We start from the raw sequence: 216,567 nt of genomic DNA on the forward strand, positions 1-216,567 counted from the left end.
GGGGGGGCCCGGGGTGGGCGGGGCGGGGGACGCTCTTTTTGCGGAACCCCCCGCCTCCCCTGGGGGGGGGCCGCTCTTTTACACTCTAAACACCCCACGCCCCCACCCGTGCGATACATCAACGGCAGCTTCAGAGCTGCAGCTTGAACCCCACATGCGATGCCGTGAATCCGAGCCGCTCGTAGAAGCGGCGGGCATCGGTGCGAGTGGCATCAGAGGTCAGCTGCACCAACTGGCAGCCCTGGCGCCGGGATTCATCGACGGCCCACTCGATGAAGCGGGTTCCGAGGCCGCTGCCGCGCTCGTCGGCGTGGACGCGCACGCCCTCGATGATCGACCGAAGCGCTCCCTTCCGGGACAGGCCCGGAACGATCGTGAGCTGCAGCGTGCCGACGACGCGTCCCTCGCGCACGGCGACGACCTGGTGCTGGTTCGGGTCCGCGGCGAGGCGTTCGAACGCGGTGAGGTACGGGGTGAGGTCGTCCGGCGACTCACGCGTGCTGCCCAGGGGGTCGTCGGCGAGCATCTCCACGATGGCAGGGATGTCGTCGGCGACCGCCGGGCGTATCTCAAGATCTCCCATGAGACGCAGCCTATGCAGCGACCTGCCTTTCGGGCAGGGGAGGCCATCACTCGATCCATAGGATCTATGCCGGGACCCGCACCGCTTCCACGGCCCTCACCAGCGGTGCCAGCTCCGGGTTCAGTGCCGCCTCGTCGAGCGCCTCGCGCAGCGCTGCGTCGTTGGTGGGGCGCGCCTCGGCGAGGAGTGCGGTGCCCGACTCGCTGACGTCCGTGTAGATGCCGCGGCGGTCGGTGGGGCACAGGTAGCGGGACAGCAGCCCGCGGTCCTCCAGTCGCGTGACCAGGCGCGTGGTGGCGCTCTGGCTGAGTACGACGGCGTCGGCGACCTGCTTCATCTGCAGATGCCCGCCCTCCCCGTCGTGCTGGCGGCTGAGGACGTCCAGCAGGGAGTACTCGCGCACGCTCAGGCCGTGCTTGGCCTGCAGGGCGCGCTCGATGTGGGTCTCGATCTTCCCGTGGAGCAGGGAGAGCGTGCACCAGCCCTGCGCAAGGGCGGTCAGTGCGGGGTCCGTCGCTGTCATGGCTCTTGTTCCTCCGTCCCGGAGCTGCTGAGGACCAGGGTAGTCCACCGATGCAATATCCGGCGGTTGCAAGTAACCCGCGTGTGCAACTATTGTGGACGCAAGCTAAGCGCACCTGCAATCGTCTTGGAAGGTAGAACCATGCCTCTCGCGCTACTGGCCCTCGCGATCGGGGCCTTCGGAATCGGGACCACAGAGTTCGTGATCATGGGACTGCTCCCTGAGGTCGCGGGTGACTTCGGCGTTTCCATCCCCACGGCCGGTCTCCTCGTGACCGGCTACGCACTCGGCGTCGTGCTCGGCGCTCCCCTGATGACCGTCCTCGGCACCCGTATCTCGCGCAAGCGGATGCTGATGCTGCTCATGGGCCTGTTCATCGCGGGCAACCTGCTCTCCGCCGTGGCCCCGGTCTTCGGCGTCATGCTGGCGGGCCGCGTCGTCGCCTCGCTCGCCCACGGCGCCTTCTTCGGCATCGGCTCGGTCGTCGCGGCCGAACTGGTCGCGCCGGAGAAGAAGGCCGGAGCCATCGCCATGATGTTCACAGGCCTGACCGTGGCCAACGTGGTCGGTGTGCCGCTCGGCACGCTCGTCGGGCAGACCCTCGGCTGGCGCACCACCTTCGCCATCGTCGCGGGCCTCGGCGTCATCGGCCTGGCCGGTATCGCCAAGCTCGTTCCCGACCTGCCCAAGCCCGAGGGCGTACGGCTGCGCCACGAGCTTGCCGCGTTCCGCAATGTCCAGGTGCTGCTCGCCATGGCGATGACGATCCTCGGCTTCGGCGGCGTCTTCGCGGCCGTCACCTACCTCGCGCCGATGATGACGGACGTCGCCGGCTACGCGGACTCCTCCGTGACCTGGCTTCTCGTCCTCTTCGGCCTCGGCATGGTCGCGGGCAACCTGATCGGCGGAAAGTTCGCGGACCGAGCCCTGATGCCGCTGCTCTACATCTCGCTGAGCTCGCTGGCCGTCGTGCTCGCCCTCTTCACCCTCACCGCGCACAACAAGATCGCGGCAGCCGTGACCATCACGCTGATCGGTGCCCTGGGCTTCGCCACCGTGCCGCCGCTGCAGAAGAGGGTGCTCGACCAGGCCTCCGGCGCGCCCACGCTCGCCTCGGCCATGAACATCGGCGCCTTCAACCTCGGCAACGCGCTCTCGGCCTGGCTCGGCGGCCTCGTGATCTCCGCGGGCCTCGGCTACACCGCCCCGAACTGGGTGGGCGCGGTCCTCGCGGGCTCGGCGCTCCTCCTGGCTGTCGTCTCGGCCACGCTCGAGCGCCGCTCGGCCGCTCCCAGCCGGGTCGTCGCGGGCATGGCCCCTGTCGAGCAGGCGACGCCCGTCCACCACTGACCCCTTCAGCCCCCCTCATGAGCACCACCGCACAAGGAGAAACCCCATGAGCACCACCACCCCCGCCGTCGCCCCGCTGACCACGCAGGACGCCGAGGTACTCGTCACCGCGGCCCGCCGCGCGGCCGAAGCGGCGGATGTCACGGTCAGCGTCACCGTCCTCGACGCGGGCGGCCACTTGCTCGCCTTCCGGCGTGATGACCGGGCCGTACTGATCTCCGGCGAGACCAGCACCCGTAAGGCGTACACGGCGCTCCAGCTCAACGCCCCGACCGCCGACCTCGTCGACCTGGTCAAGCCCGACGGTCCCTTCCACACCCTGCCCACCGCTCTCGACCGGCCGCTCCTCTTCATCGCCGGTGGCGTCCCGGTCCACCGTGACGGCCGTCTGATCGGCTCCATCGGCGTCGGCGGCGGAGCGCCCGAGCAGGACCACGGGTTCGCCACGGCGGCCGTGGAGGCCCTCGCGTAGTACGGCATCGCTGGTACGACACCACGCGAGGGCATGACAGAGGCCCGCCTCCAACCGCTGGGAACCATCCGGTGGTTGGGGGCGGGCCTCTGTGTGCGCTCAGCCGGCCGCGACCGTCAGCGGCGCGAAGCGGCGGGTCCAGTCGCCGGGCAGCTCGGGGATGCCGTACGTCATCACGGCGTTGAAGGCGACCGGCTCGAGGCCGCGCTCCTTCACCCAGGCGAGCAGCTCTTCGTGACGTACGTCGATGTCGGTGCGCAGCGGGCGGTCTGATGCCGCGGCGAGCGAGGCGATCAGAGCCTTCGCCGTCTCCGTGTCCCGGGCGATCAGGGGCCCGATGACATGGGTCTCCATGTTCGGCCAGGCGCCCGCGTAGCCCGTGATGGTGCCGTCCTCCTCCGCGACCCGCAGCTGGTCGACGAAGGCGGGGAGCCGGGTGAGTACGTGCGTGCGGTCGAGGCCGAAGACCTCGGTGTCGAGCCGGACGATCGCGGGCAGGTCCTCCGCGGTCGCAGGCCGGGTGGCGACGTCTGTCAGTGGGCCGCCGGGGGTGAACCGGCCGCGGACCATCTCGGCGCGGCCGGTGGTCTTGAAGCCGAGCTCCTCATAGAGGGGGCGGCCGTTCGGCGTCGCGTGGAGGGTGAGCGGGGTGGTGCCCGCGCCCTCGATGACGTACCGCGTCAGGCGGCGGCCGAGACCCTTGCGGGCGTGCCGCTCGGCGACGAGGACCATGCCGATCGCTCCGAGGCCTGGGCTCCCATAGGGCCCGTACTCGGTCATCACGCAGGCGGCGATGAGGCCGTTGCCGTCGGGGTCGTCGATGCCGTAGCCCGTACCGGCCGAGAGCAGTAGCCCCCATTTGTGGTCCTCGCGTGGCCAGCCTCGATCCTGCGACAGGTCGGCGCAGGCGGTGAGGTCACGCAGGGTCAGCTGGCGGATGGGCAGGGCGGAGAGGGAAGGTGTCGACACTCGGCTCAGGCTGTCTGACGCATGACCTTGGCGTCCACCGGTTTGTGGGCAGAACCACGTCGGTTTTGGCCACGTTGCTTCCGGCCACGGCGGGTCAGGCCCCAGGGCTTGAGCACCGAGATGACCGTCATGAAGAGATAGGCGCTCAGGGAGACGATGGGTCCGGCGATCAGACCGGTCGGATCCGTCACCGGGTCTCCCGCGGACACGGTGGCGACCGTGTCGTTGATGCCCGGACGCAGCGCGAACGCCGAAGCGGCGGTGGTGGCCAGTGTCAGCCAGAACTTCGTGTAGACCCAGCGGTGCCTGGCGAGTCCCCAAGGAGTTCCGAGGGACAGCAGCAGACCGCTCAGCAGGGTGAGCAGTGCGAGCGGCAGCACCAGCCAGTCCGCGAAGAGCTTCATGGAGCGGGCGGCGGCCTCGGTGACCGAGGCCGAATCCGTGGTGATGGCCGCGAAGGCAAGCGCGAGCAGGCCGAGCGTGAGCCCGAGCCAGCCTGCGGCGGCGGTGACATGGACGACGAGGGTGGCCCGGCGAGCGGGGCGGCTTAGTTTCACGTGAAACACGGTGCCGGGACCGGCGGCCGAGGGCGTCTGACAGCGGGAGTAACCGCGGGTACTAGCCTCGGCGTACATGGCACGCCTTCACCTCTTCGACCTGGACGGAACGCTGCTGCACGGCACGGCGGCTCCCGTGGAGATCTCGCGCCAGCTCGGCCTCGATGCCGAGATCGCGGAGCTGGAACGGGAATTCGTGGCGCAGCGGATCGACTCGCCCCAGTACGCGGCTCGGGTGCACTCCCTGTGGGCGGACCTCACGGACACGCAGGTCACAGCGGCTTTCGAAGGGGCGCCGTGGCTGATGGGGATCCGGGAGACGTGGGCCGAGATCCGGGAAGGCGGCGACTACTGCGCGGTGATCTCGCTGTCGCCGTCGTTCTTCGTGGAGCGGCTGCTCGGCTGGGGCGCGCATGCCGCGCACGGGTCGCGTTTCCCCGCCGTGCCGTTCACCGAGCCGGTGAATCCGACGGGCATTCTCAATGCTGCGGCCAAGGTGAAGATCGCGGACCGGCTCTGTGAAGAGTTCGGGGTGGGGCGGTCCGATTGCGTCGCTTATGGCGACTCGCTCTCGGACCTGGAGCTGTTCGGAGCGGTGCCTGTTTCGGTCGCTGTCAATGCGGATCAGCGGCTGGTCGGGCTCGCTACCCACTCTTATGTCGGGCGTGATCTGCGTAAGGCGTATGAATTGGTGCGCGGCGCCCGGTAATTGGGGCAATTGGCAGGCGCCGGTCGCTGAATTCCTGGTGAAGGGCGGTGGGACTTGTGCGCCGGACGGCTGCCGGTATGGTCGAGTCCGGTTCGCGCCGGGTGCGTCTCAGCGCACCCCTGGGGGGCGCGGGCGGAGGTCAACGCAGCCTAACGGGGCGAAGAGATCGAAGACCTGAACTTTCCGTTATGCGACCGGCGTGACGGAGAGGAGTGGGACGCTGCGGTGAGATGACTGCGGGCAATGTCACATTTGATACCTACTTGTCCGTAGGGTCCGGTAATCCGAGGTTCAATGTGGCCACATTGGCTGCCGAGGCAGAGCGGGGAAAGTAAGCGGCTTCCTTCAAGGAAGTGCACGGACCGACTGAGAGATGTTCGAGGCGAGGCACAGCATGGACGCTCCGACCACCACGTCGGCGGGCAACGGTACTTCCGGCGACAACGGCGGTGGAGGCGGCTGGTTCACCCCACGGAAGGCGCCGAAGCCGTCGGAGGGCGGCGAGCAGCCGACACGTCCCGAGGGCGGTGAGCCCGAGGCGACCGAGGGACGCAGGGTGTCCGCCATACGTCCGGTGGGCAGGCCCGGCCCGGCCGGCTCCGAACCGGAGGCCCCGCACACGCCCGAAGCGCCGGAGGCCCGCCCCGCGCCCGAACCCGAGCGCGCGGCCGAGGAACGAATACCGGCAGCCCGGCAAGCAGCAGCACCGGCGCCCGCTCAGACGGCACCTCAGGCCGCACCGCAGAGCGCAGCTCAGGCGGCACCGCAGAGCGCGCCTCAGGCCGCCCCCGCCCCACATCCCGAGCCGCACCCTCAGCCGCACCCCCAGCCGCACTCCGAGCGCGTGCCGGAACCACGGAAGCCCTCCCCGACGGTCTCCCCCACGGGTTCCCCCGACGCGCTGCGCGTCCAGCGCACGATGGCTGAAATCGGCCCCGTCGCCGACAAGGTCACCTCGTACTTCTACGCGCTGCTCTTCACCCGGCACCCCGACCTGCGCCCCCTGTTCCCTGCCGCGATGGACACCCAGCGCGACCGGCTGCTCAAGGCGCTGCTGACCGCGGCCGAGCACATCGACCACGCCGACGTACTCACCGCGTATCTGAAGAACCTCGGGCGTGGGCACCGCAAGTACGGCACCCGGCCCGAGCACTATCCGGCCGTCGGCGAGTGCCTGATCGGCTCGCTCAGCCGGTACGCGAGCGCGATCTGGGACGAGGAGACCGAGGCCGCCTGGGTCCGGACGTACACGACGATCTCCCAGATCATGATCGACGCGGCGGCCGCGGATGAACTGCGCGCCCCCGCCTGGTGGTTCGCCGAGGTCGTCTCGCACGACCTCAGGACGCCCGACATCGCTGTCGTCACCGTCCGCCCCGACCAGCCCTATCCCTTCCTCGCAGGCCAGTACACGAGCCTGGAGACGCCCTGGTGGCCGCGGATCTGGCGGCACTACTCGTTCGCTTCGGCGCCGCGCTCCGACGGACTGCTCTCGTTCCACGTGAAGGCCGTCCCCGCAGGCTGGGTCTCCAACGCCCTGGTGCACCACGCCCGTCCCGGCGACGTCCTGCGCCTCGGCGCGCCCGCCGGTTCGATGACCGTCGACCACACCACCGACAGCGGATTGCTCTGTCTGGGCGGCGGCACCGGCATCGCCCCCATCAAGGCGCTCGTCGAGGACGTCGCCGAGCACGGCGAGCGGCGGCCGGTCGAGGTCTTCTACGGCGCCCGCACCGACCACGACCTGTACGACATCGACACGATGCTGCGCCTCCAGCAGACCCACCCCTGGCTCTCGGTCCGCCCGATCGTCGACGGCCGTGCCCAATTGCCGGACGCCGTGCGCGAGTACGGCCCCTGGAACGAGTACGACGCCTACCTCTCGGGCCCGCCCGGCATGATCCGCAGCGGCGTCGACGCGCTGCGGGACGTCGGCATCCCGGCAGGACGCATCCGCCACGACTCCGTGGAGGAACTGGTCGCCGCGGGCGATTAGCCCCAGCTCAGGGACGTGCGTCCAGCCAGTTCAGGGCCGCGACTAGCCCAGATCAGGGGCGTGCATCGCACGTACGCCTTCGATGTTGCCGTCCAGGTAGTGCCGCAGCGACAGCGGTACGAGATGGACCGAGGCGATCCCGACCCGGGTGAAGGGCACGTGGACGATCTCGTACTCGCCGCACGGCTCCTCCATCTCGGGGCCGTGCCGTAGCGAGAGGTCCATGGACTCCAGGCGGCAGACGAAGAAGTGCTGGACTTTGACGCCGGTCGCGCCACCGTCCTCGCCGATGTGCTCGACGGTGTCCACGAAGCAGGGCACCACGTCGGAGATCTTGGCGCCGAGTTCCTCGTGCACCTCACGATGGAGCGCGTCGACGACGGTCGCGTCCTCCGGCTCCACACCGCCACCAGGGGTGAGCCAGTAAGGATCGACGCCGGGCTTGGTCCGCTTGATCAGGATCAGGTCGTCGCCATCGAGCAGGACGGCGCGTGCGGTGCGCTTGACCACGGGTCGGACGGTCATGGGAGGAATGTGGCCCGGACTGTTCCACGTGAAACATCGTGAACCAGCCGGAGTCCCGCTCAAGCCCAGTCGACGGCAGCACGCTGCAGCCACTCGTGCGCCCGCGCGATGTGCGGCATCGCGAGCGTGCCGGTGCGTACGACGAGGAAATACGTGCGCAGAGGCGGCACCGCCGGGTCCAGCAGGGCTACGACCTCGCCACTCTTCAATGCGGGCGCACAGAGATAGCGCGGCAGCACGGCGAGTCCTGCCCCGGTGGCGACGCAGGCGAGCACCGCTCGCAGGTCCGGCACAATGACGGTGCCCGATGCGGCCGGACGGGTGTCGAAGACGGTGGCCCAGTAGCGGGCGACCAGCGGCAGCGACTCGTGCACCTCCACTACAGGGAGGTTCTCCAGCGCCGGCGCGCCCTTGCGGCGGAGCTTGCCGGGGCCGATGCGGGCCGCCCAGCGCCGGCTCGCGACCAGGACGTGCTCCTCGTCGCACAGCGGTGTCGCGGTGAGCAGCGCCCCGCGTGGCCTTGCGGTGGCGATGGCCAGGTCGTGATGCCCGGCGGAAAGCCCTTCAAGGACCTCCTCCGCGTTGCCGAACGAGGCCCGCAGCGCGAAACCCTGTCCGTCCTGCCCGGTCAGCGTGGTGAGGGCGGGTAACGCACGGGCCGCGGTGAACTCCGGAGGCCCCGCGAGGTGGAGGGTGCGTACCGAAGAGTCCTCTTCGAGCCCTGTCTCGGCGATCTCCACCAGGGCGTCGAGATGCGGCGCGGCCTTGTGAGCGAGCTCGTCCCCGATGGTCGTGGGGGTCACGCCGCGCGCCTGCCGCAGGAACAGGGGGCGGCCCAGCTGCCGTTCAAGGGTCCGTATCTGCGAGGTGACGGCGGGCTGGGACAGGCCGAGCAGGGCTGCCGCGCGCGTGAAGGAACCGGCCCGGTGCACGGTCACGAACGTGCGCAGCAGGGCCAGATCCACGGCGGTGCCCTCCCCTCCCGGCCCTCGGGCCGCGCCCAACTATAAATATGTCGATAGGACTCTGTCGCTACTGTGATTGGACACTGACACAGAGTCAACTAGCCTTGTTCGCGCGGTTCTTCGCGCGCAGAACCGGAACGGTCCGAGCCACGAGGGGGGAGGCTCGGACCGTTCGTTGTGCGTAGCGCGGTACTAGCCGGGAGCGGTCCCACGCACCCGGGGCTCTCAGCCCGCCGACTCGTCCAGGGCGCGCAGCACGTCCGCCACCAGGTCTTCGGGGTCCTCGGACCCGGCGGAGAGGCGGACGAAGCCCTCCGCGACGGCGTCCCCGCCCCAGCGGCCACGCCGCTCCGCGGTGGAACGCACGCCGCCGAAACTCGTCGCGTCGTCCACCAGACGCAGCGCATCGAGGAAACGGTCGGCCTGCGCGCGTGAGGGCAGCGTGAAGGAGACCACGCACCCGAAGCGCCGCATCTGCTGCGAGGCGATCTTGTACGACGGGTCGTCGGGCAGCCCCGGATAGCGGAGCCCGGTCACCTCACCGCGGGCGCGCAGCGCCTCGGCCAAAGCCAGGGCGTTGGCGTTCTGACGCTCGGCGCGCAGCTGGAGCGTGGCGAGCGAGCGGTGCGCCAGCCAGGCCTCCATCGGACCGGGGATGGCCCCGACGATCTTGCGCCAGCGCCGCACGGAGGCGGTCAACTCGGCGTCGCGGCAGGCGACGTACCCAAGGAGGATGTCGCCGTGGCCGGTCAGCATCTTGGTGCCGCTGGCCACGGAGAAGTCCGCGCCGAGTTCGAGGGGGCGCTGGCCGAGCGGTGTGGCCAGGGTGTTGTCGACCGCAACGAGGGCTCCACGCGCGTGTGCCGCCTCGGCGAGGCGCCGCACGTCGCACACGTCGAGGCCCGGGTTCGACGGCGTCTCGATCCACAGCAGCTTGGCGCCGTCCAGGACGTCGAGCTGGGCATCGCCGCCGGTCGGGGCGGTGCGCACCTCGATGCCGTACGCGGTGAGCTGCTCCCTGACCAGGGGCAGCGCCTGATAGCCGTCGTCCGGCAGGACCACTGCGTCACCGGCGCGCAGCTGCGAGAAGAGCACCGCCGAGATGGCGGCCATCCCGGAGGCGAAGACCAGGGTCTCGACATCCGCGCCGACGGCCTCGCCCCCGCCGTCATCGGGCGCTTCGAGCTCGCCGATGGCCTGCTCGAGAAGCGTCCACGTCGGGTTGTCGTCCCGGCCGTAGGTGTACGGCCCGGTGGGATCGCCCGGCAGGTGGAAGTGTGCGGCGAACACCGGTCCCGGAAGGGTCGGCTCGTGCTTCACCGGCTCGGGGAGACCGGCGCGCACGGCTCTCGTGCCGTCGCCCGTACCGGTGCCTGTTCCCGCGCCGGTACCTGCGCCGCTACCTGCGGCTATCGCTGCGGAGTCCGTCATGCCGCCCGCCCTTCACTTGCTTCGCGTACGGCGTCGAGCAGGCCGTCGCTCGCCGCCTCCACCATTCTCAGGCACGTGTCGAACCCGTCGTCGTCCCCGTAGTACGGGTCGGGGACGTCCAGGTCGCCGAGGTCGGCGGCGACGGGATCGTACGAGCGCAGCAGCCGCACCTTGTCCGCGTCGGTCGGCGTGGGCGCGAGGCGGCGCAGGGTCCGGTGGTGGCCGGAGTCCAGGGCGATCACCAGGTCGAGCCGGGAGAACCAGGAGACCTGGAAACGGCGCGCCACGTGCTCGCTCTCATAGCCTGCCGCCGCCAGGACGGAGACGGTGCGCGGATCGGCGCCGTCCCCCTCGTGCCAGCCGTCGGTGCCCGCGCTGTCCACGCGTACGAGGCCGCCGAGTCCGGCCTCCTCGACCCGGGCGCGGAAGACGGACGCGGCCATGGGGGACCGGCAGATGTTGCCGGTGCAGACGAAGCACACGGAGAAGGCCATGGGGCGGGATCAGTCCTTGTCGTCGGGCAGGACGACGTTCATCGCCCAGGACACGACCGAGATGATCAGGCCGCCCAGGACGGCCGTCCAGAACCCCTCGACGTGGAAGCTCACGTCGAGCTTGTCGGCCAGCCACGACGTGAGCAGCAGCATCAGGGCGTTGACCACGAGCGTGATCAGGCCGAGGGTCAGGATGAACAGCGGGAAGGTGAGCACCTTCACGACCGGCTTGACCAGGAAGTTCACCAGGCCGAAGAGCAGTGCGACGACGATCAGCGTGAGCGTCTTCTTGCCCGTGCTGTCGCCGGTCAGCGTGATCTTGTCGAGGAGCCACACGGCGACGGCCAGGGCCGCCGCGTTGGCGATCGTCTTGACTACGAAATTCTTCATGTGTCTGATCGTTGCAGACGGACGGCCAGAGCGGTCGGACCGCTGGCTGGGGCAAGGGGCGTACGAGGACGATGAAGGCATTCCGGCTGGATGAACTGGAGACCGAGCGCGCCGCGAACGACGGCGCGTATCTGCAGTTTCTGCGCGAGCGGAACATGTCGGTCGGGCTGTACGCGCTCGACGCCGGGGAGTCCGATCCGCAGCAGCCTCACCAGCAGGACGAGGTCTACATGATCGTCAGCGGCCGGGCGTCGATCACGGTCGGCATGGAGACCACCCAAGTCGCGCGCGGCAGCGTGGTGTACGTGCCGGCCGGGGTGGCCCACAAGTTCCACCACATCAGCGAGGACCTGCGGGTGCTCGTCGTCTTCTCGCCGCCGGAGGGCTGAGCCCCGCGTCGCGGGGCACCTTGGAGGGCTGATCCTCTACGCCGCAGGGCTGACTTATCGGGGCTGCGACCTCGGGGTTCCCTAGGGGACGGATCAGGGGAGGACAAGGGATGCGAGGCCCCCGTCGGGCCCTCCGCCGCCCTAGCATCGAATGCAAGAAGTAGGACAGATGCGGAGAGAGGTAAGGACGATGGCTGCGCAGGAGATCTTCTCGGGATTGCCGTGGTGGGTGAAGTGGATCGCGGTGCCGGTCATCGCCCTGGTCGTGTTCGGCGGTTTGATAGCGACCGTTGTGGGATTCGTGGTCGGCCTGCTGTTCAAGGTACTGATTTTCGTCGCCTTGGTGGGTGGACTCATCTACGTCGTACGGAAGTTCATATCCGGCTCGACCTCTTCGCGCAGCGATTGGTGACTTCTCGCAACAGTTCCCTCGGGTGGGGGAAGTTTCCTGGTGCGGCGCCTTAGACCGGTGGCCAACGGTTAGAGTCCGAAAACCGACGCGGGGCGAGCCCCGCGCACGGGCGCACTGCGCTCCCACCCGTGTATCCCCGGGCACGGGCGGAACCCCCACGCGTTTCGGGAGTGAACCTTGGCCTCGGTTGACGCCACACCCGCCGACATCTCGTCCAACAACCCTTCGTACGCGGCGTCGCCGACTGCCTCGGCTACAACTGCCGTCCCGCCGACCCTCATTGGGTCGGTGCAGCGGGCGATGCGTCTGCTGGAGGCCGCCTCCGCGCATCAGGAAGGGGCGCCCGCCAAGCAGTTGGCCCGGGAGGCCGGGCTCGCCCTGCCCACGGCGTATCACCTGCTGCGCACGCTGACCCACGAGGGCTATCTGCGCCGGGACAAGGGCGTGTTCGTGCTCGGCGAGGCGGCCGAGCGGCTGGGTGCGAGCGGGGCGCAGCAGAATCGTCGCGGCATGATCGACGAGGCCCTGGAGCACTGGCGCGACGCCATCGGCGTACCGGTCTACTTCGCCGTCTACCGCGAGGGCGAGATCGAGGTCGTGGCCGTCGCGGACACGCCGGGGAATCCGGCGGTGGAGGAGTGGGCGGACTTCCGCGAGACCGGACACGCCCATGCGATCGGGCAATGTCTGCTTGCCCAACTCGACGACGAACAGCGGCAGGACCACCTCTCCCGCTATCCGGTGCAGTCGATCACCCGGTACTCGGTCCGTGACGACCGGAGTTTCAACCGCCGCCTGGACGGGATGGGCCGGATGAAGCCCGTGGTGGAGCGGCAGGAGTACGCGTTGGGCACGGTCTGCGCCGCGATTCCGATCACCGCGGGCGACACGGCGGCCACGATGGCGATTTCCGTCCCGGCCTATCAGGCGGACCGACTGCTCCCCGCCGCGCGGCAGTTGCAGAGTGAGATCGGAAAGCTACTAGGGACACTTGCTTTCTCTATCAGCATCTGAAAACTCACTCCTTGTGATCTGATGTGTACGTTAAGCAAGATGCCATGAGTGTCAGGGAGTTGGTTCCTGGCCAGTCGAGCTTTAGCGACGGGGTAGGCGGGCGATGCACGAGTCGGTCCAGGCAGAGGTCATGATGAGCTTCCTAGTTTCCGAGGAGTTGTCGTTTCGCATCCCGGTGGAGCTGCGTTATGAAACCGGCGATCCCTACGCCGTCCGGCTGACCTTCCACCTCCCCGGAGACGCCCCGGTGACCTGGGCCTTCGGGCGTGAGCTGCTGGTCGACGGGGTGGGCGGGGCGTGCGGTGACGGGGACGTGCACATCGCCCCCACCGATCCCGAGCTGCTCGACGAGGTGCTCATCCGGCTTCAGGTGGGCACGGACCAGGCGCTGTTCCGGGTGGGGATTCCGCCGCTGCTCGCTTTCCTCGACCGTACGGACAGGCTGGTTCCGCTGGGGCAGGAGCGGGCGCTCGCCGACTTCGAGACGCACCTGGACGAGGCGCTCGACCGGATCCTCGCCGAGGAGCAGAGCGCGGGCTGACCTCCGCGAGCCAAGAGGCGCAGCCGTACGGCAGATTGGTGCATTTCGTGGCATCGGCCGCTCAGGTCCTTGCGGCGCCACCCTCGGTATCCGCCGCTCAGGCCTTGCGGCGCCGCCCCTTGCCGCCGCGGCTCTGCTTGGCGGCGGGGGTGACACCGCTTCCGGCGCCGCTGCCGGGCCCGGTCGCGGTCCCCGGTCGGCCCGCCGGGGTCGAGCGGTCGGCCGAGACCACCAGGGCGGCGAGCGCGGTCGTCACCGGTACCGACGCGACCAGGCCGATCGAGCCCACCAGCGTGCGCACGATCTCCTCGGCCACCAGCTCGCTGTTGGCCACCGTGCCCACGCTGCTCTGGGCGATCGAGAAGAGCAGAAGGAGGGGCAGCGCGGCGCCCGCGTAGGCCAGGACGAGGGTGTTGACGACCGAGGCGATGTGGTCGCGGCCGATACGGATGGCGGCGCCGTACAGACCGCGCCAGCCCATCGTCGGGTTGGCCTGGTGCAGTTCCCAGACCGCGGACGTCTGCGTCACGGTCACGTCGTCGAGCACGCCGAGCGAGCCGATGATGACGCCGGCGAGCAGTAGACCGCTCATGTCGATGTCCGGGTACAGGCCGTGGATCAGGCCGGTGTTGTCGTCCGTGTTGCCGGTCAGCGAGGCCCAGCCGATGAAGAGCGAGCCGAGGAGGCCGATGAGGAGCAGCGAGATCAGCGTGCCGAGGACCGCGACCGACGTACGCGCCGTGAGGCCGTGGCACAGATAGAGCGCGATCAGCATGATGGCGCTGGCCCCGATCACCGCCACGACCAGCGGGTTCGAGCCCTGAAGGATCGCGGGCAGGATGAAGAGCGTCAGGACCAGGAAGCTCAGCGCCAGCGCGACCAGGGCCATGACGCCGCGCAGCCGGCCCACCACGACGACGGCGAGCGCGAAGATCCCGGCGAGCAGCGCCATCGGGAACTTCCGGTCCACGTCGATGACCGAGTACTGCAGCGCGTCGGGCGCCGTGGGCTCGTAGGCGACCACCACCTCCTGGCCCTGCTTCAACTGCCGCGGCGAGTCCGGCTGGACGATCTCGGTGAACGTGCGGCCCTTGTCCTTGCCGCTGGTCACCTTGACCGTCGCCTTCCCGCAGGTGCCCTTCGCGCGGGACTCCGCGGACTGGCCCTCTGCGGTGGAGGTGTCGCCGTTGGGCGGGGGCTGCGAGGCGTCGTTCACGTCCTTGCAGGGCAGTTCCTCCAGCTTCGTCACCTCGGCCGACTGCGTCTGCCGGTCGAAGCCGACTCCGGTGCGCTCGTGGCCCGGTGCGCCACCGGGCCAGAACACCGCGAGCCCCACGACCACCGCGGTGGCGAAAGGAATCAGCACGGCGGCGATGACCTTGCGCAGATGCTTGGAGACGGGCGCGGCCGGACCGTGGCTGTGGGAGTGCCCGTGCGGGTCCGGGGGGCGGTTCGGGACGGGCGGCTGGGACGGCGGCTGTGTCGAGGTCACTGCCCGATCATCGCAAGAACGGAGGGGGCCCTCTGTTCAGCGCGCCCGACATGACGCTAGCGTGGAGCCACCTTTGCAATCGCGGGAGCTCGGAGCACCGGGCTGAGAGGGCGCTGACCTCCGTACGAATCGGCACAAGAGTGCACGAACAGTACGGAATCCGCTGCGTCGACCGCCGAACCTGTTACCGGGTAATGCCGGCGTAGGGAGTAGGTCTCATGACCACATCGGACGCACGCACGCCTGCCTCGACGCAGAACCAGAGCGACGAGGCCGGGAAGTCCATCGGCTGGCACAAGGCGTATGTCGAGGGTTCACGCCCCGACCTGCGGGTGCCGGTCCGACAGGTGCACCTCACCAACGGCAAGGCCGTGACCCTGTACGACACTTCGGGGCCGTACACCGACGAGTCCATCGACACTGACGTCCGCAGGGGCCTCGCGCCGCTGCGCGAGAACTGGATCATCGCCCGCGGCGACACCGAGGAGTACGTGGGCCGCCCGCCCCGCCCCGAGGACGACGGCATCAAGCACACCTCGCCCCGCGGCGGCCTGAAGAACCTCGACGCGGTCTTCCCCGGCCGCCCGCGCCAGCCGCGCCGGGGCCGCGACGGCCAGGCGGTGACGCAGCTCGCGTACGCCCGCCGTGGCGAGATCACGCCCGAGATGGAGTTCATCGGGATCCGCGAGAACCTCGACCCCGAGGTCGTGCGCGCGGAGGTCGCGGCGGGCCGCGCGGTCATCCCCGCCAATGTCAACCACCCGGAGATCGAGCCGATGATCATCGGCAAGAAGTTCCTGGTGAAGGTGAACGCCAACATCGGCAACTCCGCGGTGACCTCCTCCATCGAGGAGGAGGTGGACAAGATGACCTGGGCGACCAAGTGGGGCGCCGACACGGTCATGGACCTGTCCACCGGGCGCAACATCCACACGACCCGCGAGTGGGTCCTGCGCAACTCCCCCGTGCCCATCGGCACCGTGCCGCTCTACCAGGCCCTGGAGAAGGTCGACGGCCAGGCCGAGGCGCTGACCTGGGAGATCTACAAGGACACGGTCATCGAGCAGGCCGAACAGGGCGTGGACTACATGACGGTGCACGCGGGCGTGCGCCTTCCGTACGTCCCGCTGACCGCCAACCGCAAGACCGGCATCGTCTCGCGCGGCGGCTCGATCATGGCGGCCTGGTGCCTCGCCCACCACAAGGAGAGCTTCCTCTACGAGAACTTCGAGGAGCTCTGCGAGATCCTCGCGTCGTACGACGTGACGTACTCCCTCGGCGACGGTCTGCGCCCCGGTTCGATCGCGGACGCCAACGACGAGGCGCAGTTCGCCGAGTTGCGCACCCTCGGGGAACTCAACACGATCGCCAAGCGTCATAACGTACAGACGATGATCGAGGGCCCGGGCCACGTCCCGATGCACAAGATCAAGGAGAACATCGACCTCCAGCAGGAGATCTGCGAAGAGGCGCCGTTCTACACCCTCGGCCCGCTGACCACCGACATCGCGCCCGCGTACGACCACATCACCTCCGGCATCGGCGCCGCGATGATCGGCTGGTGGGGCACGGCGATGCTCTGCTACGTCACGCCCAAGGAGCACCTGGGCCTGCCCAACCGCGACGACGTGAAGACCGGCGTCATCACGTACAAGATCGCGGCCCACGCTGCGGACCTCGCCAAGGGGCACCCGGGCGCACAGGACTGGGACGACGCGCTCTCGGACGCACGCTTCGAGTTCCGCTGGGAGGACCAGTTCAACCTGGCCCTCGACCCGGTCACGGCACGGGAGTTCCACGACGAGACGCTGCCCGCGGAGCCCGCGAAGACGGCGCACTTCTGCTCGATGTGCGGGCCGAAGTTCTGCTCGATGAAGATCTCGCACGACATCCGGCGTGAGCACGGCGGCACGCAGGAGGAGATCGCGGCGGGCATGGACCAGAAGTCCAAGGAGTTCGCGGCAGCGGGAAACCGCGTGTACCTGCCCATCGCGGACTGAGGCATGGTTCCCATCGCCGACTGAGGCATGGTCCGCGCCGCGCTTCGGGCGGGCATCGCGCCCGCCCGAAGCAGCGTCGCGTACTACTCCGGCTTGTGGTCGGGACCGCCGAAGTCCGGGCTTGAGAAGTCCGGACTCGAGAAGCTCGGGCGCGGTCCCGCCGCGGGGCCGCCGTCCGGGCTGCTGAATCCAGGCCTGTTGTAGCCGAGCTGGGGCATGCGGCCGCCCGGGTCCGTCGACGGTGTACGAGCCGCGTGCGCCGCCCCCGGATCCGCGAGCGCCTCCCGCAGGAACGGCAGGACGCCGCGCTCCATGAGTGCCTCGCCCCAGGCTTCCCTGGCGCGAACCACCTCCTCGTTCCGTTCTCCGTACGAACCGGCCTGGAGCGACGTGGCGCCGTTGCGCAGGGCGGTCAGGAGCAGGCCGATCGCGGCGATCAGGATGCCCCCTGCGGTGAGCGCGCCGAACAGCCACCCCGCGGTGAGCAGGGTTTCCGCGAAGGCGGGCTCGGGGTTGAGCATCTTCAGGATGTAGCCCACGAGCAGGAAGATCGCGGCGGCCGCCCCGGCGAGGACCGGTGCGAGCACCGCGACGACGGCGATGGCCCCCGCCCCTGAAGCCTGGGTGGTGACCTCCCCCATCGTGGTGGCGAGACCGATGCCGCCGGAGCCGGCTTCCGCCGGACCCTCGCTGCTCCGCTCCCGGATCGATGGTGCGGCAGATCCGCTTTCGCGCAGTTCTTCGCGGACCTTCACATAGTGCGTGTACTCGGTCGTGGCGGCGGCAGTGATCAGCGCAGTGGCGTTCAGGGCCATGGTGCGCAGCTGCTCGGGATTGAGCCGCTCGCCCATTGCGGCGAGATCAGGTCGATTCGGTGCCGTGCGCAGCGCCTCATTGAGGATCCGCTCGTACTCGGGGCGGTCCTCGTTGAGCAGGTGTGGAGCGCTGTTCATGTGCATCCCCCGATGCTCCGTAGGGCTTGGGGCTCGCATGGCTACGAGCCGTCGGGCAGAAACGGAGGGGAGCCTGCTACGGATAAGCCGATGGTAGAGCCGTGAAGGCACGCGGTGACAGGGGGTTTCCGGAAATAGGCCCCTTGGCCAGCGTGATCGTGTAGAGGTGCACCTGCCCAGCGAACGCTCAGTTATCCAGGGGCAGTTGGCAGACCAGCAGTTTTCCGGCCATGGTCACGCCGCCGTCCATGGCGATGGCCAGGCCGCCTGCGTAGATGTGCGGCCCCTCGATGACCGGACCGCCCCCGTCCGAGTCATCCTCGGAGCCGACGTCACCGAGCAGATACGGGATGGGGCTGTGGCCATGCACGATGCGGTGGCCGCCGTACATGTCGAGGAGTTCGCGTACGGCGGAGGGGCCCGACTCGTCGCGGAAGGCGAAGCGCTTGGTGAACTTCCGGAAGAGGTCCCAGCACTCGTCGGCGTCGTTGCGTGTGAGGGTCTCGCGGACCGTGTCGTTCACGGCTTCGATCGAGTCGCCGTAATCCAGATAGGCGGTTGTGTCGGAGTGCATCAGGAGATGCCCGTCCTCCGCCTCGATCGCGTCGAGGCGGGCCATCCACTGCAGATGGTGGTCCTCGAGGCGCTCCATGTCGGTCTTCTGGCCGCCGTTCAGGAGCCAGGCGGCCTGAAAGGTGGCCGTACCGGCGCCCGAGTTGACCGGGGTGTCGCCGAACCGCTTGGCGCCCAGGAGGAGCAGCTCGTGGTTGCCCATGAGCGCCTTGCAGTAGCCGCCTGCGGCCGCGGCCTGCGCGGAAAGCCGCATCACGAGGTCGATGACGCCGATGCCGTCCGGGCCGCGGTCGGTGAAGTCGCCGAGGAACCACAGGCGCGCGTTGCCCGCGGACCAGTCCCCCTCGGCGTCGATGAGGCCCTGCTCCTGGAGCGCCGCGAGCAGCTCGTCCAGATAGCCGTGCACATCGCCCACCACGAACAGCGGGCCGTGCTCGTCGGACGCCGGCGCCTGTGGAGGCTCGGGCATGGCCTGCACCTCCACTTGCACGGTGTCGCCGCGGTTGATGACGGGCAGGTCGCGCTGGGTGGGGGTGTAGCCGTCGTCCAGCGTTCCGGGGGCCTCCCCGGGGGCGCTTGGAACCGCCACGCCCGCCGGATCCCCCTGGACCGGACCGGTCTCATGGACGTACGCCGGAACGCGGAAGTCGCGCAACGTCGCCGTCCGCACATCGGGTCCCTGACCGGCCCCCTGAGTCATCGACCCCTCCACCACCATTGCGCCGCATCTGCACCGAGATCGGACTGCTTGGTCGCAGCGGCCCGCGGTGTCGTCCGCCCATCATAGGAATGCGGCTCGCGCTGTGTGGTGCACCAGGGGTGGTGAATCGGTGCGGAACCCCAGTTCACCGAGGTTTTCTCCCGAATTGGGTAGGGGTTTCCCCCCAGGCCACGACCGGGATGTGCCAGGCAGTGTTGGTTGACGGCTGGTCGGCAGCCGGTCGACGGCCGCCTGACGACCGGTCGACGGGGGTTCTCCCCGCCGACCGGCACGCTCAACCGGTTCCGGGTGAGCGGGGTGGGCTGACCGTCGTACGCGGTGGACGTCGCTCGGACGAGGTGCGCACGATCAGCTCCGTCGGTATCACCTGCTCGACGGGCCGGCCCGAATCCAGGCCTTCGATGGCGTCGATGAGGAGCTGGACGACGGCCGTGCCGATGCGCCGCGGTTTGAGCGAGAGCGTGGTGATGGGGGGTTCGGTGGTGGCGTAGACCGTGGATTCGCTGCAGCAGACGAGCAGCAGGTCGTCGGGGACGCGCAGGCCGTACCGCCGGGCGGCGGCGAGGAGGTCTGTGCCGTTGGGGTCGAAGAGGCCGTACACGGCGTCGGGGCGGTCGGGTCGTGCGAGCAGCCGGTCGGCCGCGACCGCGCCGGCACACGGGTCGTGGGCCGGGTAGGACTCGTACACCGGGTCCTGTCCGACGCGCTCGCACCAGCGCAGATAGGCGGTCGTGGACAGATGGGTGTACGTGTCCGTGGTGGTCCCGGTGAGCAGTCCGATCCGGCGGGCTCCGGCCGCCGCGAGGTGGTCGAGGATTTCGAGGACCGCCGCCTCGTGGTCGTTGTCGACCCAGGCGGTGACCGGGAGAGACCCGGCCGGACGGCCGTCGGACACGACGGGTAGGCCCTGGCGCACGAGTTCGCTGACGACGGGGTCGTGGTCGGACGGATCGACGACGACGGTGCCGTCGAGCGCGACGTTCGACCACACGTCGACCGGGCTGCGCCGGGAGGTGGCGGGCAGGATGACGAGGGCGTAGCCGCGGGCCAGCGCGGCCGAGGTCGCGGCTCTGGCCATCTCCGCGAAGTACGCGAATTCGGTGAAGGTGAAAGGTTCATCCCCGTAGGTCGTCACGGTCAGGCCGATCAGGCCCGACTTGCCGGTACGGAGCGTTCGGGCCGCCGCGGAGGGGCGATAGCCCAGCCGTTCGGCGACCTCGCGGACATGGCGTCGGGTGGCGTCCGGGAGCCGGCCCTTGCCGTTGAGAGCGTCGGAGACAGTCGTGATGGAGACACCGGCGGCTGCGGCGACGTCTCTGATGCCCGCTCGGCTCTGCCGGTTGCCCCGGCGGGCGGTCTCCGCTCGGCTCACCTGGTGGTTCCCTGCTGCTGTCATGGCGAGCCGATAGTAGGGCTCATGAGGGTGGGTAGTGCGGACGCATATTCACTCGTTGACAGGCACGTTTCTGCATGGTTGAAACGGGTCAACGGCCTTGGATTGCAAGGGAGTTGGCGTGCTCCGGGGTGGACGGTCCCTTGTCGCCGCGCACAGGCCTGCCAAATGAGCGATGTTTCGAAGAGGTCTCAACTCACCTTCACGGGTGATGCGCGCCACGGAGTGAGCCACCGGCGCGCGATGGAGGGGGGAGCGCTCCCCCCTCGTTGCGCGCCCAGCGGAGCGGATGCCCCTGACCCATTCGCAGCAGAGCTGAATCCTCATAAGGTGAGGAGTATTGAAGTCAGGGTGTTCAGGTGTTCAGGCATTCAAGAGGAGGACTGCGGTGAGCGAGACGAGCCCGAGGCTGCGTGCCGAGCTGGAGGGTATCCCCACATATAAGCCGGGGAAGCCCGCCGCGGCCGATGGCCCGGTGGCCTACAAGCTGTCCTCGAACGAGAACCCCTACCCGCCGTTGCCCGGCGTCATGGAGAGCGCGCTCGCCGCCGCGGGTGCGTTCAACCGCTACCCCGACATGGCGTGCACGGGCCTGATGAATGAACTCGCCGACCGCTTCGGGGTGCCGGTGTCGCACGTGGCGACGGGCACCGGTTCCGTCGGCGTCGCGCAGCAGCTGATCCAGGCCACGTCGGGCCCGGGGGACGAGGTCATCTACGCCTGGCGGTCCTTCGAGGCGTACCCGATCATCACGCAGGTGAGCGGGGCCACGTCGGTGAAGGTGCCGCTGACGCCGGGGGACGTCCACGACCTGGACGCGATGGCCGACGCCATCACCGACCGGACCCGGCTGATCTTCGTCTGCAACCCGAACAACCCGACCGGCACCGTGGTGCGCAGGGCCGAGCTGGAACGGTTCCTCGACCGGGTGCCGAGCGATGTCCTCGTGGTGCTCGACGAGGCCTACCGCGAGTTCATCCGGGATGCCGAGGTGCCGGACGGCGTGGAGATCTACCGCGAACGTCCGAACGTCGCCGTGCTGCGTACGTTCTCCAAGGCGTATGGCCTCGCGGGCCTCCGCGTCGGCTTCGCGATCGCCCATGAGCCGGTGGCCGCCGCGCTGCGCAAGACGGCGGTGCCCTTCGGGGTGAGCCAGCTCGCGCAGGACGCGGCGGTGGCATCGCTGCGGGCCGAGGACGAGCTGATGGGCCGCGTCGGCTCGCTGGTCGCCGAGCGCACGCGGGTGGTCGAGACGCTGCGCGGGCAGGGCTGGACGGTGCCCGAGACGCAGGCGAACTTCGTCTGGCTGCGGCTCGGGGAGCGTACGACCGACTTCGCGGCGGCGTGCGAGAAGGCCGGCGTGGTCGTACGGCCGTTCGCGGGCGAGGGGATGCGGGCCACGATCGGGGAGACCGAGGCCAACGACATCTTCTTGCAGGCGGCGCAGGCGTTCCGCAAGGAGCTCTAGCCTCCGGCGGTGTGTCGACAGCAGGGCCCCCGGGGGTGTTCCCCGGGGGCCCTGCTCGTGTTCCTCGCGGTAAAGGGGACCCCCCTTCACGTGCCGACAGCGTGTGCGACATAATTGCTTGTGAATGTGAACGCGTTCACAAGCGTGTCCCGGTTGGTCCCGAGGTAAGTGGGATTAAAGGGGCAAACTGCCGATGTGATCACGGCCGTAAGGAGAAGTCGACGTGGATCTGGCTCTGGCGCCCGAGACATTGGCGCGATGGCAGTTCGGCATCACCACCGTCTACCACTTCCTGTTCGTCCCTCTGACGATCTCCCTGGCCGCCCTCACGGCGATCCTGGAGACGGCCTGGGTGCGCACGGGCAAGGAGCACTACCTCAGGGCGACCAAGTTCTGGGGAAAGCTGTTCCTGATCAACATCGCGATGGGTGTCGTCACCGGCATCGTCCAGGAGTTCCAGTTCGGCATGAACTGGTCCGACTACTCGCGCTTCGTCGGTGACGTCTTCGGGGCGCCCCTCGCCTTCGAGGCGCTCATCGCCTTCTTCTTCGAGTCGACCTTCATCGGCCTGTGGATCTTCGGCTGGGACAAGCTCCCGAAGAAGCTGCACTGCGCCACGATCTGGATCGTCTCCGCCGGAACCATCGCGTCGGCGTACTTCATCATCGCGGCCAACGCCTTCATGCAGCACCCGGTCGGCTACAAGATCGTGGAGCGGGACGGCACCAAGCGCGCGGAGCTCACCGACTTCTCGAAGGTGCTCTTCCAGGAGACGACGCTGGTCAACTTCTTCCACGTCATCTCCGCGGCCGTCCTGGTCGGCGGCGCCTTCATGACCGGCATCGCGATCTTCCACCTGCGCAAGAAGCAGCACATCCGCACCATGCGGATGTCGATGCGGCTCGGCCTGGTCACCGCGTTCGTCGGCACCCTGCTCACCGTGGTCAGCGCCGACACCCTCGGCAAGGTCATGTACGAGCAGCAGCCGATGAAGATGTCGGCCGCCGAGGCCCTGTGGGAGTCGGAGAAGCCGGCGCCGTTCTCGCTCTTCGCGTACGGCGATGTCTCCGAGGGCCACAACAAGGTCGCCATCGAGATCCCCGGGATACTGTCCTTCCTCGCCAAGAACAACTTCAGCGCCGAGATCCCCGGCATCAACGACCTCAACAAGGAGGCGCAGGAGAAGTTCGGGCCCGGCGACTACCGGCCCAACATCCCCACCGCCTACTGGTCCTACCGCTGGATGATCGGCTTCGGCGGAGTCTCGATGGCCCTGTGCACCGCCGGTCTCTGGCTCACGCGGAAGAAGTTCTGGCTCGCGCCTGAGCACCGCACGGGCGAGGACGACGTGCCGAAGCTCATGCTCACCAAGAACAAGGAACTGACGCCGAAGCTCGGCAACTGGTGGTGGCGGCTCTCCCAGTGGACGCTGATCTTCCCCCTCATCGGCACCGCCTGGGGCTGGATCTTCACCGAGACCGGGCGCCAGCCATGGGTGGTCTACGGCGTCCTGAAGACCAGGGACGCGGTCTCGCCGGGGGTGTCGCAGGGTGAGGTGATCACCTCGCTGGTCGTGTTCACCGCGATCTACGCGATCCTCGCCGTGATCGAGGTGAAGCTGCTGCTCAAGTACGTCAAGAAGGGGCCGCCCGAGCTCACCGAGGCCGACCTCAACCCGCCCACCAAGATCGGCGGTCCCAGCTCGGGCTCGGGTTCCGATGACGACGCCGATGCCGACCGGCCCATGGCCTTCTCGTACTGAGGGAGTTGATCGACATGGAACTTCACGACGTCTGGTTCGTGCTGATCGCAGTTCTGTGGATCGGCTACTTCTTCCTGGAGGGTTTCGACTTCGGGATCGGCATCCTCACCAAGCTGCTCGCCCGTGACAGGACCGAGAAGCGGGTGCTCATCAACACCATCGGTCCCGTCTGGGACGGCAACGAGGTGTGGCTGCTCACGGCGGGCGGCGCGACCTTCGCCGCCTTCCCCGAGTGGTACGCGACGCTCTTCTCGGGCTTCTATCTGCCCCTCCTGATCATCCTGCTCTGCCTGATCGTGCGCGGTGTCGCCTTCGAGTACCGGGCGAAGCGGCCCGAGGAGAACTGGCAGCGCAACTGGGAGCAGGCCATCTTCTGGACCTCGCTGATCCCGGCCGTGATGTGGGGCGTGGCCTTCGCCAACATCACGCGCGGCGTGAAGATCGACGCCCACAAGGAGTACGTGGGCGACTTCTGGGACCTGCTGAACCCGTACGCGATCCTGGGTGGCCTGGTCACGCTGGCGCTGTTCACCTTCCATGGCGCGGTCTTCGCCTCGCTCAAGACGGTGGGCGACATCCGGGTGCGGGCGCGGAAGCTGGCGCTCGGGCTCGGCCTGGTGTCCGCTGTGCTGGCGCTCGGGTTCCTGATCTGGACGCAGGCGGACAACGGCGACGGCAAGAGCCTGGTCGCGATGGCCGTGGCCGTGGTCGCGCTGGTCGGCGCCATCGGGGCGATCAAAATGGGGCGCGAGGGCTGGTCGTTCGCGCTGTCGGGCATCACGATCGCGGCCGCCGTTGCGATGCTCTTCCTGACGCTCTTCCCGAACGTCATGCCGTCGTCGCTGAACGACGAGTGGAACCTCACGGTCACCAACGCCTCGTCGAGCCCCTACACCCTGAAGATCATGACCTGGTGCGCGGGCATCGCCACGCCGATCGTGCTGCTCTACCAGTCGTGGACCTACTGGGTGTTCCGCAAGCGGATCGGTACGCAGCACATCGCGGATGCGGCGCACTGAGTCCTCGCGTGTTGGTCCCTGAGCCCATCGGCTGTCTTCTTCCGGTCCCTCGGAGGGTGTGTTTCACGTGAAACCAATCGACCCGCGTCTGCTGCGGTACGCCCGTGCCACCCGGTTCTTCCTGGCCGCGGTGGTGGTCCTCGGCGTCGCCGGGGCGGGCCTGGTCGTCGCTCAGGCGATGCTCATCGCCGAGATCGTGGTCGGTGCCTTCCAGAAGGGGCTCGCCCTCGGTGATCTGGGGACGCCGTTCGTCCTGCTCGTGGTGGTCGCGGCGGGGCGGGCGCTGGTCGCCTGGCTGACCGAGCTCGCCGCCCACCGGGCGAGCGCGGCGGTGAAGTCGGAGCTGCGGGGGCGACTGCTCGACCGGGCGGGGCAGTTGGGTCCGGGCTGGCTGAGCGGCCAGCGGACGGGGTCGCTGGTCTCGCTGGCCACGCGGGGCGTGGACGCGCTCGACGACTACTTCTCGCGCTATCTGCCGCAGTTGGGGCTCGCGGTGGTGGTTCCGGTGGCGGTGCTCGCGAGGATCGTCACCGAGGACTGGGTGTCGGCGGCGATCATCGTCGTGACGCTGCCGCTGATCCCGATCTTCATGATCCTGATCGGTATGGCGACCCAGAACCGGATGGACCGTCAGTGGCGGCTCCTGTCCCGTCTGTCGGGGCACTTCCTGGACGTGGTGGCGGGGCTGCCGACCCTGAAGGTGTTCGGGCGCGCGAAGGCGCAGGCTGAGTCGATCCGGCAGATCACGGGCGAGTACCGGCAGGCGACGATGCGTACGCTGCGCATCGCTTTCCTGTCGTCGTTCGCGCTCGAACTTCTCGCGACGCTGTCCGTGGCGCTGGTCGCGGTGACGATCGGGATGCGGCTCGTCCACGGCGACATGGATCTGTACGTGGGGCTGGTGATCCTGATCCTGGCGCCCGAGGCCTATCTGCCGCTGCGTCAGGTCGGTGCGCAGTACCACGCGGCGGCGGAGGGGCTCTCCGCCGCCGAGGAGATCTTCGAGGTCCTGGAGGCTCCGGTGCGGGCCGCCGGGGACGCGCCGGCGCCTTCGGGGACGTTGAGCGTGGAGGGCGTGACGGTCCGGTATCCGGGCCGGTCTTCGGACGCGGTCTCCGGGGTCTCGTTCGCGGTGGAGCCCGGCGAGACCGTGGCTCTGGTCGGGCCGAGCGGCGTGGGCAAGTCGACGCTGCTCGACGTGATCCTCGGGTTCGTCGAGCCTGCCGAGGGGCGGGTGCGCGTCGGGGGCGTCGACCTGGCCGAGGTCGCGCCGGAGCGGTGGCGGGAGCGGATCGCCTGGGTCCCGCAGCGGCCGCACCTGTACGCCGGGTCCATCGCGGAGAACGTACGCCTTGCGCGGCCGGACGCGGACGACGCTTCCGTGCGCGATGCGTTGGAGGCGGCGGGGGCCTGGGAGTTCGTTGCCGCGCTGCCGGGTGGGGTGGAGACGCCGCTCGGGGAGGACGGGGCGGGGCTTTCGGCCGGGCAGCGGCAGCGGCTCGCTCTGGCGCGGGCGTTCCTGGCCGACCGGCCTGTGGTCCTCCTCGACGAGCCGACCGCGGCTCTGGACGGGGAGACCGAGGAGGGCGTCGTCGAGGCGGTTCGGCGGCTGGCCGTGGGGCGGACCGTGCTGCTGGTGGTGCATCGGCCGGCGCTGCTCGGAGTCGCCGACAGGGTCGTACGGCTGGAGGCCCCGGTCGACGAAGCCCGGCTCCGTGGGCCCGCCGTCAAGGTGCCGGGGACGCGTGCCGTCGCCGATGATTCCCTCTCCCTCGGCGGCCCGATCGTGCCGGGTGATCGCGAGGAGGGGTACGAGATGCCCCAGCCGAAGGGCGACGTGCTGGCCCGGGTGCGGGGTGCCGCGCAGGCGCGCAAGGGCAAGCTCGCGCTCGCGCTGCTGCTGGGCGCCCTCGCGATCGGCAGCTCCGTAGGGCTGATGGCGACCTCGGGGTGGCTGATCAGCCGGGCGTCCGAGCAGCCGCCGGTGATGTACCTGATGATCGCCGTGACGGCCACCCGCGCCTTCGGCATGGGCCGTGCCGTCTTCCGTTACGCGGAGCGCCTCGTCTCGCACGACGCCGTCCTGCGCATGCTGGCCGACACCCGCGTCGCCGTATACCGCCGCCTTGAGCGCCTCGCCCCTGCCGGGCTCGGGAAGACCCGCCGCGGGGATCTCCTCTCCCGTCTGGTCGCCGACGTGGACGCCTTGCAGGACTACTGGCTGCGCTGGCTCCTGCCCGCGTCGGCCGCCGCTGTCGTGGGCGCCGGAGCCGTCGGCTTCACCGCCTGGCTGCTGCCCGAGGCCGGCGCGGTCCTCGCCGTCGGCCTGCTCATCGCCGGGGTGGGCGTGCCGCTGCTCTCCGGAGCCGTCGCCCGCCGGGCGGAGCGCAAGCTCGCCCCCGCGCGCGGGGTGCTGGCCACCCGCGTGGCCGATCTGCTCACCGGCACCGCCGAGTTGACGGTCGCGGGCGCGCTGACCCGGCGTACGGCCAAGGCGAAGGAAGCCGATGCCGAGCTGACCCGCATCGCGTCCAGGACCGCCACGGCCACGGCGCTCGGCGACGGGCTCGGCGCGCTCGCCACCGGTCTGACCGTGGCCGCCGCCGCTCTCGTCGGCGTACCGGCGGTGCACGACGGGCGGCTCAGCGGCGTCGCGCTCGCCGTCGTCGTCCTGACTCCGCTCGCCGCTTTCGAGGCGGTCCTCGGTCTTCCCCTCGCCGTGCAGTACCGCCAGCGCGTCAGGAAGAGCGCCGAACGGGTCTACGAGGTCCTCGACGCCCCCGAACCCGTACCCGAGCCCGCTGTCCCCGCACAGCGCCCGCAGACGCCCTTCCCGCTCCGTGTCGAGGGGCTGCACGCCCGGTACGAGGGCCAGGACCGGGACGCGCTCGCGGGCGTCGGCCTGACGCTGGAGCGCGGTCGGCGCATCGCGGTGGTCGGGGCTTCGGGTTCCGGCAAGACGACGCTCGCGCAGGTGCTGCTGCGCTTCCTGGGGACGAGCGAAGGAACGTACAGCCTCGGTGGCACGGACGCGGCCACCCTGGACGGCGACACCGTGCGCGAACTCGTCGGGCTCTGCGCGCAGGACGCGCACATCTTCGACAGCTCCGTACGCGAGAACCTGCTCATCGCGCGCAAGGGCGCCAGTGACGACGAGCTGCGCGGCGCCCTCGCGTGGGCCCGGCTGCGGGAGTGGACCGACTCGCTCCCCGAAGGGCTCGACACCCTGGTCGGCGAGCACGGGGCCCGGCTCTCCGGAGGCCAGCGGCAGCGCATCGCCCTGGCCCGCGCGCTGCTCGCCGACTTCCCCGTACTCGTCCTTGACGAACCGGCCGAACACCTCGACCTGCCGACCGCCGACGCCCTCACCGACGACCTCCTTGCCGCCACCGAAGGCCGTACGACGCTGCTCATCACGCACCGGCTCGCCGGGCTCGACGCGGTGGACGAGGTGATCGTCCTGGACGCCGGCCGGGTGGTGCAGCGCGGTGCGTACGCGGACCTCGTGGTGGTGGACGGGCCGCTGCGGCGCATGCTGGAACGGGAGCGGGCGGCGGACCTCCTTGTGACGGCCGCCGGGTAGGCGTGTGTGGTTTCCCGCCGGCTGGGCTCAGGCCCCGACTTTCCTCGCCAAATAGGACTAACTACTCTCAAAGGCATGTCAGCCCCCTCGGCCTCCGCCGCTTCTGAGCAACCCGACGGCACATCGGACCCGGTCGAGGCGGCGAAGAAGGCGACCCGCGGCCTCCATGGGCTCTCCCCCGAGCTCACCGCGCGCGTGCCGCAGCTCCTGGAGGCGATGCGCTCCGTGGGCGCCGGGCTCGAACTGCACACCACGCTCGACCGCATCTGCGAGACGGCGGCCGAGCTCGCGGACGCGCACTACGCCGCGATCGGCGTCGTCTCCGAAGACGGCAAGGGGCTCTCCGACTTCGTCTACACCGGCATCGACGAGAAGACCGCCGAGCGCATCGGGCACCTGCCCGACGGACACAAGGGGCTGCTCGGCGCCCTCATCCACCAGCCGGAGACCCTGCGCCTCGCCGACCTCTCGACCGACCCGCGCTCATGCGGCTTCCCGGCCCACCACCCGCCCATGCGGACCTTCCTCGGCGTCCCCATCCGCGTCCAGGGCGAGATCTTCGGCAACCTCTACCTGACCGAGAAGCGGAACGGCGCCGACTTCAACGAGTACGACGTACACATGGTCCGTGTGCTCGCGACGGAGGCGGGCATCGCCATCGGCAACGCCCGCCTCTACGAAGCCGCCATGCAGCGCGAGCGCTGGATCGACGGATCCGTGGCGGTCACCACGGCGCTGCTCTCGGGGAGCGACGCGGAGGAGGCGCTCGCCGTCGTCGCCGAACAGGCCCGCCATCTCGCCGACTCGGCCGCGGGGATCGTGCTCCTGCCCGACGACGAGGGCGGCATGGAGATCGTCGCCGTCTCCTCGGACGAACCCTCCGGCATTCTCGGCGTGGTCGTCCCCCCGGAGAGCCGGATCATCACCGATCTGCTCGCCGGTGACTCCGTGTTCCTCGACGACGCGGCCACGGACCCGCGCGTCATGACCGACCTCGCCCGCGGCTACGGCCCCGTCATGATGCTGCCGTTGCAGAGCGACGGCCGCGTCATGGGGACGCTCGTCACGCCACGCGCGCGTGGCGCTCGGCCGTTCAGCGAGACCGAGCGGACCCTCGCCACCCAGTTCGCCTCGCAGGCCGCCCTCGCGCTGATGATGGCCGAGGCGCAGCGCGACCGTGAACGGCTCGCGGTGTACGAGGACCGCGACCGGATCGCGCGGGACCTCCACGACCTCGTGATCCAGCGCCTGTTCGCCACCGGGATGATGCTGGAGAGCGCCCAGCGCCGGTCCGTCGTGCCCGAGGTGCAGACGGGGGTGGGCAAGGCCGTCGACGAACTCGACGTGACGATCCAGGAGATCCGTACGGCGATCTTCGCCTTGCAGCAGGGACCGGCCGAGGCTCCTTCCGGGCTGCGTACGCGGGTCCTTCGCGAGATCAACATGGCCGCCGTGCCGCTCGGCTTCAAGCCCTCGCACCACTTCGTGGGCCCTGTCGACACGGTGGTCGGCGAGCTCACCGGCAAGAACCTCATCGCGGCCCTGCGCGAGGCGCTGTCCAACGCGTTCCGGCATGCGCGGGCCGACCGCATCGATGTCGTCGTCGACGCGACGGTGATCCTGCCCGATGGTCAGCAGGGCGTACGCCTGACGGTCTCGGACGACGGCGTCGGCATCGCGGAGGGCGGCCGGCGCAGCGGCCTGAAGAACCTCAAGAGGCGTGCGGAGTCGCTCGGTGGGGACAGTTGGTACGGGCCCGGCATCGGGGAGGACGGGGGCGGTACGGCGGTGGTGTGGCAGGCGCCGTACTAGTGGCGCCCTACTAGTAGGGGCCGCCGCCGTCCGGCACGGCGGGGCCCTGTTCGGCCGTACGGAAGTGGGCTGTTCGGGGCACCGGGTGCCCCGGGTGTACGAGTCGGGCAGGACCCGGTGACGGCGGCGCGGCAACGATCCCTGACATGCGCTTGAGCCACCGCCGTACCCGCCACCCGCTCGTCGCCGTGACGGTACTGCTGATCGCGCTCCTGTGCCCCGTGCCCGCCGACGCCTCCGAGGCGCGGGGCGACGGAGCGGGAGACAGATCGGGCGACAGATCGGGAGACGGGTCGGGCGACGGGCCGGGCGCGAGCGCTGAAGTGGCACGCCTCTACGAGGAGGCTTCCGCGGCGACCGCGCGCTACGAAGAGGGCCGACAAGCGGCCGAGGTGCAGCGCGCGAAGGTCCGGAAACTGGACCGACTCCTTACGAAGAAGCGGCACGCGGTCGACGTGCTGCACGCGGACCTCGGCCGGATGGCCAGCGCCCAGTACCGCAGCGGCGGTGGCCTTTCCCGGACCGCCCAACTCCTGCTCGCCGAGAGCCCCGAAGAGCTGATGCGTGGTCAGCGGCTGATGGGTCAGGCGGATCTCGCCGTCACCCACACCGTGGGCAAGACCCAGCGGGCCGCCGCCAGGCTCGCGGACGCCAAGCGCGCCGCGGACCGTGCCAGACGCACCCTGGACCGTCGTCACGACCACCTCGCGGAGCTGAAGCAGGGGATCGAGAGCAAGCTGGAATCGGCGCAGTGGACCTTGCAGGGCGAGGCCGACCGGTCGGTCGCCGCCGGGCAGTGCAGAGGCGCCGTACGCCTGGATCAGCCGGAAATGGACTCCACGCGCGCGTGGACGACGCCCGTGGAGACGTACGAACTGTCGGCGGGTTTCGACAGCGCCGGTGGCCGCTGGTCGCACCGGCACACCGGGCAGGACTTCGCGGTCGGCATCGGGGCGCCGGTGCGGGCGGTCGGCGCGGGGCGTGTGGTGTCCGTGTCGTGCGGGGGCGGCTTCGGCATCGAGGTCGTGGTGGAGCACGAGGGCGGCTACTACACGCAGTACGCGCACCTGGCCGCCGTCACCGTCGACCAGGGCGAACGGGTAGACCCCGGGCAGTGGGTCGGGCAGGCGGGCACCACCGGCAACTCGACTGGGCCGCACCTGCACTTCGAGGTGCGGCTCACGCCGCATCTGGGGTCCGGTGTGGACCCCGGCGAGTGGCTGGACGAGCGGGGAGTGCGGCTCTAGCGGGGCGGCCCGGCTCCTCGTTTCTGCCGCTTGCCCTGCCGTCAGTCCCGCTGCTCGTCCAGGATCCGCTCGATGACGATCGCGACGCCGTCCTCGTTGTTGGCGACCGTGTGTCCCGAGGCGGCGGCGAGCACGTCCGGGTGCGCGTTGCCCATCGCGTACGACGTGCCCGCCCAGGTGAGCATCTCGATGTCGTTCGGCATGTCTCCGAAGGCGACTACCTCCGCGGGTGCGATGCCGCGCTCGGCGCAGCACAGCTCCAGGGTGCTGGCCTTGGAGACCCCCGGGCCGCTGATCTCGAGCAGGGCGCTCGGGCTGGAGCGGGTGATCTCCACCTGGCCGCGTACGGCCTCGCGGGCCACGGCCAGGAAGTCGTCGGGCGCGATCTCGGGGTGGAAGGCGAGGACCTTCAGGATGGGCTGGGTCGCGTTCTCGGAGTCCTCGGCGAGAAGCTTCTCCGCGGGGGCGATGCTCTCGCCGGGCTCCAGGTGCAGGGGCGGGTACGTCGGTTCGTGGTGCAGTCCGCCGGTCCGCTCGACCGCGAAGGACGTGCCCGGGGCCGCCGCGCGCAGCAGGCGGACGACGTCGAGCGCGTCCTCGCTCCGCAGCTCCCGCACCTTCACGAAGCGATGGCCGCCCGATCCGTCGTGCAGGTCGACCACGGCGGCGCCGTTGCCGCAGATGGCGAGGCCGTGGCCGTGCACGTGAGCGCTGACGACGTCCATCCAGCGGGCCGGGCGGCCGGTCACGAAGAAGACCTCGATCCCGGCCCGCTCGGCGGCGGCGAGCGCGGCGACGGTGCGGTCCGACACGGACTTGTCGTCACGCAGAAGGGTGCCGTCCAGGTCCGTGGCGATCAGCCGGGCCTTGGGCCGGTGGAGGGCGGAGGCGGCCGGGGTCTTGGGCCGTGGGGTAGCTGAGGTCACGCCATCGATTGTCCCGCACATGGCTGCACGGGCGTGCGCTGGGGCGCACATCTGAGTGCGTTTATGCCTCTGTTGTGCTGCCTCCCAGCTGCACCAGAGCCTCCGTGGCGATCCGCTCGAAGACCTTCTCGTCGGCGGCGAAATCCGTTCCCGGCAGCGGCCAGTGCAGAACGATCTCGTTGAAGCCCAGCTCAGCGTGGTTGCCCGCGAAGTCGACGAAGGCGTCGAAGGAGTCCAGGGGGCGGTCGGGGGTGAAGCCGGTGAGCAGGATCTTGTCGAGCTCGGCGACGTCGCGGCCGATCGCGTCACATGCCGTGGCCAGCTTCTCGGCCTGTCCGCGGATGGCTTGAAGTGACTGCTCCGGGGTGCCGTTCTCGAAGAGCTTCGGGTCGCCCGTGGTCACCCACGCCTGACCGTGGCGCGCGGCGAGCTTCAGGCCGCGCGGCCCGGTCGCGGCGACCGCGAAGGGCAGCCGGGGGCGCTGGACACAGCCCGGAATGTTCCGCACCTCGGAGGCCGAGTAGTACTCGCCCTCGTACGAAACGACGTCTTCAGTAAGAAGACGGTCGAGCAGCGGCAGGAACTCGCCGAAGTGGTCGGCCCGTTCGCGCGGGGTCCAGGGCTCCTCGCCGGCCTTGAGCAGTGCGGTGGCGTCGAAGCCGTTGCCGCCCGCGCCGATGCCGAGGGTGATCCGGCCGTCGGACACGTCGTCCAGCGTGATCAGGTCCTTGGCGAGGGTCACCGGGTGCCGGAAGTTCGGCGAGGTGACCAGGGTGCCCAGGCGCAGCCGGTCGGTGGCGGCCGCGGCGGCGGTCAGGGTCGGCACCGCGCCGAACCAGGGCCCGTCCCGGAAGGTCCGCCAGGAGAGGTGGTCATAGGTGTACGCGGTGTGGAAGCCCAGCTCCTCGGCCCGCTGCCAGCGCTCCTTGCCGCCTTCGTGCCAGCGGCGGACGGGCAGGATCACGGTGCTCAGACGCAAACTCATGTATCCGAGCGTATGCCCCGAGAACTTGCGCCCCCCGCAGCTCGCCCCCGCATCTCGCCCCTGCCGGGTCAGTGCCGGGCCGGGAAGCGGATGTAGGCAGGGGGCACGGCGGCGGTGAGCCAGACGCCGTTGGCGCTGACCTGGAAGACATGGCCGTCGCGGTGCATCGCGCCCGCGTCGACGGAGAGCACGACGGGCCGGCCGCGACGGGCGCCGACGCGGGTGGCGGTCTCGCGGTCGGGCGAGAGATGCACGGCATGGCGGTTCATGGGCCGCAGGCCCTCGACGCGGATCGCGGCGATACTGCGGGCCACCGTGCCGTGGAAGAGGTACGCGGGCGGGGTCGCCGGGGGCAGATCGAGGTCGACGTCGACGGAGTGCCCCTGACTGGCGCGGATCCGGCCGTCCGCCACGGCGAAGCGCTGTTTGTCGTTCACGGCCACCACATGCTCCAGCTCGGCGCGGGTGAAGCGGAAACCGTGCGCATCCGCTGCCGCGATGAGGGCGTCGATCTCCACCCAGCCGCTCTCGTCGAGCGTGAGCCCGATTCTTTCCGGCTGATGACGCAGGTGCTTGGACAGGTATTTCGACACCTTCACGGTGCGGCGCTCGCCCGCCGGGTCGTCGGAGGGGGCTTCTCTATTCATCCGTTCAGCCTCGCTCCGAAGCGTTCTCCTCGCACTTGATTTTCGTCCACCGACTTTTCATCCGTCACTTTTCGTCCACAGGTTTGATCCACAGCCAAGTCCAGTTATCCACAGGGGAATTGGCGATTCTGTGGACAACACCCAAGCCATTTAGGCCTTTTGGTCAACAGGTTCGTGATTGTGTCGACTTGCCGCAAGTGCGTCCAATGTCCTGGCCTGGACCTCCCGTTCAGCAGCCGCCGCCACGAACGCGGCAGCGTTCTCCCGCCCAACGAGGCTCTCCACGGCCTGCATTGTCGAAGCGGGAAGCGCCACAGGAAGCGGGTCGTTCGCACGTGAGGGTGGCTGCCCGGAGGCGAGGTGCTGCTGGAGGTGACGGGTCGCGAACAGTCGCATGGCGCGAGCCAGTTCGGCATCGACGGACTGCTGGGCGAGCGGCCTCAGACGCCGGACGAGCGCGGCCGCCTCCGCCGCGTCCGCCTCGCTCGGCGGGTGCTGGCCGAGATAGCGCGCGAAGACATGCTCGGTGGTGAACTCCAGGAAACGGGAGGCTATGTGCTCGACCTGCCCCCTCAACTCCCGCAGGTGGCCCGATATTGCGGAGAGCGGAACACCGGCGGCGTGCAACTCCACGGCGACCGCAAGCTCTTGAGGGCTCGGCACCAGGAATTCGTCTTCCCTTCCCGGCATGGGCTCTAGCACGCCGAGCGCTATCGCGTCGGCCACCGCGGCCTCGTCAGGCTCTCCGCCGAACGCCGCGTCCAGCTCCGCCCGCGTCATCCGGTCGGCCTTCTCGTCCGTCCACGGGCCGCCGACCTCGGCGGCGAGACCCAGGACGCCGCCGAGCCCCCGGCCCGCGTCCCAGGCTTCGAGCAGCTCCTTGATGGAGGCCAGGGTGTAGCCCCTGTCGAGCAGATCGGCGATCTGTCTCAACCGGGCCAGATGCGTGTCGCCGTACACATTGGCCCGGCCGCGCCGCTCGGGCCGGGGGAGCAGACCGCGGTCCTGGTATGCGCGGATCGTGCGGACCGTGGCGCCGCTGTGGTGCGCCAGATCCTCGATGCGGTACTCCGCCGGTCTGGGCCCGGCGCCGTGGTGACCCACTGGTCCCTGCCCGGCGCCGTGGTGACCCACAGGCCCCTGCCCGGCGCCCGACTGCTCGTCCACGCTCCCCGCCTCCGTAAACGCTCGTGCTAGGCGATGGCCGCTCGGCCGACCGCAGCGGCCGCGGCCCGTGCCGCGGGTGACTCCGCCAGATATTCGACGGCCTTGCGCAGCGAGCCTTCCTGCGAGGGATGGTACGACCGCCGCAGATAGCGGGGTATGGCCGCACCGAGCTCCCGCCACGTGGGCAGCAGGCCCTTCCGGACGGCCTTGTTGTGCTCGACCAGTGAGTAGCGGAGGCGGCCCGCGAGCTGGGGGTCGCGGCGCATCAGGTAGGCGGTGCCCCAGACCCACAGGTACAGCATCACGGGCGCCGTGACCGTCATGCCCGCGATGCGGCGGGCATAGCGGGGCAGGCCATCGCCACCACAGTGCTGATACATGTCGAAGGCGACCGAGCGGTGCTCGACCTCCTCCGCGCCGTGCCAGCGCAGCAGGTCGAGCATGACCTCGTCGGCATCCGCGTGGTCCAGGCCGTCGGCGTGCAGCACCCAGTTCCCCAGGACCGCCGTGAACTGCTCGATCGCCGCGACGACCGCGAGGCGGAAGCGGAGCCACTCCTGCGTCGGTATCGGAGCACCCAACGGCGGCTTCTCGCCGAGGAGTTTCTCGAAGAGGAAGTCGACGTACTTGGTGAACGCGGCGGTGTCGAGTCGCTGCGCCGCGAGGTGATCGAGCACGTGCGCGTGCTGCACGCTGTGCGTCGCCTCCTGCCCCATGAACCCTTTGACGTCCTTGAGCAGCACCGAATCCGTGACCAGGGGCAGGCCTTCCTTGAAGACCTTCACGAACCACCGCTCCCCCGCGGGGAGAAGCAGATGCAGCACGTTGATCACGTGGGTGGCGGTGGGCTCGTCCGGTACCCAGTGCAGCGGGGTCCGCTCCCAGTCGAACGAGACCCGGCGCGGAACGATCGCGTAGTGCTCCTCGGTGTTCGTGTCGGTGCTTTTCTCCGTGCTCACAGCGGCGGCTCCAATCGGGCTATCGCACGCAGGGCCTTGGGCGTGAAGCGGGACATGAGGTGGGCGCCACGGGCCTCCGGGGTGACCGGGACGACGGCCTGGTTCTTGACGACCGCGCGCAGGATCGCGTCGGCGACCTTCTCCGGCGGGTAGTTCCGCAGGCCGTACAGACGTGAGGTCTTCTTCTGGCGGCGCTTCTCCTCCTCGGCGTCGACGCCGGTGAAGTGCGTGGTCGCCGTGATGTTCGTGTTCACGAAGCCCGGGCATATCGCGGAGACCCCGATGCCCTGGCCGGCCAGCTCCGCGCGCAGGCACTCGCTGAGCATCAGGACCGCCGCCTTGGAGGTGCTGTAGGCGGGCAGGGCCTTGGAGGGCTGATACGCCGCCGCGGACGCGGTGTTGACGATGTGACCGCCCTGGCCGCGCTCGGCCATCTGCTTGCCGAAGAGCCGGCAGCCGTGGATCACGCCCCACAGATTGACGTCGAGGACCTTCTTCCAGTCCTCTGCGCTCGTGTCGAGGAACGATCCGGAGATACCGATCCCCGCGTTGTTCACCAGGACGTCGACGATGCCGTACTCCCTGGCGACCTTCTCGGCGAGCTTCTCCATGGCCTGCTCGTCGGTGACGTCCACCGTCTCGCCCCAGGCCTCGGGGGCGCCGATCAGCCGGGACATCTCCGCCGTGCGCGCCGCGCTCTCCGCGTCCCGGTCGACGGCCACGACGCGTGCGCCCGCCTCGGCGAACGCGAAGGCGGTGGCCCGGCCGATGCCGCTGCCCGCGCCCGTGACCAGGACCAGCTGACCGCCGAAGCGATCGGCGTGCTTCCCTGTGGCCACGCTGTCGTTGGCGGGCACGCCGTCCTCGTTCGTGGTGACGAAATCCGTGATCCACGCGGCCAGTTGGTCGGGACGGGTGCGGGGCACCCAGTGCTTGGCCGGAATGCTGCGGCGCACCAACTCCGGGGCCCACAGCTCCAGTTCGTCGTAGAGCCGCTCGGACAGGAAGATGTCGCCGGACGGAGTGATGAGCTGCACGGGGGCGTGCGCGTAGGCATCGGCGCGGGGCCTGCGCATCCGCGCGCGGACGTTGTCGCGGTAGAGCCACGCTCCATGCGCGGCGTCCGACGGCAGCGACGACGTCGGATAGTCGCCCGCAGGCACCTTCTCCACGCGCTCGAGGATCTTCGGCCACCGCTTGCCGAGCGGGCCACGCCAGGCGAGCTCGGGAAGCACCGGGGTGTGCAGCATGTACACGTACCAGGACTTGGCGCCCTGGCCGAGGAGCTGGCCGACCTTGCGCGGTGTGGGCCGGGTCATCCGCTTCTTGATCCAGTGCCCGAAGTGGTCGAGCGAGGGCCCCGACATCGACGTGAAGGACGCGATGCGCCCCTCGGTGCGCTTGACCGTCACGAACTCCCAGGCCTGCACCGAACCCCAGTCGTGGCCGACCAGATGCACCGGCTTGTCCGGGCTCACCGCATCCGCGACGGCGACGAAGTCATCGGTCAGCTTCTCCAGGGTGAAGCCGCCGCGCAACGGCTGCGGAGCCGTCGACCTGCCATGGCCCCGCACGTCGTAGAGCACGACGTGGAAGCGGTCGGCGAGACGCCCTGCGACCTCCGACCAGACCTCCTTGGAGTCCGGATAACCGTGCACGAGCAGCACCGTGGGCTGTGTCGGATCGCCCAGCTCGGCGACGCACAGCTCCACCCCGCCCGTACGCACCCAGCGCTCGCGCGCGCCCTCGATTCCTTTGGTGATTCCTCCCGTGGTCATGCGGCGGCCCTCTCCTCAGCCCAACGCCGCACATGCGGCAGATCGTCATCCAGCCAGAACGCGCTCTGCTCGGGGTCCTTGGAGTCGGTGACGACCAGGATCTCCTCGAACTTCGCGCCCGTACCCCTGAATCCGAGGTGCGGTTCGACCGCCCAGAGCCCCTTTCGGGGCGGGTGGTCGGAGAATTTGTACGGCGACCAGAGCGGCGACCAGCCGTCCCGGTGCCCATGGATCGCGTCGCTGGCAAGGCCCTTGAGCGACTGCGTGCCGAAGCCGAAGACGTTCGGCGACAGGCGGCGCTCCTTGACCCGGTCGACCTTGTGCGCGATGACGCCGAAGGGATACGCGCGATGGCGGTTGGCATAGCCCTGGCGGACCATGAGCCGGTCCACGTCCTCATAGATCTCGCGCAACGGGCGGCGCTCACGCACCTCGCGCAGGAGCAGCTCGCGGTGCGCCTCCAGATCGGCGAGCAGCTTGTCGTGCACGGGATTGAGGCCGAGGCAGCCCGAGTAGCCGATGTCCGCCGTATATCCCTTGTAGACCGGGGCCATGTCGAGGATGAAGGGCATCCCCGGCTCAAGGCGGCGGTTGGTGGGGAAGAACTGCAGCGGTATCCGGAAGTTCACGAACGCCGTGCGGTCCCCGAACCAGGCGAAGGGCAGGTGGAACCAGTCCCGCACACCCCGCTCCCGCAGCCACTCACGCTGCATACGAGCCGCCTCGCGCTCGGTCGCGCCCGGCTTGAGCTGCGCCGCGACCGCCTCCGCGCATTCATACGCGAGGGTCTGCACTTCCCTGAACCCCCGCAGTTCCGCGGAGAGTTCACCTGCCACTGCTGAGGTCATGCCACCGTCCGTCCGTGTCCGTCATCGCTGTACGCGTGTCCGGTCCATCGCAGTACGCGTCCGTAACTTGACACTGATGAATGTGACAATGCTCAGCGGCTACGTCAATAGCTGTGCACGAGCCGGACCTGACTCCGGGGTGAAGCCGGGGGCATCCCCCAGGGGGCGACCTCAGGACGACCCTTACGGGCCCGTAATACCCGAGAGTGAGGCGAGGACAGCACCCTGGTCTGACGCTCGGTGTGGTCTGCGCCACTACCTTCGAAATGTGACTGTGATCGCGACCGAAAGCCTGAGCAAGCGGTTCCCGAGGGTGACCGCGCTTGACCGGCTCTCCATGGATATCGGGCCCGGTGTAACCGGACTCGTCGGAGCCAATGGAGCCGGCAAGTCCACACTGATCAAGATCCTGCTGGGTCTGTCTCCCGCCACGGAGGGCACCGCCGCCGTGCTCGGCCTCGACGTCGCCACCAGTGGCGGCCAGATCCGTGAGCGCGTCGGCTATATGCCCGAGCACGACTGCCTGCCGCCCGACGTCTCGGCCACCGAGTTCGTCGTCCACATGGCGCGCATGTCGGGGCTGCCGCCCACGGCGGCCCGCGAGCGCACCGCGGACACGCTGCGGCACGTCGGTCTGTACGAGGAGCGCTACCGCCCCATCGGGGGCTATTCGACAGGCATGAAGCAGCGCGTGAAACTCGCGCAGGCCCTCGTCCACGACCCGGACCTGGTCTTCCTCGACGAACCGACCAACGGCCTCGACCCCGTGGGCCGCGACGAGATGCTCGGCCTCATCCGCCGCGTCCACACGGACTTTGGCATCTCCGTCCTGGTCACCTCGCACCTGCTCGGCGAGCTTGAGCGCACCTGCGACCACGTCGTCGTCATCGACGGCGGCAAGCTCCTGCGGTCCAGCTCCACCACCGACTTCACCCAGACCACCACGACGCTGGCCGTCGAGGTGACGGACACCGACGAACACCCCGACGGCACCAAGGTGTTCCGCGAGGCACTGCAGGGCCGAGGGGTCGCCACCCACGAGGGAAGCGGCCTGCCCGGCGCCGGGCACACCGTGCTGCTCGAAGCGGTCGGCGACGAGACGTACGACCTGGTCCGCGATCTCGTCGCGGACCTCGGCCTCGGCCTGGTCCGGATGGAACAGCGCAGGCACCACATCGCAGAGGTCTTCCAGACAGAACAGTCCGAACAGTCCGAGCCGTCCGGACAGCCTCAGCAGTCCGACAAGGAAGCGCGGAAGGAGGCGGTCCGCCATGGCGGTTGAGCAGCCCCCGGCACACGCCGGTGAACAGACCCAGATCCACAACATCGGCTATCGCAACTACGACGGCCCGCGCCTGGGCCGTGCCTACGCCCGCCGCTCGCTCTTCTCACAGAGCCTGCGCGGGGCGTACGGACTCGGCCGCTCGGCCAAGTCCAAGGTCCTCCCCATGATTCTCTTCGCGGTGATGTGTGTCCCCGCCGCGATCATGGTGGCGGTCGCCGTGACCACCAAGGCGAACGACCTCCCCCTCGACTACACCCGCTACGCGATCGTGCTGCAGGCCGTCATCAGTCTCTTCCTCGCCGCCCAGGCTCCCCAGACGGTCTCCCGCGACCTACGCTTCAAGACCGTCCCCCTCTACTTCTCCCGCCCCATCGAGCACAGTGACTACGTACGCGCCAAGTTCGCGGCGATGGCCTCCGCGCTCTTCGCCCTCGCGGCCGCGCCGCTGCTCGTCCTCTACGTAGGGGCGCTGCTCGCCAAGCTCGACTTCGCGGACCAGACCAAGGGCTTCGCCCAGGGGCTCGTCTCCGTGGCGCTGCTCTCGCTCCTCTTCTCCGGCATCGCCCTCGTCATCTCCGCGATCACACCCCGCCGCGGCTTCGGGATCGCCGCCGTCATCGCCGTACTGACCATCAGCTACGGAGCGGTATCCACGGTCCAGGCCATCGCCTACGAACAGGGCAGCACCGACGCCATCGCCTGGCTCGGCCTCTTCTCGCCGATCACGCTCATCGACGGTGTACAGACCGCCTTCCTCGGCGCGACCTCCGCCTTCCCCGGAGGGGAAGGCCCCTCGTCCGGCACGGGCGTGGTCTACGTGATCGTCGTCCTCGCCCTCATCGCGGGCTGCTACGGCGCGATGATGCGCCGCTACCGAAAGGTCGGGCTGTGAGCACCATCAACATCGACCACACCAGCCGCTGGTTCGGCAACGTGGTGGCGGTCAACGACATCACGATGAACGTAGGCCCCGGCGTCACCGGCCTCCTCGGTCCGAACGGCGCGGGAAAGTCCACCCTCATCAACATGATGGGCGGCTTCCTCGCCCCCTCCACCGGCAGCGTCACCCTCGACGCCAAGCCGATCTGGCGCAACGAAAAGATCTACAAGGACATCGGCATCGTCCCCGAGCGCGAGGCGATGTACGACTTCCTCACCGGACGCGAATTCGTCGTCGCCAACGCCGAGTTGCACGGCCTGGACAAGCGGGCCGCGCACAAGGCCCTCGCCACGGTCGAGATGGAGTACGCGCAGGACCGCAAGATCTCGACGTACAGCAAGGGCATGCGCCAGCGCGTGAAGATGGCGTCCGCCCTCGTCCACGAACCGTCCGTGCTCCTGCTCGACGAGCCGTTCAACGGCATGGACCCCCGCCAGCGCATGCAGCTGATGGACCTGCTGCGGCGCATGGGAGACGAGGGCCGCACGGTCCTCTTCTCCTCGCACATCCTCGAAGAGGTCGAGCAACTGGCCTCGCACATCGAGGTGATCGTGGCCGGCAGGCACGCGGCGAGCGGAGACTTCCGCAAGATCCGCCGCCTGATGACCGACCGCCCGCACCGCTACCTGGTGCGTTCCAGCGACGACCGCGCCCTGGCCGCCGCCCTGATCGCAGACCCGTCGACGGCAGGAATCGAAGTCGACCTCAAGGAAGGCGCCCTGCGCATCCAAGCCATCGACTTCGGGCGTTTCACCGCCCTGTTGCCACGCATCGCCCGCGATCACGACATCCGGCTCCTCACGGTCTCGCCATCGGACGAGTCCCTCGAGTCGGTCTTCTCCTACCTCGTCGCGGCCTGAAGGGAGCATCGTGTACGACCCCACTGTCGCCCGGCTCACCTACCGGGCCCTGCTCGGCCGCCGCCGGGCGCTGATCCTCTTCACCCTGCCCGTCCTGCTGATCGTCATCTCCGCCGCGGTCCGCGCGTTCAGCGGCGCCGACGACCAGGTCGCCTCCGACCTCCTCGGCGGCTTCGCGCTCGCCACGATGGTGCCGATCATCGGCGTCATCGCGGGCACCGGAGCCATCGGCCCGGAGATCGACGACGGCTCCGTCGTCTATCTCCTCTCCAAGCCGGTCAAGCGGCCCACGATCATCATCACCAAGCTCACCGTCGCCATCGCCGTGACCATGGCCTTCTCCGCGATCCCGACCTTCATCGCGGGCATGATCCTGAACGGCAACGGCCAGCAGATCGCCGTGGCGTACACCATCGCCGCCCTGGTCGCCTCCATCGCGTACGCCGCGCTCTTCCTGCTGCTCGGCACCATCACCCGGCACGCGGTGGTCTTCGGACTCGTCTACGCCCTCGTGTGGGAGGCCCTCTTCGGGACGCTGGTCTCCGGGGCACGCACGCTCAGCGTCCAGCAGTGGTCGCTCGCCGTCGCCCAGAAGACCGCGGGCGGCGACCTGGTCACCTCGGACGTCGGACTGCCGGTCGCCACGGTGCTCCTTGTCGGCGTCACGGTCCTGGCCACCTGGTACGCCGGGCAGAAACTGCGGTCGCTGACGCTGGCCGGGGAGGAGTGATTAATTCAGTGGCGGGCAATCAGGGGCGCGGGCACAGTAGTTGTGTCACCGCGCCACGACCCTGGCGCCCGCTTACTGGGAGAGGAGCCGACGTGTCCATCAGCAGTCCGTCGAGTTCCCAGCAGGGCAGCCCGCGGCAGGCTCCGGAGTAGTTACTCACTCCGTAGAGCCCCGCCCACGGGGGATTGCCCGGGGCGGCCGCTTCGAGCGCGCACTTCGCTGCGCGGGCCGCTCACCCGTTGCACTGATGCCGGGCACCGAATCTTCCGGTGCCCGGCATCAGTGCGTTGGCTGCGCCTCTCAGGCCAGGAGCCGCTCAAGCACCGCCGCGATGCCGTCGTCCTCGTTCGACGTCGTCACCTCGTCGGCCACCGTCTTGAGTTCCTCATGGGCGTTGGCCATCGCCACGCCATGGGCCGCCCAGCCGAACATCGGGATGTCGTTGGGCATGTCGCCGAAAGCGATGGTGTCCGCGGCCTTCGCGCCCAGACGGCGGGCCGCGAGGGACAGGCCCGTCGCCTTGGAGAGGCCGAGGGGGAGCAACTCGACGATGCCTTCGCCGGCCATCGTCACGCCGACCAAGCCACCCGCCACCTGACGCGCCACCGAGGCCAGCTCGTCGTCGCTCAGGCCCGGGTGCTGGACGTACACCTTGTTCAGCGGAGCCGCCCACAGCTCGGCGACATCGGTGAACGGGACGGCGGGCAGCGGGCCGTCCTGCACCACGTACCCAGGACCCACGATCACCTCGCCGTCGAGGCCGTCACGGCTCGCGGCGAGCGCCAGCGGGCCGATCTCCGCCTCTATCTTGGCGAGGGCGATGCCTGCCAGCTGCCGGTCGAGCGTGACCGACGTCAGCAGCCGGTGCTCGCCCGCGTGGTAGACCTGCGCGCCCTGCCCGCACACCGCAAGGCCGTCGTAGCCCAGATCGTCGAGGATGTGCCGGGTCCAGGGCACGGCACGACCGGTGACGATGATGTGCGCGGCGCCCGCCGCGGTGGCCGCGGTGAGCGCGTCGCGCGTACGCGCCGAGACCGTGTCGTCGGAGCGCAGGAGCGTTCCGTCGAGATCGGTCGCGACGAGTTTGTACGGGAAGGACGGCGTGGCGGGAGCAGGGTGGCTCACTTGTTGATGGGCTCCAAGATCTCTCGTCCCCCCAGGTACGGACGCAGTACCTCGGGGACCCACACGGAGCCGTCGGCCTGCTGGTGGTTCTCCAGGAGGGCGACGATCGTGCGCGGGACGGCGCAGAGCGTGCCGTTCAGCGTCGCGAGCGGCTGCGTCACCTTCTTGCCGTCGCTCTCGTCGCGCATCCGGATCGACAGACGGCGCGACTGGAAGGTGTCGCAGTTCGACGCGGAGGTCAGCTCGCGGTACTTGCCCTGCGTCGGGATCCACGCCTCGCAGTCGAACTTCCGCGACGCCGAAGAGCCCAGGTCACCCGTGGCCACGTCGATCACCTGGAACGGCAGGCCGAGGCCGGTCAGCCACTGCTTCTCCCACTCCAAGAGGCGCTTGTGCTCGTTCTCCGCGTCCGCCGGGTCGACGTAGGAGAACATCTCGACCTTGTCGAACTGGTGCACGCGGAAGATGCCGCGGGTGTCCTTGCCGTACGTGCCGGCCTCGCGGCGGAAGCAGGGCGAGAAGCCCGCGTACCGCAGGGGCAGCTTGTCGGCGTCGATGATCTCGTCCATGTGGTAACCGGCGAGCGCGACCTCGGAGGTGCCGACCAGGTAGTAGTCGTCCTTCTCCAGGTGGTAGACGTTCTCGGCGGCCTGGCCGAGGAAGCCCGTGCCCTCCATGGCGCGCGGTCGGACCAGGGCGGGCGTCAGCATCGGGATGAACCCGGCTTCCGTCGCCTGGGCGATCGCCGCGTTCACCAGGGCCAGTTCGAGCAGCGCGCCGACGCCCGTGAGGTAGTAGAAGCGCGAGCCGGAGACCTTCGCGCCGCGCTCGACGTCGATGGCGCCGAGCATCTCGCCGAGCTCCAGGTGGTCCTTGGGCTCGAAGCCCTCGGCCGCGAAGTCGCGCGGGGTGCCGATCGTGTCGAGGACGACGAAGTCCTCCTCGCCGCCGACCGGGACGTCCGGGTGCACGAGGTTGCCCAGCTGGCCGAGGAGACGCTTGGTCTCCTCGTCGGCCTCGTCCTGGGCGGCGTTGGCCGCCTTGACGGCGGCGGAGAGCTCGCCGGCCTTCTTCAGGAGCTCGGCCTTCTCGTCACCCGAGGCCTTGGGGATGAGCTTGCCGAGCGCCTTCTGCTCGGAACGGAGCTCGTCGAAGCGGAGCCCGGACGACCTGCGCCGCTCGTCGGCGGAGAGCAGGGCGTCGACGAGCGCGACGTCCTCTCCACGGGCGCGCTGGGAGGCGCGAACACGGTCGGGGTCCTCACGGAGCAGGCGAAGGTCAATCACCCCACCAGGCTACCGTCGAGCGGTTCCGGCTCTCGACTCGATAATCCACTCTGTAGCGTTATGACCGATTTGCCGGAATGGGAATTCCCGAAAGAGGCTCGCCGGGAACCCGACGAGAACTCGACGAGAACGCGACGAAAATGAGCCACCGGCCAGCCATCGGTCGGTTGCCGCGCGCCGTTCGAGCAGTCACCGCATCTCGCTCCGGCCCCTCTGCTTCCGGGTCAATGAAAAGGGTGCCATTCCCCGAAATGGGGCAGAGGGGACTCGCCCCATTGACCCGATCCCCTTGCGAGGAGCGGGACTTGGGAGCGCGGTTGTCCACAGGAATATCCCCTGCCGAAAAGTTATCCACAGGCTGTGCGAAAGATCTGTGGATGCCGGAAGAGATCGTTCCGAAAGCCGCATGCGCGACGAAGGATTCCCGTCCCAAACCACCCTCACACCCACTTTCGAGTGGAAATGGTTCGCTCCAAAGAGTTGATCAATGGAAAAGAGTGGACGAGGGGTGACGTGCGCGACTGTGGACGGACTTGCGGGGTGTAGGCCGATTTGTCGACCATGTCGTGCTTCGTTGTCGACTTGTCCCCAGGTCGAGAACGGGCCCTGTGGATAACTTTGTGGACAACGTAAATCAGCAGGTAAGACCGCTCGCCCGACCAGTCGGCACGCTGATCGGCTCACCGGGCGGCTTGCTCAGAACCGGCCGTCCTGGCACTGGGTCAGCCAGTCCGACGCCGCAAGGAACTCGCCATCGGTCGTCCCGGGCCGCAGCGGCCGGACGTCACCGGGCGCCACCCCCGCCCGCGGGTACGACCCGAGGAAACGCACCTGGGGGCAGATCCGTTTGAGGCCCATCAGGGCCTCGCCCACGCGGCGGTCCGTGATGTGGCCCTCGGCGTCCACGGAGAAGCAGTAGTTGCCGATGCGCTGGCCGGTGGGCCGCGATTCGATCCGCATCAGGTTGACCCCGCGCACGGCGAACTCCTGGAGCAGTTCGAGCAGGGCGCCGGGGTGGTCGTCGCCGAGCCAGATGACCACCGAGGTCTTGTCCGCGCCGGTCGGCGCCGCGGGCCGGGCCGGGCGGCCGACCAGGACGAAGCGGGTCTCGGCGGTCGCCGCGTCGTGGATCTCGCTGACCAGCGGCTCAAGGCCGTACGTCGCCGCCGCGAACTCGCCCGCGAAGGCCGCGTCGAAGCGTCCCTCCTGGACCAGGCGCGCGCCGTCCGCGTTCGAGGCCGCCGATTCCCACAGGGCGTCCGGCAGGTTCGCGGCGAGCCAGTTGCGGACCTGGGGCTGGGCCACCGGGTGGCCGGTCACCGTCTTGATGTCCTTGAGCTGCGTACCGGGCCGTACGAGCAGCGCGAAGGCGATCGGCAGGACGACCTCGCGGTAGATCATCAGGGGCTCGCCCTTGGCGAGTTCATCGACGGTGGTCGTGACGCCGCCCTCGACGGAGTTCTCGATCGGCACCAGCGCGGCCGCCGCGTCGCCGGACCGGACCGCGTCCAGCGCGGCCGGCACGGACACCATCGGGACGAGCTCCCTGGTGGCCGCTTCCGGGAGCGTGCGGAGGGCGGCCTCGGTGAAGGTGCCCTCGGGGCCGAGATAGGTGTAGCGCATCGCCGACATACCGTCACCCTAATGGCCTGTCCACGGCACGGCTCCCGCGTCTCACTAAGCGGCACCTGCCCCACGTACGTACGAGAACGAGACCCAGCCCTACCCCTCCAGCAACCGCTGCCCCACGTACTCACCCTTCGCGGCCCCGCCCGGCACCGCGAAGAGCCCGCTCGCCTCGTGCCGGATGAACTCCGACAGCGCGTCCCCGCGGTCGAGCTTGCGCTGCACCGGCACGAAGCCGCGCAGGGGGTCGGCCTGCCAGCACACGAAGAGCAGGCCCGCGTCCGGCTCCCCGCCCTTGTCGAAGCCGTCGTGGTACGAGAACGGGCGGCGCAGCATCGCGGAGCCGCCGTTCTGGTCGGGCCGGGTGATGCGGGCGTGGGCGTTGAGGGCGATGACGTACTTGCCGTCCGCGCCCGCCTTCTCCAGCTTCGGCTCGGTGGTCTCCGAGCCGCCGGTCAGCGGTGAGCCGTCCGACTTGTGGCGCCCGATGACCGCCTCCTGGTCCTTGAGGCCGAGCTTCTCCCAGTCGTCCAGGAGCATCCGGATGCGGCGTACGACGACATACGAGCCGCCTGCCATCCACGACGGGTCCCCCGTGGCGGGCATGAAGATCCGCCGGTCGAAGTCGTCCTCCGACGGCTTCGGGTTGTTCGTGCCGTCGATCTGACCCATCAGGTTGCGGGTCGTCATGGGGTGCGCGGTCGCGCCCGGCGAGCGGTGGAAGCCGTTCATCTGCCAGCGCACCCGAGCCGCGTCCCCCGCCTCCTTCTGGAGCGCGCGCAGCGCGTGGAAGGCGACGAGCGGGTCGTTCGCCCCGATCTGCACCCACAGGTCGCCGTCGCTGCGCGCCTTGTCGAGGTGGTCGGAGGAGAAGTCCGGCAGCGGGTCGAGCGCCGACGGGCGCTGCTTCTCCAGGCCGGTGCGCCCGAAGAAGCTGTGGCCGAACCCGAAGGTGACGGTCAGGGACGACGGGCCCGCGTCGCGGGCGACATCCGTGTCCTCCCCCGCCGCGGCCTTGCCCGCCATCAGCCGCTCGGCCGTCGCCGACCAGCGGCGCAGCAGAGCCGCCGCCTCCTTGCGGCCCGCGCCCGCCGACAGGTCGAAGGCGATCAGATGGCCGCGGGACTGGACGGGCGTGGTGATGCCCGGCTGATGTTTCCCGTGAAACATGACCGTGTCCGCGCCAAGGGACGCCAGCGACGCCGCCTTCTCGGGGGTGTCCGAGGGAGCCGCGGCGTACCCGGCCGCACCGCCCGCCGCGCCGAGCGCGAGACCGGTGGCGCCGGCGGTGCCGAGCAGCCGCCGTCTCGAAATCCCGTTGTCCGCCATGGTGGTTCCGTTCAGCCGATCTGCGCGTTCTTGTTCACGGTCACTTGGTCGATGTCGGAGGTCCGCACGGTCACCGCGATCTTCCACTTGCCCGCCATCGGAATCTGCACCCCGCTCGAGCTCCAGTGTCCGGTGGCGATGCGGTCGGGGGCGACGGGCAGCGGGCCGAGGTCCTTCGACTTGAGGGTGAAGGAGACCTTCACCTCGGGGATGTCGAAGGCGCTGCCGTTCGGGCGCTTCACGAAGATGTGCATCTCGTTGCTGCCGGTGCGGCCCGGGTCCAGGTCGAGCTGCACGGTGCCCTTGCCGTCGTCGGAGCCCGTGTCGAAGGGGATCTTGAGGGTGAGCGGACCTGACCGCTGTGCGGCGGCTGCCGTCTTCGAAGCCGCGGCTTCCTCCTCCGTGCGTCCGGGCTCGGTGGAGGTGAGGACCGTGGTGACGGCGAGCAGGACGACGGCGACGCCCGCCTCGGCGAGCACGGAGCGCCGCAGGCCGGACCGGTTCGGGTCGGCGTCGCGGATCCGCTTCTCGCGGGCGGTGGTCATGGCGGCCTGCTGGCGGGCGAGTTGGGCGGAGCGCTTGGAGTCCTCTCCCGCGCCCCCGGCGGCCACCGTCACCGGCTTCTTCTCCACACGCTTGGCCGCCGCGTGCTTTTCCGCGTGCTTCTCCGCACGCTGCTCGACGACGGCCGCCGCCGCGGCCTCCGGCGCCATGTCGCCCGCCTGGCCCGCGATCCGCGCCGTCCAGCGCCGGGAGATCCAGGCGACGCCGACGAGGACGACCACCAGGCCGACCTTGATGAGGAGCAGCTGGCCGTACCACGTACCGGTGAGGGCCGACCACGAGCCGACCTGCCGCCACGACTGGTAGAGCCCTGTTGCGGCCAGGGCGACGACGCTGCTGAACGCCACGCGCGAGAAGCGCCGCACCGCCCCTGCCTCCACCGACGGCGCGAAGTAGAGCGCGACGACGAGCGCCGCGAGCCCGCCGAGCCAGGCGGCGACGGCGAGCAGGTGCACGACGTCCACGGGCATCGCGATCCCGGCCTGGATACCGGTCGAGGCGTGCTCGGCCATGGCCCAGGTCGCGCCGAGCCCGACGGCGACGACGCCTCCGCCGATCGCGAGCCCGAACGTGAGGTCCCTGCGCTCCTTGGGGTCGGTTCGCTTTTCGTACGCACCGAAGAGGACCGCGATGAAGAGCGCGGCGGCGGCGAGGAGCAGCAGCCGTGAGACCAGCGCGGCTCCCGTCTTCGTCTGGAGCACGTCGCCGAGCTTGGCCATGTCGAAGGCGTCGGCGATCTTCCCCGACCCGGTGTAGGGCGCGCGGAGCAGCAGCATCACGAGGGTGGACGCGGTGAGCGTGACCCAGCCGGACACCACGAGGCGCTGCACGGGGCGCACGCCGGCGCCACGCGGCCAGCAGCCGAGCACGAAGGCCGCCCCGCCGACGACGAGGATGAATCCGGCGTACGAGAGGTAGCGCGCGAAGCCGTAGAGCCCGCCGACGAATCCGCCGCCCACTTCCTGGTCCGGCAGCGCGACCTTCGTGTCGGATGGCGCGCCCACGGAGAAGGTGAAGGCCCCGGAGATGGGATGGCTGTCGGCGGAGACGACTTGGTAGGCGACGGTGAAGGTGCCGTCGGGCAGCCCCTTGTGCAGCTTCACGCCGTACGTGTTGGCCCCGAGGTCACTGGTCTTGCCGGTGTCGACGCGCTTGCCGGCCGGGTCGAGCACCCGTACGGAACCGTCGGACATGGCGACCTTCTCGGAGAAGGTCAGTGAGACGCGGGCGGGCGCCGTGTCGACCACCGCCCCCTGCTTGGGGTCGCTGCCCGTCAGCGCGGCATGGGCGGAGGCGGGGGCCGCCGTGGCCAGCAGGGCGCCGAGGAAGACGGCGACGACGAGCAGGAGCCGTCCGACGCCGGGGGTTATCCCGAAGCGGGCGGCGGCCCCGGAGCGAGCTCCACAGCGGGGAGCGATGGTCTGCATCAGCGATCAGTCCCTCAGTGCGACGCGTGCTTGCCGGGCTTGGGGTTGTACGTGGCGGCCTTCACCGGAACCTCAACGTCGATGGGGTCCGACTTCTCGAAGTGCAGCGTCACCGCGACCTTGTCGCCCTGCTTCGGCTTGTGCTTGAGCTCCTCGAACATGAGGTGGTTGGCGCCCCGCGCGAAGTCGAGCTCGCCGTTCGCGGGTACGTCGAACGACTTCTGCTCCTTCATCGCGTTGCCCTTGGTGCTGTGCAACGTGACCTTCTTGGCGAGGGAACTGGTCACCGAGGTGAGCTTGTCGGCGCCGCCCTTGTTCGTGACGGTGAAGAACCCGGAGGCCATGGTGTCCATGGCGGGCTCGGGCATGAAGGCGCCGGCGACCTTGAGCTCGGGCTTGTCCGATGCCGCGCCGCCGTCCTTGTCGGCGGACGCGTCCGAGCAGCCCGCGAGGGCGAGCCCCGCCGTCAGCGCCATGGCTCCGGTGACGAGAGTGCGGCGGTTCACGGGGTCGCTCCCTTGACGAGCTTGGGGAGGTCCTTGGTGTAGTCGTCCACGGTGGTGTCCTCGCCGTACAGGACGTACCCGGCGTCGGTCTTCGGCGAGAACGCGATGACCTGCGTGCCGTGCATCGAGACGATCTTGCCCTTCTCCTTCTTGGAGGGCTCGATGCTGATGCCGAGGGTGCGGGCGCTGCCCTGGATGGTGTCGAAGTCACCGGTCAGACCGATGAAGTCGGTGTCCTGGGCCTTGAGCCACTTGCCGAGGGCCTCGGGTGTGTCGCGCTTGGGGTCCGTGGTGACGAAGACGACCTGGAGCTTGTCCTGTTCGGCCTTGGGCAGCTGCTTCTTGGCGACGGCGATGTTGCTCATCGTCAGGGGGCAGACGTCCGGGCAGTTGGTGTAGCCGAAGTAGACAAGGGTCGGCTTGCCCTTGGTCTCCTTGCGCAGGTCGTACTTCTTCCCGTGCGTGTCCGTGAGGACGAGGTCCGGCTTCTCGAAGGGCTTGTCGAGGATGGTCGCGGCCTTGTCGCCGTTGGACTCGACGGAGACGTCCGCGACGGGCTTCTTGCCGTCGTCACCGCCGCCGCAGGCGGACAGGGTGAGGGTGGCCGCGGCCAGCATGGCGGCGGCGAGCAGCTTCTTCTTGCGCATACGAAAATGTCCCAGATGTGAGGGGGCCCGGGCGCACCGGGGGCAGGCGAAACGCCCCCGGTGCGGCCCGAAGGGTGGCTCAGCTGTTGGCGCGCCGACGTCCGGCGAGCACGCCGAACGCCACGCCCGCGGCGCCTACGACGATGCCGACGATGCCGAGGACGCGGGCGGTGGAGTCGCTGCTGTCGGAGGACGCGGCGGACTCGCTCTTGTCGTCCTTGGCCTCGGCCTTGTCGTCGTGCGAGGCGGCGCCGCCGTGGCCGTCGGACGCGGCGGTCAGGGCGAGGGCGGGCGCCGGGTGCTCCGGCTCCTCCTGGCCCTTCTGCTGCGGCTCGATCCAGCGGACGACTTCCTTGTTGTCGTACGTCTGGACGGCCTTGAAGACGAGCTCGTCGGCATCCTCGGGCAGCGCGCCGATGGAGAGCGGGAACTTCTGGAAGGTGCCCGGCTGGACACCCTTGCCGTCGGCGGTCCAGGTGACCTTGGAGACGGCCTCGTCGATCTTCTCGCCGTGCATCTCCAGCGGCTTGTCGAGCTTCGTCTTGGTGACCTTGGCGGTCCAGCCGGGGACGGGCTGCGTCATGACGGAGGCGAGCGGGTGGTCCTCGGGGAAGGAGATCTCGAGCTTGTTGGTCGAGGCGTCGTCCATCTCGTTCGGCACCTTGAAGTTGACCGTGGCGTAGCCGCCCTTGGCGGCCTCGCCCTCGGCCGTGACGCTGACGTGCGCGAAGGCGGGGACGGAGAGGAGCAGGACAGCGGAGGCGGCGACGCCACCGACGACGGAGACGCGGGAGGCCTTCACGGTGGACAGCGCAGACAGAACAGACATGGCTAGAACACTCCACTTTCAGCGGTGGTGATCAGCGGTGCCGAGCACGTCGGCAGCGGTGATCAGGGGAGAGTGCGCGCGGCGGCGAACCGAGCGGGCACGCGCGCGTGGACGCCGCCGGCCGTGAGGCACCTCTCCGTAGTGCTGCGGTAGGAGTGCGTCGCGTCAGGCAGCGAGTGCGAGTGCGGCGGTGGCCGGCGGGCCCCGCCTGATCACCGTGTGCTGGAGCGCGGTGGTGTGCGGCTTCGGCGGTCCGAAGAACGCTGTCCGGGGTGTCCGGAGATCCGGGCCGGGCGCCCCGGGAAGTCCGGCGAGCAGGGCGCGTACGAGAGCGAGCGCCCCGCGCAGGGAACGGACGAGCGCCGCCTCGGCGACTCCATAAGCCCCGTGTGCCGAGAGCCGCGCGAGCCGGAGCAGCGCGATGTCGCCGTGGCGCAGCAGCCAACCGGCGGCGACGGCGGCGAGTACGTGCCCCAGGAGCATCGGAAGCGACGGGAGGAGCGACATGGAGTCCATCGCCGTGTCCGCCGCCGCGGCCGGGGCGCTGTGGTGCGTGGCGTGGCTCGCGGCCCCGCCGCCCGGCTCCACGCCCGCCGTCGTCAGGATCCGGTGGGCCTGGGCAGGACTGAGGTTGGCGGCGCCGGCCCCGCACACCAGGCGCGCGGCCCGCTCCACCAGGGAGGGCTCGGCGGACGCCACCGCGGTGCTGCCGTGCTGGCCGACTCCGAAGAGCGCATGCAGGCCGACCTGCCCCGCAGCGAGCGCGGCGGCGATGCCCGGCAGCGATCGCTCACGGCCGGCGAGCGGAGCCGCGACGGCGAACACGGCGAGGAATCCGACGCCCAGCGTCCACAGCGGGACGGCGGCGCAGGAAGCGAGCACATGGCCCCCGGCGGACAGCACGACGCAGAGCACGGCGAACACCGCGGCTCTCAGCAGCCGGAGGTCGACTCCGGCGCGCGCTTCGCGCTGGTGGGGGGCAGTCATGGCCGGAACATCATTGCACTGGGCTTACCCGCCGCATACGGCAGGTCCGCAAGCTCCCATGGGTGCCGATGGATGCCGATGGGTGCTGATGGGTGCCGTTGAGTGCCGTTCGGGACCATCGGCACCGAATGGGTGCCTTTCGGGACGCTTGAAAGTGGCTTGTGAGCGGCATGTCTACACCGTCGAGAGCCGTTCGCGCGTCCGCCGTATGGGCGGCATCACGTCAACTAGGCGCTTATACACGGGCGCTTACGGCAATACGTATCGGTATGTCGAGCCGCGGCCAGGAGGCTGGAGCATGAGCATGTGGTGGTCTCTCCATTTGCGGCGCGAAGCTGCGAGCGTCCCGCTGGCCCGCCGGTTGCTGATCGGCACGATGGAGACCGCGGGGGTGGATCCTGACGTCTCGTACGACCTGTCGGTGGCTCTCAGCGAGGCCTGTGCCAACGCGGTGGAGCACGGCGGCGCGGCGGTGCCCCCCGAGGGGGCGGCCGGGGCCTATCGGGTGACGGCGTACCTGGACGGCGAGAAGTGCCGCATCGAAGTGGCCGATTCAGGTCCGGGGTTCGTCCCTGTCGCGACGCACGCTTCCGACTCCGCCGAGCATGGGCGGGGACTGTTTCTCATCCAGGAGCTCGCCGATCATGTGCACTACGGACAGCGGCCGGGTGGCAGGGGCGGCGCGGTGATCAGCTTCGACAAGATCCTCAAGTGGCGCGAGGACACGCCGCTCGTGACGGCCTGAACCCGCTGTGGGCCCCCTGAAAGCCCCCTGAAGCCGTCTGAAGCCCTGAGGCTCAGTCGGGCGGCAGCGCCCGGCACAAAGCCTCGAGCGCCGCCCCGTAGGCGTGCTCCGGCGGCGTGGAGTAGCCGACGACCAGGCCGTCGGGCGCGGGCATCGTGGCTTGCGGGTGGCGGAACTCCGCGAGGCCCTCCAGTGCGAGGCCCTGCCAGGCGGCCGCCTTCGCCGTGGACTGTTCGGTGCCGGGCGGCAGCCGCAGGACGGCGTGCAGGCCCGCGGCGACTCCGGTCGGGCTGATGTGCGGGGCATGCGTGGCGAGGGCGGCGACGAGCTGGTCGCGGCGGTTGCGGTAGCGCTGACGCATACGGCGGATGTGCCGGTCGTAGTGGCCCGACTCGATCAGATCGGCCAGCGTGAGCTGGTCGATGACGCTCGCCCACGCCTCTCGTTCGCCCTTCGCCGCGAGCACCCCGTCGATGAGGTGTTCGGGCAGAACAAGCCACCCCAGACGCACTCCCGGAGAGAGGCTCTTGCTGACCGAGCCCATGTAGATGACCCGTTCGGAATCCAGACCCTGTACGGCGCCCACCGGCTCCCGGTCGTAGCGGAACTCGCCGTCGTAGTCGTCCTCCAGTACGAGGCCGCCGCTGGTGCGTGCCCAGTCGATCGCCGCCGCGCGCCGTGTCGGGTGCAGGGGGCCGCCGGTCGGGAACTGGTGTGCGGGCGTGAGCAGTACACCCCGGATGCGCTGACTCCCGGTCAACTCCTCGATCCGGGCGCCCTTTTCGTCGAGGCCGAGCGGGACCGTCCGTACGCCCGCGGTCGCGAGGATCGACCGGTGGAAGCCGAGGCCGTACGACTCCACGGCCAGAGGGCCCCGCAGCATCCCGCCTCCGCCGGTACCGAACAGCAGCCGCAGGGCGTGCGCGAACCCGGAGCACACCACGATCCGCTCCGGATCGGCACGCACCCCACGCGCGCGTGCCAGGTAACCGGCGAGCGCCCGGCGCAGCTCGACGCGCCCCTGCGGGTCACCCGGCCCGAAGGCCTCGTTCGGCGCGGAGTTGAGGGCGCGCCGGGCCGCGGCGAGCCAGGCGGTGCGCGGGAAGGATGCGGCGTCCGGCTGGCCCTGGCGCAGGTCGTACGCGGGCGGGGCGGGCTTCGCGGGCCGGGTGGGTGCCCGCTTGGGGACGCGGGTGCGGGTGGGAGGCGCCGCCCGGTCGGCCACCCGGGTGCCGGAGCCCTGCCGCGCGGTCAGCCAGCCCTCGGCGACCAGCTCGGCGTAGGCGTCCGCGACGGTGTTGCGGGCGATGCCGAGGTCTGCGGCGAGGGAGCGGTACGGCGGAAGCCGCGTCCCCGGAGCGAGCCGTCCCTCGCGTACGGCGTCCCGCAGAGCGCGGATGAGGACGGCACGGCGGCCCCCCGTCCCGGAGAGCTCCAGGTGCAGGTCACTCCCGATGCGCTCGGCCAGATTGACCCAAGATTCCACCATGGAAATGCACCCTATCCGAGGTCTATCCAGCCCGTAGATTCATGGTCATGACGAACAACGAGAACGCCACGCAGACCGTCGCTCGGCCCGCCGCACAGACCGCCGCTCAGCCTGCCGCACAGACCCTCGCGCCCGCTCCCCGCCTCAACTTCGCCAAGGCCGCCCCCAAGGCCTTCAAGGCCGTGATCGGACTCGACGCCGCGGCCCGCGACGAACTCGACCCGGCCCTGGTCGAGCTGATCCAGATCCGCGCCTCGCTGCTCAACGGCTGCGCGTACTGCCTGCACATGCACACCTCCGACGCGCGCAAGGCGGGCGAGGACGAGGCGCGGCTGCACATGGTCGGTGTCTGGCGCGAGGCCAGGAACTTCTTCACGGAGAAGGAGCAGGCGGCCCTCGACCTCACCGAGGCCGTCACGCTCGTCCACCGGGGCGGCGTCCCGGACGACGTCTACGCCCGCGCGGCGGCGCACTTCGACGAAACGGAGCTCGGCCACGTCCTGGCCCTGATCTTCACCATCAACACCTGGAACCGCATCGCCCTGAGCACCGCCAAGGTGGCGGGCGAGGACGAGCGCCAGGCATGAGCGTCGGGCCCCCGCCCGGAAACGCAGAACCGGGCCCCTTCTTAAAGAAGAGGCCCGGTTCAGCAGGACGCTCAGCCCTTGAGCTCGGCCATCCACGCCTCGACGTCGTCCGCCCGCCGCGGCAGCGCGGCCGACAGGTTCTTGTTGCCGTCGGCCGTCACGAGGATGTCGTCCTCGATCCGCACGCCGATCCCGCGGTACTCCTCCGGCACCGTCAGGTCGTCCGCCTGGAAGTACAGACCGGGCTCGACGGTCAGGCACATGCCGGGCTCCAGGACACCGTCGGCGTACGTCTCACGGCGCGCGGCCGCGCAGTCGTGGACGTCCATGCCGAGCATGTGACCGGTGCCGTGCAGGGTCCAGCGGCGCTGGAGACCGAGTTCCAGGACGCGCTCGACCGGGCCCTCGACGAGGCCCCACTCCACGAGCTTCTCGGCGAGCACGCGCTGCGCGGCCTCGTGGAAGTCGCGGTACTTGGCGCCGGGCCGCACCGCCGCGATGCCGGCCTCCTGAGCCTCGTACACCGCGTCGTAGATCTTCCGCTGCAGCGCGTCGAAGCGGCCGTTGATCGGCAGCGTCCGCGTCACGTCGGCGGTGTAGTACGTGTGCGTCTCCACACCGGCGTCGAGCAGCAGCAGCTCCCCGGCGCGCACGGCGCCGTCGTTGCGCACCCAGTGCAGCGTCGTGGCGTGCGGGCCCGCGGCGCAGATCGAGCCGTAGCCGATGTCGTTGCCGTCGACGCGGGCGCGCAGGAAGAACGTGCCCTCGATGTAGCGCTCGCTGGTCGCCTCGGCCTTGTCCAGGACGCGCACGACGTCCTCGAAGCCGCGGGCCGTCGAGTCGCACGCCTTCTGCAGCTCGCCGACCTCGAACTCGTCCTTGACCAGACGGGCCTCGGACAGGAAGACGCGCAGTTCCTCGTCCCGCTCGGCCGTGACCTTGTCGGTCAGCGCGGCCTCGATGCCGGCGTCGTAGCCACGGACGACGCGGACGGAGCCGGTCGCCTCGCGCAGCTGTTCGGGCAGCTCGCGCACGTCGGACGCCGGGATGCCGTACAGCGTCTCGGCCTCGGTCAGGGAGTGCCTGCGGCCGACCCACAGCTCGCCCTGGCCGTCCAGCCAGAACTCGCCGTTCTCGCGGTTGGAGCGCGGCAGCAGGTAGATGGTGGCCTCGTGGCCGCTCGTGCCGTCCGCGAAGTCCGTCGGCTCAAGGACGAGGACGCCGTCCTCGGTCTGGTTGCCGGTCAGGTACGCGTACTCGACGGAGGAGCGGAAGGCGTACTCCGTGTCGTTCGAGCGGGTCCTGAGATTGCCCGCGGGGATCACGAGGCGCTCGCCCGGGAAGCGCGCGGAGAGCGCGGCGCGGCGGGCGGCGGTGTGCTCGGCCTGGGCGATCGGCTGCAGGTCGTGCAGCTCGGTGTCGGCCCAGCCGGACTTCATGTTCTCGGCGAGCTCGTCGGAGACTCCCGGGTACAGGCCGTTCTTGCGCTGCTTGATCGGCTCTTCCTCGGACTCGATCTCCAGGTCTTCCGGGGTCTCCGGGTTCTCCGGATTGAGCTCCTCCGACACGATCTGCCTCCTATGTACGACACTGGGCCCCCTCCATCGTACGGGCGTACGGAAGGGGGCCCAGAGCCGGAAGGCCCATTACATGCCGTATTGCGGGGGTCACTCGAAATTGCGGGTGGTCACTCGAAACGGGCCGCAAGGAGCACCACGTCCTCGTCGCTGTCGACCGCGTCGAGCCCGTCGGGCAGCACCGTCCGCAGGACGTGATCGACGAGTGCGTCCGGGTCGTCGCGCACCGACTTCGGCACGCTCGCCGCCGCCGCGTGCAGCCGTGCGAAGGCGCGGTCCATGGCGTCCCCGGTGCGGTGCAGCAGGCCGTCCGTATAGAGAAGCACCGTTTCTCCCGGCTCCGGCTGGAACTCCACGCTCGGCGCCTCCCAGCAGGCGAGCATCCCCAGCGGTGCCGAGAGCGAGGTCTCCACGAACTCCGTGCGCCGCTCGCCGATCACCAGGGGCGGACTGTGCCCCGCACCCGCGAGGACGATCTTGCGCAGCGCCGGTTCGCAGTAGGCGAAGAGGGCCGTCGCGGACCGCGCGGGCTCGGTGAGCCGAAGGAGCAGCTCCAGATCGGACAGTACGGCGACGGGGTCCTCGCCCTCCATCACGGCGTACGCCCGCAAGGAGGCCCGCAGGCGCCCCATCGCGGCGACGGCGCTCGGCCCGGACCCGGTGACGGACCCGACCGCGAGGCCGAGCGCGGCGTCCGGCAGCGGCAGCGCGTCGAACCAGTCGCCACCTCCGAGCGCTGAGGTGCGGTGCCGCGCGGCGAGCTGCACCCCGGTGACCCGCGGCAGGCGCGAGGGCAGCAGCTCTTCGCGCAAGGTGGCCTCCGTGGTGCGGGCGCGGTCCAGTTCGATCAGCCGCGCCAGGTGTTCGGCGGCCTGGCGTGTGTAGAGCCCGACGAGGTGGCGCCGGCGCTCGCCGGGCTCCGCGGGCTCGTCGTACAGCCAGACGGCGGCGCCGATCCGGCCCGCCGTCTCGGTGGACAGGGGCAGCGCGTAGCTCGCGGCGTAGCCGAGCCGGGCGGCCACTTCGCGGTGACGGGGGTCGAGGCTGCTGTCGGCGAGCAGATCGGCGTTGACGATCTCGGTCTCGGCGCCCGGGGGTGTGGGCGGTGCGTCGAGGAGCCGCCCGAAGGCGGTCGAGGCGCGGGGGACCGTCTCGATGTGGCCGAGGTCGGCGCGGGCGAGGCCGAGGCCGATGGTGGTGTCGGGGCCGAGCCCGTCGGCGGGCTCCAGGACGAGCAGGCCCCGGCGCGCGCCGACGAGGGCGGCTCCGGCGCGCAGCAGTTCGTGCAGCGCTTCGTCGAGGGTGGCCGTGCGGGCCAGGCGTTCGGTGAGCTCCTGCAAGGTGGTGAGATCGGAGATCCAGCCCGCGAGCCGGTCCTGGATCATGAGGGTCGGTGCGCCTTGGGCCTGTGGGGCGGGCGCGACAGTGTGGGCTGGTGGCGGAACAGTTGAATCGATTCCGGCCACTTTCGGAAGGTGCGGAGCGTTCATGGCTGACGGCTTTCCGGCCGGTGCGTATTGCTCAATAGCATCGCAAACCCCCATGTCATTCTGCGCCGCTAGCAATGTTCTCCACATCTACACGCACTGGTTAGGGGATGTCCAGCATTGTCCAGCTGGGATTCCTGGTGTCCGTGGGAATTCTGTGACGTATCGCGATCTTGGTAACTTGGCTCAAAAGTGCCTGAGGCGACGGCCTATTGCGATCGACTGGGATTGTTCAACAAGGGGCACTCCCAGGCCCTCAGGCACGGGAGGCGCGTCACAGCGGCCGTGATGGGTACGTACTCGGTGATGACCAGGGGCAGTTGAGATCCGCCCGGAACCTGGCGACGGACCCGGGCGTCTTAACTCACGACGACCGTGCCCCATCCTCCCGTGGGGGAGGCGGCGAAGAAGTACGCGGGACAGCAAACGCCAGGCACCGCCACCCCACGCCACGCTAACGCTCGGCCCTTAGGGGTTCCCCATGCCGCAGGCTGGGGTGTGATGCGCCAGTTCTACGCACAGCGAAGTGATCCACACATGGTGTGATGTGGCCCGCCGTGTTCCTCGGCGTGTAAACGGAAAGGAACGAGCGCTCATGCGCGAGATCCTCGGAAGGCGACGCAGGCTCCTGTCCAGGCTCACCGGCAGGAAGTCTGACCAGAGTCCTGGTCTGATCGGCGCGGCCCTGACCTTTGCCACGGCATGGAAATGGCCCGTGGTGCCAGGTGTCGGACTCGACCGGCGAGACGGCACCCGCTGCGCCTGCCCCGACCCCGACTGCACGGTGCCAGGAGCCCACCCCCTCGACCCCGGTCTGCTGACCGCGACGACCGACGAGCGCATGGTGCGCTGGTGGTGGACGAACCGCCCGGACGCGCCCATCGTGCTGGCCACCGGCAACAGCGCCCCGTGCGCCGTCAGCCTGCCCGCGATCGCGGGAGCGCGCGCCCTGGCCGCGCTCGACGAGATGGGCATCAGGCTCGGCCCGGTCGTCGCGACCCCCGCCCGCCTCTTCCTGCTCGTCGCGCCGTACTCCATGGAGCAGTTGGGCGACCTGCTGTACGCCAAGGACTACGTACCGGGCTCGCTGCGCTTCCACGGAGAGGGCGGATATCTCGCGCTGCCGCCCTCCGAGACGGGCCAGGGGCCGGTGCGCTGGGAGCGGGCTCCGCTGCCCGGCTCGGCGGCGCCGTGGGTGCCCGATGTCGAGGCCGTGGTGGACGCGGTGGTGGACGCGCTCACTCGTACGGGTGTGAGCGCGCCCGAGTTGTAGGGGAAATGGGCGCGCGGCGAGCCGGGCGCCCGTCAAACGTCGTTAGTGTCAGGCCCCATGAACCCCCGCCTGATCGCGCTCATGGGCGTCGTGGCCATTACGGTTCTCCTGCCGCTCGCCGGCGCCTCCGCGGGGCCTGTGGGCGACGTTGACGCCGAAGCCAGGCCGGCGGAGCGGCCGGCGGACGCGACACCGGGGGCGGCGCCGGATCCCGACGCGAAACAGCCCTCCACGGAGAAGCCGACTTCGAAACGGTCCTCTACGGAGGGGGCGTCCAGGGAAGGCGCGTCTACGGAGGGCGCGTCTTCGGGCGGCCGGTCCACGGACAGGTCGTCGCTCCTCACGGGCCTCGGCCTCGACAGCACCGCACAGTGCGGCCCCGAACTCACCTCCCCAAAGGGCATCGAAGCCCAGACGTGCGTCCTGACCCAGGGGCACGACACCTGGGGACGCACGTACTACCGCAACACCACCGGTGATGAGCTGAGCGCCGTACTGACCGTTATGGCGCCGGGCGGACGCACCGTTCAGATGCATTGCGCGGTCGGAGCCGCGGACGAGCCGGGGGCGTGCGAGACGCCTCGGGAGCGTACGGCGGGAAATGCCGAGGAATATTCGGCGGTGGTGGAGTTCGCGGACGGGAGTGGCGGGCCGTTGCTCCTGCGCTCCGGGAGCAACTCCGCTCGGCCGAAGGCCAGTTGAGTCAGCAGGTCGGGCCGGACAGCGGGCCGGACATGAAAGGGCCCGGTTGCTGGCGACGGGGGATGCACCAGCAACCGGGCTACCTGAACGGTAACAAGAGATCTGCTCTGGGCAAATTCGATCTCGGATATCCGGACAGGGATTTACCTGTGGCGGGCGGGAGTTGTGACAGGAGTCACCCACTCCCTTCCGACTGACTGGTGGGTCAGCTCAGCGTCACCTGGCGGTTGGTGAGACCGCCGCGCGCCCGGCGCTCCTCCGGCGTGAGCGGGGCGTCGCTGCCCAGCGCCTTCGCGAGCCGCTCGGCGAACTCCGCGGCGGGCTTCTCGATGTCCTCGGCGCCCATGCCGGTCGGCAGGTCCCACACCGGGACCGTCAGACCGTGCGCCCGGAAGGATCCGACCAGACGGGTGCCATCGCCGAGGCTCGACGTACCGGCCGCGTGCAGCCGGGCGAGCGCGTCGAGGAGCTGCTCCTCGGGGTGCGGCATGACCCAGCGCAGGTGGTTCTTCTCCGGGGTCTCGCACCAGTACGCGGAGTCCACGCCGGAGAGCTTCACGGTCGGAATGGCGGCGGCGTTCGCCCGCTCCAGGGACGCGGAGACCTCCGTGGAGGCGTTCTCCGAGTCCGGAACCCAGAACTCGAAGCCCGCGTGCACGATCGGCTCGAATGTGCCGTCGGGGTCGAGGAGATCCTGAAGGCGCGGCCCGTCGGCGGGGGCGCGGCGGGCCTGGACCGGGGAGCCGGGCTCGGCGGTCAGGGCGCGCTGGAGGGTGTCGGCGAGGTCGCGGCTGATGTCGCCGGACGCGGTGTCGTTCTGCAGGCCGAGCAGCACCGAGCCGTCGTCGCGGCGCAGCGCGGGCCAGGCCATCGGCAGGACCGTCGCCAGCATGACGGAGGGCACGCCGTCCGGCAGCCCGTCCTTGAGGGGCAGTTCGACGGTCGCCGCCGGGACGAGCTCGCGCAGAGCCACCCAGTCGCCCTCGCCGGGCAGGCCTTCGAAGGGGCGCTGCACCAGCTCGGTCACCGCGTGCGCGGCGGCCCGGCCGTGACAGGCCTTGTAACGGCGGCCCGAACCGCAGGGGCAGGGTTCGCGGGCACCGACGACAGGGACCTGCCCGTCCGTCAGCTGCGGCTGCTTGCCCTTGGTCTGAGGGCGCTTCTTGGCCATCTTGGGTGTCTCCCGGATGCGGCTTTACAGCGTGGCTCTTCGTACGTCTTGGGCGTACGGGCGCGAGCCTAGCCGCTCACCCGGAGGGCGTCGGGATTCAGCCGGAGTCGGCCGGAGTACGGCCGAAGCCATCGGTCGGAGTCACCGCTCGCCGTCGCCGCTCGCAGCTATCGCTCGCGGTCGTCGAAGGGGTCCGCGTACGCGAGGTCCGGTATCGCGGAGCCCGCGGGCGCCGCGACGCGCGTAGCGAAGTCCTCGTGACAGTGCCCGGCATGTACGACGACCCACACCGTGACCTCGCCGTGGGTGTCGTCGCGCACGCCCCACGTCTCGGCGAGGGACGTGATGATGTTGAGCCCGCGCCCGCCGTGCGCGGTGACCGATGGCGTGGCCGGAACGGGGCGGGTCGGCCCACCGCCGTCCGTCACCTCGACCGTCAGCCTGCCTGTCGCGTCCACGCGCCAAGCGGCCCGGACATCACCGTCGCCCACCATTCCCTCGCCCAGCGGCCTGCCGTGCCGACAGGCATTGCTGAGCAATTCCGAAAGGATCAGTACGGCATCGTCGACGACCGATTCCGGCACCCCGTTCCCGCGCAGTTGATCGCGCATCCGGTGCCTTGCTTCCCCCACGCCCGCCGGGCCATGGGGTACGGCCATGCTCGACGACGCGGGCACCTCCCGTGCCACCACCAACGCCACCCCCGAGACCTCCTTCGCCCCACGCCACGGTGTGAATGCCCCAATGGACTGGACCGGAAACCGGCCACTCCTTGTGCGGTGACGCACTCGTAACGATCGAATACGGACCGAACGCGCCGGTGCACACCCTGTAACTGACGGGATCGCGGTTAGCGGCGGCCCAACTGGGACAGCACCTGCTTGGGGCGATTCGTGATGATGGCGTCGACGCCGAGTTCGGCGCAGAGCTCCACGTCCTCGGGTTCGTTCACGGTCCACACGTGCACCTGGTGACCCGCGCGTTTGAGTTTGGCCACGTAGGCGGGGTGGTTGCGGATGATCCGCATGCCGGGGCCGGCGATCCGAACGCCCTCGGGAAGGCGGCCGTCGCGGTGGCGCGGCGAGACGAACTGCATCAGATAGACCGTCGGCAGGGTGGGGGACGCGGCCCGCACGCGGTGCAGGGAGCGCGCCGAGAAGCTCATGACGCGTACGGGAGAGGGGCCATCGGCGGGTGGGGAATCCAAACCGAAGCGCTTCAGTAGAAGAAGCAGCCTTTCCTCGACCTGGCCCGCCCAGCGGGTGGGGTGCTTGGTCTCGATGGCCAGCTGGACGTTGCGCCCCGAAGCGTTGCTCTCGGCCACGAGCTCGAGGAGCCGCTCCAGGGTGAGGACGGAGGTGTCCTCCCAGTCGGGGCCTTCGTCGGCCTCACCGTGGTTGTTCTTCCAGGAGCCGAAGTCGAGGGTGGCGAGATCCGCGAGCTCCAGGGCCGACACGGCTCCCCGGCCGTTCGACGTCCGGTTCACGCGACGGTCGTGGACACAGACGAGGTGCCCGTCCGCGGTGAGGCGTACGTCGCATTCGAGAGCGTCGGCACCGTCCTCGACAGCCTTCTTGTACGCGGCCAGCGTGTGCTCGGGGGCGTCTTCGGAGGCTCCGCGGTGGGCGACGACCTGGATCTGTTGCTGTCGTGCGAGGGTCACCGCGTCATGGTGCCATCACGGGGTACTCGAAGGCTTGCCCAAGGTGTCGCACACAAGGCCGGATCCACAGGCTCGGCTTATGGTGCCCTGACAGCCCATGGGAAAAGCTGACTGCAGACACATGCACAGTTGGGCACAGCCAGGCCGTGACCGAGAACGACAGCGTGGACCGAGGAGAAGAGCTGTGAGCACCGAGAACGAGGGCAACGAGGTACCCCCGGCCCCGTCAGCGCCTCCTGTGCCGGTGGAATCTCCCGCTGCTTCCGCCGCCCCTGCGACCCCTGCCGCCGACCCCGCACGCCCCTCCGTCGCCCCCGATCCCGCGGCGCCGACCTCCGCGGCGTCCGCCCCGGAACCGGCGGCGCACGAGGCTCCCACGCACGCCGGAGCCGCCGCGGGCGCGCCCCAGCACGCCGCCCCGCACGCCTCCGGTGCTGGTACCGGTACCGGTGCCGGCGCCTGGCCGCCTCCGCCGCCGCCCGCCGTTCCCTCGTACGCCCAAGGTGGAGGCTCCGGCTCCGGATGGGGCGCTTCGTACGCGGCGCAGCACCCGGAGGGGCCCAAGCCCGCGGGCCGTCGCGGTGGTCTGATCGCCGCGGTGCTCGTGGCCGCGCTGGTCGCGGGCGGTGTCGGCGGCGGCATCGGCTTCTGGGCGGCCGACCGGAACGACAACAGCACGGGCTCGACCACGGTGTCCGCGTCGGACACCCCGGCCGACCTCAAGCGCGAACCCGGCACGGTCGCCGGCATCGCGAACAAGGCGCTGCCCAGCGTCGTCACCATCGAGGCCCAGGGGGGCAACGGCGAGGGCGGCACGGGCACCGGCTTCGTCTACGACACTCAGGGCCACATCCTCACGAACAACCACGTCGTGGCGTCCGCGGCCGACGGTGGAAAGCTCGCGGCGACGTTCTCGGACGGCAAGAAGTACGACGCCGAGGTGGTCGGCCGCGCCGAGGGCTATGACGTCGCGGTCCTCAAGCTCAAGAACCCGCCCTCGAACCTGAAGCCGCTCCCCCTCGGCAACTCCGACAAGGTGGCCGTCGGCGACTCGACGATCGCCATCGGCGCCCCCTTCGGCCTTTCGAACACGGTCACCACCGGCATCGTCAGCGCCAAGGACCGCCCGGTGACTTCCAGCGACGGCGCGAGCAGCAAGAGCTCGTACATGAGCGCCCTGCAGACCGACGCGTCCATCAACCCCGGCAACTCCGGCGGCCCGCTGCTCGACGCGGGCGGTGCGGTCATCGGCATCAACTCCGCGATCAAGCCCGCGGAGAGCGGCGGCGGCCTCGGCGGAGGCGGCCAGTCAGGCTCCATCGGCCTGGGCTTCGCGATCCCGGTCAACCAGGCCAAGTACGTCGCCCAGCAGCTGATCAAGAACGGCCAGGCCGTCTACCCCGTGATCGGCGCCTCGGTCGCCCTGGAGGAGAACGCGGGCGGCGCCACGATCTCCCAGGAAGGCGCCAGCGGTTCGCAGGCGGTCACCCCGAACGGTCCGGCGGACAAGGCGGGCCTCAAGCCCGGCGACGTCATCACGAAGCTGGACGACACGGTGATCGACAGCGGCCCGACCCTGATCGGCCAGATCTGGACCCACAAGCCGGGCGACACCGTCGAGATCACGTACAAGCGCGACGGCAAGGAGCACAAGGTCGACGTGGTCCTGGGCCAGCGCAAGGGCGAGAGCTGACCCGCTACTCTTGTCCCCGCACCGCCCTGAACGGCGGTGCGGGGTGGGTTGCCCGAGCGGCCTAAGGGAACGGTCTTGAAAACCGTCGTGGCGAGAGTCACCGTGGGTTCAAATCCCACACCCACCGCTTGCAGGTCAGACGGATTGCAGGTCAGAAGGGGTGCCTCTCAGTGAGAGGCACCCCTTCTGCGTTGATCCTGTCTCACCCTGTCTCGCCCGTATCCCACCTTTGACCAGTACGTATGGGCCATCTGTGGGCCAGGAATGCCGCTAGTCGTCGTCCGCCAGCCCCTGGGCGATGAGCTGATTCGAGCGCCCCTGATTCCCCTTGAGGATCTTGGCGTAGAAGCGGTAGAGCACGGCGATGCTGTGCCCTGCTCGCGCCGCGACTTCCACGGGGTCTACGCCCGACTTGATCCACAGGGACACGCCAGCGTGGCGGAGCGAGTACGGCACCTTCGCGAGGGGCGTTGCTGCGTCCTCCTCCGACAGAACGCCCGCGCGAGCGGCCTCCCAGAGGTCGCAGTACTCGGTGGAGCGGACCCGGCCGCCGTTGGCTGCACGGAACAGCCGTCCGTCCGTTGCAGTCCCGTGCTCGGCAAGGTGATCCCTGAGCAACCGCACGAGCACGGGCGGAATCGGCACTGAGCGCGTGGCACCCCGAGCCCTGCGCTTCAAGCTGCGCGCCTCGTAGGAAGCCCCGTCATCAGTCCAGCCCCCGCCTACTTCCGGGCGGCTCTCCCCGAGCAGCAGCTCCCCCCAGTGCTCCCGTGATTCCTCGGTGTCTGGGGGCAACGTGCAGTCCGCACGCTTCAACGAAGCGATTTCAGCGGGGCGCATCGCGGCGTAGTACAGGCAGCCGAAAAATGCTTCCAGGTGACGGCCGCGCGGCCCGGAACTCCGTACGGCCGTGAGGAACGAGCGCGCCAGCGCAGGGCCGGGGACGTACCGGAAATCGATCTCGTCATCGGTCTCGGGCGGTGTCCAGTCGACGCGAGGGAGCGGGTTGGCAGACAGGAGTCCCTTCTCCTCGACGGTGTAGCGAAGGAAGTTGCTCAGGACCATCCGCTTTCTGCGGGCGGTGTTCTCTGCCGCCTTCTTGCCGTCCATCCGGCGCGAGAGGGCTTCAAGGGCCGGACGGAGTAGCGCGGGGTCCTCCAGCGCCTTGACCTTCATCGAATGGTCGGAGATCCAGGACAGGGCCGCTCGGATTTCTGCTGACGGCTCCTCCACGTTGTGGCGGGAGGTCAACTTCCCGTCGGGGCCCGGAACGGCGCGGAAAGCCCACTGGTACAGGGCTGCTCGCAAAATCTTGGCGTCCGGCGCCCCGCGAGTCGTGGTGACGAGTGTCGGCGTGACGACCGCGAGCGCTTCGGCGATGCCGGCGCGATGCTTCGCCGCAGCGCGGGGCCACTTCATGAGCGCGTATGCGGTCGCGTGCTCGTACCAGGTTGGGGAGGAGAGGGCGGCCAACTCCCGCGCGGGCAGGCCGGTGTCCTCGTCGAACTGCTCCCGCTCCCGCAGCGCGGCCAGCAATTCAGACTGGCGGCCTTGCGCCTGTGGCTTGAGCTTGTAGCTCTTCGAGTGCGGCCGGGCACCAACTCTCCACCGCAGCTCGAAAGGCTTCGGGCGGCCAGCACGCTTGCGGATGGACCAGACATCAACGTCGTACGTGAGCATGAGGCTCCCAAAGGCGAGGGGCCCACCGGATGCGGTGGGCCCCTCGGTTGATTGAAGGGGGACTATGCGGCGTTCTGTGCGCAGCTCTCCCACCAGGCGTCCAGGTCGCGACGGCTCACGCGCACCTGACCGTTGGGGAGCTTGCGGAGCTTGGGAGCGAGGCCGCGTGCACGCATGCGGTAGAAGGCGGCACGGCTCATGTCGATCTCTTCGAGGACTTCAGGGAGCTTGAGCATCTGGGGGCGGGCCACGGTGCAACTCCTTGGCGAAGCGTTCGGGGGAGGGGGGTCTTCTGAGGGCCGCTACTTCCGCTACCTCCGCTACCTCGCAGGTCAGGGGCCCTGTCGGAGGTAGCGGACGAGGTAGCGGTAGCGGATAGGTAGCGGCAAGCGCGACCGCTTGCCGCTACCTCATCACTGCTGGTCAGGCCAGGTTTTCGGTGCCGGGTAGCGGAGGTAGCGGACTTTCGGGGGGTGGGGGGCAGTAGCGGGCCCACGCGTCGTGCAGATCGGCGGTGTAGTAGCCCTTGAGGACGCTTCCTGCGGTCTTGATGTTGCGGGAGGCGATGGGTTCGTTGTCGGCCGTCATGTACTCCGCGAGCATCTTGGACAGGCGCCGGTTGTCGAGCGGCTTGCCGCTCATGTCGGCCCATGGGGCGTCGTCCAGGGCGTTGAGCCGGTCCAGGATGGCGATGGTGGGCAGGCGGTCGATGCCGACCATGACGTGGTCGCGCAGGTCGGTCAGCAGCCGTACGCCCAGGCTGCCCTTGTCGTTGGCCTGGGAGGCGGTTACCAGCGTCACGCATGCCTCGCGTGCCCTGGTGGGCCAGTCGCCGCCTGCTGCGTCGGCGATGGCGAGCAGGGGTTCCCACACGTCGGCCGGGCGGTCGCTGACCCCGTCGGGCATCTCGGGCCAGGCACCCATGACGAACCCCCGTGCGTGTTCGGCCCATTCGGCGAGCCGGTCACGGAGCTTGTGGCCCTCGGCCTCGTGCATGCGGGCGCGGAAGGGTTCGATGCGCTCGTTGCGGGCCCGTCGGCGCATCCGGATGATGACCGAGCGGGTCATGATCGTGTCCGGCAGGTGCCCGAGTCCGGCGACCGCGACGCCTGCGTAGGAGGGGAAGGCCTGCACGGTCTGGTTGCCGCCATCTCCGATGCACCGGTAGGTGACCCCGGTGCGGCGGTGGCCTGCGTTGAGGAATCCGCGCAGTTCTTCGTTGTCGCCTGCCTTGGGTCCAAAGACGGTGTCGATCTCGTCGAACAGGATCGTGGGCCGTCCGTTGGGGTTGGACACGGACCGGAAAAGGGCGGCGGCGGACGCGTTGACGGCCGTCATGGGGTCGGGCACGAGGGTTTCCACGATCTCCAGCGCCCGCGACTTCCCCGACCCGGGTTCCGGGGACAGGAAGGCGAGACGCGGGGTGGAGTCGAAGCAGTCGAGCAGGTGAGCGTGGGCGTCCCACAGGGCGACCGCGACGTAGGCGGCTTCGGTGGGGAAGACGTTGAAGCGGCGGTGGAAGGCTTCCACCTCGTTGAGCAGCGCGGCCCCGTCGATGGCGTCGGTCATGCGGCGGCCCTCCCTTCCTGGGGGGTGCGGAGCGGGCAGGTATCGCGGTGGGCTTCGTGGTCGGTGATCAGGGCCAGGACGCGGGGCTTGCCCACGGCGCTGCGGTCACGGCCGCACAGGCACCGTGACGTCGCAGTGGGGACCGCGCCGCGTGGGGCGACGATGTGCAGCCAGGCCACGGGGTAGCGTCCGTCGCCGCGTGGCGGGTCAGGGCGAACAGCAATGGGGACGCCTTCGGCGACGCCCTTCGGTTCGCCCACGGCCGTCCGGGGAGCGGCCTGTACGGCGAGGTGTGGGCCCGTCGGGGTGTGGGTGATGCTCTTCAGAGGGGGGCGGGGCGGGGTGCTCATGCCGCATCCCGGCGACGCTGGTTGTGGGCGATGGACCAGTTCAGTGCGCTGCGCAGGGTGGCGCGGCACTGGGACGTCGGCAGTCCGGCCGCCTCGCCCGCCTCCTGAAGAGCATCCTCGACCGTCGATCGGGCAAGGTCGCTCCACGCGATGAACCGCCCCAGGGCTCGCGCGGCCGTGAACAACTTGGCCTCGCGCTCCCCGACTTGAGCCCCGGCGACGTTGCGGATCTCGTTGGCGAGCGCGATGTCAGCGTATCGGCGGGATTGTGCCGTTACGGCCACTGAGGGGGCCCGTGCGGGCTTGGGGGCGGGCTGGAGGATGCTCAGCAGCCATCCGGGCAGTGAGGCCGCCATAGGGCCGCCTACGGCTTCGTAGGGTCCTGCGGGGGTGGTGCTGCCCGCTGCGACGACGTAGCCGCCCCACGCCCGGGTGTCGACCAACGGGGCGATTGTGCCTGCCGTGTTGGCCAGCCGCACGCCGTCCGGCGCGGTGAAGTACAGGTGCTGTCCGCCGCTCGCGGTCCGTGTCCGGCAGGTGGTCGGGACGGTGTGGCCGGTGCGCTCGCAGAGCGCCTTGAAGGTCGTCACGCCGCAAGGCGTGTCCGAAGTGCCCTTGTCCTTGGGCATGTCGAGATCGACGACCAGCAGCCCAGAAGGGCCGGTGGCGATGCCGACGTTGAACGCGCCGTGCGACCAGGTGGCGCGGATACGGTCCGCGTCGGTAGTGGCGCGCTGCTCCCACTTGCGGTGGCCGCTCGCGCAGATTCCGGTGCGGGGGCAGGAGGCTTCGCCGTGCAGGGCGGGGCGCTTGGTCCCGGGCCGGAGCGGGAAGACGTGCCAGCCGCGAGCGGCGGCATCCAGGGCGGCGGCCATCAGGCCCTCTCGCCCGTTGGGCGTGGGTTGCGTCATGCTGGATGTCTCCAGTTCTGTGAAGAGTGCTGGCGACAAGGGCGGCCCCGGACTTTGGCGAGACGGGGGCCGCCCTTGGCATCACTGCTGGTTGTTGGTCTTGGCCCACACGCCGCTGGTGCGGCTGTGGACGTTGCGCCGGTCCTGGTAGACGGGGCCTTCGTAGTGGTGGTGGACGTCCGGGGCGGGCTTGCCTCGCCGGACGAGCCGGGCGAGGGCGAGCACGAGGGCGGTCGGGGCGCCGAACACCAGGCCGCAGATGATCGGGTCGGCGAACTGGGAGACGTACATGAGCGCGGCCGCCGTGCCGCCGACCATGACGGTGGTGGTGCCGCCAGCGAGCATGAGCACGCTGGCATCGGTGGCGCCCTGGCTCATCGGGGGCCGTCCGGGCTGGGCGACGGCCGGGGTGTCGCCGTGGGCGGGCACCGGGGTGTCGTCGCGGTAGGCGGTGGGCCGGTAGGCGTCGGCGATGATCCGCCGCGCCTCGGTCTCGGCCTGCGCCTCGCTCAGTCCGGCGCGCGTGGACGTCGCGTCCGGGGTGGTGTCGGGGTACATGCGGAATCCCTTCTCGACATGGTCCGGGGAGGCTGCGGCACCCCCTGAGGAAGGCCCCGCGGGAGGGGGTTGGGGGCGCTGACCTGCGGCGCCTCCCCGCCTCCCCGAAGGGGTGTTTTCGCTGATCAGTGCGGGGGAGGCGGGTCAGGGAGGCCCTTGGGGAGTTCTCCCCGCCTCCCCGACCCGGCACGGCTCGCCTCCCCTCAGTCGGCGACGGAAGCGGAACCGGTGGTGTCGCGGTTGGCGAGCGCGCGGGCCACGTCGTCGCGGCGCACGACCATGACCCCGTGGGACTTCTTCGGCTCCTCGCCGTGCTCTTCGAGCAGCCGCTTGAGGCGGCCGTTGTTCCACTCGCGGTAGACGGTCGCGTCCAGCGTGTGCAGCCGCTTGAGGACCTCATCGGTGCGCAGCCGCGCGGAGGTGCCGAGGACGGCGGCGATGTCGGCGAGCGAGTCGCGCTTCTCGCTGCGGTCGATGCTGTGCACGGTGGCCACCCCATCGCGCAACAGCTTGGCCCGCTCCGCGATCTCGGTGGCCTGCTCGGTGTCGATGTAGTGCGTGCGCACCGTGATGGACGTCTGTCCGGCCGGGATATCGATGCCGTCGGAAGCGATGACCAAGGTGCCCTTGTCCAGGCCCTGCCGCAGCAGATGCGGGGCCGCACCGCCGTCAACGGCCTTGTCGCCCAACGCCATCCGGGCCTGCGACTCGGTGCCCAGCGCGAGCGAGGCACGCGTGTGGGCGCCCTCACGGACCAGCTTGGGCAGGTTCGCGTCGGTGGGGTCCTGGGTGCCCTGCCACAGCAGCACGTTGACCGCACGCCCCTGGTTGTGGACCTTGCGGCAGCCCATGAAGTACCGCGAGGTGGACTTAGCGCCGCCGTAGGGCCGCTTTTCCTCATCCTTGAGCGGGCACATGAACGCCACCTGCGCCTCATCGACCACGAGCAGCAGCAGCGGGAAGTCCGTGCCGGGCGGCTCCTGGAGGCGGCGGTTCATCTCCTCCACCCCGGACTCGACCATCTCGGTCGCCTCGATCACGTGCTCATCGGTCGGCCCCTGGATGAGGACGGTGGCCAGGCCCTCGAACATGGCCCAGTCCCCCGCGCCCTTGAGATCGGCGATGCGGAACTCCACCGACCGGCACAGGGCCAGCCACAGGACTAGCGCCCGCAGGGCAGCGGTCTTGCCCTGGTTGGACAGACCCGTGATCAACAGCATCCGCTGGAACAGGCTCAACAGCGCCGCATCCCCGCGCAGGTCCTGCCCCCACGGAGCGCGGCCCTTGGCGTAGTCGGCGGTCAGGCTCTCGTCGGTGACCAGCGGAGACGGGCCGATCGGCTCATCCAGTGCACCCGAGTCCGCGATCCACAGCCGGACCGTGCGGGCGGCCTGCGGGATGGTGATGAACACTTCGTGCTCGTGCCGGGTCAGGTTCTCCGCGAGCTTGCGGCGCTTGTTCTGCACCTCCACCGTGGACACCCCAGACGGCAAGGTGACGTCGACTTCCACCCCGCACCCAGCGATCCGGATCGGGCCGAGCATCGCGGCCCCGGCATCGCCCATCTCCTTGATGGCGTTCTTCAAGGCGGGCACTCCCAGGTCGCGCAGGGCCTTGACCACGATCGACGGGGTGATCGGCTCCCCCTCGCCGTTGCGCACGTTGGCGGGCAGCGCCCAGTTCGGTGCGGCCTGTTGCTTGCGGCCGACCGCCCACAGGGCCAGCAGCGCGAGGAACGGGCCGATCGTGAGGGCGGGACCCCACACGACCTGCACGATCCGGATGAGCAGGCCGATGAACTCGATCGTGGCGGCGAGCGGAGTGATGACGTCGGCGACGTCGCCATTGTTGATGGCCATCACGATGCCGAGCGCGACCAGGGTTCCGATGCCCATGCCAGTGCCGACCAGGGCGCCCTTGGCCGCGTCCACGGGCGAGTGCAGCAGGTCCATGCGGCGGCGGTGGCGCGCGTCGCGGAAGCGCTGAAGACGCTCCTCCCATTCCTCGGCCACCTCGTAGTTGCCGGCCGCTTCGGCGGCCCGCAACATGCGCTCGTAGCGGGAGCCGGTACGGCCATCCCACGTGCGGCGGGCCACGATCCGGCCCCCGCCCAGCACGTACATGCTGTGGCGGGCGACCGCACGCGCGGTTGTCTTGGTCCGCTCGTCGGTGGCGATCCGGCGCACGGCATGGCCGGAGCGCACCCACAGCCGTACGGGCGCGGGCGGTGCCGGGTCGGGGACCACGCTCAGCGTGGTCACGGACGCGGTGTCGGCGGCGGGCGGTGTCTTGTGCAGGTGAACGACGTTGTCGCCCATGGCAGAGAAGCTCCTGACTACCCCTTGCGGGGTGGGAAGTTGGGGGGTGCGCTCAGAACCAGCGAGAGGGCTTCTTGGGCACGAGGGACGGGCAGCCGTTGACCATGTGGTCGATGCACGGCGCGCAGTCCTGGCGCGGCTTGAGGCGGCGGTGGATGCTCTTGTCGTGGGCGTGCTGCCAGCACTGCGGGCACTCACCGGGCGGCGTCGGTTTAGCGGCCATACTCACCACCACCCCGAGGACTTCTTCGCGGCCTTGATGGTGGCGGCCTCGTTCACGACGCGCTGCCGCTCGACCTGCAAGGCGATGACCTCGGCCTGAAGGCGGGTGGTAGCCGCGTTCCACGCGGTGGCGGCCTTGTCCTCGCTGCGGGCGCCGCTGCGGTGCCGCGCGACCTCGTACGAGCCGCTCGCAGCGGCGGCGAGGATGGCGCGCCGCTCGCGGCCGGACAGCGGCCACATCTGACGCTGCTGGGCCGCTTCGAGCTTGCGGGTCGTGTCCCGGATCGCGCGGTCGATGCGGCGGGTATCGGGCTTGGCCATGGTCAACCCCTCCTGGTGGCCGTGCGGTTGGCGTCGGCACAGAGCACGCACATGCCGAGCGAGACGGGCAGGCAGTAGCTGTAGATGACCCCGCACTCGGGGCAGGTACGGCGGGCGAGCATCGCCAGCGCGAGCGCCCCACACTTTCGGGAGGTCATCGGCCGGACCGGCTTGGCGCGGTCGACGTAGTACAGGTAGGCGATCGCCGCACCGCTCTTGCGGCGACGCGAGCGACGCATGAGCTGAGCCGCTATGGGCTGACCGCCCGGACGCAGGCCCTGCGCCCGCAACTGGCGACGCGTGGCCAGCCCGTCCGGGGCGAACTTCCACGGGTAGGTGGGCACCCCGTAGCGGGCGCCCGTGGGGTCGAAGCACTCGGCATACGCGGTAGCCATCAGGCCACCGCCCCTGCGCGCTCGGCCCGCAGCGTCTCGCGCAGCGTCCGGGCGTTCTTCGGGGAGGTGTGCACCGCAAGGCGGATACCTTCAGCCGTCAGCTTGGCGTCCGGCCAATCGGCCGTTGCGGTGCGCGCCTCAGCGAGCAACTCGTCGGGGGTGCGCTTGGTGCGGGGCGGTCGGGCCACCTCCGGCACTCGACCGGTCGCCCGACGGGGGCGGGGCGACTCTGCGGCCACCGCCCGCGACTCGATCGGCGCCACCGGGGTCGGCTCGATCGCCGGGGTGGGCTTGAGCGGTATGGCCGACTTCAGGAACCCGACCGGCACCGGAGTCGGCAGCGCGACGGGGTTCGCCGTGCGCGGTTCGGGGGTCGATTCGGGGAGGTCAGCGGTAGACCGATTGCTCACGATCTCGGTCGATTCCTCCGCATTTGCGGTCGGAGGGTCGATCGGGGCGGGTCGGTGGTGCAGGACCTTGGCGACCAGATCGGAGCCGAAGTAGATCGACCCGACCGGAAGCGACGTCGCCAGCAGCACCAGAGCCCAGTTGGCGGGGTCCCAGTCGGCGAGGCGACCCCAGTCGACCGACCGGCCGTGCAACTCGGGCACGAGGCCGTGCACGTAGTTGAGGACCAGCGAAGCGAGCGTGTAGGTGCCCAGCACCCTCAGCGCGAACGTCCTATCCCGACCGGCCAGCACGAGCGTGGCGACCAGGGCGAGGGCCATCAGGCCGTCGACCACGAACGGGTAGAGCGTCGCCGCTGTCGCATCCGCCCCGACCGCGCCTGCGATGTCGCGCAGCGCGTTCCAGGAGACGCGAAAGGCCATGGCAACGACCGCGACCAGCGCGGCCACCAGGAGGACTTTGCCCTTGCGGTTCATGCCAGCACACCCCCTGCCGCGAGCAGCGCGGCGAGGACGAGCAGCGCGCCGCCTGCGCAGGTGAGGTCGACCGCGCGCTTCAGCCCGGTGAACTTGGCGACGGCGATGCGGGACAGGCCCGCGATGTCCGCGCTCAGGTCGGTGGCCAGGGTGGCGCTGATCTCTTCGGCGGTGAGCGTGGCCCACAGCGGGAAGCCGTGGCGGCCTCCCAGGTTGGGGCGCACGGAGCGCAGCAGGAGAGCAGCCGCAGCGAGCAGCAGCGACGTGCCGAGTCCGCCCACCACGTAGGCGGGGGCGGTCAGGGGTGCGTCCTTGGCGACGGTCCAGGTTCCGGCGAGCAGTGCGCCGACGAAGGCGAGCAGCAGGCTGGTTTTGGTGTCGGTCCGGGCGATCTCGGCCTTCACCTCAGCGTGAGCGGCCGTCAGCTTCGAGTCGATGGCACTCACGCGCCCACCTCCGCAGCCGTGGCGGCGGCGTTGGCGAGCGTGACGCGGGCGGCCAGGGCCTTGCGGCGGGCCCGGCGGAGACGCCTCGTGTCCAGCTCGTTCGGGGTGCGGTCCAGAGTGATGATCTGCGCGTCCAAGAGCTCGACGTCCGCCAGGATGACGGGCATCTCGTGCTCGATCGCGTCCAGCTCAGCGGCCGTGGGCTCCATCCACGGCTCGAAGGCGGTAACAGCGTCCTGAACAGTGACGATGTGGTCCATGGGTCGTGTTCTCCCTAGCAGTAGGTACGGCCCGTAGAGCGGCCCCGGAGTTGCACCTCCGGGGCCGCGCGCCGTTGAAGTCGGGAACCCGGCTCCCCTCAGCGCTGCTCGTGCGAGACGAGCAGCGGAGGCAACCGGCCGCAGCACGGGACGTGCTGCGATTGATTTGAGATCGCGCTGTGCATCACGCGGGGAACCCGCGTGGCCGCCTACTTGGCCGAGGAGAGGCGGCGTGATCCCCATTCAGTTGTCAAAGAACGACCAGCAAGGGGCCCGCAAGGAACACGAGCCATCCCGAACCGGAAAAGCTGTACGTGACACCCCGTACGACTTGTCTGGAGGAGTGCCGTGGGATGAGAATGCCCACTCGACCCTTGGAGAGTCAAGCCCCCTGGTCTAACTTGTATGGAGGAGTTGGACGGATGAGGCGGAGGGGACACATGCGGCGGGGACTTACGAAGGCGCAGGAGATCGCTGCTGACCTGCGAGAACAGATCGACTCGGGTCAGCTGGGAGGCGGCCAAGCGCTCCCTAGCGAAGCCAAGTTGATGAGCCAGTACGGCTACAGCCGCGAAACTGTGCGTGCTGGTGTCCGGGTCCTGGTCGATGAGGGCTTGGTCGTGACCGGGCAGGGGCAGGGGAAGTACGTCCGCGAGGACTACCCGCCCGTCGTCTGGAACTGGACGACCCTGGAGAGCCGCAAGCGTCACGCCACCGCAGTTGAGGGCCAGACGGCTGGTGACCAGTGGGCCAGTGCCGTTGCTGATGAGGGCAAGAGCCCCCGGCAGGAGATCAGCGTCTCGATTGTTGAACCCCCCAAGCACGTCCATGCGGCGCTGGGTCTGCCTGAAGGAGGGCTGGCGGTCGCGCGCAAGCGAGTGCGATACGTCGACAACCGGCCGTACGCCCTAGCGGACTCGTACTTCCCGCAGGAACTCGTTTCCGGGACCCCGCTCATGGAACCCCGTGACGTGTCCGCCCCTGGGGGAGTGCTCGCATCTGTCGGCCTCGTTCAAGCTAAGTACCGCGATGAGATCGCCGTACGGATGCCAACCCTCAAGGAAGCTGAGCTGCTGGCCTTGCCGTCGGCGACGCCGGTGGCCGAACACACCCGGACTGGTTACGACGAAGACGGGAAACCTCTTCGCTGCATGGTCACCATCCTCCCAGGAGACAGGCACAAGATCCTCTATGAAGTCGATGCCGACTGAGTACCTACGCCCCGCCGCAGCCGAGGACGTACCCGCGCTCATGGCGTTGAGGACCGAGGCTGAACAGTGGCTACATGTGAAGGGCACGGACCAGTGGAATGACCGCGAGGCGGGGCAGCGGGCGATCGCCAAGTGGCAGGCCACCATCGATGAAGGCAGGGCTTGGGTTGTTGTAGATGACAGTGGGGCGGCGCTGGCCACTGTCAGTCGTGGCCCTGTTGATCGAGACTTCTGGAATGACGACGACAAGCCAGAAAGTGCGTTCTATCTCTACAAGCTGATCGTTGCGCGGTCCGCGTCGGGCAGGCAGCTTGGGGCTCGAATCGTCGACTGGGCATCCCGTGTTGCTGCGTTGGAAGGACGCGACTGGGTGCGCATCGACACCTGGCGGACGAACACGGACCTACACGCCTACTACGAGCGCTTGGGGTTCAAGCATGTTCGGACGGAGGCGCCTGCACACCGTCGGTCGGGCTGGCTTGCCCAAAGGCCATCAGACGCCATCTCGCTCCCGCATCAGGCGTTGGCCGTGGGTAGACACTGAGAGAGGCTTCGAGGGCCTCGTCAGAAGCTGGCTGGCGAGGAGGCAGCGCGGAGCGTCGTCTGGCTCTAAGCTTGCATCAGCTGGTTGTGCTGAGCAGGCAATTGGTTAGGCCACCCGCTGTCCCAGACCCCGATTTCGGGCGGTCGCCGATGAAGGCGACCGCACTCGCAGCTTGGGCCCTATCTTCCCTACTTGGAAATCCTGCCTCAGGACCGCGTGGGCCATCTGTGGGCCAAGAGGCACTCTCTAGACGGCTGGGAAGGCGTTTTGCCAGCTCAACAGGGATGCACAGACGCGCAGCGCGACGCTCTTGAAAACCGTCGTGGCGAGAGCCACCGTGGGTTCAAATCCCACACCCACCGCAGTGATTGAGAGCCTCTGACCAGCGGAATCGGTCGGGGGCTCTCGCTGTTTCAGGGGCCCTTGGCTCGCCCTCCTCCCGTGGTTCCCGGGGCGATCGGGCATGTGAGGGACATTGCGCCGGACCGGGCACGCGTCATGGATGAACCCGATACTCCACGTGGACGCTGCCCGGCGAGCCTCGGAGGAGGTGTGGGGCGAGTGCGGTGTTGTTCTACAAGATCACTGGATTCGTCTCCAAGGAGAAACTCGTGTTGAAGCGCATCGCATCAGCCCTCGCCGTGGCCACCGTCGCTGGATTCCTGGCCGCCGGCACCGCCGTCGCTTCCGACGGTCCCACCGGCACCCTCGACGAGGGCCGCTACGCAGGGCAGTCGTTCACCAACATGGGCGGCCCGTACGGGATCACCACCGCCGGCCATGTGGACGGCGGGCACCGCGACGGGACCGCCCTCAACGGGGTCTTCGACGGGTTCAACCACTGACGGCTTCTCCGTCTGGTCAAAGGGGGTGTCTCCCAGTGTCTCGCACTGAGAGGCACCCCCTTCCCGCACCCCGGATGCTGTGGCTTCGGCCGGGGGTGGTGTCAGCAACACCCCCGAGAGGGCGGGTCACCGTATGTCCCGGGCCGCTCGGATTCGCGAACGTGGAGGACGTCAGCACGGCGCGTCCCCGGCACGTCCCCCAGTACGTCTCCACCGCGAAGATTCGAGGCCCATCGTGAGCACCAGTGCACTGCCGCGTCCGTACGCAGCCGCTCCCTCCGCTCCCTCCTCTGAGCGCTCCGCGGAGGCTCCTGGCTTCTGGCGGGCGCCGTTCGCCGCCTCCACGTACCGGGAGATCGGCTACACGGTGGCGTCGCTGCCCATCGCCATCGTGGGCTTCACCTTCGCCGTGACGATGTTCTCGCTCGGCGTGGGTCTCTTCGTCACCGTGCTCGGACTGCCGGTCCTCGCGGCCGCGTTGGCCGGAGCGCGGGGGCTCGGCGCTGCCGAGCGGGGGCGGGCTCGGGCGCAGCTGGGGTTCGATGTCGCCGGGCCCGCTGCGGTGGAGACGCCGCGGGACGCGGGTGCGTGGGCGGGGATGCGGGCACGGCTCTCGGACGGCGCGGGCTGGCGGGCGCTGCTCTTCCAGGTCGTGATGTTCCCGTCGCGCGTCGTGTCCTTCGTCTTCAGCGTGACGTTCCTGGTCACCGGCTGGGTGGTCGCGCTCCTCCCGGCGTACTCCTGGGTGTTTCCCCGTTACGTCGACTGGCCCGGCTACCGGCTGTTCGACTACACGTCCGGCGGCGAGCGCCACGCGTTCTACCTGGAGTCGCCGGTGCAGATCGCGGCGGCGTCCCTGGTCGGCCTCGCCATCGTCTTCCTCACCCCGAAGCTGGTCCGCGCCCTGACGAACATCGACCGTGCGGCTATCCGTTCGATGCTCGGATAGCCGCGACGGCCAGCGGTAAGGGGCGTCCGCCATTGCGGGCGCCCCTTACCGCGTGCTCCTACGCTGCGCGCTCTTCAGCTCCCGTCACGCGTGCCCCGTCAGCCGTGCCGCCGACGCGATCGTCGAGCGGGCCTCGCGTTCCGTGAGGCCGACCCGGAGCGCGGCAGCGGCTAGTTCGTCGGCCAGGGGCTCGCCGATGCCGTTCTCGTAGGCGCGGCATGCGGCCCAGAACAGGCGGGTGTTGCGCTGCCCCTCGTGCGCGGCGAGCACGAACTGGACCAGGCCCTGGCCCCGTTGGACCGGGGCCGGCATCTGCGGGAGCGTGGGGTGGTAGGCGCGGGGCGGGGGCGTGAGCAGGCGCAGCAGCGCTGGCGGACAGCTCGCCGGAGGGAGATGCGCGGTGCCGGCCACGGCGCTGTAGACGCCGTGCTCGGTGCGCGAGCCGGGGCCGACGAGATAGCCGCCGGCGCCCCTGATGTCGATGCCGGGGGCCAGACGCCCCGCGGAGTTGGGGACGACGGCGTCGGGCGGGCCCGCGAGCCAGATGTGGCGGCCACCGCTCGGGGTCGCCACGACGACCGTGGCCGGGATCGTGAAGAGGTGGCGCAGCGCCAGTTCCCGCAGGGCTGCCGGAGCGTCCGTACCGGACTTGGTGTCCAGGTCGATGCCGATCAGATGGTGCGGGGCCAGCCCGCACGCGATGCCGTAGCCGGTGGCCCAGGGAGCGGCGGTGAAGAGCTCGCGGATGCGCCACGGGTCGGTCGACGCGTCGTACACGCCATGTCCGGGACGGCCGCATTCGCCGTGACAGGGGGCCGGTTCGGGCTGCTCGTGGTGGGGGGAGCGGAGCGCCGGCAGCTTGGTCCGGGAGAGCGGGATGACGGCGAGGCCGCGTTCGGCGGCGGACAGGGCGTGGGCGAGTGCGAGTGCTGTGGCATGGCGGTCGATGGTGGCCATGACTTCATTTTCGTACAAGCGTTCGAAGAAAGGAAGGGGGGCGGGCACGGCGCGGGGGCGAAACGCGGATGCGCCCGCCGATCTTCCTTGTGCGGCGGAACGCTTCAGCCCGTGCGGCGCCTGGGTTTGGGCACGTTATTGGGGGCTGAACAGGAGCTTTGACGGAACGAAGCATGTTTATCGACTTGTACTCACGCTTGCGGGGGAATTGGGGCTTCCGGGGTGGTTCGCCGGGGATTCGGTGGGCAACTCTGGACTCGCGACGTCGTACAGAACCCCCGAGGCGGTCGGCCAACCGCCTGGGAACAAGCGGCACTTCAGGTACTCCCGGCACATCGCCGGTGCGTACCCCCGTAACGGAGGAATTGACATGGCAAGCATCCGTACCGCCCGCGTCATCGCTGCAGCCGCGGCCCTGCCCCTGGCTGCCGCACTCTTCTCGGGTGTCGCGACGGCTGACAACGGCGCCTTCGCGAACGACGGATCGAACGCGGGCGTGGCGACTGTCAACGGCAGCGGCGTCGGCGGCAACAACAGCGGCAACTCGTCCACGTCGCAGCAGCAGGCCGTCGGCTCAGGCGCCTCGAACCAGAACAACACCGCCCAGGTGAACGGCTCGGCGTTCACGGCGATCGACCAGTCGAACGAGAACATCGCCGTCAACTTCACCCACCTCTGGTGAGGTGACGGCCCTCCGGGGTAGCTCCTGGGGCCTGCTCGATGGGGTGTGTGACGTTCTGCGCGGCGGTGCATCTGCACCGCCGCGCAGGCGTGTTCGGGGGCTGCGGTCGCGTCCGGCTCCCGCATCCAGGGAGATCTCTTGACACCGCGACAGTTTCTGACGGACAGTCAGAAACCAATGTCGGTGCGACGCCCTTACGCGAAGGAGAGGCCGCCGCCGTGCACCTCGCCCCCACCGAGCGCCAACAGCAGCTGCGCGCGGAACTGCGCGCCTACTTCCGCGATCTGATGCCGGCAGGCCCGCCCGAAGGGGGCGACCTGGAGGGGCAGCGCCGGCTGCTGCGGCGCATCGGGGCCGACGGCATGCTGGGCCTCGGCTGGCCGGTCGAGTACGGCGGGCAGGGGCGGGGGCCCGACGAACAGTTCGTCTTCTTCGACGAGGCGTACCGCGCGGGCGCGCCCGTATCGATGGTCACCCTGAACACCGTCGGGCCGACCCTCATGAAGTACGGCACCGAGGAGCAGAAGGCCGCCTTCCTGCCGCGCATCCTCAGCGGTGACCTCGTCTTCGCGATCGGCTACAGCGAGCCGTCGGCGGGAACGGATCTGGCCTCGCTGCGTACGCGGGCGGTGCGCGAGGGCGTGGGGTCAGGGAGGTCCGTGGGGTCCGAGAGGTTTGCGGGGTCGGACGGGTCCGCAGGGTCCGATGACACGTGGGTCATCGACGGGCAGAAGATCTTCACGTCGAACGCCCAGAACGCCGACTGGATCTGGCTGGCCTGCCGCACCGACCCCGAAGCCCCCAAGCACCAAGGCATCTCGATCATCCTCGTGCCGACCGACGCGCCCGGCTTCTCGTGGACGCCGATCGAGACGGTGGGCGGTCTGACGACGACGGCGACGTACTACGACGGAATCCGCGTGCCCGCCACGAACCTCGTCGGCGAGGAGAACGGCGGCTGGGGGCTCATCACCAACCAGCTCAACCACGAGCGGGTGGCGCTCGCCGCGATCGGCATGCAGGCCGAGGATTTCTACGCCGCTGCCCTCGCCTTCGCCCGTACGCCCGATCCGGTGACGGGCGAGCGTCGGATTGACGCGCCGTGGGTCCGGTCCAGGCTGGCCGAAGCACAGGCGCGGTTGTCGGCAACGCGCCTGCTCAACTGGCGTTTGGTGGGGGATGTCGGGGCGGGTGCGCTGGCGCCGGGAGACGCGAGCGGCGTGAAATTCGTGGGAACCGAATCGGCGGTGGAGGTGTACCGAATATGTCAGGAAGTCACGGGCGAGGCGGGTCTGGTCCGGGCCGGTTCATCCGGGTCCCTGACGCTCGGCACGGCCGGTGAGGGGGAGTTGGAGCGGATGAACAGGGCGGCACAGATCAATACGTTCGGGGGCGGGGTGAGCGAGGTGCAGCGGGAGATCGTGGCGACGATGCGCCTCGGAATGCGGAGGGGACGGCGGTGACCGATCTTTCGTACGAGACGCTGAAGGCGTTCGAGGGGCGGGCGGCCGCCACGTCGGGCGTGGGCAAGGACCCGGTCAACGAACCGATGATCCGGCACTGGTGCGAGGCCATGGGCGACACGAACTCGGCCTATGCGGGGGCGGACCCGATCGCTCCGCCGACCATGCTCCAGGCCTGGACGATGGGCGGGCTCTCCGGGCACCAAGGGCGTTCGGCGGCGTACGACGAGTTGTTCGCGCTCCTGGACGGCGCGGGGTACACCTCGGTCGTGGCCACGGACTGCGAGCAGGAGTATCTGCGGGCGCTGCGGCCGGGGGACGAGATCACTTTCGACGCGGTCATCGAGTCGGTGTCCGAGCGCAAGACGACCAAACTGGGCACGGGCCATTTCGTCACGACCCGGATGGACGTCAGAGCGGGCGGCGAGCCCGCGGGGACCCACCGCTTCCGGATCCTGAAGTACGCGCCCGCGCAGCAAAAACCCCACGGCAAGCGGCCCCGCCCGGTGATCAATCGGGACAACGCGGGATTCTGGGAAGGCGTGGCCCGCCACCAGCTCCTGATCCAGCGCTGCGGCGGCTGCCGGACGCTGCGCTTCCCCTGGCTGCCCGGCTGCAATGCCTGCGGTTCGCTCGTGTGGGACACAGTTGAGGCGAGCGGCGAGGGCACGGTCTACTCGTACGTCGTCATGCACCACCCGCCCTTCCCCGCCTTCGATCCCCCGTACGCCGTCGGGCTCATCGACCTGGCGGAGGGTGTGCGCATGGTCAGCAATGTGGTGGGCGTGCCCAGCGACAAGGTGCGGATCGGGCAGCCGGTGCGGCTCGAATTCCAGCGGGCGGACAAGGAGTTGGAGCTCCCGGTATTCCGGGCCGTCGAGAGCATGGCGGGGGGCGGGGTCTGACATGGACTTCACACCCACGGAGGAGCAGGCCGCCGCACGGGACCTTGCCGGAGAGATCTTCGGGGACCTGGCCACGCCCGAGCGGCTCACGGCGGCGGGCACAGCATCGGACGCGGAGCTGTGGAAGGCGCTGTGCGCGGCGGGGCTGCCGGGTGCGGTGGAGGAGGTCGGGTTGCTCGGCCTCGTACTGCTGCTCGAGGAGCAGGGGAGGGCGACCGCACAGGTGCCGTTCGCGGCGAGCTGTGTCTACGGGCTGCTCGCGGTGGCGGCGCATGGCACGGAGGAGCAGCGGGGGCGTCTGCTGCCGGGGCTGCGGGACGGCACGGCGGTCGCGACGGGGGCTTTTCCGGCGCGGGGCGGCGTGGTGGCCTCCGGGGAGAGGGTCCAGGGCGGTGCGACTGCCGCGAAGCTGAACGGGGTCGTGCCATGGGTGCCGTGGCTGCGGGATGCCACGGAGGTCCTGGTGGCGGTGCGCGACCCGGGGGCGCGGGGCGGCCACAGCCTGTGGAGAGTGCGGGTGGCCGACGCGGAATCGGAGCCCGTGGAGCTGACCGCGCCCTGGGCGGCGGGGCGGTTGGTCCTGGACGGGACTCCGGGGGAGCGGATCGGAGGGGAGGGGGCGTACGGGGACGTCCTGGCGATTGCGCGGACGGCCTTCGCCGGACTGCAGGCCGGGGTGTGCGCGGGGTCGTTGGCCCGCGCGGTGGCGCACACGAACGAACGGGAGCAGTTCGGGCGGCCACTCGCGGCCAAGCAAGGGGTCCAACTCCGGGCGGCCGACGCCCATATGGACACCGAGGCGATACGGGTCACGGCGTACGAGGCGGCCTGGCGGCGCGACGCCGGCCTGCCGTACGGCACTCATGCGCTGACCGCCGCGTGGTGGGCGTCGGAGGGCGGGAAGCGCGTCGTGCACGCGGGCCAGCATCTGCACGGCGGCATGGGTGCCGACCTCGACCACCCCGTGCACCGGCACTTCCTGTGGGGGCGGCAGCTGGACGCGTATCTGGGGTGCGGGAGCGAAGTCCTGGAGGAAATGGGCGACTTGATCGCACGGAGCACGCAAGAGGGGGCGGCATGACGGGGGGACAGGGTGCTGTAGGAGGAGGCGGCGTGACGGAGAGAGGGAGACCGCATGCCGGAGGAGAAGGGGGCGGTGTGAGGGTCGGGGACGCGCTGCCGGAGCTCACCATCCCGGTCACCCGGACGCTGATCGTCTCCGGGGCGATCGCCTCGCGGGACTACCAGGACGTGCACCACGACGCGGCGGCGGCCAAGGAGAAGGGCTCCCCCGACATCTTCATGAACATCCTGACCACGAACGGCCTGGTCGGGCGGTACGTCACGGACCACTTCGGTTCCGCGGCGATCCTCCGCAAGGTGGCGATCCGGCTGGGGGCGCCCAATTACCCGGGGGACACGATGGTGTTGACCGGTTCCGTGGAGCAGGTCGAGGGCGATACGGCCACGGTCAAGGTTGTTGGGGCCAACGGCATCGGCAAGCACGTCACCGGCACGGTCACGGTCACCGTCCCGCGCGGGGCGGTTCCGGGCGCGGCGGTCCCGGGCGGGGCGTCGGCAGGGGGCGCGGCATGAGCGTACGCACACGCGACCTCCTCGGCGGGAAGGCCGCTGTCGTCGGGATCGGGGCCACCGAGTTCTCCAAGGACTCGGGGCGCAGCGAGCTCAGGCTCGCTGTGGAGGCGGTGGGTCTCGCGCTCGACGACGCCGGGCTGAGCCCCGCCGACGTCGACGGCATGGTCACGTTCACCATGGACACGAACCCGGAGATCACCGTCGCGCAGGCGGCCGGGATCGGGGAGCTGTCGTTCTTCTCGCGCGTCCACTACGGCGGAGGCGCGGCCTGCGCGACCGTCCAGCAGGCGGCGCTCGCGGTGGCGAGCGGAGTGGCGGAAGTCGTCGTCTGCTATCGCGCGTTCAACGAACGCTCGGGGCGGCGGTTCGGTTCGGGCGTGCAGCACCGGGAGCCGTCGGCGGAGGGCGCGGCGCTCGGCTGGTCCCTGCCGTTCGGATTGCTGACCCCCGCGTCCTGGGTGGCGATGGCGGCCCAGCGCTATCTGCACACCTACGGCCTCACCCCCGACGCCTTCGGCCATGTGGCGGTCACCGACCGGAAGTACGCGGCGACCAACCCCGCGGCCTATTTCCACGGGAAACCGATCACGCTCGCCGAGCACGCCGCCTCGCGCTGGATCGTCGAGCCGCTGCGGCTCCTGGACTGCTGCCAGGAGACTGACGGCGGGCAGGCGATCGTCGTGACGAGCGTGGAGCGGGCCCGGGACCTGCCGAAGCCACCGGCGGTGATCACGGCGGCGGCCCAGGGGTCGGGACGCGCGCAGGAGCAGATGACCAGCTTCTACCGCGACGACCTGAGCGGGCTGCCGGAAATGAGCGTGGTGGCCCGGCAGTTGTGGCGCAGCTCCGGTCTCGCGCCCGGCGACATCGACGTGGGCATTCTCTACGACCACTTCACTCCGTTCGTGCTGATGCAGCTGGAGGAGTTCGGCTTCTGCGGGCCGGGTGAGGCGGCGGACTTCGTGGCCGGGGAGATGCTGCCGCTGAACACCCACGGAGGGCAGCTCGGGGAGGCGTATCTGCACGGGATGAACGGCATAGCGGAGGCGGTCCGACAGGTGCGCGGCACGTCCGTGAACCAGATACCGGGCGCGGCGCGCACGCTGGTCACCGCGGGCACCGGTGTCCCCACGTCGGGGTTGATTCTCGCGGCGGACGGCTGAACGCGTCGCGTGTCCCCGCCGCGGCGGGGGCCCCGGGCCCTTCACTCGGCGTATGCGCTGCCGAAAGCTGATGATGGGACTTGTCCTCGCCGTCGCCCTTGCCACTACGGCCATGGGCGCGCCGCCGACCGGCGCCACGAGCAGACCCGAGGCCACGGGTCGCGGGCCCGACGCGAGTCGTGGAGCCGAAGCCGCGGGTCGCGCCGCCGGGGCCGAAGGACGTGCGGCCGGGTGGCCGGCGGGGGTCTCGGTCTACCGCGGCCGGGCCTTCGACACCTGCCTCGCGCCGTCCGCCGACACGATGCGCCGCTGGAAGGCCTCCAACTACGGGGCGGTGGGCATCTACTACGCCGGCCGCGGCCGGGCGTGCAAGCGCCAGCCGCAGCTGAGCCGCAGTTGGATGCGCACGGTGCGCGGTCAGGGCTGGAAGGTGCTGCCGGTGTACGTCGGGTCGCAGTCGCCCTGCGTCATCGCGAAGCACAAGAAGCACGTGCGCATGGGGCGCTACCCCGTGCGGCAGGGAACACGAGAGGGGCGTGACGCGGTACGTAAGGCCAGGGCACTCGGGATGCAGCGGCTCAGCCCGCTCTATCTGGACATGGAGGCGTACACCTACCGGCAGAAGTGGTGCGCGCACGGCACCCTGGCCTTCGTACGGGCCTGGAACCGTGAGGTGCGCAGGTTCGGGTACGTGCCGGGCTTCTACAGCAGTGCGAACTCCGGCGTACGGCACATGGAGACGGCGCGGCGGGCGGGGGTGCGGGATCTGCCGTCGGTGATGTGGTTCGCGCGCTGGCACGTGCGGCCGCACCTGTACCGCGAGCCGGTCCTTCGGCGCGACGCGTGGAGCCCTGAGCGGCGCATTCACCAGTACGCGGGGAACGTGACGGAGCGGCACGGCGGGCGCACGATCAAGATCGACCGGAACCTCGTGCACGCGCCGGTGGCCCGGGTCCGCTAGTCCGGGAGCGCGGCCCCTTTCGCCGCCCTCTCAGGGATGAACCCTCAGGGGTGTGCTCCACCTCCTCCACCTTCAGGAGGTGGGGCTACCACCCCGCGTACAACCTGAGGCGGACACCGCTTCGGGACCTGCGGCCGATCCGCTGAAGTAGGGGGCGCTTCTAGCGTGGAGCCATGACCGTATCCATGGTGCCCATGTGCACCAGCGCATCGAAGGCCGCGACGCGGACAGCGAGTCCTTCGGCGTATCCGTCGTTCGCGTCGTACGTACGGGCACGTCAGCCCGTGTTGCTGCGCACCGCGCGCTCGCTGACCGCGAATCCGAGCGATGCCGAGGATCTGCTGCAGACCGCCCTCACCAAGACCTATGTCGCATGGGACCGGATCGAGGACCATCGGGCGCTCGACGGCTATGTGCGCCGGGCCCTGCTGAACACCCGGACCTCGCAGTGGCGCAAGCGCAAGGTCGACGAGTTCGCGTGCGACGAGCTGCCCGAGCCCGAGGTGACGCCGGTCGCGGACCCGGCCGAGCAGCAGGCGCTCAGGGACGCGATGTGGCGCGCGATCATGAAGCTGCCCGCCCGGCAGCGGGCGATGGTCGTCCTGCGGTACTACGAGGATCTCAGCGAGGCCCAGACGGCCGAGGTGCTCGGAGTGTCCATCGGCACCGTCAAGAGCGCGGTGTCGCGTGCGCTGGGCAAGCTGCGCGAGGACCCGGAGCTCACACCGGTCCGGTGATGGCCAAGGCAACAGGCAGCCCGGTGATGGCCCGGAGAGTTCGGTGATCGTCGCAGCTCTGCCGGACCTTTCTTCTCCCGACCTAGTGACATACCGTGCGGTATGCGGCAAGAATCTGGCGAGCCCTACTGCCAGGTAGGTCATTCGGGAGCCGCCCCGGATGAATGCCGCGCGCCCACCGGGAGGACGCCGTGCTGAGCACGATGCAGGACGTACCACTGACCGTCACCCGCATCCTCCGGCACGGGACGACCGTGCACGGGTCGTCGCAGGTCACCACATGGACCGGCGAGGCCGCCCCGCAGCGCCGCAGCTTCCGCGAGATCGGTGAACGCTCGGCCCAGCTCGCGCACGCACTGCGCGAAGACCTCGGGGTCGACGGCGACGAGCGCGTGGCCACGTTCATGTGGAACAACGCCGAACACGTCGAGGCCTACTTCGCGGTCCCCTGCATGGGCGCCGTCCTGCACACCCTCAATCTCCGGCTGCCCGCCGACCAGTTGACCTGGATCGTGAACCACGCGGCCGACCGCGTCATCATCGTCAACGGCTCCCTCATCCCGTTGCTCGCGCCCCTCTTGCCGCAGCTGCCGACCGTCGAGCACCTGGTGGTCTCGGGCCCAGGCGACCGTTCGCCGCTGGCCGGGATCCAGGCGCGGGTGCACGAGTACGAGGACCTGATCGCCGCCAAGCCGACGACGTACGACTGGCCCGAGCTCGACGAGCGCACGGCCGCCGCCATGTGTTACACCTCCGGCACCACCGGCGACCCCAAGGGCGTCGTCTACTCCCACCGTTCCATCTACCTGCACTCCATGCAGGTCAACATGAGCGAGTCGATGGGCCTGACGGACGCGGACACCACGCTCGTCGTCGTCCCGCAGTTCCACGTCAACGCCTGGGGTCTGCCGCACGCGACCCTGATGGCCGGCGTGAACATGCTGATGCCGGACCGCTTCCTGCAGCCCGCCCCGCTCGCCGAGATGATCGAGACGGAGCGGCCCACGCACGCGGCCGCCGTCCCCACCATCTGGCAGGGCCTGCTCGCCGAACTCAGCGCGAAGCCGCGCGACGTCAGCTCGCTCGGCCAGGTCACCATCGGCGGCTCGGCCTGCCCGCCCTCGCTGATGGAGGCCTTCGACAAGCTGGGCATGCGCGTCTGCCACGCGTGGGGCATGACGGAGACCTCCCCGCTCGGCACGGTCGCCCGCCCGCCGGCCAAGTCCATCGGCACCGAGGACGAGTTCGCCTACCGCCTCACCCAGGGCCGCTTCCCGACCGGCGTCGAGGCCCGCCTGGTGGGCCCCGGCGGCGAGCACCTGCCGTGGGACGGCGAGTCCGCGGGCGAGCTGGAGGTGCGCGGGCCGTGGATCGCGGGCGCGTACTACGGCGGAGCGGGCGGCGACGAGATAAAGCCCGAGGACAAGTTCAGCGCGGACGGCTGGCTGAAGACCGGCGACGTCGGCGTGATCAGCTCCGACGGCTTCCTGACGCTCACCGACCGCGCGAAGGACGTCATCAAGTCCGGCGGCGAGTGGATCTCCAGCGTCGAGCTGGAGAACGCGATCATGGCCCACCCGGATGTCGCGGAGGCGGCCGTCGTCGCCGTCCCCGACGACAAGTGGGGCGAACGCCCGCTCGCCACCGTCGTGTTGAAGGAGGGCGCGAGCCTCGACTACGCCGCCCTGCGCGACTTCCTCGCGGGCACCATCGCCAAGTGGCAGCTGCCCGAGCGCTGGGCGATCGTGCCCGCCGTGCCCAAGACGAGCGTCGGCAAGTTCGACAAGAAGGTGCTGCGCAGGCAGTACGCGGACGGGGAACTGGACGTCACGAAGCTCTGACGGCCGCCCTCCCCAGCACTCACTCGGGGTGTTACGCCGCTCCCCCGCCGGAGCGGCGTATCGCCGTGGCTCATCCGGAGCGGCGTATCGCCGTGGTCCAGCCCAGGGCGAGCCAGGCCGTCGCGATGGCGCAGACCCCGCCCCAGCCCCAGTGGGTGAAGGCCGTACCTGCCAGGGCCGAGGCCCCCGCGCCGCTCGCGAAACCGGCCACCACATAGGCGGTGTTGGCGGTGGCGGGCAGGCTCGTGGTGGTCAGCGCCAGGGTCTGGTTGGCGACATGGCTCGCCACGAGGGCGGCGTGGATCAGGATCCCGGCCACGCACAGCGCCCACAACTGCCGCCCGCCCAGCCAGAACAGCGGCAGGCAGAGCCCCGCTCCGACGTACGCGGTCGCCGTGACCCGCGCCGCCCCGAACCGGTCGACGAGCCCGCCGGCCAGCGGGGCGACCGCGGTCGCGGAGAGCCCGAGGAGGCCGAAGAGCCCTGCGGCTCCGGTCGACATGCCGTACGCACCGCTGGTGAGGAGCAGGGCGAGCGAGGTCCATACCGCGCTCCACGCCCCGTACATCCCGCCCTGGCGCAGGCAGGCGCGGCGCAGCTCCGGTGACTCCTTCAGTACCCGGGGCAGCCGGGCGAGACCGCTGAGGGCCGGGCCCGCGTGACGCGGCCGGTCCTCGGCGGGCAGCAGCGCGGCGGTGGCGAGGCCGAGCACCAACGTCAGGACGGCCGCTCCCACGAAGACGACGCGCCAGCCGTGAGCCTCACCCACGAGCCCGCCGAGGACCCGCGCGGCGACAACTCCCGCGAAGAGCCCGGCGATCACGGCCGCCACATGCCGGGCACGGCGGCCGGCGGGCGCGCGCTCGGCGACCAGCGGCACGAGGAGCTGGGGTATGACGCTCGCCGCCGTGGCGACGAACAGGGCGCAGGCGAGCGCGACGGGACCCGAACAGACCGCGGCCGCCGCCAGGGCCAGGGCCGCGGCGGCCGAGAGTATGCCGACGAGGGGGCGGCGGTTCGCCGTGTCTCCGAGTGGGGCGAAGAACAGCAGCCCGGCGGCGTACCCGAGAAGGGACACCGAGGCGAGCCAGGCCAGGTCGGACGGCTGGGTGCCGAAGTCATGGGCCATGAGGGGGAGCAGGGGCGCCGCGAGGTAGATGTTGGCGGCGGTCACCGCGGTGCAGACCGCCACGACGGCGAGCAGCAGGCCGGGCCGGACGGCGCGCCCGGACGGTGAGTCTCCGCCCTTGCCCCCGTCCCCGGCCTCGGTGGTGATCGCCGGTGTCCGGCTTCTGATGACTGAGGCCATGGGCGGCATGACTCCTTGCGTGAGCAGGTCTCGATCGGAGCAACTAACTAGTTGGTTGGAAAAAGTCTGCGCCCGCGACCTGCGCGATGTCAAGCAACCAACCAGTTGGTTACCCGCAAGGATTAGCTACCCTGTCCCCATGGCAGTGAGAGACCCCGAAGCCACCAAGGCCCGGATCTTCGAGGCGGCGGTGGCCGAGTTCGCGCGGTACGGCATCGCGGGCGCCCGTATCGACCGCATCGCGAGCGAGGCGAAGGCGAACAAGCAGCTCATCTATGCCTATTTCGGCAACAAGGCCGAGCTGTTCACCCAGGTCCTCGAGAAGCGCATGCTCGACATGGCGGTCAGCACTCCCGTCGACGCCGACGACATGGACGGCTGGATGGACCGGCTGATGGATTACCACGCCGCCCACCCCGAGCTCCTGCGCCTGCTCTTCTGGGAGGGCATCGAGTACGGCACCGACGAACTCCCCGACGAGCGGGAGCGCCGCGACCACTACGACCGCAAGGTCGCCGTACTCGCCGACGCCCAGGCCCGCGGCGTCATCAGCGACGAAATCCCCGCCTCCCACCTGCTGTTCATGGTGGTCGCGCTGGCCGGCTGGTCGACGGCGGTTCCGCAGATGCGGCGGATCCTGGTCGGTGAGACGGACGACGACGTGGCGCGGCTGCGCACCTCGATCAAGGCCGCGATGCGCCGCATCACCGCCTGAGCGCCCGCAAGCCACAGGCCACAGGCCGCCGCGCCCACCTGGGCAGCGGCTAGTTCGTACCGATCTTCGCCAGCAGATCCACGATGCGGCCCTGCACCTCGCTGCTCGTAGACCGCTCCGCGAGGAACAGCACCGTCTCCCCCGCCGCGAGCCGCGGCAGTTCCGTCTGGTCGACGGCGGCGGTGTAGACGACGAGCGGGGTGCGGTTCAACTGGCCGTTCGCGCGCAGCCAGTCGATGATCCCGGCCCTGCGGCGACGCACCTGCATCAGGTCCATCACCACCAGGTTCGGCCGCATCTGCGCCGCGAGCGTCACCGCGTCCGCGTCGCTCTCGGCCCGCGCGACCTGCATGCCGCGCCGCTCCAGCGTCGCGGTAAGGGCGAGCGCGATCTCCTCGTGCTCCTCGATGAGCAGGACGCGCGGCGGGTGCTGCTCGCTGTCGCGGGGCGCGAGCGCCTTCAGGAGTACGGCGGGGTCGGCGCCGTACGCCGCCTCGCGCGTCGCCTGGCCGAGTCCCGCCGTGACGAGTACGGGAACCTCGGCGGCCACGGCGGCCGTGCGCAGCGACTGCAGCGCCGTACGCGTGATGGGGCCGGTCAGCGGGTCCACGAACAGCGCCGCGGGGAACGCGGCGATCTGGGCGTCGACCTCCTCGCGGGAGTTCACGATCACCGGGCGGTAGCCGCGGTCGCTGAGCGCCTGCTGGGTGGTGACGTCGGGCGCGGGCCACACCAGGAGGCGGCGCGGGTTGTCCAGCGGCTCGGGCGGCAGTTCGTCGTCCATGGGCTGCGGCTGGGGCCGGTTGGCGACCTCGACGGCACCGCCGGGGCCGTCCAGCGGCTCCGGGCCCTCGTCGGCGTCCTCGTCCGGTGCGCCGATCGCGTACGAGCGTCCTGTGCCCTCGCTGGAGGACGCGATCCGGGACTGCGGGTGGGCCTGCGCCTGGGGGTGCGGGCGTGCCGCGGCCTCGGGGCGGTCGTCGCCCGCGGGGTCGGGGGGAGTGGACAGCCTGCGGCGCCGCCCCGAGCCGCTGACGGAGCCCCCGAGGGAGCCGCCGGGGGAGTGGGACTGGGACTGGCCCGGAGCCGCGGGCTGCGCAAGCGCCTGCTCCGGGAGCGGTCCCGCGGTGGGGGGCTGCGGGGCGGCAGGGGGCGCTGGGGCGGCGGGGGCAGGTGCGGAGGGCTGGGCCTGCTGCGGCTGGGGGGCCTGGGGCGCTTGGGGAGCTTGCTGGGCCGCAGGAGTCTGCGGGGGCAGCGGAGGCTGGGGCGTCTGTGGGATCTGTGGGTTCTGGGGATTCTGCGGCGTCTGCGGTGCCGTTGCCGGGGCGGCCGGGGCATGGCCCTGCTGCAACCCGCGACGGCGCTGCTGCTGCTCGGCGATCTGCTGGCCGAACGGCACACCCTGCCCGAGCGTGCGCACGCTGATGGCGCGCCCCTGCGTCGAGTTGGGGTCGCCGGGCGCGGCCTCGGCGGGCAGCGGCTGCGCGGCCCGACCCTGGGCCCCGCGCTCGGGCGGGAGCGCGACGCCCCTGCCGGGTGTGTGGACGCCCCGCGCGGGAGTGCCTTCGGCGTACGTAGTGGGCTGCGAGGGAACACCGGCGGGCGGGGTTCCCTGAGCGTCCCCGGCCGGACCAGCGGCTGCGGGCGCCGCAGGAGCAGGAGCAACAGGAGCCGCGGGAGCCGCAGGACCAGCGTCCACCCCCGGCGGGGCGGACGCGCCGGGAGCCTGCCCCAGCCCGTTCTCCTGCCCCTGACCCGCTGCCTGCCCCTGCCCCTGCGCCGGACGCGACCGGCGGCGACCCGTGGGCGTCTCCGCGGGGTGAGGCTGCGGCGGGGTGTGGTCGTCGGCCGGGTGGTGCAGGGCCGCTTCGTGCTGCCCCGTGTCGTCCTGGTCCGCGGAAGCGGGCGGCAACGCGAACACGCGCCCGCTGGGAGCCTCCTCGGCAGCGGCCCGCTCCTTGGCGGCGGCCAGCGCACGGCGACGCCGCCCCGTCGGACGGGGCGAGGCCTCGCCCGAGTCACCGGCGACAGCCACAGCCGTCCCGACCCCGGAGACCCCAGAAGCCCCGGAGCCCCCGGCGGCAGCACCCTCCTGCCCACCACCGCCCGAAGGCAGAGCGGCCGGCAACGCCAACTGCTCGTCGTTCCGTCGAGCCCGCTGCCCGGAAGCGGCAGGGGCCACCCCACCCGCGGGAACCGGCACGCCCTGCGGCGGCACCGTCTGCCCGAGAGCCGCGGACCCGGCCGCATGCTCGGCAGCGGTCACCACAGAACCGACGGAGCCGCCCGAGCCCTCGGAGCCGCCCGAACTCACGGAGCCCTCCGCGGCGCTGGGCCGCCCACGCCGCCGCCCGGTACCACCGGAAGTCTGTGCCTGCGCAGCCCCCTCGCCCCGCGCGACCGCCTCCGGAGCACCCGGAGCACCCGACGCCTCGGCCTCGGCAACCTGAGCCGCCGCGATCTGCGCCGCATCCGCCTCCGCCGCACGCCGCCCACGACGCCGCCCGGTCCCGCTGGGCGAAACCCCGCCTACGGAATCGGCACCCTCAAGCGCTGCACCGCCCGAGGTCGCACCTCCCGAGGTCGCACCCCCCGAGGTGCCACCTTCAGGAACCGCACTCTCCAAGAACGAGTCCACCGAAGGCCCGGCAGCCCGCCGAGCCCGTCGGCGCCCGCCACCCGTGGCGGGCGAAGCCTGCGCCGGCACGACGACGGAAGAGCCGACAGAAGAGCCGACGGAAGAGCCGACAGATGAGCCGACGGAAGAGCCGACAGAGCCGCCCGCGGCCTCGGGGGCCGCGGAAACCGCCCCACCCCCCGCCCCGATCGGCACCTCAAGAACGTACGCATTGCCGCTCATCCCCGGCACCTCATGCGTCTGCAGCACGCCGCCGTGCGCCCGCACGATGCCGCGGACGATCGGCTCGTGCACCGGGTCTCCCCCGGCGTACGGCCCCCGCACCTCGATGCGGACGACCTCGCCGCGCTGAGCCGCGGCCACGACCACGGTCGAGTCCACGTACCCACCCGCGGGCACGGCCGAAGGGCCCGTACCGGCGCGGGCGTTGCCCGTGGCGTCGATCCCCGCCACGTCGGCGACCAGGTGGGCGAGCGCGGTGGCGAGCCGCCCCGGGTCCACCTCGACCTCGATCGGCGGCGCGTGCACCGCGAACTGCGCGCGTCCGGGCCCGATCAGCTCGACCGCGCCCTCCACGCCGCTCGCGACGACGGCATCGAGCATGACCTTCACGCACGACAGCTGATCCGCACCCGAGTCGAGCAACTGGAAGCCCAGTACGTTGTCGACGAGCGTGGTGATGCGCGCGTATCCGGCGGAAAGATGATGAAGGACCTGATTCGCCTCGGGCCACAACTGCCCGGCGTCGTCCGCCGCCAGGGCCGACAGCTCACGCTTCAGCTCGTCGAGCGGACCCCGCAACGACGACCCGAGCACGGCGAGCAACTGCTCGTGCCGCGCGGCCAGAGCGTCGTACCGCGCCTTCTCGCGCTCGGCGAGCTCCTCGAACCGGTCCTTCTCGCGCTCGGCGAGCGCCGCGTACCGCTCCTGCTCGGCGGCGATCTCCTCGGCGCGCTGCTCGGCGGCGGCGGCGAGTTCCGCCGCGTGCCGCTCCGTCGCGGCCCGCAGCTCCTCCGTGCGCCGCTCCGTCGCGGCCTTCATCTCCTCGGCGTGCGCGGCGATCGCGGCCTCGTGCTCCTCGGCCAGCGCGTCGTAGGGCCGCCGGTCGGTGAACGTCATGACCGCGCCGACGAGCTGGTCGCCGTCTCGCACCGGCGCCGTCGTCAGGTCGACCGCGACCCGGTCGCCGCTCTTGGACCACAGGACCTGCCCGCGCACCCGGTGCTTGCGCCCGGAGCGGAGCGTGTCCGCGAGAGGGGACTCCTCGTACGGGAAGGGCTCACCGTCTGCGCGGGAGTGGAGCACCAGGTGGTGCAGTTCCTGTCCGCCCAGGTCGCTGGCCCTGAAACCCAGTATCTGCGCGGCGGCCGGATTGACGAGGACGACGCGTCCCTCGGTGTCCGTCCCGACGACGCCTTCGGCGGCCGCGCGCAGGATCATCTCGGTCTGCCGCTGGGAGCGCGCGAGTTCGGCCTCGGTGTCCACGGCGCCCGAAAGGTCGCGTACGACGAGCATGAGCAACTCGTCGCCGGTGTAGCCGTAATTGTCGTACGCGTCCCGGATGTCCTCGAGGTTCGAGCTGGTGACCTCGACGGGGAACTCGCTGCCGTCCGTGCGGCGCGCGGTCATCCGCGTCGGCTTCGTACGTCCGCGCTCGTCGACGGAGTCGGGCCTGCGCATCGATCCGGGAATGAGCCGGGAGTCGAACTCCGGCAACAGATCGAGGAGCCCGCGTCCCACGAGGGCTGTGCCCGGTGCTTCGAACGCCTCGAGCGCGATCGCGTTCGCGTTCACGACGGTCCCGTTCGCGTTCACGAGGACCAGCGCGTCCGGGAGCGCGTCGAGTATGGCTGCGAGGCGAGCAGCGCCTCGGGATGGCCTGCTGCTCACGACGACGCTTCCTCCCTGGTTACTGCTGCTTGCCGACTCGCCCAGGCCATCTTGCCCCGCGGCCCGCGGCGTGTCACGGGAGGGAGTCTACGGGGAGTGGTTGTGCGCGCGACGCCGGATGAGAGGGAGGTCGCACGCGGAAGATGTGAGGCTTCCGTACGGCCTGGTCACGAGGAGGTGGCGGCGGGACGGATTCGACCATGGCCGGGAAGCACCTCAGAAGTGGCCGAAACGGATCGCCCGGAGTCATACGACCGCATGGAGTCAGGCGCCGGTCTCGGGCAGCGGTCAGGCGCCGGTCTCGGGCAGCACCGGGACGAGCTTGTTCCACCGGGAGATCTCGCATCCGTTGCCGCGGTTGTACGTCGCGTCGACGGGCCGCCCGTTCCAGGTGCCGGTGATGTGCGCCGTGGCGGGACCGCCGTACTGCATGGTGCAGTTCGCGTTGGCCGGCGTGGGTGCGAACGTGTCGCTGCCCCACGTCGCCCCTTGGTCGAGCTTCGCGCACGCTTCCTCAGCCTGCGGGTGCGTGCCGCCCGCCGGGTGGCACTTCAGCTCGAACGTTCCGTCGCGGCCGTCCCCGGCGCCGTCGACCTTCACCGTGAGCCGGTCAGGGGTCGCCTCGGACTCGGTCACCGGTGTCGGCAGGGGCAGGGGCTCCATGTCGGCGTGGGCGACGAGGGGGGCGGCGGACAGCGCGGCGACGGACGCGGCGGCGGTGAGGACGAGACGGCGCAGCATGACGGGGCTCCACTGGGTGCGGGGTACCGGGTACGCGAACACGTACGGGCTCTACCGCGTCTAACGCCGTTGACGCCGCGACGTTGCGGGCACGAAAGACGCTTTGCTCTGCGGGCCGCCCGACTAGTACCGTGGAAGCCGCGATTGGTGACACGCCGCCCGGCTGTGTCATCATCTGCACGCACCCCTCGCGCTCGCGCCTGGAGTGCAAGCTGGAGGCGTCGCCTAGTCCGGTCTATGGCGCCGCACTGCTAATGCGGTTTGGGACTTAAATCCCATCGAGGGTTCAAATCCCTCCGCCTCCGCTGCAAGATCCCGAAGCCCCGGTCCACTGGACCGGGGCTTCGGCGTTTCGCCGCCGCGAAGCACGTTTCCGCAGGTCGCAAGCGGTGTGGCAAACGGATTTCACATGGCGGCGGCGGTCATGTAATGTTCTTCCTGTCGCCGCGAGCGGGCCGAAAGGCCGGGGAGCGAAGGCAGAAAAAAGAAAAATCAAGCACTCGTAGCTTAACGGATAGAGCATCTGACTACGGATCAGAAGGTTGCAGGTTCGAATCCTGCCGAGTGCACATTGGTGAGAGGCCCCCGGATCATCCGGGGGCCTTTCGCGTTGTCCGGGGCCCCCTCTGGGCGAGGGGGCGTTGCCGGGTCAGGCCGTGGCCTCGGCGGGGGTGTTCGTGAGGGCCGGGGTCTGGGTGATGGGGCGGGGGCGGGTCGGCAGGCCGAGCGTGGGGTTGGCTACGCCCCAGGCCGCGCCCTTGCAGACCAGTTCCTTGTAGACGGCGGCGAGCCGTCCTGTCAGGGCCGCGTTGACCGAGCGGTCGTCGGCGGTGACGTACTGGATCAGACCGTTCTTGCGTCCGAGCGAGATGCACTGGTTGAAGTAGCGGATCGGCGTCTTCGGGATCTTCCCGCCGGTCAGGCGGGCCGCGATGGCGTCGGCGGCCTGCCATGCCATGGGGGTGCCCGTCGCGCACGACATCCGCAGCGGCTTGTCGCCGGGGCCGATCGCCATGGCGGCGTCGCCGACGGCGTACACGTCCGGGTGCGAGACCGAGCGCATGGTGCGGTCGACGACGATCTGGCCACTGTCGGTGACTTCGAGGGCGGTGGCCTCCGCGATCGGGTGGACCGCGAAGCCGGCGGTCCACACCGTGACCGCGGCCGGGATGGCCTTGCCGTCGGCGGTGGTGACGCGGTCGGCCTGTACGCCGGTGACGGCGGCCTGCTCGTGCGCGGTGATGCCGAGCCCGGCGAAGACCTTCCGTACGTGGCCGCGGCCCTTGGGTGAGAGCCAGTCGCCGAGCTCGCCGCGGGCGGCGAGGGCGACGTCGAGGTCCGGGCGTGCTTCGGCGATCTCGGTCGCGGCCTCCAGGCCGGTGAGGCCGCCGCCGACGACGACCACGGTCTCCCCGGCGTCCAGGCCTGCCAGGCGCTCGCGCAGCCGGTGCGCTCCGGGGCGGCTCGCGATCTCGTGGGCGTGCTCGGCGGTGCCGGGGACGCCCTGGGCGTTCCAGCCGCTGCCGAGGGCGTATACGAGGGTGTCGTACTCCAGGTCCTCGGTGCCGCCTTGGGCTTCGCTGAGGGCGACCGTCTTGCGGTCCACGTCCACGGCGGTCACCTTCGCGAGCCTCAGTTCGACGCCGGTGCCCGCGAACATCTCGCTGAAGGGCCGGTGCGTGAGGTCCTGGCCCGCCGTCAGCTGGTGCATCCGGACGCGCTCGACGAAGTCGGGCTCGGGGTTCACGAGGGTGATGGCGACGTCCTCGCGGCGCAGCCGCTTGGCGAGGCGTCCGGCGGCGATGGCTCCGGTGTATCCGGCTCCGATGACGACGATGCGGTGCTGCGCGTGGTGCTGCATGTCCTTGCTCCTGTCATCAGCTCTTCAGCTCTTCAGCGGGTTCGCCTCTTGAACCGGGCAGCCCGCCGTTTCCTGACAGGAAGCTGTTGTGAAGCAGCTCACATCGGGCTCGGAGTGTCAGAACGCGTGGAGCATCGGGCGTCAGAACGCGTGGAGCAGGGGGTCTCCGTGGTCGGTGGCCGCCCATCGCCGGGTCGCGCGTTCCAGCTTGTCGGGGTTGACCTGGTTGCGGAACGCGACGATGCCCTCGGCGGTGATCTCCAGGCACATGACGCCGACGACCCGGCCGTCCACGACCGCCACGACGGCGGGAGTGCCGTTCGCGGTCGCGCCGTAGATCTCGGGGGAGCCGCCGACGTAGGAGCGCTTGACCTCGCTGGGCTTGAACAGGCCCCGCATGAACTTCGCGACCGCGACAGCGCCCTCGAACGCCTTGGCGCGCGCAGGGACCTTGCCGCCGCCGTCGCCGATGGAGATGGCGTCCTGCGTGAGCAGCCGCACGAGCGGCTCGGTCTTGCCGCTGGTGGCGGCCGCGAGGAACTCCTCGACGATCCGCTGGGCGGTGGCATCGTCGATCTCGGTGCGGGTCTTGCCGTCCGCCACGTGCTTCTTGGCGCGGTGGAAGATCTGCTGTCCCGCGGTCTCGGTGATGTCGAGGATCTCCGCGATCTCCCGGTGCGAGTAGCCGAAGGCCTCCCGCAGCACGTACACCACCCGCTCGTTGGGCGACAGGCGCTCCATGAGGGTGAGGACGGCGTACGAGACGGATTCGCGCTGCTCGGCGGTGTCGGCGGGGCCCAGCATCGGGTCCCCGGCGAGCAGGGGCTCGGGCAGCCACTGGCCCACATAGGTCTCGCGGCGGGCGCGGGCCGATGTGAGGTGGTTGAGGCACAGGTTGGTGAGGACCTTCGTCAGCCAGGCCTCGGGGACCTCGATGCGCTCGACCTCGGCGGCCTGCCAGCGCAGGAAGGTGTCCTGCACGGCGTCCTCCGCGTCGCTCGCGGAGCCCAGGAGGCGGTAGGCGATGGCCTCCAGGCGGGGCCTGGCGGTCTCGAACCGGTCGACGTCGTTCATGGTCAGAGCCATGCTCCGGATCCTAGCTCTCGCGCGTGCTCCGGACCCTGGCTCTTGCAGCGCTCCCGCCGTGATCGCCGAGTGATCGTCGAGTGAACGCCGATGTGATCGTCGGCACAGCTGAAGCATTGGCCGCCGGAGTCCCTGATTCCACACATAGCGTGATCAACGACCAAGTAAGTCCTGCTTGTTGGAGGATTGATGCGCAAGTTGTACACGGGGAAGCGCAAGCTCGCGGTCGTCGGGACGCTGACGGCGATCGCCATCGGTGTGCCGGCCGTGGGCGCGGTCGCGGCGGAGATCAGTGGAAGCCGGCTGCCCTTCTCCATAGCCACCGCGGGCAGCAAGGAAGACGGTGACCGCTGGAAGGGCAAGAGCAGCGGTCATGCCAAGGCCTGTGGCGATGTGCCGGTGAACGACACCAGGACGTTCAGCGCGTACATCTACCAGGACAAGAGCTTCCGCCCCGACCCGAAGATCGCCAGCACGTCCCGCAGCTACAGGCAGGCGTACGGCTGCGGTTCGTACAAGGGCACCAGCACGAGTGGCAAGTACTACACCAAGGCCAGCTGGGCGGGGATCCCCGGCAGCCGGGCCTACGGTTACGTGAACGCTCAGAACTGATTCGTGAACGCCCAGAACTGATCAGGAATCACGTGACCACTAGCAAGAGCACCGCCGCGACCGGCTCCCAGCCGGTCGCGGCGGTCGCGGCCGTGACCGTCCAGTACGGCTCCACGGTCGCCCTCGACGACGTCTCCCTCGAATTCCCCTCCGGGGTCACCGGTCTTCTCGGTCCCAACGGAGCAGGAAAAAGCACCCTGTTGTCCCTCCTGAGCACGGCCCGCAGACCGAAGTCCGGTTCGGTCACCCTCCTCGGTGACGAGGCGCCGGGGCGGGCGCGGGTGCAGCGCATCCGGCAGCGGATCGGGGTGCTTCCGCAGTCCTTCGGGTTCTATCCCCGTTTCACCGTCCTTGAGTTCACCGAGTACGCGGCCTGGCTGCGGAAGGTCCCGGCGGCCCAGCGGCGCGAACGGGCGCGGGACGCCCTGCGCCTCGTACAGATGGAGAAGCACGCCGACCGCAGGATGGGCGCCCTGTCCGGCGGCATGCTGCGCCGCGTCGGGATCGCCCAGGTCATGGTCAATGAACCAGCCCTGGTGCTCCTCGACGAACCGACCGTGGGCCTCGACCCGGCCCAGCGCGTCGGATTCCGCGGTCTGATCCAGGAGTTGGGCGAGCGGTCCGCCGTGGTGATGAGCACCCACCTCGCCGAGGACGTGGCGCACGTATGCGACCGGGTCGCCGTCCTCCTCGAAGGCTCGGTCCGCTTCACGGGGACGGTCGCCGAGCTGTGCGCGCTGCCGGACGGGGGAACAACTGGCGCGGACGGCAAGGGAGTCGACGGGGGAGCCGTGGAAGCCGGGTATCTGCATCTCGCCGGTACGGAAGCGGTGGCGACCTGATGCGTGTGCTGCTGACCGAGATGCGGCGCGGCGAGGCCAAGTGGGCCGCCGCGCTCATGGGCGCGATCGGCGTGTACTACTTCACCGCCGAGAGCCCGGCCGAGAGCGACTGGATCGGCTGGTGGACCCAGACCAGCCTCCAGGTCCAGCTCTACTCGGTGATCGTGATGGGCTCGGTGATGAGCGCCGCGGCCGCCTGGGGAGCGGGCCGCGCCTTCCGGCACCGGACCAGGGTGTGGGCGGACACCGGGGCCAGGGGCGGCTGGGCGCAGTCGCTGCTGCTGTGGCTCGCGGTGTGGCTGTGGTCCCTGCTCGCGTACGCCGTGCTCGTGGCCGTCGCGTTCTCGCGGACCGCGGGGGTCAGTGACGTCAGCGAGCCCGTCTGGACGCCGCTGCTGCTCGGGGCCGGGATGATGGGCCTGGAGATCGCCGTGGGGGTCGCGATCGGGTCGGCGCTGCCGTCCCGCGTGGTCGCGCCCTTCGCGGGAATCTTCTGGTACGGGCTCTTCGTCTTCGTCGCGTTCGTCCCGGACACCCCGCTGGACAAGCTGTTCCCGGCGATAGACGAGTTCTGGAGCTCGGAGTTCGAGCCCAACACGGCGCGCATGCTGATCGCCGTCGCCTGGTGTTTGGCCCTCGGCCTGCTCCTGACCGCACTGCCCGCCCTGCGGCGCCGTGCGTCGCTCGCGCCGCGGCCCCTCGCCCTCGGGGCGCTCGCCGTGGCGGCCGTCGTCGCGGGCGGCGCGCTTGTGGCCTTCCGTACGCCGACGCCCGACTCGTACTGGGCGGTGCGCAAGGCCCAGCCGGCGCGGCAGCTCTGCGCCGACGCCACCGGCGGCCGTACGAAGGTGTGCCTGTGGCCGGAGGACCGTCACATGCTGCCCAGGGCCCGCGCCGCGGTGAAGACCGTCGACGCGCGGCTCGGCGACCTGAAGGGGCTCAACCGCTCCTTCTACGCGAGCGGCCTGAAGCGGCCCGCGGGGCCCGTCGCCGAGCTGTCCCTGATGACGCCCGCGGAGACCGAGGCCGACCTGACCGACGCCCTGTTCGCGGCGGCGCTTCCCCAGCCCAAGTCCCCCGACTGCGAGCCCCACTTGCTCAAGGAGACCGGCGGCTACCCCGACACGTTCCTCTTCGAAGCCGTCATCCGCGACCGCGCCGGAGCGCCCGGCGAGTACTACGGCGAGAAGTTCGGCCGCGCCCTCGCCCGCGTAACCGGGGCTCCGGCCGCGAAGCAGGACGCGTGGATCGAGGCGGCGGCCGAGGAGATCCGCGCCTGCCGCCCTGTGCCGGAGCTTCCGCGGCGTGCGGAGGGTGCGGAGGGTGCGGGGGCACCGCGTGCGGAGGGTGCGGGGGCGCAGCGGTGAGTGCCGTCGTCGCCTTCGTACGCTGCCGTGGCCTGCCCCGGGCCACCGGCGTCGCGCTGCTGATCGCCCTGGCGGCGACGGCGTTCGCGGGGCAGCGTGTCGCGGTGCCGGAGTTCCGCTACTTGGTCGACTTCAGCGTGCCGGTGGCCGAGATCGTGCCGCTCGCCCATGCGGTGGTCCTCGCCACCACGCTGTTCTCACCGATGGCCGACCTGGAGCAGACCGCGGCCCAGCCGATGAGCCGCCTGCGGGGCGGCTACTTGATGGTGCTGCTCGCCCTTGCCCTGGGCCTGACCGCGCTGCCGCTGCTCACCGGCGCGACCGCGGAGGTGTTCGGCTCCGCGGCCCGCAATGTCATCGGCTATCTCGGCCTCGGCATGATCAGCGCCCGCCTCTTCGGCAGCGGGCTCGCCTGGCTGCTGCCGCTCGGCATGTTCGGCCCCACGCTGCTGCTCGGCGTGGACAGCGACAACACCCCGGAGCCGTGGGCCTGGTCGCTGCACGCGTCGTCCAGCACGTCGGCCGCGGTGGTGGCGGGGGCGCTGTGGCTGACCGGGGCGGTCGCGGCGGCCACGGGGCGGCCTCGGCAGACGGAGCGGGCGGAGCAGTAGCGGAGCAGTAGAAGGCGGGGGTGGGGTGCAGGCAGGCGCTCGGGACGTAGCCCTTGGTGCCGCGGTACGAGACGTAGCCCCAGCCGTCCCAGTTCTTGCCGCCGCACAGGCATCTCGCCACTGCAGGCAGCGGCAGCCTTGGTCCCCGTCGGCGCCTGGTCGACGGCGGCGGAGGCGGAGAGCCCCTCGGAAGGGAGTTGCACAGCCTCCCCGGCGCTGGCCGACCGGGGCGCGGGTCTGCGCGAGACTGGTCACATGGAGTGGCGTATCGCGGGCTTGAGCTGGGCGGATGCGGAGCGCCCCGTGCTGGTGTGGGAGCGGGGGGACGTCAGTCCGCTGGTCGTGGGGCGGCGGGTGGGGTTCCGGGCCGTCGGCCGGCGGGAGTGTGTGGGCGCGCGCGGCAATCCCTGCCCGGTCGCCGCCGCCGTGCCGGGGCGGGGGACGCAGGCCCGGTGCGCGGAGTGCGCGCGCCTTGACCGGGCGCACTCGGTGGCCGCCGACACCATCGCCGACGATCCGCGGACCTACCGCGTCTACCTCGCGTGGTTCGGGGCGGGCCTTGTGAAGGTGGGTCTCACCCGCGAGGAACGGGGCCCGGCCCGACTCCTCGAACAGGGGGCCGTGGCCTTCGTCTGGCTGGGCCGGGGCCCCTTGATGGCCGCGCGGCGGGCCGAGGAGTTGCTGAGGGTCGCACTCGGGGTGCCGGACCGGATCTCGTACGCCAGAAAGCGGGCGGCGAGGGCGAGCCTGCCGGGGGCGGAGGAACGGCGGCGCGAGCTGGAGCGAATGCGTGGCTTCGCGCTGGGGCTGGAGGGGTGGCCGGAGTCGCTGGAGGGGGTGGCACTCGGAGAGCACGGTGTGGTGGACCACGGTGGGGTCTTCGGTTTGGAGAGCCTCGCGGGCGTGGGCGCCTTCGCGGTCACCGAGCTCGTGTACGGCGGGGTGGTGCGGGGGGATCTGTTGGCGGTGGCAGGCCCGGACATCTACCTCGACGACGCCGGCCGCCTCATCGTGCTGGACAGCAGGCTGCTGCGGGGGTGGCGGCTGGAGGGGGCGAGGCCGGAAGCGGGGCGCACGACGGTTCCCGTACGGGAGGTTCCTGTGGCTCAGGGGGGTCTCTTCTGAGCCCGGTGTTCTGAGCACAGTGCCACGTTGGCTGACCGGATGGTCAAGTCTCGCTGCCCGTACGGCAATGAAGGTGGGGAGAGGGTGGACAGGGGGGTGGGCGCGGTCGAGTCTGGGAACATGAGTGATCAACCCGTCGCACCTGTCCCCCCTTTCGAACCGCCCTACTACACCGTCGTGTTCACCTCAGTGCGAACTGAGCCCGAGGACGGCCGCGACGACGGCTACGACGAGACCGCCGACCGCATGGATGAACTCGTCGCCTCCGTGCCCGGCTTCCTTGGCATGGAATCCGCGCGGACGCCCGGCGGACTCGGCATCACCGTCGGGTACTTCCGGGACGCGGACGCGATCAAGCAGTGGCGCGGCCACGCCGAGCACCGCACGGCGCAGAAGCGCGGGCGCGGTGAGTGGTACGAGAAGTACGTCGTCCATGTCGCCAAGGTCGAGCGCAGCTACGGCTTCGAACGGGGGTAGCAGCCGGGCCTACTGCAAGAAAGTCCCGGTGACCCGCCGCGTTTCGTGCGCGTTCGTGGGACTTTCCTGCAACCGAGCTGTTCAGCGCAGCCTGAGTCCCCGGCTCTCCGCCACCCGTAGCGCGTCCTGCAGCGCCTCCGTCAAGCGCTCGGCCAGGTAGCGGAGTTCGCCCTCGGGGGCTTCGGTGAGCATGCCGCGGGCGTACGTGAGTAGTTCGCCGCCCATGCCGAGTTGGACGGACTCCATGGCGTCGGCTACCCGGGACACGGGGCCCGTGGCGTCGCCGATCAGGTAGCAGGGTTTGCCCTCGGGGCCGGGCCAGGGCAGCAGGCGGGCGGGGCTGATGAGGTCGTCGTCGGTAGCCATCAGGCGACCTCCATCCCGTGGATCCAGTAGGGGCCCGGGGCGTCCACCCCGAAGGTGGCCAGCAGCAATTCGCGTCGGCGGCTTAGCTGTTCGTGGGCGGTGAGGTAGGGGCGTACGAGGCGGATCGCCTCACCGGGCAGCGGGAGCAGGGCGTCGAGGCCGTAGCGGCTGCGGGGGGTGGGGGGCGTGGGGGGTGTGGCGAGTTCGGGGGCCAGTGGCTGTGGCTGTGGGGTGGTCGCCGCGTACGCGGGGCCGGGGGCCAGGAGGTGTCTCGTCCAGGTAATGAGGCGGTGGATAAGGTCCGTCATGTCGTCAGCTCCAAGCAGGCTGATGGCCGTGCCCCGGGGCGGTTCCAGCCGTCGCCGGGGTTCTTCGCTTCTCAACCGTACCGGCGGTGAGCCAGGCACGCTAGGGGTACGCGAACGCCAGGGGAGCTACGGCTCGCACTGGTGTACCTAGCATGGCCATCATGGTGTGGTGATGCAGTTCGCTCCGGATATCCCGCGCTGGCGCCAGGTCGCGGAAATCATCCGCCGCCGTATCGAGGATGGGACGTACCCGCCACGCACTCGCGTGCCGTCTGTCGTCCAGATCACCGCTGAGTTCGGAATCGCCAATGCGACGGCACAGAAGGTGCTCAAGGGGCTGCGCCGAGAAGGCCTTGTCCACATGGAACCGGGGCTCGGCTCCTTCGTCTCCCTCCATCGACGCGCCCCACGGGTCCCGTCGAGGACGAAGGGGACACTCGTGCCATCTGGAAAGGGATCGCCGCAACGATCGCCGAGCGCATCGCGCAGGGCGAGTACCCCGTAGGCGCACGGGTTCCGTCCGTGCTGGGACTCTCCGCCGAGTTCGACATCGCGGGCTCGACGGCACAGAAGGTCCTGGCTCACCTCAGGGCGGAGGGACTTGTGCGTACCGAGGTCGGCCTCGGCACCTTTGTCGTCGAGAGACCCAAGCCCGACCTCGACCCCACCTAGTTCTCAGGGAATTCACAGACTGGGGAAAGCTCCCTCTCACGGCCCCGCAGCAGGCTGTCCGCCATGACTACGACCTCGCCCCAGGGGCGTACCGAACTGCTCAGGGCGGACGGGAGCCCCGTCCGCGTGCTCGTCGTCGACGACGAGGTGTCGCTGACCGAGCTGCTCTCCATGGCCCTGCGCTACGAAGGCTGGCAGATCCGCAGCGCGGGGGACGGCGCCGGTGCGGTGCGCGCCGCCCGGTCCTTCCGGCCCGATGCCGTCGTGCTCGACATGATGCTGCCCGACATGGACGGCCTCGCCGTGCTCGGACGGCTGCGGCGTGAGCTGCCCGACGTGCCGGTGCTCTTCCTGACCGCCAAGGACGCCGTCGAGGACCGCATCGCCGGGCTCACCGCCGGGGGCGACGACTACGTGACCAAGCCCTTCAGCCTGGAGGAAGTCGTCGCGCGCCTTCGCGGGCTCATCCGCCGGGCGGGGGCCGCCGACCGGCGCAGTGAGTCCGTCCTCGCCGTGGGGGACCTGACCCTCGACGAGGACAGCCACGAGGTGACGCGGGGCGGGGACTCCATCCACCTCACCGCCACCGAGTTCGAACTGCTGCGCTTCCTGATGCGCAACCCGCGGCGCGTGCTCAGCAAGGCGCAGATCCTCGACCGCGTGTGGAACTACGACTTCGGGGGCCAGGCCAACGTCGTCGAGCTCTACATCTCGTACCTCCGGAGGAAGATCGACGCCGGGCGTGAGCCGATGATCCACACCCGGCGCGGCGCCGGGTATCTGATCAAGGCCGCACCGGCGACCGAGGCGGCCGCCGTCTCATGAAGCGATGAAGCGGCGGCGGCAGCCTCGCTCGCTGCGGACGCGCCTCGTCGTCTCGGCCGTGGCGCTCATCGCCGTCGTCTGCGCGGTGATCGGCACGGTGACCACCATCGCCCTGCGCTCGCACCTGTACGAGCAGCTGGACAAGTCGCTCGGCGCCGTGGCGATGCGTGCGGCAGGGCCGATGTCCAAGCCGGGCGAGGACGTCCCCGGCGGCCTGTCGGAGGACTCGGGCGATCCACTGCGGTTCGTCTCCAGAGGGCCGCAGGAGGTCGGCACCATCGGGGCCGTCGTCGAGGATGACGGCTCGGTCGGTCAGGCCCTGGCCAGCGACGAGCCGGACACCGGCACCTTCGAGCCGAGGACGGACCGGCTCGACGCGGAGCAGTCCGCGGCCCTCGGCTCCGTGCCGCGTGACGCGAAGCCGCACAACGTCGACATCCCCGGCCGCGGCGAGTACCGCGTGGAGTACACGTCAGGCCCGCACGGCGACTTCCTCGTCGGCATCCCCACGGACAAGGTGCAGAACACCCTCGAAACGCTGATCATCGTAGAGGTCAGCGTCACCGCCGCGGGCCTCGTCGCCGCCTCGCTCGCGGGCGCCGCCATGGTCGGCGTCGCCCTCCGCCCGCTGCGCCGGGTCGCGGCGACCGCGACCCGAGTCTCCGAACTCCCCCTGCACAGCGGCGAGGTGACGCTGTACGAACGCGTCCCCGACGCGGAGCCGAACACGGAGGTCGGACAGGTCGGCGCCGCGCTCAACCGCATGCTCGACCACGTGCACTCCGCGCTGCACGCGCGCCAGGAGAGCGAGACGCGGGTACGTCAGTTCGTCGCCGACGCCAGCCACGAGCTGCGTACGCCGCTTGCGTCGATCCGCGGATACGCCGAACTCACGCGCAGGGGGCGGGAGTCGACGGGCCCGGATACGCGGCACGCGCTCGGCCGGATCGAGTCCGAGGCCCAGCGGATGACGGGTCTCGTGGAGGATCTGCTGCTGCTCGCCCGCCTTGACGAGGGGATCAGTGGCGGGCACGCCGGCGGCCCAGGTGCTCGACTGCCGCTCTCGTATCAGAGCACTGATCTCTCGCCGCTGGTCGTGGACACCGTCAGCGACGCGCGGGCCGCCGGGCCCGAGCACAGCTGGTCCCTGGAACTGCCTGACGAGCCCGCGCTCGTCCTCGCCGACGCGGCCCGCCTCCACCAGGTCGTCGTCAACCTCCTCGCCAACGCGCGTACGCACACGCCACCGGGCACCAAGGTCACCGCCCGCGTGCGGCGGTCAGGACCCACCGTCTGCCTGGAGGTCGAGGACAACGGGCCCGGCATCGCCCCCGCCCTCCTCCCCCACGTCTTCGAGCGCTTCGCCCGCGGCGACGCCTCGCGCTCACGCAGCGCCGGGTCCACAGGGCTCGGCCTCGCCCTCGTGCACGCCATCGTGGCGGCGCACGGCGGCGGGGTGACGGTGGACAGCGTGCCGGGGCGGACGGTCTTCACGGTGACATTGCCTACGGAATCCGTGCAGGTCAGCGGAGCTGGACGGCACTCACAGGCGGGTCACAGGCTCACCACACAGCCCTGACAGACCACTTGGCGAATGTCGGTGCCATGCAAACCGACTCTTCCCCGGACGCTTCCCCGGACTCTTCCCCGGTCGCTCTCCCGGGCGGCGCTTGCTCGGTCCCTCTGCCGGCACGGGCACACCTCCCACGGGCCCACCCCGCCGGGCAGCGCGATGTGCCCGTCCTGGACATCGTGATCCCCGTCTACAACGAGGAGAAGGACCTGGGGCCGTGCGTGCTGCGCCTGCACGACCACCTCGTCCGCACCTTCCCCTACCCCTTCCGCATCACCATCGCGGACAACGCCTCCACGGACCGCACCCCCGAGGTGGCGGCCCGGCTCGCGGCGTCCAGCGAAGAGGTCCGCTATACGCGCCTTGAGCAGAAGGGGCGCGGGCGTGCCCTGCGCGCCGTGTGGTCCGCCTCGGACGCCCCCGTCCTCGCCTACATGGACGTGGACCTGTCCACCGACCTGAACGCGCTGCTCCCGCTGGTGGCGCCGCTGATCTCCGGGCACTCGGACCTGGCGATCGGCTCCCGGCTCGCGCGCAGTTCGCGTGTGGTGCGCGGCCCCAAGCGGGAGTTCATCTCGCGCTCGTACAACCTCATCCTCCGCGGATCCCTGCACGCGCGCTTCTCCGACGCCCAGTGCGGTTTCAAGGCGATCAGGGGTGACGTGGCGGGGGTGCTGCTTCCGCTGGTCGAGGACACGGGGTGGTTCTTCGACACGGAGATGCTGGTGCTCGCCGAGCGCGCGGGCCTGCGCATCCACGAGGTGCCTGTCGACTGGGTCGACGACCCGAACTCGACCGTCCACCTGGTCAAGACGGCCACGGACGACCTCAAGGGGGTGTGGCGGGTCGGACGCGCCCTCGCGGTCGGCGCGCTCCCGCTCGACCGCCTCGCGCGCCCCTTCGGGGACGATCCGCGCGACCGGCAACTGACCGGCGTACCGGGCGGCTTGGCCCGCCAGCTGGTCGGCTTCTGCGTGGTCGGCGCGCTCTCCACGCTCTTCTATCTGCTCCTGTACTCCGGCTTCCGTACGTTCTCGGGATCGCAGGTGGCCAACGCCCTCGCCCTGCTCGTATCGGCCGTCGCCAACACGGCCGCCAACCGCCGACTGACCTTCGGGGTGCGCGGCCGTGACCGCGCGATGCGTCACCAGGCACAGGGCCTGGTCGTGTTCGGTATCGGCCTCGCTCTGACCAGCGGTTCGCTGGCCGCACTCGGCGCGGCGTCGGGCGACCCGTCCCACTCCACGGAACTCGCCGTGCTGATAGCCGCCAACCTCGCGGCGACGGTCCTGCGGTTCCTGCTGCTTCGGGCCTGGGTGTTCCCGGAGCGCCGCGTCGACGTGGCACCGCCCGACGGCTCGTCCTCGTACGAGCCCACTTACGCACACGACCCGAGGAACGCACGATGACGACGACTTCCCACGCGCATGCGCACGCGCCTTCGCCCGTGCCCGCGCCACCGCACGCGGCGCCGGGTGCGGTGGCACGCCTCTGGCGCGGCCGCCCCGACGACCCGCGCTGGGCGCGCCCCGCCTTCCTGGGGCTGCTCCTCGCGACCGCTGTCCTCTACCTCTGGAACCTCAGCGCCTCCGGCTACGCCAACTCCTTCTACTCCGCGGCCGTCCAGGCGGGCAGCCAGAGCTGGAAGGCGATGTTCTTCGGCTCGCTCGACGCGGGCAATGCGATCACCGTCGACAAGCCCCCGGCCGCGCTCTGGCCGATGGCACTCTCCGTACGCCTCTTCGGGCTCAACTCGTGGGCGGTGCTTGCCCCGCAGGTGCTCATGGGTGTCGCGACGGTCGGTGTGCTCCATGCCGCCGTACGCCGCCGCTTCAGCCCGGCGGCCGGGCTGATCGCGGGCGCGGTGCTCGCGCTGACGCCCGTCGCCGCGCTGATGTTCCGCTTCAACAATCCGGACGCGCTGCTGGCGCTCCTGATGACAGTCACCGTGTACTGCGTCCTGCGCGCCCTGGAGCACGGCCGCACCAAGTGGCTGGTGTGGGCGGGCGTCGCGGTCGGTCTCGCCTTCCTGACCAAGACGCTTCAGGCGTTCCTGATCCTGCCGCCGCTCGCCGTCCTGTACGCGGTGTGCGCACCCGTACGGCTGCGCAAGCGTTTCAGTCAACTCGCCCTCTCCGGGCTCGCGATGGTCGTCGCGGGCGGCTGGTGGGTCGCGATCGTGGAGCTGTGGCCCGCGTCATCACGCCCGTACATCGGCGGCTCGCAGAACAACTCCTTCCTTGAGCTGACCTTCGGTTACAACGGCCTCGGCCGCATCAACGGCGAGGAGACCGGAAGCGTCGGAGGGGGCGGTGGCGGCGGCCGTGGCGGTGGCGGTCAGTGGGGCGAGACCGGGCTCGGGCGGATGTTCAACTCCGAGGTCGGCAGCCAGATCTCCTGGCTGCTCCCCGCCGCGCTGATCCTGCTCGTCGGCGGCATCGTCCTCACCTGGAAGGCCCGCAGGACCGACACCGCGCGCTCGGCGTTCGTGGCGTGGGGCAGCGCGCTCCTGATGACGGCGGCCGTCTTCAGCTTCATGGCGGGGATCTTCCACCAGTACTACACGATCGCCCTCGCCCCCTACGTCGCGGCGCTGATCGGCATGGGCGCCACGGTCCTGTGGGAGGAGCGCGCCAAGTGGTGGGCGGGCGCGCTGCTCGGCGTGAGCGTCGCGGGGACGGCGTGGTGGGGGTACGTCCTGCTCGGCCGTACGCCCGACCACGTGCCGTGGCTGCGCTGGGCGGTGCTCGTCGGCGGCCTCGTGGGCGCGCTCGGCCTGCTGCTCGCGGCGCGGCTCGGGCGTCAACTCGCCCTCGCGGCAGTGGGGCTGAGCTTCGCCGCTTCCTTGGCGGGGCCGGTCGCGTACACCCTCTCCACCGTGAACAGCGCGCACACCGGGTCAATCGTGACGGCGGGCCCGGCTTCGGCGGGGCGGATGGGCGGCGGTCCTGGTGGGGGCGGCCCCGGTGGGGGTGGTCCCGGCGGTGGCGGCGGGATGCAGCCGCCCGGCCAGAACGGCAAGCAGGGCAACAACGCCATGCGACCTCCCGCCGGCGGCCAGCCCCAGGGCGGCCAGCAGCGCGCCATGCCCGGCGGCGGAACCGCCGAGCGCGGTGGCAGGGGCGCAGGCGGCGGCATGGGCGGCCTCCTCGACGGGGCCCAGGTCAGCGCGAAGGCGAAGAAGCTCCTGGAGGCGGACTCCGGGGACTACACCTGGGCGGCGGCGGCCATCGGCTCGCAGAACGCCGCGAGCTACCAACTCGCCACCGGAGACCCGGTGATGGCCATCGGCGGCTTCAACGGCAGTGACCCTTCCCCGACCCTCGCGCAGTTCAAGCAGTACGTCGAGGACGGAAGGATTCATTACTTCATCTCCGGAGGCGGCATGGGAGGCGGAGGTGGCATGGCAGGCGACAACGGCACCGCCACCAAGATCAGCTCCTGGGTGGAGGACACCTTCAAGAAGGTCACCGTCGGCAGCGCCACCTTCTACGACCTGACCCAGCCGAAGGCCTGACCCAGCCGAAGAGCTGACAGCCCCTTGTACGCCGTACGGGAGATGCTTTACGGTGTACGTCGCTGACCGCACGTACACCGTATAAGCAGAAGGAGAGGGCATGACGGCAACGACGACCGCCGAGACCCCCACCGCCCCCCAGGGCCACCCCCAACGCTGGCTGATCCTCGGCGTCATCTGCCTCGCCCAGCTCACCGTCCTCCTGGACAACACCGTCCTGAACGTCGCCATCCCCTCCCTCACCGAGGAGCTGGACGCGTCCACGGCCGACATCCAGTGGATGATCAACGCCTACTCGCTCGTCCAGTCCGGACTCCTGCTCACCGCGGGCAGCGCGTCCGACCGCTACGGCCGCAAGAAGATGCTCACCGCGGGCCTCGCCCTCTTCGGCATCGGCTCGCTGGTCGCCGGCCTCGCTCAGTCGTCGACGCAGCTCATCGCCGCGCGGGCCGGGATGGGCATAGGCGGCGCGCTCCTGATCACCACCACGCTCGCCGTGATCGTGCAGATCTTCGACGACACCGAGCGGATGAAGGCGATCGGCCTCTGGTCGACCGTCAACTCCCTCGGCTTCGCCGTCGGCCCCCTGATGGGCGGGGTCATGCTCAACCACTTCTGGTGGGGCGCGATCTTCCTGATCAACATCCCCGTCGTGATCGTCGCGCTCGCCGCGGTCGTGAAGCTGGTCCCCGAGTCCAAGAACCCGCAGGGCGACCGCCCCGACCTGCTCGGCGCGCTGCTCTCCACCATCGGCATGGCCTCGGTCGTCTACGCGATCATCTCCGGCCCCGAGCACGGCTGGACGTCGACGCAGGTGCTGGCCGCGGCCACGGTGGGCGTGGTGGTCCTCGGCATCTTCGTCTTCTGGGAGCTGCGGATCCCGTACCCCATGCTGGACATGCACTTCTTCCGCAACCAGCGCTTCATCGGCGCCGTCGCGGGCGCCATCCTGGTCGCCTTCGGCATGGGCGGCTCGCTGTTCCTGCTCACCCAGCACCTCCAGTTCGTCCTCGGTTACGAGCCGTTGGAGGCGGGCCTGCGTACGGCGCCGCTCGCGGTCACCGTCGTCGCGCTCAACCTCACCGGCCTCGGCGCGCGGCTCCTGAAGCGGACCAGCACCCCCGCGACGATCGCCATCGGCATGAGCCTGCTCTCCGCGGGCCTCGCCGCGATCGCCGTGCTCGGCGGCGACAACTACGCCGGGATGCTGGCCGGTCTCATCGTGATGGGCGCGGGCATCGCGTTCGCCATGCCCGCCATGGCCAACGCGATCATGAGCGCCATCCCGCCGGAGAAGGCGGGCGTGGGCGCGGGCGTCAACGGCACGCTCGCGGAGTTCGGCAACGGTCTTGGCGTGGCCGTGCTCGGCGCTGTCCTGAACTCACGCTTCGCCTCGCTCGTCACCGTCTCCGCGGTGTCGCTGCCCGCCGCGCTCGCCGCGGCAGGGTCGGACGCCGAACGCACGAGGATCGCCGACGCGTTCTCCTCGGGTCTGGAGACCAGTCAGCTGGTGGGCGCGGTGGCCGTGCTGCTCGGGGGCATGCTGGCAGCCGCGTTGCTGAAGCGTGCGGAGAGGGCAGACTCTGCGAAGACGGACCCGGCTGCGGCGTCCGCATAGCGAAGACGGACCCGGCAGCGGCGTCCGCATAGCATCGACGGGTGGGCGACGGACTGGCTTGTTCCGGTCTGTCGCCCGCCTCGGAACCACCGGTATCCGGTATGCGAGACCGGTATCCGGGTACGCCACAAGAGCTCAGAACCAGGAAGGTGCGCCATGGCGAAGGCAGCCGACCGCGCGAAGCGCCCCGCGCGGACCAGCGTCTGGCTGGAGGGCAAAGCCCCCCGGAACGGCGCGGGCCGCAGGAGTGATCAGCCGTCGGGCCTGGACCGCGAGCGCATCACCGAGGCCACGGTCCGTCTCCTGGACGAGGAGGGCCTCGCCAAGTTCTCCATGCGCCGCCTGGCGGCGGACCTGAACGTCACGGCGATGTCCGTGTACTGGTACGTCGACACCAAGGACGACCTCCTCGAACTGGCCCTTGACGCGGTCGCCGGGGAGATGGTCCTGCCGGACCCGGACGCGGTCACACCCGGCCGGTGGCGCGAGACGCTGCGTGAACTGGCCGAGGAGTACCGGAGGTTGCTGGTCCGGCATGCGTGGGTGTCGCCGCTGGTCGGCAACTTCCTCAACATCGGTCCGAACTGGATCAAGTTCGCCCTCGCCGTGCAGGAAGTGGTCCGCGGGACCGGCCTGCCGACGGAGAAGCAGGCAGGCGCCATCGCCGCGGTCTTCCAGTTCGTGTACGGATTCGGCACGGTGCAGGGCCACTACATCGCGCGGTGCGCGGCCGCGGGGCTCACTCCGGGGGAGTACTTCAACGAGGCCATGGGCGCGGTGAGCGATCATCCGAGCCTGGAGGAGACCCTGCACAGCTCCGCCGACATGATGAAGGCGCGGGGCGGGTCCACGGTCGAGGAGATGTGGGAGCTGGACTTCGCCGTCGCCCTCGATCTGCTGGTCGCGGGGATCGAGGCCACGCTCCGGCCCGGCCCCTAGGCCTTCGCCGCCGGGAAACCCCCGGTGGCCACCGGGCCCCACCGCTCCGGGGTGATCCGGATGATGGACTTGCCCTGCTTCACCATGGCTTCGCGGTACTCGTCCCAGTCCGGGTGCTCGCCGGAGATGTTCCGGAAGTACTCGACGAGGGGCTCCACCGACTCCGGGGAGTCGATGACCTCGGCCGTGCCGTCGATCTGGACCCAGGGGCCGTTCCACTCGTCGCTCAGCACGATGATGCTGACCCGCGGATTCCGCTTGGCGTTCCGCGTCTTCGCGCGCTCCGGGTAGGTGGACACCACGATCCGCCCGGCATCGTCGACGCCGCAGGTCAGGGGGGAGCCCTGCGGGGCGCCGTCCGCGCGGGCGGTGAGCAGGACCGCCCGGTGACGGGGCCGGACGAAGTCCAGCAACTCCTCCAGGGACACGGTGGTGTTGGACGCAATGTTGGCTGCCATGCCCGGCACGATACGCCGGGGGCGGCGGGGGGCCGGGGGGCGTGCCCCCCCACCCACCCGCCTCTAACTAGGCTTTGGCGCAGCCGGTGCCGAGCCCCCCTCAGCCCTGCGGCAGGGAGTCCCCCTGTACCGCCTGGATGTCCAGTTCCACCCGGAGCGTCGTGCCGATTGCCGAGATGCCCGCCTGTACCACCTGGTTGTAGTTCATGGCGAAGTCCTCCCGCCGCAGCTCCGCCGTGGCACGGAACGCCGCGCGGGTTCCGCCCCAGGGGTCCGCCCCCGTGCCGAGGTAGCTCAGGTCCAGGTCGACCGGGCGTACGACACCGTGCATCTGCAGCTCCCCATGGACCGTCCAGCGGTCCGGGCCGGCGGGCGTGAGCCCGGACGACCGGTAGGTGAGCTCCGGGTACTGGTCGACGTCCAGGAAGTCAGGCGACTTCAGGTGGCCGTCCCGCATGCCGTTGCCGGTGTCGATCGAGGACGACTTGATGACCGCCTCCACACGCGACTTCTCCACGTCCTCCGCGATCTCCACCCTCCCCCCGAACTCCGTGAACCGGCCGTGCACGCTGGTGATCCCCAGATGCTGGGCGACCGCGCCCACGGTGGAGTGCGCCGGGTCGATGGTCCAAGGACCGGGCGGCGGCAGCTCCGTGCCGCCCTGCCTGGCCAGGACGATGTTGCCCACCTCGGCACGGCCGCTCGCCGTGACGAGCGCGGTCGAGGCCACCGGCGCGTAGCCGACCGCCGTGACGATCACCGTGTACGGGCCCGGGGGCAGTTCCGTCGCGTCGCGCACGGCTCCCTCCCCGTCCGCCGCGGCCCGCAGCACCTGCGTACCGGTCATGTCGGTGAGGGTGACGACGGCGTGCGACACCGCCCACCCGTCGCGCGTCCGGATCCGAGCGCTGAGTCCCATCCCGTTTCTCCTTGCCAAAGCCAAAAATCTCAAAAGCTCAAAAAGAGTGCGGCCCCCGGCGGCGGTGACACGGCCGTCCCCTGCCGTGTACGTCACCGCCGACCCGGGGGCCCTTTCCCAACCGGCCCGTGCGCGCGCATCCGCTCGAAGCGCGCGCACGGGCCGGGGTCAACTACTCGCCGGGGTGGGCGAGTTCGATGTCGTGGTCGCCGACACCTTCACCGGCGACGGTCAGACCCGTCGCCACCGGCGGGTAACCGGTCGCGATGACCGTGTACTCGCCGCTGTCCAGGTCGGTGAAGGCGTACGCGCCGTCGGACCCGGTGGTCGCGGTGGCGACGACGTTGCCCGCCGCGTCCACCAGCGTGACCCGCGCGTCGTTCAGCGGACCGCCCGCCGCACGCACCGTGCCGAGCACCTGCGCACCGGAGTTCAGCTCGACCTCGACCCGGGTGACGCCGACCGCGCCGACCTCCACGGGCAGCGCCATCGGGCGGTGCCCCGCGGCGTTCACCGCGATGGTGACCTGGCCGGGCACCAGCTCGGCGAAGGTGAACTCGCCCTGCTCACCGGTGAGCCCGGTGGCCAGGACGTCGCCGCGCACGTCGGTCACGATGACCATCGCGCCCGCGACCGGCAGCTTGCCGTCGGAGGCCCGCACCACACCGCTGAGGCCGCTCGTGCCGCTCAGCAGGATGTCGTACGCGAGTGCCTCGTCGGTGACGACGATCGTGGAGGCCTGCGGCTGGAAACCGTCGGCCGACGCGATCAGTACGTACGAGCCCGCGCCGGGGGCGTCGACCGCGTAGGAGCCGTCGCCCTGCGCCACCGCACGGCCCAGCTGCCGTCCCCCGAGGGAGATCAGCGTGACTGCGGCCCGCGGGACCGGAGTGCTCTCCGCGCCACGGACGAAGCCGTGGACCGGAGTGCCGCCGCCGGTGGTCTGCAGGGGGGCGTCACCGGTGGCCGACGAGGCGACCGCGGCGAGCTTCTGCGTGCCGTCGGGACCCGCTTCGGTGTGCGCGGCGACGGAGGCCAGGACCGGCTGCTCGTCGGCGGTCCCGGTCGCGGCGGCTGCGGGAGAAGCGGCCGGAGCCTCCGAGGCCTCGGCGGCCTGGGCGAGCGCACCCGACGTACGCAACGGAACCTCCTTGATGAAGAGCGTGATCAGGAGCGCGATGAGGGCCATCGGCGCGGCGATCAGGAAGACGTCGGCGATGCCGTGCCCGTAGGCGCTCTCCATGACCGTGCGGAACGGCTCCGGGAGCTTGTCCAGGTCCGGGATGCCGCCGCCGCCCGTGCCGCCGTGCCCCATGCCGGCCGCCTTCGGACCGAGGTCCTCCAGGCCGTCCTTCACGTAGTCGGTGATGCGCGTCGACATCACGGCGCCGAGTGCCGAGACGCCCATGGCGCCGCCGAGGGAACGGAAGAAGGTGACGACCGAGCTCGCGGAGCCGAGGTCCTCGGGAGCGACCTGGTTCTGCGTGGCGAGCACGAGGTTCTGCATCATCATGCCGACGCCGAGACCCATCAGCGCCATGAAGATCGCGATGTGCCAGTACTCGGTGTCGTAGCGGATCGTGCCGAGCAGGCCGAGGCCCGCGGTCAGGAGCACACCGCCGGAGACCAGCCAGGCCTTCCACTTGCCGGTCTTGGTGATGACCTGTCCGGAGACCGTCGAGGAGACGAACAGACCGGCGATCATCGGGATCGTCATGACGCCGGACATCGTCGGCGACTTGTCGCGCGCCAGCTGGAAGTACTGGCTGAAGAACACCGTGCCCGCGAACATCGCGACACCCACGAAGAGCGAGGCGAGCGAGGCGAGGGTGATGGTGCGGTTGCGGAAGAGCCGCAGCGGGATGATCGGCTCGCTCGCCTTGGACTCGACGAGCAGGAAGATCAGGCCGAGGACGATCGAGCCGCCGACCATCGCGCCGGTCTGCCAGGACATCCAGTCGTACTTGTCGCCCGCGAAGGTCACCCAGACCAGGAGCAGGGAGACGGCCGCCGAGATGAAGAAGGCGCCGGACCAGTCGACCTTGACGTCCCGCTTCACGACGGGGAGCTTCAGGGTCTTCTGCAGGACGATCAGGGCGATGATCGCGAAGGGCACGCCGACGTAGAAGCACCAGCGCCAGCCGAGCCAGTCGGTGTCGGTGATCACGCCGCCGAGCAGCGGGCCGCCGACGGTGGCGACGGCGAAGGTCGCGCCGAGGTAGCCGGAGTAGCGGCCGCGCTCGCGCGGGGCGATCATCGCGGCCATCACGATCTGCGCGAGGGCGGAGAGACCACCCACGCCGATGCCCTGGACGACACGGCAGGCGATCAGCATCCCGGCGTTCTGCGAGAGGCCGGCGACGACCGAGCCGAGCACGTAGATGACCAGGGCTATCTGGACCAGGGCCTTCTTGCTGAAGAGGTCCGACAGCTTGCCCCACAGGGGCGTGGTCGCCGTCATCGCCAGGAGCGAGGCGGTGACGACCCAGGTGTAGGCGGACTGGCCGCCGCCCAGGTCGCCGATGATTTCAGGCAGGGCGTTGGAGACGATCGTCGACGACAGGATCGCGACGAACATGCCGAGCAGCAGGCCGGAAAGGGCCTCCATGATCTGGCGGTGCGTCATCGGAGCGTTCTCGTCGTGCGCCGCTCCGTGCGACGCTCCGTGCTTGGCGTGGCTGCCCCGCACACCGGATGGTGTGGTTGTTGCCATGGGCTTCCTCTTCGTTACGCGGGTGTACGGGTGGTCTCTTCCAAGGGGAGCCGGGCCGAAGCCGCACGGCAGTCCCCGAAGCTGTCGCGCAGTCGCGCGAGCAGCGTGCTGAGCTGGACGACCTCGTCGTCTGACCAGTCATGCAAGTAGTGGGTGAGTGTCCTGATGGACAGGTCGGACAGCTCATTGACCTTCGCCTTGCCCGTGGGCGTGAGGCGCAGGATCCGGGAGCGCTTGTCGGCGGGATCGGGATCCCGCAGGATCCACTCCTTCTCGGCGACATGGGCCACGTGGCGACTTGTCACCGACATGTCGACGGCGAGCAGCTCGGCGAGCCTGCTCATCCGCATCTCTCCGTGCCGGTCGATCAGGACGAGTACGGCGGCGGACCCTGCCGGGCAGTCGTGCGGCAGCCCTCTTCCGAGACCACGTTTCACGGCGCCGATGGCGCTGAGCTGTCGGGCCAGCTCCTCGTAATGACGCTGCGCGGCCACGGCACCTCCTATGTTGTTGCTTAGGGCAACGATAGAGACAGTTGGTTGCCGCAGGCAAACTAAAACTGGACCAAGGCCCTAAAGAGTCGGCAAAGGTCTGGGACCCGGCTCGTAAAGTCCGTGGTCAGCTGGGGTTGGGCCGACCCCGGTTGGTTCGCTAGGGTCCTGCGCTATGGCACACAACCCCCAGGGCCCCCAGAACACCCCCGACCCCGCCGGCAGCACGCAGATGTTCCGCGCCTTCGTCGACGAGTCCCCGCAGGGCGGCCGAGCCCAGCAGCCGGCGACCGCGTCCGCGGGCCCGCGCATCGGCCTGATCCTCGGCGTCGTACTCGCGATCGCGGTGGTGGCGGTGGTGGCGTGGCTGGCGCTGAAGTAGACCTCCCGGCCGGGGCGGGCCGGGGCTGCGCCCCGTAGGGGCGCTTCAGGGGCGCGGGGAACTGCGCGACCAGCCACGGTGGACCCGCAGGAAGAAGCGGCCCTACTTCCAGTCGACGGAGACGTCCCGCGTCTCCACATGCATCCCCAGCGGCACCCGCCAGGCCTCCACACACACGGGCCAGGTCTTCTTCACGGTCTTCCCCGCGCCGATGGGTGCGGGCAGCTTCTCGGTGGACTTGATCGTCGCCCAGTCCACGCCAAGGGCACCGATGACGTGCGTCGCGAACGTCACCGTGCCCGAACGCACCGGTGACTCCCCGGTGTTGCGGAACGTGACGGTCACCTTCTCGCACCACCGATCGTCCGCGGGCTTACGTTCCGGCGCGCTGACGCTCAGCTTCGCGGGGCCGCTGGGCGGTGCGCTGCTGCTTGGCGTGGACGGGGGCGCCGAATCTCCGTCCGTACGCCCGGAGTTGCCGCTGCCGTTGGCCGGGGCCGCGCTTTCCGGCGTGGTCGGGGGCACCGAAGCTGTCCGGCCGGAGGGCTTGCCGTCGGGCGAGTTGTCGCCCTGGCTGCCGCCGGAACCGCCGTTCCTCTCCGGCGTCCCGGAGGTACCGCTCCCCTCCGGGGTCCCGGAGTCTTCGCCCTTGCCGCCGCCAGGCTCGTCCAGCGGTACGAGCTCCACATCCCCGGTGGGCGCAACTCCCTGCCCCGGCGCCCGCTCAGGGCTCGCCGCAGCAGGCCCCGTAGCCACATAACCGTCGCCGTCCTCGCTGCCGCAAGCAGCAAGGAGGCCGCCCAGGCACAGGGAAGCCGTAGACGCACCCAGTACGTTCCGCATGCCACGTCGCATCGCGCCAGTGTGTCTGACGGGCCGTCAATTAGGAACCCCGTCAGCAACTCCTGTCGCCTTACGGCAACTCCAGTCCCCCTGCGGCACCTTGAGCCACAGGGGGAGTGCCGTCAGTCCGCGATGAGCCCTTCCCGGAGCTGCGAGAGCGTCCGCGTGAGCAGGCGCGAGACGTGCATCTGCGAGATGCCGACCTCCTCGCCGATCTGCGACTGCGTCATGTTCGCGAAGAAGCGCAGCATGATGATGCGGCGCTCGCGCGGCGGCAGCTTGGCGAGCAGCGGCTTGAGCGACTCGCGGTACTCGACGCCTTCGAGGGCGCTGTCCTCGTACCCCAGGCGGTCCGCGAGGGAGCCCTCGCCGCCGTCGTCCTCGGGGGCCGGGGAGTCGAGCGAGGAGGCGGTGTACGCGTTCCCGACGGCCAGGCCGTCGACCACGTCCTCCTCGGAGACCCCGAGCGCCTTGGCGAGTTCGGGCACGGTCGGCGAACGGTCCAGCTTCTGCGCCAGTTCGTCGCTCGTCTTCGTCAGCGCGAGCCGCAACTCCTGGAGGCGGCGTGGGACGCGCACCGACCAACTCGTGTCGCGGAAGAAGCGCTTGATCTCACCGACGACCGTCGGCATCGCGAACGTCGGGAATTCCACGCCCCGTTCGCAGTCGAAGCGGTCGATCGCCTTGATCAGGCCGATCGTTCCGACCTGGACGATGTCCTCCATGGGTTCGTTCCGGCTGCGGAAGCGCGCGGCCGCGTACCGGACGAGGGGGAGGTTGAGCTCGATCAGCGTGTCTCTCACATAGACACGCTCCGGGCTGTCCTGGTCGAGCGCGGCGAGCCGCAGGAACAGGGAGCGGGACAGGGTGCGGGTGTCGATGGCTCCGGAAGCCCCGGAAACAACTGAGCTCGGAAGCGCGTCGGGCGCTGATTCGCTCGGCGCTGATGCGCTCTTCGTGAGCGTGAGCACCTTCGAGCTGCCCTGGTCTGCGGACATGCCACCCCCTTGAGGTCGCGGACGGTCACGGCGGACGCTCCCGTCGGAGGAACGCAGCCTCCACCTGAATACCGGACGTGGGGCTGCGGCAAACGCGGTTCCAGCAGAATGTCACATGTCGGCAACACGCTGTAGTTACATGTCGACAAAGAAGGGTGACATCGATGCAGGAAAGAGGGGGTCTGGGGCTTTTCTGCTCGTGGGACCGTCGGGAACCGCTGGAAGAGCAGTCCACTCGATACGGTTACGCCTCGATACGGTTTGCGGATCGAAGTCGTGCGAAGCTTCTGGCCAGCAGTCTTGACACATGCATCTGAGAAACGCCCAATTCGGCGCTGATCTGTGATTGCGTCAGATTGCTGTAGTAGCGCAGAAGCAGGATGCGTTGTTCGCGCTCGGGCAGTTGGACGAGGAGATGGCGGACGAGATCGCGGTGCTCGACGCCGTCGAGTGCCGGGTCCTCATAGCCGAGCCGGTCGAGCAGACCGGGAAGCCCGTCGCCCTCCTGGGCCGCCTCCAACGACGTTGCGTGGTACGAACGTCCGGCCTCGATACAGGCCAGGACCTCCTCCTCGGTGATCCGAAGGCGCTCGGCGATCTCCGCGGTCGTGGGCGAGCGCCCGTGGGCCGTGGTGAGGTCCTCGGTCGCCCCGGTCACCTGCACCCACAGCTCGTGAAGACGGCGCGGCACATGGACCGTTCGTACGTTGTCGCGGAAGTACCGCTTGATCTCGCCGACCACGGTGGGCATCGCGAAGGTCGGGAACTGCACGCCGCGGTCGGGGTCGAAGCGGTCGATGGCGTTGATCAGGCCGATCGTGCCGACCTGGACGACGTCCTCCATCGGTTCGTTGCGGCTGCGGAAGCGAGCGGCGGCGTACCGCACCAGCGGCAGATTGGCCTCGATGAGCGCACCGCGGACGCGGCCGTGCTCCGGGCTGCCCGGTTCGAGCCCCTTGAGCTCGGCGAAGAGCACCTGGGTCAGGGCCCGGGTGTCGGCGCCCCTGCTGCTGGGGGTGCCGGGGGCGCTGGCGGAGCTGGGAGTGCTGGGCGTGCTCGGGGCGGTCTGCGTGTCCTGGAGGCCCGGCGCGCTCGGTGGGCCGGGGCTGCTCGCCTGCGGGGTCACGGGTGGTGCTTCGGGCGCAGTACTGGCCGGCACGGTCAACGCCACCCCTTCTCGGTCAAGCCCAATCAAGTCCTGTCGAGCTCAGTCAAGATCAGCCGACCTTGGTCAACTCATCCGTCAAAAGCGGTCATAGCATCACAAGACATGTGCACTGTGTGCAAGCACCCGATAACTACGTGTTGAGGGGCAAGTTGGGCCATAAGACGCAGAAAAGCCCCTCACCGTTCCGGTGAGGGGCCGCTTTCGCGAGGGGTCTCTTCAGTGAGGGGCCGCTTTTCGCGGGGCGGCTGAGCCGCGTCGCTCAGAACTCGTAGTCGGCGATCACCCACGTGGCGAACTCACGCCACAGGGCGACGCCCGCCTGGTGGGCCGGGTGCTCGATGTACCGCTTCAGCGCATCGGTGTCCTCGACCGCCGAGTTGATGGCGAAGTCGTACGCGATGGGCCGGTCGGTGATGTTCCAGTCGCACTCCCAGAACGTGAGCTCCGGGATCTGCTCGCCGAGTGCGCGGAAGGCCTTGACGCCCTCGACGACGCGCGGCTCGTCGCGCTCCACACCGTCGTTGAGCTTGAAGAGGACCAGATGGCGGATCATGCGCACTCCTGGGAAGCGGGGAGAGGAGAGTCGGGGACGGCGGGCCGAGCCGCTCAGTCCTTGCCTCCGTTGGCGACCCAGGTCATGAAGTCGCCGATGCTCTGAGCAGCGTCCGAAACCGCCTCGAAGCCTATCTGCACGTAGTCCGCGGCCTTGGCGGGGTCAGTGACGATCACGTAGAAGATGAAGACGACGAGCACGAAGAGCCCGACTTTTTTCCACTGCACCGCCATGCTTCGGCCTCCCCTTACCTGCTGCGTCCTGTGACCCCTGTGACGGCGGTGAGTCTAACCCGGCCCATGCTCACAAGGCTTTTAGGGACCAACGGCCCGGCAGCAGAGGTCCTTTGCCGCTCCGTTCCGAGGGAGCGGGACGCAGGATTGGTGATGTGCCCCAGCGGATCTGGCAGGAATCCGCGGGCAAGGGACTGGCCCCACTGCGGGGCCACGCGCCGTCGGCTTCCCCCCGAATGACGGCGCTGGCTTAGGGGTTCCAGTCCTCATCGGGGGGAGCGGCTTGTCCCCCCGATGCCGTTCCCCCCGTCCAATCGCAAGAGAGCCCTGGTGCCTTCGCGGCAGGCACCGGGGCTCACTTGCGTATGCACGACCTTGCGTATGCACGACGAAGGCCCCGTCCTCGCGGACGGGGCCTTCGTATCAAGAGCGGTAGCGGTGGGATTTGAACCCACGGTGAGTTTCCCCACACTCGCTTTCGAGGCGAGCTCCTTCGGCCGCTCGGACACGCTACCGAGAGGAACTCTAGCCCAAAGAGGGCCGTGGTCAGAAATCCGTTCTCCGGAGGGCGCTCAACGCCCCCGGAAGAAGCGCGTGAGCAGCCCCGCGGCCTCCTCGGCGAGGACCCCCTCGATCACCTCGGGGCGGTGGTTGAGCCTTCTGTCGCGTACGACGTCCCAGACGGAGCCCGCGGCGCCCGCCTTCTCGTCCCGCGCCCCGTAGACGACCCGGTCGACCCGGGACTGGACGAGCGCGCCCGCGCACATCGTGCAGGGCTCCAGGGTCACCACCAGCGTGCAGCCGGCAAGGCGCCACTCCCCGAGCGCGGCCGCAGCCCGGCGGACGGCCAGCACCTCCGCGTGCGCCGTCGGGTCGCCGGTCGCCTCGCGTTCGTTGTGGCCCGACGCGAGCACCGTCGTGCCGTCCGGGGACAGCACGACGGCGCCGACGGGCACATCGCCGCCCTGGTCGGCCAGTTCGGCCTCGGCCAGGGCCAGCCGCATGGCGGCCCGCCAGCGGTCGCGTACGGGATCGTGCTCCAGGCCGGTTTCGGTCACACCGGGAACCTAGCGGACGGCTTCGAGCACCTCCGCCGCCCCGAGGATCTCGGCGATGTCGCTGAGCGCGTCACCCGGCTCCAGGCCGAGCAGATCCTTCTCGGGCACACCGAGGTCGGCCATGAGCTCCGAGTCGCCCAGCGGCCCCGCCGGCACCGCGTCGCCCGGGGCTTCCCCCGTGTCGTCGTCATCGGCGGAATCGGGGGCGGCGCCGGACTCGGCGGGTTCGCCGTCCTCCGTGCCGTCCAGGTCGAGGGCGTCCAGATCGACACCCGGGTCGTCGGTGCCCGGCTCACGGCCGAGCATCTCGTCGGTGAGCAGGATCTCGCCGTACGAACTCTTGGCGGCCGCGGCCGCGTCCGAGACGTAGATACGAGGGTCCTCCTCACCGTCCACGCGGACGACGCCGAACCAGGCGCCCTCCTGTTCGATGAAGACGAGGACGGTGTCGTCCTCAGCGCTGCCGGCCGTGGCCTCGCGGGCCAGGTCGGTCAGATCCGACAGGGTCTCCACATCGTCGAGCTCCGTGTCGCTCGCTTCCCACCCGTCTTCGGTGCGCGCGAGCAGTGCGGCGAAGTACACCGTGACTCTCCCACTGGTCATAGACAGTGCCGGTTGACGGTTTGGGTGTCCCCCCGGCGAGTTCGGGGAGCGGGGGAGTTGCTGTTCCAAGCCCCGCCCACTCGGAATCGTGGCAGAAACCACGGCCTGAGGAGAGGTCTTCCGCCCGCTGTGTCCGCGTCGCGTTTCCCGGACGGCTCCCCGACGCCTGCCTGAGAGGTGGCCGCTACCAGCGGAACGTGCGCATACGCATCTGCTGACGCATCCGTGCCGCCCGGGCGCGGCGCGGCTTCACACGGTCGCGGAGCTCGATGGCCTCGGCCCGTTCGTGCAGGAACTGGGCGCGACGGCGCCGGCGCTCGGCTTCGGTCTCGCGGTACGGCTCTCGGCCGCCGGGCTCTCTGTCCGGCATGGGCAACACCACCCCAGGTCGTACGTCCACTTTCCCCCGTACGGCGGGTTTGATGCCAGCGAGGGGTGTACCAGCGGATCGGGGCGGGTGCGGGGGCGGCCGTCGAGGGGAAGTCCGGGCGCTCCCGGGAGCGGTCGGGGGTCCCGGGCGCGGTTACTGTTGAGGACATGCGGATCCACGTCGTCGACCACCCGCTGGTGGCGCACAAACTCACCACGCTGCGCGACAAGCGCACCGACTCACCGACCTTCCGGCGCCTCGCCGACGAGCTGGTCACCCTGCTCGCGTACGAGGCCACCCGGGACGTGCGCACCGAGCAGGTCGACATCGAGACCCCGGTCACCCCGACGACCGGCGTCAAGCTGTCCCACCCGCGCCCCCTGGTCGTGCCGATCCTGCGCGCCGGGCTCGGCATGCTGGACGGCATGGTGCGGCTCCTGCCGACCGCCGAGGTGGGCTTCCTCGGGATGATCCGCGACGAGGAGACCCTCCAGGCGTCGACGTACGCGACCCGCATGCCGGAGGACCTCTCCGGACGCCAGGTGTACGTCCTGGACCCGATGCTGGCCACCGGCGGCACGCTCGTCGCGGCCATCCAGGAACTGATCAAGCGCGGCGCGGACGACGTCACCGCCGTGGTGCTCCTCGCCGCGCCCGAGGGCGTCGAGGTCATGGAGCGCGAGCTCGCGGGCACGCCGGTGACGGTCGTGACGGCGTCGGTCGACGAGCGGCTGAACGAGAACGGCTACATCGTGCCGGGGCTCGGCGACGCCGGGGACCGGATGTACGGGACCGCGGAGTAGGGCTCGGAGGTTCTGCTGGTCTTCCCACTCTGCCGGTCTTCTGGAGTGGCGCTCAGCAGTTCTTCTTGCCGTTGGACGTCGAGGACGTCGGCTTGGGTTTGGCGAGTACCGCCAGAGCCTTGTCGGCGTCCTCTTTCTTTGCCAGATCCTTGAACTTCGTACCCAGGATCAGGTCCACCTCGCCGCCCTTGCGGGCGTCCGGCCTGCTCTCGGCGCCCGCGAGCTGCGTGCCGAGCACCGGCAGCGCGGTGTCCATGGCGGAGGGGGCGCCGAGCAGTATCCCGGTGCCCTTGACCTTCTTGTCGTACTCCTTCGGCGCGTTGTCCACCTTGCCGATGGCGAAGCCGCGCTTCTTGAGCTCGGCCGCGACGTCCTTGGCGAGGCCGCCGCGGGGCGTGGCGTTGAAGACGTTGACCTTGATCTGGCCCGGTTTGGGCAGCGCCTTGGGGGCGGGCTCGGCCGACGGGCCCGGCTTCTTCGCCGCGCAGTCGCTGCGCGAGCTCGCCGCCGTGGCCTTGTCGCCGCCCGTGAAGACGTCGATGAGCTGCAGTGTTCCCCAGCCGATCAGGCCGGCCGCCGCGACGGAGGCGACCACCGCGAGCACGATCCTGCGGCGGCCACGGGGTCGGCGCATACGCGGATATTTGGCCCCCGTGATGCGGTACTTGCCGCCCATGCCGGGGGGAGTGAGCATGCTCATGGGCGCAGCGTAGTGCGACGACGCCGTGATGCCTACTAAATGATCATTGACTCGGGCTCAGTCCAACCCGAAAGGGCCAATGAGGGCGTAGGTGTGGGTGCGGGTCAGCCCAGTTCGAGGACGCGGGCGTGCAGCACCTGGCGCTGCTGGAGCGCGGCGCGGACCGCGCGGTGCAGTCCGTCTTCCAGGTAGAGGTCGCCCTGCCACTTCACCACGTGCGCGAAGAGGTCGCCGTAGAACGTCGAGTCCTCCGCGAGGAGTGTCTCTAGGTCCAGCTGGCCCTTGGTCGTCACGAGCTGATCGAGGCGGACCGGGCGCGGCGCGACGTCCGCCCACTGCCGGGTGCTTTCCCGGCCGTGGTCGGGGTACGGCCGGCCGTTTCCGATGCGCTTGAAGATCACACGGAAAGCCTACCGGGCAAGGCTCTCCGGGCGCAGCCATGGAGACGGAGTGTGACTCGGGGAAATGCCGCAGTAAATCGGGGCATACCGGGAACACTCAAGCCGGGAACAGGGGCCGAAGCGAGCGACATCCAGCAGATTCCGTCCACTGCGGGGCGCGCGAACCCCTCCAACGAGTCTTCGCCGGTCGCGGGGGTGACGAGCGGAGGGGAGGGTTCCGGGGACGGTGTCTCCGGTGAGGGCGTGGCGCAGACGCTGAGGCTGGCGGGGCGCCTTGAGCATCTGCGTCTGCGCCGGTGGAGGGGGCAGGAACGTCAGCGGCCGTTGTGCTCGGGGCTGTGGTTCTTCTCGGGGTCCTCGTCCTCGGTCTGTGAGGGGGCCGGGGTGGGGGTGTCGGGGTTGGGTGCGTTGCGTACGGCTTCGGCGCGGAGGAGGGCGTGCAGGGCCGCGTACGGATCGATGGGCATGGGTGTCTGTCCTCAGTTCGCTGCTGATGGGGGTGGTGGCGGGTGGGGGTGGGCCTGTCAGCAGCGGAGGACGACGGAGTGTGGGGCGGGGCGGTGGTTGAGGGCGCGGGTGGGGAGGGGGAGGGGGTGACTGTGGTGGGGGGCCGGGGTGGCGGAGGCGGGGGCGGGGCGTCTTGTGGGTACGCGGAGCGCGCTCTCGGCGGTGTCCTGGTGGGCCTCGCCGGTGGGCTCGGTGGAGATGGCCGCGGGTGGGGCGGGGGCGGCTTCGGTGGGGGTCGCGGGGGCGAGGACTGCGCCGAGGAGGGCGAGGAGGATGAGGGCAGCTCTGAGCCACGCGGGGCGGGGTGACGCGGCGCGGCTCATGAGGGGTCATGTCCCCCGATGACCCCCGCTTGCTGTAACCCGCAGCCCAGATCCGCCCTCTTGGGCTAGGAACGGAGTCTGCGGGGCTGGTGCGTGTGCGGGTGAGGCCCCGGAGCCTCCGGGAGCCGTGCTCCGGGCAGACATACGTGGGCTGCGGGCGCGTGCGTGCTGCGGTGCTGCCTCGTCTGTGGGTGCGGGGCCGCGCCGGTATGTCCGTCCTCGCTATCGTCCGGTGGCCGCGTAGCTACTTCGGCTCCGGAGCCTTCGGGAGCCGTGCTCCGGGCAGACATACCGGCACGTCCCCTCGCGTGCGTCGCCGTCTGCGGGCGCGTGCGGGCCGGGCTCCCCAGGATGGGGTGCGGTGCTGCCCCATCGATGTCCTCGCCGTTCCCCCACCCCCCTGTTGCGCCCCCCTAGACACCGCGGGGCAATCGGGCGGGTGGGCGGGAAAGCTTGTTCGTTCAGGGGGTGCTGCGGGGTGATCGGGCGGGTGGGCGGGAGAGGTTGTTCGGGGAGAGGTAGATGCGGGGTTCCGTTTACTTGCCGGAGGCCTTTGCTGCTGCCTTGAGTTGCTGCTTGTGGGCGCGGACCCTCCGCAGGGACTCCGGGCCAGTGATGTCCGCGACCGAGCGGTACGCGTCCGGCTCCCCGTACGCCCCCGCCGCCTCCCTCCAGCCGGCAGGCCGTACGCCCAGCTGCTTGCCGAGCAGGGCCAGGAAGATCTGTGACTTCTGCTTCCCGAAGCCGGGGAGGTCGTTCAGGCGCTTCAGGAGGTCCTTGCCGGAGGCGGCCCCCTCCCACAGGGCGGTGGGGTCACCCTCGTAATGCTCCACGAGGTACGCGCAGAGTTGTTGGATTCGTTTCGCCATCGACCCGGGGTAGCGATGCACCGCCGGCTTGGCGGAGAGCAGCGCGGCGAATTCCTCGGGGTCGTACGCCGCGATCTCGTGCGCGTCGAGATCGTCCGCGTTCAAGCGCCGCGCGATCGTATGCGGGCCCGCGAACGCCCACTCCATCGGAACCTGCTGGTCGAGCAGCATCCCGACGAGCGCGGCCAGCGGACTGCGGCCGAGGAGCTCATCGGCCTCCGGCTCCTGGGCCAGATGCAGGGTGACGTCGTCCATGGAGTCGATCATCCCGCCCGGGGTCAGGCTTCGCACGCTCGCACCGGGCGGGGAAATCCGGGTGCGGTCGCGGGCACGGTCTCGCTACCCTCGCCGTATGTCTACGCCCCGCATCTCCTAGCCAGGACACCGGTCTCCACGTCACCCGTGTGTCCATTCGCTACTGCGGAGCGTTACCTCATGATCACCGCCCGACGCATCGACGTCCGCGTCGGCGCCCGGCTTCTGCTGGCCGGCGCCTCCTTCCACATCGCACCCGGCGACCGCATCGGCCTCGTAGGCCGTAACGGCGCGGGGAAGACCACTCTGCTCAAGGCCATCGCGGGGCAGCTCACCCCGGCCGCGGGCGCCCTCACCCGCACCGGATCGGTGGGGTACCTCGCCCAGGACCCCGCCGCCGCCGACCCGCACAGCACCGTCACGGCCCGCATCCTCTCCGCCCGCGGTCTCGACCGCGCGGCACAGGACCTGCGTACCGCCGAGAGCGCCATGGCCGAAGCCGAGAGCGCCCCTGCGCAGCAGCGGGCCATGGCCGCCTACGCCCGCGCGGACGACGCGTTCCAGGCGCGGGGCGGGTACGCCGCCGAGGCGGAAGCCGCCCGCGTGGCCGCCGGGCTCGGGCTCCCCGAGCGCATGATGGACGCGCCCGTGGGCCACCTCTCCGGCGGCCAGCGGCGCCGCGTAGAGCTGGCCCGGATCCTCTTCTCGCGCCACGACACCCTGCTGCTCGACGAGCCGACCAACCATCTGGACGCGGATTCGGTGGGGTGGCTGCGGGGGTTCCTCGGGGCCTATCCCGGTGGGCTCGTACTCATCAGCCATGACACGGAGCTCCTTGCGGACACTGTCAATCGCGTATTCGTCGTCGACCCCGCTCGTGCCGCCCTCGACGTACACAACACCGGCTGGCACACCTACCTCACCCAGCGCGCCGCGGACGAACGGCGGCGCGGCCGCGAGCGGGCCAACGCGGAGCGGAAGGCCGCTTCGCTGCGCAGCCAGGCGGAGAAGATGCGCTCGCACGTCGCCACCGCCACCGCGGCGAAGAACATGGCCCGTCGCGCCGACCGCATGCTCGCCGCCACCGAGCCCGTACGGAGGAGTGAGCGGGTCGCGCGGATCCGGCTGCCCGAACCCGCGCCGTGCGGGCGTACGCCGCTCGGGGCGATCAGTCTGGAGAAGTCGTACGGGGGGCATCGAGTGCTCGGCGGTGTCGATCTGGCGGTCGACCGGGGCAGCCGGCTCGTCGTCCTCGGGTTCAACGGCGCCGGGAAGACCACGCTCCTGCGCCTCCTCGCCGGGGCCGAACTCCCGGACAGCGGGCGGGTGGTGCACGGTCACGGAGCCAGGCTCGGCTACTTCGCCCAGGAGCACGACACCCTCGACGGCGGGATGACGGTGCGTGAGAATCTCGCCGCCGCCGCGCCCGGCCTCACGGACGGCGAGGTGCGGGGCGTCCTGGGGTCCTTCCTGTTCCGCGGTGACGACGCCGACAAGCCCGCCGCGGTGCTCTCCGGCGGCGAGAAGACCCGGCTCGCGCTCGCGGGGCTCGTGCACTCGGGGGCGAACGTCCTGCTCCTCGACGAGCCGACCAACAACCTCGACCCGGCGTCGCGCGACGAGGTGCTCGGGGCGGTGGGCACGTACCCGGGCGCGATCGTGATGGTGACGCACGACGAAGGGGCCATCGACGCGCTGCGGCCCGACCGTGTGCTGCTCCTGCCGGACGGCACCGAGGACCTCTGGAGCCCGGGCTACCGGGAGCTCGTCGCCCTCGCCTAGCCGGGTCCTGTGGCGCTGAGGTTGCGTGGCGATCGTGCCCGCAGCCTCAGCGCCAGGAGCGGGAAGACCAGTACCGACACCATCCCCGCCCCGACGAGCGCCGCGGCCTCGCCCGCCGTCAGGGCCTTGTCGTCCAGGCCGATGGCGGTGATCGCGACGACGAGCGGCAGGGCCGTGGAGGAGTGGAGCGTGAGGGCGCGCCGGTCGCGTACGTCCAGGTCGCTCGGGGCGAGGAAGTACACGGGCAGGCCCCTCACGATGAGGAAGAGGAGGAGGAAGGCGGGCAGCAGGACGAGTGAACGGCCGCCGTGCAGCAGGGCGTCCAGGTCGAAGTCGATGCCGGTCACGATGAAGAACACCGGCACCAGGAAGCCGAAGCCCATCGCCTCGATCTTCCCGAGGACCACCTCGCTGCTCTCCGGCGCCGCGCCTTGCAGTACGAGACGGGTGAGCAGGCCCGCCGCGAACGCGCCCAGGAGCGAGTCGAGGCCGAAGGCGTAGGCGAGGCCCAGCATCGCGGCGAGCAGCAGCATCACGAAGCGCACCGCGAACTGGCCGCTGCTGTGCAGGGTCTTGGCGATGACCTGGGAGAACCAGGGAGGTCTCGGCCGCATCGCCCAGTAGACCGCGGCGGCGGTGACGGCGGCGAACGCGGCGAGCAGCACGGTCGACGTGCCGGGGGAGCGGCCGCTCAGGAGCAGCGCCATCGCGATGATCGGGCCGAACTCCCCGACCGCGCCGAAGGCCATCATCACCGTCCCGAAGCGGCCGCGCAGATCCCCGGAGTCGCGCAGGATCGGAAGGACCGTACCGAGCGCGGTGCTGGTCAGCGCCGTGCCGATGACGAAGCTCTTGGTGACGGCGCCCGCGGTGAGCGCGAACGCGACGCCGAGCCCGAGCGACAGCGAGATCACCCACGCCCACACCGAACGGCGCAGGGTGTCCCCGCGGACGGCGCCGAACTGGATCTCGTACCCCGCGAGAAAGATCAGCATGGAGAGGCCGAGGTCCGAGAGCACGTCGATCGCCGCGTCGTGGCGGGCCCACCCCAGCACGTCGGGGCCGATGACGATGCCGAGCAGGATCTCGAAGATGACCAGCGGTACGGGGACCCAGCGGCTGAAGCCGTAGGTGAGGAGGGGCGCGAGCACGGCGATGGCCATGATCAGGATGAGCGTCCCTGGCTGCGACATAGGACGTATTTAACCTAAAGCGGATGCTCTCTGCTCGGCTCATGTCGGGGTGGGGGCTGCGGGGTGATCGGGTGGGTGGGCGGGAAAGATCCGCCGCGCAGCGGCGGTGCAGTCCCGTGCAGCGCCGCATCACCGGGCCCGCAGTAGGCCCCCGCCGGGAGGCGTTACCCCGGGCCAGAGGTGGACGCGTTCCGTAGCGCGTCCAGGAGGGACGCCACCGCCGGGCGGTCAGGCGCCGGGCCCCGCACCGCCGCGTAGATGGAACGGAGCGGCACCGGATTGTGGACCTCGCGGACGACCACCCCGGAGTGGGGCGTGTCCAGGCCGAGTTCCGGGACGAGGGTGACGCCGAGGCCCGCGGCGACGAAGCCCTGCGCCGTGGCGTAGTCCCCGCTCTCCACCACGAAGTCCGGGCTGAAGCCCGCCGCGCCGCAAGCGTCGAGGATGGGGTCGAGGCAGGGCCCCGGCGACTCGCTCGCGACCCACGGCTCGTCGGACAGGTCCGTCATCTCAAGGCACCGCTTCGCGGCGAGGGGGTGGCCTGCGGGGAGTACGGCGTGGTACCGGTCGTCCAGTAGGTGCTCGAAACGGACGCCGTCCACGCCCAGTTGGCCCTGCGGCCGGACTACGAGGGCCAGGTCCGCCTGCCCGTCCCGCACCTCCGGCATCGGATCGTCGGGGTCCGACAGCTTCAACTCGACCTGCACACCCGGCTGTGCGCGCCGCAGCGCGGCCAGCGCCGGAGCGACCAGCGCCGCGCCCGCCGTCGTGAAGTACCGCATGGAGACTCGTCCCGTCCGCCCCGCCCGCAGCGCGGCGAGCGCGGTCTCCGCCTCGGCGATCTGCTTGCCGATCGCGACCGCGTACTCGGTGAGCAGCCGCCCGGCGTCCGTCGCCCGCACACCACGGCCGGTGCGCTCCAGGAGGGCGATGCCCGCCTCCTTCTCCAGAGCCGCTATCTGCTGGCTCACCGCGGAGGGCGTGTACCCGAGGTTGCGTGCCGCGGCGGTCACGGAGCCGCTGGTGACCACCGCACGGAGGACTTGCATGCGCCGCGTATCAAGCATGCAGTCCAGCTTAACCAAGCCCCGTAACCCTTGCGTACAACTAACAGGGCGAGTGGTTGGCCGGTGGATAAAGTCAGCACCCAGGCAGCACCCAGCCAGCCCCAGCCACCACCCCGCGAGCCCCAACTCGCCGCGCCACCAACGAAGGAGCAGCGCATGTCCTACCCCGACCCCCGCTATCTCGGCGAAGAAGGCGAAATCAACGCGGTGTTCAGGCCGGCCGACACGGAGCCCGAACTGGTAAGCCCCGCAGGCAACCGCACGCACTACCTCGCGACCCACGCCTCCACCGGAGGCGAATTCGGCCTCTACAAAGTGGACTTGGCCCCGAAGTCACCCGGACCGAGCACCCACTTCCACAAGTCGATATCGGAGTCCTTCTTCGTCCTGTCCGGCGAGGTCCAGCTCTACAACGGAGAGCGCTGGATCGCCGGCGGCCCCGGCGACTTCCTCTACGTCCCGGTGGGCGGCCTGCACGCCTTCAAGAACGACAGCGACGACCCCGCCTCCATGATCATGCTCTTCTCGCCGGGCGCCCCGCGCGAGGAGTACTTCGAGCAGGTGGCGGAGATGGCCCAGAAGGGCGGCAAGGAGTTCGGCGAGTTCCTCGTCAAGCACGACAGCTTCTTCGTCGAGCGCTGAGGCCCCCTGGTGAGAATCAGCCTCCTCGGCCCGGTCACCGTCACAGTCACCGGCACCCACACTGCTGACGACGCGACGCCGGTCGCCCTGGGCGGCGTACGGCTGCGCATGCTGCTCGCCAGGCTCGCCGTCGAAGGCGGGCGTCCCGTCTCTGTCGACGCGCTCGTCGACGGTCTGTGGGGCGAGCACCCGCCTGCGGACGCGGGCAACGCCCTGCAAGCGCTGGTGTCCCGGCTGCGCAAGGCCCTGCGCGGTGCGGGGACGGTCGACTCGGTCGCGGGTGGCTACCGGGTCGCGGTGAACGCCGATGACGTCGACGCGCACCGCTTCGAGGAGCTGGCAGGGCGGGGCAGGCGTGAACTGGCCGCGGGCCGCCCGGAGGAGGCCGCATCGACGCTCGGCGACGCCCTCGCCCTGTGGCGGGGCGCCGCTCTCGCGGACGTCCTGGACGCCCCCTTCGCCCGCCCCGCCGCCGCGCGCCTCGACGACTTGCGAGCCGCCGCGGCGGAGGACCGCTTCGACGCGGAACTGCGCAACGGGCGGTACGCCGACATCATCGCGGACCTCGAAATGGCGGGCGCGGAACGGCCGTTGAGCGAGCGCGTGGCCGCCCTGCGAATGCGCGCGCTGTCCGCCGCGGGTCGCAACGCCGACGCCCTCGCCGTGTACGAGGAGATGCGAGGCAGGCTCGACGACGAACTCGGCGTCGACCCGTCGGCCGAGCTGAAGGACGTCCATCTGGCCCTGTTGCGAGGCGGGTTGGAGCGGCCGGTGGCGCGTCCCGCAGCCGCCCCCGCGCCCAACCGCCTCATCCCCAACCGCCTCCCCGCCCGGCTCACCAGCTTCGTAGGACGTGACGCCGAACTCGACCAGCTGGCCGCACTGCTTGCCGCCTCCCGCCTCGTCACGCTCGTCGGCCCCGGCGGCGCGGGCAAGACCAGGCTGTCGCTCGAAGCCGTCACCCGGCACCGGGCGTATCAGCGGGGCCGGGTGTGGTTCGTGCCGCTGGCCGGTGTGGGCACCCCGGACCAGCTGGCCGACGCCGTACACGCCGCGCTCTCCAGCGGCGGCGCGGACGGTGGGAACTCGCAGGCCGACCGCGTGAGCGTGACCGAGGTGCTCGACGTCGGCGAGGCCGTCCTCGTACTGGACAACTGCGAGCACCTGGTGGAGGCGGCGGCGGAGCTCGCGTACGAACTCCTCGACAGGCTCCCGCACTTGAGGATCCTCGCCACCAGCAGGGAACCCCTCGCCATCACGGGCGAGGCGCTGTGCCACATCGGCCCGCTCGGAGTGCCCGCGGGGATCCCGGAGCTCGCGGGGGCCCCGGAGCTCGCGGAGGCGGCCGGTTCGGCGGCGGTGCGCCTGTTCACCGACCGGGCTACCGGAGTGCGTCCGGGCTTTGCGCTCGACGCGTCCACCGTGGGCCCGGTGGTGGAGATCTGCCGGCGCCTCGACGGGCTCCCGCTCGCCCTGGAGCTGGCCGCGGCCAAGCTGCGCTCGATGAGCGTCGGCCAGATCGCGCGCCGCCTCGACGACCGGTTCCGCCTCCTCACCTCGGGCAGCAGGACCGCGCTGCCGCGCCAGCGCACGCTGCTCGCGCTCGTCGAGTGGAGCTGGGACCTCCTCGACGAGCCCGAGCGGACCCTCGCCCGCAGGCTGTCGATGTTCCCCGGCGGGGCGACCCTCGCCGCCCTGGAGGCGGTCTGCTCGGACGAGACGCTGCCGGCCGACGACGTGCTCTACGTAGTGGGTTCCCTGGTGGAGAAGTCCCTCCTGGATACGGCCGACGACCCGGACGGCGAGCAGCGCTACCGGATGTCGGAGACCGTGCGGGCCTTCGCGGCGGGCCGCTTGGCCGAAGCCGAGGTCGAGGACGGTGGCTGTGGGCGCCGAACAGCGGACCGCTTCTCCGCGTACTTCCTCGCCCTCGCGGAACAGCACGAACCCGCCCTGCGCGCGGGCGACCAGCTCCGCTCGCTCGCGCTCTTCGACGCCGAGCACGACAACCTGGTCTCCGCCCTGCGCACGGCCGTCGAGGCGCGGGACGCGGTCATCGCCTCCCGGTTCGTGCGTGCGCTGTTCTGGTACTGGGGGATCAGGGGGATGAGCACCCAGTTCGAGACGTTCCTCATCGAGGTCCTCACCTTCGACGAAGCCCTGCCCGGCCGGGAGCGGGCCGCGTTCCGCGTGGTGCGCCTGATGGCGGGCACTCCGGGGGCCGCGGGTGGCGGCGACGACGTACCCGTGCGGACGCTGATCGAGGACTGCGAGCGGGCCGGCGCGGGGGAGTTCCACCCGGCGCTGCTGCTCTGGATCCCCCTGCTCGCGTTCCTCACCGGCAACGCCGACCTGGGCGAGAGCGGGCTGCGGCGCGCTTCGGAGCGGCCGGAGCCCTGGGTGCGGGCGAGCGCGCACTGGGCGCGGGACTTCGTGCTCACCACGCGGGGCGAGCAGCCTGCCGGTGCCGAGTCGCGCCGTGCGGCGTTGCGCGGCTTCGAGGCGGTGGGCGACCGCTGGGGCATCGGCCTCGCGCTGCTCGCCGTCGGCGGCGACCACTCCCTGCGCGGGGAGCACGGCGAGGCGATCGCCGCGTACGCGAGGGCGGTGACCGTCAGTACCGAACTCGGCGCCGAGGACGACCTGTTCAACAGCCGGGCCAGGCTCGCGGCGGAGCGGCTGCGCGGCGGCGACCGGGAGGGCGCCTTGCGGGACATCCACGCGGCGCGGCGGCAGGCCAAGGAGCGGGGCTACCGGCGGATGGAGGCCGAGATGCTGTTCAGCCTCGCCGATCTGCACCGCAGGTCGGGCGAGCCTGAGCAGGCCGAGCTGATCCTCGACCGCCTGGACACCGTCGCCGACCGGCTCACGCTCCCCGAGGACATGGCCCGCGACCTGATCGCGGGGGCCCGGGCGGCGAACCGGCTCGCGCGGGGCGACGCGGCGGGGGCGCGCGAGCTTCTGCCGAGGGCCGTGGGCGGCGCGTTCGCCCGGGGCGAGGTCGCGGACATCGCGCGGGCCGCCGAACTCCTCGCCCACCTGCTCCTGTTGGAGGGTGACCCGGCAGGCGCTGCCGCCGTGCTGGGGATGAGCCAGGTCGTCCGGGGTGTGTTCGACGAGGGGGATCCGCAGCTGGGGGAGCTGGTCGCCGAGATCGTGGGGCGGCTCGGTGCCGAGGGGTACGAGGCGGCGTACGGCCGGGGTGCCGGGCTCCCGAGGGAGGACGTTCTGAACCGACTCAAGCAACTCAACCGACTCAACCGGCTGACCGAGGAAGCCGGTCAACCGGTGACGTCGTAGGAGGGGTAGCAGCCGTAGGAGTGGCGGCAGTCGTACGAGTGGTGCCAGTCGTACGCGTGGGGGCTAGGCGGCGCGCTTGCGGTAGGCCCGCATCGCGAGGGGGGCGAAGACCGCGATCACGCCGACCATCCAGGCCAGGCTGCCGAGGAGCGGCCCGGCGACCTCGCCGCCGTTGAGCAGGCCGCGCATGGTGTCGGACATCAGGCTGACGGGGTTCACGTCGGACCAGACCTGCAGCCAGCCGGGCATGGTGGCGTCCGGTACGAAGACGTTGCTGGCGAAGGTGAGCGGCAGGACCAGGACGGTCATCAGGCCCTGCACCGAACCGGGGGTCTTGACCAGCATGCCGACGTACACCGACATCCAGGAGAAGCTGACGGCGAAGCCGATGAGCACCGCGAGCGCGGCCAGCGCCGCCGCCGGGTCGGTGTCGAACCGGTAGCCCATGACCAGGGCGAGGGCCACCAGCGTGGCGAGGCAGACCACGTACCGGACGACGTCGGCGAGTACCGCGCCGATCAGTGGGGCGGAACGGGCGATCGGCATGCTGCGGAAGCGGTCGAAGATGCCGGTGCTCGAATCGGCGTTGAGCGAGACGCCGATGCCGATGCTGGCCTGGAAGACGGTCATCACCATGATGCCGGGGGTGATCATCTGGAGGTAGGCGTCGGTGTCGCCGCCCGCGATGGCGCCGCCGAAGAGGTAGACGAACATCAGCAGGAAGACGATCGGCGTGAGCACGACGTCGACGAGGCGTGCGGGCGACTTGATGAACTTGGCGATGCCACGCCCGGCGAGCGCGAGACTGTGCCGGGCGGCCTTGGCCGGGGTGATGCGGAGCGCGGGGGCGTGCGACTGCGGGGCGGCCGGGATGGTGACGGTGCTCATGAGGGGATCCTTTCGGTAACGGTGAACGTTGCTCGGGCAGTTGGACGTGCGGGAGGGGGGTACTTCCTGCGGGGGAGCCCCGTAAGGGGCGCGGGGAACTGCGCGACCAGCCCCCACCGGCCCGCAGGTCACTCACCGCACTTCCAGCGGAGCGCCTAGGCCGTCTTTCCGGTGAGCGCCAGGAAGACCTCGTCCAGGCTCGGCAGCCGCAGGCCCAGCTCGTCGGCGGTGATGCCGGCCCCGTCGAGGCGTCGTACGAGGGCGGAGATGAGCATCGGGTCGTCGACCGGCACGGTGAGCAGGCCGTTGTCGGCATCACGCTGGGGCGCGGCCCCGGTGAGCTCGGCGAGGATGCCGCTGACGGCGTCCAGATCACGGGCGACGGTCGGCCGCACCTGCAGCGTCTGACCGCCGACCCGCCGCTTGAGCTCGTCGGGACGCCCTTCCGCGACGACGCGGCCGCGGTCGAACACCGTGATGGAATCGGCCAGTTGATCGGCCTCTTCCAGATACTGCGTGGTCAGCAGCACGGTGGCGCCGTCGGCGACCAGCCGCCGGACGACCGACCAGACCTCCTTGCGGGCATGCGGGTCGAGGCCGGTGGTCGGCTCGTCCAGGTACAGGACCTCCGGCCGGCCGACGAGGCTCGCCGCGAGGTCGAGGCGGCGCCGCATCCCTCCGGAGAAGGTGCTGATGGGCCGCTGGGCGGCCTCCGTCAGCTCGAACTGCTCGAGCAGCTCGACGGCCCGCGCCTTGGCGTCCCGCCGCGACAGATCGAGCAACCGCCCGAGGAGTACGAGGTTCTCGGCGCCGGACAGTTCCTCGTCCACGGAGGCGTACTGCCCGGTGAGCCCGATCAGGCTCCGGACCCGCACCTGGTCCCTGACCACGTCGTGGCCTCCGACGGTGGCGTGCCCCGCGTCGGGCCGCAGCAGCGTCGACAGGATCCGCACGGTGGTGGTCTTCCCGGCGCCGTTCGGCCCGAGCACCCCGATCACCTTGCCGGCCGGAACCTCCAGGTCGACGCCGTCCAGCGCGACGAAGTCCCCGTACTTCTTGACCAGTCCTTCGGCTTTGATGGCGTACGACATCGTGTTCCCCTCCGCGGCCCTGTCCGGGCCTCTCGTCTCGTCCCGCTCGCTGTCCTTCTCGACGAGCAAGACGATGCCGGGGTCGGCTGACAGCGAGCGGCCAGCACGCTGACAGCCCCTGTCGGCCCCTGTCAGCCCCTGTCAGGGAGGCGGGGCGGCTGTCAGCGGCACCGGTGAATTGCGGGCCCCGCCCAACGGCGGGACCCTGGAGAGGGCAGTCCCGGCAAGGAGCCCGTCATGGACGGCAGCACCCTCGAAGAGATGAGAGCCGCGCTCCGTGGCCCGGTCATCGGGCCGCAGGACCCCGAGTACGACCGGGCCCGCGCGATGTACAACGCGATGATCGACCGGCGTCCGGCCGCCCTCGTACGGTGTTCGGACGCGGCGGACGTCATGGCCGCCGTCGACTTCATCCGCGAACGCGACCTGGAACTCGCCGTCAGGGGCGGCGGCCACAGCGGCGCCGGGCTCTGCGAGGTCGACGACGGCGTCACCATCGACCTGTCGCCCATGCGCTGGGCACGCGTCGACCCGGTGGCGAAGACGGCCCGGGTCGGCGGCGGAAGCCTGCTCCGCGACCTCGACCACGCCGCCCACGCCTTCGGTCTCGCCACCCCCACCGGATTCATGTCGACGACGGGCGTCGGGGGCCTCACCCTCGGCGGCGGCCACGGACACCTCACCCGCAAGTACGGCCTGACGATCGACAACCTCGTCGCCGTGGACGTCGTGCTCGCCGACGGCAGCTTCGTCACCGCGAGCGAGTCACAGCACCCGGACCTGTTCTGGGCCCTGCGCGGCGGAGGCGGGAACTTCGGCATCGTCACCTCGTTCCGCTTCCGGCTGCACCCGGTGGGCGACGTGGTCGTCGCGGTCACGGTCTGGCCCGCGGACCAGACCCGCGACGTGCTGCGCTGGTACCGCGACTTCCTGCCGCAGGCACCCGACGACCTGAACGGCTTCTTCGCCGCGCTCACCGTCCCGCCGGGCCCGCCGTTCCCCGAGGAGATCCAGGGCCAGAAGATGTGCGGCGTCGTGTGGTGCTGGACCGGCGACCCGGACGAGGCCGAGCAGATCCTGTACGCGGTGAACGAACCGGGCCAGCCCGCCTTCCACTTCACCGCACCGATGCCCTACCCGGCGCTCCAGACCATGTTCGACGAGCTGATCCCCAGCGGCCTCCAGTGGTACTGGCGCGGCGACTTCTTCGACCGGATCACCGACGAAGCGATCGACGTACACGTGAAGTACGCCGAGAACCTCCCCACCGACCTCTCGACCATGCACCTCTATCCCGTCGACGGGGCCGCCGCCCGCGTCGACCAGGAGGACACCGCGTGGGGCTACCGCGACGCGGTCTGGTCCGGAGTCATCGGCGGCATCGATCCGGACCCGGACAACGCCGGGGCGATCAAAGAGTGGTGCGTCGACTACTGGGAAGAGCTGCACCCGCATTCCATGGGCGGCGCCTACGTGAACTTCATCGGCGAGGACGAGGCCCACAGCCGCGTGAAGGCCACCTACCGCGACCACTACGCCCGGCTCACCCGCATCAAGAACGCCTACGACCCGGCCAACCTCTTCCACACCAACCAGAACATCGCGCCCGAACTGTGAGCACTGAACTGAGACGGACAACGGAGAAGGGCCCCGCTGCAAGCAGCGGGGCCCTTCAACATCGTGCCCGGTGAGGCACTGGCGGAGGATACGAGATTCGAACTCGTGAGGGGTTGCCCCCAACACGCTTTCCAAGCGTGCGCCCTAGGCCACTAGGCGAATCCTCCGCCGCAAACAATACAAGACGTTGAGGAGTGCTCGCGAACCAGATCGCCTCCGATCCGAAGATCGCTCCCGAGATCGTCTTGAGGTGGGTGCGGAGGTGGGGTCCGGCGTCGCTTCCGGGTCCTGGGATCCGCTAGGGTGGGGTTCAGCCCCTCACGTGGCGCTATCTGACTGAACTCCCCCAGGGCCGGAAGGCAGCAAGGGTAGGTTGGCTCTGGCGGGTGCGTGGGGGGCGCTTTGCGTTGGGGCGGTCCTGGTTGTCAGTGGTCGCCATTAACCTCGTATGTGTGTCGTCTCTCGCGTTGTACCGCCGCTATCGCCCGGAGTCGTTCGCCGAGGTCATCGGGCAGGAGCATGTAACCGACCCGCTGCAGCAGGCGCTGCGCAACAACCGGGTCAATCACGCCTACCTGTTCAGTGGTCCGCGCGGCTGCGGAAAGACGACGAGCGCGCGCATCCTGGCCCGCTGTCTCAACTGTGAGCAAGGTCCCACTCCGACGCCCTGCGGCGAGTGCCAGTCCTGCCGCGACCTGGCGAGGAACGGCCCGGGCTCGATCGACGTCATCGAGATCGACGCCGCTTCGCACGGTGGTGTGGACGACGCCCGTGACCTGCGCGAGAAGGCCTTCTTCGGCCCGGCGAGCAGTCGGTACAAGATCTACATCATCGATGAGGCCCACATGGTCACTTCGGCGGGCTTCAATGCCCTGCTGAAGGTGGTCGAGGAGCCGCCGGAGCATCTCAAGTTCATCTTCGCGACGACGGAGCCCGAGAAGGTCATCGGGACGATCCGGTCGCGTACGCACCACTATCCGTTCCGTCTCGTGCCGCCGGGGACCCTCCGTGAGTACTTGGCGGAGGTGTGCGGCCGGGAGCAGATGGCCGTCGAGGAGGGTGTGTTCCCGCTGGTCGTGCGGGCCGGTGCCGGGTCCGTGCGTGACTCGATGTCCGTCATGGATCAGCTGCTCGCGTCCGCGGCCGATGACGGTGTGACGTATGCCATGGCTACGTCGCTTCTCGGTTATACGGACGGGTCGTTGCTCGACTCCGTGGTGGAGGCCTTCGCTTCGGGGGACGGGGCAGCCGCCTTCGAGATCGTCGACCGCGTCATCGAGGGCGGCAACGACCCGCGGCGCTTCGTCGCCGACCTTCTGGAGCGGCTGCGGGACCTGGTGATCCTCGCGGCGGTTCCCGACGCGGCGGAGAAGGGGCTCATCGACGCCCCGGTGGAAGTCGTGGAGCGGATGCAGGCGCAGGCGGGTGTCTTCGGCGGCGCCGAGCTCAGCCGCGCCGCCGACATCGTGAACGAAGGCCTGACGGAGATGCGGGGGGCGACGTCGCCCCGGCTGCAGTTGGAGCTGATCTGCGCGCGCGTGCTGCTTCCGGCCGCGTACGACGACGAGCGCTCGCTCATGGCCCGCCTCGACCGTCTTGAGCGTGGCGGCAACTTCATGGCGGGAGCGCAGGCGGGGGGTGGTCCTGGCCCTGCCATGGCGTACGTTCCTGGGCCCGATGCTCATGCGGGGGCGTCGGCGGGGATGCCTGCGGGTGGGCAGTCGGTGCAGCAGGCGGGGGGCGCTGATCCGCAGGTTCCGCCGGGGGGCGGGGCTGCGGCGGCGCGGGCTGCTGTGCGGGGTGGGGGGCAGGCTGCTGCTGAGCCTGCGGCTCCGGCTCCGGCTGCTTCGGCTCCCGAGCCTGCGGCTCCGGCTGCCCCGGCTCCGGAGCCGGCTGCGGCGCCTTCCGGTGAGCGTCGCCCTGGTGGGTGGCCCACGGCTTCGGCGCCGGGGGGCGGCCCGAAGCAGGCCGAGCCCGCTCCTTCGGGGGCCCCGCGTCCGGGTGGCTGGCCCACGGCCGCGCCTGCGGGTGGCGGTGCCGCGGCTTCGCAGCAGTCTGCTCCGGCGGCTCCTGCTCCTGCTCCGGCGGCTGCTCCGCCGGCAGCTCCGGCTCCGGCTCCGGCGGCCGCGGTGGGTGGGCCCGACCCGCGTTCCCTGTGGCCGAACATCCTTGAGGCGGTGAAGGGCCGCCGCCGCTTCACCTGGATCCTGCTGAGCCAGAACGCCCAGGTGGCGGGCTTCGACGGGACGACACTGCAGATCGGCTTCGTGAACGCGGGGGCGCGGGACAACTTCGCGAGCAGCGGCAGTGAGGATGTGCTGCGGCAGGCGTTGTCCGAGCAGTTCGGGGTGCAGTGGAAGGTCGAGGCGATCGTCGACCCCTCGGGGGGCTCGGCGCCGCCGCCTGCGGCGGGCAACTTCGGGGGTAGTGCGCCGCCGGCTCCCTCGCGGCCGGCTCCCCCGCAGCAGCAGTCGCCTCCGCCGGCGGCGCCCGCCGCGAGGTCGGCGCCGGCTGCCCCCGCGCCGACACCGGCTCCGGCTCCCGCTCCGGCCCCGGAGAGGAGCGTCCCGGACCATGTCTCTCCGGAGGACGACACCTGGGCGGACGACGATCCCGACCTGGTTGAGTCGGCTCTGTCCGGCCATGACCTGATCGTTCGCGAACTGGGCGCCACGATCGTGGAGGAATACAACAACGAACCGTGAGGTGGCCTTGGGCGGGGGCTCGGCGGTTCTTGCTTCTGTCCCGCCGCTGCGCGGCGGATGTTCCCCGCCCACCCGCCCGTTTGCCCGGCAGTGCCCCCTGACGTAGGGACGGCGTCTGTGCCTGTCGGGGTTGGCCGCTCCTGTTCTGTACCGCCGCTTCGCGGCGGATTTCTCCCGCCCGCCCACCCGCTTACCTGCGGCACGCCCTCGACGTAGGGGCGGCGTCTGTGTCTGCTGGGCTTGGTGGCTCCTGCCCCTGTTTCTGTACCGCCGCTTCGCGGCGGATTTCTCCCGCCCGCCCACCCGTTTGCCCCGCAGCTCCCCCCAGACGTAGGGGCCGCGCAGCCCTACGCACAGGGCCAGTGCGACGTCGTCGCCCCTACGTCGAGGGGGCGTGCCGCGGGGTGCACGGGTGGGCGGGTGGGGAGCATCCGGCGCGCAGCGGCGGTCTTGTCCGGGGTGGGCCTGCAGACGAAGGCGCCGTCAGCGGGGAGCATCCGGCGCGCAGCGGCGGTCTTGTCCCCCATCGGCCCGCAGGCGAAGGCGCCGCCAGCGAGGAGCACCCCGGGCCCGCGGCTGGAGGAACGTACAAGCGTAGGAGCCCCCGCGGCTGAGGCTCCCGTACGAACGCACCGGTCCACGCCAGCTAGGCTGGCGCCCGTGAAGGTCCTCGTCATCGGCAGTGGTGCCCGCGAACACGCCCTGTGCCGCTCTCTGTCCCTCGACCCCGACGTCTCCGCCCTGTACTGCGCCCCCGGCAACGCCGGCATCGCGGACGTGGCCGAGCTGCACCCGGTCGACGCCCTCGACGGCAGCGCGGTGGCCGCCCTCGCCACCCGGCTCGGCGCCGAACTGGTGATCGTGGGCCCGGAGGCGCCCCTGGTCGCCGGAGTCGCCGACGCCGTGCGCGACGCCGGCATCCCCTGCTTCGGTCCCTCCGAGGAGGCCGCCCAGCTGGAGGGTTCCAAGGCCTTCGCCAAGGACGTGATGGCGGGCGCCCAGGTGCCCACCGCCCGCTCCTACGTCTGCACCACCCCCGAAGAGATCGATGAGGCGCTCGATGCCTTCGGGGCGCCTTACGTCGTGAAGGACGACGGCCTCGCCGCCGGCAAGGGCGTCGTCGTGACCGACGACATCGAGGCCGCCCGCGCCCACGCCCTCGCCTGCGACCGCGTCGTCATCGAGGAGTTCCTCGACGGCCCCGAGGTCTCCCTCTTCGCCATCACGGACGGCATCACCGTCGTACCGCTCCAGCCCGCGCAGGACTTCAAGCGCGCGCTCGACGGGGACGAAGGGCCGAACACCGGTGGCATGGGCGCGTACTCGCCCCTCCCGTGGGCCGACCCGAAGCTCGTCGACGAGGTCATGGAGAGCGTGCTTCAGCCGACCGTGGACGAGCTGCGCCGCCGCGGGACCCCCTTCTCCGGGCTGCTCTACGCGGGCCTCGCGATCACCAGCCGCGGCGTACGCGTCATCGAGTTCAACGCCCGCTTCGGCGACCCCGAGACGCAGGTCGTCCTCGCCCGTCTGAAGACCCCGCTCGCCGGAGTCCTGCTGGCCGCGGCGAACGGCACCCTCGTCGACCTGCCCCCGCTGCGCTGGAGCGACGACGCCGCGGTGACCGTGGTCATCGCCTCGCACAACTACCCGGAGACCCCGCGCACCGGCGACCCCATCGAGGGCCTCGGCGATGTCGCGGCACAGGATGCCCCGGACGCGTACGTCCTGCACGCGGGGACGAAGCGCGACGGCGACGCGGTGGTCAGCGCGGGCGGCCGTGTGCTCTCCGTGACGGCCACCGGCACGGATCTGACCGCGGCCCGCGAGCGCGCGTACGCGGCGCTGTCCCGCATCCGGCTCGACGGCTCCCAGCACCGTACGGACATCGCGGCGAAGGCGGCGTCCGAGGCCTGACCAAGGTCACCCTCGCATCACCCTCGCGTCATCTGCGCACCCTCCACTAACGACTCTCAGGCCCCGGATCTGACACTGGATCCGGGGCCTGATCGTCATCCACCTTTACCCAAAGCCATTCCATCGGGTGACCGCTGGCCCATCCGGCTGACGATGCCCGGCACCCCAACTAGGGTGCGGCGCAAGCGGTTCAGGCGCCCAGAGCCAAACAGACCACCGGCATTGCGATGTCAGTGGCGGGTGCCACAGTGGGGGAGTGAGCAAATCCATCGGCGGCTGCCGTCCGCCCGTCGTCCCGGCCCCCGGCCGGGCAGCAGGCGGCACAGGCAGCAGGGGGTGACATCGGTCGTGTCAGGTACGGGTGTGGAGGTGGGCGTGCAGTCCGCGCGTTCCCAGGCGCTCGCCGTGCTGCGCATCCGCAGCAGGGCGCTGGCCGTCGCACTGCTGCCCGCGGCCGTCGCCGTCGTGTTGATCGCGGGCGGAGTCACGGGCCATATGACGGGCGGGAGTTGGGACGTCGCGCGCGGCGTCGTGACGGCCGTCGCCGTCGTCGTCCTGCTCGCCGCCGCGGGCGTAGCGCTCGTGGTCGCGCGGTCCAGGCCCGCCGTCAGCCCGACCGTCCCGATCACCGAGGGCTCGGCCCCCGATCTGTACCGCCTGGTGCGGGACCTCGCCGACCGCCTGGACGTGCCCGCCCCCTCGGCGATAGCGCTCACCCCGGACTGCGACAGCTGGCTGGAGGACCGCACGCACCCCGCGCACGGCCCGCCCGCTGAGACCCCCTCCCAGGCATCGGCAGAGGGCAATGGCGTACGAGACAGCCGTCCCGCCCCGCGCCGCCAGGCACCCGTCGCTCCGGTGCTCGTCATCGGCTCCCCGTTCCTGTGGTGGATGCGGGTCGGCGAGCTGCGCGCGGTGCTCGCGCCGGTCGTGGCCGGCACGGGGCCATCGGCGCACCCCGACATAGCCGCGGCCCGTCGCTTCATCCGCGGGCTCGACGCCGCGGTCGCGGTCACTTCCGCGCCGGGCCGCAGTGCGCTCGTGCGTACGGTCCTCGGTGGCGTCGGCTGGGTGACGCGGCTGCTCCTGCGCAGCTGCCGGGGGCATGCGGGCGAGATGGAGCGCGGGGTCGCGGCCGCCGCCGCGGAGCGCGCCCAGGCCGTGGACTACGGGGTGCGGATCGTCGCTCAGGAGCAGGTGGGGCTTGCGTATGCCGGGTGGGACCGGCTCCTGACCAAGGTCGCGCTGCCCGCCTGGCGGATGGGCCGCTGGCCCTCACGCCTGGACGCGGGCGTCGTCTCCGCCCTCACCGAGCTCTCCCGCAGGGACCGCCTGGCCGAGGGCTTCACGTCCCGCCTGGGCGAGCGCCCCGCCTGTGACCTCCTGGAGGAGCCGGGCTCGATGGACGAGGCGGCTTCGCTGCTCGCCGCCCGCCTCTTCCACGGTGGCCCCGCCGAGCAGAGCCCGGACTGGGCGCCGGTGGCGTGGCAGGAGTATCCGGACGAGGTCGTCGACCGGAAGTGGCGCATGGACGCCGCCCGTCTCCACCGGGTCCTGGACTCCCTGGGCGTCAGCCACTCCGCCGACCCGACGGCACCCGACTCCAAGGGGCCGACGCTGGGCCGCGTGCTGGACCACCTGACGACGGAGGGCTCCGGCCCCGCAGGCCCGCCCCACCAGGCCCCGGCTCCCCACATCGAAGAATCCGCGCCCAGCGAAGAGTCCGCGCCCAGCGAAGAGTCCATCAGCGAACAACCCGCGCTCAGCGAAGAATCCGTGCCCAGCGAGGAACCCGAGGACGGCGAGGAGTCCACCGACGGCCCCGGCGGTCTCCTGGCCGCAGGCCTCACCGCGGAGCTCGCCCGCGAGGAAGCCGCGGCCCCGCCGCGCCCCGCGCCCACGGGACAGGGCCCGGACGACGCGCTCTGGGACGACGGAATGCTGCCGCTGTTCCCGCTCCAACCACCGCGTACGGGACGGGAGTTGCTGGCCGATCACGTCACGGCGCTGGTCTGCTGCGCGGCCGTGGACACGGCGGGCGCCGCCCCCGGTCTCGACTGGCTGGACGGCCCGTCCCTCCTGGTCGACGGCGAGCGCGCGGCGGATCTCACGCCGCACGTCCTGAGCCTCGTGGAGGACGGCGACCCCATCCCCCTACGCGGCTGGCTGGCCCGCCTGGGCGTCCGCCCGGAAAAACCAATCCGCCTGGTCTGACCTCCGCCCCGCCTCGCCCCGCGGCCCACCCGCCCCCGCACCCAGCGCCCGCCCTCACCCCCACTCCCCGGAACGCTCCCTTCCGTTCTCGTCGATTAGCGACGAACGGTGACGGAGTGCGTGCGTAATGTGATGTGCTGGGATCGGCTGCCGGTCCGGACGTGCCAGCAGCCGCACACGGGGACACCGCGCACAGGAACCAGCACCGCGCAAAGCGCCAGCACCGCACAGCAACCAGCACCGCGCAGAGCACTCGCACCGCGCAGAGCAATCTCGGGGGAGCAGCGAGGGAGGGGTACACACATGGGGTCGGAGCAGATCCGCAGGTGGGAATCGGGCGCCCTGGCGCACGCCGTGACCGACCCCTTCGGCCAGGGGCCCCTGCCCTGGCTCCGAGGCGCCGAGCACTACTTCGACGACACGGGCCAGGTCGTCCCCTGGTACATCGACCATGCCCCCGCCCCCGGCGCGCAGAACATCCCCGCGCCCCGCCACCGCACCCGTACGAACGGCCCGCGCACCGCCGACGACGTGCACGGCCAGATCAAGGGCTTCGCCTCCACCGGCGCCGCCGCCCCCGGCGGGGCGATCGACTTCCACGTGACGGTGGACCCGCCCCAGCAGTTCTTCGTCGACATCTACCGCATCGGGCACTACGGCGGAGACGGCGCCTCGAAGATCACCACGAGCCCGCGTCTCTCCGGCATCGTCCAGCCGCCCCCGCTCGCCGCCGACCGCACGGTCTCCTGCCACCACTGGTGGCTCTCCTGGCGTCTGCAGATCCCGAGTTACTGGAGCGTCGGGGCGTACGTGGCGGTCCTCACCACGGTCGGCGGCTACCGCTCGCACGTCCCGTTCACGGTCCGCGACGACCACCGCGCCGATCTGCTCCTGCTCCTGCCGGACATCACCTGGCAGGCGTACAACCTCTACCCCGAGGACGGCCGCACGGGCGCGAGCCTCTACCACGCGTGGGACGAGAAGGGCCGTCTCCTGGGCGAGAGCGAGGCCGCCCACACGGTCTCCTTCGACCGCCCGTACGCGGGCGCGGGCCTGCCCCTGCACGTCGGTCACGCCTACGACTTCATCCGCTGGGCCGAGCGTTACGGCTACGACCTCGCGTACGCCGACACCCGTGACCTGCACGCGGGCCGCATCGATCCGACCCGCTACCGGGGCCTGGTCTTCCCGGGCCACGACGAGTACTGGTCGTCGAACATGCGCCGCACCACGGAGAAGGCCCGCGAGCACGGCACGTCCCTCGTCTTCCTCTCCGCCAACACCATGTACTGGCAGGTGGAGTTGGGCCCTTCCCCGTCCGGCGTGGACGACCGCCTGCTGACCTGCCGCAAGCGCATCGGCCCCGGCAGGCCGGCCCTCTGGCGGGAGCAGGACAAGGCCGAGCAGCAGCTCCTCGGCATCCAGTACGCGGGCCGGGTCCCCGAGCCCGCCCCCCTCGTCGTGCGCAACGCCGACCACTGGCTGTGGGAGGCGACCGGCGCGCACGAAGGGGACGAGATCGAGGGCCTGGTCGCGGGCGAGGCCGACCGCTACTTCCCGCGCACCGCGCTGCCGGAGCACCAGGGCCGCATCCTCCTCGCCCACTCTCCGTACGAGGACTCCGACGGCGTCATGCGCCACCAGGAGTCGTCCCTCTACCGCGCCCCCTCCGGCGCCCTGGTCTTCGCCTCGGGCACCTTCGCCTGGTCCCCGGCGCTCGACCGCCCCGGCCATGTGGACTCACGCGTCCAGCGCGCCACGGCCAACCTCCTGGACCGCATCTGCAAACGGGACTGAGGGCGGCCCGCCCGCCTTCGGAACAACCCCTGGCCAGAAGCTGCCTCCTCATGCGGGAGAATCAGCAGCATTCAGTCAGAACCACGGGGAGGAACCGTGTCCGGATTCGTAGAAAAGCCCGAGCCGCTTCAGGTGCCGGGCCTGGTGCACGTGCACACCGGAAAGGTGCGCGACCTGTACCGGAACGAGGCGGGCGACCTCGTGATGGTCGCGAGCGACCGCATGTCCGCCTACGACTGGGTGCTGCCCACGGAGATCCCTGACAAGGGCAGGGTCCTCACGCAGCTCTCCCTGTGGTGGTTCGACCAGCTCGCCGATCTCGTCCCCAACCACGTCATCTCCACCGACGTCCCGCCCGGCGCCCCCGCCGACTGGGAGGGCCGCACCACGGTCTGCAAGTCCCTGGCGATGGTCCCGGTCGAGTGCGTCGCCCGCGGCTATCTGACCGGCTCGGGCCTGGTCGAGTACAACGACACGCGTACCGTCTGCGGCCTCGCGCTGCCCGACGGCCTGAGCGACGGCTCGGAGCTGCCCGCGCCGATCTTCACGCCCGCCACGAAGGCGGAGGTCGGCGAGCACGACGAGAACGTGAGCTACGAGGAAGTGGCCCGTCAGGTGGGCGCGGAGACGGCGGCCCAGCTCCGCCAGGCGACCCTCGCGGTCTACGGCCGTGCCCGTGACATCGCCCGCGACCGTGGCGTGATCCTCGCCGACACGAAGTTCGAGTTCGGCTTCGAGGGAGAGACGCTGGTCATCGCCGACGAGGTCCTCACCCCGGACTCGTCCCGCTTCTGGCCCGCGGACAGCTGGCAGCCGGGCCGCGCCCAGCCGTCGTTCGACAAGCAGTTCGTCCGTGACTGGCTGACGTCCCCGGCCTCGGGCTGGGACCGCAAGAGCGAGCAGCCGCCGCCCCCGCTCCCGCAGGACGTGGTGGACGCCACGCGCGCCAAGTACATCGAGGCGTACGAGCGTCTGACCGGCACCGCCTGGTAGCGGCGCCCTCAGAACACGAAGAACCCCCGGCGCCGAGAGGCGCCGGGGGTTCTTCGTATGGAGCGGACGACCAGGTTCGAACTGGCGACCTCAACCTTGGCAAGGTTGCGCTCTACCAACTGAGCTACGTCCGCGCTGCGCCGAAGCGCGAAGCCAACTATACCCAACCTCGCTCGCGTGCGAGACGCACCGCGGCGTGACGATTCTCCGCACCGATCTTGGTGGCGGCGGACGAGAGGTAGTTCCGGACGGTCCCCTGGGACAGCGCGGCCCGCTCGGCGATCTCCGCGACGGGCGCCCCGTCTGCGGCGAGTTCGAGAACCTCGGCCTCGCGGACGGTCAGCGGCGAGTCCCCGGCGGAGATCGCGTCGGCGGCCAACTCCGGGTCCACATAGCGATTACCGGCGTGAACGGTACGGATGATCTCGGCGAGGCGCTGCGCGCTCACGGTCTTCGGCACGAAGCCCCGTACGCCCACCGCGAGCGCCCGCTTGAGATGCCCCGGTCTGCCATGGCTCGTCACGATCATGGTGCGGCAGTGCGGCAGTTCGTCCCGCAGTGATGTGGCCACACTCACACCGTCGGCGCCCGGCATCTCCAGGTCGAGCACGGCCACATCGGGCCGGTGGGCGAGGGCCATGGCGAGCGCCTCGGGCCCCGACGCGGCCTCGGCGACCACGACGAGATCGTCCTCGAGCGCGAGGAGCGCGGCGAGGGCGCCGCGGATGAGGTGCTCGTCATCGGCGAGCAGCACTCGCAGGCTCATGGCGCGACCCCTTCGACTTCCTGTCGGCTGACCTGCTGAGGACCGTCCTGCTCGGGACTGTCCCGCTGGGGGCCGTCCTGCCCGGGGCGGGTCGTCGGCACCTCCGCGGCGAGGCGGAACCGCCCGTCGCCGGAGGCGAAGTCCAGCGTCCCGTCCACCGCGGCGAGCCGCTCCCTGAGCCCTTCGAGGCCGGAGCCCTTCCTGCCCTCGGGCACGGCATCGGGCACCCCGTCGTTCTCGACGACCAGCGACGTACGTTCATCAGTGATCGCCAAGGCGATGTCGCACCGCTGTGCGTCCCCGTGCCGCAGCACATTGGTGGCCGCCTCGCGCACGACCCACCCCAGCGCCGACTGCACCGAGACCGGAAGGCCTGCGGACGACCCGCTCACCCGGCAGTCGATCCCCGCCGCCTCGAGCACGCCCTGCGCACCGGCGAGTTCGACCGCGAGGTCGGCCTCCCGATACCCCCTCACCACTTCCCGTACCTCCCGCTGCGACTCCTGCGCGATCCGCTGCACCTCGACCATCTGGTCGACCGCCTCGGGCCGCCCCCGCTTCGCCAACTGCACGGCCAGTTCGCTCTTCAGCGCGATGACGGCGAGGTTGCGCCCCATCACGTCGTGCAGGTCACGCCCGAACCGCAGCCGCTCCTCGGCCACCGCGAGCCGTGCCTCGACCTCGCGGGCCCGGTCTGCCTCCCACATCACGGCGAGCGTCCAGGCGCCGCAGCGCGAGGAGACCAGCGAGATCAGACCGGCGAGGACGATCACCAGGGCCTGGCCGAGGAGCCGTCCGTCGTGGATGCCGGCCGCCGCCGTAGCGGCCACCGTCGCGACGGCGATCACGGCGATCCGGATGAGGAAGGTGCGGACGGGCACGGCGAACGCGAGGGCCATCGCGTAGGGGACCACGCCGAAGAGGGACGCGAGGACGAGGGTCTCCGGCTCGGCGCCGTCCACGATCTGCAGGGCGATCACCAGGCCAAGGACGAGGACCATGAGCACCGCCGAAACGGCGAGATCGCGGCGCGGCATCCCTGCCCGCTTCAGATAGTGGTCGAGGGACGCTCGGACGGTGCGGTTGACGTGCACGCACTGCACGGCGGCGAGTGCGATCAGGGTCCAGCCGAGGACGAGCGGAATCGTCTGGTGCCGCAGGCTCAGGCCGACGGGCAGCGAGGCCCAGCTGAGGAAGAACAGCCAGGGCATGGAGTGCCACATGGCCATGCTCTGCAGCTCCACCTTCTGGATCTTGCTGGAGCTGTGCCAGTCCCGCTGCAGCCTTCGCATCCGCCCGACGACCACCGCCGCCCCCTTCCTCAACGCCGCGGCTCCCAGCGGAACCACCGTCGTACAGCAAACACCGAGACCACGCTCCAGGCCACCGCGGTGACGAGGGCGCCCAAGGCGTCGGACGCGGAGAGATCCCCGGTCCAGCCGCCGCGCACCAGCGTGATCACGGGGGAGAGCGGGAGGAGTTCGCAGACCGAGGCGAGCTTGTCGGGCATGACCTCGAAGGGGATGAAGAGACCCGAGCCGAACATCGAGCCGAACGCCAGAGGCGTGGCCATGACCTGCGCGGACTCCACGGACCTGCTGAGGCTGGCGGTCACCGCGCCGAGGGCGCTGAACATCACCAGGCCGAGCAGCACCCCGATGACGATGAGATGCGGCGCGCTGGGCGCCCCCGCGTCGAGCAGGGCGACGCAGGCGACCGCGAGGACGATGATCTGGATCGTGCCGATGGCGACCGAGGGCAGCGCGGCCCCGGCAAGGATCTCCGGGTCCCGCAGCTCACCGGTGCGCAGCCGCTTGAGCACCAGTTCCTCACGGCGGGCGGCGTAGACGGCGGTCAGCGCCGAGTAGACGGCGAAGAGCAGGGAGAAGCCGATGGCGCCGGGCACCACCACGGACCCCACCGAGAGCCCGGTGCCCTTCAGGTCCATGCCCTCCGCGACCTGGTGCAGGCTGAACGGCATCACCAGCGGCACGAACAGCGCCGCGAACAACGTCCCCTTGGTGCGCCCGAGCAGCGTGAGCTCCGCCCGGGCGAGCGCTGCCATCCGCTTGGCGGGAGTCGTCACCGCTTGCGGGGTAACCGTCAGCGCACTCATGCCACCGTCTCCTTCTCCGCGACATCAGCCGCACCCTCGGCGTCCCGCGCGATGCGCAGGAACGCCTCCTCCAGCGAAGCGGCCCGTACGTCGAGCCTGCCGAGCTCGACGTTCGCGTCCCGCGCCCACAGCAGCAGCCCCGTGGCCGCCCGCTGCAACTCATGCGTACGCAGCCGCACCCGGCCCCCGTCGATCTCGTGCTCGCTCACGCCGAGCTCGCCGAGCGGCGGCAGATCCCCGACGAAGTACCCGGCGGGCAGTTCGAAGGAGACCTGCGACGGCTGCTCGGCCACTACGTCGGCGACCCGGCCCGCGGCCGCGATCCGCCCCTCGTGCAGGATCGCGAGCCGTTCGGCGAGGTTCTCGGCCTCTTCGAGGTAGTGCGTGGTGAGCAGCACGGTGGTGCCGCCGTCGCGCAGGGCGCGCACCAACTCCCAGGTCTCGCGGCGCCCTTCGGCGTCGAGACCGGTGGTGGGTTCGTCGAGGAAGAGCACCTCGGGCCGCCCGATGAGGGCCGTGGCCAGGTCGAGTCGCCGCTTCTCGCCGCCGGAGAGCATCTTCACGCGTACGCCGGCCCGCTTGCCGAGCCCCACCATGTCCAGGGCTTCCGCGGCGGGACGGGCGCCGCTGGTGCACGCCGCCCACATCCGTATGGTCTCCGCCACCGTCAGCTCGGAGGGGAAGCCGCCCTCCTGGAGCATCACACCGATCCGGTGGCGCACGGCGCCGCGCTCGGCGTACGGATCGTGGCCGAGCACCCGCACCCGCCCCCCGGCGGGTGCGGCGAGCCCTTCGAGGAGTTCGACGGTGGAGGTCTTGCCCGCCCCGTTCGTTCCGAGCAGCGCGAAGAGCTCGCCGCGTCCGACGGAGAACGAGACTCCCCGGACCGCCTCGAAACCGCCCCCGTACACGCGCCGCAGATCGGTCACGTCGATCACTTGGTCAGTCATGACTAGAGCGTCCCCCGGCTGCGAGCGCCGGAGCAGTGCGCGCTGTCACCGGCTCGCATGACAAATGTCAGAAGCGGGCGGCACCAGGGGCGGAGCACGAAGAAGGCCCCGGTCGCGATGACCGGGGCCTTCTTCTCTGGAGCGAACGACGAGGTTCGAACTCGCGACCTCAACCTTGGCAAGGTTGCGCTCTACCAACTGAGCTACGTTCGCATTGCCTCCGACCAGCTCTCACTGACCGGCGCGAGCACCAGCCTACCGCACTCGAATGAGTGATCGGTAAGCGATGCAGAGCGGGTGACAGGAATTGCACACTGCGCCTTCCCCCTGGAAGGGGGATGTTCTACTACTGAACTACACCCGCAAGACTCCGTGGGGTTCGGGCCTTTCGGCCTTGCCCCTCGGCGTGCTCCAGACTTTAGCCGACCGGCGGGGGTGCAGGTCAAGTCGGTTGCCGAGGGGCCCTCCTGGCAGGCCGTCGACCGAGGTCGGACAGGGTGGGCCAGAGCGTCAGTTGGCCGCCTCGAAGGCCTCGTAGACCTTCTTCGGGATGCGGCCGCGCGGCGGCACGTCCATCTGGTGCGAGCGGGCCCAGGCGCGGACGGCCGCGGGGTTCGCCGCCACCGTCGTGTGCTTGAAGGCCTTGCCGGACTTCGACTGCTTGCGGGCCGCGTCCAGGTACGGGGCAAGTACCTTGCGCAGTTTCTTGGCATTGGTTTGATTGAGGTCGATCTCGTACGACTTGCCGTCAAGACCGAAGGCGATCGTCTCCGCCGCTTCCCCGCCGTCGATGTCGTCAAAGAGAGTGACTACGACACGCTGCGCCACGAATATCGGTCCCTTCGTGCGGCTCCACCGCAGTTGACGTGCGGCGATGCCGACTGTCCGGCTGTTATGGGCACTGTTATGTGCAAAGGATCGGCCAATCCCTTTTCCTTTGTACAGTGCCTGGCATTGCATTGTGAAGCCCGACTAAATCCGCCCGCGTGTCCGGGCGCAATGTCGATGCGTGATCTTTTCCAGGATTTTTCGCGAAGGTGCCCTGTTCGATACGTGAGTAGGGGCGGGAACGTGACCGTCCTCACGTAGGTTTCTACGAATCTACGCGAGTAGAATTTTTGTGCGGGTAGTCTGAAGGGACCGCTCAGCCAGCACCACACACCGGGAGTGCCAGTGGCACGCGTCGTAGTCGACGTCATGCTCAAGCCGGAGATCCTCGACCCCCAGGGCCAGGCGGTGCAGCGTGCACTGCCGCGCCTCGGATTCAAGGGGATCGCCGACGTACGTCAGGGAAAGCGCTTCGAACTCGAGGTGGACGGGCCCGTCGATGACGCGGCCCTCGCCCGTATCCACGAGATGGCGGAAACCTTCCTCGCCAACACCGTGATCGAGGACTTCTTCGTAAAGGTGGAGGAAGAGAAGTGACTGCTCGAATCGGAGTCGTCACTTTCCCCGGAACCCTCGACGACCGCGACACCCAGCGCGCCGTCCGCGTTGCCGGCGCCGAAGCCGTGCCGCTCTGGCACCGGGACAAGGACCTGAAGCAGGTCGACGCCGTGGTGCTTCCCGGCGGATTCTCGTACGGCGACTATCTGCGGGCCGGGGCCATTTCGCGGTTTTCGCCCGTCATGGAGTCGGTCATCGCGCAGGCGAAGGCGGGGATGCCGGTTCTCGGTATCTGCAACGGCTTCCAGGTGCTCACCGAGTCGCACCTGCTGCCGGGCGCGATGCTGCGCAACAACCACCTGCACTTCATCTGCCGCGAGCAGAAGCTGCGCGTGGAGACGGACCGGACCGCCTGGACCGCCGACTACACGGCCGGCCAGGAGATCCAGATCCCGCTCAAGAACATCGACGGTCAGTACACGGCCGACGAGCGGACCCTGGACATGCTGGAGGCCGAGGGCCGCGTCGCCTTCCGGTATCTGGAGGGCAACCCCAACGGCTCGCTCCGTGACATCGCCGGCATCACGAACGAGGCGGGCAATGTCGTCGGCCTCATGCCGCACCCCGAGCACGCCGTGGAGCCGCTGGTCGGGACCGGCCGCACCGACGGCCTCGGATTCTTCACCTCGATCCTGAAGAAGCTGGTCAACGCATGACTCTGGACACCGTCAAGCACGCAGCCGAGACTCCCGACGTCAAGCTGCCCTGGGCCGAACTGGGCCTGAAGGAAGACGAGTACGCGCGCGTACGCGAGATCCTGGGCCGCCGTCCCACCGGCGCCGAGCTCGCCATGTACTCCGTCATGTGGTCCGAGCACTGCTCGTACAAGAGCAGCAAGGTCCACCTGCGCCAGTTCGGCGAGAAGGCCCCCGAAAACGACGCGATGCTCGTCGGCATCGGTGAGAACGCGGGCGTCGTCGACGTCGGCAACGGCTACGCGGTCACCTTCAAGGTCGAGTCGCACAACCACCCCTCGTACGTCGAGCCCTACCAGGGCGCGGCCACCGGTGTCGGCGGCATCGTCCGCGACATCATCGCGATGGGCGCGCGCCCGGTCGCCGTCGTCGACCCGCTGCGGATGGGCGCCGCCGACCACCCCGACACCAAGCGCGTCCTGCCGGGCGTCGTCGCCGGCATCGGCGGCTACGGCAACTGCCTGGGCCTGCCGAACATCGGCGGCGAGCTCGTCTTCGACGCCTGCTACCAGGGCAACCCGCTGGTCAACGCCGGTGCCATCGGCGTCATGCGGCACGAGGACATCCACCTCGCGAAGGCCTCCGGTCCCGGCAACAAGGTCATCCTCTACGGGGCTCGCACGGGCGGTGACGGCATCGGCGGCGCGTCGATCCTGGCCTCCGAGACCTTCGACGACACCAAGCCGTCGAAGCGTCCGGCCGTGCAGGTCGGCGACCCCTTCCAGGAGAAGCTCCTCATCGAGTGCACCCTGGAGGCCTTCGCCGAGAAGCTGGTCGTCGGCATCCAGGACCTCGGTGCCGCCGGTCTCTCCTGCGCGACCTCCGAGCTGGCGTCCAACGGCTCCGGCGGCATGCGCGTCGAGCTCGACGACGTACCGCTTCGCGATTCCACGCTCACTCCCGAGGAGATCCTCATGAGTGAGTCGCAGGAGCGCATGTGCGCGGTCGTCGAGCCCGAGAAGGTCGAGCGCTTCCTCGCGATCTGCGAGAAGTGGGACGTCATCGCCACCGTCGTCGGTGAGGTCACCGACGGCGACCGCCTGGAGATCTTCTGGCACGGCGAGAAGATCGTCGACCTCGACCCGCGCACCGTCGCCCACGACGGCCCGGTCTACGAGCGCCCCTACGCGCGCCCGAAGTGGCAGGACGCCCTCCAGGCCGACGACGCCAACAAGCTTGCTCGGCCCGCGAGTTCGAAGGAACTGCGCGACCAGGTGCTCGCGGTCGTCGCGTCCCCGAACCAGGCCTCCAAGGCGTGGGTGACGGATCAGTACGACCGTTTCGTGCAGGGCAACACGGTGCTCGCGCAGCCCGAGGACTCCGGCATGGTCCGCATCGACGAGGAGACCGGCCTCGGTGTCGCCCTCGCCAACGACGGCAACGGCCGCTACTCGAAGCTCGACCCGTACGCGGGCGCGCAGCTCGCCCTGGCGGAGGCGTACCGCAACGTCGCCGCGACGGGCGCCAAGCCGCTCGCCGTCTCGGACTGCCTGAACTTCGGTTCGCCCGAGGACCCGGACGTCATGTGGCAGTTCGCCGAGACCACCCGTGGTCTCGCCGACGCCTGCCAGATCCTGGGCACCCCGGTGACCGGCGGCAACGTATCGCTCTACAACCAGACCGGTGAGGCGGCGATCCACCCGACGCCCGTCGTCTCCGTCCTCGGTGTGATCGACGACGTGGCGCGCCGCACGCCGATCGCCTTCGCTGAAGAGGGCCAGCTGCTCTACCTGCTCGGTGACACCACCGAGGAGTTCGGCGGCTCGGCCTGGTCGCAGGTCGTCCACGACCACCTCGGCGGGCTCCCCCCGAAGGTCGACCTGGAGCGTGAGCGGCTGCTCGCCGAGATCCTCATCTCGGCCTCGCGCGACGGCATGATCGACGCCGCGCACGACCTCTCCGACGGCGGCTTCGCGCAGGCCGTCGCCGAGTCCTGCCTCCGCGGCGGGAAGGGCGCGCGCCTGGTCGTCCCGGACGGGCTCGACGCGTTCACCCTCCTCTTCAGCGAGTCGGCAGGGCGCGCGGTCGTGTCCGTCCCGCGCTCCGAGGAGCTGCGCTTCACCGACATGTGCGGGGCGCGCGGGCTTCCCGCGACGCGCGTCGGTGTGGTCGACGGTGACGCCGTGGAGCTACAGGGCGAGTTCACGCTGCCGCTGAGCGAGATCCGCGAGGCGTACGAGGGGACTCTGCCGGGGCTCTTCGCCTGACGGGTTCAGCTCGTACGTGACGGAAGGCCTCGTCCGCTGCCGGGGCGAGGCCTTCCGTTCGTCCATCAGGCCAGGAAGTCGAGGAGCTCGGTGGTGTCGAGCTTGATGCCGACCGGGTCCGGCAGGTCTACGGCAGCTCCCATCCGCATCTCGTGGACGTCGGTATAGCGGGCGGTCTCGGCGTCGGGCTTGCTGTGGACCACGACCTTGCCGAGTTCACGGTCGATGAGCAGATACACGGGGATGCCGGCCGCCGCATAGGCGGCGGGCTTCTCCTCGCGGTCCCGACGGTGCGTGTCGGTGTCGTACGAGGTGACCTCGACCGTCATGAGCACACCGCTGGCGTCGGCCCAGTCTCGGCGGCCTTTGAAGTAGCCCTCCGGCGCGAGCGATCCGTCCGGGCGGGCGCGCCCCTTGCGGTATGTCTCCACGGTCAGACCATGCTCTGCGCTGTACAGCCACAAGTCAGGCCTGTGCTGCATGCAGCGCTTCGTCAGCCACGTCACGATCTCGACGTGATCCCCGTCCGGCACGTGCTTGACCCCGATCCGTCCGTCGATGAACTCCAACCTGACGCCCTCGAGCTGCTTTTCGGCGAGGCGGGAGAGCTCCTCGAAGTCCTCCACCGACATCTGAGACGTGTGCTCGGCCATGACTGTCATGTTGCACTCCTCCCTGGGCAACGGCCAGTGTTGTCCGCTGACCAGCAGTGCCGGGGGTGTTCGGGGATCGTTCACCCGTATGAGGGGGCCACGCACCATGTCTGTACGTCAGCGCAAATTCGCCGTCCGGCTTCAGTACCTGCTGGTGCTGTGCGTCGTCGGCGATGTGATCGCCGGGTTCTTCGTGGACCTGCCGTACCCGTACTGGGTGGGCTGGATCGCCATCGTCGGGGTGATCGTGATCGCCCTCGCGCGGCGCGGTTCCGTCAGCAGGGAGATAGCGGCCGCGCCTCCGGCCGCCCGGGAGATCGCCCCGCCCGTCACCGGCCGCTGGTCCGCCATGAACAGCCCCGCCGACAAGGTGCCGAGCCACGGCACGCACGGCTACGGGCAGACCTACGCGATCGACATCGTGGCCGAGCCGGAGGGCAAGGAGCGTCCCGCCTTCGCCTGGGCCTGGCCCATCGCGCGGGGCAACGAGGCCTTCCCCGCCTTCGGGGCCCCGCTGCTCGCCGTCGCCGACGCCACCGTCGTACACGCGGAGGACGGACAGCGCGACCACCTCAGCCGCAATTCCCTCGTCGCGCTCGTCTACTTGATGATCGTCGAGGCCGTCGTGCGGACGCTGGGCGGCGCCCGCCGCATCGTCGGCAACCACATCACCCTCGACCTCGGCGACGGCACGTACGCCATGTACGCGCACCTCCAGCGGGGCTCGCTCGCGGTACGCGCCGGGGACAAGGTCCGGGCCGGGCAGGTCGTGGCCCGCTGCGGGAACTCCGGCAACTCGACCGAACCCCACGTGCACTTCCAGCTGATGGACGGCCCCGACCTGGACACCGCGCGGGGTGTGCCGTTCCGCTGGCGGGGGATCGGGGTGCCCGCGAACGGCGAGACGTTCACGGTGCGGGAAGAGGCCCTCCCGGTACCGTGACCTGCATGACTGAGGAGCTGGGGCTGCGCGCGCGCAAGAAGAAGCAGACCGCGTCGCGCATCTGGCAGGCCGCCGTGGACCTCTGCTCCGAGCGGGGCTTCGATCACGTCTCCGTGGCGGAGATCGCCGAGGCCGCCGACGTGTCGAAGATGACCGTCTTCAACTACTTCGGCACCAAGGAAGGCGCGATCGTCGGCCCGATGGAGGAGCACGTCGGCGACCCGGCCCGCGCGGTGCGCGAACGGCAGCCCGGCGAGTCCGCGGTCGTCGCGATGCGCGGCCGGTTCCTGGAGCAGATCGCCGGGCGCGACCCGTCGATCGGCCTCAGCGGCGACCCCCGGGCCCTCAAGGTGCGCCAGCTCATCAGCGAGACGCCGACCCTCGCTCTGCGCATGGTCAGCTTCCACATGCGCAGCATCCAGCTCCTCGCGGACGCCCTCGCCGAGGAGACGGACGACCTGCTCCTCTCGCGGGTCGCCGCCGCCCAGCTGATCGGCGCCCGGAACGCCCTCATCGTGGAGAACCATCGGCGCACCCTCGACGGCGATCCGCTCGACGAGATCGCCAAGGACTGCGCCGCGGCCGCCGAGCGCGTGTTCGGCCAGGTGGAAAAGGGTCTCCAGGGGTACCCCGGGAAGAATTAGGCTCGGCGCATGCCACCGGCCAAGAAGCGCATGCGTTCGTACGACTCCGCCAAGATCCGCACCGCCGTGCTCGCCCAGTTCGGGAACGTACGAGAAGCGGTCGGCGCCCTGGAGCCCGAGCAGCTCGCCCTGCCGACCCGGCTCGGCAGCTGGACCGTCCGCGAGCTCGCCGCGCACCTCACGATGGCCCTCGGCGGCGCCACCCGCTTCCTCGCCATGCCGGAGCCCCCGGCCCGTGAAGTGGCCCTGCTCGACTGGCCGTTCGCGACCGCTTCGGCCGCGGCGCAGGTCGACGAGGCATCGCGTGCCTTCGCCGCGCAGGAGGACCTGGACGAGCTGTACGCGCGCACGCTCGCAGGCTTCGAGGAAGCCCTGCCGGACGTCACGGCGGGGCGGCTCATGCCGACCCGGTTCGGCGCGATGGCCCTCGACGACTTCCTGGTCACCCGCACCGTCGAACTCATCGTCCACACCGACGACTTGAACGACGCGGTGCCGGGCCTCGACGTCCCGTACGACCGTCAGGCCCTGGCCGCATGCACCCGGCTGCTCGCCGACGCCCTCGCGGTGAAGGCTCCCGGTGGCGCCGTCGAGGTCAGGATCCCGCCGTTCGCCGTGGTCCAGTGCGTGGAAGGGCCCCGGCACACCCGCGGAACCCCGCCGAACGTCGTCGAGACCGACCCGCTCACCTGGATCCGCCTCGCGACCGGGCGTACGGGCTGGAAGACGGCCCTCGACGCGGCGAAGGTCAGCGCGAGCGGGGAGCGGGCGGACCTGGCGGGGCTGCTGCCGGTCATGAGCTAGTCGTGGCCGTCTCGGCGGGCGAGGGGAACCAGAACCCCCACTTGTCCCGTCACACCGGCATGCAGAAGCAACGACTGACTCCGACCGTCATGGCCCTGGCCGCCGCGGGCATGCTCACCGCGTGCGGCACCGAGACCGGCTCAGGCAGCGGGTCCGTCGGGTCCGAACCGCGCATCGCCGGCGTCCACTGGAGCGTCGAGAGCGTCACGGTGAACGGCAAGAAGCAGCAGGCTCCGACCGACGCCTACGTCAAGATCGGCGACAAGGGGAAGGCCGAGGGCAACTACGGCTGCAACGGCTTCACGGCGGACGTGTCCGCCGACGGTGAGAGTGTCGACTTCGCCAACGCCATCTCCACCAAGCGGGCCTGCGAGAAGCAGGACTTCGAGAACGCCTTCAAGCGTGCCCTCGGCAAGGGCGAGCTGAAGGCCGCGGTCGACGGCGACAAGCTGACGCTCACCACCGACAAGGGAGACCGCGTGGCCCTCACCTCGGAGCCGGACGTCCCGCTGACGGGCACCAAGTGGAACGTGAACGCCATCGGCGACGGCAAGACCACGGCGTCCCTGCCGAAGGAAGTGGACGGCAAGGCTCATCTGACCTTCGGCAAGGACGGCACCGTCCGCGGCAACCTCGGCTGCAACACCGTCTCGGCCAAGGCGGAGGTGAAGGACGGGCAGATCACCCTGGGCGCCCCGCGGACCACCCGGATGATGTGCGAGGGAGCCGCGGGCGACACCGAGAAGAAGCTCCTCAAGCTCTTCGACGGCAAGGTGAGTTACCGCCTGAGCCACAGCGGCCTCTCGCTCACCGCGGCCGACGGCACGGTCGTCAGCGCGAACGCCGACCAGAAGCAGACGAAGCAGAAGTAGCCACGCGGCGGGCGCGGGACTTCAGCAGGAACGCCCCGCCGAAGGCGAGCATCAGGCCGCCGCCGACGGAGTAGGCGAGCGTGGTGTCGGAGTCGCCGCCGGTCTCGGCGAGTTCGGTGGAACCCCCGGCAGGGCGGGCCTCGTTGGAGGCTTCCGGAGTTTCCCGGGCTTCCCGGGGCCCGGCGGCCTTCGCGGCCGCCGCCGGCGCCGCCACCCCGTCCAGGCTCACCCGCACCGTCGCCGCGTCGGCCCCCGCCTTCACGACCTCGACCTCGACCTTCCGTGCCGTGTCCGTCAGCGTCGCGCCCGCCTTGAGCGCGTCCGCGTCGGCCGGGGCGTCGCCGCCGGTGGACTCGTCGGCGTCCGGGGTCGGGTCGATGAGCGCCGACTTCGTGTAGTCCCCGTCCGGCACCCGGTAGGCGTGCACGCCCTGGACCTCGCCGTCCACGGTGCCGGACGCGTGCCGCAGCTCCACGACGAGGCGGTCGTCGCCCAGCGGGATGTCGATCGCACGGACCCCGCTTCCGCTCCCGTACAGCGGACGCAGCGTGTACGTACCGGACTTGCCGGGCTTGGCGACCTCGCCGCCCGTCAGCCACTTGTTGTGCAGGAGCTCGGGCGAGGTGAGCCCGGCCTCCCAACCGCCGCCGCCCATCGGGGTCTTGTGACTGGTGCCGTCCTCCTCGCAGCCCTCGCCGAGGTCGCCCTCGGGGCAGCGAAGGCGCATGTGGTGGCTGTAGCCGAAGTTGTGGCCGAACTCGTGGACCAGGGCCGTCATCGACATCTTGCCGTCGGCGCCGATGGGCATCCAGGTGGTGCCGCCGCCGACGGTGCCGAGCGCGAGCCAGTCGCAGCCTGCCTTCTCCGAGGGGAAGACGAGCGACAGGTGGTCGTAACTGTCCTCGGGGACGCCCTTCGCGGCGAGAGCCTTGCGTGTCAGATCGTTGATCTTTCCGGTGTCGCAGCCGGTGGCCGCGAGGTCGATGTCGACGGGTCCGGTGACGCCGTCGCCCTCGGCCGCCTTGAAGGTGGTCGCGCCTCCGGTGACCTCGTTGTAGTACGAGGTGAGGGAGCCTTCGGCGCCGAAGTAGTTGTCCTTCAGGGCGGTTTCGAGCTTGCCCGCGTCCGGGGTCCGGCTGTCCGTGAAGTTCACCATGGCGACCTGCACCCGCCGCTCCGGCTCGTCGGCGGCGGGCGCTGGCGTGGCGGAAGCGGCGGTCAGGGCGGCGGCCACGGCGGCCGGTATGAGGCAGAGGCGCGGGGACGGTTTCATGGAGGACCTTCCGAGTGGGGGTTCGCGCGGGCCTGAAGATCAACTCGGGTGCGCGCAAGGCACGCTAGCGATCACTCGGGCCCGCGCGAACCCCTCGGAGGGCTTCTTAGGCCGCGCTTAAGCCTCAGTTCAGGCTCGCGGCCCGGTGGCCGGGGCAGCGGGGTAAGGCAGCAGCCCCGCGTCGGTCCTCTCCCACGCCGCCTTCAGCTCCGCCAGCAGCTTCGGCTCGTCCACGGCCCGGTCGGCCTGCTCCCGCTGGTCCGCGGTGAGGTGGAAGAGCTGGTCCTTGCCGCCCTTGCCCCGGTAGTACTTCCACTCCCCGCGCCGCAGCGCCCGCTCCCCGCGCACCCGCCAGAACAGCTCCCGCTCCGCGAGCTCCTCGCCCTTCAAGAGGTAGGGCGCGAGGCTGGTCCCGTCCAGCGGGTGCGCGGGGCTCGGCCTGGCCCCGCCGATCTCCAGGAGCGTCGCCGTCCAGTCCGGTGTGAACACGGGCTCGTGGCTGACCTGCCCGCCGTCCAGCCGCGCGGGCCAGCGCACGATGGTCGGCACGCGGATGCCGCCCTCCTGGAGCGAGGCCTTGTTGCCCGACAGGGGCCAGTTGTACGAGAAGCGCTCGCCGCCGTTGTCGGAGGCGAAGAAGACCAGGGTGTCCCGCTCCTGCCCGGACTTCTTCAGGGCCTTCAGGACCTCACCGACCGACCGGTCCAGGTCCTGCACCATCTCCGTGTACTTCTCGACGGAACCGCCGTCCTGGTGCCAGAGGGCCCCCTTCTCGCCCGCCTTGATCCGCCGCACGATCTCGGCGCTCTGCTCCTCGTCCCCGTCGGCGATCCACGGCCAGTGCGGGGTGGTGAAGTTCAGATTGAGCAGCCACGGCTTGTCCCCGTGGTCCCGCCCCACGTACTCGCTCGCCCGCTCGGTCAGGATCCGCGTGTAGTAGCGCAGGTCCTTGTACTCGGCGTCGCCCTCGTAGAGGTCGTACTCACCGCCGAGCCCCAGCTTCGAGTAGTACTCCAGGGCCCCGCCGAAGTTCCCGAAGAACTCGTCCCAGCCCGACCGGGTCGGGGAGTAGTCGGGCAGGTACCCGCAGTGCCACTTGCCGATCAGCGCGGTCGCGTATCCGGCGTCCCGCAGCAGCGAGGCCAGCGTCGGATGCGTCGGCTCCAGGCCCACGGACTTGTCGGCTATCGGCTCCGCGAGCCCGCCCTTCGTACGTCCCGGGAAGCGCCCCGTGTAGAGGCTGAAGCGGGTCGGCGAGCAGGTCGCGGACCCGGAGTAGGCATCGGTGAACCGCACGCCCTGGCGTGCGAGGCGGTCCAGGTTCGGCGTCTTGATGTGCGGCGACCCGTAGGAGGAGAGGTCGGCCCAGCCCAGGTCGTCGCCGAGGATGAAAAGGATGTTCGGCCGCCGGCCGCTCCGCCGCGAGGCCGCGCGGAAGGGCCGCTCACGGGCCTCGGCGGCAGCGGGCAGACCCACCGCGGCGGCGGCACCGGCACCCACGGCACCGGTGAAGGCCCGCCGGGACAGAGAAGACTTTTCGTACGAGGACATGGCTGCGCTCCTGAACGGACGGGCACGGCGCACGGCAGCGACACGTACCCGGAGTCGGGAAAACTGAGACGGAGAGTGAGTTCAGGCAGCGCTGCGACAGATGGCGCTCGCGACACGGACCAGGTCGACGTGGCGGCGCTCCACAAGAGTGGCCGAGGGGTCACCGAGGGTTTGCGAGGGCATGGACCAGGAGCTTCACGGGCCCGGCCGCCCCCGTCAACGCTCCGGCTCATCTGTTCACACGGGCTTCGTACTTCCCGTACGCACCAGGGCCGCACTCACGCTCCGTACAGGCCCCGTATCCCCAATTCGGACCAGTGGTCGATCTCGCCTACACTCGGTGTCGTGCCACGTGGTGACGGTCGACTCAATCATGATCTGCTCCCCGGCGAGAAAGGCCCCCAGGACGCTTGCGGCGTCTTCGGTGTCTGGGCCCCGGGTGAAGAGGTCGCCAAGCTCACTTACTTCGGGCTGTACGCCCTACAGCATCGAGGCCAGGAATCCGCGGGAATCGCGGTCAGCAACGGCTCCCAGATCCTTGTCTTCAAGGACATGGGGCTCGTCTCCCAGGTCTTCGACGAAACGTCTCTCAGCTCGCTCCAGGGTCATATCGCGGTCGGTCACGCCCGCTACTCGACCACTGGAGCCTCCGTATGGGAGAACGCCCAGCCGACGTTCCGTGCCACCGCGCACGGCTCCATCGCGCTCGGGCACAACGGCAACCTCGTCAACACGGCCCAGCTCGCCGAGCTGGTCGCCGACCTGCCCAAGGAGAACGGCCGCGCGACCCAGGTCGCGGCGACCAACGACACCGACCTGGTGACGGCTCTCCTCGCGGGCCAGACGGACGACGACGGCAAGCCGCTGACCATCGAAGAAGCCGCCATGAAGGTCCTCCCGGACGTTCAGGGCGCCTTCTCCCTCGTCTTCATGGACGAGAACACGCTGTACGCGGCCCGTGACCCGCAGGGCATCCGCCCGCTGGTCCTCGGCCGTCTGGAGCGCGGCTGGGTCGTCGCCTCGGAGTCCGCGGCCCTCGACATCTGCGGCGCGAGCTTCGTCCGCGAGGTCGAGCCCGGCGAGTTCGTCGCGGTCGACGAGAACGGACTGCGAACGTCCCGATTCGCGGAAGCGAAGCCCAAGGGCTGCGTCTTCGAGTACGTCTATCTGGCGCGCCCCGACACCGACATCGCCGGCCGGAACGTCTACCTCTCGCGCGTCGAGATGGGCCGGAAACTCGCCAAGGAAGCTCCGGTCGAGGCCGACCTCGTCATAGCGACCCCGGAGTCCGGAACGCCCGCCGCGATCGGTTACGCGGAAGCCTCCGGCATCCCCTTCGGCGCCGGCCTCGTCAAGAACGCCTACGTCGGCCGGACCTTCATCCAGCCCTCGCAGACGATCCGCCAGCTCGGCATCCGCCTCAAGCTGAACCCCCTCAAGGAAGTCATCAAGGGCAAGCGTCTTGTCGTCGTCGACGACTCGATCGTCCGCGGCAACACCCAGCGCGCCCTGGTCAAGATGCTCCGCGAGGCCGGGGCCGCCGAGATCCACATCCGGATCTCGTCCCCGCCCGTGAAGTGGCCCTGCTTCTTCGGCATCGACTTCGCGACCCGCGCCGAGCTCATCGCCAACGGCATGACGATCGACGAGATCGCCACCTCGATGGGCGCCGACTCGCTCTCGTACATCTCCATCGACGGCATGATCGAGGCCACGACCATCGACAAGCCGAACCTCTGCCGCGCCTGCTTCGACGGCGTGTACCCGATGGACCTCCCTGACCCCGAGCTGCTCGGCAAGCAGCTCCTGGAGACGGAGCTGGCCGCCGGTCCGGCGTCCACGGCAGCGGCCGACGCGATCCGTCGCCCGTAAGCCACCCGTAGTAACGACACGAAAGCTCTCATCCCCCATGCCTGAGACCACCGGTGCCAGCTACGCCTCCGCAGGCGTCGACATTGAGGCGGGCGACCGCGCCGTCGAGCTGATGAAGGAGTGGGTGAAGAAGACGAAGCGCCCCGAGGTCCTCGGTGGCATCGGCGGCTTCGCCGGACTCTTCGACGCCTCCGCCCTCAAGCGCTTCGAGCGCCCCCTGCTGGCCTCCGCCACCGACGGCGTCGGCACGAAGGTCGACCTCGCCCGCCAGCTCGGCGTGTACGACACCATCGGGCACGACCTGGTCGCCATGGTCATGGACGACATCGTGGTGTGCGGCGCGGAGCCGCTCTTCATGACCGACTACATCTGCGTCGGCAAGGTCCACCCCGAGCGTGTCGCGGCCATTGTGAAGGGCATCGCCGAGGGCTGTGTGCTCGCAGGGTGCGCCCTCATCGGCGGCGAGACGGCCGAGCACCCGGGTCTGCTCGGCCCGGACGACTTCGACGTCGCGGGCGCCGGCACGGGCGCGGTCGAGGCCGACCGTGTCCTTGGCCCCGATCGCATCCGTAAGGGTGACGCGGTCATCGCCATGGCGTCCTCCGGCCTTCACTCGAACGGGTACTCGCTCGTCCGGCACGTGGTCTTCGACCGCGCCGGCTGGTCCCTGGACCGCCAGGTCGAGGAGTTCGGCCGCACGCTCGGCGAGGAGCTCCTGGAGCCCACCAAGATCTACTCCCTGGACTGCCTGGCGCTCACCCGCACCACGGACGTCCACGCCTTCAGCCACATCACGGGCGGCGGCCTCGCGGCGAACCTGGGCCGGGTCATCCCGGACGGTCTGCACGCGGTCGTCGACCGCGAGACCTGGACGCCCGGCGCGGTCTTCGACGTCGTCGGCAAGGCGGGCCAGGTCGAGCGCCTGGAGCTGGAGAAGACGCTGAACATGGGCGTCGGCATGATGGCGATCGTCCCCGAGGAGTCCGCCGACGCGGCCCTCGCGACCCTCGCGGACCGCGGCGTGGACGCCTGGATCGCCGGTGCCATCGTTGATCGAAATGAATACAGCACCGAGCGTGGCGAGCACGCGACGGGCGCTGAGCTCATCGGCGACTACGCGAAGTAGGCCCGTGCGGCAGATCTCAGGGCAGCACAAAACCCGGTCCGGTGTGGTGACCACCCCGGACCGGGTGAAGTGCAGTTGCTACGAGAACTGCGAATACTGCGAGTGCTACGAATGCAACGAGGTCAAGCGCCGCGGCGCTGCGACGAAGGACCGGACTCGTCGGCGGAGTCCTCGTCCTCGTCGTCGTTATACAGATCCGCGTACTGGGCGTACGGGTCGTCTTCCTCGTCGTCGTCTTCGAACGGCTCGCCATTCGGCGGCTGTTGCGAAGTCGAAGCGCCCAGCTCATTGGCCAGACGCGAGAGGTCAGTCCCGCCGCTGCTGTACTTCAGCTGGCGGGCGACCTTCGTCTGCTTGGCCTTTGCCCGGCCGCGCCCCATGGCTCGACCCCCTCGGATATGGGGCTTGGTGACCCCAGAGTCTTGACACGCGTTCATGATCAGGAACGGGCTCTCCGTGGAGAGGCCGGTCCGTAGGGCTTCCACGGTACCTGCTCCTGCGGCCATACGGTACGTCGCCCGCAGGACGCGCCTCGGCGCAGAACCCGCGAGGAGCCCTGTCCTCGCTGGTCAACTGCGATTTTAACCTCTTCTTGTCGGGCGACCCGCCGACGGGGGTGAGTCTTGTCTCTCGCGCACGTCGGCGGGGCCCTTTCACGGCACCTGTCAGGTCAGCGGAGGCGGGCCTCCGCCATCCGCTGCTCGGCGATCCTGTCGGCCGCCGCGGCCGGCGGAATGCCGTCTTCCTTCGCACGAGCGAATATGGCAAGAGTGGTGTCGAAGATCTTCGACGCCTTCGCCTTGCACCGGTCGAAGTCGAAGCCGTGCAGCTCGTCGGCGACCTGGATCACACCGCCCGCGTTCACCACGTAGTCGGGCGCGTAGAGGATGCCGCGGTCGGCGAGGTCCTTCTCCACACCCGGGTGCGCGAGCTGGTTGTTGGCGGCGCCGCAGACCACCTTCGCGGTGAGCACCGGCACGGACTCGTCGTTCAGGGCGCCGCCCAGCGCGCAGGGGGCGTACACATCGAGGCCCTCGACCCGGATCAGCGCCTCGGTGTCGGCGACGGCGGTCACGGACGGGTGCTTGTGGGTGATCCGGTTCACGGACTCCTCGCGCACATCGGTGATCACGACCTCGGCGCCGTCCTCCAGGAGGTGCTCGACGAGGTGGTGGCCGACCTTGCCGACGCCCGCGACGCCGACCTTGCGGCCGCGCAGCGTCGAGACGCCCCATAGGTGCATGGCCGAGGCGCGCATGCCCTGGAAGACACCGAAGGCGGTGAGCACGGACGAGTCGCCCGCGCCGCCGTTCTCGGGGGAGCGGCCGGTCGTCCAGCGGCACTCACGTGCGACGACGTCCATGTCCGCGACGTACGTACCGACATCGCACGCCGTCACGTATCGGCCACCGAGCGAGGCGACGAAGCGGCCGTAGGCGAGGAGCAGCTCCTCGCTCTTGATCTGCTCGGGGTCACCGATGATCACGGCCTTGCCGCCGCCGTGGTCGAGACCGGCCATGGCGTTCTTGTACGACATCCCGCGCGCGAGGTTCAGCGCGTCGGCGACGGCGGCCTCCTCGCTCGCGTACGGATAGAAGCGGGTGCCGCCCAGGGCCGGGCCCAGGGCGGTGGAGTGGATGGCGATGACGGCCTTGAGGCCGCTGGCACGGTCCTGACAGAGCACTACTTGCTCATGGCCCCCCTGGTCCGAGTGGAACAGGGTGTGCAGGACGCCGTTGTCTGCTTCGGTCACTGTGGTGACTCCCGGTCAAGTGGCGGCGGTTGGGCGGGCTCCCGTGCGGGTGGCGGGGGTCCGATGGGCATGAGACTAAAGCCTGTGAGAACCCGGTGGCCGCGCAGTGCCGAGGATCACCCTCTCCCGGCGCAGCGACCGGTACGGCTGAGTTCGGCCATGGCACGATTTGCAGTGTTTTCCAGCCGGTACGAGGGGGAGGGAGCAGCCGTGCCCAAGGTGTCTTCGTTGGTCGTCCCGTACGCGTCCTACTTGCGCGTCTATGAGCCTCTCGCGGCCTTCCCCGAACCCGAACGAAGCCACTGGGCGCGGTACGCACGGCGCACCGACCGCCCCTCGTACCAGGACGAACTGAGGCGCTCCCTGGCCGACTTGCTGCCGACACCGCCGGTGCCCGTCCCGGTGCACGAGAGCAGCGACGCGTTCGTGGTGGAGGCCGACGGGGTGGTGTGCGTCTGCCCCTGGCGCACCCGGCTGCGCGGCTGGCAGGCCCTGGGGGAGCTTGCGGGGCAGCTGCCGGTGCCGGTCCTCGACGCGGTCCTGCCGCCGGTGGTGCGCCGCCAGACGGCCGCGGACTACGAACAGTGGCTCGCCAGGAACCCTGACGCGCGCCCCTGGATCCGTACATCGACGTGGCAGGTGCCGCTGAACTGGTTCGTGCTCGTCTCGGACGAGGAGCGTCAGTTCGAGAAGGGGTACGAGAAGCGGGGCGAGGACGAAGAGCGTGCGGCGGCGGCCTGCGCGCCCGTCCTGCGCTACCGCACGCCGATGGTGCAGGCGCGGCGCCGGGTGGCCCGCGCGCTCAGGACACTGCGGGACACCCTCGACGACGGACCGCTCGTCGAAGGGCTCATGGACGTGGGCCGGTGGCTGGAGGAGTTCCATCCGCGCTCCCTGGTCGAGCTCGACTACGGCGGGCTCGTGCACGCCCTGTCCGAGGGGCAGCTCGACGAGGACCACTCGGCGGCGGACGTGGCGGAAGGAATCGAGGCGCTGCGCAGCGGCGACGGCGAGGGTGCCGGCGAGGCGTATGCGAGGCTCATGGAGCGATGGAAGGCGGTCCGGGACCGCCAGTTCTCGAACTGAGCCTCGGCCCGTTCTCGAACTCGGCGTCAACGGGGCGTTGGTGGGTCACCCCCACGTGTCACCCTGACGTGACGCCTACACGGGACGTAGGTCCCGATCCGGGCTTTTGTATCAAGCGTGACGGACCGCACTTACTGGGCCCTTGCGCCCATCGCCCCCCCTCGTGCCAAAATAGGACAAGGAGTCCGGGGAGGGCTCCTTCCGTCCATGTCTGGGCGGAATACTCAGCATTGCACGCTATGGGGGGTCTGTTGACTCCTGATCGCTCTGTGACTGATCGTCACTGTGGCGTGACTGTCCGCTATGGCATGGTCCATCGGCTTCCGTCGCTGATAGACACCTGGGAGGGCAATTCCATCGGTTTGGCCGACGTGGCTGGACGGATGGTGTAGTTGTAGTGCCGAGGACAAGCCGTTCGTCCTATAACCGACTCGACTCGCGTCCGCCATTTCGGGCAACGCGGGTCAAGGTGCAGAATTTAGAGGAATGAACCGAGAAGGTTCGGTTCTCCGAGGAGGCCGCTCATGACCGCTCGCACCCCTGATGCCGAGCCGCTGCTGACCCCGGCTGAGGTTGCCACGATGTTCCGCGTCGACCCGAAGACGGTGACGCGTTGGGCCAAGGCTGGCAAGCTCACGTCGATTCGCACGCTCGGCGGGCATCGTCGTTACCGCGAGGCTGAGGTCCGCGCACTGCTCGCGGGCATCCCGCAGCAGCGCAGCGAGGCTTGATTCACCGCAAAACCGCAGTAATCGCAGTATCCGCAGTAATCGCAGCACTCGGACGAAGAGTACGACCGCTGTCGGGTCCCCCAACCCGTCCGCACCGTCCGACCTCTAGCTACACACGACGCGGGTCCCGCCCCAACGGGTCCCACGCCTGAGCCTCATGGGTGAGTCGTTTCGATCGCGCTGGACTCCGCCGGGTCCAGCGCGATCTTTTTTGTGCGCCCGAGAGGTGCTGGTGAGCGCCGCTGTGAGCGGGCTTGTTGGTCTCTGAGGAGTGCCGTCGCGCCGCCGCTGGGCCGGCTGGAGGGAGGCCGCCCGGGTGCTGGGCGGAGCCCTCTCCGGGTGGTGCAATTGCACATATTAAATTGACCTGTTGTAGGACGGGTGTAAGTTCCGGGGTTTCCAAAACTCCTTCGGTGACACCCATCACACGCCGTGACTCTTGTTGCCCTCGATGCCTCTGGGCTAGTGGAGCCGCTCGAATCGCCTTCTCCGCCCAGGAGTTCAGCCTCCCATCGCGGAGGGGGGTCGCGGGTCGGCTTTGGTCACGCGTTCGGGGGACTTTCGTCCTCGTCCGGCTCGCAGCCGCCCTCGCAGCCGCCCTCACAGCCGCCCTGGGCGTCAGGGGCGTCAGAGGCGGCAGGGGCGGCGGACGAGGTCTCCAGGGCGAGCCGCTCCAGCCGGTGGCAGATCGGGCAGTGCCGGGTCACGTGGCGATAGCTGGTCGCCGCGGAGAGGTGGGCGCGCAGCAGAGCGCGTATCTCGTGCCGTGCGGACGCCGCTGAAGCAGTCATACGCCACCTCCCGCTGGGGAGCGGGTCCCGCCCCCGTTCCCTGTTGTCTAGGTACCGGCGGAATGTGACGCAGTCAAGATGCGGGAACGACGATGGGCCGCATCCCTGAGGGATACGGCCCATCGTCTACTGCGGTCCTGACGGGATTTGAACCCGCGGCCTCCACCTTGACAGGGTGGCGAGCACTCCAAACTGCTCCACAGGACCTTGCTTTGCGGCGCCGATTGCGCGTTGCGCTGCGAGACAGGACTCTACAGCAGCGCAGGCCCGGCGGTCGAACTCACCCAGGGTGCACGGGTGATCACGGTGCGGCCGCGTCGATCGCCTTCACGATCCGCTTGTCCGAGACGGGGTACGCCGTGCCGAGCGCGTGCGCGAAGTAGCTGACCCGGAGCTCCTCCAGCATCCACCGGATGTCCAGGACCTCCTGGGGGACGGGGCGGCCCTGCGGCAGCTGTTCCAGGAGCCAGGCGTACTCGTCCTGCATCTCCTGGACCTTCTCCATGCGCGAGGTGTCCCGCTGGACGTTCGTCGGCATCTGCTGGAGCCGGCGGCCGGCGGCGACCATGTAGCGCATCAGGTCCGCCAGGCGGCGGATCCCCGTGGCCGTGACGAAGCCGGGGCCGATGAGGGCGTCCAACTGCGCCCGTACGTCCGTGAGGTTGGGCAGCAGCGTCGGGCTCTTCGTCGACTTCAGGCGGCGCTCGCAGGCCTGCCAGGCGGCGAGGACCTGCTGGACCTGGCTCACCGTGCGGACCGTCGTGTCGACGATCTCGGCGCGCACCTTCTCGTACAGCTTGCGGTACGACTCCTCGTCCCAGGCGGGACCGCCGAAGTCGCCGATCAGTTTGTCCGCGGCCGCCATCGCGCAGTCGGCGAAGAGCGCCTGGATGGAGCCGTGCGGGTTCGCGGACAGGGCGATCTTCTGGGCGTTGGTCAGCTTGTCCGAGGCGAACTTGGCCGGATTCACCGGGATGTTGCGCAGGATGAGGCGGCGCGTGCCCTTCCACATCGCCTGCTGCTGCTCCGCCTCGGTGTCGAAGAGGCGTACGGAGACGGTGTTCGCTTCGGAGCCGTCGTCCACGAGCGCCGGGTACGCCCTCACCGGCTGGCCCGCGCGACGCGTCTCGAAGACACGGCTGAGGGTGCCGATCGTCCAGTCCGTGAGGCCGGATCGCTCGACGGCCGCGCCGCCACTGCGCTCGGCGGTCGCGGCGGCCGCCTGGGAGAGGGCCTTGCGGGCCTTCGGGCGGAGCTGGAGCTTCAGCGCCTCCAGGTCCTTGTCCTCGGCGAGCTTCTTGCGCCGCTCGTCGGTGATCCGGAAGGTGATCTTCAGGTGGTCAGGTACGCGCGTGAGGTCGAAGTCGTCCGGTGAGACGGGGACGCCGACCATCCGCTGGAGCTCCCGCGCCAGCGTCACGTGCAGTGGTTCCTGGAGCGGCACGGCGCGGTCGAGGAACGCCTTCGCGTAGTTGGGCGCGGGGACGTAGTGCCTGCGGACCGGCTTGGGCAGGGAGCGGATCAGCTCGATCACGACCTCCTCGCGCAGGCCCGGGATCTGCCAGTCGAAGCCGTCCGAGGTGACCTGGTTCAGGACCTGGAGCGGCACGTGCACCGTGACGCCGTCCGCGTCCGCGCCCGGCTCGAACTGGTACGTCACCTTGAACTTGAGCGCGCCCTGACGCCACGTATCGGGATAGTCGTCCTTCGACACGTCGCCGGCACGTTCGTTGATGAGCATCGAGCGCTCGAAGTCGAGCAGCTCCGGCTCCTCGCGCTGCTTCTTCTTCCACCAGGAGTCGAAGTGCGCCCCGGAGACGACGTCTTCCGGCACCCGCTGGTCGTAGAAGTCGAAGAGCGTCTCGTCGTCGACGAGGATGTCGCGGCGCCTCGCGCGGTGCTCAAGCTCCTCCACCTCGGTCAGGAGGCGGCGGTTGGCGGCGAAGAACTTGTGGTGCGTGCGCCAGTCGCCCTCCACGAGGGCGTTGCGGATGAACAGGTCGCGGGAGACCTCGGCGTCGATCCGCCCGTAGTTCACCTTGCGCTGGGCGATGATCGGGACGCCGTACAGCGTGACCTTCTCGTACGCCATCACGGCCGCCGCGTCCTTCTCCCAGTGCGGCTCGCTGTACGTGCGCTTGAGCAGATGCTGGGCGAGCGGCTCGACCCACTCCGGCTCGATCTTCGCGTTCACGCGGGCCCAGAGGCGCGAGGTCTCCACCAACTCCGCGGACATGATGAAGCGCGGGGGCTTCTTGAAGAGCGCCGAGCCGGGGAAGACCGCGAACTTGGCGGACCGGGCGCCCAGATACTCGTTCTTCGCGCCCTCCTTCACGTCCTTCATCCCGATGTGGGAGAGGAGCCCGGCGAGCAGGGAGATGTGCACCTGCTGCTCGGGGGCATCGTCCTCGTTGACGTGGATGCCCATCTGCTTGGCGACCGTACGCAGCTGGGTGTAGATGTCCTGCCACTCGCGGATCCGCAGGAAGTTCAGGTACTCCGCCTTGCACATCCGGCGGAACGAGGACGAGCCGCGCTCTTTTTGCTGCTCGCGGATGTACCGCCACATGTTGAGGAAGGCCAGGAAGTCGGACGTCTCGTCCTTGAAGCGCGCGTGCTGCTGGTCGGCCTGCGTCTGCTTCTCGGCGGGGCGCTCGCGCGGGTCCTGGATGGAGAGCGCGGCGGCGATCACCATGACCTCGCGCACGCAGCCGTTCTTGTCGGCCTCGAGGACCATGCGGGCCAGGCGCGGGTCCACCGGCAGCTGGGCCAGCTTGCGGCCCTCCGGGGTGAGGCGCTTCTTCGGGTCCTTCTGCGTCGGGTCCAGGGCGCCCAGTTCCTGGAGGAGTTGGACACCGTCGCGGATGTTGCGGTGGTCCGGCGGGTCGATGAAGGGGAACTTCTCGATGTCGCCGAGACCGGCCGCGGTCATCTGCAGGATGACGCTCGCCAGGTTCGTACGGAGGATCTCCGCGTCGGTGAACTCGGGGCGGGCGGTGAAGTCCTCCTCCGAGTACAGCCGGATGCAGATGCCGTCCGACGTACGGCCGCAGCGGCCCTTGCGCTGGTTGGCGCTGGCCTGGCTGATCGCCTCGATGGGCAGCCGCTGCACCTTCGTACGGTGGCTGTAGCGGGAGATGCGGGCCGTGCCGGGGTCGATGACGTACTTGATGCCCGGGACGGTGAGGGAGGTCTCGGCGACGTTCGTCGCGAGAACGATCCTGCGGCCCGTGTGCTGCTGGAAGACGCGGTGCTGCTCGGCGTGCGAGAGGCGGGCGTAGAGGGGGAGGACCTCGGTGAACTTGTAGTTCTTCTTGTTCAGCGCGTCCGCCGTGTCCCGGATCTCGCGCTCTCCGGAGAGGAAGACGAGGATGTCGCCCTTGCCCTCGCCCTGGAGCTCCTCGACGGCGTCCGTGATCGCGGTGATCTGGTCGCGGTCGCTGTCCTCCGCGTCCTCCTCCAGGAGCGGGCGATAGCGCACCTCGACCGGATACGTACGGCCGCTGACCTCGACGATCGGGGCGTCCCCGAAGTGCCGGGAGAACCGCTCCGGGTCGATGGTCGCCGAGGTGATGACGACCTTCAGGTCCGGGCGCTTGGGCAGCAGCTGGGCGAGATAGCCGAGCAGGAAGTCGATGTTCAGGGACCGCTCGTGGGCCTCATCGATGATGATCGTGTCGTACGCGCGCAGCTCGCGGTCCGTCTGGATCTCGGCCAGCAGGATGCCGTCCGTCATCAGCTTCACGAACGTGCCGTCCGGGTTGACCTGGTCCGTGAAGCGGACCTTCCAGCCGACGGCCTCGCCGAGCGGGGTGTTCAGCTCGTCGGCCACGCGCTCGGCCACCGTGCGGGCAGCGATACGGCGCGGCTGCGTATGGCCGATCATGCCGCGGACGCCACGGCCGAGCTCCATGCAGATCTTGGGGATCTGCGTCGTCTTGCCGGAGCCCGTCTCGCCCGCGACGATCACGACCTGGTGGTCGCGGATCGCCTCGGCGATGTCGTCCTTCTTCTGGCTGACCGGCAGTTCCGGCGGATACGTGATCTTGGGCAGACGGCTGCCCCGCTCGGCCATCCGCGCCGCGGCCTTGTCGACGTCCGCCGCGATCTCGGCGAGGACGGCGGCTCGGGCATCGGGCTTGCGGATCCGGCGCGCACCCTCGAGCCGGCGTCCGATCCGGTGCTCGTCGCGCAGCGACAGCTCGGACAGGCGCGGGGCGAGGGCGTCGAGGGTGAGGGCAGGCTGCGTAGACATACGGCGTCCAGGATCTCACCCGCCGCTCGGAGGTGGCGAACCGATTTCTCCGGCGGGGCGCCTGGGCTTCTTCGGCGAGGTGCCCGGGGACGTACGATTCCGGGCATGTTGTCCCGTGCGCGTCTGTCGTGGTGCCCCTTGCTGGGGGTACTGCTCGTCGTGCTCGGGGGGTTCTGCGCGCCCGCGACGGCCGCGGAACCCGTGGCGAAGCCCACCGTGTCGGTGCAGGTCGAGGCGTCCGCGGGGGCGCCCGGCTGCGGCAAGGGCGGCCAGCAGGACGCGGGTCAGGCCCCCGCCGCCCCGCCGCGCTCCAGTTCGGCGTACGAGCTGCTGCCCGCCCTGCATCAGGCCCATGCCGCGTCCGGCGCGTGGGACCTCGGGCAGACGGTGCCGTCCCTGACGCCGGAGCGCGGGCCGCCGCCGCTCACGCCGCCCTCGCCCATAGACCTCTCGATCCTGCGCGTGTAGAGGCCCCTGTCCGGGGCCCTTCAACGACGTACACATCACGTGCAGGAACGAGAGAGAACTCCCTGATGCCCAAGAACAACAACAAAAAGAAGAACATCGCCATCGGAGCGGGCGTGGCCGTCGCCGCCCTGCTGCTCGGCGCCGCTTCCTACAGCGCCACCAGGTCCGACGAGCCCTCCTCCGTCACCGCGAAGGAGGAGTCCCCCGCGGACGTCTCCGCCGACCCGCAGGCCGGGGTCTACCCGGAGCTGGCCAAGCTCGCCCGGCGCGACGGCAAGGACGCCCTCGCCCAGGGGCGCAAGGACGCGCCGGTCGTGCTCATCGAGTACGCCGACTTCAAGTGCGGCTACTGCGGGAAGTTCGCCCGCGACACCGAGCCGGGCCTCGTGAAGAAGTACGTCGAGGACGGCACCCTGCGCATCGAGTGGCGCAACTTCCCCATCTTCGGGGCCGACTCCGAGTCCGCCGCGCGCGGCGCCTGGGCCGCGGGGCAGCAGGGACGCTTCTGGCAGTTCCACGCGGCGGCCTACGCCGAGGGGTCCAAGGAGAAGGGCTTCGGGGGCGACCGCCTGAAGGAGCTCGCCAAGCAGGCCGGGGTCAAGGACATCGGCCGCTTCACGGAGGACGCGGGCAGCGCCGCCGCCAAGGCGGCGGTGAAGAAGGACCAGGAGGAGGCGTACGGCCTCGGCGCCACGTCGACCCCGTCCTTCCTGGTCAACGGGCGGCCCATCTCCGGCGCACAGCCGGACGAGGTCTTCGACCAGGCGATCGAGCAGGCGGCCGCGGCCGAGGGCAAGGCGGGGGACAAGTGACCGCCGACGTCGGGTACTTCGCGGCGTTCCTGGGCGGTCTCCTCGCCTTGATCAGCCCGTGCAGCGCCCTCCTCCTCCCCGCCTTCTTCGCGTACTCGATCGACTCGACCTCACGGCTGCTCGCGCGCACCGGCATCTTCTACGCCGGTCTCGCGACGACCCTCGTGCCGCTGGGCGCGGCGGGCTCGGTCGCCGGGCGGTTCTTCTTCGGGCACCGGGACCAGCTGGTGCTCGTCGCCGGGTGGCTGATCATCGCGCTCGGTGTGCTCCAGGTGGTGGGCATGGGGTTCGCCTCGCGGAAGATGGCCGAGCTCTCGGGCCGCATCCGGCCGACGACCGCGGTCTCCGTGTACGCGCTGGGTGCGGTGTACGGGCTCGCGGGCTTCTGCGCGGGGCCGATCCTCGGCAGCGTCCTGACCGTGGCGGCGGTGAGCGGAAGCCCCGTCTACGGCGGCCTGCTGCTCGCCGTCTACGCGCTGGGGATGGCCGTCCCGCTGTTCGTCCTCGCGCTGCTCTGGGAGCGGTTCGACCTGGGGCGGCGGAGGTGGCTGCGGGGGCGTGCCTTCCGTATCGGCCGCTTCGAACTGCACACGACCTCGCTCCTGTCGGGCCTCTTCTTCGTGGCCCTGGGTGCCCTCTTCCTCGCGTACGACGGGACCACCGCGCTGCCGGGTCTGCTCGACGTGGACGACTCGTTCGCCGTGGAGCGGTGGGCCGGGAACGTGGGCCGGGCCGTGCCGGACTCGGTGCTGCTGGTGGGTGTGGTGGCGCTGGTGGGTGTGGGGTTCGCGGTGCGGGCGTGGCGGAGGCGGGCGCGTGGGCCGGTCGAGGCCGAGCAGGGGTGAGTCTGTTTCAGGTGTTTTAGCCTGGTTTGCATGTCAGACGAGCTTGACCACGAAGTCCACCGGCATGGAGCTCACGGCGCTCACGGAAGGGCTCCCACCGGGCGTGAGCGGTGGTCGGCGTTCAAGGAGTCGCCCTTCCTGCCCGCGGTCGTCCTCGTGTTCATCCTGGCGGCGGCCGCGGGCCTCTTCGCGGGTTCGTACACGTACTCCATGGCGAACCCGACCCCGCACCGCATCCCCACCGCGGTGGTCGGCGCCCAGGAGGCCACGCGGGGCAAGGCGTTCCTCGACGGCATGGAGAAGGCGCTGAACGCCTCCCTCGAACTGCACGAGTACGACAGTGTCGCCGCGGCGCGGAACGGCGTGGAGGAGCAGAAGGTCTTCGCGATCCTCGCGGTGAAGTCCGGTGACAGGGTGACGTTCGACGTCTCGGGTGCGTCGGGCGCCTCGGTCGCGCAGGTCCTGGCGGAGACGGCGCCGAAGGTGGGGAAGAAGGTGGGGGTGCCGGTGACCGTGAAGGACATCAAGCCCCTCCAGGAGGGCGACCCGCGGGGCCTCGCGATCTTCTACATCTCGCTGGCCGCGGTGATCATCGGCTTCGTCGGGGCGATCCAACTGAGCGTGCACGCGCGGGGTCTGAACCCGGCGGAACGGATCGCCTTCACCATCCTCTACGCGCTGCTCGGCGGGTTCGTGATCGCGGCGGTGGTGGACTGGTGGCTGGGGGCGGTGGATCTGCCGTTCGTCGAGTCGTGGCTGATCCTGGCGCTGACGATGTTCGCGTCGGGGATGGTCTTCACGATGTTCAACACCTTGTTCGGGCGCTGGGCGATGATCCCGACGTGGGGCCTGATGGTCCTGCTCGGCAACCCGTCGTCGGGCGGCGCGGTGTCCTGGCCCCTGCTTCCGTCGGTGCTCGGCCACATCGGGAGGTGGCTGCCGCCGGGAGCATCGGTGAACGCGCAGCACACGGCGGTGTACTTCGGCGGCCACCAGCACGCGTTCCCGTTCCTGGTGCTCGCGGGGTGGGCGCTGCTGGCGTCCACGGTGTTCTGGGTGTGGCGCCACCGGCACCCGGGAGGCCGCGACAAGCCCGCGGCCCATGCGGCGGCCCCGGCGGGGTGACCCTCCGGGGTGGCTCTTCGGGGTGGCTCTTCGGGAACGGCGAAGGCCCCGTCCACCGGACGGGGCCTTCGAAGAGGTGGCTGGGGCCGGGATCGAACCGGCGACCTATCGCTTTTCAGGCGATCGCTCGTACCAACTGAGCTACCCAGCCACGCGATCCGCGAGCGGAATCGCAAGCGGTCCTGACGGGATTTGAACCCGCGGCCTCCACCTTGACAGGGTGGCGAGCACTCCAAACTGCTCCACAGGACCAAGCGTTGTGCGAGCACTAGTCTCGCACAAGGTGTTGCGTGCCCCCAACGGGATTCGAACCCGTGCTACCGCCTTGAAAGGGCGGCGTCCTGGGCCACTAGACGATGAGGGCTAAGGGCCCACCTGGGCGCTTTGCAGCGCGTCGGGGACGTGAGAAGCATATGGGATGCGGGGAGCTATCGCCAAAACGGTTATCGGGGGGCCGGTGAACCGCTCCCCGGCGAGCGGCCGGGCGGGGCCGGCGAGGGCGTCGCTCCGGGCTGGTTCTCCTTCGGCAGATGGCGGCTGACCTCCGCCTTCGTCAGTCCGAGGCCGCCCAGTTTGATCTCGTCCCAGGCCTGGAGGCGCCGGGTGTCGCGGTCCAGGTAGAGGACCGACGTCTCGACCGGGTCGGGGTACTTGCCCTCCACCGCCCGCAGCCCGCTGCCGCCCGTCGACCCCTCGATGCGCAGGCGGGTCCCGCGGTCCATGACCTCCATCTCCGAGTGGTGCACATGTCCCGCGAGGACGAGCGGCACCTCGCCGTCCGTCTCGCGCGCGGCGTCGGGGTTGTGCGCGACGGCGACGTCGACGGGGGTGCCGGCCGCCTGCTGGTCGCGCAGGGCCGAGGCGAGCCGGATGCCCGCCATCTCCTCGGCGGGCTTGCCCTCCGCCGCCACCGAGCGGTCCGGGGTGTACTGCGGATCGCCCGTCCCGGCGAACCGCAGGCCCGCGACCGACACGGCCCTGCCCTCGTCCAGGACGTGGACGTTCTTCATGCGCTGGAGGTAGCGCTGGGTGGTGTGGGAGTCGTGGTTGCCGCGGACCCACACGTACGGGGCTCCGAGGTCCTCGATCGGGTCCAGGAAGGCGTTCTCGGCGGCGCTTCCGTGGTCCATCGTGTCGCCGGAGTCGACGATGACGTTGATGTCGTACTGCTCGACGAGCGAGGAGATGATCTTCCAGCTCGCCGGGTTGAGGTGGATGTCCGAGACGTGCAGGACACGGATCGTGGATGGGTCGGGCTGGTACGCGGGGAGCGTCGACGTCACGTCGTACAGCTTCGTCACGTTGGTGACCAGGCGCGCCAACTCCTGCTGGTACACGTCGAATTCGCTCACGATGCTGCGGGCGTTGCCGACCACCGACGGCGCGCTGCTGAGGAGGCCGGAGAACTTCGGCTCCAGGACCGACTTCGGGTTCCACGTCGCGTACGCCGCCGTGCCCGACGCGGCGAGCAGGGCGAGGGCGAGGCCGCCCGCCGCAAGGGCCCGGCGCGGGCGCCGGTAGACCGCGAGGCCGAGCGCCGTGGCGCCCGCGACGACGGCCGCGCAGGAGCGTACGGCCAGGTCGAGCGTGCCGTGCCCGACGTCCTTCGCCACCTCGTCCTGGAGGCCCGAGAGGCGCTCGGGGTGGTCGACCAGGGCCTGGGAGCGGACCGGGTCCAGGCGGTCCACGTCCACGTCGAGGCGGATGGGGGCGATGTGCGAGCGCAGTTCGAGGGCGCCCAGCGGGGAGACGTCGATCTTCGTGCCGCCGGTGAGCGAGGGGCGCAGCGTCATCCGCGTGTCCATCGGGCCCACCGGCGCGTGCACGCTGCCGACGATCAGCAGGCCGAGCCAGGCGCCGAACAGGACGACCGCGACCAGGCCCATGGCGCGGCCGTAGGGATGCGGAGGGCTGACGAGTTCGCCGACCGGACGAGGGTGGCGGGATCGGTAGTGGCGTACGAGGGCGGCGGGCGCACGGAAGTCGCGAAGCCGGACCATTGGGGCCGTATGCCCATGGGGACGGGTGGCTATGCGGGGCCGTGGCTGACAATGGGGGTGTGCTGGAGATGACGCGGGAAGAGTTCGAGGAACTGGTCGCCGAGGCGCTTGACCGGATTCCTCCCGAGTTGACGCGGTTGATGGACAACGTGGCGGTGTTCGTGGAGGACGAACCGCCGGCCGAGGACCCGGAGCTGCTCGGGCTCTACGAGGGGACTCCCCTGACGGACCGGGGCGAGTGGTACGCGGGGGTGCTGCCCGACCGGATCACCATCTACCGGGGGCCGACGCTGCGCATGTGCGAGTCGCGCGAGGACGTGGTCGCGGAGACCGAGATCACCGTGGTGCACGAAGTCGCACATCACTTCGGGATCGACGACGACCGCCTGCACGCCCTGGGATACGGCTGACGGCCGGCGCCACGGGCCGTGCGCCGGTCCGTGTCCTCTTGCGGGGCAAGGGAGTTGGGTAGGGCGTCCCCGCTTCTCAGCGCCTCGGAGGTGCTCGGCCGTGCGCCAGTTGTACGTTCCTGTCCGGTGGGCCGCGGCGGCAGTGGCCGTCATGGCGACCGCGGGCTGCATGAGCATCGGCGACGACGGGGGCGGTGAGCCTGGGCCCGCGCGGTCCGCGGGCGAGCGCAGCGCGGCGGCCGCTCCGGACGGCGGGAGCGTCACGCCGGGCGCCGGTTCGGGACGTGGCCGCGGTGGCGACCGTGACGACGGGAAGGGCGGCAAGCGCGGCAAGGGCGGCAAGGGGAAGAGTCCGGGCAAGGGGGGCTCGGGCGGGCGCGGTGGCTCCGGTTCCGGTGCCGCCCAGGCCTCGGCGTCCTCGACCGGGGGCGGCGACGCCCCCGCCTCGCCGACGCAGGACGGGCGGCCCGCGCCCACGCGTACGAAGCCCGACGCGCCGCGCCCCACGCCGACGCCCGATCCCCCGAAGCCGACCCCGACGCCGACTCCCGAGCCCACTCCGGAGCCCTCGTCCTCGGCGCATGAGCCCCCGAAGCAGGACACGCAGCTGGGGGAGCGGTCGGAGGGGCTCAGGTCGCGGGAGCCTTCACCGGAGGCCGGGCCCGCTTAGGGCGGGGTTGGGACGGGTTCTGCCGCCCTGTCCGAAACCCGCTTCGTCGCAGGTGAGGCGAGCTGTGCGGGGTGGAATCGAAGGTGCCCCGGAGGGTGCGGTTTGCCTTCTGGGGGGTTGGGTGCGTATGGTGGTAGATCGTTTGATCCCATTTGCCCGGCGCCGAAAAAGAAGAGCGCCGCGTGGCGCGTACTCTCCCTTGCCGTGGCTGACCGCATAGAGGCGGTCCATTGCGAAATCACGGAGTTGACGGGCGCGTGCCGAGACTCCGGAAGGTTTCGCATTTCGCATGTCCATTTCTCATTCTGACCACGCCGTCCTGCCCGAGAACGAGACGACCGACGAGCTGACGGTGGAGCCCACCGTCGACGCGGTCGAGGTCGTCGAGGCCGTCCAGGCAGCCGACGTCGTGGAAGCCGCCGAGCAGGTCGTCGAGGCCGAGGCGGCCGACGAGGCCGCCGAAGACGCTCCGGCCGGCCCCACCTTCGGTGACCTCGGTCTCCCCGAGGGCATCGTCCGCAAGCTCGCCCAGAACGGCGTGACCTCCCCCTTCCCGATCCAGGCCGCGACCATCCCGGACGCCCTGGCCGGCAAGGACATCCTCGGCCGTGGCCGCACCGGCTCCGGCAAGACCCTCTCCTTCGGTCTGCCGATGCTGGCGACGCTGGCCTCCGAGGGCCGCACCGAGAAGAAGAAGCCCCGCGGCGTCATCCTGACCCCGACGCGTGAGCTCGCGATGCAGGTCGCGGACGCGCTCCAGCCGTACGGCGACGTGCTCGGCCTGAAGATGAAGGTCGTCTGCGGCGGTACGTCCATGGGCAACCAGATCTACGCCCTCGAGCGCGGCGTCGACATCCTCGTCGCGACCCCGGGCCGTCTGCGCGACATCATCAGCCGCGGCGCCTGCTCGCTTGAGAACACCCAGATCGCGGTGCTCGACGAGGCCGACCAGATGTCCGACCTGGGCTTCCTGCCCGAGGTCACCGAGCTGCTCGACCAGGTTCCGTCCGGCGGCCAGCGGATGTTGTTCTCGGCCACGATGGAGAACGAGATCTCCACGCTGGTCAAGCGCTACCTGAACAGCCCGGTCACGCACGAGGTCGACAGCGCCCAGGGCAACGTCACGACCATGACCCACCACATCCTGATCGTGAAGCCCCGCGACAAGGCGCCCGTCACGGCCGCCATCGCCTCGCGCAAGGGCCGCACGATCATCTTCGTCCGCACCCAGCTGGGCGCGGACCGCATCGCCGAGCAGCTCTGCGAGTCCGGTGTGAAGGCCGACGCGCTGCACGGCGGCATGACGCAGGGCGCCCGTACGCGCGTTCTTGAGGACTTCAAGAAGGGCTACGTCAACGCCCTCGTCGCCACGGACGTCGCCGCGCGCGGCATCCACGTCGACGGCATCGACCTGGTCCTGAACGTGGACCCGGCCGGCGACCACAAGGACTACCTGCACCGCTCGGGTCGTACGGCCCGCGCCGGCCGCAGCGGCACCGTGGTCTCCCTCTCCCTGCCGCACCAGCGCCGCCAGATCTTCCGCCTGATGGAGGACGCGGGCGTCGACGCCACGCGTCACATCATCAACGGCGGCGGCACCTTCGACCCGGAGGTCGCCGAGATCACCGGCGCCCGTTCGATGACCGAGGTGCAGGCCGACTCCGCGGGTAACGCCGCGACCCAGGCCGAGCGTGAGGTCAAGGAGCTCACCAAGGAGCTGGAGCGCGCCACCCGCCGCGCGACGGAGCTGCGCGAGGAGGCCTCGCGCCTCACCGCGCGTGCCGCCCGCGAGCGTGGCGAGGACCCGGAGACCGCGGTCGCCGAGGCCACCGCCGCCGCCGAGGCCGAGATCGAGGCCGCTGTCTCCGTCCCGGAGCAGTCCGCCGCCCCGGCCGCCCGCGAGGAGCGCCGCCCGCAGCGCGACGAGCGCGGCAACTACGAGCGTGAGCGCCGTGACGACCGCGGTGGCCGTTCCTTCGAGCGTCGTGACGACCGCGGTGGCTCCGGCTTCCGTGGCGGCGACCGCCGTGAGGGTGGCGGCGGTTTCAACCGTGACCGCGGCAACGACAGCCGTGGCGGTGGCTCCGGCTTCCGCCGTGACGACAACCGCGGCGGTGGCTCCGGCTTCCGTGGCGGCGACCGTCGCGAGGGTGGCGGCTTCAACCGCGACCGCGGCAACGACAGCCGTGGCGGTGGCTCCGGCTTCCGCCGTGACGACCGTCCCTCGGGCGGCGGCTTCAACCGTGACCGCAACGACCGCGGTGGCTCCGGCTTCCGTCGTGACGACCGTCCCTCGGGCGGCGACCGTGGCGGCTTCCGTGGTGGCGACCGCCGTGACGACAACCGCGGTGGTTCGAGCTTCCGTCGCGACGACCGCCCGTCGGGCGGCCACCGTGGCAGCGACCGCCCGTTCAACCGTGACCGCCGTGACGACCGCCCCTCCGGCGGCGCCCGCTCCGGTGGCCACGACCGCCCGGCGTTCAACCGCGACCGCTCCGGCACGGGCACCGGCTCCTTCGGCCGCCGCGACGACAAGCCGCGCTGGAAGCGCAACGGCTGACGTCGACGCCGGTCCGACCGGCTGAACTGAACGAAGGGCCCGCACGGCTTGTTGCCGTGCGGGCCCTTCGTCGTGCACGGGTTCCGCGAGCGTATCGATGTCAGTACGGGCTGTTACCTTCAGGCTTGATCGAAGCGGTGGTCCGGTGGGGAGCCGGGCCCAAAGGGAGGGGACCCCGTGATTCGTCATGCCTTCGTACGCAGCGTGGTGGCAGTCGCGCTCGCGTCATCGGCCGTCGTCGCCACGCCGTGGGCGGCGGCTGCGGCAGAGAACAGGCCGCCGGACCAGCCTGCGCTGTCGGAGCTCTCGACAGGGGGCAAGGAGTGCGTGAGCGGGACCGAGAGACCGTACGTGCGCACCCGGCCGCAGCTGAGCGCGGTGCTCCGTGATCCGGATGCCCAGTCGGTCTCAGCGGAGTTCGAGGTCTCCTGGCGGGACGGGGCGGGGGAGAGACAGGTGCGCTCGGCTCGGACGTCGTCCAGATCGAGTGGCAGTGAGGCGCGTTGGAGTGTCCCGGCGGAGGTGCCGGCGTTCGCCGACGTGGACTGGCGTGTGCGGGGCTTCGACGGTACGGCGTGGGGGCCGTGGAGCTCTGACGGCGGCCAGGGCATGTGCGGGTTCGTGTACGACGACGAGCAGCCCGCGAAGCCGTCCGTTTCGTCATCGGAGTATCCCGGCGACGATGCGTCCTGGCACGACGGCGTGGGCTCGTACGGCACGTTCAGGGTCGACTCCTCGGCGGACGACACCGTGGCGTACCTCTACGACTTCAACGGGAAGAAGCAGCAGACGGCAAGGCCGAAGGAGCCGGGAGGCCCGGTGGACCTGCGCTGGATGCCGGAGTCGTCCGGCGTTTCGCAGCTGCACGTCCAGGCGATCGACCGAGCGGGCAACGCGAGCGATCCCGCCACGTACCAGTTCCGGGTGGCGAGCGGCCGTACGCCCGTCGCCCGCTGGAAGCTCGCCGACCCGGCTGGTTCGCCCAGGGCCGAGGCCGATGCGGGTGGCAGGCCCGCCGAAGCCGGCGGGTCCGTGGTCTTCGGCGCCGAGGGGCCGTCCCGTACGGACGTGAAGTCCGCGGTGCGGCTCGGCGGTTCGGACGACGCGTATCTGGCGTCGGGTGCTCCCGCCGTGGACACCGGAGGGGCGTTCGCGGTCAGCGCCTGGGTGCTTCCGGGGCAGGCGGACCGGGACATGGTGGCAGTGAGCCAGGACGGTGACGGGGCGCCCGCGTTCGCGCTCGGGGCGGATGCCGCGGGCACCTGGTCGTTCGCGCTGAGCGGTGGCACCGCGGTACGGGCACAGGGCGGTCTGCCCGAGAGCGGGGAGTGGGCGCACCTGACGGGGGTGTACGACCCGGTGGAGCGGACGGCGCGCCTCTATGTGAACGGCCGCCTCGTCGGCACGGCGGAGGACGTCGCGGCATCCGGCGGTTCCGGAGGCCTGCAGATCGGCCGGGCGCTCGGCGAAGGCGGCCAGGGCAGGCACTGGGACGGTCGGATCGCCGACGTACGGGTGTGGGACCGGGTGGTCGTCCCCGCGGAAGCCGCGGAGCTGGGGAAGCACGCGGCCGTACGGGAGGGGCACTGGCAGTTCGACGAGGTGAGCGCCGGAGCCAGCCCCGAGCGCGACGGCCGGCAGCCGATGAGGCTGGGCGGGGACGCCCGTATCCATCGTGACGACAGCGACTGTTCCCTGGATCCGGAGTGCGCTCCCGGAGAGATACCGATGGTGGGTGCGGGGCACCTGAAGCTCGACGGCGAGGGTGACTTCGCGGCGACGGACGGCCCGGTCGTCGACACGGACGACAGCTTCTCGCTGGCGGCACATGTGCAGCTGGACCCGGCCGCCGAGGGCCGCACGATGACGGTTCTGTCGCTGCCGGGCGAGCACAACAGCCTTGCATCGCTGCGTTATACGCCGGAGCAGCAGAGCTGGGAGCTGACTCTGGCCCATGAGGACCGGGCCGGAGCGGAGACGACGAAGCTGACGGCGGACAACGACTGGGCGTCGAGCGGCGAGCCCCATCACGTGGCGGTGGTGTACGACGCCGGCGCCGACGAGGTCCTGCTGTACGTCGACGGGCACCTGTCGGCGAAGGCGCCGTTCCGTCACAGCTGGCGTGCCGCGGGCGGACTGCAGGTCGGACGGGCTTCGTCGGCGGACGGCTGGGGCGAGTATCTGCACGGCGCCGTCGACGATGTGCACGCGTACGCGGGAGCGCTCACCGAGCAGCAAGTGACGGTACTGCGCGCGGGAGGCACGTCGGCCTGAGCGGCAGGCACGTCGGCCTGAGCGCAGGCACCTTTCGGTCAGCGATGGCGCATGTCGTGCCCCCGGCGAGGGAATCGCTGGGGGCATGACAAGTGACCCCAGAGAGCGGAAGCAGTCACCACCACCAGCGGTGCCCACGACCGGCTCGGGCTCCGACGAGGAGCGCCTCGCTCAGCTCGGCTACACCCAGGTTCTGGCGCGTCGTATGTCCGCGTTCTCCAACTACGCGGTCTCCTTCACGATCATCTCGGTCCTGTCCGGCTGCCTCACCATGTATCTGTTCGGCATGAACACCGGCGGGCCCGCCCTGATCACCTGGGGGTGGGTCGGGGTCGGGCTCATGACGCTGTTCGTGGGGCTCGCCATGGCGGAGATCTGTTCCGCCTATCCGACCTCCGCCGGGCTCTACTTCTGGGCGCACCGGCTCGCGCCCACCCGCACGGCCGCGGCCTGGGCGTGGTTCACGGGGTGGTTCAACGTGCTCGGGCAGGTCGCCGTCACCGCGGGGATCGACTTCGGCGCTGCCTCCTTCCTCGGCGCGTATCTCAATCTGCAGTTCGACTTCCAGGTCACCGAGGAGCGGACCATCCTGCTCTTCGCCGCGATCCTCGTACTCCACGGCCTGCTCAACACCTTCGGTGTGCGCATCGTCGGGCTGCTCAACAGCGTCAGCGTGTGGTGGCACGTCCTCGGGGTCGCCGTGATCGTCGGGGCGCTCGCCTTCTCGCCCGACTCGCATCAGTCGGCGTCCTTCGTCTTCACCGAGTTCGTCAACAACACGGGGTGGGGGAGTGGGGTGTACGTCGTGCTCATCGGGCTGCTGATGGCTCAGTACACCTTCACCGGGTACGACGCCTCCGCCCATATGACCGAGGAGACCCACGACGCGTCGACCGCCGGACCCAAAGGCATCGTCCGGTCCATCTGGACGTCCTGGATCGCCGGCTTCGTGCTGCTCCTGGGCTTCACGTTCGCCATCCAGTCGTACGACGGGGCCCGCGAGTCGGCGACGGGGGCGCCGCCCGCCCAGATTCTTCTCGACGCGCTCGGAGCGACCGCGGGCAAGCTGCTCCTGCTGGTCGTCATCGGCGCGCAGCTCTTCTGCGGCATGGCCTCCGTGACCGCCAACTCCCGCATGATCTACGCCTTCTCGCGGGACGGAGCGCTGCCGTTCTCGCACATCTGGCACTCGGTCAACCCGCGTACGCGCACGCCCGTCGCGGCGGTCTGGCTCGCGGCGCTCGGCGCGCTCGTCCTCGGACTGCCGTATCTGATCAACGTCACGGCGTACGCGGCGGTGACGTCCATCGCCGTCATCGGGCTCTACATCGCCTACGTCATCCCGACCCTCCTGCGGCTGCGCAAGGGCGACGGATTCGAACGCGGGCCCTGGCACCTGGGCCGCTGGTCACGCCCGATCGGCATCGTCGCGGTGGTCTGGGTCGGCGTGATCACGGTGCTCTTCATGCTGCCGCAGGTCTCGCCGGTCACCTGGGGGACCTTCAACTACGCCCCGATCGCGGTCCTCGTCGTCCTTGGATTCGCCGCGACCTGGTGGTTCGCATCGGCCAGGCACTGGTTCCTCAACCCGGACCACGAGCGCACGGCGGCCCGCGAGGCGGCCAGGAGCGGGGGGCCGGAACCGGCCGATCCCTGAGCGCGCGGCGGCCTCCGCCGGCCCGTCGCGGAACGCGCGACGGGCCAAGGAGGCGATACCCGATCGGACGACTGGGCCTCTGCGGCTATGCTCGGGGGGTGCGTCCGCACGGACCGTTAGCTCAATTGGCAGAGCAGTGGACTTTTAATCCATTGGTTGTGGGTTCGAGTCCCACACGGTCTACCAGGAGCGGGCAGAGGGAAACACCCTCTGACCTGCTACGTAGCGCCCGGGTCGGCTTTGGTCGGCTCGGGCGCTGCTTCATTTCCGGGCTCGTGCGTGAGCGATGTCTGTCTGAGCGATGCGTGGGCGGACGGGCTGACAGCGGGGCTCGCGTCCGCCCGCGACGGCGGCAATCGGGCAAGTCGTGCTTTTCGGCCGTCACTTGGAGCAGCCGGCACTACTCTGGGAGTCCACGGCTGGCGCCTCGCCGCGCCGCATGGGACCGACGGATGCGGGGTCGGAGAGTATGGGTTCGACGGTCGGTGAGCTCCTGGACAGCCTGCCCGCGGCGGCGAACCAGGAACAGCGCCGGGGGTGGGCGGTTGCCTGCGCGCAGGCACTGGGCCTTGGCGGAATCGCCGTCGCCTTGGGGCAGGAGCTGGTGTGGTTCAGCGATGAGACCAGTGCGCGCCTGGAGGACCTGCAGTTCGTCCTCGGGCAGGGGCCCAGCAAGTCCTTCCTCGACGAAACAGAGGTACGCGAATTGCCCGACCTCGGCCGCGTGCTGGCCCGGCGCTGGCCCCAGTTCGTCGCTGAGGCCGAGGAATTGGGGATCGCGGCCCTGTTCGTCTGGCCCGTGTACATCGGCGCCGTGCAGGCGGGGACGATGACCGGCTACCGGCGCACGGTAGGTCCGCTCACCGGGCAGCAGTTGTCACAGGGGCAGTTGGTCGCCGACGCGCTGGCCCAGCACGTACTGAACCGCTGGCCGGTCAGCACCGCCGCCGGTAATGGCCCGGGGCACGTAGGAGCGGTGGATCTGCACCGGGCCGAAGTGCACCACGCCACCGGCGTCCTCAGCGAGACACTCGGCGTTTCGCTGGCCGAAGCCCTGGACCGGCTGCGCGCCCGGGCCTACTCCTCCGGCCGGTCCCTGTCGGACACCGCCCACACCGTGATTCAGCAGGAGCTCCCGCGATGACATCGAACCGCCCGGTCAAGGGCTCCGGCCACGCTCTGCGCGGGGCTCAAGGAGTGCACCCATGAGCAGGGAACAGCACATCGCCCGTACCTTCGTGGAGCTGGCCGACACGTTGGTGGAGGACTTCGACGTCATCGATTTTCTGCACCAGATGACCGTCCGCTGCCAGGAGATCCTTGATGTCACCGATGCCGCGGTCTTCCTGGCCCACCCCAGCCTGCGCCTGCACAGCCCCGCGCCCTGCGACCCGAGTCCCGCCCTGCAGCGCATCCTGGAAGCCGCCTGCGCCCAGGGCCCGGCCGTGGACGCTCACGCGACCGCCCAGCCGGTCACCGCGTCGAGCGCGGCCGACGCGGCCGCACGCTGGCCGCAATTCACCCCACAGCTACAGGCCGGCGGCTACACCCTGGCCAGCGCGGTGCCGATGCGTCTGCGCCGGGAGAACATCGGCAGCCTGCTCCTGCTGCGCACCGGAGACCTGCCCCTGAAGGCTGACGACCTCGCACTCGCCCAGGCGCTCGCCGATGCCGCCACCATCGGCCTGATCCAGGCCCGCACGCTACGCCAGCAGCACACCGTCAACGAACAACTCCACACCGCCCTGCAGAGCCGCATCGTCATCGAGCAGGCGAAGGGCGTTCTCGCGGTCCGCAGCAACACCACCCTCAACCAGGCGTTCGACGCCCTGCGCCAGCACGCCCGGCGTAACCGGATCCTGCTCAGCAGCGTCGCCCGGGACGTCATCGAGGCCGGGCTGACGCCTGTCACCGGCCCCGCCCGACCACAGACCGACAAAGCGGACAGCGAGTAGCGCGAGCGAGCAGCGAGAGCGAGCACACCCGCAGTCGCGGGGCTCAGCCGTTCTGACTCGTGGCTGTCGGCGTCGCTGATTCGGCGGCGCGGTGGCGGTGTTCGGCGTTGATGCGCTGGGCTTCTTCGAGCTGATCTTCGAGGATGACGATGCGGCAGGCGGCCTCGATGGGGGTGCCCTGGTCGACGAGCTCTCGGGCGCGGGCGGCGATGCGCAGTTGGTAGCGGGAGTAGCGGCGGTGTCCGCCCGCGGAGCGGAGCGGGGTGATGAGGCGGGCTTCTCCGATGGCGCGGAGGAAGCCTTGGGTGGTGCCGAGTATTTCGGCGGCCCGGCCCATGGTGTAGGCGGGGTAGTCGTCGTCGTCGAGACGCCCGAAGGAATCGTCTGCTGTCACTTGCACCTCTCTATGGAACGCGTGGAGGGGCCCGGGTGCTGTACGGCACCCGGGCCCCGAAGGAACTGCTACACCATCTGCCGGCCCTGTTGCTGCGCCGGCCTTCTGTTTCCGCAGACCCGACCGAGATGCTGTCGGGACTGCCGGGATCGCGGTTGCTTGACCGGAGACCACCTCACTATCGATGTCCTGCGGTACCCGGGCTCAAGATGCCGCCCGGGCGATCCTCCTGATGGCGCTCGGCTCCTCCGTTCTTCCCTCTTTGATCACTTGCTTACTTACGGGTACTGCGAACTGCTGGTGATGCGTACTGCTGGTGTTGCGAACTGCTGGTGATGCGAACTGCACTTGCTTCAACTGCGGTACTGCTCACGGCGGCCCCTGATCACTGCGGGCCACCCGGTCCGGTCGTCAGTCCCGTCGCCGTCCTGCAACCGCTCTGGCTTCGGAACTCCACCACCGCACCGTCCTGCGAACTGCACTTGCGGGTACTGCTGCCCGGCAGTTCGTCTCTGCCAGGCCCTGCTGTCTCTCTGGGTTACGAGAGAAACCATAACCACACCACCGCCCAATGTCTACTCCAGCCACCATAGATTTTCGTGTGTTCGATGGTGAGGTAATCGGCTTCGAACAGCGATGGTGGGCGCGTGCTCGTGCCGATGCTGGTCAGCAAGGCGCAGCTGGACCGCGTATCCCGCCCATGTCGCGGCGCGCGAGCAGCGGCCGCCGCGCAACCGGTTCGCTTTCACTCCCCCTGATGGCGTAGAGTTGCATTCAACGGCGCGGGGTGGAGCAGCTCGGTAGCTCGCTGGGCTCATAACCCAGAGGTCGCAGGTTCAAATCCTGTCCCCGCTACTAAAGACCGAAGGCCCGGATCCAGAAATGGATCCGGGCCTTCGGTGTTTTCCGGCGAGGCACAGTTTCCGTCGGGGCGCGGGTTTCCGTTGCGGCCGGCCCATCCGCCGTAACCCGCTCGGCCCACACCGGTCGCCCCGCGTCGCCCCACCGGGAACCCTGAGTGAGTGGGGCAGCGAGAAGGAAGCGGCGGCGGGGGCGGCGGCAAGCGTCCCGATGTCCGGCACGAGCGTGCGCTCGTGCGGGCCCTCCCCCTGCTGCTCATCCTCGTCGGGGTCGTGTACGACATCTCGACCCCGCCCAGGTTCACCGCCGTGCCCCTCTTCACCGCCGCCCCGCTCGTCGCCGCGCCCTTCTACTCGCTGATCGGCACCACCCTCATCGGCGCCTGCTCCTGCGCCGCCGTGCTCGCCCTGCACTTCAAGAACAACACCGCCACCGACGTCGAGGCCGTCACCGAACTGATCACGGTGGTGACCGTCGCCGTCCTCGCTGTCGTCATCAACCGCGTCGTACGCCGCAGCGACAAACAGCTCGCCTCCGCCCGCTCCATCGCCGAGGCCGCCCAGCGCGCCGTACTGCCGCAGCCGGACCCCCGGATCGGCGGGCTCGATGTCGCGGCGCGGTACGAGGCCGCGGAGGCGGACGCGTTCATCGGGGGTGATCTGTACGCCGTGCAGGACACCCCGCACGGCGTACGCGTCATCGTGGGCGACGTACGGGGGAAGGGCATGGGCGCGGTCGCGGCCGTCGCCGTCGTGATCGGGGCGTTCCGGGAGGCCGCCGAGCAGGAGGCCACGCTGGAGGCCGTGGCGCAGCGCCTGGAGCGGGCCCTGGCGCGCGAGGGCACGCGGCGCGACGGGCTCGACGCCTTCGAGGGGTTCACCACCGCTGTCCTCGCGGAGATCCCGCACGGCGACGGCCCGGTGCGCCTCATCAACCGCGGGCACCCGGGGCCGCTGCTCCTGCGCGGCGACGGGCGGCTGTGCGTCCTGTCCGCCACCGAGCCCGCGCTGCCGCTCGGGATGGGCGACCTGGGCGCCTGGCCCGACCGCGCGGACGAGACGGAGTTCCCGCCGGGGGCGATGCTGCTGCTCTACACCGACGGGCTCTCCGAGGCGCGTGACATCCGGGGCGAGTTCTACAACCCGGCGGCCCGGCTCGGCGGCCGGATCTTCCCCGGGCCCTACGGACCTGACGCGCTCCTGGCCACGCTCGTCGAGGAAGTGCGGCGGCACACCGGGGGCGGAGGGACCGACGACATGGCGCTGCTCGCGGTGCGGCGGCCGATGTCACCGGCCGTGACCGAAGAACACCACTCCGCATAACAACTGACGCACTGTCAAGGAGATGTGAAGCTCCGGTGTGTGAAGAAGTGGGGTCAACTCGCCCCGTTCCAGACCCCGGTGTCCCGATAAGTACGGGCCAAAGACGTTAACGATCAGTCGGAACAGCTTGGAATACAGCCCTGCTGTCTATTAACGTTCGATAACGCAGCGCGGTCGTCCCAGCCGTCACTCGAGTCGGCTCCGCGCGCACGCGCCTAATCCCGAAAGGGAGCCGGGGAACCACTAATTGGGGTGAATCGGGCATCTGTGCATCCGTGCCAGACGTTCGTAGGAGACCTTCCTGCTCCGAACCCGTCAGCTAACCCGGTAGGCGAGAAGGAAGGAAAGGAGTGCGCCCCAGTGGCGTCCAACCGCCCTGCCCCCCAAGGCGTGTACGTACCGAATGACGACGATTTCGGTGGGTACGACGACAATTCCTGGGAGGAATGGAATCCCACCGAGGAGTCCATCCGTCCCGTCCGCGGCAGGCACCGCGTCCACAAGCGGGGCGGTGGCGGGCTCGCCCGCAGCTCCACGGTTCTCGGCGTAGGCGTCATCGCCGCCGTCGGCGCGGGCGGCATCGCCACCGCGCAGGGCGGCAAGCCCCCGGTGGCCATCGAGATGCCGGACCTCTCGGCCGTCACGGACTCGCTGCCGGAGGCCAAGTCGCTTCCTGGCGTGGGCTCTTTGATATCCGACGACTCGTCCGACTCGGGCTCCGCGGACAACGGCGTGACGACCGCCGCCGCGCCCCTCAGCGCCGCCGGACTCAGCACCGCCGACGCCGAGCAGGGCACCACGGACGCGGGCGAGGCACTGCGGGCCCGCATCATGGAGCAGGCCGAGAACCAGCAGGACCAGGCGGACGACGCGGTCCAGAAGGCGGCCGAAGAAGCCGCCGTCAAGCAGGCCGCCGCGCAGGCCGCCGCCAAGCAGTCCGCGGCCGAGAAGAAGATCGCCGCAGAGAAGGCCGCCGCGAAGAAGAAGGCCGAAGAGGCCGCGAAGAAGAAGGCCGAGGCGGAGCGCCTGGCCAAGCTCGCGAAGAGCTACACCCTCCCCGTCGCCTCGTACACGCTCACCGGCACCTTCGGTCAGCCCGGCTCCATGTGGTCCTCCGGCTACCACACCGGCCTGGACTTCGCGGCTCCCACGGGCACGCCCATCAAGGCCGTCCACTCCGGCACCATCAAGGAGGCCGGCTGGGCGGGGGCGTACGGCTACCGCACGGTCCTCGAACTCGACGACGGCACCGAGGTCTGGTTCTGCCACCAGTCCTCGATGAACGTCAGCGTCGGCCAGAAGGTCACCACCGGCGAGACCATCGGCCGCGTCGGCGCGACCGGCAACGTCACCGGGGCGCACCTCCACATGGAGGTCCACCCGGGCGGCGACTCCACCGGGGTCGACCCGGCGGCGTGGCTGCGCGACAAGGGCCAGTCGCTCTGAAGCAGCCGCTTTGAGGCAGCCCCGCTGAAACAGTCCCTCTGAAGCAGCCCTTCTGAGGCAGTCCCAATACCCCGGCGGTCCTGACGACAACCCCCCGACGTCAGGGCTGCCGGTTCGGCGTGCGCGCTCGCGCTTACGTATGCGGATGGAATCGGCGTCCCGCTGTACGGAATTCCGTGGTCCGTACAGGCGTTGAGCCCCGTATGACTTCTCTCCGCAAGCTTGGCTCGTCCGACCTCGAGGTCTTCCCGCTCGCACTCGGCGGCAACGTCTTCGGCTGGACGGCCGACGAGGCGCAGTCCTTCTCCGTGCTCGACGCCTACACCGCCGCCGGCGGCAACTTCATCGACACCGCCGACGTCTACTCGGCCTGGGTGCCCGGCAACAAGGGCGGCGAGTCCGAGACCGTCATCGGCAACTGGCTCGCCGCGCGCGGCAACCGCTCCGACGTCGTGCTCGCCACCAAGGTCGGCGCCCACCCCGACTACAAGGGCCTGTCCGCGAACACCATCAAGTCCGGCGTCGAGGAGTCGCTGCGCCGCCTGCGCACCGACTACATCGACCTCTTCTACACGCACTACGACGACCCGACCGTCTCGGTCGAGGAGATCATCGGCGCCCTCGACGAGCTGGTGACGTCCGGCAAGGTGCGCGCCATCGCCGCGTCGAACGTGACCCCCGAGCGGCTCCAGGAGTTCCTGGACTTCTCCGACCGCGAGGGCCTCGCGCGCTACTCGGTGCTTCAGCCGCACTACAACCTCGTCTCGCGCGACACGTACGAGGGCCCGCTGGAGCAGGTCGCATCGCGCTCCGGCCTGGCCGCCGTCCCGTACTACGCGCTCGCCTCGGGCTTCCTGACCGGCAAGTACCGCCCGGGCGCGCAGGTCGACAGCGCGCGGGCCGAGGGCGCGGGCAAGCACCTGGGCACCGACCGTGGCCTGCGCGTGCTCGCCGCCCTCGACGAGATCGCCCAGGCGCGCGGCGCTGAGCTCGCGACCGTGGCTCTGGCGTGGCTCGCGGCGCAGCCGACGGTGGCGGCGCCGATCGCGTCGGCCCGTACGGTCGAGCAGCTGCCCGCGCTGCTCGCGGTGGGGGAGCTCGAACTGACGGCCGCCGAGGTGTCGGCGCTGACGGCCGCCTCCGCCTGAGCCGAGGCCCGGTCAGCCGCGGTAGGGGTTGTACGCGGGGTAGGGCATCGCGGGCTGGGCGTACGGATATCCGTAGGGGTGCTGCTGGGGGTACGGCTGCGGGTGGGGGTGTGAGTACGGCTGCCGGTACCCGTGCTGTTGGTATCCGTGCTGTTGGTATCCGTACGGCGGCGGCATCGGTACGAGCACCGGTGCCGTCGCCTGCGCCGCGTAGGTGAGGGCGGGCCGCGCGGCTTCGCGGCGCTCCCACAGCGCGTGCAGCAACTCCCGCTCCCGTACGACGAAGTCGGCGCCCGCCCTGCCCCGGCGTCCCCGGTGCCGCAGGAGCGCGAGAGACGTCGCGTACGTCTCGTACTGGGCGACCGTGCGCGCTGCGGCCTTGCCCTGGGTGTACGAGGCGTAGTCGCGGGCGAGGGTGCGGGCGCGCATCGTGCCGAGGGCGTAGGGCTCGGGCGCGGTGAGCCAGCCCGCGATCACGTAGGCGGGCAGTTCGGTGCGCACGATGCGCAGGCCGCGCTGCCTGATCCAGATCACCAGCCAGGTGAGCAGTCCGAACGCGGGGAGCATGCACGTCGCGTACACGGCGAAGAAGCCGTAGTCCCCGAAGCTGGCCGAGCCGTTCCACAGGGCGTGCAGGCCCATCGCGAGGAGCAGTCCGCCGAGCGGCAGCAGGACGCGCCGCCAGTGCTGCCGGTCCGCGCTGAGCGCGGCGATGCCGAAGCCGATGCCGGTGAGCACGGTGAAGAGCGGGTGCGCGAAGGGCGACATCACGACGCGTACGAAGAAGGTCGCCGCCGTCACGGAGGCGAGCCCCGTCCCGCCGTTGAGCTGGTCGGTGCCGAAGGCGCTGCCGAGGTAGAGGATGTTCTCGGTGAACGCGAAGCCGGTGGCGGTCACTCCGGCGATCACGACGCCGTCGACTATGCCGGTGAACTCGCGTCTGCGGAAGAGGAAGACGAGCAGTACGGCCACGGCTTTCGCGCTCTCCTCGACGATCGGCGCTATGACCGTCGCGCCGAGGGTGTCCGCGCTGGTGGGGTCGGCCGTGGCGGTGGCTATCCAGCGGGTCGCGAAGCTGTTCGCGACGATGGCTATGAGGGCGGCGGCGCAGGCGCCCCAGGCGAAGGCGAAGAGGAGGTTGCGCCAGGGGCCCGGCTGGACGCGTTGCAGCCAGCGGAAGGCGGCCACCAGGAGCGGCACGGGCAGCGTCGCGAGGCCGAGCCCGACCAGGAAGCCTTCGGTGCCGGTCTGTTCCCTGACCAGGGCCAGGATCACAAGGCCTGACAGGGCGAGCAGCGTGACCAGGGCGGCCGCGCGTATCGCCCGCCGCTGCCACCAGCGCGCGTGCCGCAGCCCGGCGGGCCCTGCGGGGGGCATCAGCGGGTGCGGGTGCGGAGAAGGGGTGGCCACCCGTTGACCCTAACGAGGGACGGGGGTGGGCCGCGACGGTGTCTCGGGCCTGGTGGCTGGTATCTCAGTCCTGCTGGCTGGTATCGCGATTGTCCTGGCTGGTATCCCGGTCTTCCTGGCCGGATGTGCGGCGGAACAGCAGGTCGTGGACGACGTGTCCCTTGTCCAGGCCCTGACCCTCGAAGCGGGTGAGGGGACGGAAGGCGGGCCGTGGCGCGTACCCGCCGTCGGCCTGGGTGTTCTCGAAGGCGGGGTGCGCGGTGAGCACCTCCAGCATCTGCTCGGCGTACGGCTCCCAGTCGGTCGCGCAGTGCAGTACGGCGCCGGGCTTGAGGCGGGGCGCGGCGAGGTCGAGGAAGTCGGGCTGGATGATGCGGCGCTTGTGGTGGCGGGCCTTGGGCCAGGGGTCGGGGAAGTAGACGCGGAGGCCGTCGAGGGAGGCGGGCGGGAGCATTTCGCGGAGCAGGATGACGGCGTCGCCGTTCGCGACGCGGATGTTGGTGAGGTTGTTCCGCTCGGCGAGGCCGAGGAGATTGCCCTGTCCCGGGGTGTGCACGTCCACGGCGAGGATGCCGGTGTCCGGGGCGTCGGCGGCCATCTGGGCGGTGGCCTCGCCCATGCCGAAGCCGATCTCCAGTACGACGGGGTGGTCGGTGCCGAACAGCTCGGCGAGGTCGAGGGTGCGCTGCCCGTCGATGTCCAGGCCCCACTTGGGCCAGAGCCGCTGGAGCGCGTCCGCCTGTCCGGCGGTGACGCGGCTCCTGCGGGGCTGGAAGCTGCGGATCCGTCGCTCGAAGTGTGAGCCTGCGGGGTCGGGCGAGGGCCCGTCCGGGAAGCGGGGCTCGCCCTTTGGGCGGGGGGCTTGGGGGCGGCTGGGGGTGGTGGGTGACTCAGACACAGTGGGGGGATTTTATCTGTCCCCAACCCCGCCCCTTCCCGACTGCATCTATTGGCGGCTCCGCCGCGCAGGGGGCTCCGCCCCCAGACCCCCGCTCCTCAAACGCCGGAGGGCTGGAAGTCCAGCCCGTCCGGCGTTTGAGGACATCTTGTACGGGGGTCCAGGGGGCGGAGCCCCTTGGTTTCGGGAAGGGGTGGGATTGGGGATTGCCCCGCAGGGACCGCCCTACAGAACCGCCAGCACCCGCCGAGCCACTTCCCGCCCGATAGGGAGAGAAGCCGTCGCCGCAGGCGAGGGCGCATTGAGGACGTGTACCGCCCGCTCCCCCTCCCGGATGAGGAAGTCATCCACCAGCGTCCCGTCACGCAAGACGGCCTGCGCCCGCACCCCCGCCGCCACCGGCACAAGATCATCCGAAGTCACCGCGGGCAGCAGCCTCCGCACCGCCGTGGTGAACGCCTCCTTGGAGAAGGAGCGCCGAAGCTCCCCCGCCCCATACCGCCAGTGCCGCGAGGCCATCCGCCAGGCCCCCGGCCAGCCCAGCGTCCCCGCCACGTCCAGCGGCCGCACCACACCCCATCCGTACCCCTCACGGGCCAGCGCCGGCACCGCGTTCGGCCCCACGTGGACCCCGCCGCCGATGCCCCGCGTCAGATGCACCCCGAGGAAGGGGAAGGCCGGGTCCGGCACCGGATACACCAGGCCCCGCACGAGATCGGGCCGCGCCAGGTCGAAGTACTCCCCCCGGAAGGGGACGATCCGCATCCCGGGGTCGTCGCCGGTCAGCATCGCCACCCGGTCGCAGTGCAGTCCCGCGCAGTTGACCAGGACCTTTCCCCGCACCACCGAGCCGTCGGCCGTGCGGACGGCCACCCCGAGCGACTTGCGCCGGTCGATGCGGACGACCTCCGCCCCGTACCGGACGTCGGCCCCCGAGGCGTCCGCGAGGTGCTCCGCCACCGAGCCGTAGTCACAGATCCCCGTCGTCCCGACCTGGATCGCGGCGAGCCCCCGCACCTCCGGTTCGAACTCCGCTATCTGGGCGGGGCCCAGCTCCCGCACCGGAATGCCGTTCTCCCTGCCGCGCTGGACGAGGGCGTGCAGGCGGGGCAGCTCGGAGCGCTCCGTGGCGACGATCAGCTTGCCGGTGACCTCGTGCGCGATGCCGTACTCCGCGCAGAACTTGACCATCTCGGCGGCGCCCCGCACCGCGTACCGCGCCTTGAGGGAGTCGGGGCGGTAGTAGATCCCGCTGTGGATCACCCCGCTGTTGCGTCCCGTCTGGTGCCTGGCGGGGCCGGGCTCCTTCTCCAGGACGGTGACCCGTGTCCCCGGCGCGGCGCGCGTGATGGCATACGCCGTCGAGAGACCGACGATCCCGCCGCCGATCACCAGCACATCGCAGTCGTACGCCACGGCTCGGACCATCCCGCATCACCTCCCACCCCGATAGTGCACTGCGCCACTGACAACGCCCTCAAACCCGGCGAGGGCCGCAGGGTTACAAGGGGCGTAAATACTGTTGCCGATCCGGCGGTGCACAGGGTCCGGCGGTGCATGGGGGGCGGACTACGCGGGGGCCACGAGCAGCGGCCGGGCCCGCTCCCGCAGCTCCACCACCCGCGGCTCGTCCCCGTACGGCTCCAGGCGGTGCAGCAGGTCCTTCACGTACTCCGTGGTCCGCGCGGACGAGATGCGTCCGGCGACCTCCAGGGCGCGTGTGCCCTGCTCGCAGGCCGCGTCGAGGTTCCCCGACTCCAGCTCGGCGACCGCCGACACCACGAGCCGAAGCCCGTGCGAGCGGACGAACTCCTCCGTCGGCCGCTTGAGCGCCTGCTCCGTGAAGCGCCGCACCTGGCGGGGCGCCTTCAGGTCGCGGTAGCACTCGGCGGCGTCCGCCGCGAAGCGGTCGTATCCGTAGAAACCGAGCCATGAGGGGTCGTTGTCACCGTCCCTGGCACGCTCCAGCCAGCCCTCGGCCGCCCGGAGGGCCGCTCCGGCCGCCTGCGCGTCATTGGCGCGCGCGTGTGCGCGTGCCTCGACGAGGCGGAAGAAGCTCATCGTGCGCGCGGTGGCCAGACCGCGGTTGCGCTCCAGGGCCGCCTGCGCGAGGTCGACGCCCTCGTCGCCGAAGCCGCGGTAGGTCGCCTGGAGGGACATGGAAGCCAGGACGTAGCCCCCTAAGGGGACGTCGGCCGCCGCGCGGGCCAGGCGCAGGGCCTGGATGTAGTAGCGCTGTGCGGCCTCCTGCTGGCCGGTGTCGAAGGCCATCCACCCGGCCAGGCGGGTCAGTTCGGCCGACGCCCCGAAGAGCGAGCGGCCCACCTCGTCCGAGTACGAACCGAGCAGTAGGGGTGCCGCCTCGACCCGCAGGCACTCCGGGACCATCGACGAACGCCAGTCGCCGCCCCCGTACTTGGAGTCCCAGCGGCGGGCGTCCTCGGCGGCCTCCCGCAGTTTCACCACGTCGCTGTGGCCGACCTTCATCGGCTGCCCGCTGTCTTCGGAGTGGCCACTCAACTCGCGGGGCTCGTCCAGGATGACGTCGCGGGCGACCGAGCTGTCGGCCGGGGTTATCAGCCAGCGCGAGGCCGGCGTCGCGTACGCGCTCACCGCGAAGGAGCCGGCGAGCGACTGCCAGATGCCTCCGCTGCCCGCGCGCCTGCCCGCCAGATCGAGGCGGTAGAGCTCGGTCGCCGACTTCACCGCGGCGCCCACGTCGCGCGGGAAGGCAAGGCCCACCTCAGGCGCCGGATCGGCGTCCGCGAGCCCGATCTCGTGCAGCGGAACGGGACGGCCGAGCTTCTGGCCGATGGCCGCGGCGATGAGGTGCGGGGCAGCGCCTTGCGGCACCATGCCCTTGGACACCCACCGGGCCACCGATGTCTTGTCGTATCGAAGCGTCAACCCGCGTTGTGCGCCGAGGTCGTTGACCCGGCGGGCGAGTCCCGCATTGCTGATTCCCGCGAGGGCGAGAACGGTGCCGAGTTTTTCGTTCGGCCCGCGTTGCTCCCTGGACATGCGCCACCCCTCGACACAGACGGCTGCCGCGATGGCTTGACCGCGCGGCATGCGTGCTGCGTTCCCCCAGGGGCAGCGGCGTCCGCGACTACGACCGCCGTGGCCCGGAACCTCGGCCGCAAGAGCATTTGGCCGAGCCCCCAGGTATATGCCTCCGCGAAAACATCAGCACACACAGCGTAGTTCGCCGAATCCCAAGCGTTAAGAGGCGTAGTTCCGTATGGCGAGATTGTTGCCGGTAGGGGAGCGGGGGAGTGACGGGGCGTGCTCCGGGTGTGTGGCCGTGCGCCTGCGTGTGCGCTCTTCACCGGCCATGAGGGGAGCGCTTCCATAGATGGTGCGTGGGTCGGCCCGCTGCGCTGGAGTCAGTGGGCTGGGGGACACCGCCGCCTCCATCCCCGCGGGCGGCGGACCAGTCCGGGGGGCGAACGACGCCTCCCGGACTGTGTGTTGCCTTTTACGGTTCCGTCACGCGAGCGCCACCGACTGATTTGGCCGAAAATCGCCCCCGTGAAGGCCGGGGCAGTGCGCCCCCGCGCAATGAACAGGGCGTGGTCGTGCCCTTCAAGTACCGCTCCCCCGGGGCAGATCGGCGGGAGTGTGAGCACCCCCGTAGCCACTCCCGCGCGCCTCCTTCGTGGCAGCATGGGACCCCAGTTCTTCGATGCACTGGTTGTCCACAGCCTGTGGAGGCAACGATGCGGTGGTTGGTGGGGTGGAGCAGCACTGCCGCGAAGCCTTCGGTGGTGGGCTCGGCCGGGGCCACCGGCGAGAACGGCGAGACCGTTCATCCCGTGGGCTCCCAACTCCTTTGGGGCGACCCGGATCCGCTGTGGGCGGTGGGTGACTGGCGCGCCGACGAGGTGCGCACGGTGCAGGCCGACGAGCAGACGCGCATCGCGGTGCTCGGCACCTGCGGGGCGAGCGACGAGGAGCTCAGGGTCGGCCTGTTCGCCGCCCGCGGCGGAGCCCTGCGGCACCTGACCGCGTGGTCAGGGAGCTACACCGCGGTCGTCCAGATCGGGCGGCGCGTCATGGTCGCGGGCGACCTCGCGGGCGCGCGCCCCGTCTTCTACACCCCCTGGGCCGGCGGCACGGCCTTCGCGACGGCCGCGCTGCCGCTTGCCGACCTCATCGAGGCCCACCTGGACATCGGCCACCTCGCGGCGCTCCTGGCGGCGCCCGACGTGCCGGAGGCGCTCCAGGACTCGACGCCCTACCAGGGCGTGCGCCGTGTGCCACCGGGGCACGCGCTGATCCTGCGCGCGGGCGCCCGCGAGATCGCCGGGTACGAACACGTGGCGTCCCTCGCGGTCGCCGCGCCCGCTGCCGACGCGACCACCGCGGTCGACGGTGTCCGTGACGCCCTCGTGGAGGCGGTACGCGCCCGGCTCGGCGCCCCGCGGCACGTCCCCGGAGCGACGGAGGTCGACCCCGGGCCCGTGCCCGGCATGGGTCCCGCAGAGCGGCGCGCGGCGCGCGGGATGCCGGTGCCCGGCATCGGCGCCGACCTCTCCGGAGGGCCCGCGTCCGGCACGCTCGCGCTGCTCGCGGCGGGCCTCCCGGGGATGCCCGGCACCGTCCTCGGCCACGGCACGGGCGCGGGGGAGCGGCTCCTTGCCGTCACCTTCAACGACCTCGCGATCAACGGCCGTGAGGCCGAGCTGGAGCGGGCGGGCGCCATCGCGGCCAATCCCCGCCTGCATCACGTAGTGGTCGCCGCGGGCGAAGAGGCCCTCCCGTACGCGGACTTGGACGGCCCTCTGACGGACGAGCCGAGCGCCACCCTCGTCACGGCCCAGCGCCACCGTGCGCGGCTCTCCTCGGGCAGCGCGGACCACTTCACGGGGTACGGCGCACGGCAGGTCCTCGACGCGCATCCGGCCCGCCTCGCCGACCTCCTGATGGACCGCAGGCGGCGCCATCTGGTGCGCCCCGTCGCTGCGTTGGCGAAGGCGGATGGCTCCCCGGGCTCCGTCATGGTCCCCGCGCGCGTGTACGGCGCCGCGCGCAAGCTCTCCCGGATGTCCTACCGCGCGGGCGTCGATTCGCTCGCCGACCGTCTCCTCCAGCGCCGATTCGACGAGCCGGGCGGGGCGGTGGGGGCCTCCCTCGCCGCTCTCGCGTGGGCGAGACCGGGGCCCGCGGCCCGGTGGCTGACGGGCGAGGCTCTCGCTGAAGTATCGGTTCGCCTCCAGGACACGACCGGACGTCCCGGCGCCGGACCCGGCCAGCGCCCCGGCGAATTCCGCGCCCGCGCGGCGCTCGCCAGGCACGCGGCCGACCTGCGCGTCCTCGAACAGGCCGCCGAGGTCCGCTTCCAGCGCCTGCACGCCCCCTTCCTGGACAACCAGGTGGTCCGCGCCTGCCGCGCCCTCCCCGTCGCCCTGCGCGTCCAGCCGGGGGCGCGCGCGGCCATCCTGCGTACGGTCCTCGAAGGCGCCGGAGTGGCCGAACTGCCGCCCGGCTGGGGCGCGCCGTCCCACGCGTCGTCCACGGCGGCGGCGCGGACGGGCCTGCGGGTGGCGGTGGACGACCTCCTGGCCCTCTTCGACACGCCCCTGCTCGCGCAGGCGGGCCTGGTGGAGGCTCGCGTCGTCCGCAAGGCGCTGCGTGCGGCGGCGGAGGGAGAACCACTGCCGCTGGACGGCTTGGCGGACCTGGTCTCCACGGAGCTGTGGCTGCGCCGCCTGCTGTCCCGCAGGGGGACGTGCTGGACGGGCACGCCCGCGCGGCAGAGAGCTGTCCCTACGGGGAGCGTCGTGCCGCAGAGGGGTGCCTTGGGGGCGGGGCGGTAGCCCGAGAACCACCGGAGCACCTGGAGCGGCTCGCCCAGGGAAGGAAAACCCTCGCGCCTCGCGCGCCCCCGCCAGGGAGAATGACCCCGTGCGGTACAGAATCCTGGGCGCCACCGAGGCGTACGACGAACAAGGAGCGTCCCTGCCCGTAGGGGGCCGACGGCTTCGCGCGCTCCTCGCCACCCTCGCGCTCGGCACCAACCGCACCGTCCCCGTGGAAACCCTCATCGCCGAGGTATGGGCGCAGGACGAGCCCCCCACCGACGCCACCGCCGCGCTCCAGGCCCTCGTCGGCAGGCTCCGGCGTGCCCTCGGCAAGACCGCCATCGCCTCGGACCCCGGCGGCTACCGCCTCACCGCCACCCCCGAAGACATCGACCTGCACCGCTTCGAACGCCTCGTACGCGAGGGAAGGGCGGCACTCGAACGCAACGACCCGGCGTCGGCCGCCCGCACCCTCGGTGAGGCACTCGCCCTGTGGCGCGGCCCCGCCCTCGCCGACCTGCCCGACCGCAGCGCGGCCACCCGCCCCGAAGCGCTGCACGCCGAGGCGACCCGCGCACGCGTCGAGGCGCGGCTGCACCTGGGCCACGCCTCCGACGTCGTACCGGAGCTGAAAGAGCTCACCGCCGCCCAGCCGTACGACGAGGCGCTGCACGCCCTCCTGATCCGGGCCCTGCGCGACGCGGGCCGCGGGGCCGACGCCCTCGCCGCGTACGAGCACGCGCGCCGCACGCTCGCCGAGGGGCTCGGCGCTGATCCGGGGCGGGAACTGCGAGCGTTGCACGCGGAGTTGCTGGACCCGGGGGCGGCAGCGGGGTTCACCACCGGCGGGGCAAACCATCCGAAGGCCCCGGAGCGCCCGGGGGGCCACGAGCGTTCGGAGCGGAGAGGGAACCTCCGTCCCCGCCTGACTTCCTTCGTCGGCCGGGAACCCGAACTCGCCGCCATCCGTTCAGACATGAGACGAGCCCGCCTGGTCACCCTCACCGGCCCCGGCGGCTCCGGCAAGACCCGCCTCGCCGAGGAAGCCGCCGCCGGGCATCCGCAGGCATGGCTGGCCGAGCTCGCCCCGCTCGACCGGCCCGAGGCGGTTCCGGGAGCTGTCGTCAGCGCCCTGGGTCTGCGCGAAACCGCGCTGATGACCAGCGAGATGACAGTGACGCAGGAGGACCCGGCCGCCCTGCTCGTCGAGTACTGCGCCCCGCGCAGCCTGCTCCTGCTCCTTGACAACTGCGAACACGTCATCGGCGCCGCGGCCGAGCTCGCCCAGACCCTCCTCACGCACTGCCCCGACCTCACCGTCGTCGCCACCAGCCGCGAACCCCTGGGCGTCCCCGGCGAGTTCGTCCGCCCCGTAGAGCCCCTGCCGCCCGACCCGGCGCACCGCCTCTTCGCCGAGCGCGCCACGGCCGTGCGCCCGGACTTCGACCCGGAGGAGGACGCCGAGGCCGTCGCGGAGATCTGCCGCCGTCTCGATGGCCTCCCGCTCGCCATCGAGCTGGCGGCGGCCCGCCTGCGCCTGCTCTCGCCCCGGCAGATCGCCGACCGCCTCGACGACCGCTTCCGCCTCCTCACCAGCGGCAGCCGCACGGTCCTGCCCCGCCAGCAGACCCTGCGGGCCGTCGTCGACTGGTCCTGGGATCTGCTCGACGAGCCCGAGCGGACGGTGCTGCGCGAGGTGTCCGTCTTCGCGGGCAGCTGGGACCTCGCGGCGGCCGAAGCGGTCTGCACCGGGCCCGCCGCCGACCTCATCGGCGCCCTCGTGGACAAGTCCCTGCTCATCGCCGAGCCCACGCCCAGGGGCGACATGCGGTACCGCATGCTGGAGACCATCCACGAGTACGCGTCCGAGCGGGCCGCCGAGACCCCGGAGCTCCGCACCGCGGCGGGCCGCCGCCACACCGCGTACGTCCGTGCGCTGGTCGAAGAGGCCGAGCCGCTGCTCCGCTCGGCGGACCAACTCCCGTGGATCCAGCGCCTGGAGACGGAGCTGGACAACATCCGCGCGGCCCTTCAGCGTGCCATCGAGTCCCGCGAGGGTGAGGACGCCCTGGCCATCGCCCTGAGCGTGGGTTGGTTCTGGTCCATGCGGAACTACCGCAGGGAGGGCGCGGGCTGGGTCGCCGGCATCCTGCGCCTCGCACCACCGATGCCGCCCGACGGGCCCGATGGCATCCCCGAGGACACGGGCGACCCGCTCCACTGGTCCTGGATGAGCCTGCGGCTGCTGCACTTCTTCCTGGTGGCTGAGTCAAGGCCGACGGAAGCGCTGGCGGGCGACGAGGACCGCGCGTACCTCAGGCGGGTGCGGGACGCCTTCGCGCAACCGGTGCCGGCGGCGGCCCGCTTCCCCGGACTCATCTGGCCGTTCACCGCCTACTTCCTGGACGGCCCCGACGCGGCCAGGCCCGGCCTGGACGACGTGGTCGCCAACTGCCGTAGATATGGCGGTGACTGGGAGATCGGCGTCAGCCTGATGTTCCGCACGCACCAGGCCGTCGACGCCCCCGGCAATCTGTCCGGTGTCGACGAGGACCTCGCGGAGCTGCGCGAGCTGAGCAGGCGCGCGGGCGACCGCTGGATGCGCGCCCAGGTGTCCAGTGCCGCGGGCGAGGCCGCGATGGCTCGCTGTCTGCACGCGGAGGCCCGCGTCGAGTACGACGAAGCGCTGCGGCTCGCCTACGAAGTGGGCGCCTACGCCGAGACGCCTTTCCTCATCGCCCGCCTCGCCGAGATCGCGTACCGCGAGGGCGACCGCGACCTGGCGGAGAAGGCCCTCCATGAGGCAGGCATCGAGGCCGACCGGTACGGCGTTTCGGACTCCTGGGCGTTCATCCGGACGCTGCAGTCGCTGATGGCGCTGGACGACGGCGAAGTCGCCAAGGCCCGCGCCCTGTTCGAGGAGGCCCGCACCGACGCCGAGCGTGGCACGCCGCCGCCGCAGTTCATCGCGGCGCTTCAGGGCCTTGAGGCCCAGGTCGTGGCCGCCGAGTCCGGCCCGGCGCAAGCACTGCCCCTGCTCGCCGACGGACTGCGGGTGGCCCTTGAGAGCCGGTGCGCGGAGGTGGTCATCGCCTCCCTCGTGGAGGGCGGAGCCACCCTGGTGAGCAGGGTCGGCGACCACCCCCGCGCGGCCCGCCTGCTCGCTTTCGGCACCCGGCTGCGGAGCGGCAATCCGCGCCCGATGCCGGAGCTGGCCGAGGCCGAACGGATCGAGACGGAGGCTCTCGCCGCCCTCGGTTCGCAGCGGTACGAGGCGGAGCGCGCGGCAGGCACCGAACTCACCGCCGCCGAGGCACTCGTGGAACTGAGCTGACCCGCACCGTCGTGTGGAACTGAGCTGACCCGCGGCCTACGTACAGCGGAAGCGCGACTGTGCCCAGTCCGCGAGCGCGGCCGAGTCGAACGGCGAGTGCGGTTCGACGACCAGGCGGATCGTCTTGCGCCCGGTCAGGTTCACCTGCACCGGCACCGCCGCGTCCCCGCCCTTGATCAGCGGTGACCGCCACAGCCGCGTACCGTCGCCGAAGATCGAGAACCGCACCTTGCCGAGGCCCATCGTCATGTCGTCGACACCGACGACCGCGTCGTACGACGAGCATGAGCGGTTCAGGTCGATGGTGACGGAGGACTGGCCATGGACGGTCACGCCGTGGCCGTACTGCCGGTCAGCGATGGACAGGCCGGACCGCTGCCAGACCCAGCTGCTCTCGCCGAGCCGCATCTCGGGCTTGGTGCCGTCACCGACGACGCCGTACTGCAGCTCGCTCCACTGGTAGACCGCCGGGGCGGGCGGCGGCGGAGGCGGCGGCTTGGGCTTCGGCTCGGACGGCGTGGCAGTCGGCGTCGGCTTCGGGGCAGGCGGCTCGGGCTTCGGAGTGGGCGTCGGGGTCGGCTTCGGCTTCGGCTCGGGGGCCGGCTTCGGAGGAGGCTTCGGCTTCGGCTCTGCGACCGGCTGCTCGGGCTTCGGCTTCGGCTTCGGTTTCGGGGGCGGAGGCTTGCTCGGCACGACGGGTTCGGCGGCCGGGGGATTCTCGGCGTTCGGCAGGTCCTTGGGCTTGTCCCCGCCACCCGCGGTGAGGGCGAGTGCCACGGCCGCCGCCGCGACGACCACGGCCGCCCCGATACCGGCCTTCGCGGGCGCGCCGAGCCCCTCGGACGCGGCCGCACCGCCTGCCGCACCACCCGAGGAGCCGCCGCTCGCCGCTGCCGCGCCCGCCGCACCGGCGCCCGCGGCACTCGCGGCGCCACCGCCGACGAGGGCGGCCACCTTCGCGTACCCGGCGGCGCCGAACCAGCCGATGACCGCGATCGGCACGACCCCGGGAATGCCGCTGGCGACTTCCTTGATCTGGCCCGCGGCCAGGCGGCACTTGGCGCACTCCTCCAAGTGCTTGCGCAGGCCGCGCTCGGCCCGGGTGCGCAGGCTGCCGCGTGCGTAGGCGCCGAGCCGGTCGGCGTACCGCGCGCACTCCTCGTCGGCGGTGAGCGTGGTGCTCACATGGGCCTGGAGATACGCCTCCTTCAGACCCTCGCGCGCCCGCTTGGCGAGCACCCGGGTGCCGTTGGCGTCGAGCCCGAAGAGCGTGGCGACGTCGCTCGGGGACTCGTCCTCGACCTCCGTGTGCCACAGCACGGCCTGCCAGCGCTCCGGAAGGCTCCGGAACGCCTGCATGGCCATGGACTGCTCGGCCTCGTGCATCGCGCGCACGTCCGCGCCCAGGTCCAGCGTGTCGTCGTCGGAGACCTCGGAGCCGCGCGAGGCCTGCGCCGCGAACACCGCGAAGTCCTCGACCAGTTGCTCCCGCTTCGCCGACTTCGTCCACCCGGCGGCGACGCGGCGCACCGTGGTGAGGAGATAGGCGCGCACCGCGTGCTCGGGCCCGCTGCCGCCGCGGACCGCCTGCAGCATCCGCGCGAAGACCTCGGCCGTGAGGTCGTCGGCGGTGTGCGCGTCCCGGCAGCAGGTGCGGGCATACCGGCGGACGGCTTCGGCGTGCCTTCGGTACAGCTCTTCGTACGCGGTGTCGTCGCCCGCCCGCATCCGGGTGATCAGGTCGCTGTCGGCCGGCGGACCGTCCCCGGCAACGGGAACGGCACGCTGAGGCGGAACGCTGGGATCCGGGCCGCCCGAGCCGCCTGCGGATCCAGGTCCGCCCTGGCTCGGCACCTGCCGAGAAGGGAGCCCTGCGGCCTCGTCGCCCAAGGCGGAGGACGACTCGTCCCGCCCGTCACCACTCATCGCGGAAGCCCCCGCTTGCACACTCAGACCCGGCCATCCGGGAAAGAGTGCCATACGGGCGTGCTACGGCGAACGGCGATGACGGTCAACCACCCGTCCGAGGTGACTTCCCGTATTCGAGCACTACCGTTCACCCATTCGGGGAAGGCTCAACCTCCGGGCTCGCACCGGAAGTTGAGCCGCCCCGAGTGGCGGCAGGCCGAATCAGACCGACGGGCGCGAGCGCAGCCCCTCGAGCAGGATGTCGAGCAGCCGCGAGGACGCCGCCGCCTGCTGCGCGGCGTCCGGCAGCGAGGGCGCCGCCGTCGCTATCACCAGGAGCACGTCCGACACGGTCACGTCCGCGCGCAGCTCGCCCGCCGCACGCGCCCGCTCCACGAGGCGCCCGACGACGTCAAGGAGCGCCACCGCCCCCGGGTCGTCGGCCGCCGACTCCTCGGCCGGGGCCGAGCGCTGCTCGACGAGCCGCAGGTCGGGACCGGCCGCAGCCGCCTGCCGCTGCTGCGGCACGCGCGCCTCCTCGTCCCGCACCCCCGCGACCTCGTCCGCGACGCCCACCCGCAGCACCTGCGGCGGCAGGAGCCGCCCCGCGCCCGAGGCGACGGACGTCCGCAGGAAGCGCGAGAGCGCCGACCACGGTTCGTCCTCCTGCCCGAGCGCCGAACGCGCCTGGTCGGTCAGCCGGGAGGTCTCCTCCTCGGCTATGCGCCGCACCAGCACGTCCTTGCTGGGGAAGCGGCGGTAGACCGTGCCGACGCCGACCCGTGCGCGCCGGGCCACGTCCTCCATCGGCGCGCCGTAACCCAGCTCGCCGAAGACCTCGCGCGCCGCGCGAAGAACATGCTCGAGATTGCGCTGTGCGTCCACACGCAGCGGCGTCGAACGCGGTCCGTCCCCCATGTCGCGTCCGTTCCCGCTGGTGGCGACAGCCGATGCCGACGCCGTGGTCGAAGTCCAGTGAGATTCCTGAATATGCATACGCGTTCCCCCGGTAATGACGTCTCCCCCCGGAGACACTCCCCGCCATTGACACCCGGAGCGTGAGGAGCGAGCCCGATTCCGGGCCCCGTAGCTGGACCCGACGAGCGCATCCCCCGACACCCCGACAGCACACGAACATAGTTGAGCCAGAGTCAATTCAGAAGAGGCGGGTTCCGCACGGACCGCCCCCCGATCGGAGTACGCACCGATTCCGACCCGATTGCACCCCCTCGCTCTCCCCCCGTCCCCCCTTCTGACCTGCGGTTCATTCCCACGCCCTGTCAGGTCCCCGACGGCGCGCCGCGCGCGACGACCGGTCACACAAATTGCCGAGGCTGTGGACAAACTCAAGAGCTGCGTGCGTCATGGGATGGTGAAGGAACCTGTGCGCATTCTCGTTGTGGGCGGCGGATACGTCGGCATGTACACCGCGCTGCGCCTCCAGCGGAAGCTGAAGCCGGAGCTGAAGCGGGGCGAAGCGGAGATCGTGGTGGTGACGCCCGATCCCTATATGACCTACCAGCCGTTCCTGCCCGAAGCCGCGGCCGGCTCCATCTCGCCGCGCCACGTCGTGGTCCCGCTCCGCCGCGTCCTGGACAGATGCCGCATCGTCATCGGCGAGGTCAAGACGGTCGACCACGCCAAGCGCACGGCCTCCTTCACCACGCTCGCCACCGCGGACGAGGGCTCGGGCGCGGTCGAGATCACGTACGACGAGATCGTCATGGCCCCCGGATCCATCTCGCGCACCCTGCCCGTCCCGGGCCTCGCCGAGTACGGCGTCGGCTTCAAGACCGTCGAAGAGGCCATCGGACTGCGCAACCACGTCATCGAACAGATGGACATCGCCTCGTCGACGCGCGATCCCGCGGTCCGCGACGCGGCGCTCACCTTCGTCTTCGTGGGCGGCGGCTACGCGGGCGTCGAGGCGCTCGGCGAGCTGGAGGACATGGCCCGCTACGCCGCGCGGTACTACCACAACGTCAAGGCCGAGGACATGAAATGGATCCTCGTCGAGGCCTCCGGGCGGATCCTCCCCGAGGTCGGCGAGGAGATGGGCAAGTACACGGTCCGTGAGCTGCGCCGCCGCAACATCGACGTACGCCTGGAGACCCGTCTCGACTCGTGCGAGGACCGGGTCGCCGTCCTGAGCGACGGCTCGCGCTTCCCCACCCGCACGGTCGTGTGGACCGCGGGCGTCAAACCCCACCCGGTGCTCGCCGCGACCGACCTGCCGCTGAACGAACGCGGCCGCCTCGACTGCACCGCACAGCTGAGGGTCGACGGCGTCACGCACGCGTGGGGCGCGGGAGACGCGGCAGCCGTCCCCGACGTCACGGCCGAGCCCGGCAAGGAGTGCGCCCCCAACGCCCAGCACGCCGTACGCCAGGCCAGGACACTCGGCGACAACATCGCCGCCTCCCTGCGCGAACAGCCCCTCAAGGAGTACACGCACAAGTACGTGGGCTCCGTCGCATCCCTGGGGCTGCACAAAGGCGTCGCACATGTCTACGGACGGAAGTTGAAGGGCTACCCTGCCTGGTTCATGCACCGCGTCTACCACCTGAGCCGCGTGCCCACCGTCAACCGCAAGTCCCGGGTGCTCGCCGAATGGACCCTGTCCGGCCTGTTCAAACGCGAGATCGTCTCCCTCGGGTCGCTCGAGCACCCGCGTGCGGAGTTCGAACTCGCGGCCGGGGGCAGAAGCCCGAAGGAGTCCTCCTGACCGGAGGCAGGAACTCCCCGCACGACACCGGCGTCTGACGGATGTCAGTCCGGTCGGCCAGACTGTTCGTGTGACCATGGGCGGGCCAGGACCGCCGGAAATCCCCGCCCGATCCAGAAGCGACATCACGAGGCCTACCGCAGTGAACTTCACGCGCTGGAGCGCCCGGCTCCCCGGAACGCAGCGCCGCGCCGCGGCGCGCACCGACCTGGGGATCTCCCCGCCACAGCGAGCCGAAAGCTCCGTCCCTGCGGCCCGCGCCGAGGGGGGCCAGGAGGGCACCACCCTCACCCCCGAAGCCGCAGGCGTCGACGAACTGCCGACCCGCGAGGTGCTCGACCGCATTCCCGCCCTCGTCGCCCTGGTGCACGGCCCCGACCACCGCATCGCGTACGTCAACGACGCGTACGCCACCGCCTTCGGCGACCGCCCCGTGGGCGAGGCCGCCCGCGACGCGCTCCCCGAGCTGGACGAGCTCGGCCTGCTGCCCCTCCTGGACCAGGTCCTGCGCAGCTCCAAGCCGCGCACGGTCAAGTCCCGCAAGGCGGCGAGCGGCCGGTCGTACACCTTCACCTGCACGCCCGTCACGCTCCCCGTGAGCGGCTCGGCGGCCGGTCTCAAGGACGACGGAGTCCTCGTCTTCGCCGCCGACGTCACCGACCACGCCGAGGCCGGCGAGCGCCTCCGGGCCAGCGAGCGCACCCAGCGCGAGACGGCCGTCACCCTGCAACGCTCGCTTCTTCCCCAGGAGTTGGAGCAGCCGGACGACCTGCGCATCGCCGCCACGTACCAACCGGGCGGCACGGAGGCCGCGGTCGGCGGCGACTGGTACGACGTGATCACCCTCGGCGGCGGCCGCACCGCCCTGGTCATCGGCGACGTCATGGGCCGCGGCGTCCGAGCGGCCGCCGTCATGGGCCAGCTCCGCACGGCCGTGCGCGCCTACGCCCGCCTCGACCTGCCTCCGCACGAGGTCCTTCAGCTTCTGGACGGCCTCGCCGCTGAGATCGACGCGAGCCAGATCGCCACCATGGTCTACGCCGTGCACGACCCGAACGAAGGCAGCCTCGTGTACGCCTCCGCCGGGCACCTGCCGATCCTCGTACGGGACGAGGGCGGCACGATCCACCGCGCGGAGGAGCCCACGGGCCCGCCGCTCGGCACCGGAGGCTGGCTGCACACATCGGGCTCGGTCCCGCTGGGCCCCGGCTCGACCGCCGTCCTCTACACGGACGGCCTGGTCGAGCGGCGCAGCGAGGACATCGACGAAGGCGTCGCCGCCCTGGAGCGCGCCCTCGCGGGCGCCACCGGCACACCCCAGGTGGTGTGCGACCGGCTGATCCGCGCCCTGGGGGTGACGGCCGACCACGACGACGACGTGGCGGTCCTGGTCCTCCAGCACCCCGCACGCAAAGGCCTGGACGCCGAGCTGTTCCGCAACGCCGCCCTGGAGCTGCTCGGTGGCGTGGAAGCGGCGCCACGCGCGCGTGCCTTCGCGACCGGCGTCCTCGCCAGCTGGCGCTTCCCGCCCGAACTGCACGACCTGGGAGTCCTCGCGGCCAGCGAACTGGTCGCGAACTCCCTCCAGCACGGCACGCCGCCCATGCGCCTTCGCCTGCGCCGCACGGACCGCCGCCTGATCATCGAGGTCACGGACGGCGACGACCACCTCCCGCGCCGCCGCCGCGCGGAGCCCGCGGACGAGGCGGGACGCGGCATCGCCATCGTCGCCACGATCGCCTCGAACTGGGGCTCACGGCGCACACCGGGCGGCGGCAAGGCGGTCTGGTGCGAGTTCGCACTGCCGCGCGCGTAGGGCCTAGGAGCCGGCGGGCAGAGGCTCCGCGGACTCGGACTCCGGAGTGCCCTGAGCGACGACCCGGCTCTTCGCGACGTACGGCTGGTTCTGCAGCGGAGTGAGCTGCCGCCCGAGCCGCACGGCGAGCACCGTGATGCCGAGCGAGAAGAGCAGGAACGTCACGATGTACGGCCCGTGCAGCGCGGCCCCCATCGGACCGCCGACCGCGGGACCGACCGCGAGCGCCAGCTGCTTCACCAGGGCGAAGGCCGAGTTGTACTGACCGACCATCCCGGCGGGCGCCAGATCGGCGACCAGCGGCGCGACGGTCGGCGACAGCATCGCCTCACCGAGCCCGAAGAGCGCGTACGTCGAGATGAACGCGGCGGTGGCCATGGCCTGGCTCCCGTGGCCCATCCCCGCGTACCCGGCCGCGATCCACGCGACGGCCCAGATGAGACCGACGGCCGCGATCACCCGGGACCGCTTGCGCCGCTCGACGAACTTCAGGACGGCGAACTGCGCGATGACGATCACAGCCGTGTTGGCGGCGAGCGCGATGCCAAGGGTCGACGGCGAGATCCCGGCCGCCTCCACGCCGTACGCGGAGAGGCCCGACTCGAACTGCCCGTAGCAGGCGAAGAAGAGCACGAAGCCGAGCACGCACAGCTGCACCATCGCCTTGTGCCGGAGCAGCGCCCGCAGACCGCTCTGCGGCGCGGACCCGTCCTTGGGCACGGAGTCCTGGATGGACGGCGCGTGCGGCAGCCGCACGGTGACGACGATCGCGGCGAGCACCAGGAACATCACGGCCTCGATGGAGAACAGCGTGATGAAGCTGCCGGGGTCGTGCTCGTCGACGATCTGCCCGCCGATGAGACCACCGATACCCAGACCCAGGTTCTGCAGGAAGAACTGCATCGCGAAGGCACGCGTGCGCGTGGTGGGCGTCGAGCACCAGACGATCATCGTGGCGAGCGCCGGCTGCATCACCGCGGTGCCCGCACCCAGGAGGGCCGCCGAGACGATAGCCGTCGGCTCACTGTTCGAGAAGCCCAGGGCGAGGGCACCCACCGAGGCGGTCAGCGCGGCTCCCATGAGTACGGGGAGCGGGCCGCGGCGGTCGATGACGCGCCCGGTGACGGGCAGGACGATCAGCGCGGCCATGGCAAACGCGGCGAGCACGATGCCCGCCGTACTGGCACCCAGATCCCGCACCTGCGCCACGTAGACGTAGAGGAACGGAACCGTGAACCCGACGCCGAACGCGCTCAGCGCGCTGCCGACCTGAATACGACGCATCGCTGCGCCCATCGCCCTGGTCACTTTCACCTGCCTTAGGAGTTAGACGTGAAGACTTCGAAGCTAAAGTTAGAGCCTAAACAATACACACAGAAGAACTTCAATGCCAAGTAAGGGCGTGCCATACTGCGGCCATGGGTGACACTCCCGGCCCCTCTGAGCCGACTCTCGAAGAGCAGATCGCCGCCTACCAGCGGGAGTTCCAGGACCTCGACCCCCAGGTCGAGGAGATCGTCTCGGCCCTCGGCCGCCTCAACCGGCGCATGAGCGTCGCCTACGGGCGACAGACCGCGACCCTCGGCATCAGCAACGCCGAGTGGGAGGTCCTCAAGGCCCTGGTCCTCTCCGGCGCCCCGTACCAAATGGGCCCCGGCGAGCTCGCCAAGCGCCTCGGACTCACGCCGGCGGCCATGACCCACCGCATCGACCGCATGGTGGCGGAGGGTCTGGTGACCCGGGACCGCGACGAGTCCAACCGCGTACGAGTGATCGTCGAGCTCACCGCGGAGGGCCGCGAGAAGTGGCTGGAGGCGATGCGCCTGGCCACGGTCTTCGAGGAGGACCTCCTCCAGGACCTGTCCCAGGAGGAGCGCGGCGCCCTCGGGGAAGTACTGACTCGTCTTCTACGCAGGGTGGAAGACGCCCAGCCGGACGCGGGCGGACGCCTCACCGACCTGGACTGAGCGCCGGGTTGAAGGATGGGTCGAGCGCTCCACCACGGCGTTTGACAGCCACCCGCCCGATCCGTAAGGTTCTTCGGGTTGCCACGGAGCCGTAACGGTTCTGCGACAGCACCTCCCGCCGCTGAGACGCGGCAAAACAAACTCTGCACGACATCCCACCGGGAACGATTTCGGCATGCCCGAATTCAATTCCAGGACTCGATTATGAGTCACCGGGAAGAACCGCTAGAGTTTGAGACGTCGGAACGGCCCAACAGCCGGGAAGACAAGCCCCGCTGACTGGGAATCAGGCCCGAAAGGATCTGGTAGAGTCGGAACCGCCGGAAAGGGAAA

At 70.4% G+C, this 216,567-nt stretch carries 191 protein-coding genes, 15 tRNA genes, 1 other RNA gene, 1 pseudogene and 1 riboswitch; of the genes and pseudogenes, 100 read left to right on the forward strand and 108 right to left on the reverse strand.

The window, feature by feature from the left end:
- Positions 1-130 precede the first annotated feature (130 nt).
- The gene (locus ACWGI2_RS26990; protein WP_453698099.1) at positions 131-583 is read right to left on the reverse strand and encodes an N-acetyltransferase family protein; all 453 of its coding nucleotides are present in this window, start codon (positions 581-583) and stop codon (positions 131-133) included.
- Between the two features lie 64 nt (positions 584-647).
- On the reverse strand, positions 648-1,106 hold the full coding sequence (locus ACWGI2_RS26995) for a MarR family winged helix-turn-helix transcriptional regulator (protein ID WP_453396712.1): 459 nt from the start codon (positions 1,104-1,106) through the stop codon (positions 648-650).
- A gap of 141 nt (positions 1,107-1,247) precedes the next feature.
- Here ACWGI2_RS26995 and ACWGI2_RS27000 point away from each other — a divergent pair, with 141 nt between their 5' ends.
- Together ACWGI2_RS27000 and ACWGI2_RS27005 are read left to right on the forward strand one after the other, a co-directional pair.
- Positions 1,248-2,456, forward strand: a complete 1,209-nt coding sequence (locus ACWGI2_RS27000) for an MFS transporter (protein ID WP_453396711.1) — start codon at positions 1,248-1,250, stop codon at positions 2,454-2,456.
- 46 nt (positions 2,457-2,502) lie between these two features.
- A complete protein-coding gene (locus ACWGI2_RS27005) occupies positions 2,503-2,928 on the forward strand; it encodes a GlcG/HbpS family heme-binding protein (protein WP_453698101.1) in 426 nt (141 codons plus the stop codon).
- A 99-nt stretch (positions 2,929-3,027) separates the two neighbouring features.
- Here ACWGI2_RS27005 and ACWGI2_RS27010 read toward each other — a convergent pair whose 3' ends face one another.
- The gene (locus ACWGI2_RS27010; RefSeq protein WP_453698102.1) at positions 3,028-3,897 is read right to left on the reverse strand and encodes a GNAT family N-acetyltransferase; all 870 of its coding nucleotides are present in this window, start codon (positions 3,895-3,897) and stop codon (positions 3,028-3,030) included.
- A 5-nt stretch (positions 3,898-3,902) separates the two neighbouring features.
- A complete protein-coding gene (locus tag ACWGI2_RS27015; RefSeq protein ID WP_453396708.1) occupies positions 3,903-4,454 on the reverse strand; it encodes a DUF2269 domain-containing protein in 552 nt (183 codons plus the stop codon).
- Between the two features lie 76 nt (positions 4,455-4,530).
- Between ACWGI2_RS27015 and ACWGI2_RS27020 the strand changes: the two genes are divergently transcribed.
- Both ACWGI2_RS27020 and ACWGI2_RS27025 read left to right on the forward strand, forming a co-directional pair.
- Complete coding sequence (locus tag ACWGI2_RS27020) at positions 4,531-5,163, forward strand: HAD family hydrolase (RefSeq protein ID WP_453396707.1); 633 nt, start codon at positions 4,531-4,533, stop codon at positions 5,161-5,163.
- Between the two features lie 394 nt (positions 5,164-5,557).
- Complete coding sequence (locus ACWGI2_RS27025) at positions 5,558-7,159, forward strand: globin domain-containing protein (protein ID WP_453698104.1); 1,602 nt, start codon at positions 5,558-5,560, stop codon at positions 7,157-7,159.
- 42 nt (positions 7,160-7,201) lie between these two features.
- Here the strand turns inward: ACWGI2_RS27025 and ACWGI2_RS27030 are convergent, their stop codons facing one another.
- From ACWGI2_RS27030 to ACWGI2_RS27050, 5 genes are all read right to left on the reverse strand, one after another.
- On the reverse strand, positions 7,202-7,684 hold the full coding sequence (locus ACWGI2_RS27030; protein WP_453396705.1) for an NUDIX domain-containing protein: 483 nt from the start codon (positions 7,682-7,684) through the stop codon (positions 7,202-7,204).
- A gap of 59 nt (positions 7,685-7,743) precedes the next feature.
- Positions 7,744-8,649: a LysR family transcriptional regulator gene (locus tag ACWGI2_RS27035; RefSeq protein WP_453698105.1), complete on the reverse strand. Its 906-nt coding sequence runs from the start codon at positions 8,647-8,649 to the stop codon at positions 7,744-7,746.
- Positions 8,650-8,874: 225 nt separating this feature from the next.
- Positions 8,875-10,080 carry a cystathionine gamma-lyase gene (locus ACWGI2_RS27040; RefSeq protein WP_453698106.1) on the reverse strand — a complete coding sequence of 402 codons (1,206 nt, stop codon included), beginning with the start codon at positions 10,078-10,080 and terminating at the stop codon, positions 8,875-8,877.
- Positions 10,077-10,574: a low molecular weight protein-tyrosine-phosphatase gene (locus ACWGI2_RS27045; RefSeq protein WP_453698108.1), complete on the reverse strand. Its 498-nt coding sequence runs from the start codon at positions 10,572-10,574 to the stop codon at positions 10,077-10,079. The genes ACWGI2_RS27040 and ACWGI2_RS27045 overlap by 4 nt, the downstream gene beginning before the upstream one ends.
- A gap of 9 nt (positions 10,575-10,583) precedes the next feature.
- Positions 10,584-10,964 carry a phage holin family protein gene (locus ACWGI2_RS27050; RefSeq protein ID WP_160506070.1) on the reverse strand — a complete coding sequence of 127 codons (381 nt, stop codon included), beginning with the start codon at positions 10,962-10,964 and terminating at the stop codon, positions 10,584-10,586.
- Positions 10,965-11,035: 71 nt separating this feature from the next.
- On the opposite strand from ACWGI2_RS27050, the gene ACWGI2_RS27055 reads away from it, so the two are divergent.
- The 4 genes from ACWGI2_RS27055 (at position 11,036) to ACWGI2_RS27070 (ending at position 13,320) form a co-directional block, all read left to right on the forward strand.
- Positions 11,036-11,353, forward strand: a complete 318-nt coding sequence (locus ACWGI2_RS27055; RefSeq protein ID WP_160506069.1) for a cupin domain-containing protein — start codon at positions 11,036-11,038, stop codon at positions 11,351-11,353.
- 190 nt (positions 11,354-11,543) lie between these two features.
- Positions 11,544-11,765, forward strand: a complete 222-nt coding sequence (locus tag ACWGI2_RS27060) for a DUF5326 family protein (RefSeq protein WP_453698109.1) — start codon at positions 11,544-11,546, stop codon at positions 11,763-11,765.
- A 288-nt stretch (positions 11,766-12,053) separates the two neighbouring features.
- The gene (locus ACWGI2_RS27065) at positions 12,054-12,779 is read left to right on the forward strand and encodes an IclR family transcriptional regulator (protein WP_453397130.1); all 726 of its coding nucleotides are present in this window, start codon (positions 12,054-12,056) and stop codon (positions 12,777-12,779) included.
- A 103-nt stretch (positions 12,780-12,882) separates the two neighbouring features.
- The gene (locus tag ACWGI2_RS27070; protein ID WP_453396701.1) at positions 12,883-13,320 is read left to right on the forward strand and encodes an SsgA family sporulation/cell division regulator; all 438 of its coding nucleotides are present in this window, start codon (positions 12,883-12,885) and stop codon (positions 13,318-13,320) included.
- A 97-nt stretch (positions 13,321-13,417) separates the two neighbouring features.
- On the opposite strand, the gene ACWGI2_RS27075 is transcribed toward ACWGI2_RS27070, so the two are convergent.
- The gene (locus ACWGI2_RS27075; protein WP_453698110.1) at positions 13,418-14,812 is read right to left on the reverse strand and encodes a YibE/F family protein; all 1,395 of its coding nucleotides are present in this window, start codon (positions 14,810-14,812) and stop codon (positions 13,418-13,420) included.
- 218 nt (positions 14,813-15,030) lie between these two features.
- Here ACWGI2_RS27075 and thiC point away from each other — a divergent pair, with 218 nt between their 5' ends.
- Positions 15,031-16,812, forward strand: coding sequence for a phosphomethylpyrimidine synthase ThiC (thiC, locus tag ACWGI2_RS27080; protein WP_453396699.1), 1,782 nt, complete (start codon positions 15,031-15,033; stop codon positions 16,810-16,812).
- A gap of 83 nt (positions 16,813-16,895) precedes the next feature.
- Here the strand turns inward: thiC and ACWGI2_RS27085 are convergent, their stop codons facing one another.
- From ACWGI2_RS27085 to ACWGI2_RS27095, 3 genes are all read right to left on the reverse strand, one after another.
- Positions 16,896-17,771, reverse strand: coding sequence for a hypothetical protein (locus ACWGI2_RS27085; RefSeq protein ID WP_453396698.1), 876 nt, complete (start codon positions 17,769-17,771; stop codon positions 16,896-16,898).
- A gap of 181 nt (positions 17,772-17,952) precedes the next feature.
- Positions 17,953-19,053 carry a metallophosphoesterase gene (locus ACWGI2_RS27090; protein WP_453698303.1) on the reverse strand — a complete coding sequence of 367 codons (1,101 nt, stop codon included), beginning with the start codon at positions 19,051-19,053 and terminating at the stop codon, positions 17,953-17,955.
- A 280-nt stretch (positions 19,054-19,333) separates the two neighbouring features.
- The gene (locus ACWGI2_RS27095) at positions 19,334-20,455 is read right to left on the reverse strand and encodes a LacI family DNA-binding transcriptional regulator (RefSeq protein WP_160506062.1); all 1,122 of its coding nucleotides are present in this window, start codon (positions 20,453-20,455) and stop codon (positions 19,334-19,336) included.
- A 385-nt stretch (positions 20,456-20,840) separates the two neighbouring features.
- Here ACWGI2_RS27095 and hisC point away from each other — a divergent pair, with 385 nt between their 5' ends.
- From hisC to ACWGI2_RS27125, 6 genes are all read left to right on the forward strand, one after another.
- Entirely contained in the window at positions 20,841-21,920 is a 1,080-nt protein-coding gene (gene hisC / locus ACWGI2_RS27100; protein WP_453396697.1) for a histidinol-phosphate transaminase, read from the forward strand.
- A gap of 223 nt (positions 21,921-22,143) precedes the next feature.
- The gene (locus ACWGI2_RS27105) at positions 22,144-23,682 is read left to right on the forward strand and encodes a cytochrome ubiquinol oxidase subunit I (protein WP_453396696.1); all 1,539 of its coding nucleotides are present in this window, start codon (positions 22,144-22,146) and stop codon (positions 23,680-23,682) included.
- Positions 23,683-23,696: 14 nt separating this feature from the next.
- A complete protein-coding gene (cydB, locus tag ACWGI2_RS27110) occupies positions 23,697-24,701 on the forward strand; it encodes a cytochrome d ubiquinol oxidase subunit II (protein WP_453396695.1) in 1,005 nt (334 codons plus the stop codon).
- A 67-nt stretch (positions 24,702-24,768) separates the two neighbouring features.
- The gene (gene cydD / locus ACWGI2_RS27115; RefSeq protein ID WP_453698112.1) at positions 24,769-28,284 is read left to right on the forward strand and encodes a thiol reductant ABC exporter subunit CydD; all 3,516 of its coding nucleotides are present in this window, start codon (positions 24,769-24,771) and stop codon (positions 28,282-28,284) included.
- A 75-nt stretch (positions 28,285-28,359) separates the two neighbouring features.
- Complete coding sequence (locus ACWGI2_RS27120) at positions 28,360-30,096, forward strand: sensor histidine kinase (protein ID WP_453698114.1); 1,737 nt, start codon at positions 28,360-28,362, stop codon at positions 30,094-30,096.
- 146 nt (positions 30,097-30,242) lie between these two features.
- Entirely contained in the window at positions 30,243-31,343 is a 1,101-nt protein-coding gene (locus tag ACWGI2_RS27125; protein ID WP_453698116.1) for a murein hydrolase activator EnvC family protein, read from the forward strand.
- Between the two features lie 41 nt (positions 31,344-31,384).
- Here the strand turns inward: ACWGI2_RS27125 and ACWGI2_RS27130 are convergent, their stop codons facing one another.
- The 7 genes from ACWGI2_RS27130 to ACWGI2_RS27160 form a co-directional block, all read right to left on the reverse strand.
- Positions 31,385-32,269, reverse strand: a complete 885-nt coding sequence (locus ACWGI2_RS27130) for a Cof-type HAD-IIB family hydrolase (RefSeq protein WP_453698117.1) — start codon at positions 32,267-32,269, stop codon at positions 31,385-31,387.
- Positions 32,270-32,330: 61 nt separating this feature from the next.
- Positions 32,331-33,254 carry an LLM class flavin-dependent oxidoreductase gene (locus ACWGI2_RS27135; protein ID WP_453698119.1) on the reverse strand — a complete coding sequence of 308 codons (924 nt, stop codon included), beginning with the start codon at positions 33,252-33,254 and terminating at the stop codon, positions 32,331-32,333.
- Between the two features lie 68 nt (positions 33,255-33,322).
- The gene (locus ACWGI2_RS27140) at positions 33,323-33,901 is read right to left on the reverse strand and encodes an RNA 2'-phosphotransferase (protein ID WP_453698120.1); all 579 of its coding nucleotides are present in this window, start codon (positions 33,899-33,901) and stop codon (positions 33,323-33,325) included.
- Positions 33,902-34,051: 150 nt separating this feature from the next.
- The gene (locus ACWGI2_RS27145) at positions 34,052-35,005 is read right to left on the reverse strand and encodes a MerR family transcriptional regulator (protein ID WP_453698304.1); all 954 of its coding nucleotides are present in this window, start codon (positions 35,003-35,005) and stop codon (positions 34,052-34,054) included.
- 89 nt (positions 35,006-35,094) lie between these two features.
- The gene (locus ACWGI2_RS27150) at positions 35,095-36,027 is read right to left on the reverse strand and encodes a metal-dependent hydrolase (RefSeq protein WP_453698122.1); all 933 of its coding nucleotides are present in this window, start codon (positions 36,025-36,027) and stop codon (positions 35,095-35,097) included.
- A complete protein-coding gene (locus ACWGI2_RS27155; RefSeq protein ID WP_453698124.1) occupies positions 36,024-37,805 on the reverse strand; it encodes an SDR family oxidoreductase in 1,782 nt (593 codons plus the stop codon). The genes ACWGI2_RS27150 and ACWGI2_RS27155 overlap by 4 nt, the downstream gene beginning before the upstream one ends.
- Complete coding sequence (locus ACWGI2_RS27160) at positions 37,802-38,653, reverse strand: M24 family metallopeptidase (protein WP_453698125.1); 852 nt, start codon at positions 38,651-38,653, stop codon at positions 37,802-37,804. Before ACWGI2_RS27160 ends, ACWGI2_RS27155 begins: the two co-directional genes overlap by 4 nt.
- A 274-nt stretch (positions 38,654-38,927) precedes the next feature.
- Here ACWGI2_RS27160 and ACWGI2_RS27165 point away from each other — a divergent pair, with 274 nt between their 5' ends.
- The 4 genes from ACWGI2_RS27165 to ACWGI2_RS27180 are packed head-to-tail and all read left to right on the forward strand — an operon-like array spanning position 38,928 to position 42,468.
- Entirely contained in the window at positions 38,928-39,935 is a 1,008-nt protein-coding gene (locus ACWGI2_RS27165) for an ABC transporter ATP-binding protein (protein ID WP_453698306.1), read from the forward strand.
- Positions 39,925-40,830 (forward strand): ABC transporter permease, encoded by a 906-nt coding sequence (locus ACWGI2_RS27170; protein WP_453698127.1) that lies wholly within the window; start codon positions 39,925-39,927, stop codon positions 40,828-40,830. Before ACWGI2_RS27165 ends, ACWGI2_RS27170 begins: the two co-directional genes overlap by 11 nt.
- Positions 40,827-41,738: an ABC transporter ATP-binding protein gene (locus tag ACWGI2_RS27175; RefSeq protein WP_453698128.1), complete on the forward strand. Its 912-nt coding sequence runs from the start codon at positions 40,827-40,829 to the stop codon at positions 41,736-41,738. The genes ACWGI2_RS27170 and ACWGI2_RS27175 overlap by 4 nt, the downstream gene beginning before the upstream one ends.
- 10 nt (positions 41,739-41,748) lie before the next feature.
- Positions 41,749-42,468, forward strand: coding sequence for an ABC transporter permease (locus ACWGI2_RS27180; RefSeq protein ID WP_453396684.1), 720 nt, complete (start codon positions 41,749-41,751; stop codon positions 42,466-42,468).
- Between the two features lie 300 nt (positions 42,469-42,768).
- Here the strand turns inward: ACWGI2_RS27180 and ACWGI2_RS27185 are convergent, their stop codons facing one another.
- From ACWGI2_RS27185 to ACWGI2_RS27225, 9 genes are all read right to left on the reverse strand, one after another.
- A complete protein-coding gene (locus ACWGI2_RS27185; protein ID WP_453396683.1) occupies positions 42,769-43,593 on the reverse strand; it encodes an HAD family hydrolase in 825 nt (274 codons plus the stop codon).
- Entirely contained in the window at positions 43,590-44,879 is a 1,290-nt protein-coding gene (gene serS, locus ACWGI2_RS27190) for a serine--tRNA ligase (RefSeq protein WP_344525121.1), read from the reverse strand. Before serS ends, ACWGI2_RS27185 begins: the two co-directional genes overlap by 4 nt.
- Before the next feature lie 696 nt (positions 44,880-45,575).
- Complete coding sequence (gene pheA / locus ACWGI2_RS27195) at positions 45,576-46,511, reverse strand: prephenate dehydratase (RefSeq protein ID WP_453396681.1); 936 nt, start codon at positions 46,509-46,511, stop codon at positions 45,576-45,578.
- 90 nt (positions 46,512-46,601) lie between these two features.
- Positions 46,602-47,834: an iron uptake transporter deferrochelatase/peroxidase subunit gene (gene efeB / locus ACWGI2_RS27200; protein WP_453698130.1), complete on the reverse strand. Its 1,233-nt coding sequence runs from the start codon at positions 47,832-47,834 to the stop codon at positions 46,602-46,604.
- A gap of 11 nt (positions 47,835-47,845) precedes the next feature.
- A complete protein-coding gene (locus ACWGI2_RS27205; protein WP_453698132.1) occupies positions 47,846-49,825 on the reverse strand; it encodes a copper resistance CopC/CopD family protein in 1,980 nt (659 codons plus the stop codon).
- Positions 49,826-49,839: 14 nt separating this feature from the next.
- Complete coding sequence (locus ACWGI2_RS27210; RefSeq protein WP_453396678.1) at positions 49,840-50,331, reverse strand: copper chaperone PCu(A)C; 492 nt, start codon at positions 50,329-50,331, stop codon at positions 49,840-49,842.
- Positions 50,328-50,978, reverse strand: coding sequence for an SCO family protein (locus ACWGI2_RS27215; RefSeq protein ID WP_453396677.1), 651 nt, complete (start codon positions 50,976-50,978; stop codon positions 50,328-50,330). The genes ACWGI2_RS27210 and ACWGI2_RS27215 overlap by 4 nt, the downstream gene beginning before the upstream one ends.
- 79 nt (positions 50,979-51,057) lie before the next feature.
- Entirely contained in the window at positions 51,058-51,780 is a 723-nt protein-coding gene (locus tag ACWGI2_RS27220) for a YcnI family copper-binding membrane protein (protein ID WP_453397126.1), read from the reverse strand.
- 192 nt (positions 51,781-51,972) lie between these two features.
- A complete protein-coding gene (locus ACWGI2_RS27225) occupies positions 51,973-52,794 on the reverse strand; it encodes a hypothetical protein (protein WP_453396676.1) in 822 nt (273 codons plus the stop codon).
- 298 nt (positions 52,795-53,092) lie between these two features.
- Here ACWGI2_RS27225 and ACWGI2_RS27230 point away from each other — a divergent pair, with 298 nt between their 5' ends.
- Positions 53,093-53,539, forward strand: coding sequence for an ATP-binding protein (locus tag ACWGI2_RS27230; RefSeq protein ID WP_160506038.1), 447 nt, complete (start codon positions 53,093-53,095; stop codon positions 53,537-53,539).
- Positions 53,540-53,591: 52 nt separating this feature from the next.
- On the opposite strand, the gene pdxR is transcribed toward ACWGI2_RS27230, so the two are convergent.
- Entirely contained in the window at positions 53,592-55,028 is a 1,437-nt protein-coding gene (gene pdxR, locus ACWGI2_RS27235) for a MocR-like pyridoxine biosynthesis transcription factor PdxR (protein ID WP_453698133.1), read from the reverse strand.
- Between the two features lie 41 nt (positions 55,029-55,069).
- Between pdxR and ACWGI2_RS27240 the strand changes: the two genes are divergently transcribed.
- A complete protein-coding gene (locus tag ACWGI2_RS27240; protein ID WP_453698134.1) occupies positions 55,070-55,615 on the forward strand; it encodes a carboxymuconolactone decarboxylase family protein in 546 nt (181 codons plus the stop codon).
- A gap of 71 nt (positions 55,616-55,686) precedes the next feature.
- Here ACWGI2_RS27240 and ACWGI2_RS27245 read toward each other — a convergent pair whose 3' ends face one another.
- Together ACWGI2_RS27245 and ACWGI2_RS27250 are read right to left on the reverse strand one after the other, a co-directional pair.
- A complete protein-coding gene (locus tag ACWGI2_RS27245; protein ID WP_453698135.1) occupies positions 55,687-57,183 on the reverse strand; it encodes an aminopeptidase P family protein in 1,497 nt (498 codons plus the stop codon).
- A 119-nt stretch (positions 57,184-57,302) separates the two neighbouring features.
- The gene (locus ACWGI2_RS27250) at positions 57,303-58,736 is read right to left on the reverse strand and encodes a PP2C family protein-serine/threonine phosphatase (protein ID WP_453698136.1); all 1,434 of its coding nucleotides are present in this window, start codon (positions 58,734-58,736) and stop codon (positions 57,303-57,305) included.
- Between the two features lie 538 nt (positions 58,737-59,274).
- On the opposite strand from ACWGI2_RS27250, the gene ACWGI2_RS27255 reads away from it, so the two are divergent.
- A complete protein-coding gene (locus tag ACWGI2_RS27255; RefSeq protein ID WP_453698138.1) occupies positions 59,275-59,952 on the forward strand; it encodes a bifunctional DNA primase/polymerase in 678 nt (225 codons plus the stop codon).
- A 57-nt stretch (positions 59,953-60,009) separates the two neighbouring features.
- Positions 60,010-60,654, forward strand: coding sequence for a hypothetical protein (locus ACWGI2_RS27260; protein ID WP_453698140.1), 645 nt, complete (start codon positions 60,010-60,012; stop codon positions 60,652-60,654).
- Positions 60,655-60,859: 205 nt separating this feature from the next.
- Here the strand turns inward: ACWGI2_RS27260 and ACWGI2_RS27265 are convergent, their stop codons facing one another.
- The 3 genes from ACWGI2_RS27265 to ACWGI2_RS27275 form a co-directional block, all read right to left on the reverse strand.
- On the reverse strand, positions 60,860-61,825 hold the full coding sequence (locus ACWGI2_RS27265; protein WP_453698141.1) for a DUF5926 family protein: 966 nt from the start codon (positions 61,823-61,825) through the stop codon (positions 60,860-60,862).
- Between the two features lie 167 nt (positions 61,826-61,992).
- The gene (locus ACWGI2_RS27270) at positions 61,993-62,613 is read right to left on the reverse strand and encodes an ATP-binding protein (protein WP_453396668.1); all 621 of its coding nucleotides are present in this window, start codon (positions 62,611-62,613) and stop codon (positions 61,993-61,995) included.
- Between the two features lie 62 nt (positions 62,614-62,675).
- Entirely contained in the window at positions 62,676-63,488 is an 813-nt protein-coding gene (locus ACWGI2_RS27275; protein ID WP_453396667.1) for a glycerophosphodiester phosphodiesterase, read from the reverse strand.
- A 184-nt stretch (positions 63,489-63,672) separates the two neighbouring features.
- On the opposite strand from ACWGI2_RS27275, the gene ACWGI2_RS27280 reads away from it, so the two are divergent.
- The gene (locus ACWGI2_RS27280; protein WP_453698143.1) at positions 63,673-65,181 is read left to right on the forward strand and encodes a S1C family serine protease; all 1,509 of its coding nucleotides are present in this window, start codon (positions 63,673-63,675) and stop codon (positions 65,179-65,181) included.
- Between the two features lie 42 nt (positions 65,182-65,223).
- Positions 65,224-65,308: transfer RNA gene (locus ACWGI2_RS27285), tRNA-Ser, on the forward strand.
- A gap of 143 nt (positions 65,309-65,451) precedes the next feature.
- On the opposite strand, the gene ACWGI2_RS27290 is transcribed toward ACWGI2_RS27285, so the two are convergent.
- The 13 genes from ACWGI2_RS27290 to ACWGI2_RS27350 form a co-directional block, all read right to left on the reverse strand.
- Positions 65,452-66,861, reverse strand: a complete 1,410-nt coding sequence (locus tag ACWGI2_RS27290; RefSeq protein WP_453698145.1) for a tyrosine-type recombinase/integrase — start codon at positions 66,859-66,861, stop codon at positions 65,452-65,454.
- A gap of 62 nt (positions 66,862-66,923) precedes the next feature.
- Positions 66,924-67,112 carry a helix-turn-helix transcriptional regulator gene (locus tag ACWGI2_RS27295; RefSeq protein WP_453698146.1) on the reverse strand — a complete coding sequence of 63 codons (189 nt, stop codon included), beginning with the start codon at positions 67,110-67,112 and terminating at the stop codon, positions 66,924-66,926.
- A gap of 172 nt (positions 67,113-67,284) precedes the next feature.
- Positions 67,285-68,430 (reverse strand): DUF3631 domain-containing protein, encoded by a 1,146-nt coding sequence (locus tag ACWGI2_RS27300; protein WP_453698148.1) that lies wholly within the window; start codon positions 68,428-68,430, stop codon positions 67,285-67,287.
- Positions 68,427-68,780: a hypothetical protein gene (locus tag ACWGI2_RS27305; RefSeq protein WP_453698149.1), complete on the reverse strand. Its 354-nt coding sequence runs from the start codon at positions 68,778-68,780 to the stop codon at positions 68,427-68,429. Before ACWGI2_RS27305 ends, ACWGI2_RS27300 begins: the two co-directional genes overlap by 4 nt.
- The gene (locus tag ACWGI2_RS27310) at positions 68,777-69,691 is read right to left on the reverse strand and encodes a bifunctional DNA primase/polymerase (RefSeq protein WP_453698150.1); all 915 of its coding nucleotides are present in this window, start codon (positions 69,689-69,691) and stop codon (positions 68,777-68,779) included. Before ACWGI2_RS27310 ends, ACWGI2_RS27305 begins: the two co-directional genes overlap by 4 nt.
- An 81-nt stretch (positions 69,692-69,772) precedes the next feature.
- Positions 69,773-70,249, reverse strand: a complete 477-nt coding sequence (locus tag ACWGI2_RS27315) for a hypothetical protein (protein ID WP_453698151.1) — start codon at positions 70,247-70,249, stop codon at positions 69,773-69,775.
- 203 nt (positions 70,250-70,452) lie between these two features.
- Positions 70,453-72,567: an ATP-binding protein gene (locus ACWGI2_RS27320; RefSeq protein WP_453698152.1), complete on the reverse strand. Its 2,115-nt coding sequence runs from the start codon at positions 72,565-72,567 to the stop codon at positions 70,453-70,455.
- Positions 72,568-72,619: 52 nt separating this feature from the next.
- Positions 72,620-72,790 carry a pRL2-8 gene (locus ACWGI2_RS27325; RefSeq protein ID WP_453698153.1) on the reverse strand — a complete coding sequence of 57 codons (171 nt, stop codon included), beginning with the start codon at positions 72,788-72,790 and terminating at the stop codon, positions 72,620-72,622.
- Positions 72,791-72,792: 2 nt separating this feature from the next.
- Positions 72,793-73,110 (reverse strand): hypothetical protein, encoded by a 318-nt coding sequence (locus ACWGI2_RS27330; protein WP_453698154.1) that lies wholly within the window; start codon positions 73,108-73,110, stop codon positions 72,793-72,795.
- Between the two features lie 2 nt (positions 73,111-73,112).
- A complete protein-coding gene (locus ACWGI2_RS27335; protein ID WP_453698156.1) occupies positions 73,113-73,505 on the reverse strand; it encodes an RRQRL motif-containing zinc-binding protein in 393 nt (130 codons plus the stop codon).
- The gene (locus ACWGI2_RS27340; RefSeq protein WP_453698157.1) at positions 73,505-74,389 is read right to left on the reverse strand and encodes a DUF2637 domain-containing protein; all 885 of its coding nucleotides are present in this window, start codon (positions 74,387-74,389) and stop codon (positions 73,505-73,507) included. Before ACWGI2_RS27340 ends, ACWGI2_RS27335 begins: the two co-directional genes overlap by 1 nt.
- Positions 74,386-74,835, reverse strand: coding sequence for a Pycsar system effector family protein (locus ACWGI2_RS27345; protein WP_453698158.1), 450 nt, complete (start codon positions 74,833-74,835; stop codon positions 74,386-74,388). Before ACWGI2_RS27345 ends, ACWGI2_RS27340 begins: the two co-directional genes overlap by 4 nt.
- Complete coding sequence (locus ACWGI2_RS27350) at positions 74,832-75,095, reverse strand: DUF6284 family protein (protein ID WP_453698159.1); 264 nt, start codon at positions 75,093-75,095, stop codon at positions 74,832-74,834. The genes ACWGI2_RS27345 and ACWGI2_RS27350 overlap by 4 nt, the downstream gene beginning before the upstream one ends.
- Before the next feature lie 440 nt (positions 75,096-75,535).
- Between ACWGI2_RS27350 and ACWGI2_RS27355 the strand changes: the two genes are divergently transcribed.
- The 5 genes from ACWGI2_RS27355 (at position 75,536) to ACWGI2_RS27375 (ending at position 78,644) form a co-directional block, all read left to right on the forward strand.
- Positions 75,536-76,306 carry a GntR family transcriptional regulator gene (locus ACWGI2_RS27355; RefSeq protein WP_453698161.1) on the forward strand — a complete coding sequence of 257 codons (771 nt, stop codon included), beginning with the start codon at positions 75,536-75,538 and terminating at the stop codon, positions 76,304-76,306.
- On the forward strand, positions 76,287-76,850 hold the full coding sequence (locus tag ACWGI2_RS27360; RefSeq protein ID WP_453698163.1) for a GNAT family N-acetyltransferase: 564 nt from the start codon (positions 76,287-76,289) through the stop codon (positions 76,848-76,850). Before ACWGI2_RS27355 ends, ACWGI2_RS27360 begins: the two co-directional genes overlap by 20 nt.
- 272 nt (positions 76,851-77,122) lie before the next feature.
- Positions 77,123-77,209 (forward strand) — tRNA-Ser (locus tag ACWGI2_RS27365).
- Between the two features lie 252 nt (positions 77,210-77,461).
- On the forward strand, positions 77,462-77,695 hold the full coding sequence (locus ACWGI2_RS27370; RefSeq protein ID WP_453698164.1) for a hypothetical protein: 234 nt from the start codon (positions 77,462-77,464) through the stop codon (positions 77,693-77,695).
- 235 nt (positions 77,696-77,930) lie between these two features.
- Positions 77,931-78,644 (forward strand): sensor domain-containing protein, encoded by a 714-nt coding sequence (locus ACWGI2_RS27375; RefSeq protein ID WP_453698165.1) that lies wholly within the window; start codon positions 77,931-77,933, stop codon positions 78,642-78,644.
- Positions 78,645-78,728: 84 nt separating this feature from the next.
- Here ACWGI2_RS27375 and ACWGI2_RS27380 read toward each other — a convergent pair whose 3' ends face one another.
- Positions 78,729-79,601 (reverse strand): bifunctional DNA primase/polymerase, encoded by an 873-nt coding sequence (locus tag ACWGI2_RS27380; protein ID WP_453698166.1) that lies wholly within the window; start codon positions 79,599-79,601, stop codon positions 78,729-78,731.
- Positions 79,602-79,971: 370 nt separating this feature from the next.
- Here ACWGI2_RS27380 and ACWGI2_RS27385 point away from each other — a divergent pair, with 370 nt between their 5' ends.
- From ACWGI2_RS27385 to ACWGI2_RS27425, 9 genes are all read left to right on the forward strand, one after another.
- Positions 79,972-80,283: a hypothetical protein gene (locus ACWGI2_RS27385; protein WP_160506015.1), complete on the forward strand. Its 312-nt coding sequence runs from the start codon at positions 79,972-79,974 to the stop codon at positions 80,281-80,283.
- 218 nt (positions 80,284-80,501) lie between these two features.
- Entirely contained in the window at positions 80,502-81,746 is a 1,245-nt protein-coding gene (locus tag ACWGI2_RS27390; RefSeq protein ID WP_453698167.1) for an acyl-CoA dehydrogenase family protein, read from the forward strand.
- Entirely contained in the window at positions 81,743-82,651 is a 909-nt protein-coding gene (locus tag ACWGI2_RS27395; protein WP_453698169.1) for a bifunctional MaoC family dehydratase N-terminal/OB-fold nucleic acid binding domain-containing protein, read from the forward strand. Before ACWGI2_RS27390 ends, ACWGI2_RS27395 begins: the two co-directional genes overlap by 4 nt.
- Position 82,652: 1 nt before the next feature.
- On the forward strand, positions 82,653-83,732 hold the full coding sequence (locus ACWGI2_RS27400; RefSeq protein WP_453698171.1) for an acyl-CoA dehydrogenase family protein: 1,080 nt from the start codon (positions 82,653-82,655) through the stop codon (positions 83,730-83,732).
- A 77-nt stretch (positions 83,733-83,809) separates the two neighbouring features.
- Positions 83,810-84,247, forward strand: coding sequence for a MaoC family dehydratase (locus ACWGI2_RS27405; protein ID WP_453698172.1), 438 nt, complete (start codon positions 83,810-83,812; stop codon positions 84,245-84,247).
- Positions 84,244-85,410: a lipid-transfer protein gene (locus ACWGI2_RS27410; RefSeq protein WP_453698173.1), complete on the forward strand. Its 1,167-nt coding sequence runs from the start codon at positions 84,244-84,246 to the stop codon at positions 85,408-85,410. The genes ACWGI2_RS27405 and ACWGI2_RS27410 overlap by 4 nt, the downstream gene beginning before the upstream one ends.
- Before the next feature lie 52 nt (positions 85,411-85,462).
- Positions 85,463-86,371 carry a DUF1906 domain-containing protein gene (locus tag ACWGI2_RS27415; RefSeq protein ID WP_453698174.1) on the forward strand — a complete coding sequence of 303 codons (909 nt, stop codon included), beginning with the start codon at positions 85,463-85,465 and terminating at the stop codon, positions 86,369-86,371.
- Positions 86,372-86,544: 173 nt separating this feature from the next.
- Positions 86,545-87,108: a SigE family RNA polymerase sigma factor gene (locus ACWGI2_RS27420; RefSeq protein ID WP_453396644.1), complete on the forward strand. Its 564-nt coding sequence runs from the start codon at positions 86,545-86,547 to the stop codon at positions 87,106-87,108.
- A gap of 191 nt (positions 87,109-87,299) precedes the next feature.
- Positions 87,300-88,949: a long-chain fatty acid--CoA ligase gene (locus ACWGI2_RS27425; protein WP_453698175.1), complete on the forward strand. Its 1,650-nt coding sequence runs from the start codon at positions 87,300-87,302 to the stop codon at positions 88,947-88,949.
- 70 nt (positions 88,950-89,019) lie between these two features.
- On the opposite strand, the gene ACWGI2_RS27430 is transcribed toward ACWGI2_RS27425, so the two are convergent.
- Positions 89,020-90,258: an MFS transporter gene (locus ACWGI2_RS27430; protein ID WP_453698177.1), complete on the reverse strand. Its 1,239-nt coding sequence runs from the start codon at positions 90,256-90,258 to the stop codon at positions 89,020-89,022.
- A 139-nt stretch (positions 90,259-90,397) separates the two neighbouring features.
- Between ACWGI2_RS27430 and ACWGI2_RS27435 the strand changes: the two genes are divergently transcribed.
- Positions 90,398-90,973, forward strand: a complete 576-nt coding sequence (locus ACWGI2_RS27435) for a TetR family transcriptional regulator (protein WP_453396641.1) — start codon at positions 90,398-90,400, stop codon at positions 90,971-90,973.
- Between the two features lie 49 nt (positions 90,974-91,022).
- On the opposite strand, the gene ACWGI2_RS27440 is transcribed toward ACWGI2_RS27435, so the two are convergent.
- On the reverse strand, positions 91,023-95,501 hold the full coding sequence (locus ACWGI2_RS27440; RefSeq protein WP_453698179.1) for a PAS domain-containing protein: 4,479 nt from the start codon (positions 95,499-95,501) through the stop codon (positions 91,023-91,025).
- A gap of 288 nt (positions 95,502-95,789) precedes the next feature.
- A complete protein-coding gene (locus ACWGI2_RS27445) occupies positions 95,790-96,242 on the reverse strand; it encodes an SSI family serine proteinase inhibitor (RefSeq protein WP_453396639.1) in 453 nt (150 codons plus the stop codon).
- Positions 96,243-96,456: 214 nt separating this feature from the next.
- Here ACWGI2_RS27445 and ACWGI2_RS27450 point away from each other — a divergent pair.
- Both ACWGI2_RS27450 and ACWGI2_RS27455 read left to right on the forward strand, forming a co-directional pair.
- Positions 96,457-96,547, forward strand: a tRNA-Ser gene (locus ACWGI2_RS27450).
- Positions 96,548-96,738: 191 nt separating this feature from the next.
- Positions 96,739-96,811 (forward strand) — tRNA-Arg (locus tag ACWGI2_RS27455).
- Between the two features lie 80 nt (positions 96,812-96,891).
- Here the strand turns inward: ACWGI2_RS27455 and ACWGI2_RS27460 are convergent.
- A complete protein-coding gene (locus tag ACWGI2_RS27460; protein ID WP_453698181.1) occupies positions 96,892-98,103 on the reverse strand; it encodes an NAD(P)/FAD-dependent oxidoreductase in 1,212 nt (403 codons plus the stop codon).
- Positions 98,104-98,244: 141 nt separating this feature from the next.
- Positions 98,245-99,189 carry an RNA polymerase sigma factor SigJ gene (sigJ, locus tag ACWGI2_RS27465; RefSeq protein ID WP_453698182.1) on the reverse strand — a complete coding sequence of 315 codons (945 nt, stop codon included), beginning with the start codon at positions 99,187-99,189 and terminating at the stop codon, positions 98,245-98,247.
- 189 nt (positions 99,190-99,378) lie between these two features.
- On the opposite strand from sigJ, the gene ACWGI2_RS27470 reads away from it, so the two are divergent.
- The 6 genes from ACWGI2_RS27470 to ACWGI2_RS27495 all read left to right on the forward strand — a co-directional run bounded on the left by ACWGI2_RS27470 (position 99,379) and on the right by ACWGI2_RS27495 (position 104,223).
- The gene (locus ACWGI2_RS27470) at positions 99,379-99,801 is read left to right on the forward strand and encodes a hypothetical protein (RefSeq protein WP_453698184.1); all 423 of its coding nucleotides are present in this window, start codon (positions 99,379-99,381) and stop codon (positions 99,799-99,801) included.
- Positions 99,802-99,833: 32 nt separating this feature from the next.
- Positions 99,834-100,643: an ATP-binding cassette domain-containing protein gene (locus ACWGI2_RS27475; RefSeq protein ID WP_453698186.1), complete on the forward strand. Its 810-nt coding sequence runs from the start codon at positions 99,834-99,836 to the stop codon at positions 100,641-100,643.
- Positions 100,643-102,010: a DUF7224 domain-containing protein gene (locus tag ACWGI2_RS27480; RefSeq protein ID WP_453698187.1), complete on the forward strand. Its 1,368-nt coding sequence runs from the start codon at positions 100,643-100,645 to the stop codon at positions 102,008-102,010. Before ACWGI2_RS27475 ends, ACWGI2_RS27480 begins: the two co-directional genes overlap by 1 nt.
- A complete protein-coding gene (locus ACWGI2_RS27485; protein ID WP_453698189.1) occupies positions 102,007-102,621 on the forward strand; it encodes a hypothetical protein in 615 nt (204 codons plus the stop codon). Before ACWGI2_RS27480 ends, ACWGI2_RS27485 begins: the two co-directional genes overlap by 4 nt.
- Before the next feature lie 255 nt (positions 102,622-102,876).
- Entirely contained in the window at positions 102,877-103,746 is an 870-nt protein-coding gene (locus ACWGI2_RS27490) for a DUF2797 domain-containing protein (RefSeq protein ID WP_453698190.1), read from the forward strand.
- Positions 103,747-103,866: 120 nt separating this feature from the next.
- Positions 103,867-104,223, forward strand: a complete 357-nt coding sequence (locus ACWGI2_RS27495) for an antibiotic biosynthesis monooxygenase family protein (RefSeq protein ID WP_453698191.1) — start codon at positions 103,867-103,869, stop codon at positions 104,221-104,223.
- Between the two features lie 81 nt (positions 104,224-104,304).
- Here the strand turns inward: ACWGI2_RS27495 and ACWGI2_RS27500 are convergent, their stop codons facing one another.
- Together ACWGI2_RS27500 and ACWGI2_RS27505 are read right to left on the reverse strand one after the other, a co-directional pair.
- Positions 104,305-104,589 (reverse strand): hypothetical protein, encoded by a 285-nt coding sequence (locus ACWGI2_RS27500; RefSeq protein WP_453698193.1) that lies wholly within the window; start codon positions 104,587-104,589, stop codon positions 104,305-104,307.
- On the reverse strand, positions 104,589-104,897 hold the full coding sequence (locus ACWGI2_RS27505; protein WP_453698195.1) for a hypothetical protein: 309 nt from the start codon (positions 104,895-104,897) through the stop codon (positions 104,589-104,591). The genes ACWGI2_RS27500 and ACWGI2_RS27505 overlap by 1 nt, the downstream gene beginning before the upstream one ends.
- Positions 104,898-105,069: 172 nt before the next feature.
- On the opposite strand from ACWGI2_RS27505, the gene ACWGI2_RS27510 reads away from it, so the two are divergent.
- The 8 genes and pseudogenes from ACWGI2_RS27510 (at position 105,070) to ACWGI2_RS27545 (ending at position 114,041) form a co-directional block, all read left to right on the forward strand.
- On the forward strand, positions 105,070-105,402 hold the full coding sequence (locus ACWGI2_RS27510) for a GntR family transcriptional regulator (protein ID WP_453698308.1): 333 nt from the start codon (positions 105,070-105,072) through the stop codon (positions 105,400-105,402).
- On the forward strand, positions 105,354-105,569 hold the full coding sequence (locus tag ACWGI2_RS27515; protein WP_453698310.1) for a GntR family transcriptional regulator: 216 nt from the start codon (positions 105,354-105,356) through the stop codon (positions 105,567-105,569). The genes ACWGI2_RS27510 and ACWGI2_RS27515 overlap by 49 nt, the downstream gene beginning before the upstream one ends.
- A 63-nt stretch (positions 105,570-105,632) precedes the next feature.
- Complete coding sequence (locus ACWGI2_RS27520; RefSeq protein ID WP_453396626.1) at positions 105,633-106,394, forward strand: response regulator transcription factor; 762 nt, start codon at positions 105,633-105,635, stop codon at positions 106,392-106,394.
- A 4-nt stretch (positions 106,395-106,398) separates the two neighbouring features.
- Positions 106,399-107,973 carry a sensor histidine kinase gene (locus ACWGI2_RS27525; protein ID WP_453698196.1) on the forward strand — a complete coding sequence of 525 codons (1,575 nt, stop codon included), beginning with the start codon at positions 106,399-106,401 and terminating at the stop codon, positions 107,971-107,973.
- 26 nt (positions 107,974-107,999) lie between these two features.
- Positions 108,000-109,376, forward strand: coding sequence for a glycosyltransferase (locus ACWGI2_RS27530; protein ID WP_453698198.1), 1,377 nt, complete (start codon positions 108,000-108,002; stop codon positions 109,374-109,376).
- A pseudogene (locus ACWGI2_RS27535) lies at positions 109,373-111,484 on the forward strand (ArnT family glycosyltransferase); the annotation flags it as partial. The gene ACWGI2_RS27530 and the pseudogene ACWGI2_RS27535, both read left to right, overlap by 4 nt.
- 100 nt (positions 111,485-111,584) lie before the next feature.
- Positions 111,585-113,102 carry an MFS transporter gene (locus ACWGI2_RS27540; protein ID WP_453698200.1) on the forward strand — a complete coding sequence of 506 codons (1,518 nt, stop codon included), beginning with the start codon at positions 111,585-111,587 and terminating at the stop codon, positions 113,100-113,102.
- A 156-nt stretch (positions 113,103-113,258) separates the two neighbouring features.
- Complete coding sequence (locus ACWGI2_RS27545; protein ID WP_453698202.1) at positions 113,259-114,041, forward strand: TetR/AcrR family transcriptional regulator; 783 nt, start codon at positions 113,259-113,261, stop codon at positions 114,039-114,041.
- Here the strand turns inward: ACWGI2_RS27545 and ACWGI2_RS27550 are convergent.
- From ACWGI2_RS27550 to ACWGI2_RS27565, 4 genes are all read right to left on the reverse strand, one after another.
- Complete coding sequence (locus tag ACWGI2_RS27550) at positions 114,038-114,499, reverse strand: PPOX class F420-dependent oxidoreductase (RefSeq protein ID WP_453396620.1); 462 nt, start codon at positions 114,497-114,499, stop codon at positions 114,038-114,040. The two genes, ACWGI2_RS27545 and ACWGI2_RS27550, sit on opposite strands and share 4 nt — an antisense overlap.
- A gap of 100 nt (positions 114,500-114,599) precedes the next feature.
- Positions 114,600-115,418 (reverse strand): YceI family protein, encoded by an 819-nt coding sequence (locus ACWGI2_RS27555; RefSeq protein ID WP_453698204.1) that lies wholly within the window; start codon positions 115,416-115,418, stop codon positions 114,600-114,602.
- Between the two features lie 172 nt (positions 115,419-115,590).
- Positions 115,591-118,131 carry an MFS transporter gene (locus ACWGI2_RS27560; RefSeq protein WP_453698205.1) on the reverse strand — a complete coding sequence of 847 codons (2,541 nt, stop codon included), beginning with the start codon at positions 118,129-118,131 and terminating at the stop codon, positions 115,591-115,593.
- A gap of 14 nt (positions 118,132-118,145) precedes the next feature.
- On the reverse strand, positions 118,146-118,625 hold the full coding sequence (locus ACWGI2_RS27565) for a MarR family winged helix-turn-helix transcriptional regulator (RefSeq protein WP_453396617.1): 480 nt from the start codon (positions 118,623-118,625) through the stop codon (positions 118,146-118,148).
- Positions 118,626-118,797: 172 nt separating this feature from the next.
- On the opposite strand from ACWGI2_RS27565, the gene ACWGI2_RS27570 reads away from it, so the two are divergent.
- Positions 118,798-119,004, forward strand: coding sequence for a hypothetical protein (locus ACWGI2_RS27570; RefSeq protein ID WP_453698206.1), 207 nt, complete (start codon positions 118,798-118,800; stop codon positions 119,002-119,004).
- A gap of 102 nt (positions 119,005-119,106) precedes the next feature.
- On the opposite strand, the gene ACWGI2_RS27575 is transcribed toward ACWGI2_RS27570, so the two are convergent.
- From ACWGI2_RS27575 to ACWGI2_RS27615, 9 genes are all read right to left on the reverse strand, one after another.
- Entirely contained in the window at positions 119,107-119,859 is a 753-nt protein-coding gene (locus tag ACWGI2_RS27575; protein WP_453698208.1) for a hypothetical protein, read from the reverse strand.
- A gap of 110 nt (positions 119,860-119,969) precedes the next feature.
- Entirely contained in the window at positions 119,970-120,845 is an 876-nt protein-coding gene (locus ACWGI2_RS27580) for an RNA polymerase sigma factor SigF (RefSeq protein WP_160505984.1), read from the reverse strand.
- A 244-nt stretch (positions 120,846-121,089) separates the two neighbouring features.
- Positions 121,090-122,004 (reverse strand): RNA polymerase sigma factor SigF, encoded by a 915-nt coding sequence (locus ACWGI2_RS27585; RefSeq protein WP_453396614.1) that lies wholly within the window; start codon positions 122,002-122,004, stop codon positions 121,090-121,092.
- 268 nt (positions 122,005-122,272) lie between these two features.
- A complete protein-coding gene (locus ACWGI2_RS27590) occupies positions 122,273-122,566 on the reverse strand; it encodes a Dabb family protein (RefSeq protein ID WP_160505982.1) in 294 nt (97 codons plus the stop codon).
- Positions 122,567-122,619: 53 nt separating this feature from the next.
- Positions 122,620-122,799, reverse strand: coding sequence for a hypothetical protein (locus ACWGI2_RS27595; protein ID WP_453396613.1), 180 nt, complete (start codon positions 122,797-122,799; stop codon positions 122,620-122,622).
- A 430-nt stretch (positions 122,800-123,229) separates the two neighbouring features.
- Positions 123,230-123,314: transfer RNA gene (locus ACWGI2_RS27600), tRNA-Ser, on the reverse strand.
- A gap of 57 nt (positions 123,315-123,371) precedes the next feature.
- Positions 123,372-123,803 carry a tRNA adenosine(34) deaminase TadA gene (tadA, locus tag ACWGI2_RS27605; RefSeq protein WP_453397124.1) on the reverse strand — a complete coding sequence of 144 codons (432 nt, stop codon included), beginning with the start codon at positions 123,801-123,803 and terminating at the stop codon, positions 123,372-123,374.
- 63 nt (positions 123,804-123,866) lie between these two features.
- A complete protein-coding gene (locus tag ACWGI2_RS27610) occupies positions 123,867-124,460 on the reverse strand; it encodes a tRNA adenosine deaminase-associated protein (RefSeq protein WP_453396612.1) in 594 nt (197 codons plus the stop codon).
- Between the two features lie 184 nt (positions 124,461-124,644).
- Positions 124,645-124,830 (reverse strand): hypothetical protein, encoded by a 186-nt coding sequence (locus tag ACWGI2_RS27615; protein ID WP_453396611.1) that lies wholly within the window; start codon positions 124,828-124,830, stop codon positions 124,645-124,647.
- Positions 124,831-124,997: 167 nt separating this feature from the next.
- On the opposite strand from ACWGI2_RS27615, the gene upp reads away from it, so the two are divergent.
- A complete protein-coding gene (gene upp / locus ACWGI2_RS27620; RefSeq protein WP_160505979.1) occupies positions 124,998-125,633 on the forward strand; it encodes a uracil phosphoribosyltransferase in 636 nt (211 codons plus the stop codon).
- A gap of 52 nt (positions 125,634-125,685) precedes the next feature.
- Here upp and ACWGI2_RS27625 read toward each other — a convergent pair whose 3' ends face one another.
- The 5 genes from ACWGI2_RS27625 to ACWGI2_RS27645 all read right to left on the reverse strand — a co-directional run bounded on the left by ACWGI2_RS27625 (position 125,686) and on the right by ACWGI2_RS27645 (position 128,688).
- Positions 125,686-126,333, reverse strand: coding sequence for a LytR C-terminal domain-containing protein (locus tag ACWGI2_RS27625; RefSeq protein ID WP_453698210.1), 648 nt, complete (start codon positions 126,331-126,333; stop codon positions 125,686-125,688).
- A gap of 104 nt (positions 126,334-126,437) precedes the next feature.
- Positions 126,438-126,734, reverse strand: coding sequence for a type II toxin-antitoxin system VapB family antitoxin (locus tag ACWGI2_RS27630; RefSeq protein WP_003955420.1), 297 nt, complete (start codon positions 126,732-126,734; stop codon positions 126,438-126,440).
- Between the two features lie 314 nt (positions 126,735-127,048).
- Positions 127,049-127,201, reverse strand: a complete 153-nt coding sequence (locus tag ACWGI2_RS27635) for a hypothetical protein (RefSeq protein ID WP_453396609.1) — start codon at positions 127,199-127,201, stop codon at positions 127,049-127,051.
- A 57-nt stretch (positions 127,202-127,258) separates the two neighbouring features.
- Positions 127,259-127,564 carry a hypothetical protein gene (locus ACWGI2_RS27640; RefSeq protein ID WP_453396608.1) on the reverse strand — a complete coding sequence of 102 codons (306 nt, stop codon included), beginning with the start codon at positions 127,562-127,564 and terminating at the stop codon, positions 127,259-127,261.
- A gap of 536 nt (positions 127,565-128,100) precedes the next feature.
- Positions 128,101-128,688, reverse strand: coding sequence for an HhH-GPD-type base excision DNA repair protein (locus tag ACWGI2_RS27645; protein WP_453698312.1), 588 nt, complete (start codon positions 128,686-128,688; stop codon positions 128,101-128,103).
- A 180-nt stretch (positions 128,689-128,868) separates the two neighbouring features.
- Between ACWGI2_RS27645 and ACWGI2_RS27650 the strand changes: the two genes are divergently transcribed.
- Complete coding sequence (locus ACWGI2_RS27650) at positions 128,869-130,470, forward strand: ABC-F family ATP-binding cassette domain-containing protein (RefSeq protein WP_453698212.1); 1,602 nt, start codon at positions 128,869-128,871, stop codon at positions 130,468-130,470.
- Here the strand turns inward: ACWGI2_RS27650 and ACWGI2_RS27655 are convergent.
- On the reverse strand, positions 130,467-131,663 hold the full coding sequence (locus ACWGI2_RS27655) for a cation:proton antiporter (RefSeq protein WP_453698214.1): 1,197 nt from the start codon (positions 131,661-131,663) through the stop codon (positions 130,467-130,469). The two genes, ACWGI2_RS27650 and ACWGI2_RS27655, sit on opposite strands and share 4 nt — an antisense overlap.
- A 164-nt stretch (positions 131,664-131,827) precedes the next feature.
- A complete protein-coding gene (locus ACWGI2_RS27660; RefSeq protein ID WP_453698216.1) occupies positions 131,828-132,730 on the reverse strand; it encodes a LysR family transcriptional regulator in 903 nt (300 codons plus the stop codon).
- A gap of 156 nt (positions 132,731-132,886) precedes the next feature.
- On the opposite strand from ACWGI2_RS27660, the gene ACWGI2_RS27665 reads away from it, so the two are divergent.
- A complete protein-coding gene (locus ACWGI2_RS27665) occupies positions 132,887-133,372 on the forward strand; it encodes a cupin domain-containing protein (RefSeq protein WP_453698217.1) in 486 nt (161 codons plus the stop codon).
- 9 nt (positions 133,373-133,381) lie between these two features.
- Positions 133,382-136,672, forward strand: coding sequence for a BTAD domain-containing putative transcriptional regulator (locus ACWGI2_RS27670; protein ID WP_453698219.1), 3,291 nt, complete (start codon positions 133,382-133,384; stop codon positions 136,670-136,672).
- Positions 136,673-136,735: 63 nt separating this feature from the next.
- Here ACWGI2_RS27670 and ACWGI2_RS27675 read toward each other — a convergent pair whose 3' ends face one another.
- Entirely contained in the window at positions 136,736-137,560 is an 825-nt protein-coding gene (locus ACWGI2_RS27675) for an ABC transporter permease (protein WP_453698220.1), read from the reverse strand.
- 155 nt (positions 137,561-137,715) lie between these two features.
- Positions 137,716-138,651, reverse strand: coding sequence for an ATP-binding cassette domain-containing protein (locus ACWGI2_RS27680; RefSeq protein ID WP_453698221.1), 936 nt, complete (start codon positions 138,649-138,651; stop codon positions 137,716-137,718).
- Between the two features lie 237 nt (positions 138,652-138,888).
- On the opposite strand from ACWGI2_RS27680, the gene ACWGI2_RS27685 reads away from it, so the two are divergent.
- The gene (locus ACWGI2_RS27685; RefSeq protein ID WP_453698223.1) at positions 138,889-140,268 is read left to right on the forward strand and encodes an FAD-binding oxidoreductase; all 1,380 of its coding nucleotides are present in this window, start codon (positions 138,889-138,891) and stop codon (positions 140,266-140,268) included.
- Positions 140,269-140,347: 79 nt separating this feature from the next.
- Here the strand turns inward: ACWGI2_RS27685 and ACWGI2_RS27690 are convergent.
- Positions 140,348-140,435, reverse strand: a tRNA-Ser gene (locus ACWGI2_RS27690).
- Between the two features lie 142 nt (positions 140,436-140,577).
- Between ACWGI2_RS27690 and ffs the strand changes: the two genes are divergently transcribed.
- From ffs to ACWGI2_RS27720, 6 genes are all read left to right on the forward strand, one after another.
- An RNA gene (ffs, locus tag ACWGI2_RS27695) (signal recognition particle sRNA small type) lies at positions 140,578-140,676 on the forward strand.
- 44 nt (positions 140,677-140,720) lie between these two features.
- Positions 140,721-142,973: a DNA polymerase III subunit gamma and tau gene (locus tag ACWGI2_RS27700; RefSeq protein ID WP_453698225.1), complete on the forward strand. Its 2,253-nt coding sequence runs from the start codon at positions 140,721-140,723 to the stop codon at positions 142,971-142,973.
- Between the two features lie 660 nt (positions 142,974-143,633).
- Positions 143,634-144,887 carry a phosphoribosylamine--glycine ligase gene (purD, locus tag ACWGI2_RS27705; RefSeq protein WP_453698227.1) on the forward strand — a complete coding sequence of 418 codons (1,254 nt, stop codon included), beginning with the start codon at positions 143,634-143,636 and terminating at the stop codon, positions 144,885-144,887.
- A gap of 348 nt (positions 144,888-145,235) precedes the next feature.
- Entirely contained in the window at positions 145,236-147,101 is a 1,866-nt protein-coding gene (locus ACWGI2_RS27710) for a hypothetical protein (RefSeq protein ID WP_453698229.1), read from the forward strand.
- Positions 147,102-147,404: 303 nt separating this feature from the next.
- Complete coding sequence (locus ACWGI2_RS27715) at positions 147,405-148,898, forward strand: N,N-dimethylformamidase beta subunit family domain-containing protein (RefSeq protein ID WP_453698231.1); 1,494 nt, start codon at positions 147,405-147,407, stop codon at positions 148,896-148,898.
- A gap of 96 nt (positions 148,899-148,994) precedes the next feature.
- Positions 148,995-149,891, forward strand: a complete 897-nt coding sequence (locus ACWGI2_RS27720; protein ID WP_453396586.1) for a phosphoribosylaminoimidazolesuccinocarboxamide synthase — start codon at positions 148,995-148,997, stop codon at positions 149,889-149,891.
- 58 nt (positions 149,892-149,949) lie between these two features.
- On the opposite strand, the gene ACWGI2_RS27725 is transcribed toward ACWGI2_RS27720, so the two are convergent.
- From ACWGI2_RS27725 to ACWGI2_RS27760, 8 genes are all read right to left on the reverse strand, one after another.
- Positions 149,950-150,025, reverse strand: a tRNA-Gly gene (locus tag ACWGI2_RS27725).
- Positions 150,026-150,048: 23 nt separating this feature from the next.
- Entirely contained in the window at positions 150,049-150,657 is a 609-nt protein-coding gene (locus ACWGI2_RS27730) for a response regulator transcription factor (protein ID WP_160505955.1), read from the reverse strand.
- Complete coding sequence (locus ACWGI2_RS27735; RefSeq protein WP_453698233.1) at positions 150,654-151,949, reverse strand: sensor histidine kinase; 1,296 nt, start codon at positions 151,947-151,949, stop codon at positions 150,654-150,656. The genes ACWGI2_RS27730 and ACWGI2_RS27735 overlap by 4 nt, the downstream gene beginning before the upstream one ends.
- A gap of 29 nt (positions 151,950-151,978) precedes the next feature.
- Positions 151,979-152,773, reverse strand: coding sequence for an ABC transporter permease (locus tag ACWGI2_RS27740; protein WP_453698234.1), 795 nt, complete (start codon positions 152,771-152,773; stop codon positions 151,979-151,981).
- The gene (locus ACWGI2_RS27745) at positions 152,770-153,723 is read right to left on the reverse strand and encodes an ATP-binding cassette domain-containing protein (protein ID WP_453698236.1); all 954 of its coding nucleotides are present in this window, start codon (positions 153,721-153,723) and stop codon (positions 152,770-152,772) included. The genes ACWGI2_RS27740 and ACWGI2_RS27745 overlap by 4 nt, the downstream gene beginning before the upstream one ends.
- A 137-nt stretch (positions 153,724-153,860) precedes the next feature.
- A tRNA-Gly gene (locus tag ACWGI2_RS27750) sits at positions 153,861-153,936 on the reverse strand.
- A 79-nt stretch (positions 153,937-154,015) separates the two neighbouring features.
- Positions 154,016-154,087 (reverse strand) — tRNA-Gly (locus ACWGI2_RS27755).
- Between the two features lie 146 nt (positions 154,088-154,233).
- On the reverse strand, positions 154,234-154,551 hold the full coding sequence (locus ACWGI2_RS27760; protein WP_160505952.1) for an Lsr2 dimerization domain-containing protein: 318 nt from the start codon (positions 154,549-154,551) through the stop codon (positions 154,234-154,236).
- A gap of 345 nt (positions 154,552-154,896) precedes the next feature.
- On the opposite strand from ACWGI2_RS27760, the gene purS reads away from it, so the two are divergent.
- Genes purS through purL form a run of 3 tightly spaced genes read left to right on the forward strand, consistent with a single transcriptional unit; the run spans position 154,897 to position 158,071 of the window.
- The gene (gene purS / locus ACWGI2_RS27765; RefSeq protein ID WP_135332092.1) at positions 154,897-155,148 is read left to right on the forward strand and encodes a phosphoribosylformylglycinamidine synthase subunit PurS; all 252 of its coding nucleotides are present in this window, start codon (positions 154,897-154,899) and stop codon (positions 155,146-155,148) included.
- Positions 155,145-155,825: a phosphoribosylformylglycinamidine synthase subunit PurQ gene (purQ, locus tag ACWGI2_RS27770; protein ID WP_453396582.1), complete on the forward strand. Its 681-nt coding sequence runs from the start codon at positions 155,145-155,147 to the stop codon at positions 155,823-155,825. Before purS ends, purQ begins: the two co-directional genes overlap by 4 nt.
- Positions 155,822-158,071 (forward strand): phosphoribosylformylglycinamidine synthase subunit PurL, encoded by a 2,250-nt coding sequence (gene purL / locus ACWGI2_RS27775; RefSeq protein WP_453698238.1) that lies wholly within the window; start codon positions 155,822-155,824, stop codon positions 158,069-158,071. Before purQ ends, purL begins: the two co-directional genes overlap by 4 nt.
- A 65-nt stretch (positions 158,072-158,136) precedes the next feature.
- On the opposite strand, the gene ACWGI2_RS27780 is transcribed toward purL, so the two are convergent.
- Positions 158,137-158,733, reverse strand: a complete 597-nt coding sequence (locus tag ACWGI2_RS27780; protein ID WP_453396580.1) for a Uma2 family endonuclease — start codon at positions 158,731-158,733, stop codon at positions 158,137-158,139.
- A 97-nt stretch (positions 158,734-158,830) separates the two neighbouring features.
- Between ACWGI2_RS27780 and ACWGI2_RS27785 the strand changes: the two genes are divergently transcribed.
- From ACWGI2_RS27785 to ACWGI2_RS27800, 4 genes are read left to right on the forward strand one after another with little or no spacing between them, the layout of a single operon-like run.
- Entirely contained in the window at positions 158,831-159,667 is an 837-nt protein-coding gene (locus ACWGI2_RS27785; RefSeq protein WP_453396579.1) for a M23 family metallopeptidase, read from the forward strand.
- Between the two features lie 5 nt (positions 159,668-159,672).
- On the forward strand, positions 159,673-160,311 hold the full coding sequence (locus tag ACWGI2_RS27790) for a TetR/AcrR family transcriptional regulator (protein WP_453698240.1): 639 nt from the start codon (positions 159,673-159,675) through the stop codon (positions 160,309-160,311).
- A 9-nt stretch (positions 160,312-160,320) separates the two neighbouring features.
- Entirely contained in the window at positions 160,321-161,115 is a 795-nt protein-coding gene (locus ACWGI2_RS27795; protein WP_453698241.1) for a sterol carrier family protein, read from the forward strand.
- Positions 161,116-161,174: 59 nt separating this feature from the next.
- Complete coding sequence (locus tag ACWGI2_RS27800; protein ID WP_453698243.1) at positions 161,175-161,987, forward strand: META domain-containing protein; 813 nt, start codon at positions 161,175-161,177, stop codon at positions 161,985-161,987.
- On the opposite strand, the gene ACWGI2_RS27805 is transcribed toward ACWGI2_RS27800, so the two are convergent.
- The 3 genes from ACWGI2_RS27805 to ACWGI2_RS27815 all read right to left on the reverse strand — a co-directional run bounded on the left by ACWGI2_RS27805 (position 161,947) and on the right by ACWGI2_RS27815 (position 164,994).
- Positions 161,947-163,260, reverse strand: coding sequence for a hypothetical protein (locus tag ACWGI2_RS27805; RefSeq protein ID WP_453698244.1), 1,314 nt, complete (start codon positions 163,258-163,260; stop codon positions 161,947-161,949). The two genes, ACWGI2_RS27800 and ACWGI2_RS27805, sit on opposite strands and share 41 nt — an antisense overlap.
- A 129-nt stretch (positions 163,261-163,389) precedes the next feature.
- Complete coding sequence (locus ACWGI2_RS27810; protein WP_453698245.1) at positions 163,390-164,811, reverse strand: sulfatase family protein; 1,422 nt, start codon at positions 164,809-164,811, stop codon at positions 163,390-163,392.
- 81 nt (positions 164,812-164,892) lie between these two features.
- Positions 164,893-164,994, reverse strand: coding sequence for a putative leader peptide (locus ACWGI2_RS27815; protein WP_453396573.1), 102 nt, complete (start codon positions 164,992-164,994; stop codon positions 164,893-164,895).
- Positions 164,995-165,156: 162 nt separating this feature from the next.
- On the opposite strand from ACWGI2_RS27815, the gene purF reads away from it, so the two are divergent.
- Positions 165,157-166,683 carry an amidophosphoribosyltransferase gene (gene purF, locus ACWGI2_RS27820; RefSeq protein WP_453396572.1) on the forward strand — a complete coding sequence of 509 codons (1,527 nt, stop codon included), beginning with the start codon at positions 165,157-165,159 and terminating at the stop codon, positions 166,681-166,683.
- Between the two features lie 37 nt (positions 166,684-166,720).
- Positions 166,721-167,809 (forward strand): phosphoribosylformylglycinamidine cyclo-ligase, encoded by a 1,089-nt coding sequence (purM, locus tag ACWGI2_RS27825; protein WP_453698246.1) that lies wholly within the window; start codon positions 166,721-166,723, stop codon positions 167,807-167,809.
- Positions 167,810-167,931: 122 nt separating this feature from the next.
- Here the strand turns inward: purM and ACWGI2_RS27830 are convergent, their stop codons facing one another.
- Together ACWGI2_RS27830 and ACWGI2_RS27835 are read right to left on the reverse strand one after the other, a co-directional pair.
- The gene (locus ACWGI2_RS27830) at positions 167,932-168,189 is read right to left on the reverse strand and encodes a DUF3073 domain-containing protein (protein ID WP_160505941.1); all 258 of its coding nucleotides are present in this window, start codon (positions 168,187-168,189) and stop codon (positions 167,932-167,934) included.
- 290 nt (positions 168,190-168,479) lie between these two features.
- On the reverse strand, positions 168,480-169,562 hold the full coding sequence (locus ACWGI2_RS27835; protein WP_453698248.1) for a Leu/Phe/Val dehydrogenase: 1,083 nt from the start codon (positions 169,560-169,562) through the stop codon (positions 168,480-168,482).
- Positions 169,563-169,772: 210 nt separating this feature from the next.
- Between ACWGI2_RS27835 and ACWGI2_RS27840 the strand changes: the two genes are divergently transcribed.
- Together ACWGI2_RS27840 and bldC are read left to right on the forward strand one after the other, a co-directional pair.
- Positions 169,773-170,648: a hypothetical protein gene (locus ACWGI2_RS27840; protein ID WP_453396569.1), complete on the forward strand. Its 876-nt coding sequence runs from the start codon at positions 169,773-169,775 to the stop codon at positions 170,646-170,648.
- 524 nt (positions 170,649-171,172) lie between these two features.
- A complete protein-coding gene (gene bldC / locus ACWGI2_RS27845) occupies positions 171,173-171,379 on the forward strand; it encodes a developmental transcriptional regulator BldC (RefSeq protein WP_003949541.1) in 207 nt (68 codons plus the stop codon).
- A gap of 542 nt (positions 171,380-171,921) precedes the next feature.
- On the opposite strand, the gene ACWGI2_RS27850 is transcribed toward bldC, so the two are convergent.
- The 3 genes from ACWGI2_RS27850 to hrpA form a co-directional block, all read right to left on the reverse strand.
- A complete protein-coding gene (locus ACWGI2_RS27850; protein ID WP_453698250.1) occupies positions 171,922-172,170 on the reverse strand; it encodes a DUF6274 family protein in 249 nt (82 codons plus the stop codon).
- Positions 172,171-172,302: 132 nt separating this feature from the next.
- A tRNA-Asp gene (locus ACWGI2_RS27855) sits at positions 172,303-172,377 on the reverse strand.
- 94 nt (positions 172,378-172,471) lie between these two features.
- Positions 172,472-176,425, reverse strand: a complete 3,954-nt coding sequence (hrpA, locus tag ACWGI2_RS27860) for an ATP-dependent RNA helicase HrpA (protein WP_453698252.1) — start codon at positions 176,423-176,425, stop codon at positions 172,472-172,474.
- A gap of 105 nt (positions 176,426-176,530) precedes the next feature.
- Here hrpA and ACWGI2_RS27865 point away from each other — a divergent pair, with 105 nt between their 5' ends.
- From ACWGI2_RS27865 to ACWGI2_RS27880, 4 genes are all read left to right on the forward strand, one after another.
- Positions 176,531-176,893 carry a hypothetical protein gene (locus ACWGI2_RS27865; RefSeq protein WP_453698253.1) on the forward strand — a complete coding sequence of 121 codons (363 nt, stop codon included), beginning with the start codon at positions 176,531-176,533 and terminating at the stop codon, positions 176,891-176,893.
- 65 nt (positions 176,894-176,958) lie between these two features.
- Positions 176,959-177,705: a DsbA family protein gene (locus ACWGI2_RS27870; RefSeq protein WP_453698254.1), complete on the forward strand. Its 747-nt coding sequence runs from the start codon at positions 176,959-176,961 to the stop codon at positions 177,703-177,705.
- Complete coding sequence (locus ACWGI2_RS27875) at positions 177,702-178,550, forward strand: cytochrome c biogenesis CcdA family protein (RefSeq protein WP_453396564.1); 849 nt, start codon at positions 177,702-177,704, stop codon at positions 178,548-178,550. Before ACWGI2_RS27870 ends, ACWGI2_RS27875 begins: the two co-directional genes overlap by 4 nt.
- A 30-nt stretch (positions 178,551-178,580) precedes the next feature.
- Entirely contained in the window at positions 178,581-179,675 is a 1,095-nt protein-coding gene (locus ACWGI2_RS27880; protein WP_453396563.1) for an ABC transporter permease, read from the forward strand.
- A gap of 77 nt (positions 179,676-179,752) precedes the next feature.
- Here ACWGI2_RS27880 and ACWGI2_RS27885 read toward each other — a convergent pair.
- From ACWGI2_RS27885 to ACWGI2_RS27900, 4 genes are all read right to left on the reverse strand, one after another.
- Positions 179,753-179,826: transfer RNA gene (locus ACWGI2_RS27885), tRNA-Phe, on the reverse strand.
- Between the two features lie 26 nt (positions 179,827-179,852).
- A tRNA-Asp gene (locus ACWGI2_RS27890) sits at positions 179,853-179,927 on the reverse strand.
- Positions 179,928-179,966: 39 nt separating this feature from the next.
- Positions 179,967-180,039 (reverse strand) — tRNA-Glu (locus ACWGI2_RS27895).
- 79 nt (positions 180,040-180,118) lie between these two features.
- Positions 180,119-181,675, reverse strand: a complete 1,557-nt coding sequence (locus tag ACWGI2_RS27900; protein WP_453698255.1) for a metallophosphoesterase family protein — start codon at positions 181,673-181,675, stop codon at positions 180,119-180,121.
- A 59-nt stretch (positions 181,676-181,734) separates the two neighbouring features.
- Between ACWGI2_RS27900 and ACWGI2_RS27905 the strand changes: the two genes are divergently transcribed.
- The 8 genes from ACWGI2_RS27905 (at position 181,735) to ACWGI2_RS27940 (ending at position 191,201) form a co-directional block, all read left to right on the forward strand.
- Positions 181,735-182,085, forward strand: a complete 351-nt coding sequence (locus ACWGI2_RS27905) for a metallopeptidase family protein (RefSeq protein ID WP_336605824.1) — start codon at positions 181,735-181,737, stop codon at positions 182,083-182,085.
- A gap of 100 nt (positions 182,086-182,185) precedes the next feature.
- Complete coding sequence (locus ACWGI2_RS27910) at positions 182,186-182,755, forward strand: hypothetical protein (RefSeq protein ID WP_453698256.1); 570 nt, start codon at positions 182,186-182,188, stop codon at positions 182,753-182,755.
- Positions 182,756-183,044: 289 nt separating this feature from the next.
- Positions 183,045-185,315, forward strand: coding sequence for a DEAD/DEAH box helicase (locus ACWGI2_RS27915; RefSeq protein ID WP_453698257.1), 2,271 nt, complete (start codon positions 183,045-183,047; stop codon positions 185,313-185,315).
- Positions 185,316-185,492: 177 nt separating this feature from the next.
- Complete coding sequence (locus tag ACWGI2_RS27920; protein WP_453698258.1) at positions 185,493-187,589, forward strand: LamG-like jellyroll fold domain-containing protein; 2,097 nt, start codon at positions 185,493-185,495, stop codon at positions 187,587-187,589.
- Between the two features lie 85 nt (positions 187,590-187,674).
- Positions 187,675-189,246: an amino acid permease gene (locus ACWGI2_RS27925; protein ID WP_453698259.1), complete on the forward strand. Its 1,572-nt coding sequence runs from the start codon at positions 187,675-187,677 to the stop codon at positions 189,244-189,246.
- Positions 189,247-189,356: 110 nt separating this feature from the next.
- Positions 189,357-189,432 (forward strand) — tRNA-Lys (locus ACWGI2_RS27930).
- A 283-nt stretch (positions 189,433-189,715) separates the two neighbouring features.
- Entirely contained in the window at positions 189,716-190,390 is a 675-nt protein-coding gene (locus tag ACWGI2_RS27935) for an ANTAR domain-containing protein (protein ID WP_453396558.1), read from the forward strand.
- Positions 190,391-190,451: 61 nt separating this feature from the next.
- The gene (locus ACWGI2_RS27940; protein WP_453698260.1) at positions 190,452-191,201 is read left to right on the forward strand and encodes an ANTAR domain-containing protein; all 750 of its coding nucleotides are present in this window, start codon (positions 190,452-190,454) and stop codon (positions 191,199-191,201) included.
- Between the two features lie 43 nt (positions 191,202-191,244).
- On the opposite strand, the gene ACWGI2_RS27945 is transcribed toward ACWGI2_RS27940, so the two are convergent.
- Positions 191,245-191,595, reverse strand: coding sequence for a helix-turn-helix domain-containing protein (locus ACWGI2_RS27945; RefSeq protein WP_453698262.1), 351 nt, complete (start codon positions 191,593-191,595; stop codon positions 191,245-191,247).
- Between the two features lie 781 nt (positions 191,596-192,376).
- Here ACWGI2_RS27945 and ACWGI2_RS27950 point away from each other — a divergent pair.
- From ACWGI2_RS27950 to ACWGI2_RS27965, 4 genes are all read left to right on the forward strand, one after another.
- Positions 192,377-192,450 (forward strand) — tRNA-Met (locus ACWGI2_RS27950).
- A gap of 167 nt (positions 192,451-192,617) precedes the next feature.
- Positions 192,618-193,778: a PP2C family protein-serine/threonine phosphatase gene (locus ACWGI2_RS27955; RefSeq protein WP_453698263.1), complete on the forward strand. Its 1,161-nt coding sequence runs from the start codon at positions 192,618-192,620 to the stop codon at positions 193,776-193,778.
- Between the two features lie 202 nt (positions 193,779-193,980).
- A riboswitch (cyclic di-AMP (ydaO/yuaA leader) is annotated at positions 193,981-194,127 on the forward strand.
- Positions 194,128-194,138: 11 nt separating this feature from the next.
- Complete coding sequence (locus tag ACWGI2_RS27960; protein WP_453698265.1) at positions 194,139-195,224, forward strand: M23 family metallopeptidase; 1,086 nt, start codon at positions 194,139-194,141, stop codon at positions 195,222-195,224.
- A 203-nt stretch (positions 195,225-195,427) separates the two neighbouring features.
- Positions 195,428-196,372 carry an aldo/keto reductase gene (locus ACWGI2_RS27965; protein WP_453698267.1) on the forward strand — a complete coding sequence of 315 codons (945 nt, stop codon included), beginning with the start codon at positions 195,428-195,430 and terminating at the stop codon, positions 196,370-196,372.
- Between the two features lie 12 nt (positions 196,373-196,384).
- Here the strand turns inward: ACWGI2_RS27965 and ACWGI2_RS27970 are convergent, their stop codons facing one another.
- The 4 genes from ACWGI2_RS27970 to ACWGI2_RS27985 form a co-directional block, all read right to left on the reverse strand.
- A complete protein-coding gene (locus ACWGI2_RS27970; protein ID WP_453698268.1) occupies positions 196,385-197,782 on the reverse strand; it encodes a PrsW family glutamic-type intramembrane protease in 1,398 nt (465 codons plus the stop codon).
- A gap of 64 nt (positions 197,783-197,846) precedes the next feature.
- A complete protein-coding gene (gene trmB, locus ACWGI2_RS27975) occupies positions 197,847-198,680 on the reverse strand; it encodes a tRNA (guanosine(46)-N7)-methyltransferase TrmB (RefSeq protein ID WP_453698270.1) in 834 nt (277 codons plus the stop codon).
- Positions 198,681-198,905: 225 nt separating this feature from the next.
- On the reverse strand, positions 198,906-200,108 hold the full coding sequence (gene lhgO / locus ACWGI2_RS27980) for an L-2-hydroxyglutarate oxidase (protein WP_453698272.1): 1,203 nt from the start codon (positions 200,106-200,108) through the stop codon (positions 198,906-198,908).
- A 141-nt stretch (positions 200,109-200,249) separates the two neighbouring features.
- Entirely contained in the window at positions 200,250-201,701 is a 1,452-nt protein-coding gene (locus tag ACWGI2_RS27985; protein WP_453396548.1) for an MFS transporter, read from the reverse strand.
- Positions 201,702-202,399: 698 nt separating this feature from the next.
- On the opposite strand from ACWGI2_RS27985, the gene ACWGI2_RS27990 reads away from it, so the two are divergent.
- Both ACWGI2_RS27990 and ACWGI2_RS27995 read left to right on the forward strand, forming a co-directional pair.
- Complete coding sequence (locus ACWGI2_RS27990) at positions 202,400-204,499, forward strand: asparagine synthase-related protein (RefSeq protein ID WP_453698273.1); 2,100 nt, start codon at positions 202,400-202,402, stop codon at positions 204,497-204,499.
- An 88-nt stretch (positions 204,500-204,587) separates the two neighbouring features.
- Entirely contained in the window at positions 204,588-207,818 is a 3,231-nt protein-coding gene (locus ACWGI2_RS27995) for an AfsR/SARP family transcriptional regulator (RefSeq protein ID WP_453698274.1), read from the forward strand.
- 36 nt (positions 207,819-207,854) lie between these two features.
- Here ACWGI2_RS27995 and ACWGI2_RS28000 read toward each other — a convergent pair whose 3' ends face one another.
- Together ACWGI2_RS28000 and ACWGI2_RS28005 are read right to left on the reverse strand one after the other, a co-directional pair.
- Positions 207,855-209,744: a sigma-70 family RNA polymerase sigma factor gene (locus tag ACWGI2_RS28000; protein WP_453698275.1), complete on the reverse strand. Its 1,890-nt coding sequence runs from the start codon at positions 209,742-209,744 to the stop codon at positions 207,855-207,857.
- Positions 209,745-209,948: 204 nt separating this feature from the next.
- Complete coding sequence (locus ACWGI2_RS28005; RefSeq protein ID WP_453698277.1) at positions 209,949-210,722, reverse strand: TetR/AcrR family transcriptional regulator; 774 nt, start codon at positions 210,720-210,722, stop codon at positions 209,949-209,951.
- 373 nt (positions 210,723-211,095) lie between these two features.
- Here ACWGI2_RS28005 and ACWGI2_RS28010 point away from each other — a divergent pair, with 373 nt between their 5' ends.
- Both ACWGI2_RS28010 and ACWGI2_RS28015 read left to right on the forward strand, forming a co-directional pair.
- Positions 211,096-212,451: an NAD(P)/FAD-dependent oxidoreductase gene (locus ACWGI2_RS28010; protein ID WP_453698278.1), complete on the forward strand. Its 1,356-nt coding sequence runs from the start codon at positions 211,096-211,098 to the stop codon at positions 212,449-212,451.
- Positions 212,452-212,593: 142 nt separating this feature from the next.
- Positions 212,594-214,267 carry an ATP-binding SpoIIE family protein phosphatase gene (locus ACWGI2_RS28015; protein WP_453698279.1) on the forward strand — a complete coding sequence of 558 codons (1,674 nt, stop codon included), beginning with the start codon at positions 212,594-212,596 and terminating at the stop codon, positions 214,265-214,267.
- Positions 214,268-214,270: 3 nt separating this feature from the next.
- On the opposite strand, the gene ACWGI2_RS28020 is transcribed toward ACWGI2_RS28015, so the two are convergent.
- Entirely contained in the window at positions 214,271-215,563 is a 1,293-nt protein-coding gene (locus ACWGI2_RS28020) for an MDR family MFS transporter (RefSeq protein ID WP_453396541.1), read from the reverse strand.
- Between the two features lie 122 nt (positions 215,564-215,685).
- Between ACWGI2_RS28020 and ACWGI2_RS28025 the strand changes: the two genes are divergently transcribed.
- Positions 215,686-216,234: a MarR family winged helix-turn-helix transcriptional regulator gene (locus ACWGI2_RS28025; protein ID WP_453691628.1), complete on the forward strand. Its 549-nt coding sequence runs from the start codon at positions 215,686-215,688 to the stop codon at positions 216,232-216,234.
- Positions 216,235-216,567: the final 333 nt, after the last annotated feature.

The sequence above is a fragment of the Streptomyces sp. NPDC054866 genome, from assembly GCF_053610745.1.

Bases quoted from the DNA above. Each gene is read 5' to 3' on its own strand.
- ACWGI2_RS27685 (WP_453698223.1), top strand. From the start codon at position 138,889: ATGGACGGCAGCACCCTCGAAGAGATGAGAGCCGCGCTCCGTGGCCCG.
- ACWGI2_RS27540 (WP_453698200.1), top strand. From the start codon at position 111,585: ATGACGGCAACGACGACCGCCGAGACCCCCACCGCCCCCCAGGGCCAC.
- ACWGI2_RS27320 (WP_453698152.1), bottom strand. From the start codon at position 72,567: ATGGGCGACAACGTCGTTCACCTGCACAAGACACCGCCCGCCGCCGAC.
- ACWGI2_RS27800 (WP_453698243.1), top strand. From the start codon at position 161,175: ATGCAGAAGCAACGACTGACTCCGACCGTCATGGCCCTGGCCGCCGCG.
- ACWGI2_RS27160 (WP_453698125.1), bottom strand. From the start codon at position 38,653: ATGACCTCAGCAGTGGCAGGTGAACTCTCCGCGGAACTGCGGGGGTTC.
- ACWGI2_RS27290 (WP_453698145.1), bottom strand. From the start codon at position 66,861: ATGCTCACGTACGACGTTGATGTCTGGTCCATCCGCAAGCGTGCTGGC.
- ACWGI2_RS27005 (WP_453698101.1), top strand. From the start codon at position 2,503: ATGAGCACCACCACCCCCGCCGTCGCCCCGCTGACCACGCAGGACGCC.
- ACWGI2_RS27445 (WP_453396639.1), bottom strand. From the start codon at position 96,242: ATGCTGCGCCGTCTCGTCCTCACCGCCGCCGCGTCCGTCGCCGCGCTG.
- ACWGI2_RS27595 (WP_453396613.1), bottom strand. From the start codon at position 122,799: ATGGCGGTGCAGTGGAAAAAAGTCGGGCTCTTCGTGCTCGTCGTCTTC.
- ACWGI2_RS27500 (WP_453698193.1), bottom strand. From the start codon at position 104,589: ATGGCTACCGACGACGACCTCATCAGCCCCGCCCGCCTGCTGCCCTGG.
- ACWGI2_RS27490 (WP_453698190.1), top strand. From the start codon at position 102,877: ATGGAGTGGCGTATCGCGGGCTTGAGCTGGGCGGATGCGGAGCGCCCC.
- ACWGI2_RS27135 (WP_453698119.1), bottom strand. From the start codon at position 33,254: ATGAGTTTGCGTCTGAGCACCGTGATCCTGCCCGTCCGCCGCTGGCAC.
- ACWGI2_RS27660 (WP_453698216.1), bottom strand. From the start codon at position 132,730: ATGCTTGATACGCGGCGCATGCAAGTCCTCCGTGCGGTGGTCACCAGC.
- ACWGI2_RS27780 (WP_453396580.1), bottom strand. From the start codon at position 158,733: ATGACAGTCATGGCCGAGCACACGTCTCAGATGTCGGTGGAGGACTTC.
- ACWGI2_RS27795 (WP_453698241.1), top strand. From the start codon at position 160,321: ATGCCACCGGCCAAGAAGCGCATGCGTTCGTACGACTCCGCCAAGATC.
- ACWGI2_RS27640 (WP_453396608.1), bottom strand. From the start codon at position 127,564: ATGAGCCGCGCCGCGTCACCCCGCCCCGCGTGGCTCAGAGCTGCCCTC.
- ACWGI2_RS27140 (WP_453698120.1), bottom strand. From the start codon at position 33,901: ATGAATAGAGAAGCCCCCTCCGACGACCCGGCGGGCGAGCGCCGCACC.
- ACWGI2_RS27265 (WP_453698141.1), bottom strand. From the start codon at position 61,825: ATGGCCAAGAAGCGCCCTCAGACCAAGGGCAAGCAGCCGCAGCTGACG.
- ACWGI2_RS27990 (WP_453698273.1), top strand. From the start codon at position 202,400: ATGCGGTGGTTGGTGGGGTGGAGCAGCACTGCCGCGAAGCCTTCGGTG.
- ACWGI2_RS27810 (WP_453698245.1), bottom strand. From the start codon at position 164,811: ATGTCCTCGTACGAAAAGTCTTCTCTGTCCCGGCGGGCCTTCACCGGT.
- ACWGI2_RS28005 (WP_453698277.1), bottom strand. From the start codon at position 210,722: ATGCATATTCAGGAATCTCACTGGACTTCGACCACGGCGTCGGCATCG.
- bldC (WP_003949541.1), top strand. From the start codon at position 171,173: ATGACCGCTCGCACCCCTGATGCCGAGCCGCTGCTGACCCCGGCTGAG.
- pheA (WP_453396681.1), bottom strand. From the start codon at position 46,511: ATGTCGGCGATGCGCTACACCTATCTCGGCCCCGAGGGCACCTTCACC.
- ACWGI2_RS27985 (WP_453396548.1), bottom strand. From the start codon at position 201,701: ATGTCCAGGGAGCAACGCGGGCCGAACGAAAAACTCGGCACCGTTCTC.
- ACWGI2_RS27505 (WP_453698195.1), bottom strand. From the start codon at position 104,897: ATGACGGACCTTATCCACCGCCTCATTACCTGGACGAGACACCTCCTG.
- ACWGI2_RS27310 (WP_453698150.1), bottom strand. From the start codon at position 69,691: ATGACGCAACCCACGCCCAACGGGCGAGAGGGCCTGATGGCCGCCGCC.
- thiC (WP_453396699.1), top strand. From the start codon at position 15,031: ATGACCACATCGGACGCACGCACGCCTGCCTCGACGCAGAACCAGAGC.
- ACWGI2_RS27880 (WP_453396563.1), top strand. From the start codon at position 178,581: ATGTCAGACGAGCTTGACCACGAAGTCCACCGGCATGGAGCTCACGGC.
- pdxR (WP_453698133.1), bottom strand. From the start codon at position 55,028: ATGGTGGAATCTTGGGTCAATCTGGCCGAGCGCATCGGGAGTGACCTG.
- ACWGI2_RS27635 (WP_453396609.1), bottom strand. From the start codon at position 127,201: ATGCCCATCGATCCGTACGCGGCCCTGCACGCCCTCCTCCGCGCCGAA.
- ACWGI2_RS27335 (WP_453698156.1), bottom strand. From the start codon at position 73,505: ATGGCTACCGCGTATGCCGAGTGCTTCGACCCCACGGGCGCCCGCTAC.
- ACWGI2_RS27785 (WP_453396579.1), top strand. From the start codon at position 158,831: ATGTCTGTACGTCAGCGCAAATTCGCCGTCCGGCTTCAGTACCTGCTG.
- ACWGI2_RS27675 (WP_453698220.1), bottom strand. From the start codon at position 137,560: ATGAGCACCGTCACCATCCCGGCCGCCCCGCAGTCGCACGCCCCCGCG.
- ACWGI2_RS27435 (WP_453396641.1), top strand. From the start codon at position 90,398: ATGGCAGTGAGAGACCCCGAAGCCACCAAGGCCCGGATCTTCGAGGCG.
- ACWGI2_RS27420 (WP_453396644.1), top strand. From the start codon at position 86,545: ATGACCGTATCCATGGTGCCCATGTGCACCAGCGCATCGAAGGCCGCG.
- ACWGI2_RS27325 (WP_453698153.1), bottom strand. From the start codon at position 72,790: ATGGCCGCTAAACCGACGCCGCCCGGTGAGTGCCCGCAGTGCTGGCAG.
- hrpA (WP_453698252.1), bottom strand. From the start codon at position 176,425: ATGTCTACGCAGCCTGCCCTCACCCTCGACGCCCTCGCCCCGCGCCTG.
- ACWGI2_RS27925 (WP_453698259.1), top strand. From the start codon at position 187,675: ATGACAAGTGACCCCAGAGAGCGGAAGCAGTCACCACCACCAGCGGTG.
- ACWGI2_RS26995 (WP_453396712.1), bottom strand. From the start codon at position 1,106: ATGACAGCGACGGACCCCGCACTGACCGCCCTTGCGCAGGGCTGGTGC.
- ACWGI2_RS27805 (WP_453698244.1), bottom strand. From the start codon at position 163,260: ATGAAACCGTCCCCGCGCCTCTGCCTCATACCGGCCGCCGTGGCCGCC.
- ACWGI2_RS27530 (WP_453698198.1), top strand. From the start codon at position 108,000: ATGCAAACCGACTCTTCCCCGGACGCTTCCCCGGACTCTTCCCCGGTC.
- upp (WP_160505979.1), top strand. From the start codon at position 124,998: ATGCGGATCCACGTCGTCGACCACCCGCTGGTGGCGCACAAACTCACC.
- ACWGI2_RS27070 (WP_453396701.1), top strand. From the start codon at position 12,883: ATGCACGAGTCGGTCCAGGCAGAGGTCATGATGAGCTTCCTAGTTTCC.
- ACWGI2_RS27965 (WP_453698267.1), top strand. From the start codon at position 195,428: ATGACTTCTCTCCGCAAGCTTGGCTCGTCCGACCTCGAGGTCTTCCCG.
- ACWGI2_RS27095 (WP_160506062.1), bottom strand. From the start codon at position 20,455: ATGACAGCAGCAGGGAACCACCAGGTGAGCCGAGCGGAGACCGCCCGC.
- ACWGI2_RS27940 (WP_453698260.1), top strand. From the start codon at position 190,452: ATGAGCAGGGAACAGCACATCGCCCGTACCTTCGTGGAGCTGGCCGAC.
- ACWGI2_RS27040 (WP_453698106.1), bottom strand. From the start codon at position 10,080: ATGACGGACTCCGCAGCGATAGCCGCAGGTAGCGGCGCAGGTACCGGC.
- ACWGI2_RS27480 (WP_453698187.1), top strand. From the start codon at position 100,643: ATGCGTGTGCTGCTGACCGAGATGCGGCGCGGCGAGGCCAAGTGGGCC.
- ACWGI2_RS27055 (WP_160506069.1), top strand. From the start codon at position 11,036: ATGAAGGCATTCCGGCTGGATGAACTGGAGACCGAGCGCGCCGCGAAC.
- ACWGI2_RS27085 (WP_453396698.1), bottom strand. From the start codon at position 17,771: ATGCACATGAACAGCGCTCCACACCTGCTCAACGAGGACCGCCCCGAG.
- ACWGI2_RS27935 (WP_453396558.1), top strand. From the start codon at position 189,716: ATGGGTTCGACGGTCGGTGAGCTCCTGGACAGCCTGCCCGCGGCGGCG.
- ACWGI2_RS27155 (WP_453698124.1), bottom strand. From the start codon at position 37,805: ATGACCACGGGAGGAATCACCAAAGGAATCGAGGGCGCGCGCGAGCGC.
- ACWGI2_RS27020 (WP_453396707.1), top strand. From the start codon at position 4,531: ATGGCACGCCTTCACCTCTTCGACCTGGACGGAACGCTGCTGCACGGC.
- ACWGI2_RS27730 (WP_160505955.1), bottom strand. From the start codon at position 150,657: ATGAGCCTGCGAGTGCTGCTCGCCGATGACGAGCACCTCATCCGCGGC.
- ACWGI2_RS27680 (WP_453698221.1), bottom strand. From the start codon at position 138,651: ATGTCGTACGCCATCAAAGCCGAAGGACTGGTCAAGAAGTACGGGGAC.
- ACWGI2_RS27330 (WP_453698154.1), bottom strand. From the start codon at position 73,110: ATGGCCAAGCCCGATACCCGCCGCATCGACCGCGCGATCCGGGACACG.
- ACWGI2_RS27215 (WP_453396677.1), bottom strand. From the start codon at position 50,978: ATGCGCAAGAAGAAGCTGCTCGCCGCCGCCATGCTGGCCGCGGCCACC.
- ACWGI2_RS27030 (WP_453396705.1), bottom strand. From the start codon at position 7,684: ATGACCGTCCGACCCGTGGTCAAGCGCACCGCACGCGCCGTCCTGCTC.
- ACWGI2_RS27865 (WP_453698253.1), top strand. From the start codon at position 176,531: ATGTTGTCCCGTGCGCGTCTGTCGTGGTGCCCCTTGCTGGGGGTACTG.
- ACWGI2_RS27915 (WP_453698257.1), top strand. From the start codon at position 183,045: ATGTCCATTTCTCATTCTGACCACGCCGTCCTGCCCGAGAACGAGACG.
- ACWGI2_RS27430 (WP_453698177.1), bottom strand. From the start codon at position 90,258: ATGGCCTCAGTCATCAGAAGCCGGACACCGGCGATCACCACCGAGGCC.
- ACWGI2_RS27555 (WP_453698204.1), bottom strand. From the start codon at position 115,418: ATGGGACTCAGCGCTCGGATCCGGACGCGCGACGGGTGGGCGGTGTCG.
- ACWGI2_RS27790 (WP_453698240.1), top strand. From the start codon at position 159,673: ATGACTGAGGAGCTGGGGCTGCGCGCGCGCAAGAAGAAGCAGACCGCG.
- ACWGI2_RS27205 (WP_453698132.1), bottom strand. From the start codon at position 49,825: ATGCAGACCATCGCTCCCCGCTGTGGAGCTCGCTCCGGGGCCGCCGCC.
- ACWGI2_RS27305 (WP_453698149.1), bottom strand. From the start codon at position 68,780: ATGAGCACCCCGCCCCGCCCCCCTCTGAAGAGCATCACCCACACCCCG.
- ACWGI2_RS28000 (WP_453698275.1), bottom strand. From the start codon at position 209,744: ATGAGTGGTGACGGGCGGGACGAGTCGTCCTCCGCCTTGGGCGACGAG.
- ACWGI2_RS27740 (WP_453698234.1), bottom strand. From the start codon at position 152,773: ATGAGTGCGCTGACGGTTACCCCGCAAGCGGTGACGACTCCCGCCAAG.
- ACWGI2_RS27575 (WP_453698208.1), bottom strand. From the start codon at position 119,859: ATGCGACGTGGCATGCGGAACGTACTGGGTGCGTCTACGGCTTCCCTG.
- ACWGI2_RS27580 (WP_160505984.1), bottom strand. From the start codon at position 120,845: ATGTCCGCAGACCAGGGCAGCTCGAAGGTGCTCACGCTCACGAAGAGC.
- ACWGI2_RS27460 (WP_453698181.1), bottom strand. From the start codon at position 98,103: ATGCAGCACCACGCGCAGCACCGCATCGTCGTCATCGGAGCCGGATAC.
- ACWGI2_RS27495 (WP_453698191.1), top strand. From the start codon at position 103,867: ATGAGTGATCAACCCGTCGCACCTGTCCCCCCTTTCGAACCGCCCTAC.
- ACWGI2_RS27385 (WP_160506015.1), top strand. From the start codon at position 79,972: ATGGCAAGCATCCGTACCGCCCGCGTCATCGCTGCAGCCGCGGCCCTG.
- ACWGI2_RS27715 (WP_453698231.1), top strand. From the start codon at position 147,405: ATGGGGTCGGAGCAGATCCGCAGGTGGGAATCGGGCGCCCTGGCGCAC.
- ACWGI2_RS27550 (WP_453396620.1), bottom strand. From the start codon at position 114,499: ATGGCAGCCAACATTGCGTCCAACACCACCGTGTCCCTGGAGGAGTTG.
- ACWGI2_RS27225 (WP_453396676.1), bottom strand. From the start codon at position 52,794: ATGACTGCCCCCCACCAGCGCGAAGCGCGCGCCGGAGTCGACCTCCGG.
- ACWGI2_RS27560 (WP_453698205.1), bottom strand. From the start codon at position 118,131: ATGGCAACAACCACACCATCCGGTGTGCGGGGCAGCCACGCCAAGCAC.
- ACWGI2_RS27525 (WP_453698196.1), top strand. From the start codon at position 106,399: ATGAAGCGGCGGCGGCAGCCTCGCTCGCTGCGGACGCGCCTCGTCGTC.
- purL (WP_453698238.1), top strand. From the start codon at position 155,822: ATGACTCTGGACACCGTCAAGCACGCAGCCGAGACTCCCGACGTCAAG.
- ACWGI2_RS27650 (WP_453698212.1), top strand. From the start codon at position 128,869: ATGATCACCGCCCGACGCATCGACGTCCGCGTCGGCGCCCGGCTTCTG.
- ACWGI2_RS27125 (WP_453698116.1), top strand. From the start codon at position 30,243: ATGCGCTTGAGCCACCGCCGTACCCGCCACCCGCTCGTCGCCGTGACG.
- ACWGI2_RS27315 (WP_453698151.1), bottom strand. From the start codon at position 70,249: ATGTACCCCGACACCACCCCGGACGCGACGTCCACGCGCGCCGGACTG.
- ACWGI2_RS27350 (WP_453698159.1), bottom strand. From the start codon at position 75,095: ATGGACCACATCGTCACTGTTCAGGACGCTGTTACCGCCTTCGAGCCG.
- ACWGI2_RS27510 (WP_453698308.1), top strand. From the start codon at position 105,070: ATGCAGTTCGCTCCGGATATCCCGCGCTGGCGCCAGGTCGCGGAAATC.
- ACWGI2_RS27545 (WP_453698202.1), top strand. From the start codon at position 113,259: ATGGCGAAGGCAGCCGACCGCGCGAAGCGCCCCGCGCGGACCAGCGTC.
- ACWGI2_RS27590 (WP_160505982.1), bottom strand. From the start codon at position 122,566: ATGATCCGCCATCTGGTCCTCTTCAAGCTCAACGACGGTGTGGAGCGC.
- ACWGI2_RS27000 (WP_453396711.1), top strand. From the start codon at position 1,248: ATGCCTCTCGCGCTACTGGCCCTCGCGATCGGGGCCTTCGGAATCGGG.
- ACWGI2_RS27410 (WP_453698173.1), top strand. From the start codon at position 84,244: ATGAGCGTACGCACACGCGACCTCCTCGGCGGGAAGGCCGCTGTCGTC.
- sigJ (WP_453698182.1), bottom strand. From the start codon at position 99,189: ATGGCTCTGACCATGAACGACGTCGACCGGTTCGAGACCGCCAGGCCC.
- ACWGI2_RS27060 (WP_453698109.1), top strand. From the start codon at position 11,544: ATGGCTGCGCAGGAGATCTTCTCGGGATTGCCGTGGTGGGTGAAGTGG.
- ACWGI2_RS27355 (WP_453698161.1), top strand. From the start codon at position 75,536: ATGCGGCGGGGACTTACGAAGGCGCAGGAGATCGCTGCTGACCTGCGA.
- ACWGI2_RS27170 (WP_453698127.1), top strand. From the start codon at position 39,925: ATGGCGGTTGAGCAGCCCCCGGCACACGCCGGTGAACAGACCCAGATC.
- ACWGI2_RS27870 (WP_453698254.1), top strand. From the start codon at position 176,959: ATGCCCAAGAACAACAACAAAAAGAAGAACATCGCCATCGGAGCGGGC.
- lhgO (WP_453698272.1), bottom strand. From the start codon at position 200,108: ATGGTCCGAGCCGTGGCGTACGACTGCGATGTGCTGGTGATCGGCGGC.
- ACWGI2_RS27665 (WP_453698217.1), top strand. From the start codon at position 132,887: ATGTCCTACCCCGACCCCCGCTATCTCGGCGAAGAAGGCGAAATCAAC.
- ACWGI2_RS26990 (WP_453698099.1), bottom strand. From the start codon at position 583: ATGGGAGATCTTGAGATACGCCCGGCGGTCGCCGACGACATCCCTGCC.
- ACWGI2_RS27380 (WP_453698166.1), bottom strand. From the start codon at position 79,601: ATGGCCACCATCGACCGCCATGCCACAGCACTCGCACTCGCCCACGCC.
- ACWGI2_RS27045 (WP_453698108.1), bottom strand. From the start codon at position 10,574: ATGGCCTTCTCCGTGTGCTTCGTCTGCACCGGCAACATCTGCCGGTCC.
- ACWGI2_RS27230 (WP_160506038.1), top strand. From the start codon at position 53,093: ATGAGCATGTGGTGGTCTCTCCATTTGCGGCGCGAAGCTGCGAGCGTC.
- cydB (WP_453396695.1), top strand. From the start codon at position 23,697: ATGGAACTTCACGACGTCTGGTTCGTGCTGATCGCAGTTCTGTGGATC.
- ACWGI2_RS27900 (WP_453698255.1), bottom strand. From the start codon at position 181,675: ATGGTCCGGCTTCGCGACTTCCGTGCGCCCGCCGCCCTCGTACGCCAC.
- ACWGI2_RS27815 (WP_453396573.1), bottom strand. From the start codon at position 164,994: ATGCCCTCGCAAACCCTCGGTGACCCCTCGGCCACTCTTGTGGAGCGC.
- ACWGI2_RS27570 (WP_453698206.1), top strand. From the start codon at position 118,798: ATGGCACACAACCCCCAGGGCCCCCAGAACACCCCCGACCCCGCCGGC.
- ACWGI2_RS28025 (WP_453691628.1), top strand. From the start codon at position 215,686: ATGGGTGACACTCCCGGCCCCTCTGAGCCGACTCTCGAAGAGCAGATC.
- ACWGI2_RS27625 (WP_453698210.1), bottom strand. From the start codon at position 126,333: ATGAGCATGCTCACTCCCCCCGGCATGGGCGGCAAGTACCGCATCACG.
- tadA (WP_453397124.1), bottom strand. From the start codon at position 123,803: ATGCGGCTGGCCCTGGCCGAGGCCGAACTGGCCGACCAGGGCGGCGAT.
- ACWGI2_RS27520 (WP_453396626.1), top strand. From the start codon at position 105,633: ATGACTACGACCTCGCCCCAGGGGCGTACCGAACTGCTCAGGGCGGAC.
- ACWGI2_RS27415 (WP_453698174.1), top strand. From the start codon at position 85,463: ATGCGCTGCCGAAAGCTGATGATGGGACTTGTCCTCGCCGTCGCCCTT.
- ACWGI2_RS27735 (WP_453698233.1), bottom strand. From the start codon at position 151,949: ATGCGAAGGCTGCAGCGGGACTGGCACAGCTCCAGCAAGATCCAGAAG.
- ACWGI2_RS27050 (WP_160506070.1), bottom strand. From the start codon at position 10,964: ATGAAGAATTTCGTAGTCAAGACGATCGCCAACGCGGCGGCCCTGGCC.
- ACWGI2_RS28020 (WP_453396541.1), bottom strand. From the start codon at position 215,563: ATGGGCGCAGCGATGCGTCGTATTCAGGTCGGCAGCGCGCTGAGCGCG.
- ACWGI2_RS27745 (WP_453698236.1), bottom strand. From the start codon at position 153,723: ATGACTGACCAAGTGATCGACGTGACCGATCTGCGGCGCGTGTACGGG.
- ACWGI2_RS27830 (WP_160505941.1), bottom strand. From the start codon at position 168,189: ATGGGGCGCGGCCGGGCAAAGGCCAAGCAGACGAAGGTCGCCCGCCAG.
- ACWGI2_RS27340 (WP_453698157.1), bottom strand. From the start codon at position 74,389: ATGAACCGCAAGGGCAAAGTCCTCCTGGTGGCCGCGCTGGTCGCGGTC.
- ACWGI2_RS27025 (WP_453698104.1), top strand. From the start codon at position 5,558: ATGGACGCTCCGACCACCACGTCGGCGGGCAACGGTACTTCCGGCGAC.
- ACWGI2_RS27250 (WP_453698136.1), bottom strand. From the start codon at position 58,736: ATGGGGGTTTGCGATGCTATTGAGCAATACGCACCGGCCGGAAAGCCG.
- ACWGI2_RS27470 (WP_453698184.1), top strand. From the start codon at position 99,379: ATGCGCAAGTTGTACACGGGGAAGCGCAAGCTCGCGGTCGTCGGGACG.
- ACWGI2_RS27655 (WP_453698214.1), bottom strand. From the start codon at position 131,663: ATGTCGCAGCCAGGGACGCTCATCCTGATCATGGCCATCGCCGTGCTC.
- purM (WP_453698246.1), top strand. From the start codon at position 166,721: ATGCCTGAGACCACCGGTGCCAGCTACGCCTCCGCAGGCGTCGACATT.
- ACWGI2_RS27400 (WP_453698171.1), top strand. From the start codon at position 82,653: ATGGACTTCACACCCACGGAGGAGCAGGCCGCCGCACGGGACCTTGCC.
- ACWGI2_RS27300 (WP_453698148.1), bottom strand. From the start codon at position 68,430: ATGACCGACGCCATCGACGGGGCCGCGCTGCTCAACGAGGTGGAAGCC.
- ACWGI2_RS27645 (WP_453698312.1), bottom strand. From the start codon at position 128,688: ATGGACGACGTCACCCTGCATCTGGCCCAGGAGCCGGAGGCCGATGAG.
- ACWGI2_RS27120 (WP_453698114.1), top strand. From the start codon at position 28,360: ATGTCAGCCCCCTCGGCCTCCGCCGCTTCTGAGCAACCCGACGGCACA.
- efeB (WP_453698130.1), bottom strand. From the start codon at position 47,834: ATGGCGGACAACGGGATTTCGAGACGGCGGCTGCTCGGCACCGCCGGC.
- ACWGI2_RS27255 (WP_453698138.1), top strand. From the start codon at position 59,275: ATGCGCGAGATCCTCGGAAGGCGACGCAGGCTCCTGTCCAGGCTCACC.
- ACWGI2_RS27850 (WP_453698250.1), bottom strand. From the start codon at position 172,170: ATGACTGCTTCAGCGGCGTCCGCACGGCACGAGATACGCGCTCTGCTG.
- ACWGI2_RS27360 (WP_453698163.1), top strand. From the start codon at position 76,287: ATGAAGTCGATGCCGACTGAGTACCTACGCCCCGCCGCAGCCGAGGAC.
- ACWGI2_RS27610 (WP_453396612.1), bottom strand. From the start codon at position 124,460: ATGACCAGTGGGAGAGTCACGGTGTACTTCGCCGCACTGCTCGCGCGC.
- ACWGI2_RS27260 (WP_453698140.1), top strand. From the start codon at position 60,010: ATGAACCCCCGCCTGATCGCGCTCATGGGCGTCGTGGCCATTACGGTT.
- ACWGI2_RS28010 (WP_453698278.1), top strand. From the start codon at position 211,096: ATGGTGAAGGAACCTGTGCGCATTCTCGTTGTGGGCGGCGGATACGTC.
- ACWGI2_RS27240 (WP_453698134.1), top strand. From the start codon at position 55,070: ATGGTCATGACGAACAACGAGAACGCCACGCAGACCGTCGCTCGGCCC.
- ACWGI2_RS27615 (WP_453396611.1), bottom strand. From the start codon at position 124,830: ATGCCGGACAGAGAGCCCGGCGGCCGAGAGCCGTACCGCGAGACCGAA.